This is a genomic window from Pseudomonas sp. Z3-8 (assembly GCF_051131975.1).
In the GTDB taxonomy this organism is placed as follows: domain Bacteria; phylum Pseudomonadota; class Gammaproteobacteria; order Pseudomonadales; family Pseudomonadaceae; genus Aquipseudomonas.
Genome location: NZ_CP071643.1, coordinates 5564834 through 5793311, shown reverse-complemented (window position 1 = coordinate 5793311; position 228478 = coordinate 5564834). Strand labels below are relative to the sequence as shown.

Annotated in this window: 206 protein-coding genes, 2 tRNA genes and 1 pseudogene (2 of these 209 cut by a window edge); 101 read left to right on the top strand and 108 right to left on the bottom strand. The window is 61.2% G+C overall.

Going from position 1 to position 228478, the window contains the following annotated elements; all coding sequences use genetic code 11:
• From J3P94_RS26340 to J3P94_RS26320, 5 genes are all read left to right on the top strand, one after another.
• A protein-coding gene (locus tag J3P94_RS26340) for an alpha/beta hydrolase (protein ID WP_434570429.1) crosses the window boundary here: on the top strand, positions 1–1481 show its 3' portion. Its footprint begins 955 nt before the window's first position; only the last 1481 of its 2436 coding nucleotides appear in the window; its start codon lies off the left edge, out of view; it ends in the stop codon at positions 1479–1481.
• Positions 1482–1537: 56 nt separating this feature from the next.
• Positions 1538–1783, top strand: coding sequence for a DUF2789 domain-containing protein (locus tag J3P94_RS26335; RefSeq protein ID WP_434570427.1), 246 nt, complete (start codon positions 1538–1540; stop codon positions 1781–1783).
• A 224-nt stretch (positions 1784–2007) separates the two neighbouring features.
• Positions 2008–2589: an alpha/beta hydrolase gene (locus J3P94_RS26330; protein ID WP_434570425.1), complete on the top strand. Its 582-nt coding sequence runs from the start codon at positions 2008–2010 to the stop codon at positions 2587–2589.
• A gap of 47 nt (positions 2590–2636) precedes the next feature.
• Positions 2637–3572 carry a sigma 54-interacting transcriptional regulator gene (locus J3P94_RS26325; RefSeq protein ID WP_434570423.1) on the top strand — a complete coding sequence of 312 codons (936 nt, stop codon included), beginning with the start codon at positions 2637–2639 and terminating at the stop codon, positions 3570–3572.
• A 276-nt stretch (positions 3573–3848) separates the two neighbouring features.
• Positions 3849–4631, top strand: a complete 783-nt coding sequence (locus J3P94_RS26320; protein ID WP_434570421.1) for a MetQ/NlpA family ABC transporter substrate-binding protein — start codon at positions 3849–3851, stop codon at positions 4629–4631.
• A gap of 281 nt (positions 4632–4912) precedes the next feature.
• Here the strand turns inward: J3P94_RS26320 and J3P94_RS26315 are convergent, their stop codons facing one another.
• Positions 4913–6073 (bottom strand): AAA family ATPase, encoded by a 1161-nt coding sequence (locus J3P94_RS26315; RefSeq protein ID WP_434570419.1) that lies wholly within the window; start codon positions 6071–6073, stop codon positions 4913–4915.
• A gap of 125 nt (positions 6074–6198) precedes the next feature.
• Between J3P94_RS26315 and J3P94_RS26310 the strand changes: the two genes are divergently transcribed.
• From J3P94_RS26310 to J3P94_RS26300, 3 genes are read left to right on the top strand one after another with little or no spacing between them, the layout of a single operon-like run.
• Positions 6199–7302, top strand: coding sequence for an efflux RND transporter periplasmic adaptor subunit (locus tag J3P94_RS26310; RefSeq protein WP_434570417.1), 1104 nt, complete (start codon positions 6199–6201; stop codon positions 7300–7302).
• On the top strand, positions 7299–8363 hold the full coding sequence (locus J3P94_RS26305; RefSeq protein WP_434570415.1) for an efflux RND transporter periplasmic adaptor subunit: 1065 nt from the start codon (positions 7299–7301) through the stop codon (positions 8361–8363). Before J3P94_RS26310 ends, J3P94_RS26305 begins: the two co-directional genes overlap by 4 nt.
• Positions 8360–11407 (top strand): efflux RND transporter permease subunit, encoded by a 3048-nt coding sequence (locus J3P94_RS26300; RefSeq protein WP_434570413.1) that lies wholly within the window; start codon positions 8360–8362, stop codon positions 11405–11407. The genes J3P94_RS26305 and J3P94_RS26300 overlap by 4 nt, the downstream gene beginning before the upstream one ends.
• Before the next feature lie 204 nt (positions 11408–11611).
• On the opposite strand, the gene J3P94_RS26295 is transcribed toward J3P94_RS26300, so the two are convergent.
• Complete coding sequence (locus J3P94_RS26295) at positions 11612–13831, bottom strand: heavy metal translocating P-type ATPase (RefSeq protein WP_434570411.1); 2220 nt, start codon at positions 13829–13831, stop codon at positions 11612–11614.
• 85 nt (positions 13832–13916) lie between these two features.
• Between J3P94_RS26295 and cadR the strand changes: the two genes are divergently transcribed.
• Positions 13917–14363: a Cd(II)/Pb(II)-responsive transcriptional regulator gene (gene cadR, locus J3P94_RS26290; protein ID WP_434570409.1), complete on the top strand. Its 447-nt coding sequence runs from the start codon at positions 13917–13919 to the stop codon at positions 14361–14363.
• Positions 14364–14498: 135 nt separating this feature from the next.
• Here the strand turns inward: cadR and J3P94_RS26285 are convergent, their stop codons facing one another.
• From J3P94_RS26285 to J3P94_RS26275, 3 genes are all read right to left on the bottom strand, one after another.
• Entirely contained in the window at positions 14499–15470 is a 972-nt protein-coding gene (locus tag J3P94_RS26285; protein ID WP_305497569.1) for a thymidylate synthase, read from the bottom strand.
• A 49-nt stretch (positions 15471–15519) separates the two neighbouring features.
• Positions 15520–16329 (bottom strand): prolipoprotein diacylglyceryl transferase, encoded by an 810-nt coding sequence (gene lgt, locus J3P94_RS26280; protein WP_434570407.1) that lies wholly within the window; start codon positions 16327–16329, stop codon positions 15520–15522.
• Between the two features lie 68 nt (positions 16330–16397).
• The gene (locus J3P94_RS26275) at positions 16398–17180 is read right to left on the bottom strand and encodes a sulfite exporter TauE/SafE family protein (protein ID WP_434574314.1); all 783 of its coding nucleotides are present in this window, start codon (positions 17178–17180) and stop codon (positions 16398–16400) included.
• A 147-nt stretch (positions 17181–17327) separates the two neighbouring features.
• Between J3P94_RS26275 and J3P94_RS26270 the strand changes: the two genes are divergently transcribed.
• A complete protein-coding gene (locus J3P94_RS26270; RefSeq protein WP_434570405.1) occupies positions 17328–18074 on the top strand; it encodes an NRDE family protein in 747 nt (248 codons plus the stop codon).
• Between the two features lie 127 nt (positions 18075–18201).
• On the opposite strand, the gene ptsP is transcribed toward J3P94_RS26270, so the two are convergent.
• The gene (gene ptsP, locus J3P94_RS26265; RefSeq protein WP_305497566.1) at positions 18202–20481 is read right to left on the bottom strand and encodes a phosphoenolpyruvate--protein phosphotransferase; all 2280 of its coding nucleotides are present in this window, start codon (positions 20479–20481) and stop codon (positions 18202–18204) included.
• Positions 20482–20503: 22 nt separating this feature from the next.
• Positions 20504–20983, bottom strand: coding sequence for an RNA pyrophosphohydrolase (locus J3P94_RS26260; RefSeq protein ID WP_003186867.1), 480 nt, complete (start codon positions 20981–20983; stop codon positions 20504–20506).
• Between the two features lie 143 nt (positions 20984–21126).
• Here J3P94_RS26260 and J3P94_RS26255 point away from each other — a divergent pair, with 143 nt between their 5' ends.
• A complete protein-coding gene (locus J3P94_RS26255) occupies positions 21127–21783 on the top strand; it encodes an HAD family hydrolase (protein WP_434570403.1) in 657 nt (218 codons plus the stop codon).
• 4 nt (positions 21784–21787) lie between these two features.
• Here the strand turns inward: J3P94_RS26255 and J3P94_RS26250 are convergent, their stop codons facing one another.
• The 4 genes from J3P94_RS26250 to ilvA are packed head-to-tail and all read right to left on the bottom strand — an operon-like array spanning position 21788 to position 25490.
• The gene (locus J3P94_RS26250) at positions 21788–22255 is read right to left on the bottom strand and encodes a DUF2269 family protein (RefSeq protein ID WP_434570401.1); all 468 of its coding nucleotides are present in this window, start codon (positions 22253–22255) and stop codon (positions 21788–21790) included.
• On the bottom strand, positions 22252–23508 hold the full coding sequence (locus J3P94_RS26245; RefSeq protein ID WP_434570399.1) for an SDR family oxidoreductase: 1257 nt from the start codon (positions 23506–23508) through the stop codon (positions 22252–22254). Before J3P94_RS26245 ends, J3P94_RS26250 begins: the two co-directional genes overlap by 4 nt.
• Before the next feature lie 15 nt (positions 23509–23523).
• The gene (locus tag J3P94_RS26240; protein WP_434570397.1) at positions 23524–23937 is read right to left on the bottom strand and encodes a DUF2269 family protein; all 414 of its coding nucleotides are present in this window, start codon (positions 23935–23937) and stop codon (positions 23524–23526) included.
• Positions 23938–23975: 38 nt separating this feature from the next.
• The gene (ilvA, locus tag J3P94_RS26235) at positions 23976–25490 is read right to left on the bottom strand and encodes a threonine ammonia-lyase, biosynthetic (protein ID WP_305497561.1); all 1515 of its coding nucleotides are present in this window, start codon (positions 25488–25490) and stop codon (positions 23976–23978) included.
• Positions 25491–25816: 326 nt separating this feature from the next.
• Here ilvA and rpiA point away from each other — a divergent pair, with 326 nt between their 5' ends.
• Positions 25817–26491 carry a ribose-5-phosphate isomerase RpiA gene (gene rpiA, locus J3P94_RS26230; protein WP_434570395.1) on the top strand — a complete coding sequence of 225 codons (675 nt, stop codon included), beginning with the start codon at positions 25817–25819 and terminating at the stop codon, positions 26489–26491.
• A gap of 153 nt (positions 26492–26644) precedes the next feature.
• Here the strand turns inward: rpiA and J3P94_RS26225 are convergent, their stop codons facing one another.
• The 4 genes from J3P94_RS26225 to J3P94_RS26210 form a co-directional block, all read right to left on the bottom strand.
• Positions 26645–27559, bottom strand: a complete 915-nt coding sequence (locus tag J3P94_RS26225; RefSeq protein ID WP_434570393.1) for an SdiA-regulated domain-containing protein — start codon at positions 27557–27559, stop codon at positions 26645–26647.
• A 118-nt stretch (positions 27560–27677) separates the two neighbouring features.
• On the bottom strand, positions 27678–28610 hold the full coding sequence (locus J3P94_RS26220; RefSeq protein ID WP_434570391.1) for an SdiA-regulated domain-containing protein: 933 nt from the start codon (positions 28608–28610) through the stop codon (positions 27678–27680).
• 230 nt (positions 28611–28840) lie between these two features.
• Positions 28841–29506, bottom strand: coding sequence for a fumarylacetoacetate hydrolase family protein (locus tag J3P94_RS26215; RefSeq protein ID WP_305497557.1), 666 nt, complete (start codon positions 29504–29506; stop codon positions 28841–28843).
• Between the two features lie 43 nt (positions 29507–29549).
• Entirely contained in the window at positions 29550–30944 is a 1395-nt protein-coding gene (locus tag J3P94_RS26210; RefSeq protein ID WP_434570389.1) for an FAD-binding oxidoreductase, read from the bottom strand.
• 204 nt (positions 30945–31148) lie between these two features.
• Here J3P94_RS26210 and serA point away from each other — a divergent pair, with 204 nt between their 5' ends.
• The gene (gene serA / locus J3P94_RS26205) at positions 31149–32378 is read left to right on the top strand and encodes a phosphoglycerate dehydrogenase (protein ID WP_039592617.1); all 1230 of its coding nucleotides are present in this window, start codon (positions 31149–31151) and stop codon (positions 32376–32378) included.
• A gap of 196 nt (positions 32379–32574) precedes the next feature.
• Here the strand turns inward: serA and J3P94_RS26200 are convergent, their stop codons facing one another.
• Positions 32575–33000 (bottom strand): DUF4399 domain-containing protein, encoded by a 426-nt coding sequence (locus tag J3P94_RS26200; protein WP_434570387.1) that lies wholly within the window; start codon positions 32998–33000, stop codon positions 32575–32577.
• Positions 33001–33132: 132 nt separating this feature from the next.
• Between J3P94_RS26200 and J3P94_RS26195 the strand changes: the two genes are divergently transcribed.
• Positions 33133–33699 carry a transporter substrate-binding domain-containing protein gene (locus tag J3P94_RS26195; protein WP_305497554.1) on the top strand — a complete coding sequence of 189 codons (567 nt, stop codon included), beginning with the start codon at positions 33133–33135 and terminating at the stop codon, positions 33697–33699.
• Positions 33700–33879: 180 nt separating this feature from the next.
• Here the strand turns inward: J3P94_RS26195 and J3P94_RS26190 are convergent, their stop codons facing one another.
• From J3P94_RS26190 to J3P94_RS26135, 12 genes are all read right to left on the bottom strand, one after another.
• Entirely contained in the window at positions 33880–34506 is a 627-nt protein-coding gene (locus J3P94_RS26190; protein WP_434570385.1) for a class I SAM-dependent methyltransferase, read from the bottom strand.
• 94 nt (positions 34507–34600) lie between these two features.
• Positions 34601–35245, bottom strand: coding sequence for a methionine ABC transporter permease (locus tag J3P94_RS26185; protein ID WP_368556486.1), 645 nt, complete (start codon positions 35243–35245; stop codon positions 34601–34603).
• Positions 35235–36359: a methionine ABC transporter ATP-binding protein gene (locus tag J3P94_RS26180; RefSeq protein ID WP_434570383.1), complete on the bottom strand. Its 1125-nt coding sequence runs from the start codon at positions 36357–36359 to the stop codon at positions 35235–35237. The genes J3P94_RS26185 and J3P94_RS26180 overlap by 11 nt, the downstream gene beginning before the upstream one ends.
• A 1-nt stretch (position 36360) precedes the next feature.
• Positions 36361–37170 (bottom strand): MetQ/NlpA family ABC transporter substrate-binding protein, encoded by an 810-nt coding sequence (locus J3P94_RS26175; RefSeq protein ID WP_434570381.1) that lies wholly within the window; start codon positions 37168–37170, stop codon positions 36361–36363.
• 132 nt (positions 37171–37302) lie between these two features.
• On the bottom strand, positions 37303–38661 hold the full coding sequence (locus J3P94_RS26170) for an LLM class flavin-dependent oxidoreductase (protein WP_434570379.1): 1359 nt from the start codon (positions 38659–38661) through the stop codon (positions 37303–37305).
• Entirely contained in the window at positions 38661–39854 is a 1194-nt protein-coding gene (locus J3P94_RS26165; protein ID WP_434570377.1) for an SfnB family sulfur acquisition oxidoreductase, read from the bottom strand. The genes J3P94_RS26170 and J3P94_RS26165 overlap by 1 nt, the downstream gene beginning before the upstream one ends.
• A gap of 23 nt (positions 39855–39877) precedes the next feature.
• Positions 39878–41119 (bottom strand): SfnB family sulfur acquisition oxidoreductase, encoded by a 1242-nt coding sequence (locus J3P94_RS26160; protein WP_434570375.1) that lies wholly within the window; start codon positions 41117–41119, stop codon positions 39878–39880.
• Between the two features lie 296 nt (positions 41120–41415).
• The gene (locus tag J3P94_RS26155) at positions 41416–42165 is read right to left on the bottom strand and encodes a hypothetical protein (protein WP_434570373.1); all 750 of its coding nucleotides are present in this window, start codon (positions 42163–42165) and stop codon (positions 41416–41418) included.
• 473 nt (positions 42166–42638) lie between these two features.
• Complete coding sequence (gene tcyN / locus J3P94_RS26150) at positions 42639–43397, bottom strand: L-cystine ABC transporter ATP-binding protein TcyN (RefSeq protein ID WP_305497545.1); 759 nt, start codon at positions 43395–43397, stop codon at positions 42639–42641.
• Between the two features lie 3 nt (positions 43398–43400).
• Positions 43401–44066, bottom strand: a complete 666-nt coding sequence (tcyL, locus tag J3P94_RS26145) for a cystine ABC transporter permease (RefSeq protein WP_434570371.1) — start codon at positions 44064–44066, stop codon at positions 43401–43403.
• On the bottom strand, positions 44066–44866 hold the full coding sequence (gene tcyJ / locus J3P94_RS26140) for a cystine ABC transporter substrate-binding protein (RefSeq protein WP_434570369.1): 801 nt from the start codon (positions 44864–44866) through the stop codon (positions 44066–44068). The genes tcyL and tcyJ overlap by 1 nt, the downstream gene beginning before the upstream one ends.
• 235 nt (positions 44867–45101) lie before the next feature.
• Complete coding sequence (locus J3P94_RS26135; RefSeq protein WP_434570367.1) at positions 45102–46103, bottom strand: D-cysteine desulfhydrase; 1002 nt, start codon at positions 46101–46103, stop codon at positions 45102–45104.
• Between the two features lie 461 nt (positions 46104–46564).
• Between J3P94_RS26135 and betT the strand changes: the two genes are divergently transcribed.
• Positions 46565–48526: a choline transporter BetT gene (gene betT, locus J3P94_RS26130; RefSeq protein ID WP_434574312.1), complete on the top strand. Its 1962-nt coding sequence runs from the start codon at positions 46565–46567 to the stop codon at positions 48524–48526.
• Between the two features lie 123 nt (positions 48527–48649).
• On the opposite strand, the gene J3P94_RS26125 is transcribed toward betT, so the two are convergent.
• Positions 48650–49390: an SDR family oxidoreductase gene (locus J3P94_RS26125; protein WP_305497541.1), complete on the bottom strand. Its 741-nt coding sequence runs from the start codon at positions 49388–49390 to the stop codon at positions 48650–48652.
• Between the two features lie 119 nt (positions 49391–49509).
• Here J3P94_RS26125 and J3P94_RS26120 point away from each other — a divergent pair, with 119 nt between their 5' ends.
• From J3P94_RS26120 to mgrA, 4 genes are all read left to right on the top strand, one after another.
• The gene (locus J3P94_RS26120; protein ID WP_434570364.1) at positions 49510–50400 is read left to right on the top strand and encodes a LysR family transcriptional regulator; all 891 of its coding nucleotides are present in this window, start codon (positions 49510–49512) and stop codon (positions 50398–50400) included.
• Between the two features lie 128 nt (positions 50401–50528).
• On the top strand, positions 50529–50711 hold the full coding sequence (locus J3P94_RS26115; RefSeq protein ID WP_305497539.1) for a type II toxin-antitoxin system HicA family toxin: 183 nt from the start codon (positions 50529–50531) through the stop codon (positions 50709–50711).
• 92 nt (positions 50712–50803) lie between these two features.
• Positions 50804–51205 (top strand): type II toxin-antitoxin system HicB family antitoxin, encoded by a 402-nt coding sequence (locus J3P94_RS26110; RefSeq protein WP_305501396.1) that lies wholly within the window; start codon positions 50804–50806, stop codon positions 51203–51205.
• Positions 51206–51265: 60 nt separating this feature from the next.
• Entirely contained in the window at positions 51266–52303 is a 1038-nt protein-coding gene (mgrA, locus tag J3P94_RS26105; RefSeq protein ID WP_434570362.1) for an L-glyceraldehyde 3-phosphate reductase, read from the top strand.
• A gap of 195 nt (positions 52304–52498) precedes the next feature.
• Here the strand turns inward: mgrA and tauD are convergent, their stop codons facing one another.
• The 7 genes from tauD to J3P94_RS26070 all read right to left on the bottom strand — a co-directional run bounded on the left by tauD (position 52499) and on the right by J3P94_RS26070 (position 60826).
• Positions 52499–53341 carry a taurine dioxygenase gene (gene tauD / locus J3P94_RS26100; protein ID WP_434570360.1) on the bottom strand — a complete coding sequence of 281 codons (843 nt, stop codon included), beginning with the start codon at positions 53339–53341 and terminating at the stop codon, positions 52499–52501.
• A gap of 49 nt (positions 53342–53390) precedes the next feature.
• Entirely contained in the window at positions 53391–54230 is an 840-nt protein-coding gene (tauC, locus tag J3P94_RS26095; protein WP_434570358.1) for a taurine ABC transporter permease TauC, read from the bottom strand.
• Entirely contained in the window at positions 54227–55021 is a 795-nt protein-coding gene (gene tauB / locus J3P94_RS26090; RefSeq protein WP_434570356.1) for a taurine ABC transporter ATP-binding subunit, read from the bottom strand. Before tauB ends, tauC begins: the two co-directional genes overlap by 4 nt.
• Before the next feature lie 20 nt (positions 55022–55041).
• Positions 55042–56019, bottom strand: a complete 978-nt coding sequence (gene tauA, locus J3P94_RS26085; RefSeq protein ID WP_434570354.1) for a taurine ABC transporter substrate-binding protein — start codon at positions 56017–56019, stop codon at positions 55042–55044.
• 245 nt (positions 56020–56264) lie between these two features.
• Positions 56265–57848 (bottom strand): glutamate--cysteine ligase, encoded by a 1584-nt coding sequence (gshA, locus tag J3P94_RS26080; RefSeq protein ID WP_434570352.1) that lies wholly within the window; start codon positions 57846–57848, stop codon positions 56265–56267.
• 270 nt (positions 57849–58118) lie between these two features.
• A complete protein-coding gene (locus tag J3P94_RS26075) occupies positions 58119–58502 on the bottom strand; it encodes a PaaI family thioesterase (RefSeq protein ID WP_305497532.1) in 384 nt (127 codons plus the stop codon).
• Positions 58502–60826: a Tex family protein gene (locus J3P94_RS26070; RefSeq protein WP_434570350.1), complete on the bottom strand. Its 2325-nt coding sequence runs from the start codon at positions 60824–60826 to the stop codon at positions 58502–58504. Before J3P94_RS26070 ends, J3P94_RS26075 begins: the two co-directional genes overlap by 1 nt.
• 353 nt (positions 60827–61179) lie before the next feature.
• On the opposite strand from J3P94_RS26070, the gene ompR reads away from it, so the two are divergent.
• On the top strand, positions 61180–61920 hold the full coding sequence (gene ompR, locus J3P94_RS26065; RefSeq protein WP_039592639.1) for an osmolarity response regulator transcription factor OmpR: 741 nt from the start codon (positions 61180–61182) through the stop codon (positions 61918–61920).
• Between the two features lie 108 nt (positions 61921–62028).
• A complete protein-coding gene (locus J3P94_RS26060) occupies positions 62029–63342 on the top strand; it encodes an ATP-binding protein (RefSeq protein WP_434570347.1) in 1314 nt (437 codons plus the stop codon).
• Between the two features lie 131 nt (positions 63343–63473).
• Here J3P94_RS26060 and rimK read toward each other — a convergent pair whose 3' ends face one another.
• Together rimK and J3P94_RS26050 are read right to left on the bottom strand one after the other, a co-directional pair.
• Entirely contained in the window at positions 63474–64379 is a 906-nt protein-coding gene (gene rimK, locus J3P94_RS26055) for a 30S ribosomal protein S6--L-glutamate ligase (protein ID WP_003196697.1), read from the bottom strand.
• The gene (locus tag J3P94_RS26050; RefSeq protein WP_434574311.1) at positions 64376–64792 is read right to left on the bottom strand and encodes an ATP-dependent zinc protease family protein; all 417 of its coding nucleotides are present in this window, start codon (positions 64790–64792) and stop codon (positions 64376–64378) included. Before J3P94_RS26050 ends, rimK begins: the two co-directional genes overlap by 4 nt.
• Before the next feature lie 301 nt (positions 64793–65093).
• Between J3P94_RS26050 and J3P94_RS26045 the strand changes: the two genes are divergently transcribed.
• From J3P94_RS26045 to J3P94_RS26035, 3 genes are all read left to right on the top strand, one after another.
• Positions 65094–65498, top strand: a complete 405-nt coding sequence (locus J3P94_RS26045; RefSeq protein WP_434570345.1) for an RNA-binding S4 domain-containing protein — start codon at positions 65094–65096, stop codon at positions 65496–65498.
• A 240-nt stretch (positions 65499–65738) separates the two neighbouring features.
• Positions 65739–66641 carry an Hsp33 family molecular chaperone HslO gene (gene hslO, locus J3P94_RS26040; protein ID WP_434570343.1) on the top strand — a complete coding sequence of 301 codons (903 nt, stop codon included), beginning with the start codon at positions 65739–65741 and terminating at the stop codon, positions 66639–66641.
• A 178-nt stretch (positions 66642–66819) separates the two neighbouring features.
• Entirely contained in the window at positions 66820–68364 is a 1545-nt protein-coding gene (locus J3P94_RS26035) for a phosphoenolpyruvate carboxykinase (protein ID WP_092253286.1), read from the top strand.
• 55 nt (positions 68365–68419) lie between these two features.
• On the opposite strand, the gene J3P94_RS26030 is transcribed toward J3P94_RS26035, so the two are convergent.
• Positions 68420–68773 (bottom strand): DUF1493 family protein, encoded by a 354-nt coding sequence (locus tag J3P94_RS26030; protein WP_434570341.1) that lies wholly within the window; start codon positions 68771–68773, stop codon positions 68420–68422.
• Between the two features lie 396 nt (positions 68774–69169).
• Between J3P94_RS26030 and J3P94_RS26025 the strand changes: the two genes are divergently transcribed.
• Together J3P94_RS26025 and J3P94_RS26020 are read left to right on the top strand one after the other, a co-directional pair.
• On the top strand, positions 69170–70396 hold the full coding sequence (locus tag J3P94_RS26025) for a 3-hydroxyacyl-CoA dehydrogenase NAD-binding domain-containing protein (RefSeq protein ID WP_434570339.1): 1227 nt from the start codon (positions 69170–69172) through the stop codon (positions 70394–70396).
• A 48-nt stretch (positions 70397–70444) separates the two neighbouring features.
• Positions 70445–70864 carry an acyl-CoA thioesterase gene (locus tag J3P94_RS26020; protein WP_434570337.1) on the top strand — a complete coding sequence of 140 codons (420 nt, stop codon included), beginning with the start codon at positions 70445–70447 and terminating at the stop codon, positions 70862–70864.
• Positions 70865–70946: 82 nt separating this feature from the next.
• Here J3P94_RS26020 and J3P94_RS26015 read toward each other — a convergent pair whose 3' ends face one another.
• The 4 genes from J3P94_RS26015 to J3P94_RS26000 form a co-directional block, all read right to left on the bottom strand.
• Complete coding sequence (locus J3P94_RS26015; RefSeq protein ID WP_305497521.1) at positions 70947–71429, bottom strand: glycine zipper domain-containing protein; 483 nt, start codon at positions 71427–71429, stop codon at positions 70947–70949.
• A 238-nt stretch (positions 71430–71667) separates the two neighbouring features.
• Positions 71668–74016, bottom strand: a complete 2349-nt coding sequence (locus tag J3P94_RS26010; RefSeq protein WP_434570335.1) for an FdhF/YdeP family oxidoreductase — start codon at positions 74014–74016, stop codon at positions 71668–71670.
• Entirely contained in the window at positions 74013–74852 is an 840-nt protein-coding gene (gene fdhD, locus J3P94_RS26005) for a formate dehydrogenase accessory sulfurtransferase FdhD (RefSeq protein ID WP_434570333.1), read from the bottom strand. The genes J3P94_RS26010 and fdhD overlap by 4 nt, the downstream gene beginning before the upstream one ends.
• 93 nt (positions 74853–74945) lie before the next feature.
• Entirely contained in the window at positions 74946–75830 is an 885-nt protein-coding gene (locus J3P94_RS26000; protein ID WP_434570330.1) for a LysR family transcriptional regulator, read from the bottom strand.
• A 136-nt stretch (positions 75831–75966) separates the two neighbouring features.
• Here J3P94_RS26000 and lysM point away from each other — a divergent pair, with 136 nt between their 5' ends.
• Entirely contained in the window at positions 75967–76416 is a 450-nt protein-coding gene (gene lysM / locus J3P94_RS25995; protein WP_434570328.1) for a peptidoglycan-binding protein LysM, read from the top strand.
• Between the two features lie 115 nt (positions 76417–76531).
• Here the strand turns inward: lysM and yrfG are convergent, their stop codons facing one another.
• Entirely contained in the window at positions 76532–77194 is a 663-nt protein-coding gene (gene yrfG / locus J3P94_RS25990; protein WP_434570326.1) for a GMP/IMP nucleotidase, read from the bottom strand.
• 90 nt (positions 77195–77284) lie between these two features.
• On the opposite strand from yrfG, the gene nudE reads away from it, so the two are divergent.
• Both nudE and cysQ read left to right on the top strand, forming a co-directional pair.
• Positions 77285–77851, top strand: a complete 567-nt coding sequence (nudE, locus tag J3P94_RS25985; RefSeq protein ID WP_305497515.1) for an ADP compounds hydrolase NudE — start codon at positions 77285–77287, stop codon at positions 77849–77851.
• The gene (gene cysQ / locus J3P94_RS25980) at positions 77848–78675 is read left to right on the top strand and encodes a 3'(2'),5'-bisphosphate nucleotidase CysQ (protein ID WP_434570324.1); all 828 of its coding nucleotides are present in this window, start codon (positions 77848–77850) and stop codon (positions 78673–78675) included. The genes nudE and cysQ overlap by 4 nt, the downstream gene beginning before the upstream one ends.
• A 146-nt stretch (positions 78676–78821) precedes the next feature.
• Here the strand turns inward: cysQ and J3P94_RS25975 are convergent, their stop codons facing one another.
• The 4 genes from J3P94_RS25975 to rfbC form a co-directional block, all read right to left on the bottom strand.
• The gene (locus J3P94_RS25975; RefSeq protein WP_434570322.1) at positions 78822–79277 is read right to left on the bottom strand and encodes a YiiD C-terminal domain-containing protein; all 456 of its coding nucleotides are present in this window, start codon (positions 79275–79277) and stop codon (positions 78822–78824) included.
• 35 nt (positions 79278–79312) lie between these two features.
• Positions 79313–80701, bottom strand: a complete 1389-nt coding sequence (locus tag J3P94_RS25970) for a sigma-54-dependent transcriptional regulator (protein WP_434570320.1) — start codon at positions 80699–80701, stop codon at positions 79313–79315.
• Positions 80698–82506 carry a sensor histidine kinase gene (locus J3P94_RS25965; protein WP_434570318.1) on the bottom strand — a complete coding sequence of 603 codons (1809 nt, stop codon included), beginning with the start codon at positions 82504–82506 and terminating at the stop codon, positions 80698–80700. Before J3P94_RS25965 ends, J3P94_RS25970 begins: the two co-directional genes overlap by 4 nt.
• Before the next feature lie 61 nt (positions 82507–82567).
• Positions 82568–83116, bottom strand: a complete 549-nt coding sequence (gene rfbC, locus J3P94_RS25960; protein WP_434570316.1) for a dTDP-4-dehydrorhamnose 3,5-epimerase — start codon at positions 83114–83116, stop codon at positions 82568–82570.
• Between the two features lie 151 nt (positions 83117–83267).
• Here rfbC and J3P94_RS25955 point away from each other — a divergent pair, with 151 nt between their 5' ends.
• From J3P94_RS25955 to J3P94_RS25935, 5 genes are all read left to right on the top strand, one after another.
• Positions 83268–86180: an aminotransferase gene (locus tag J3P94_RS25955; protein ID WP_434570314.1), complete on the top strand. Its 2913-nt coding sequence runs from the start codon at positions 83268–83270 to the stop codon at positions 86178–86180.
• A 252-nt stretch (positions 86181–86432) separates the two neighbouring features.
• Positions 86433–87311: an N-carbamoylputrescine amidase gene (aguB, locus tag J3P94_RS25950; protein ID WP_434570312.1), complete on the top strand. Its 879-nt coding sequence runs from the start codon at positions 86433–86435 to the stop codon at positions 87309–87311.
• Positions 87312–87314: 3 nt separating this feature from the next.
• Complete coding sequence (gene aguA, locus J3P94_RS25945) at positions 87315–88421, top strand: agmatine deiminase (protein WP_434570310.1); 1107 nt, start codon at positions 87315–87317, stop codon at positions 88419–88421.
• Positions 88422–88665: 244 nt separating this feature from the next.
• Positions 88666–88866 (top strand): hypothetical protein, encoded by a 201-nt coding sequence (locus tag J3P94_RS25940; RefSeq protein ID WP_305497506.1) that lies wholly within the window; start codon positions 88666–88668, stop codon positions 88864–88866.
• A 300-nt stretch (positions 88867–89166) separates the two neighbouring features.
• Complete coding sequence (locus J3P94_RS25935; RefSeq protein ID WP_305497505.1) at positions 89167–90453, top strand: OprD family porin; 1287 nt, start codon at positions 89167–89169, stop codon at positions 90451–90453.
• 116 nt (positions 90454–90569) lie between these two features.
• Here J3P94_RS25935 and J3P94_RS25930 read toward each other — a convergent pair whose 3' ends face one another.
• Positions 90570–91316 carry a DUF4123 domain-containing protein gene (locus J3P94_RS25930; protein WP_434570307.1) on the bottom strand — a complete coding sequence of 249 codons (747 nt, stop codon included), beginning with the start codon at positions 91314–91316 and terminating at the stop codon, positions 90570–90572.
• 123 nt (positions 91317–91439) lie between these two features.
• Here J3P94_RS25930 and J3P94_RS25925 point away from each other — a divergent pair, with 123 nt between their 5' ends.
• The 5 genes from J3P94_RS25925 to J3P94_RS25905 all read left to right on the top strand — a co-directional run bounded on the left by J3P94_RS25925 (position 91440) and on the right by J3P94_RS25905 (position 93922).
• Positions 91440–91637, top strand: a complete 198-nt coding sequence (locus J3P94_RS25925; protein ID WP_434570305.1) for a hypothetical protein — start codon at positions 91440–91442, stop codon at positions 91635–91637.
• A gap of 81 nt (positions 91638–91718) precedes the next feature.
• On the top strand, positions 91719–92465 hold the full coding sequence (locus J3P94_RS25920; protein ID WP_305497502.1) for a 2OG-Fe dioxygenase family protein: 747 nt from the start codon (positions 91719–91721) through the stop codon (positions 92463–92465).
• A 13-nt stretch (positions 92466–92478) separates the two neighbouring features.
• Entirely contained in the window at positions 92479–92916 is a 438-nt protein-coding gene (locus tag J3P94_RS25915; RefSeq protein WP_434574309.1) for a GNAT family N-acetyltransferase, read from the top strand.
• Positions 92913–93626 carry an AzlC family ABC transporter permease gene (locus J3P94_RS25910; RefSeq protein ID WP_305497501.1) on the top strand — a complete coding sequence of 238 codons (714 nt, stop codon included), beginning with the start codon at positions 92913–92915 and terminating at the stop codon, positions 93624–93626. The genes J3P94_RS25915 and J3P94_RS25910 overlap by 4 nt, the downstream gene beginning before the upstream one ends.
• Positions 93605–93922, top strand: a complete 318-nt coding sequence (locus tag J3P94_RS25905) for an AzlD domain-containing protein (RefSeq protein ID WP_434570302.1) — start codon at positions 93605–93607, stop codon at positions 93920–93922. Before J3P94_RS25910 ends, J3P94_RS25905 begins: the two co-directional genes overlap by 22 nt.
• Here the strand turns inward: J3P94_RS25905 and J3P94_RS25900 are convergent.
• Positions 93839–94762, bottom strand: coding sequence for a LysR family transcriptional regulator (locus tag J3P94_RS25900; RefSeq protein WP_434570300.1), 924 nt, complete (start codon positions 94760–94762; stop codon positions 93839–93841). The two genes, J3P94_RS25905 and J3P94_RS25900, sit on opposite strands and share 84 nt — an antisense overlap.
• A gap of 313 nt (positions 94763–95075) precedes the next feature.
• Between J3P94_RS25900 and J3P94_RS25895 the strand changes: the two genes are divergently transcribed.
• On the top strand, positions 95076–95486 hold the full coding sequence (locus J3P94_RS25895; protein ID WP_434570298.1) for an MbcA/ParS/Xre antitoxin family protein: 411 nt from the start codon (positions 95076–95078) through the stop codon (positions 95484–95486).
• Positions 95486–96163, top strand: a complete 678-nt coding sequence (locus tag J3P94_RS25890; protein ID WP_434570296.1) for an RES family NAD+ phosphorylase — start codon at positions 95486–95488, stop codon at positions 96161–96163. The genes J3P94_RS25895 and J3P94_RS25890 overlap by 1 nt, the downstream gene beginning before the upstream one ends.
• A gap of 64 nt (positions 96164–96227) precedes the next feature.
• Here the strand turns inward: J3P94_RS25890 and J3P94_RS25885 are convergent, their stop codons facing one another.
• On the bottom strand, positions 96228–97835 hold the full coding sequence (locus J3P94_RS25885) for a methyl-accepting chemotaxis protein (RefSeq protein WP_434570294.1): 1608 nt from the start codon (positions 97833–97835) through the stop codon (positions 96228–96230).
• Positions 97836–98066: 231 nt separating this feature from the next.
• The gene (locus tag J3P94_RS25880; protein ID WP_434570292.1) at positions 98067–98345 is read right to left on the bottom strand and encodes a DUF3077 domain-containing protein; all 279 of its coding nucleotides are present in this window, start codon (positions 98343–98345) and stop codon (positions 98067–98069) included.
• Positions 98346–98858: 513 nt separating this feature from the next.
• Here J3P94_RS25880 and J3P94_RS25875 point away from each other — a divergent pair.
• Complete coding sequence (locus J3P94_RS25875) at positions 98859–99080, top strand: CopG family transcriptional regulator (protein ID WP_434570290.1); 222 nt, start codon at positions 98859–98861, stop codon at positions 99078–99080.
• A 354-nt stretch (positions 99081–99434) separates the two neighbouring features.
• Here the strand turns inward: J3P94_RS25875 and J3P94_RS25870 are convergent, their stop codons facing one another.
• Positions 99435–100346, bottom strand: a complete 912-nt coding sequence (locus J3P94_RS25870; RefSeq protein WP_434570288.1) for a helix-turn-helix transcriptional regulator — start codon at positions 100344–100346, stop codon at positions 99435–99437.
• A 395-nt stretch (positions 100347–100741) separates the two neighbouring features.
• Between J3P94_RS25870 and J3P94_RS25865 the strand changes: the two genes are divergently transcribed.
• From J3P94_RS25865 to J3P94_RS25850, 4 genes are all read left to right on the top strand, one after another.
• Positions 100742–100888, top strand: a complete 147-nt coding sequence (locus J3P94_RS25865; RefSeq protein WP_322236052.1) for a hypothetical protein — start codon at positions 100742–100744, stop codon at positions 100886–100888.
• Between the two features lie 282 nt (positions 100889–101170).
• Positions 101171–101656: a toll/interleukin-1 receptor domain-containing protein gene (locus J3P94_RS25860; protein WP_322236050.1), complete on the top strand. Its 486-nt coding sequence runs from the start codon at positions 101171–101173 to the stop codon at positions 101654–101656.
• Between the two features lie 305 nt (positions 101657–101961).
• A complete protein-coding gene (locus tag J3P94_RS25855; RefSeq protein ID WP_434570285.1) occupies positions 101962–102924 on the top strand; it encodes a hypothetical protein in 963 nt (320 codons plus the stop codon).
• A gap of 307 nt (positions 102925–103231) precedes the next feature.
• Positions 103232–103501, top strand: coding sequence for a hypothetical protein (locus tag J3P94_RS25850; RefSeq protein ID WP_434570283.1), 270 nt, complete (start codon positions 103232–103234; stop codon positions 103499–103501).
• Here J3P94_RS25850 and J3P94_RS25845 read toward each other — a convergent pair.
• From J3P94_RS25845 to J3P94_RS25815, 7 genes are all read right to left on the bottom strand, one after another.
• Positions 103388–103843: a hypothetical protein gene (locus tag J3P94_RS25845; RefSeq protein WP_434574342.1), complete on the bottom strand. Its 456-nt coding sequence runs from the start codon at positions 103841–103843 to the stop codon at positions 103388–103390. The genes J3P94_RS25850 and J3P94_RS25845 overlap by 114 nt on opposite strands.
• A gap of 191 nt (positions 103844–104034) precedes the next feature.
• Positions 104035–104110, bottom strand: a tRNA-Thr gene (locus J3P94_RS25840).
• A 360-nt stretch (positions 104111–104470) separates the two neighbouring features.
• Complete coding sequence (locus J3P94_RS25835) at positions 104471–105724, bottom strand: methyltransferase (RefSeq protein WP_434570281.1); 1254 nt, start codon at positions 105722–105724, stop codon at positions 104471–104473.
• Positions 105705–106394, bottom strand: coding sequence for an ABC transporter permease (locus J3P94_RS25830; protein ID WP_434570279.1), 690 nt, complete (start codon positions 106392–106394; stop codon positions 105705–105707). The genes J3P94_RS25835 and J3P94_RS25830 overlap by 20 nt, the downstream gene beginning before the upstream one ends.
• Positions 106391–107086, bottom strand: a complete 696-nt coding sequence (locus tag J3P94_RS25825) for an ABC transporter permease (protein ID WP_434570277.1) — start codon at positions 107084–107086, stop codon at positions 106391–106393. The genes J3P94_RS25830 and J3P94_RS25825 overlap by 4 nt, the downstream gene beginning before the upstream one ends.
• 78 nt (positions 107087–107164) lie before the next feature.
• Complete coding sequence (locus J3P94_RS25820; protein ID WP_434570275.1) at positions 107165–107917, bottom strand: ABC transporter substrate-binding protein; 753 nt, start codon at positions 107915–107917, stop codon at positions 107165–107167.
• A gap of 13 nt (positions 107918–107930) precedes the next feature.
• A complete protein-coding gene (locus J3P94_RS25815) occupies positions 107931–108704 on the bottom strand; it encodes an ABC transporter ATP-binding protein (protein WP_434570273.1) in 774 nt (257 codons plus the stop codon).
• 374 nt (positions 108705–109078) lie between these two features.
• Between J3P94_RS25815 and J3P94_RS25810 the strand changes: the two genes are divergently transcribed.
• Positions 109079–109516, top strand: a complete 438-nt coding sequence (locus tag J3P94_RS25810) for a carboxypeptidase regulatory-like domain-containing protein (protein ID WP_434570271.1) — start codon at positions 109079–109081, stop codon at positions 109514–109516.
• A 9-nt stretch (positions 109517–109525) separates the two neighbouring features.
• Here the strand turns inward: J3P94_RS25810 and J3P94_RS25805 are convergent, their stop codons facing one another.
• The 11 genes from J3P94_RS25805 to panM form a co-directional block, all read right to left on the bottom strand.
• Complete coding sequence (locus J3P94_RS25805; RefSeq protein WP_434570269.1) at positions 109526–109972, bottom strand: hypothetical protein; 447 nt, start codon at positions 109970–109972, stop codon at positions 109526–109528.
• Between the two features lie 40 nt (positions 109973–110012).
• Positions 110013–112247, bottom strand: a complete 2235-nt coding sequence (locus J3P94_RS25800; RefSeq protein ID WP_434570267.1) for an ATP-binding protein — start codon at positions 112245–112247, stop codon at positions 110013–110015.
• Positions 112244–112849 carry a biliverdin-producing heme oxygenase gene (locus tag J3P94_RS25795; RefSeq protein WP_434570265.1) on the bottom strand — a complete coding sequence of 202 codons (606 nt, stop codon included), beginning with the start codon at positions 112847–112849 and terminating at the stop codon, positions 112244–112246. The genes J3P94_RS25800 and J3P94_RS25795 overlap by 4 nt, the downstream gene beginning before the upstream one ends.
• A gap of 98 nt (positions 112850–112947) precedes the next feature.
• Positions 112948–113997: a PDDEXK nuclease domain-containing protein gene (locus J3P94_RS25790; RefSeq protein ID WP_434570263.1), complete on the bottom strand. Its 1050-nt coding sequence runs from the start codon at positions 113995–113997 to the stop codon at positions 112948–112950.
• Positions 113998–114196: 199 nt separating this feature from the next.
• The gene (locus tag J3P94_RS25785) at positions 114197–114604 is read right to left on the bottom strand and encodes a hypothetical protein (RefSeq protein ID WP_305497455.1); all 408 of its coding nucleotides are present in this window, start codon (positions 114602–114604) and stop codon (positions 114197–114199) included.
• Between the two features lie 61 nt (positions 114605–114665).
• A complete protein-coding gene (locus J3P94_RS25780; protein WP_434570261.1) occupies positions 114666–114995 on the bottom strand; it encodes a DHCW motif cupin fold protein in 330 nt (109 codons plus the stop codon).
• A gap of 119 nt (positions 114996–115114) precedes the next feature.
• Positions 115115–115190: transfer RNA gene (locus J3P94_RS25775), tRNA-Phe, on the bottom strand.
• A gap of 102 nt (positions 115191–115292) precedes the next feature.
• Positions 115293–115565, bottom strand: a complete 273-nt coding sequence (locus J3P94_RS25770; protein WP_207963103.1) for an oxidative damage protection protein — start codon at positions 115563–115565, stop codon at positions 115293–115295.
• Entirely contained in the window at positions 115562–116629 is a 1068-nt protein-coding gene (gene mutY / locus J3P94_RS25765) for an A/G-specific adenine glycosylase (protein ID WP_434570258.1), read from the bottom strand. The genes J3P94_RS25770 and mutY overlap by 4 nt, the downstream gene beginning before the upstream one ends.
• Positions 116626–118851, bottom strand: coding sequence for an AsmA family protein (locus tag J3P94_RS25760; protein ID WP_434570256.1), 2226 nt, complete (start codon positions 118849–118851; stop codon positions 116626–116628). Before J3P94_RS25760 ends, mutY begins: the two co-directional genes overlap by 4 nt.
• Before the next feature lie 268 nt (positions 118852–119119).
• Positions 119120–119518, bottom strand: coding sequence for an aspartate 1-decarboxylase autocleavage activator PanM (gene panM, locus J3P94_RS25755; RefSeq protein WP_434570254.1), 399 nt, complete (start codon positions 119516–119518; stop codon positions 119120–119122).
• A 263-nt stretch (positions 119519–119781) separates the two neighbouring features.
• On the opposite strand from panM, the gene J3P94_RS25750 reads away from it, so the two are divergent.
• The 6 genes from J3P94_RS25750 to hisF all read left to right on the top strand — a co-directional run bounded on the left by J3P94_RS25750 (position 119782) and on the right by hisF (position 124928).
• Complete coding sequence (locus tag J3P94_RS25750) at positions 119782–121443, top strand: OFA family MFS transporter (protein ID WP_434570252.1); 1662 nt, start codon at positions 119782–119784, stop codon at positions 121441–121443.
• Positions 121444–121734: 291 nt separating this feature from the next.
• Positions 121735–122328 carry an imidazoleglycerol-phosphate dehydratase HisB gene (hisB, locus tag J3P94_RS25745; RefSeq protein WP_003186751.1) on the top strand — a complete coding sequence of 198 codons (594 nt, stop codon included), beginning with the start codon at positions 121735–121737 and terminating at the stop codon, positions 122326–122328.
• Entirely contained in the window at positions 122328–122966 is a 639-nt protein-coding gene (gene hisH / locus J3P94_RS25740; RefSeq protein WP_434570250.1) for an imidazole glycerol phosphate synthase subunit HisH, read from the top strand. Before hisB ends, hisH begins: the two co-directional genes overlap by 1 nt.
• Positions 122966–123223, top strand: a complete 258-nt coding sequence (locus J3P94_RS25735) for a DUF2164 domain-containing protein (RefSeq protein WP_215007663.1) — start codon at positions 122966–122968, stop codon at positions 123221–123223. The genes hisH and J3P94_RS25735 overlap by 1 nt, the downstream gene beginning before the upstream one ends.
• 93 nt (positions 123224–123316) lie before the next feature.
• The gene (gene hisA / locus J3P94_RS25730; RefSeq protein ID WP_434570248.1) at positions 123317–124066 is read left to right on the top strand and encodes a 1-(5-phosphoribosyl)-5-[(5-phosphoribosylamino)methylideneamino]imidazole-4-carboxamide isomerase; all 750 of its coding nucleotides are present in this window, start codon (positions 123317–123319) and stop codon (positions 124064–124066) included.
• 91 nt (positions 124067–124157) lie between these two features.
• Positions 124158–124928, top strand: coding sequence for an imidazole glycerol phosphate synthase subunit HisF (gene hisF, locus J3P94_RS25725; RefSeq protein WP_434570246.1), 771 nt, complete (start codon positions 124158–124160; stop codon positions 124926–124928).
• Between the two features lie 32 nt (positions 124929–124960).
• Here hisF and J3P94_RS25720 read toward each other — a convergent pair whose 3' ends face one another.
• Positions 124961–126469 (bottom strand): trypsin-like serine peptidase, encoded by a 1509-nt coding sequence (locus J3P94_RS25720; protein WP_434570244.1) that lies wholly within the window; start codon positions 126467–126469, stop codon positions 124961–124963.
• Between the two features lie 257 nt (positions 126470–126726).
• On the opposite strand from J3P94_RS25720, the gene J3P94_RS25715 reads away from it, so the two are divergent.
• The gene (locus J3P94_RS25715; protein ID WP_434574307.1) at positions 126727–127434 is read left to right on the top strand and encodes a substrate-binding periplasmic protein; all 708 of its coding nucleotides are present in this window, start codon (positions 126727–126729) and stop codon (positions 127432–127434) included.
• Positions 127435–127444: 10 nt separating this feature from the next.
• On the opposite strand, the gene J3P94_RS25710 is transcribed toward J3P94_RS25715, so the two are convergent.
• From J3P94_RS25710 to gpmI, 4 genes are all read right to left on the bottom strand, one after another.
• Positions 127445–128224, bottom strand: a complete 780-nt coding sequence (locus tag J3P94_RS25710) for a divergent polysaccharide deacetylase family protein (RefSeq protein ID WP_434570242.1) — start codon at positions 128222–128224, stop codon at positions 127445–127447.
• Position 128225: 1 nt separating this feature from the next.
• On the bottom strand, positions 128226–129542 hold the full coding sequence (locus J3P94_RS25705) for a S41 family peptidase (protein ID WP_434570240.1): 1317 nt from the start codon (positions 129540–129542) through the stop codon (positions 128226–128228).
• A 32-nt stretch (positions 129543–129574) separates the two neighbouring features.
• Positions 129575–130867 carry a murein hydrolase activator EnvC family protein gene (locus tag J3P94_RS25700; RefSeq protein WP_305497433.1) on the bottom strand — a complete coding sequence of 431 codons (1293 nt, stop codon included), beginning with the start codon at positions 130865–130867 and terminating at the stop codon, positions 129575–129577.
• A gap of 218 nt (positions 130868–131085) precedes the next feature.
• Entirely contained in the window at positions 131086–132615 is a 1530-nt protein-coding gene (gene gpmI / locus J3P94_RS25695) for a 2,3-bisphosphoglycerate-independent phosphoglycerate mutase (RefSeq protein WP_434570238.1), read from the bottom strand.
• Between the two features lie 152 nt (positions 132616–132767).
• Between gpmI and J3P94_RS25690 the strand changes: the two genes are divergently transcribed.
• From J3P94_RS25690 to secB, 3 genes are read left to right on the top strand one after another with little or no spacing between them, the layout of a single operon-like run.
• A complete protein-coding gene (locus J3P94_RS25690; RefSeq protein WP_305497431.1) occupies positions 132768–133181 on the top strand; it encodes a rhodanese-like domain-containing protein in 414 nt (137 codons plus the stop codon).
• A gap of 1 nt (position 133182) precedes the next feature.
• On the top strand, positions 133183–133437 hold the full coding sequence (gene grxC / locus J3P94_RS25685) for a glutaredoxin 3 (protein WP_305497430.1): 255 nt from the start codon (positions 133183–133185) through the stop codon (positions 133435–133437).
• A 40-nt stretch (positions 133438–133477) separates the two neighbouring features.
• The gene (secB, locus tag J3P94_RS25680; protein ID WP_305497429.1) at positions 133478–133960 is read left to right on the top strand and encodes a protein-export chaperone SecB; all 483 of its coding nucleotides are present in this window, start codon (positions 133478–133480) and stop codon (positions 133958–133960) included.
• Positions 133961–134102: 142 nt separating this feature from the next.
• Here secB and trmL read toward each other — a convergent pair whose 3' ends face one another.
• Positions 134103–134558, bottom strand: coding sequence for a tRNA (uridine(34)/cytosine(34)/5-carboxymethylaminomethyluridine(34)-2'-O)-methyltransferase TrmL (trmL, locus tag J3P94_RS25675; RefSeq protein ID WP_322834992.1), 456 nt, complete (start codon positions 134556–134558; stop codon positions 134103–134105).
• Here trmL and J3P94_RS25670 point away from each other — a divergent pair.
• Complete coding sequence (locus J3P94_RS25670) at positions 134557–134997, top strand: hypothetical protein (RefSeq protein ID WP_434570235.1); 441 nt, start codon at positions 134557–134559, stop codon at positions 134995–134997. The two genes, trmL and J3P94_RS25670, sit on opposite strands and share 2 nt — an antisense overlap.
• Positions 134998–135520: 523 nt before the next feature.
• Here J3P94_RS25670 and ntrC read toward each other — a convergent pair.
• From ntrC to glnA, 6 genes are all read right to left on the bottom strand, one after another.
• The gene (gene ntrC / locus J3P94_RS25665) at positions 135521–136957 is read right to left on the bottom strand and encodes a nitrogen regulation protein NR(I) (protein WP_186613250.1); all 1437 of its coding nucleotides are present in this window, start codon (positions 136955–136957) and stop codon (positions 135521–135523) included.
• Complete coding sequence (glnL, locus tag J3P94_RS25660; RefSeq protein WP_434570233.1) at positions 136954–138039, bottom strand: nitrogen regulation protein NR(II); 1086 nt, start codon at positions 138037–138039, stop codon at positions 136954–136956. The genes ntrC and glnL overlap by 4 nt, the downstream gene beginning before the upstream one ends.
• Positions 138040–138293: 254 nt before the next feature.
• Complete coding sequence (locus tag J3P94_RS25655; protein WP_434570232.1) at positions 138294–138920, bottom strand: DUF4124 domain-containing protein; 627 nt, start codon at positions 138918–138920, stop codon at positions 138294–138296.
• Positions 138917–139435, bottom strand: a complete 519-nt coding sequence (locus J3P94_RS25650; RefSeq protein ID WP_434570230.1) for a DUF4124 domain-containing protein — start codon at positions 139433–139435, stop codon at positions 138917–138919. The genes J3P94_RS25655 and J3P94_RS25650 overlap by 4 nt, the downstream gene beginning before the upstream one ends.
• A 232-nt stretch (positions 139436–139667) precedes the next feature.
• On the bottom strand, positions 139668–140225 hold the full coding sequence (locus tag J3P94_RS25645; RefSeq protein ID WP_434570228.1) for a chorismate mutase: 558 nt from the start codon (positions 140223–140225) through the stop codon (positions 139668–139670).
• A gap of 119 nt (positions 140226–140344) precedes the next feature.
• The gene (gene glnA, locus J3P94_RS25640) at positions 140345–141751 is read right to left on the bottom strand and encodes a type I glutamate--ammonia ligase (protein WP_186638815.1); all 1407 of its coding nucleotides are present in this window, start codon (positions 141749–141751) and stop codon (positions 140345–140347) included.
• Positions 141752–142079: 328 nt separating this feature from the next.
• On the opposite strand from glnA, the gene thiI reads away from it, so the two are divergent.
• Together thiI and typA are read left to right on the top strand one after the other, a co-directional pair.
• Positions 142080–143534 (top strand): tRNA uracil 4-sulfurtransferase ThiI, encoded by a 1455-nt coding sequence (thiI, locus tag J3P94_RS25635; RefSeq protein WP_305497422.1) that lies wholly within the window; start codon positions 142080–142082, stop codon positions 143532–143534.
• Positions 143535–143668: 134 nt separating this feature from the next.
• Entirely contained in the window at positions 143669–145489 is a 1821-nt protein-coding gene (typA, locus tag J3P94_RS25630; protein WP_305497421.1) for a translational GTPase TypA, read from the top strand.
• A 219-nt stretch (positions 145490–145708) separates the two neighbouring features.
• Here typA and J3P94_RS25625 read toward each other — a convergent pair whose 3' ends face one another.
• Positions 145709–146146: a YkgJ family cysteine cluster protein gene (locus J3P94_RS25625; protein ID WP_024778075.1), complete on the bottom strand. Its 438-nt coding sequence runs from the start codon at positions 146144–146146 to the stop codon at positions 145709–145711.
• 255 nt (positions 146147–146401) lie between these two features.
• Here J3P94_RS25625 and J3P94_RS25620 point away from each other — a divergent pair, with 255 nt between their 5' ends.
• The 5 genes from J3P94_RS25620 (at position 146402) to J3P94_RS25600 (ending at position 155977) form a co-directional block, all read left to right on the top strand.
• Entirely contained in the window at positions 146402–148852 is a 2451-nt protein-coding gene (locus J3P94_RS25620; protein WP_434570225.1) for a glycogen/starch/alpha-glucan phosphorylase, read from the top strand.
• 290 nt (positions 148853–149142) lie between these two features.
• Positions 149143–152766, top strand: coding sequence for a DUF2339 domain-containing protein (locus tag J3P94_RS25615; protein WP_434570223.1), 3624 nt, complete (start codon positions 149143–149145; stop codon positions 152764–152766).
• A gap of 50 nt (positions 152767–152816) precedes the next feature.
• Entirely contained in the window at positions 152817–154133 is a 1317-nt protein-coding gene (locus tag J3P94_RS25610; protein ID WP_434574305.1) for a DUF3999 domain-containing protein, read from the top strand.
• 233 nt (positions 154134–154366) lie between these two features.
• Positions 154367–155377, top strand: a complete 1011-nt coding sequence (locus J3P94_RS25605) for a class 1 fructose-bisphosphatase (protein WP_030141457.1) — start codon at positions 154367–154369, stop codon at positions 155375–155377.
• 3 nt (positions 155378–155380) lie between these two features.
• Positions 155381–155977, top strand: coding sequence for a DUF924 family protein (locus tag J3P94_RS25600; RefSeq protein WP_434570221.1), 597 nt, complete (start codon positions 155381–155383; stop codon positions 155975–155977).
• Between the two features lie 119 nt (positions 155978–156096).
• On the opposite strand, the gene J3P94_RS25595 is transcribed toward J3P94_RS25600, so the two are convergent.
• The gene (locus J3P94_RS25595; RefSeq protein ID WP_434570219.1) at positions 156097–157989 is read right to left on the bottom strand and encodes a methyl-accepting chemotaxis protein; all 1893 of its coding nucleotides are present in this window, start codon (positions 157987–157989) and stop codon (positions 156097–156099) included.
• Positions 157990–158272: 283 nt separating this feature from the next.
• Between J3P94_RS25595 and J3P94_RS25590 the strand changes: the two genes are divergently transcribed.
• Both J3P94_RS25590 and J3P94_RS25585 read left to right on the top strand, forming a co-directional pair.
• On the top strand, positions 158273–158527 hold the full coding sequence (locus tag J3P94_RS25590) for a hypothetical protein (protein WP_434570217.1): 255 nt from the start codon (positions 158273–158275) through the stop codon (positions 158525–158527).
• A 43-nt stretch (positions 158528–158570) separates the two neighbouring features.
• Positions 158571–159140: a lipocalin family protein gene (locus tag J3P94_RS25585; RefSeq protein WP_434570215.1), complete on the top strand. Its 570-nt coding sequence runs from the start codon at positions 158571–158573 to the stop codon at positions 159138–159140.
• Between the two features lie 117 nt (positions 159141–159257).
• Here the strand turns inward: J3P94_RS25585 and J3P94_RS25580 are convergent, their stop codons facing one another.
• Positions 159258–160622 (bottom strand): formimidoylglutamate deiminase, encoded by a 1365-nt coding sequence (locus J3P94_RS25580; RefSeq protein WP_434570213.1) that lies wholly within the window; start codon positions 160620–160622, stop codon positions 159258–159260.
• Positions 160623–160764: 142 nt separating this feature from the next.
• Here J3P94_RS25580 and hutC point away from each other — a divergent pair, with 142 nt between their 5' ends.
• From hutC to mdoH, 17 genes are all read left to right on the top strand, one after another.
• Positions 160765–161475 (top strand): histidine utilization repressor, encoded by a 711-nt coding sequence (gene hutC, locus J3P94_RS25575; protein ID WP_181291028.1) that lies wholly within the window; start codon positions 160765–160767, stop codon positions 161473–161475.
• On the top strand, positions 161472–162041 hold the full coding sequence (locus J3P94_RS25570) for a HutD/Ves family protein (protein WP_434570211.1): 570 nt from the start codon (positions 161472–161474) through the stop codon (positions 162039–162041). The genes hutC and J3P94_RS25570 overlap by 4 nt, the downstream gene beginning before the upstream one ends.
• A gap of 462 nt (positions 162042–162503) precedes the next feature.
• A complete protein-coding gene (gene hutU / locus J3P94_RS25565) occupies positions 162504–164192 on the top strand; it encodes a urocanate hydratase (protein ID WP_434570210.1) in 1689 nt (562 codons plus the stop codon).
• A 149-nt stretch (positions 164193–164341) separates the two neighbouring features.
• Positions 164342–165808 (top strand): purine-cytosine permease family protein, encoded by a 1467-nt coding sequence (locus J3P94_RS25560; RefSeq protein ID WP_305497402.1) that lies wholly within the window; start codon positions 164342–164344, stop codon positions 165806–165808.
• A gap of 70 nt (positions 165809–165878) precedes the next feature.
• The gene (locus tag J3P94_RS25555) at positions 165879–166847 is read left to right on the top strand and encodes an ABC transporter substrate-binding protein (protein WP_434570207.1); all 969 of its coding nucleotides are present in this window, start codon (positions 165879–165881) and stop codon (positions 166845–166847) included.
• A 71-nt stretch (positions 166848–166918) separates the two neighbouring features.
• Positions 166919–167770, top strand: a complete 852-nt coding sequence (locus J3P94_RS25550) for an ABC transporter permease (protein ID WP_109752006.1) — start codon at positions 166919–166921, stop codon at positions 167768–167770.
• A complete protein-coding gene (locus J3P94_RS25545; protein ID WP_305497396.1) occupies positions 167767–168597 on the top strand; it encodes a quaternary amine ABC transporter ATP-binding protein in 831 nt (276 codons plus the stop codon). The genes J3P94_RS25550 and J3P94_RS25545 overlap by 4 nt, the downstream gene beginning before the upstream one ends.
• Positions 168598–168769: 172 nt before the next feature.
• The gene (gene hutH, locus J3P94_RS25540; protein WP_434570205.1) at positions 168770–170293 is read left to right on the top strand and encodes a histidine ammonia-lyase; all 1524 of its coding nucleotides are present in this window, start codon (positions 168770–168772) and stop codon (positions 170291–170293) included.
• 130 nt (positions 170294–170423) lie between these two features.
• The gene (hutH, locus tag J3P94_RS25535) at positions 170424–171956 is read left to right on the top strand and encodes a histidine ammonia-lyase (RefSeq protein WP_434570203.1); all 1533 of its coding nucleotides are present in this window, start codon (positions 170424–170426) and stop codon (positions 171954–171956) included.
• A 129-nt stretch (positions 171957–172085) separates the two neighbouring features.
• A complete protein-coding gene (gene hutI, locus J3P94_RS25530) occupies positions 172086–173288 on the top strand; it encodes an imidazolonepropionase (protein WP_434570201.1) in 1203 nt (400 codons plus the stop codon).
• An 11-nt stretch (positions 173289–173299) separates the two neighbouring features.
• Positions 173300–174103 (top strand): N-formylglutamate deformylase, encoded by an 804-nt coding sequence (gene hutG, locus J3P94_RS25525; RefSeq protein ID WP_434570199.1) that lies wholly within the window; start codon positions 173300–173302, stop codon positions 174101–174103.
• A 262-nt stretch (positions 174104–174365) separates the two neighbouring features.
• Complete coding sequence (locus J3P94_RS25520; protein ID WP_434570197.1) at positions 174366–175313, top strand: choline ABC transporter substrate-binding protein; 948 nt, start codon at positions 174366–174368, stop codon at positions 175311–175313.
• A gap of 163 nt (positions 175314–175476) precedes the next feature.
• Entirely contained in the window at positions 175477–176388 is a 912-nt protein-coding gene (locus J3P94_RS25515; protein WP_434570195.1) for an alpha/beta hydrolase, read from the top strand.
• Positions 176389–176492: 104 nt separating this feature from the next.
• Positions 176493–177464, top strand: coding sequence for a prolyl aminopeptidase (pip, locus tag J3P94_RS25510; protein ID WP_003196909.1), 972 nt, complete (start codon positions 176493–176495; stop codon positions 177462–177464).
• On the top strand, positions 177461–177898 hold the full coding sequence (dtd, locus tag J3P94_RS25505; RefSeq protein WP_434570192.1) for a D-aminoacyl-tRNA deacylase: 438 nt from the start codon (positions 177461–177463) through the stop codon (positions 177896–177898). The genes pip and dtd overlap by 4 nt, the downstream gene beginning before the upstream one ends.
• 350 nt (positions 177899–178248) lie before the next feature.
• On the top strand, positions 178249–179991 hold the full coding sequence (locus J3P94_RS25500; protein WP_434570190.1) for a glucan biosynthesis protein G: 1743 nt from the start codon (positions 178249–178251) through the stop codon (positions 179989–179991).
• Entirely contained in the window at positions 179984–182554 is a 2571-nt protein-coding gene (gene mdoH / locus J3P94_RS25495) for a glucans biosynthesis glucosyltransferase MdoH (protein WP_434570189.1), read from the top strand. The genes J3P94_RS25500 and mdoH overlap by 8 nt, the downstream gene beginning before the upstream one ends.
• A gap of 146 nt (positions 182555–182700) precedes the next feature.
• On the opposite strand, the gene J3P94_RS25490 is transcribed toward mdoH, so the two are convergent.
• From J3P94_RS25490 to ubiE, 11 genes and pseudogenes are all read right to left on the bottom strand, one after another.
• Positions 182701–182973 carry a DUF6124 family protein gene (locus tag J3P94_RS25490; RefSeq protein WP_434570187.1) on the bottom strand — a complete coding sequence of 91 codons (273 nt, stop codon included), beginning with the start codon at positions 182971–182973 and terminating at the stop codon, positions 182701–182703.
• Positions 182974–184210: 1237 nt separating this feature from the next.
• Entirely contained in the window at positions 184211–186127 is a 1917-nt protein-coding gene (locus J3P94_RS25485) for a methyl-accepting chemotaxis protein (RefSeq protein ID WP_434570186.1), read from the bottom strand.
• 212 nt (positions 186128–186339) lie between these two features.
• Positions 186340–187047, bottom strand: coding sequence for a 16S rRNA (uracil(1498)-N(3))-methyltransferase (locus J3P94_RS25480; protein WP_434570184.1), 708 nt, complete (start codon positions 187045–187047; stop codon positions 186340–186342).
• The gene (gene tatC / locus J3P94_RS25475) at positions 187044–187841 is read right to left on the bottom strand and encodes a twin-arginine translocase subunit TatC (RefSeq protein ID WP_305497375.1); all 798 of its coding nucleotides are present in this window, start codon (positions 187839–187841) and stop codon (positions 187044–187046) included. Before tatC ends, J3P94_RS25480 begins: the two co-directional genes overlap by 4 nt.
• Positions 187838–188251 (bottom strand): Sec-independent protein translocase protein TatB, encoded by a 414-nt coding sequence (gene tatB, locus J3P94_RS25470; RefSeq protein WP_434570182.1) that lies wholly within the window; start codon positions 188249–188251, stop codon positions 187838–187840. Before tatB ends, tatC begins: the two co-directional genes overlap by 4 nt.
• A 10-nt stretch (positions 188252–188261) precedes the next feature.
• Positions 188262–188549: a twin-arginine translocase TatA/TatE family subunit gene (locus J3P94_RS25465; protein ID WP_434570180.1), complete on the bottom strand. Its 288-nt coding sequence runs from the start codon at positions 188547–188549 to the stop codon at positions 188262–188264.
• Between the two features lie 24 nt (positions 188550–188573).
• Complete coding sequence (locus tag J3P94_RS25460; RefSeq protein ID WP_003186671.1) at positions 188574–188906, bottom strand: phosphoribosyl-ATP diphosphatase; 333 nt, start codon at positions 188904–188906, stop codon at positions 188574–188576.
• Positions 188899–189297, bottom strand: coding sequence for a phosphoribosyl-AMP cyclohydrolase (hisI, locus tag J3P94_RS25455; protein ID WP_305497371.1), 399 nt, complete (start codon positions 189295–189297; stop codon positions 188899–188901). The genes J3P94_RS25460 and hisI overlap by 8 nt, the downstream gene beginning before the upstream one ends.
• 125 nt (positions 189298–189422) lie before the next feature.
• On the bottom strand, positions 189423–191027 hold the full coding sequence (gene ubiB, locus J3P94_RS25450; RefSeq protein ID WP_434570178.1) for a ubiquinone biosynthesis regulatory protein kinase UbiB: 1605 nt from the start codon (positions 191025–191027) through the stop codon (positions 189423–189425).
• Positions 191024–191648: pseudogene (locus J3P94_RS25445) on the bottom strand (ubiquinone biosynthesis accessory factor UbiJ). Before J3P94_RS25445 ends, ubiB begins: the two are co-directional and overlap by 4 nt.
• A complete protein-coding gene (gene ubiE / locus J3P94_RS25440) occupies positions 191648–192418 on the bottom strand; it encodes a bifunctional demethylmenaquinone methyltransferase/2-methoxy-6-polyprenyl-1,4-benzoquinol methylase UbiE (protein ID WP_024779926.1) in 771 nt (256 codons plus the stop codon). The pseudogene J3P94_RS25445 and the gene ubiE overlap by 1 nt, the downstream one beginning before the upstream one ends.
• A 155-nt stretch (positions 192419–192573) precedes the next feature.
• Between ubiE and J3P94_RS25435 the strand changes: the two genes are divergently transcribed.
• The 3 genes from J3P94_RS25435 (at position 192574) to J3P94_RS25425 (ending at position 194456) form a co-directional block, all read left to right on the top strand.
• Positions 192574–192849, top strand: coding sequence for a polyhydroxyalkanoic acid system family protein (locus J3P94_RS25435; protein WP_434570176.1), 276 nt, complete (start codon positions 192574–192576; stop codon positions 192847–192849).
• A gap of 271 nt (positions 192850–193120) precedes the next feature.
• The gene (locus tag J3P94_RS25430) at positions 193121–193543 is read left to right on the top strand and encodes a phasin family protein (RefSeq protein WP_434570174.1); all 423 of its coding nucleotides are present in this window, start codon (positions 193121–193123) and stop codon (positions 193541–193543) included.
• A 10-nt stretch (positions 193544–193553) separates the two neighbouring features.
• Positions 193554–194456, top strand: coding sequence for a phasin family protein (locus J3P94_RS25425; protein ID WP_434570172.1), 903 nt, complete (start codon positions 193554–193556; stop codon positions 194454–194456).
• Positions 194457–194646: 190 nt separating this feature from the next.
• Here J3P94_RS25425 and J3P94_RS25420 read toward each other — a convergent pair whose 3' ends face one another.
• The 10 genes from J3P94_RS25420 to J3P94_RS25375 all read right to left on the bottom strand — a co-directional run bounded on the left by J3P94_RS25420 (position 194647) and on the right by J3P94_RS25375 (position 207855).
• On the bottom strand, positions 194647–195267 hold the full coding sequence (locus J3P94_RS25420; RefSeq protein ID WP_434570170.1) for a TetR/AcrR family transcriptional regulator: 621 nt from the start codon (positions 195265–195267) through the stop codon (positions 194647–194649).
• A 61-nt stretch (positions 195268–195328) separates the two neighbouring features.
• The gene (gene phaC, locus J3P94_RS25415) at positions 195329–197011 is read right to left on the bottom strand and encodes a class II poly(R)-hydroxyalkanoic acid synthase (RefSeq protein WP_434570169.1); all 1683 of its coding nucleotides are present in this window, start codon (positions 197009–197011) and stop codon (positions 195329–195331) included.
• Positions 197012–197123: 112 nt separating this feature from the next.
• Entirely contained in the window at positions 197124–197981 is an 858-nt protein-coding gene (gene phaZ, locus J3P94_RS25410) for a poly(3-hydroxyalkanoate) depolymerase (protein ID WP_039592414.1), read from the bottom strand.
• Between the two features lie 259 nt (positions 197982–198240).
• Positions 198241–199920, bottom strand: a complete 1680-nt coding sequence (gene phaC / locus J3P94_RS25405) for a class II poly(R)-hydroxyalkanoic acid synthase (protein WP_434570167.1) — start codon at positions 199918–199920, stop codon at positions 198241–198243.
• A 277-nt stretch (positions 199921–200197) separates the two neighbouring features.
• Positions 200198–200575, bottom strand: coding sequence for a gamma-butyrobetaine hydroxylase-like domain-containing protein (locus tag J3P94_RS25400; RefSeq protein WP_434570165.1), 378 nt, complete (start codon positions 200573–200575; stop codon positions 200198–200200).
• 168 nt (positions 200576–200743) lie between these two features.
• Positions 200744–202081, bottom strand: a complete 1338-nt coding sequence (hslU, locus tag J3P94_RS25395; protein WP_305497360.1) for an ATP-dependent protease ATPase subunit HslU — start codon at positions 202079–202081, stop codon at positions 200744–200746.
• A gap of 43 nt (positions 202082–202124) precedes the next feature.
• Positions 202125–202655: an ATP-dependent protease subunit HslV gene (gene hslV, locus J3P94_RS25390; RefSeq protein WP_003186641.1), complete on the bottom strand. Its 531-nt coding sequence runs from the start codon at positions 202653–202655 to the stop codon at positions 202125–202127.
• A gap of 283 nt (positions 202656–202938) precedes the next feature.
• Positions 202939–203634 (bottom strand): SPOR domain-containing protein, encoded by a 696-nt coding sequence (locus tag J3P94_RS25385; RefSeq protein WP_186639635.1) that lies wholly within the window; start codon positions 203632–203634, stop codon positions 202939–202941.
• 1 nt (position 203635) lies between these two features.
• On the bottom strand, positions 203636–205372 hold the full coding sequence (gene argS / locus J3P94_RS25380; protein ID WP_305497358.1) for an arginine--tRNA ligase: 1737 nt from the start codon (positions 205370–205372) through the stop codon (positions 203636–203638).
• Positions 205373–205635: 263 nt separating this feature from the next.
• The gene (locus J3P94_RS25375; protein WP_434570162.1) at positions 205636–207855 is read right to left on the bottom strand and encodes a primosomal protein N'; all 2220 of its coding nucleotides are present in this window, start codon (positions 207853–207855) and stop codon (positions 205636–205638) included.
• A gap of 292 nt (positions 207856–208147) precedes the next feature.
• Between J3P94_RS25375 and rpmE the strand changes: the two genes are divergently transcribed.
• The 3 genes from rpmE to J3P94_RS25360 all read left to right on the top strand — a co-directional run bounded on the left by rpmE (position 208148) and on the right by J3P94_RS25360 (position 210651).
• Positions 208148–208372: a 50S ribosomal protein L31 gene (rpmE, locus tag J3P94_RS25370; protein ID WP_305497356.1), complete on the top strand. Its 225-nt coding sequence runs from the start codon at positions 208148–208150 to the stop codon at positions 208370–208372.
• A gap of 41 nt (positions 208373–208413) precedes the next feature.
• On the top strand, positions 208414–209205 hold the full coding sequence (locus tag J3P94_RS25365; RefSeq protein WP_434574303.1) for a thermonuclease family protein: 792 nt from the start codon (positions 208414–208416) through the stop codon (positions 209203–209205).
• 177 nt (positions 209206–209382) lie between these two features.
• Positions 209383–210651: a malic enzyme-like NAD(P)-binding protein gene (locus J3P94_RS25360; protein WP_434570160.1), complete on the top strand. Its 1269-nt coding sequence runs from the start codon at positions 209383–209385 to the stop codon at positions 210649–210651.
• A 261-nt stretch (positions 210652–210912) separates the two neighbouring features.
• Here the strand turns inward: J3P94_RS25360 and J3P94_RS25355 are convergent, their stop codons facing one another.
• Positions 210913–213357: a penicillin-binding protein 1A gene (locus tag J3P94_RS25355; RefSeq protein WP_434574301.1), complete on the bottom strand. Its 2445-nt coding sequence runs from the start codon at positions 213355–213357 to the stop codon at positions 210913–210915.
• A 208-nt stretch (positions 213358–213565) separates the two neighbouring features.
• Here J3P94_RS25355 and J3P94_RS25350 point away from each other — a divergent pair, with 208 nt between their 5' ends.
• The 11 genes from J3P94_RS25350 to hemE all read left to right on the top strand — a co-directional run.
• On the top strand, positions 213566–214630 hold the full coding sequence (locus J3P94_RS25350) for a pilus assembly protein PilM (RefSeq protein ID WP_434570158.1): 1065 nt from the start codon (positions 213566–213568) through the stop codon (positions 214628–214630).
• Positions 214630–215196: a PilN domain-containing protein gene (locus tag J3P94_RS25345; RefSeq protein WP_434570156.1), complete on the top strand. Its 567-nt coding sequence runs from the start codon at positions 214630–214632 to the stop codon at positions 215194–215196. Before J3P94_RS25350 ends, J3P94_RS25345 begins: the two co-directional genes overlap by 1 nt.
• On the top strand, positions 215193–215816 hold the full coding sequence (gene pilO / locus J3P94_RS25340) for a type 4a pilus biogenesis protein PilO (protein ID WP_434570155.1): 624 nt from the start codon (positions 215193–215195) through the stop codon (positions 215814–215816). Before J3P94_RS25345 ends, pilO begins: the two co-directional genes overlap by 4 nt.
• Positions 215813–216358, top strand: coding sequence for a pilus assembly protein PilP (locus J3P94_RS25335; protein WP_434570153.1), 546 nt, complete (start codon positions 215813–215815; stop codon positions 216356–216358). Before pilO ends, J3P94_RS25335 begins: the two co-directional genes overlap by 4 nt.
• Positions 216355–218427 carry a type IV pilus secretin PilQ gene (pilQ, locus tag J3P94_RS25330; RefSeq protein ID WP_434570151.1) on the top strand — a complete coding sequence of 691 codons (2073 nt, stop codon included), beginning with the start codon at positions 216355–216357 and terminating at the stop codon, positions 218425–218427. Before J3P94_RS25335 ends, pilQ begins: the two co-directional genes overlap by 4 nt.
• A gap of 4 nt (positions 218428–218431) precedes the next feature.
• Entirely contained in the window at positions 218432–218950 is a 519-nt protein-coding gene (aroK, locus tag J3P94_RS25325; protein ID WP_181290818.1) for a shikimate kinase AroK, read from the top strand.
• A 138-nt stretch (positions 218951–219088) separates the two neighbouring features.
• Positions 219089–220189: a 3-dehydroquinate synthase gene (aroB, locus tag J3P94_RS25320; protein ID WP_305497349.1), complete on the top strand. Its 1101-nt coding sequence runs from the start codon at positions 219089–219091 to the stop codon at positions 220187–220189.
• 10 nt (positions 220190–220199) lie between these two features.
• Positions 220200–221786, top strand: coding sequence for an AAA family ATPase (locus J3P94_RS25315; protein WP_434570149.1), 1587 nt, complete (start codon positions 220200–220202; stop codon positions 221784–221786).
• Between the two features lie 350 nt (positions 221787–222136).
• The gene (gene gltB, locus J3P94_RS25310) at positions 222137–226585 is read left to right on the top strand and encodes a glutamate synthase large subunit (RefSeq protein WP_434570147.1); all 4449 of its coding nucleotides are present in this window, start codon (positions 222137–222139) and stop codon (positions 226583–226585) included.
• 33 nt (positions 226586–226618) lie between these two features.
• Positions 226619–228037 (top strand): FAD-dependent oxidoreductase, encoded by a 1419-nt coding sequence (locus J3P94_RS25305; RefSeq protein ID WP_305497346.1) that lies wholly within the window; start codon positions 226619–226621, stop codon positions 228035–228037.
• Positions 228038–228289: 252 nt separating this feature from the next.
• On the top strand, positions 228290–228478 hold the 5' end (the start) of the coding sequence (gene hemE, locus J3P94_RS25300) for a uroporphyrinogen decarboxylase (RefSeq protein WP_434570145.1). Its footprint extends 879 nt past the window's final position; 189 of the gene's 1068 nt are visible here — the first part of the coding sequence; it begins with the start codon at positions 228290–228292; its stop codon lies beyond the right edge, outside the window.

Sequence of the window (228478 nt, the reverse complement as noted above, 5' to 3'; positions counted from 1 at the left end):
TTGCCGAGCTGAGCGCGGCGGGTGTCGAGGAAGTGGTGGTGCAGCGTTTCATCACCCCACGGCTGTCCGGGATCGCCTTTGTGCGTCACCTTTCGGTTGAGCTGGAATGGGTCGACGGCCATCTGGAGTCGTTGGCCGATGGCAAGGTGAGCCCTGAGCGAGCGATCATTTCCCGTCTCGGCGAGTCTTGGAACAGCGGCACATTCACGCCGGCCCATGGCCTGACCGCCGAAGCGCTGTGGCAGTTTCTCCAAGGCGTGCTGCGGGTCTTCCACTACGTGCCCGGCGATGTTGAATGGGCCTGGGACGGCACGCAACTCTGGTTGCTGCAATACCGGCCGATCAGCGACTACGGCTGGCGCCGTCACCTGACCGCCGCCAACATCGCCGAGATCCTGCCGCCACAACCCAGCGTTCTGGTGGAGTACGCCCAGCGTCGCGCGGCGGCAAGCATTCCGGCGATCATGGCGCGTTGGGATTCACGGATTTTGCAGGACAACGAGCCTTTCACCGCGGTGTTTGGTGGCGCCTCGTATATCAACAACGACCTGTTTCTCGCCCGGCTGTCCGACTGGGGCATCAGCGCCAGCAGCTATGCCGGCGAGGTCGGTGGGGCAACGCCGCACCTGCCTTGGCGGCCGCTGCGCCTGCTGCGGTCGCTGCCGTTATTTTTGCGCATGCAGCGTATCGCTCGCGGACATCTGCTTACGTTGGAAAACGGTTTGCGCCGTTTCGACCGAGAGCTGCACGAACTGACCGGACAAGGCGCTGACGGCCAGCAACTGGCCGACTGGTTTACCCGCTTCTACGTATTCGTGGTGCAGGGTAACCTGTGCATCGCCAGCGCCTTGGCCAGCAGTGGCGGCGACTGGCTGGGACGACCGCCGACCGCCTATGACAATCTCGAACACAGCCCTCATCGCTTGCCTTGGGAAACCGATCCGGCAACGCCGCGCCCGGCGCCGACCGATCTGCCGTTGCAACCCTTCCCGCAATGGCCGTTAGCGATTCGCCTGGCCCATGACGCCGGCCTGCCAGGGCTGCGCGGCTACTACTTGCAGGTGCGCGAATGGTATCGCGACAACCTGATGCGGATCTTTTTCCGCCTGCACCACGCCATGCCGAGCGCCGACCGCGAGCATTGGTTCGCGCCGCACCGGGACATCCGCAGCCGCGACGGCAGCTTCTGGCAGGACGGCCGTGAAGGCACCGAGCAGGCGAGCGGATTCCTGATCTACCCGGGCCAGGCCCAGGGCATCCTCGGCGAGGACATCCTGTTGGAAGACACCCTGGACCCTGGCCGCCACGCTCACTATCAAGGCGCCCGCGCCGTGATCGCACGCATGGGCGGCCGCCTGTCCCATGGCTCGACGCTGCTGCGTGAACTGCGCAAACCGTCGGCGGTACTGCCTCAAGTTGACGTGGGATGGTTGGGGCGTGAGGTGGTGTATTGCGATGGGGAGTTGAGGCTGGTGGAGTAGGAGGGTCTAGACTGAGGAACATCAGCCAGCCATCCGTTCATGCTCAGGAGTCCCGCATGGAATCCCCAGTCCATACGCTGCCCGCGTTATTCAAACAACTCGGTCTGCCCGACGACGCCGTCAGCATCGATCAGTTCATCGCCAGCCACTCGCCGCTCAAGCCCGAGCTGCACCTGTCCGATGCGTTCTTCTGGAGCGAGGGCCAGCGGCAGTTGCTGCGCGACGAAATCCTTGAAGATGCCGACTGGGCAGTGGTGGTAGATCAACTCGACGTGCTGTTGCGAAAGGGACGGGGCGAGTGACTCGCGGTAAAGAAACTGTGACGAACTGTGGGAGCGAGCCTGCTCGCGAAAGCGGTATGTCTGCCGTATCTATGCTGATTAGTGGTTCCATTCGCGAGCAGGCTCGCTCCCACTGAGATGATCTGATTATTCGATTTTAGTATTACCAAATAGCTTCTTATTCCTTAAATAATATAACTCTCCTCCTTATACTCGTCCGGGAACAGACACGCAGGAGAGCACCCATGCGCAACGAATCGATTCGCTACCTGATTGTGCCGGGCTGGCAAGGATCGCCGGAAAATCATTGGCAAACTCACTGGCAGAACAGTCTGCCCAACAGTGCCCGGGTCGAGCAGGCTGACTGGCTGACGCCACGGCGTGAAGATTGGGTCGCCGCGCTGGCCGAAGCCATCGCCAGCGACAGCACACCGGTGATCCTGATCGCCCATAGCCTGGGTTGCATCACGGTGGCCCATTGGGCCGCCACCGCGCCGGTGCCATTCCTGCGGCAGGTGCGTGGCGCGTTGCTGGTGGCTCCGGCGGATGTCGAGCGCCCCGCCTGTGCCCCGGCGCTACGCAACTTCGCGCCGATTCCCACGGACCTGTTGCCGTTTCCCAGCCAAGTGGTCAGTTCCGACAACGACGCGGCGGTCAGTGCCGCGCGCGCCATGGAGCTGGCGCGGAGTTGGGGGGCCGAGGCCGGGATCCTGGCCGGGGCGGGGCACATCAATGTGAAGTCCGGCCACCAGCGCTGGGAGCAGGGTTTCGCTTATCTCTATCGTTTGCAAAACCGCATGGAGCATCACGCCCTGCGTCGCGCCTGAATTTTAATGCCCTCCGTCTCGCCGGCGGTTTGGGGCGGGAGCCTGCCATGAGCCTGCATGAAACCTTCGGTCAGCCCTTGCTGACCTTTCCCGACTCGGAAAAAAGCCCCCTGAGCATCCGTGCCAAGGCACTGGTGTTCGTCGACCCGCGTTCGCGGCAGTTGCGCCAGGAGCTGGAACAACTGGCGCCACGGGCGATTTCGGTGCTGATTCGCGGCGAAACCGGCACCGGCAAGGAGCTGCTGGCCCGGCATATCCATCGCGAGAGCAATCGCGGTGGGCTGTTTGTTTCGGTCAATTGCGGCGCTATCAGCCCGACCTATGCCGACGCCGAATTGTTCGGTTATTCCGCCGGCAGTTATAGCGGTTCGGCCAGCAGTCGGGCCGGGTGGTTCGGCTCGGCCAACGGCGGCACGCTCTACCTGGATGAGATCGGAGACCTGCCGCTGCCGATCCAGATCAAGTTGCTGGCGGCGCTGGAAAACCATGAGGTCACACGTGTCGGCGCCCAACAACCGAGCCCGGTGGACGTGCGCCTGGTAGCGGCCACCAGCATCGATCTGGCGCAAGCGGTGGCCGCTGGAAAATTTCATGACCGGCTTTATCACTACCTGAGCGAGGGGCAGCTCGAGTTACCCGCCTTGCGCGAGAGGGTGGGCGATATCCTGTCCCTGGCCGAATATTTCCTGGGCATCTACAGCCAGCGCCTTGGCCTGGCCGTGCCGCTGATCAGTGAACCGGCGCAACGGGCGCTTGAACGCCACAGCTGGCCGGGCAACACCCGCGAGTTGGAGAACGTTATCCATTTTGCATTGCTGGTGAGCGCCGGCGATGAGATTTTGCCGGAGCATCTGAATTTGCCGTCCCAGTTTTCAGCCCTGGAACTGGTCGAGTGGCAGGTGGAGCAGGTTATTGCACAGGGCTCGCAAGCTGAGCGCACCGCCCTCAAGGCGCTGCTCGATCGACTGGACCAAACGCTATAGATCAGGACGCCCACCTGTGGCGAGGGAGCTTGCTCCCGCTGGGCCGAGCAGCGGACCCAAGATTTGCGATTGCTGCGCAACCGAGCGGGAGCAAGCTCCCTCACCACAAGAGCGGTTTCCTTATATGAGCAAAATGAATATGAACTTGAATAAAAGATATTGTTAAGGCATAAAAAATATCGGTATCTTCCGCATCACGCCAGCGATAGCACTTCGCTGGCACATCCACATTTGGCCGTCGTCCATGACGACAGTGATATTCGATAAGGACACTGCATGAAAAAGGTTCTGTTGTTCACCGCATTGGCGGCAGCCCTGACCTCGGGCCTGGCCCAGGCGGCGGAAAAACTGGTCGTGGCTGCCACACCGGTACCCCACGCAGAAATCCTCGAGCTGATCAAGCCGGCCCTGGCCAAAGAAGGCGTTGATCTGCAGATCAAGGTGTTCACCGACTACGTACAACCCAACGTACAGGTTGACCAGAAGCGCCTTGACGCCAACTACTTCCAGACCCTGCCTTACCTCAAGAGCTTCAACGAAGGCAAAGGCACCAACCTGGTGACGGTGATCGGCGTCCACGTCGAACCGTTTGGCGGCTACTCGAAAAAAGTAAAAAGCCTGGCTGAGCTGAAAGACGGCGCGACCATCGCCATCCCTAACGAAGGCAGCAACAGCGGTCGTGCCCTGATCCTGTTGCAGAAGGCTGGCCTGATCAAACTCAAGGACCCGAAAAACGCCCTGGCAACGCCGAAAGACATCGCCGAGAACCCAAAGAACTTCAAGTTCAAGGAACTGGAATCGGCCATGCTGCCGCGTGTGCTGGATCAGGTCGACCTGGACATGATCAACACCAACTACGCCCTGGAAGCAGGTCTCAACCCGGCCAAGGATGCCTTGGTGATCGAAGGTTCGGATTCGCCTTACGTGAACTTCCTGGTGGCTCGTCCGGACAACAAGGACAGCGCGGCCATCCAGAAACTGGCCAAGGCGCTGACCAGCCCGGAAGTGAAGGCATTCATCGAGAAGAAATACAGCGGCGCGGTACTGCCGGCGTTCTGATTGGCGCGGAAGACCTTAACGCAGTTACAAACGCCGACGGCTGATACAGCGTCGGCGTTTTTGTGCTCAACATATCGTGTAGCGGCACGGCTTACCCGTGGCGAGGGAGCTTGCTCCCGCTCGGCTGCGCAGCAGTCGCAAAACCGGCTGATGCGGTCTACCTCAAGAACAGAGGGGCCTGCTCCGCAGGCCAGCGGGAGCAAGCTCCCTCGCCACGGATGAAGCAACACCGACCACTGTGGGAGCGAGCCTGCTCGCGAAAGCGGTTTGTCAGTCACTAATTATTCAGGCCAATGCCACGCCGGCTCATCCAGCATCCGCTGTCCGACGATTGCGGTCTGTCCCAAGTCTTTTTCCAGCACGATGCAATTGCAGTTTTCATCCTGCTCCAGCGCGGCGATCAGGCGTGTGGCATGGGACACGACCCAGACCTGGCAATTGGCCGAAGCGCGGATGATCAAGCGTGCCAAGGCCGGCAACAGATCGGGGTGCAGGCTGGTTTCCGGTTCGTTGAGCACCATCAGCGAGGGCGGGCGCGGCGTGAGCAGTGCGGCTACCAGCAGCAGGTAGCGCAGGGTTCCGTCGGACAGCTCGGCGGCCGACAACGGTCGCAGCAGGCCGTGTTGCTGGAAGGCGATGGCGAAACGTCCGCCCTGCAGTTTGTCAATGTGCAGTTGAGCGCCAGGAAACGCATCGCCAATGGCGGCGTGCAGGGCTTCGAAGTCGCCTATCTCCAGAATCGTTTGCAGCGCTGCAGCCAGGTCGCGTCCGTCGTGGTGCAACACTGGGGTGCGAGTGCCCAGTTGCGGCTGGCGCACCGGGGCGTCCGCATCGCTGCGAAAGTGGTCGTAGAAGCGCCAGCGACGAATGAACTCGCGCATCTGCAGGACCTCCGGCGAAGCGCGCAGGCTGCCGACCTGATCGAACAGGCTATCGAAGGTCGGGGTGTGTTGGGCCAATACGTCCCACGAACGGCTTTCACGGGCGCGGATCATCGGCCCGTTGCGGTCCACCAGCAAGCTGGCAGGCCTGTAAACCGGTCCGGCCCAGATGCATTCGCGCTTGATTTCAGGGTCCAGTGAAAACGCCGAACGACTGGGTTCCGGCAGGCCCAGGGCGATCGAATAGCTGAAATTTTCCCCGGCAAATCCGAGGCGCAGGCGCATGCTGCCCTGACGCACGATGCCCTGCACAGGTACATCGCCGTTACGCATGCGACGGCTTATCTCTTCCGGGCCGGCCCAGAAGGTCGAGCCCAGCCCACCTTCACGGGCCAGGGCATTGACCACGCCACCTTGCGCCGTCTCTGCCAGCAGGCGCAGGGCGCGATACAGATTCGATTTGCCACTGCCGTTGGGCCCGGTGATCAGGTTCAGCCTGCCCAGCGGGATGACCAGTTTGTTGATGGACCGGTAGTTGGCCACCGCCAGGGTCGTGAGCATGCGAATTCCCTTCGTACATGGATGTCACAGACGAGTCTGCCCGATTCCTGTGCATTCGGTGAACCCTGTTCTAAGCTCACAGTCGTATCGTCACTGGTACGTCCGTACAACGCAAAGGAGTCTGCATGGCTGGTCCTGGAATCAAATTGATTGTTGGCTTGGGCGTGTGTGCGGTGTTGGCGGGGTGCGGTGACAAGAAGCCCGAGGAAAAAGCCTTGCCACGGGTTTTCGTGCAGCAGGCCATACCTTCCGAATACGCCGCCTCGGTGACGCTTACCGGCGATGTCCAGGCTCGCGTGCAGGCTGACCTGTCGTTTCGTGTCGGCGGCAAGATCATCGAGCGCAAAGTCGACGTCGGCGACCGGGTCTCGGCCCGGCAAGTGTTGGCCCGGCTCGATCCGCGGGACCTGCAGACCAACGTCGACTCCGCCGAGGCCCAGGTGGCCGCCGAACAGGCGCGGGTCAAGCAGAGTGCGGCGGCATTTGTGCGCCAGCAGAAGCTCTTGCCCAAGGGCTACACCAGCCAAAGCGAATACGACGCGGCCCAGGCGCAACTGCGCAGCAGCCAGAGCGCGCTGACGGCGGCCCAGGCACAACTGGCCAATGCCCGCGAACAGCTGAGCTACACCGCACTGATCGCCGAGGCGCCGGGCATCATCACGGCGCGCCAGGCCGAAGTGGGCCAGGTGGTCCAGGCCACGGAGCCGATCTTCAGCCTGGCCCGGGACGGTGAGCGCGACGCGGTGTTCAACATCTACGAGTCGCTGCTGAGCGAACCGCCATCGGCGCCGGACATTGTCATCAGCCTGCTCGACAACCCTGCCATCAAGACCACCGGTACGGTGCGCGAGATCACCCCGGCGGTGTCCGCCGAGACCGGCACCGTGCAGGTCAAGGTCACGCTCAATGACTTGCCCGAAGGCATGCGCCTGGGTTCGGTGGTTAGCGCCACCGCCAAATCCGCAGGAAAAACCGCCGTGGAGCTGCCCTGGTCGGCACTGACCAAGAATCTCAGTGATCCGGCCGTGTGGCTGGTGGACGGCGAAGGCAAGGCGCAGTTGCACAACGTCACCGTCAGCCGCTACCTGACCGGCAAGGTCATCGTCAGCGACGGGCTCAAGGGCGGCGAAAAAGTCATCATTGCCGGCGGGCAGTTGCTTCATCCGGGCATGCGCGTCGAGATCGCTGAAAACAGCTATGAGAAAAACCCGTCAGGAGCCCAGCCATGAAGCGCCTGTGGATGGTCGCGGCCGGCCTGCTGCTGGCCGCCTGCTCGAAAGAAGAAGCACCGCCGGAGCCGGTGCGGCCGGTGTTGTCCATTGAGGTCCGGGCCTTGGACCAGCAGGCTCTGGGACGCTTCGCCGGGAATATCCAGGCGCGCTACGAAACCAACGTGGGTTTTCGTGTGCCCGGGCGCATCGCCAGTCGCAACGTCGATGTTGGCGCGGAAGTGAAGAAGGGCGACCTGCTCGCAACCCTCGACCCCACCGACCAGCAGAACCAGTTGCGCGCCGCCCAGGGCGACCTGGCGCGGATCGAGGCGCAGTACATCAATGCCCAGGCCAATGCCCGTCGTCAGCAGCAATTGTTCGACCGTGGCGTCGGTGCCCAGGCACAACTGGACATCGCCCAGACGGACCTGAAAACCACCGCTGCCTCCCTGGAACAGGCCAAGGCCACGGTGGAACAGGCCCGCGACCAGCTCAACTATAGCGAACTGCGTACCGACCATGACGCGGTCGTCACCGCCTGGACGGCCGAGGCGGGGCAGGTGGTGACCGCCGGCCAGCAAGTAGTGACGCTGGCCCGCCCGGACGTCAAGGAAGCGGTGATCGACTTGCCCGCCGGGCTGGCCGAGCGCCTGCCCGAGGATGTGGTGTTCGAGGTCGCCGCTCAACTCGACCCGGCGACCCGCACCACGGCCATCGTGCGCGAGATCGAGCCTCAGGCGCAAAGCGCCACCCGTACCCGCCGCGCGCGCCTGACCCTGACCGATACCCCGCCGGGCTTTCGCCTGGGCACCGCCATCAGCGTGACTCTGAGCTCGGCCATCGAACCGCGCATCGAGCTGCCGCTCAGCGCGTTGCAGGAAGTCGACGGCAAGGCGCGAATCTGGCTGATCGACCCGCAGAGCCAGACAGTCTCGCCACGAGAAGTACAGATTATCGAGCGATCGGCCGGTTCGGTCCTGGTCGCCAACGGCATCAAGCCTGGCGACCGCGTGGTCAGCGCCGGGGTGAACAGTCTCCAGCCGGGGCAAAAAGTGAAACTCGACGAGGACGCACGATGAAAGGGCCTTTCAACTTATCCGAATGGGCCCTGCGGCATCAGTCTTTCGTGTGGTACCTGATGTTCGTCGCATTGCTGATGGGCGTGTTCTCATACATGAACCTGGGCCGCGAAGAAGACCCGTCGTTCACCATCAAGACCATGGTCATCCAGACCCGCTGGCCCGGCGCGACCCAGGAAGAAACCCTCGACCAGGTCACCGACCGCATCGAGAAAAAACTCGAAGAGCTCGATTCCCTCGATTATGTGAAGAGTTACACCCGGCCGGGGGAGTCGACGGTGTTCGTGTATCTGCGCGATACCACCGGCGCGGAGGAAATCCCGCAGATCTGGTACCAGGTGCGCAAGAAGATTGACGACATCCGCGGCGAATTTCCCCAGGGCCTGCAGGGGCCGGGGTTCAACGACGAGTTCGGCGATGTCTACGGCTCCGTGTACGCCTTCACCGGCGACGGCCTGTCGATGCGTCAGTTGCGCGATTATGTCGAACAGGTGCGCGCCGAGATCCGCGACGTGCCCGGCCTGGGCAAGGTGGAAATGGTCGGCGAGCAGGACGAAGTGCTGTACCTGAATTTTTCCACGCGCAAACTCGCCGCATTGGGCATCGACCAGCGCCAGGTGGTGCAGAGCCTGCAGTCGCAGAACGCCGTGACCCCGGCAGGGGTGATCGACGCCGGGCCGGAGCGGATCTCCGTGCGCACGTCCGGCCAGTTCCAATCGGAAAAGGACCTGGCCAACGTCAACCTGCGACTCAATGATCGTTTCTATCGCCTCGCCGATATCGCCGACATTCGCCGTGGTTACGTCGATCCCGCCACGCCGATGTTCCGCTTCAACGGCACGCCGGCGATCGGTCTTGCCATTGCCATGAAGAAGGGCGGCAACATCCAGGAGTTCGGCAAGGCGCTGCATGCGCGCATGGACGAACTGACCGCGGACCTTCCGGTGGGCGTCGGCGTGCATACGGTGTCGGACCAGGCCGAAGTGGTGGAGGAAGCCGTCGGCGGCTTCACCAGCGCCTTGTTCGAGGCGGTGATCATCGTTCTGGTGGTCAGTTTCGTCAGCCTCGGCATCCGCGCCGGGCTGGTGGTGGCCTGCTCGATCCCGCTGGTGCTGGCGATGGTGTTCGTGTTCATGGAATACAGCGGCATCACCATGCAGCGGATTTCCCTCGGTGCATTGATCATCGCCCTCGGCTTGCTGGTGGACGATGCCATGATCACCGTGGAAATGATGGTCACGCGATTGGAAAAAGGCGATTCCAAGGATCAGGCCGCGACGTTTGCCTATACCTCGACCGCTTTTCCGATGCTCACCGGGACCCTGGTGACCGTGGCCGGTTTTGTGCCCATCGGCCTGAACGCCAGTTCGGCTGGCGAATACACCTTCACGCTGTTCGCGGTGATTGCCGTGGCGATGCTGGTGTCCTGGATCGTCGCGGTGCTGTTCGCCCCGGTGATCGGCGTGCACATTCTCAGTCCCAACGTAAAGCCCCACAGCAACGAGCCGGGACGGGTCGGACGGGCCTTCAACGGTGGCCTGCTGTGGGCGATGCGCAATCGCTGGTGGGCAATCGGCATCACCGTGCTGCTGTTCGCGCTGGCGGTATTCTGCATGCGCTTCGTACAGAACCAGTTCTTCCCGTCCTCGGACCGCCCGGAGATCCTGGTGGACCTCAACCTGCCGCAGAACGCCTCGATGGACGAGACGCGCAAGGCGGTCGATCGCCTGGAGGCGACCCTCAAGGGCGACCCGGACATCGCGCGCTGGAGCACTTACATCGGCGAAGGCGCCATTCGCTTCTACCTGCCGCTGGACCAGCAACTGCAGAACCCGTACTACGCGCAACTGGTGATTGTCAGCAAGGATCTGGAGTCACGCGCGGCCCTCAGCGAACGCCTGCAAAAGCGCCTGCGTGAAGATTTCGTCGGCATCGGCAGCTACGTGCAGGCGCTGGAAATGGGCCCGCCGGTCGGCCGGCCGATCCAGTACCGGGTCAGCGGCAAGGACATCGACCAGGTGCGCAAGCATGCCATCGAGCTTGCCACCGAACTGGACAAGAACTCGCACATTGGCGAGATCATCTACGACTGGAACGAGCCGGGCAAAGTACTGCGCATCGACATCGCCCAGGACAAGGCGCGGCAACTGGGATTGTCTTCGGATGACGTGGCCCGGCTGATGAACAGCATCGTCAGCGGCTCGCCGGTGACCCAGGTCAACGACGATATCTACCTGATCGACGTGGTGGGTCGCGCCGAAGACGCCGAGCGCGGTTCGCCGGAAACCTTGCAGAACCTGCAGATCGTCACACCGGGCGGGACCTCGATTCCGCTGCTGGCCTTTGCCACGGTGCGCTACGAGCTGGAGCAACCACTGGTGTGGCGCCGCGACCGCAAGCCGACCATCACCATCAAGGCTGCCGTGCGCGATGAAATCCAGCCGACGGACCTGGTGCGGCAACTGCAACCGGACATCGACAGGTTCGCCGCCAGATTGCCGGTAGGCTACAAGGTCGCCACCGGCGGCACGGTGGAGGAAAGCAGCAAGGCCCAGGGGCCGATCGCCAGCGTGGTGCCGCTGATGTTGTTCCTGATGGCGACGTTCCTGATGATCCAGTTGCACAGCGTGCAGAAATTGTTCCTGGTGGCCAGTGTCGCGCCCCTGGGCTTGATCGGCGTGGTCCTGGCGCTGGTGCCGACGGGTACGCCCATGGGCTTTGTGGCGATCCTCGGGATCCTTGCGCTGATCGGCATCATCATCCGCAACTCGGTGATCCTGGTGACCCAGATCGACGAATACGAACGTGACGGCTATGAATCCTGGGATGCGGTGGTGGAAGCGACCGAGCACCGGCGCCGGCCGATCCTGTTGACGGCCGCGGCGGCGAGCCTGGGGATGATCCCGATCGCCCGGGAAGTGTTCTGGGGCCCGATGGCCTACGCGATGATCGGCGGGATCATCGTCGCCACGCTGCTGACGCTGCTGTTCCTGCCAGCGCTGTATGTGGCCTGGTACAAGATCCGCGAGCCCAAGCGTGATTGACACGGCAGCCTTCGCTGCCCTTGTGGCGAGGGAGCTTGCTCCCGCTGGGCCGCGAAGCGGCCCCAATAAGGCCTGCTGCGCAGCCCATCGCGAGCAAGCTCGCTCCCACAGGGATCTTTAGTGAACACATATTCTATGAGCAACAAAGAACCACTGTGGGAGCGAGCTTGCTCGCGATAGGGCCCTTCCAGTCACCGTCAATCTTTACTTGCGCAACAACCGCAACCCATTGAACACCACCAGCAAGCTCACCCCCATGTCGGCAAATACCGCCATCCACATGGTGGCGAACCCGGCAAAGGTCACCCCAAGGAAAATCGCCTTGATCACCAACGCCAGGGCGATGTTCTGCTTGAGGATGCTCGACGTCTGCCGCGACAGCCGGATGAACGCGGGAATCTTGCGCAGGTCGTCGTCCATCAGCGCTACGTCAGCGGTCTCGATGGCGGTGTCGGTGCCGGCCGCCGCCATGGCGAAGCCGATTTCCGAGCGGGCCAGGGCCGGGGCGTCATTGATCCCGTCGCCCACCATGCCGACCCGGTGACCCCCGGCGTAGAGCTTCTCGATGATTTGCAGCTTGTCTTCCGGCAACAGGTCGCCATGGGCTCGGTCCATGCCCACCTGTGCGGCTATCGCCTCGGCGGTGTGGGCGTTGTCGCCGGTCAGCATCAGTGTCTTGATGCCCAGGTCATGCAACTGCCGGATCGCTTCGCGGCTGGAGTCCTTGACGGTATCGGCCACAGCAAACAGCGCCAGAGGCTTGGTGGTGTCGAGCAGCAGCACGACGGACTTGCCTTGTTTTTCCAGGGCGAAGAGTTTCGCTTCCAGCTCGGGAGAGCACAGGCCCAGGTCTTCCACGAGGCGATGGTTGCCCAAGTGATAGGTCTGGCCGCCGATGTCACCGCGAACGCCACGCCCGGCAAGCGCCGCGAAGTTATCCACAACCTGCTGCGCCGATTGTTTATCCACAGCCGCATGGGCAATCGCCCGGGATACCGGATGGTCCGACCGCGCCGCGAGGCTGGCGGCCAGGGCCGGTGCGGTGGTTTCCACGCTGGGGTCGAGTGCCAGGTAATCGGTCTGCACCGGTTTGCCGTGGGTGATCGTGCCGGTCTTGTCCAAGGCCAGGTAATCGAGCTTGTGGCCGCCCTCCAGGTACACGCCGCCCTTGACCAGGATGCCTTTGCGCGCCGCTGCCGCCAGGCCGCTGACGATGGTCACGGGGGTGGAAATCACCAGTGCACATGGGCAGGCGACCACCAGCAGGACCAGCGCCCTATAGATCCAGTCGAACCAGACTGCGCCCATGAACAGCGGCGGTATGGCGGCCACAGCCAAGGCCAGGGCAAACACCGCCGGGGTGTAGATTGTCGAGAACCGGTCAACGAAGCGCTGAGTCGGTGCCCGGGCTCCCTGGGCCTGCTCCACGGCATGGATAATCCGCGCCAGGGTGGATTGATCGGCCGCGGCGGTCACGGCGTATTCCAGTTCGCCGGCCTGGTTGATGGTGCCGGCAAACACTTTGTCGCCCACGGTCTTGTCCACCGGCAGGCTTTCCCCGGTGATCGGCGCCTGGTCGATGGTCGAGCGACCTGCGACCACATCGCCATCCAGCCCGACGCGCTCACCGGGGCGAACCCGCACCCGCGCGCCAAGGGCGATGCTCTTCACTTCCTGGACCTGCCAACTGCCATCGGCCTGCTGCACGGTGGCCTGTTCCGGCGCCATCTGCATCAGGCCGCTGATGGCGTTGCGCGCACGGTCGAGGGACTTGGCCTCGATCAGTTCGGCCACGGTGAACAGGAACATCACCATCGCCGCTTCCGGCCATTGGCCAATCAACACCGCGCCGGTCACGGCGATGCTCATCAGGGCGTTGATGTTCAGGTTCAGGTTCTTCAGGGCAATCCAGCCCTTCTTGTAGGTGGCGAGGCCACCGCTGAGGATCGACACCAGCGCCACCAACGCGACGACCCAGTTCGGCGCGGCGTTGGTGAAGTGAATCACCTCGGCGCCCAATGCTGTGACGCCGGACAACGCCAGCGGCCACCATGGTTTGGCTGGGGCGGGCGGGGTGTGAGTCGGTTTGTCCTGGCCAGCCGTCAACGGTTCCGCCTGCATTCCCAAGGACTCGATGGCCTTGATGATCGGCGTGTCGCTGGGCAGGTCATGGGTGACGCCCAGCACACGGTTGATCAGGTTGAATTCCAGTCGCTGCACGCCTTCAAGCTTGCCGAGCTTGTTCTGGATCAGTGTCTGTTCGGTGGGGCAGTCCATGGCTTCGATGCGAAAACTGCTCAGCCGCGCACCGTCCGTCGGCGTTTTGTCGAGCGTGACTACCGCCGGCGCTGCCTTGGATGAGCAGCAGGAGTGCCCGTGCTCATGGCCATGAGCGGGTCGGGGTGTATGGATGGAATCGTTCATCGGGTTACGTCCGTGAAAAGTGCCTGTTGCGCAGTAAAGACCCTGTAGCCACTATAGGGTCAAGCACCTATTTGGAGTTCATCCGATGAAGATTGGCGAACTGGCGAAAATCACCGACTGCCAGGTCGAGACCATCCGCTATTACGAGCGCGAGGGCCTGCTGCCGGAACCGGCCCGCAGTGACGGCAATTACCGCGTCTACACCCAGGCCCATGCCGAGCGGCTGACGTTCATCCGCAACTGCCGGACCCTGGACATGACCCTGGAGGAAATCCGCAGCCTGCTCGCCTTGCGCGACAGCCCCCAGGACCAATGCGAGAGCGTCAACGCACTGATCGACGAACACATCCATCACGTCAAGGCGCGCATCGACGGCCTGCAGGCCTTGCAGGCGCAACTGATCGACCTGCGCCATCGCTGTGGCGAAGGGCCGGATCTTGAGCAGTGCGGGATCTTGCAACGGTTGGAGGTGAGCGGGGCGGTGGCGCCGGAGGTTGAGCATTCACATGTGGGCAGGAGTCATGGGCATTGACCTGACCTGCAGCGCATGCAGATCCAGTGTGGGAGCGAGCTTGCTCGCGACAGCGGTCTATCAGTCAACATCTGTGTTGAATGTGAGGACCTCATCGCGAGCAAGCTCGCTCCCACAGAGGGATGGTGGCGTTTTCTAGACCGCCATCGGCGCGGTCATCGGCGCATGGTGTTGGTAGCCTTCGAGGGAGAAGTCGCTCGGTTCGACCTGCTCCAGCCACTCGGGCTGGTATACGCCGGTCTTGGCAAACTCCGGCACGCGCTCGGAAATCACCAGTCGGGGCATCGGGAACGGCTCGCGCGTGAGCTGTTCATTGAGCATGTCCAAGTGGTTTTCGTAGACGTGGGCATCGCCGATGAAATAGGTGAACCAGCGCGGCGTATAACCGGTCAGGCGACCAATCAGGCTTAGCAGCGCGGCGCCTTCGGTGAGGTTGAACGGCGTGCCCAGGCCCAGGTCGTTGGAGCGGATGTAGAGGGTCAGGGAGATTTCCCGGGTCTCGACATTCGGATGGAACTGATACAGCAGGTGGCACGGTGGCAGGGCCATTTCATCGAGCTGGGCGCAGTTCCAGCCGTGGAACAGGATGCGCCGGCTGCCCGGGTCCTTGATGATGGTGTCGACGCACTGGCGAACCTGATCGATGGCCTTGTACAGCACCACGTAGGCCTGGCCGTTTTCTTCGCCTTCGGCGATCTGCCGATAACCCTGGGCCAGCGTCTGCTCGATGGCGGCAGGGTTGCTCAGCGGGATCTGCTTGTAGGCCGGCCACTTGCGCCATTGCACGCCGTAGATCTCGCCCAGGTCGTCCTCGCCCTGGCGGAACGGGTTGGCCAGCCATTGCGCATTTTCGTTGGCATTCTGGTCCCAGACCTTGCAGCCCAGGGCCCGGAATTCGGCGGCATTGTTCACGCCACGCAAGAAACCGCACATCTCGCCGATGGCCGACTTGAAGGCCATCTTGCGCGTAGTGATGGCGGGAAAGCCTTCCTTCAGGTCATAGCGCAGCATCGCGCCAGGGAAACTGATGGTGTTCACGCCGGTGCGGTTGGCTTGCTTGGTGCCGTTCTTGATGACGTGAGCCACCAGGTCGAGATATTGCTTCATGGGTTACCTGTGTCCTTGAACCCGGGGCCAGCGCCCCGGGGTCCGAATTTTAAACCTTGGCCGCCGCAGCCGGTGCACGGTTATAAGCCAGCCAGATCAGCGCCAGGCCACCGATGATCATCGGCAGGCACAGCACCTGGCCCATGGTCAGCCAGTTCCACGCCAGATAGCCGAGCTGGGCGTCCGGTACGCGGACGAACTCGACGATGAAACGGAAGATCCCGTAGAACAGCGCAAACATGCCCGACACCGCCATGGTCGGCCGCGGCTTGCGCGAGAACAACCAGAGAATCAGGAACAGTGCCACGCCTTCCAGGGCGAACTGGTACAGCTGCGACGGGTGGCGCGGCAATTGGGCCGGGTCGCTGAACGGCGGGAAGACCATCGCCCACGGCACGTCCGTCGGCTTGCCCCACAGCTCGGCGTTGATGAAATTGCCGATGCGCCCGGCGCCCAGGCCGATCGGCACCATCGGCGCGACGAAGTCCATCAGTTCGAAAAACGACTTGTTGTTGCGCTTGCCGAACCACAGCGCCGCCAGCATCACGCCGATGAAGCCCCCATGGAACGACATGCCGCCCTTCCAGACTTCAAAGATCAGCGTCGGGTTGGCCAGGTAGGCGCTCAGGTCGTAGAACAGTACATAACCCAGGCGCCCGCCAACGATCACGCCCATGGACAGCCAGAACACCAGGTCCGAGAGCTTCTCTTTGTTCCAGGTCGGGTCAAACCGGTTGAGCCGGCGCGAGGCCAGCCACCAGGCGCCACCGATACCGATCAGGTACATGAGACCGTACCAGTGGATTTTCAGCGGGCCGATGGCCAGGGCAACCGGATCGATCTGCGGGTAAGGCAGCATTAATATTCCTCGTGAACGTCAAAAATACCCGGGCGAAGCTGCCACCTCGGGATTAAGCCAGGATTGCGTCAGAGCAGGAAACTCAAGCCCACACTGAACAATAAAGCGGCGAACAGCCGCTTGAGCAAGCGCGGCGACAGGCGATGGGCCAGTCGCGCGCCGAAACGGGCGAAAATCATGCTCGTCAGGGCGATGCCCAGCAGTGCCGGCAAATATACAAAACCGAGACTATGAGGCGGCAACAGCGGATCCTGCCACCCCAGAATCATGAAACTTAACGCACTGACCAGGGCGATGGGCAGCCCGCAGGCCGACGAAGTCGCGACCGCTTGTTGCATCGGCACGCTGCGCCAGGTCAGGAACGGTACGGTCAGCGAACCGCCGCCGATACCGAAAATCGCCGAGGCCCAGCCGACAACCGTGCCGGCCAGGCCCAATCCGACCTTGCCCGGCACGGTACGGCTGGCCTTCGGCTTGAAATCCAGCGCCAGTTGCAGGGCAACGAGCATGGCGAATATGCCGATGATTTTTTGCAGGTGCGGGCCGGAGATCGCTTCGGCGGTAATGGCGCCGAAACCGGCACCGATCAGGATCCCGACGGTCATCCAGGTAAAGATCTGCCAGCGCACCGCGCCTTTGCGGTGATGCTCGCGTACGGCATTCACCGAGGTAAAGATGATCGATGCCAGGGACGTACCGACAGCCAGGTGCGTCAACACCTGCGGGTCAAAACCCTGCAAGGTGAAACTGAACACCAGCACCGGGACGATGATCATCCCGCCGCCGACGCCGAATAGCCCGGCGAGTACACCGGCACAGGCGCCAAGCAGCAGATAAAGCAGGAATTCCACCAGCGTCGCCTCGACCATCGCAAACAAGAGCGGCATGGTAACGGATCGAGGGGCCTGGGCTCCACTGAAGGCGATGGATGCGTTGGTGATGTGTGGGTAAAGTAGGCACCACGAAAGCGGAGCTCGGATTTTTCACAGGACAACCTGATGTGCCTGATCGTATTTGCCTGGCGGCCCGGCCACGCCCAGCCGCTGATCGTGGCGGCTAACCGCGACGAGTTCTATGCGCGCCCGACGCTGCCACTGGCGCAGTGGCCTGACGCGCCGCACGTGCATGCCGGTCGCGACCTGGAAGCGGGCGGCACCTGGCTCGGGGTCGGCGCCGGGGGCCGCTTTGCCGCGCTGACCAACATCCGCGATCCTGGCCAGCTCCCGGCGTTCAAGTCTCGCGGCGAGCTGGTGGCGCGGTTCCTGACCGGGAACCTGTCGATCGTCGATTATCTGAGCGAAGTCGTGCCGCGCGCCGGCGAGTATGGTGGCTTCAACCTGCTGCTGGGCGATGGCGCCGAACTGTGGCACTACAACGCGCGCGATACACGCCCGCAGTCGTTGGCCGAAGGGATCTACGGATTGTCCAACGCCGGGTTGAACACGCCCTGGCCGAAATTGCTCAAGGCCCGGACGGCGTTGGGTGAGGTGCTGCATGACCCGCAACCCCAAGCGCTGCTGACGCTATTGAACGATCCGCTACCGGCCCCGGTGGCGGAGCTGCCGGACACCGGCGTGGGACTGTCCACGGAAATGCTGCTGTCGAGCGTGTTCATCGCCAGCCCGGCCTACGGGACGCGGGCGAGCACGGCGCTGGTCGTTAATGCTGACGGGACGCGGCAGATGGTCGAGCGCAGTTTCGGGCCGCATGGGGGGCATTTGGGGGAGGTGGAGCTGCTCGTTTAATGCCGACGATAACCCCGTGGCGAGGGAGCTTGCTCCCGCTGGGCTACGAAGTAGCCCCAAAGCTTTTGGGCGGGCTTCGCCCGCCAACGGGAGCAAGCTCCCTCGCCACAAATGCTCGCCGCGGGATCTAAAGGGTCTTGTTCGAAGCCGGGTTGATCATCCGCGCCAACCCGAGGTTTTTCAGCGCCAACTGCAAGGAGCTATGGATCACCTGCGGATTGTCGATGGTCATCAGCTCCGCCAGCAGCTCCTGGGCCTTGCTGAGGTTGATCTGGCGCAGCATCCATTTCACTTTCGGCAGGTTGGTGGCGTTCATCGACAGGCTGTCGAAGCCCATCGCCATCAGCAGCACCGCCGCCGCCGGGTCGCCAGCCATTTCGCCGCAGATGCTTACCGGCTTGCCCTCGGCATGGGCGTCGCGAACGACGTTCTGCAAGGCTTGCAGCACGGCCGGGTGCAGGTAGTCGTAGAGGTCGGCCACCCGTGGGTTGTTGCGATCCACGGCCAGCAGGTACTGGGTCAGGTCGTTGGAGCCTACCGACAGGAAGTCCACCTGCCGCGCCAGTTCCTTGGTCTGGTACACCGCTGCCGGAATCTCGATCATCACGCCCACCGGCGGCATGGGTACGTCGGTGCCTTCGTCGCGCACCTCGCCCCAGGCCCGGTGGATCAGGTGCAGGGCTTCTTCCAGCTCATGGGTGCCAGAGATCATCGGCAACAGGATGCGCAGGTTGTTCAGGCCTTCGCTGGCCTTGAGCATGGCGCGGGCCTGGACCAGGAAGATTTCCGGATGGTCGAGCGTCACGCGGATCCCGCGCCAGCCGAGGAACGGGTTGTCTTCCTTGATCGGGAAGTAGGACAGCGATTTGTCGCCGCCGATGTCCAGGCTACGCATGGTCACCGGTTGCGGATGAAACGCGGACAATTGCTCGCGGTAGATCGCCAGCTGTTCCTTTTCGCTGGGGAAACGCTGGTTGATCATGAACGGTACTTCGGTGCGGTACAGGCCCACGCCCTCGGCGCCACGCTTCTGCGCCCGGGCCACATCGGCCAACAGGCCGGTGTTGACCCACAGCGGCATGCGATGGCCATCGAGGGTTATGCACGGCAGGTCGCGCAGGGCATCCAGGCCCAGGGAGAGTTGCTTCTCTTCCTCCACCACATCGGCAAACTGCTTGCGCAACACGTCGCTGGGGTTGGTGTAGACCTCGCCGTGGTAGCCGTCGACGATCATCTGGATGCCGTCGACCTTGGAATACGGCAGGTCCACCAGGCCCATGACCGTGGGAATGCCCATGGCCCGGGCCAGGATCGCCACGTGGGAGTTGCCCGAGCCCAGTACCGAGACCAGGCCCGCCAGCTTGCCTTCCGGCACTTCGCCGAGCATCGCCGGGGTCAGCTCTTCGCTCACCAGGATGGTGTTGTCGGGGTAGACCAGGGTCTGCTGACGCTCTTGCTGCAGGTAGGCGAGCAGGCGGCGACCGAGGTCCTTGACGTCGGAGGCGCGCTCGCGCAGGTAGGCGTCGTCCATCAGTTCGAAACGGTTGACGTGGTCGGTCACCACCTGGCGCAACGCGCCCTGGGCCCATTGGCCGGTCTTGATGACCGTGGTCACTTCGCTGCCCAGGGAGGCATCGTCAAGCATCATCAGGTAGACATCGAACAACGCGCGCTCTTCAGGCCGCAGTTGCGTCGCCAGCTTGGCGGACAGGGCGCGCATGTCGGCTCGCACGCCCTCGATGGCGGTCTTGAACAAGCCCAGCTCGGCATTGATGTCGGCGATGGTCTTGTCCGGCACCACGTCGAGGTCGGCGGGCGGCAGCATGACCACCGCGGTGCCCACCGCCGCGCCCGGTGAGCCCGGCACGCCGACGAACTTGGCTTCCTGGATGCCCTTGCCCTGGCGGCCCAGGCCGCTGATCGAGCCGGTGGCCTCGGCGTGGGCGATAACCCCGGCCAGTTGCGCGCTCATGGTCACGAGGAAGGCTTCTTCGCCCTCGTCGAACTGGCGGCGCTCTTTTTGCTGGATGACCAACACGCCGACGACGCGGCGGTGGTGAATGATCGGCGCGCCGAGGAACGATGCGTAGCGCTCTTCACCGGTCTCGGCAAAGTAGCGATAGCGCGGGTGATCGGCGGCGTTTTCCAGGTTCAGCGGTTCTTCCCGGGTACCGACCAGGCCGACCAGGCCTTCGTTGGGCGCCATGCTGACCTTGCCGATGGAGCGCTTGTTCAGGCCCTCGGTCGCCATCAGCACAAAACGGTTGGTCTCGGGGTCCAGCAGGTAGACCGAGCAGACCTGGCTGCCCATGGCCTCTTTGACGCGCAATACAATAATCCCCAACGCCGCCTTGAGATCCTTGGCGGAGTTAACTTCCTGGACGATCTTGCGCAGCGTATTGAGCATGGCTCGGGGTCGAACTCCGTCGTCAGTCGCGCGTCAGCAGGCGCGGGGCAAGCTCTTTGAGAGCGCGTCGATACACCTCGCGCTTGAATGTCACCACCTGGCCCAACGGATACCAATAACTGACCCAGCGCCAGCCATCGAATTCCGGTTTACCGGTCAAATCCATCCGCACCCGCTGCTCGTTGGAGATCAGGCGCAGGAGAAACCATTTCTGCTTCTGGCCGATACACAGCGGTTGGCTGTGCGTGCGGACCAGGCGTTGCGGCAAACGATAGCGCAACCAGCCTCGGGTGCAGGCGAGTATTTCGACATCCTCTCGCTCCAGCCCCACTTCTTCGTTCAACTCGCGGTACAAAGCCTCTTCCGGCGTCTCCTGGGGGTTGATCCCTCCCTGTGGAAACTGCCAGGCGTCTTGATTGATACGGCGAGCCCATAGCACCTGTCCGGCATCATTCGTAAGAATGATCCCCACATTGGGACGGAAACCATCGGGATCGATCACGGCAACAACCTCGCAAACGCATGTCGCCGCATTGTTCCACAAAGGTTGTGAAAGCAGCAACGAGGCTGCCCACCTTATGTGCACTCTTGTGAAAAGTCCGTATTCTGGGCGCCTTTCTCAAGAAATTTCAGCGAGTAACTGCAATGCGGCTGGCTTTATTCGACTTGGACAACACGCTGCTGGGCGGCGACAGCGATCACGCCTGGGGCGATTACCTCTGCGAGCGCGGGTTTCTGGATGCCGTCACCTACAAGGCGCGCAACGATGAGTTTTACCAGGACTACCTGGCCGGTAAGCTGGACAACGCCGCGTACCTGAATTTCTGCCTGGAAATTCTCGGCCGTACCGAGATGGAGGTGCTGGCGCAGTGGCATCTCGAGTACATGCGCGACTGCATCGAGCCGATCGTGCTGCCCCAAGCCATCGAATTGCTGAAGAAACACCGTGATGCCGGCGACAAGCTGGTGATCATCACCGCCACCAACCGCTTCGTCACCGCGCCGATTGCCGAGCGTCTGGGCGTCGAAACCCTGATCGCCACCGAGTGCGAAATGATCGACGGTCGCTACAGTGGGCGCAGCACCGACATCCCCTGTTTCCGCGAGGGCAAGGTGACCCGGCTGAATCGCTGGCTGGAAGAGACCGGGTATTCGCTGGACGACAGCTACTTCTATAGCGACTCGATGAACGACTTGCCGTTGTTGGAAGCAGTGACGCACCCGGTGGCGGTCGATCCGGATCCGAACCTGCGGGCCGAGGCCGAGAAACGCGGCTGGCCGGTGATCAGCCTGCGCGACTGACCTGTCACGCAGGCTTGGCCACCATCAGATAGAAGATCACCATGAACGCGAGGAACGCCGGCCAGCCCAGCGCAAACCACCAGCGCATGTAGGTGCTGGCCTTGAGCGGCATGGGCGTGCCGTCCTGCAAGGCTTGCTCGGCCATTTTGTGCACGCGGATCTGCAACCAGACCACCGGCAGCCAGCAGGTACCCGCCAGGCAATAAAGGCCGATGCTCCACATCAACCAGCTCTGTTGCAGTGGCCAGCCGGCCATATGCATCAGGGCCAGGCCGCTCAGCGGCTGGAACACGGCGGTAGTGGCCGTGAACGCCCAATCGGCGAAGACCAGATGCTTGAAGGTGACGGCAATGACTTCAAGCTTGCCGCTGCGCCAGGCCCGCAGCGCATAGTAGGCGGACCCGGCGCCCAGGCCGAAGAGGATGGTCGAAGACAGGATGTGCAGGGTTTTCAGCAGCAGATAAATGCTCATCGGCGCGGTTCAGTCCAAAGCAGCCATAAAGTCGCGACTATCAGCACCAGGTTCTTGGCGACAGCCGCATAAGGGTCAAACCAATAGTGCGGCAGGATAAAGCTGATGCAAAGCGTGTAGCCGAGCATCAATCCCAACTGCAACCGCAATGCCTGGCGGCGCCAGCGCTTGAATAGCATGCCCACGCCCAGCACGCCGTCACACAGCGCGCCGGCGATTACCGCACGCTTCGCCCAGGTGCCGTGGACACCGGCTTCGGCCATGATACGCAAGCCCCAATCGTAGCCGGGGCCGAGGCAGACGATGGCGGTACCCAGCCAGATGATCGCCAGTACCGCGAGCATCAGCGGGCGGATCGCTCTGAGGCTGCTCTGGGCTGCGCTGGGCCAATCCTGCAAGCGGGTTTGTACGGGGGCGGCGTAATACCCGCAGATTGACGCGAGTGCCGCGGGGTCGGCCAGATTGTCCCGTTGTGCCAAGGCCAGGCTTTGCCTGTTCAACGCCCGCCAGCCGAACCGATCCCCAAGCCGGCTGCCCGGTTCAGTCAACAGCGCAGGGGCCTTGATGTAGCGGGCCGGCGCCCAACCTTGGGCGGCGCGCAGATGATCGATGAGTCGGGCCAGCGTCATCGGCTCCGGTCCTACCAGCGGCAACACGACCGACTCGGTCGGCCATTGCCGCAGCAGGGCGAGCACCGCGCCCACCAGGTCATCGACATGTACGGGCTGGATGCGCGCTTGAAGATTCAGCAAGGGAATCAACGGCCACGGAGAAAGGCCCTCCATCCAGCCGCTGCTCGCGCCGCCTGGTCCCACCACCAACGAGGGCCGCAGCACCACCGATACGCTGTCCAGCACGCAAAGATATTCGTCGGCCAAGCCTTTGCTCGCCAGGAACGGCACGTCCGATTGCGCACTCGCGCCCAGCGCGGAAATCTGCAGGATCCGGACACCGCGGCGCGCGGCCTGGTCGAACAACGCTCGCGCGCCCCGATCCTGGACCAGGCTCAGCGCCTCGGTGTCGACGCTGAGCAGCCCGGCCGCGTTGATCAGCAAATCGACGTCCAGGGGCAAGGCAAAGTGTTCAGGGTCGCCTGCCAGTACACCGAGATCCAGCTGCCGCCATTCAACCCCAGGCCAACCTGGCCCCTGAGGCTCACGGCTGGTTGCGATGATCGAGTGGCCAGCGCTGTGCAACGCTCGCAGCAGACGGCGCCCGATAAAACCGCCGCCTCCCACCAGTAGGATCTTCATGCCCGTCCCTGTCGCTTAAATCGGCTTGGCACCCATCAGCGCGGCGATGGACAGGAAGCCGACGCCACCGATGATCGCCAATGCCAGGGTAAACCTGCTGCCGCCACCGCTGCCCAAGCGCAGACGATTGAGCCTTGCCAGCAGCCAGAAAACGCAGAGCGTCGCCACCGTGTAGATCACGCTGGAACCCAACAGCCAGCTTTGCCCCAACGGCCAGCCCACCAGGTGAACCAGCCACCAGCCGGTGAACGGCATGCTCAGCATGCAGACCAGCATCACGCACCAGGCCAACAGCCAGGGACGCCGCAGCGTGCTGGCCGGTCCCTCGCTGCGTTTACGCCAGGCCAGGACGGCAAGGACTACACCGCAAGCCAGCAGCAGGACCGTGGCCGCGACGTGCAGGACTTTCAAGGTCAGCAGAGTTTCCATGGGATTTCCTTAAGGCCGATGTCCTTCAGCGTAGCCCTTCAACCAAGAAACAGCTGATAGGCCGGGTTATCGCTTTCATCCCAATACGGATAGCCGATTTCTTCCAGGGCGGCCGGTACCAGGTGGCGTTCATCGTGAGGCACTTGCAGCCCGGCGACCACGCGACCATCCGCCGCGCCATGGTTGCGGTAGTGGAACATCGAGATATTCCAGCGCCCGCCCAGCTTGTTGAGGAAGTTGAACAACGCGCCCGGACGCTCCGGGAACTCGAAACGCAGCACCACTTCGTCGATGACGTGGGCGGCGTGCCCGCCGACCATGTGGCGGATGTGCAGCTTGGCCAGCTCGTTGTCGGTCAAGTCCAGCACCGGAAAGCCTTGCTCGGTCAGGCTGGCGATCAACTTGCTGCGCGGATCGTTTTCCGGATGCGTCTGTACGCCGACGAAAATGTGCGCTTCGCTGCCGGTGTTGTAGCGGTAGTTGAATTCGGTGATCTGGCGTTTGCCGATGGCTTCGCAGAAGGCCTTGAAGCTGCCCGGCTGCTCAGGAATGGTCACGGCGATGATCGCCTCGCGCCCTTCGCCCAGCTCGGCGCGCTCGGCCACATGGCGCAAGCGATCGAAGTTGACGTTGGCGCCGGAATCGATGGCCACCAGGGTCTGACCGCTGATGCCCCGCGATTCGACGTACTTCTTGATCCCGGCCACGCCCAAGGCGCCGGCCGGTTCGGTGATCGAGCGGGTATCGTCGTAGATATCCTTTATAGCTGCGCAGATCTCGTCGGTGCTGACGGTGATCACTTCATCCACGTAGTGCTTGCAGATATCAAAGGTGTGCTGGCCGATCTGCGCCACGGCCACGCCGTCGGCGAACAGGCCGACGGTCGGCAATACCACGCGCTCACCGGCGGCCAGGGCCGCTTGCAGGCAATTGGAGTCATCAGGCTCGACGCCGATGATTCTGATCTCGGGGCGCAGGTATTTCACGTAGGCCGCGATCCCGGCAATCAGCCCGCCACCGCCCACCGGGACGAATATCGCATCGAGGCGCCCGGGGTGCTGGCGGAGGATCTCCATCGCCACGGTGCCCTGCCCGGCGATGGTATGAGGGTCGTCATAGGGATGGATATAGACGTAGCCCTTTTCGTCGACCAGCTTCAGCGAATACGCCAGCGCCTCGGGGAACGAGTCGCCATGCAACACCACTTTGCCGCCGCGGGAGCGTACGCCTTCGACCTTGATTTCCGGGGTGGTCTTGGGCATGACGATGGTGGCTTTGACGCCCAGCACCTTGGCTGCCAGCGCCAGGCCCTGGGCGTGGTTGCCGGCCGAGGCCGTGACTACGCCACGGGCGCGCTCTTCGTCGCTGAGTTGGGTCAGCTTGTTGTAGGCCCCGCGAATCTTGAACGAGAACACCGGCTGCAGGTCTTCACGCTTGAGCCAGACGTCATTGCCCAGCCGCTCGGAGAGCTGGCGGGCGGTCTGCAGCGGGGTTTCAACGGCAACGTCATAAACGCGCGAGGTGAGGATCTTCTTGACGTACTGTTCGAGCATCGGAAAGCATCACTGAGCGGGTTGGGCAGGGCCAGGGAGTCTAACCCGGCTTTTGGCCGGGCGACCACACGAATTAAGGCAGCCGGCGCACACAAGTCCCCGTGGCGAGGGAGCTTGCTCCCGCTTGAGTGCGAAGCGCTCATCGCTTTTTCTGGGACCGCTACGCGATCCAGCGGGAGCAAGCTCCCTCGCCACGGTTGCTGCACGGTCCAGCGGGAGGAAGGTCCCTTGGCACACTGGATCTGTGCCAAACAGGCAATGACCAAGGCTGCTCCGACGCCTATAATGCCGGCCTTTCGTTCCCTCTCGGCACCCTCGGAGCCCGCATGACCCAGGATCAACTCAAACAGGCCGTGGCCCAGGCCGCCGTCGACCTCATCCTCCCGAAGCTGGATGACAAGAGCATCGTCGGGGTCGGCACCGGCTCGACCGCCAATTGCTTCATTGACGCGCTGGCGCAGCACAAGGGTGCGTTCGATGGCGCGGTCGCCAGCTCCGAAGCCACCGCCGCGCGCCTCAAGGGCCACGGGATCCCGGTGTACGAGCTCAACACTGTGAGCGACCTGGAGTTCTACATCGACGGCGCCGATGAAAGCGATGCGCACCTGAACCTGATCAAGGGCGGTGGCGCTGCATTGACCCGCGAGAAGATTGTCGCGGCAGTCGCCAAGACCTTCATCTGCATCGCCGACGCCAGCAAGCTGGTGCCGGTACTCGGCGCCTTCCCGCTGCCGGTGGAAGTTATCCCCATGGCCCGCAGCCACGTCGCCCGTCAGTTGGTGAAACTGGGCGGCGATCCGGTGTATCGCGAAGGTGTGCTGACCGACAACGGCAACATCATCCTCGACGTCCACAATCTGCAGATCACCAACCCGGTGGAGCTGGAACGCCAGATCAACGCCATTGTCGGCGTGGTCACCAACGGCCTGTTCGCCGCACGTCCGGCGGATGTGCTGTTGCTGGGGACTGCTGAAGGGGTGAAGACGCTGCGGGCTGAATAACCCGGCGGATAGTTATTGGTTCACACCGGACCCTGTGGGAGCGAGCTTGCTCGCGATGACGAAGGCACATTCGACATCCATGCAAGCTGACCCACCGCTATCGTCGGATCGCCGCCCGGAGCAAGCTCGCTCCCACATGGGGTCTGTGCGAGCTTAAGGCTGCGCCTTCTTGAACACGTAAAACAGATTCGGCTCACTCACCACATACAGGTTGCCATCGTCATCCATGGCCAGGCCTTCAGCCTGGGGGACGGTTTTCTGCAGGCCGTGGCGGCCCTTGCTCAACGACAGCGTGCTCAACGGACGGCCGTTGATATCCAGCTCGATGATCAACCGCGACTCGTCGGACAGCGCCATCAGGTGACCGCTGCGCTCATCGTATTGCAGGCTTGAAAGGTCGCGCACAAAGAGCCCGGCGTCACGCTTGGGATTGTTGACGACGTGCACCGCATAGGATTTTTCCGGGTTGTGGTGGGGAAACCCGTGGACCTCGTAGATCAGCATCGGGTCGCGCTCCTTCGCCACGAATAGCCGCTTGCCCAGGGAGTCGTAGGCCAGCCCTTCGAAACCCTTGTTGCTGCTCATGTGCACCCCGAGCGAGATCTGCTCGGCTTCGGCCGCGTCGAGGAACCGGGTATCGTTGTCCAGATGGATCTTGATCAGCCGTTGTTGGCGCTCATCGGTGATGACATAGATGTTCTCGCTGATGAATTCCACCGCTTCCGAATCACCAAACCCGACCAGGGCTATGCGCCGCAAGATCTTGCCGTCCAGCGACAGCTCGATCAGCTCGGGATTCTTGTTGGTCACGGTGAACAGGGTCTTGCGGATCGGATCGAAGGTCAGCGCCGAAACGTCATCGTCCAACCCTTCGATCACTTGCGCCTCAAGCGCGACCTGGTACTGATCCAGTGCGATTGCCTGCTCGTTGACGGGGTGCCACAGGCTGCTCATGTTGAACCAGGCGCGCTCAAACAGGCGCAGGTACTGGCCCGCCGTGATCAGGGCGATCAGCACGATGACCAGCAACAGCAGGAACAGTGGCTTGGGACGGACAAGTCGACGCATGTAGGAGGGCTCGGATAAAAACAGGTGGTTGGAAATACCACGACTGCCTGAACTGAAGCTTAATGGCCGCGTGCCACGTCCTACACGATGGTCGGAGTTGTCTTACGAAGTCGCGCTGTCAGTGCTGTTTTTCGAAACGGTAGAGCAGGTTCGGTTCACTGACGATGTAGAGGGTGCCGGCTTCATCGACAGTGACGCCTTCGGCGCGAGGGATCGTGTCCTTCAGGCCGTTGAAGCCGCCGAGCAGGGTCATGAAGCTGACCTGATCGCCTGCTTCGTCCAGTTCCAGCAATAAATGGGAGTCGGCCGATAGCACCAGCGTGTGGCCGGTGCGCGGGTCTACGGCCAGGGCGGACAGGTTGCGCAGGTCGAGTTCGTTGCTGACATGGATCTGCTTGTCGCCCTTGAGCAGCTGGCTCCCGTCGCTTTTCCAGGTGAACAATGCCGGTGGGCGCTCTTCGCCAAGGATCAGTTGCTGATTCTTCGGATCCCAGACGATGGCTTCGAATCCCTTGTTCTGGTTCTTCGACGTGCCCAGGTCATATTGGGGGAAGTCCTTGATGTTCAGCTCCCGGGTATTGGCATCAACCTGGACGATCGACAGCGTGTGCTTGCGTTCATCGGTGATGGCCAGCAGGCCGTTTTCCATGAAAGCCACGCCTTCAGGGTTACCCCAGCCCACCAGCGGCATCTTGCGCAATACGTCACCCTGCAGGGTCAGCTCCACCAGGAACGGATTTTTGCCCATCACCGCGAACAGGGTCTTGGTCTGTGGGCTATAGGTCAGGTCGGACGCTTCGTCGTCTTCCATTCCCGGGAGCGCCTTGGCGTCAATGACAGCGTGGTAATCAGGCAGCCAGATGCTTTCCCGACGCTCGGCCTGGCTCTGGAAGCGCTCCGACACCCAAAGCAGGCCGCGGTCATCCCAATGCATGGCGAATGCCAGGCCGTAAGCGCTGGCGCCCGCGATCAGCAGCCAGACATACCAGGGCAGGGCGAAGCGAGAGCGACGGGATGCTTTGGGGGTGGGCAGTGCTTGGGTCTTGGCCATCAGGGGACACGTTCCAGGGAATTCGGCTAGGGGCTGGCTGGCTCAGATGCCGCATTGCCCGGAATTATCCGGATGGCATGTGAAAAAAACGGTAAATGGCCGGATGGCCGCTCAGGCTAACCTGTGGGAGCGAGCTTGCTCGCGATAGCGGTGTGTCCGACATGTTGATGTCGGCTGACATGACGCAATCGCGAGCAAGCTCGCTCCCACAGGATGGACAGATGCAGCCGTTAACGAACACTGCTCTCGAAGCGGCTCGCGCCCGGCAGTTCCAGCACCAGCTCGTCACCGACGTTCAACGGCCCGACGCCGGCCGGCGTGCCGGTCAGGATCACGTCGCCGGCCTGCAGCGAGAAACAGCCGGCCATGTACTGGATCATCGGCACGATGGGGTTGAGCATCAGGCTGCTGTTGCCGTCCTGGCGCACTTCGCCATTGATGACCAGGCGAACGGGGATGTCGGTCAGGTCGGCGAAGGTGTCCTTCGAGACGAACGGGGCGATCACCGCCGCGCCGTCGAAAGACTTGGCGACTTCCCAGGGCAGCCCCTTGCCCTTGAGCTCGGCCTGCTTGTCCCGCAGGGTCAGGTCCAGGGCCGGAGCGAAGCCGGAGATGGCGTCCAGTACTTCCTCAGCGCTGGGCCGGGTGGACAGTGGCTTGCCGATCAGCACGGCGATTTCCGCCTCGTAATGCACCGACCCGCGGTCGGTGGGAATGCTGAAACCGCCTTCCAGCGGTACCACGCAGCTGCCTGGCTTGATGAACAGCAACGGCTCGGTGGGCACCGGATTATCCAGTTCCTTTGCATGCTCGGCATAGTTGCGGCCAATGCACACCACTTTCCCGATCGGGAAATGAATACGCGTACCGTCGACATACTGGTGCTGATAGCTCATAACCGACTCCTGCCTTTGGATTTTCATCAGGTGTTTATAAGGGTCAAACCGCGAAGATCTTGCCCGGGTTCATGATGCCGTTGGGGTCAAAGACTGCCTTTACCGCTTTCATGTACTCGATCTCCACCGGCGAGCGACTGTAGGTCAGATAGTCGCGTTTGGTCATGCCCACGCCGTGCTCGGCGGAAATCGAGCCGTTGTACTTCTCGACGGTCTCGAACACCCATTTGTTCACCGTCGCGCACTTGGCGAAGAATTCATCCTTGCTCAGGTTTTCCGGCTTGAGGATGTTCAGGTGCAGGTTGCCGTCACCGATGTGGCCGAACCAGACGATTTCGAAGTCCGGGTAGTGTTCGCCGACGATTGCATCGATTTCCCGCAGGAATGCCGGAACCTTCGAGACGGTTACCGAGATGTCGTTCTTGTACGGCGTCCAGTGCGAGATAGTTTCGGAGATGTACTCGCGCAATTTCCACAGGTTCTGCAACTGGGTTTCGCTCTGGCTCATCACGCCGTCGAGCACCCAGCCTTGTTCGACACAGTGCTCAAAGGTTTCCAGCGCGTGGTTGGCGACTTCTTCAGTGGTGGCCTCGAATTCCAGCAGGGCGTAGAACGGGCAGTCGGTCTCGAACGGCGCCGGCACGTCGCCGCGACCGAGGACCTTGGCCAGGGCCTTGTCGGAGAAAAATTCGAATGCGGTCAGGTCCAGTTTGCCCTGGAAGGCATGCAGCACCGGCATGATCGAATCGAAATCCGGCGTGCCGAGCACCATCGCGGTGAGGTTTTTCGGCGCCCGATCCAGGCGCATGGTGGCTTCGACCACGAAGCCAAGCGTGCCCTCCGCGCCGATGAACAGCTGGCGCAAATCGTAGCCGGTGGCGTTCTTGATCAGGTCTTTGTTCAGCTCCAGCACGTCGCCCTTGCCGGTGACGACTTTCATGCCCGCCACCCAATTACGCGTCATGCCGTAGCGAATGACTTTGATCCCGCCGGCATTGGTGCCGATATTGCCGCCAATCTGGCTGGAACCGGCCGAAGCAAAATCCACCGGGTAGTACAGGCCATGTTCCTCGGCCTTGTTCTGCAGTTGTTCGGTGACCACGCCCGGCTGGCACACGGCGGTGCGGTCGGTCAGGTTCACGTCGAGAATCTGGTTCATGTAGTCGAAGGACACCACGACTTCGCCATTGGCCGCCACGGCCGCGGCGGACAGCCCGGTACGTCCGCCCGAGGGGACCAGCGCGACCTTATGTGCATTGGCCCAGCGCACGATGGCCTGGACCTGTTCGATGGTCTTGGGAAAGACGATGGCCACCGGCGCCGGAGCGAAATGCTTGGTCCAATCCTTGCCGTAAGCATTCAGGGAGTCGGCATCGGTCAGGACCTTGCCAGGCTCAACCAGGGTCTTCAGCTCATCTATCACGGCAGGATTGGTCATCGACAGAACTCTCGAACAATTCATGGTCATCCTGAGAACGCTTCACGTCGCAGGAATGGGTGTTTGCGGGGGGCATATGCTAGCATACCGACCCCGCAGCGTAGTGCCCAACGGCTGTTCTGCGGCGACGGCTGTCATGCCGGTCGGGCCGGCCCAGGCTGCCCGATTCCCTGCCATTTTTCTCCGGGACACAGGTTTACGCAGATGAGCAAGACTTCTCTCGATAAGAGCAAGATCAAGTTCCTTCTTCTCGAAGGCGTCCACCAATCGGCTGTCGACGTCCTCAAGTCGGCGGGCTACACCAGCATCGAGTACATCACCAGTTCTCTGCCGGAAGCCCAGCTCAAGGAAAAGATCGCCGATGCTCACTTCATCGGTATTCGCTCCCGTACTCAACTGACCGAAGAGATCTTCGACCACGCCAAGAAACTGGTCGCGGTCGGCTGCTTCTGCATCGGCACCAACCAGGTTGACCTCAACGCGGCCCGTGAGCGCGGTATCGCGGTGTTCAACGCGCCGTACTCCAACACCCGTTCTGTTGCCGAGCTGGTGCTGGCCGAGGCGATCCTGCTGCTGCGCGGCATCCCCGAGAAAAACGCTTCCTGCCACCGTGGCGGCTGGATCAAGAGCGCGGCCAACTCCTTCGAAATCCGGGGCAAGAAGCTGGGTATCGTCGGCTACGGCTCGATCGGCACCCAGTTGTCGGTACTTGCCGAAGGCCTTGGCATGCAGGTGTTCTTCTATGACACCGTGACCAAGCTGCCACTGGGCAACGCCACCCAGGTCAACGACCTGCATGAATTGCTGGGCATGTCCGACATCGTCACTCTGCACGTACCGGAAACCCCGGCCACCCAGTGGATGATCGGCGAGAAGGAAATCCGTGCCATCAAGAAAGGCGGGATCCTGATCAACGCCGCGCGTGGCACCGTGGTCAAGCTCGACGCCCTGGCCGAAGCGATCAAGGACAAGCACCTGATCGGCGCTGCCATCGACGTGTTCCCGGTGGAGCCGCGCTCCAACGACGACATCTTCGAGAGCCCGCTGCGTGGCCTGGACAACGTGATCCTGACCCCGCACATCGGCGGTTCCACCGCTGAAGCCCAGGCCAACATCGGTCTGGAAGTGGCGGAGAAACTGGTCAAGTACAGCGACAACGGTACTTCGGTATCGTCGGTGAACTTCCCGGAAGTGGCCTTGCCCGCTCACCCTGGCAAGCACCGCCTGCTGCACATCCACGAGAACATCCCGGGTGTGATGAGCGAGATCAACAAGGTCTTCGCGGAAAACGGCATCAACATTTCCGGCCAGTTCCTGCAGACCAACGAGAAGGTCGGCTACGTCGTGATCGACGTCGATGCCGAATACTCCGACCTGGCGCAGGAGAAGCTGCAGCACATCAACGGCACCATTCGTTGCCGCGTGTTGTTCTAAGCAGGCTGGACTTGCAATAAAAAACGGGAGCCCCGCAGGGGGCTCCCGTTTTTTTATCTGGCACAACCTGGAAACCCTGTGGGAGCGAGCCTGCTCGCGATCGCGGAGTGTCAGAAAAAAATCTATCGACTGAACCACCGCTATCGCGAGCAAGCTCGCTCCCACATTGGGCTGCGTTGTGTCAGTCGATACGGTGTTACTTCACATTCACTGTGATTTTCTCGGACACGATCGACGGGTCGAACGGCATATGGCCGCTGTCGCCCAGGATCAATTGCAAGGTGTGCTTGCCCGGGGCCAGTTTGATGGTGGCCTCGGTTTGTGCCTTGCCGAAGTGCATGTGGTGGGCGTCGGTCGGAATCGGCGCGCCTTCCTTCGGCACGTCGTCGACATCGATCAGCAAATGGTGATGGCCAGTGTTCTTGGTCACATCGCCCGCCGGAGCCAGGGCGATATCCTTGACGCCGAACTTGACCTTGAATTCCTGGCTGACGGTGGCGCCATCTTCCGGGGAAACGATGAACACTTCTGCGCCCTTGGGGGCCGGGGTCGCCGCTGTTGCCAGCATCGAGGTGCCCAACAACAGGCCAGCCAACGCGGCACGAGACATAAAGCTTTTCATTTTTTTCTCCAGTTTTTCGATGAAATCCGCTGAGTCATGACAACTTCATGAACAATCGTTGTCGAAGCCTGCAACAACCATAGCAAAGCGAGCCTGAGACGAGCGTCGCTTGTATAAATTCTAGGAGTGACCATGCGTTTCCTGCCTGGCCTGATCTGCCTGCTACCCCTTTTGAGCCCTTTGGCCCATGCCGAATTGATCGACGATATCAACGACCGGGGCGAGTTGCGCATCGCTCTTGAGGCCAACACGGCGCCCTTCAACTTCAAGGAAGACGGCAAACTCACTGGCTTCGAAGTGGAGCTGGGCGAAATGCTCGCGAACGAACTCGATGTACGGGCCGATTTCGTTGTCACCGATGCCGAGGATTTGCTGGCCGGTGTGGAAACCGGCAAATACGACGTCGCCATCAATCACATAGCACTGACCCCGGAACTGGCGGATCGTTTCGATACCAGTACCCCTTACAGCCAACCGGATGCGCAGTTGCTGGCAAGCAAGGACGAGTCGCAACGTCCGCTGGTCATGGCGCAGTCGTTCCAGGCGCAGGACAAAAAAGGCCCGCCGCCCAGCCTGGTGATTCCGTTCCAGAAGGACAACCCGGCCTTCAAGGCCAGCCTGGACAATGCCCTGGCGCGGATCAAGGAGGATGGGCGGCTGGAGCAGTTGTCGCAGAAGTGGTTGAAACAGCCGGAGTGAAAAAATGGAATCACCCGTGGCGAGGGAGCTTGCTCCCGCTGGGCTGCGAAGCAGTCCTAGTCCGGATCAGGTGATTTCCCGGACAGACCGCATCAGCCGCCTTGCGACGGCTGCGCCGCCGAGCGGGAGCAAGCTCCCTCGCCACGGGGGGCAGCATCCATACGGTCGATTGATCTGTCTTCAAGGCTTACGCCACACACTGGCCAACCAAGGCTGCTGTTCCCGTGGCAGCCCCGCCGGCCGGTAATAATGCTCCAGCTCCACAAAACCTGCGGCGCCCAGCAGCCTGCGCCAGGCGTCGAGGTCGTGGTAGGCGCCGAAGCGCTGACCGTTCCAGCCTTCCTGGTTTTCGCCTCGTGGATTGGAGCTGAACAGAACCCCTCCAGCCTTTAGCGTGGCGTGCAGCTGCCTGAGCACGCGGGGCAGTTCCTGGACTGGAATATGAAACAGCACCGCGTTGGCAAAAATTCCATCAAAGCGTCCATCCGGCAGGTCGAGTTTCAGGAAGTCCTGTTGCCACACCTCGCACCCGCTGTCCTGGCGGGCCATCCGGGCGAACTCTTCGGAACCGTCGAGGCCGACCGCGACATGGCCCATGCCGGTAAACGTACGCAAATCCCGTCCCGGACCGCAGCCGAAGTCGAGGATATGAAACGGCGCCTGGCCCTGGATGTGGCGCAGCAACGCATCGATGTTCTGGCTGACATCATGATCGCGGGTGCCTTCGCGAAAATTCTCGGCCACGGCGTTGTAATGACCCAGGGTCGTGGCGGTGATGACGTGCAGGTCTTCGGCAGTGTGTTTCATGATCGCGGGCTTTGCTGGGGAGTGTCTGACGACTATACCGCAAGCCCGCCGGCCGCCAATCGCGAGCTGGCTCGCTCCCACAATGAGTCGCGCTTCAGCGTTTGTTCAGGCCGCGCGCCAGACGATCGCCCCCCAACTGAATCACCGCGACCAGCGCCACCAGCAGCACGATAACCGTGAGCATGATCTGGCTGTCGAACCGCTGGTAGCCGTAACGGTAGGCGATGTCACCCAGGCCACCGGCGCCGATCGCCCCGGCCATGGCCGAAGAATTGATCATGGTCACCAAAGTGATGGTAAAACCGCCGACGATGCCTGGCAGCGCCTCCGGCAGCAATACGTGCCAGACGATATGCCAGCGCCGGCAACCCATGGCCTGGGCCGCTTCGATCAGGCCGTGGTCGACTTCCCGCAGGCTGACTTCGGCGATGCGGGCAAAAAACGGCGTCGCGGCGATGGTCAGCGGCACCACCGCAGCCCACACGCCGTAGGTCGTGCCGACAATCAGCCGAGTGAACGGAATCAGCGCCACCATCAGGATCAGGAACGGGATCGAGCGAAACAGGTTCACGAACGCGCCCAAGGCACGGTTCAGCGCCGGTGCCTCGTAAATGCCGCCCTTGCCGCTGGTGACCAGGATAACCGCCAGCGGAATGCCCGCCAGCAACGCGATCAATGACGACACACCGACCATGAGGAACGTGTCGATGAAGCCCTGCAATAAGCGATCAAGCCACATAACCCAGTACCTCCACCCGTTGCGCCCATGCACCTGCCCGCTGACGCAACTCCTCGGCGCCCAGTGAGGAGCCGCTCACGGCCAGCAGTAATTGTCCCAGCCCATGTCCCTGGATCCGTTCGATGCCGCCGTGCAACAGTCGCACCCGGCCACCGAGGGCGCCGAACAGGGCTGCGAGGTCCGGTTCATCACGGGCGGTACCGGTGAATTGCAGGCGCAGCACCGTGGCGGCGTCCGTCGAGGCCGGTTGCGGCTGCAAACGGTTCTGCAGTTCTTCAGGCAGCGCGTGCTGCAACGGCGCCAGCAGCGTCCGGCTGACCTCATGTTGCGGGTTGCCGAAGACTTCCCAGACCGGCCCCTGCTCAACGATCCGCCCTTGTTCCAGCACCACTACCCGGTCGCAGACTTCGCGGATCACCGCCATCTCGTGGGTAATAAGCACGATCGTCAGGCCCAGCCGCTGGTTGATCTCCCGCAGCAGGCGGAGGATCGACTGAGTGGTCTCCGGATCCAGCGCCGAAGTGGCCTCGTCACACAACAGGATCTGCGGATCGTGGACCAGCGCCCGGGCGATGCCGACACGCTGCTTCTGCCCGCCTGAGAGTTGTGCCGGATAGGCTTTGTGCTTGCCATCCAGACCCACCAGTTCGAGCAGCTCGCGGACCTTGCGCTGGCGTTGCTCCTTGGGCACCCCGGCGACTTTCAGCGGCAGCTCGACGTTCTGCCAGACGGTCTTGGCCGACATCAGGTTGAAATGCTGGAAGATCATGCCGATGCGCCGGCGCAGCTCGACCAGGCGATCCTCATCGAACTCGCCGATATCCACCTGATCGATCAGCACCCGACCGCTGGTGGGTTGCTCGAGGCGGTTGATGGTACGGATCAGCGATGACTTGCCGGCGCCGCTGCGGCCAATGATGCCGAACACCTCGCCGCGCTGGATCGCCAGGTCGATGCCGTGCAGCGCGTTCACCGGTCCTTGGGCGCCCAGGTAGGTTTTGCCCAGTCCGACAAAACGCACGTGGGCCCGGTTGAGCTGTGGGTGCAGCTCGGTGCTTTCGGCGCTTCGGCGCGTGGGCGTTTGCTGTTCAAGCAAAGCGTTGACGGCATTCATATCAGCTTTCCCAGCCGGCTTGATAGAGCTTGCCATGGGCCTTGTCCAAGGCTGCGCGCACGGCCGGGGAGTGCTGATAGATATCGACGAACTTGATCAGCCGCGGGTCGGTTTTGCTCTTGGGCTGGATGACGAACTGGATGACGTATTCCTTGTGATCGAGGCCGTCGAACAGCAACGCGGACGTCGCGTCGAATGTGTTCGCCAGGCGGATATAGGCCGGGTAGCCCTGCACCAGATCAGCGTCTTCATAGGCGCGCACCAGTTGCACGGCTTCGACCTGCAGGATCTTGATCTTCTTCGGGTTGGCGACAATGTCGTCTTCGGTGGCCTTGTAGCCGACGCCCGGCTTGAGCTGGATCAGCCCGGCCTTGGCCAGCAGTTGCAAGCCGCGACCGCTGTTGATCGGGTCGTTGGCTATGGCGACGCTCGCGCCTTCGGGCAGCTCGTCGAAGCTTTTGTATTTTTTCGAGTAGAGGCCGACGTTGTTGATGATGCCCGGCGCGAACGGCACCAGGTCGAACCCAGCGGCTGCCTTGGCGTTTTCCAGGAAGGGAATGTGCTGGAAATAATTCACGTCAATGTCACCCGAAGCGAGGCTGACGTTAGGCGCGATCCAGTCACTGAATTCCACCAGCTCAACCTTCAGGCCTTGTTTGCCGGCCTCTTCGACAGCGGCCTCCAGAGGAATGGCGAAGGCGGCGGTGGTGCCGATTTTCAACGGGGCGTCGGCGGCGAACAGCGCCGAGCTGAACAGGCCGAGGGCCAGGGCCAGTGCTTTGACTGGCAGGGTCAGGAGTTGCTTGGTCATGTCGGTTGTTCCAGTCATTAATGAGTCATGTGCTTTCGTGGCGAGGGAGCTTGCTCCCGCTGGGCTACGAAGTAGCCCGAGCTTTTTTGGGCGGGCTTCGCCCACCAGCGGGAGCAAGCTCCCTCGCCACGGTCATCGCCGGTAGTTCGAGCCAGTGTGTTGGCCGGGTAGTCGCGCTTGCGCGTGAAACAGCTTTTCCCGCAACGTCCCCCCGTCGTATTCGGTCTTGTACGACCCGCGGCGCTGCAGCTCGGGAATCACCAGGTCGATGAAATCCACGTAGCTTTGTGGCGTGACGATGCGGGTCAGGTTGAAGCCGTCGAGGCCGGTCTCGGCGATCCACGATTCCAGCTCGTCGGCGACCTGTTCGGGCGAGCCGACAACGGTGATGTAGCGACCGCCCAAGGCGTGTTGCTCCAGAAGCTTGCGTCGGGTCCAGTCGTTGTTCTGCAAGGTCTTGGTCGCGGACTGGATGGCGTTGCTCTTCACGTACTGGATCGGTTCGTCCAGTTCGTACTCGGAAAAATCGATGCCCGTCGACGCGGAGAAATGCGCCACGCCGGCCTCGGCGCTGGCATACCCCAGGTACTCGGCATGCTTGGCCCAGGCCGCTGCTTCGGTCTCGCCGACAATCACGTTCAAGCCCATGAACACCTTGATGTCCTCGGCATTGCGCCCGGCCGCGACGGCGCTGGCGCGGACCTTGTCCACCTGGGCCCTGGTCGCCGGCTTGTTCTGGCCGCTGATGAACACGCACTCGGCATGGCGCCCGGCGAACAGCAGCCCGCGCTCGGAGCTGCCAGCCTGGAACAGCACCGGTGTGCGTTGGGGCGATGGCTCGCAGAGGTGATAACCCTCGACCTGATAAAACTCGCCCTGGTGCCTGACCTTGTGCACTTTTTCTGGCTGGGCGTAGATCCGTTGCTGGCGATCGTTGAGCACCGCATCGTCTTCCCAGCTGCCCTCCCAGAGTTTGTAGAGCACCTCCAGGTACTCGTCGGCCTGGTCATAACGGCGGTCGTGCTCGACCTGCGCGCCAAGGCCCATGGCTTTCGCGGCGCTGTCCAGGTAGCCGGTGACAATGTTCCAGCCAACCCGGCCGCGGCTCAGGTGATCCAGCGTGCTCATGCGTCGGGCGAACAGGTACGGCGGTTCATAGGTGAGGTTGGCGGTGAGGCCGAAGCCGAGGTTGCGGGTGACGGCAGCCATTGCCGAGACCAGCAGCAATGGGTCGTTGACCGGCAGCTGGATCGACTCTTTCAGCGTGACCTCCACCGATTGCTGGTAAACGTCATAGACCCCGACGATATCGGCAATGAACAACCCGTCGAACAGACCGCGCTCCAGCAGCTGGGCCAGCCCGGTCCAGTATTCGAGCGTGTTGTACTGGGTCGAGATGTCCTGCGGATGCGTCCACAAGCCGTGGTTGATATGGCCGATGCAGTTCATGTTGAACGCGTTGAGGAGGATTTTTTTCTTGTCGAGGGCCATCAGATGGTCCCTCGTAATGGTGGTTTTTCGTCGTTGAGGTAGAAATTGCCGACCGCGTGATATTTCCAGCGCACCGGGTCATGCAGCGTATGCACCCGGGCGTTGCGCCAGTGACGATCCAGGCCATGTTCGGCCAGGGTCGCCTGGCTGCCGGCCAGTTCGAACAGCGTGCTGCCGGCGGCCAGGGAGATTTCGGTGCTGATGGCCCGGGCTTCGGCCACGGCAATCGAGGCCGCCGCCACCGTTTCGGCGTTGCTGTCGGCCTGGGCGCGGTCGAGGAATTCGCCTGCGCGTTCCAGCAAGGCTTCGGCGGCGTGCAGGCGAATGTTCAAATGGCCGAAGCTCTTGAGCGTATGCGGATCCTGGGTGGCGACATCGCTGGTGGCGTCGATCCACGGTCGGGTTTTGCTGCGGACAAAATGCAACGCATCTTCATAGGCGGCGCGGGCAATGCCGGTGTCGATGGCGGCATGGAGAATCTGCGCCAACGGGCCCACCGGAGTAGGGCGCTCGAAGGCGCTCTGGAACGGCACGATGTCTTCGGCAGCGACATGCACCGCTTCGAACACCACCGAGCCGCTGCCCGTGGTGCGCTGGCCGAAACCGCTCCAGTCGTCGATAACCGTCAGGCCCTGGCTGTTGCGCGGAACGAACGCCAACTGCTGCACGCCGTTCTCGTCCACCACCGAAGTAGGGATGCGCTGGGCATAGATCGCCCCGGTGGCGTAAAACTTGCGGCCGTTGATGCGGTACCCGTCGCCATCGCGAAGCAGTTGGGTGGTGCGCTCGTGAGCAGTCTTGGTCCCCAGCTCCGCCAGGGCATTGCCGAACCGCTGACCGGCCAGTACTTCGCCGTACAACCGTTGCTTCTGGGCTTCGCTACCGTTTACCCGCAGCACTTCCAGGGCGTAGTAATGGTTCTGGGGGATTTGCCCGAGCGATCCATCGGCCTGGGCGATCAGCGCCACGACCTTCGCCAGCGTGACGTTGGAAACGCCGGCGCCGCCGTAGGCCTTGGGCACGCTGATGCCCCACAGGCCGGAGCGGGTGAAGGCTTCCAGCTCCGGGTGCGGCAGGCGCCGTTCGCGATCGCGCAGGGCGCTGTCGCGCTTGAAGTCATCGGCCAGGTCGCTGGCGACAATCAGGGCTTGTTCATCGCTGGTGATCACCGCGACGTGTTGGGAAAGCGTCATGTGCTGCTCCAGTGGTCGGGTCGTCAGATCCAGGAATGTCGGGCGGGCAAGGTCCCGTTCAGGTGGTAATCGCCGATTGCGTGGTATTTCCAGCGCACCGGGTCGTGCAGGGTGTGGACCCGCGCGTTGCGCCAGTGGCGGTCGAGGTTGAACTCGGCAAGGGTGGCGCGGCTGCCGGCCAGCTCGAAGAGTTTTTCGCTGGCTTGCAGGGCGATTTCGGTGGTCAGCACCTTGGCTTCGGCGACGGCTATCGAAGCGCGGGCGGCGGACTGTGCAGTGATCGGCGCGGCGTTGACCTGGTCCAGTACGTGCCCCGCCTTGCGCAACAGAGCCTCGGCGGCATGCAGTTCGATTTTCAGCTTGCCGACGTCGGCGATTACGTACAGATCGTCGCTGGCCCGCTCGACCTTGGCATCGATCCAGGGCCGGGCGCGTTCGCGAACGAAGGCGATCGCGTCGTCGATGGCGCCGCGGGCGATTCCCAGGTCAATCGCCGCCTGGATCAGCTGCGAGAAGGCGCCTTGCACGTTTGGCGCTTCGTTGATGCGCCAGTTGTCCAGGACCAGTTCGGCGTCGACCCGCACATTGTTCAGCAGCACGGTGCCGCTGGCCGTGGTGCGCTGGCCGAAGCCCGACCAGTCGTCGACGATGCGCAGGCCCGGGGTGCCGCGCCGGACGAACGCCAGCACCTGGCGACCTTCGTCGTTCAATGCCTTCACGGCAACCCAATGGGCGAACAGGGCGCCGGTGGAGTAGAACTTCTGTCCATTGATGACGAAGCCATCGCCATCGGCGGTGATCCGCGCCTTGAGGTCCAGGGTGTTGCGGGTGCCGCGCTCCGGCCCGGCATTGCCGATGCGCCAGCCTTCGAGCACGCTCTGGAGGAGAGTTTTCTTTTGCCGTTCGGTGCCCGTGGCGAGAATCAGCTGGAGCACGCCGAACTGGTTCTGCGGGATCTGCCCGAGGGCCGGATCGGCTGCGGAAATGATCGCGAACACTTCGGCGATGGTAACTGAAGAGACTTGCGGCCCGCCGTATTCACGAGGAACGGCAATGCTGCCAAGCCCGCTGCGGGTGAATTGCTCGATTTCCGCCCAGGGCAGCTTGCGCTGTTGATCGCGGCGCGCGGCCTGCTGGCGAGCAACCTGTGCGAGTTCATGCGCGGCCTTGATTGCCTCGGCATCGGTGCGCAGCACCTGTGCCGGCAATAACAATGGAGCCACATCCAGGTCGCTATGGACCTTTGCTTGCGCCAGATCGGACATTACAGCCACTCCGTGGCTGCGTGCAGTGCCTTGGCGCCCTGCACTGGGGCGTTTGTGTTCCGTACCATACCCACCTCACATCTCAAGAAAACACCGCGATGAATGCGGTGGCGAAAATCAAGAATGTCCGGTGGTCCGGTCGATATACCCTAAACGCGTATAAAATGTTTTTGAACTATCTTTTAGGAATATCGATAGGCTGGATTTAAATTCAAGGAGCCCGCATGGGCGAAACGGCTCTTGTGGTGAGGGAGCAGATCCCTGCCACAAAAACCGATTATTTTTGCCAAGGCATTTCAACGACCATCAACAACGCTTTTGGCGGGGCTCTTCAGATTCGCATTCGCGCAACCGATCTTCAATGTCCGCGGCGGTGCCCAATGGGAGGTGTTGCCTACACGATCAAGGATGCAATAGGTCACTTCCAGGCGCAGGTCTTCGCCGGCTTCGGTGATTATTTCCGGTGGCACCCAGACATGGATCGGCTGGCCCACCTCGCAAGGTTTGATCCGGGGCAAGTCCATGCGTACATCGCCCCAGCGCACGGTGATCGCATCGTCGGCGGCCATGTTCAGGTAGGGCTCGATGGTCAGCGGTACGCCACGCTTGATCTGATTCGGATTGACGCCCTGGCGACGGATGGCCTGGGGGATACGCACCGGTGCCAGGCTCTGGTTTTCATCGCCGATCAAGGTCGAGGGCCGACCTCCGGGGCAATCGAGTTTGACTTGCACCTGTTGCGGAGCCGACAGCGCCGGCCCACGCCCAACCCGCATGACGCGATAATGGATGCATGACGTCCCGTTGACGACGAAGCTTTCCGGTATCCGCAGCGTGATGCCGCCATGGGTATCCGCCTCGGCTACCTGGCGGGAGCCGACGTAGCAGTTATCCCAGAACAGTTCGATCAGATCGCCCGCATCCATGCCGGAATAAGGTGTGATGAGCACTTCCAGCCGAGCGGCGCTGGTGACGTTGATACCGGTATGCAGGGCATTGGCCAGCGCGGGCGCGGCCAGTTCGAGGATCGGTGACGTACATGTCATGGTGTTCTCCTTGGTGTCCATATCGAGCTGTTTCATAAAGGTCAAAGGCACGGATAAACGCGGCATTGTTTATTGCGTTGCAATAAAATCATGAACTTTCAGTGCAGGGCTGGGGAATTAAAATAATGCGCGTCGCCTGTTGGCTTCTAGATAAGGGTTGGGCAGTTACAGTGTCAATAGAAGGGCGGGATTAATGCTTGATTGGCCAACTCTTCAGAAGTTTCCTACGCGATTCAGTTAGTAATACTTGCTGTCAGACGCCACTTTCCTTGTCCCGGCGTCTGTCGTATTGCTTGCGGTAGCTGAAGGCGCGAGACAACGGGCGAGGCGGCCGACATAAGTGTTACGCCAGGTATACGCATGTCGCGCGGACAAGTTTCTCAACTTAGGGCGGGGCTGTAAGTTGTTTTGTAGCGGTCAAGAGTATGACATCCGAGTTATCCACTTCCTTCCATGGAAGTGTGCCGGATAACTTATTGCGCGGCGTGTGCGGAGAGGAACTTACTGAGGAATTGTCGAGTACGCTCTTCTTTAGGGGCCGCGAACAAAGCCTTGGCTTCCCCTTGCTCGACGATCACACCTTTATCGAAAAACACCACGCGATTGGCCACGTCCCGGGCGAAGCCCATTTCGTGGGTGACGATCACCATGGTGCGCTTTTCTTCGGCCAGGCCGCGAATGGTCGCCAGTACCTCGCCCACCAGTTCGGGGTCGAGGGCCGAGGTCGGCTCGTCGAACAGGATCACCGCCGGCTCCATCGCCAGCGCCCGGGCAATTGCCACGCGCTGCTGCTGGCCGCCGGACAGGCGCCGTGGGTAGGCGTCTTCCTTGCCGGCCAGCCCGACCTTGGCCAGGAGCTTGCGCCCCAGGGCTTCGGCTTCGGCACGGGGAATTTTTTTCACCACCTGGGGACCTTCGGTGACATTTTCCAATGCGGTGCGATGGGGAAACAGGTTGAAATTCTGGAATACGAACCCTACCTGCTGACGCAAACGCCTGACCAGGCCCTGTTGCTGGTTCAGCGGGCGGCTGCCATCGATCTCGATGTCGCCGACCTTGATCCGGCCACTGCTGGGTTCTTCGAGAAAGTTCAGGCAGCGCAGGAAGGTGGTCTTGCCCGAGCCGCTGGGGCCGATGATCGCTACCACTTCGCCTTCTTCGATCTTCAGGTCGATGCCGTTGAGCACTACCTGACCCTTGAACTGCTTTGTCAGTTTTTCCACGACAATCATCGGTCAGGACTCCTGGTCATGCCGATTGACCCGGGCTTCCAAGACGTTCTGCAAGTGCGAAAGCACGGTGGCAAGAACCCAATAGATCAGCGCGGCGGCAAGGTACATGGTGAAGATTTCGAAGGTTCTGGCGGTGATCAGCTGCGCCTGGCGGAACAGCTCCGGTACCTGGATGGTCGCCGCCAATGCAGTGTCCTTGACCAGGGATATGAAGCTGTTGCCCAACGGTGGCAGGGCTGTGCGTGCGGCTTGCGGCAGGATGGCCCGACGCAGGATCTGCGCGCGGGTCATGCCGATACTGGCCGCCGCTTCCCACTGACCGCGTTCGATGGAGCTGATCGCGGCCCGCAGGATTTCGCAGGCGTAGGCCGCCATGTTCAGCGAAAAACCGATCAGTGCCGCCGGCAGTGGGTCCAGCTCGATGCCCAGTTGCGGCAAGCCGTAATAGATCACGAACAACTGCACCAGCAACGGCGTGCCGCGAAAGAACGACACGTAGATGCGGGCAATCCAGTTCACCGGTTTGAAGCGCGACAAACGCATCAGCGCCAGGCCAAACCCGAGCAGCAAGCCGAAGAACATGCCGCCCAGGCTGAGTATGACCGTGTAATACGCGCCCTTGAGCAAAAAGGGCGCGGAGTCCAGCGCGAGTTGAAGAGCTGCTTCCATTATTGAGTGACGTCAGCGCTGAAGTATTTTTCCGAGAGCTTTTTCAGCGTGCCGTCGGCGCGCAGTTTTTCAATGGCCTTGTTCACGGCTGCCAGCAGCTCGGGCTCGCCTTTGCGCAGGGCAATGCCAGACTCCTGGCGAGAAAAGGCTTCGCTGGTGACGGTGGTGTCCTTGGCTTTCTTGGCGTATTCCAGCGCGGCCAGGCGGTCAATCAGAATGGTATCGATGCGGCCGACACGCAGGTCCTGGAACTTGGTTGGATCATCGTCGTAGGTCTTGACCTGGGCGCCCGGCACTTCTGCCTTGACCCACTGCTCATAGTTGGTGCCCAGGCCCACGCCGACTTTTTTGCCGTCCAGGTCAGCGGCCTTCTTGATGTTCAGTTCGTCGGCTTTTTTGGTCAGTACCAGCGCCTGGATCCCGGAAACAGTGTACGGCTCGGAGAAGTCGTACTTTTTCTTGCGCTCTTCGGAGATGGTCACCTGGTTCACCACGGCGTCAAGACGCTTGGATTCCAGGGCGGCGAGGATACCGGCCCATGGGGTCGTCTGCAGCTTGACCTTGACCCCCAACTCCTTGGCCAGGGCTTCGGAAAATTCCACTTCGAAGCCAGTCAGTTTGCCGCTGTCATCAACAAAACTGAACGGTGGATAAGTGCCTTCCAGGCCGATCTTGATCTCACCAGCGTCCTTGATTTTTTGCAGCTGCTCACCGGCAACCGCTTGCCCCATCAGCCCGGCGCTCAATGCCAGGCCCAGCGAACCCACCAGCAGGTTGCGACGTAATGCGGAAAAATTCATGACAAGCCCCTGTATTTTTATGATGACGTTTATCTGGAAGAGAAAGGCGTAGCCGCGATCCGAAAGAATTGCCACATCCTGCCCTAAAAGCAGGCTTTGCGTCTCGTGGCAAATACGCCTGCGGCGCGACTATAGGTTGGGTCGTATAGATTGGAAAATAATATTAAATCACGACCATATTCCAATATGTAATCCACATCTTGTGGGAGCGAGCCTGCTCGCTCCACAGCGACATTTACCGAGCCTGGAACACCGAGTCATAGGCAAACAGCGCCGGTGCACCGCCGGTATGCAGGAAGATGATCGGGCCGTTTTCAAAGCGGTCGCGACCGATGCCGTCGAGCAGTCCGGCCATGGCCTTGCCGGTATAGACCGGATCGAGCAGCAGGCCTTCCTGGCTCGCCAGCAACTTGACCGCCGCCAGCGTACCGGCGTTGGGCTCGCCGTAGCGGGGGGCGAAGTACTCGTCCCAGAGGTTCACCTTGAAGGCCGGCGGCAGGGCCATTTCCAGCAACTGCGCCGTACGTTCGGCAAGCCCCTGGACTTTCGGAAACTGGTCTTCCTCGCTGCGTGAAACCGTCACGCCAATCACGGGAAGGTCCGGCAGGGTTTCGCTCAGTGCCAGCGCCAGGCCGCCATGCGTGCCGGCACTGCCCGAGGCCAGCACCACGGAGGCGAATTCAAGCCCGGTGTCCTTGATCTGTTCGGCCAACTCCAGGCCCGCGCGCACATAGCCCAAGGCACCCAGGGCATTCGACCCGCCAATCGGCACCAGGTAAGGTTTTTTCCCGTTGCTACGCAGGCGGCCGGCAAGGGCCTGCAACTGTTCGTCGGCGTTGTCCAGGTTTTCAACAAGTTCGACCTTGGCGTCGAACAGCTCCAGCAACAGCCGATTACCGTTGCCCAGGTAATTGCTTTCCTCGGTACCGATGGGGTTTTCCAGCAACGCCACACAACCCAGGCCCAGCTTCGCGGCCAGGGCAGCGGTCTGACGGACATGGTTGGACTGGATCGCGCCGGCAGTGACGAGCGTGTCGGCGCCTTGGGCCAGGGCGTCGGCGGCAAGGTATTCAAGCTTGCGCAACTTATTGCCGCCCAGTGCCAGAGGCGTCAGGTCGTCGCGCTTGACGTAGATGTCGCGGCCGAGCCAGGCGGAGAGACGGTCGAGTTTTTCCAGAGGCGTCGGATGGCTGAGCAGGTCGAGACGATGGAAGCGAGACAACTGTTCTTTGATCATGAGTCCGTACTGGCTGTAGGCGATATCCGGACTATAGGCAGCTGAGTATTCACGGGCAACCGGCATGTGGGCGTGAGGGCACGGATAACGATAAACCGCTGGGGGAGCGAGCCTGCTCGCGAAAGCGGCGGACCAGCCAATGAAGATGTCGATTGTCAGCATGTCATCGCGAGCAAGCTCGCTCCCACAGGGGTTGGCTACGTTTGAACGAAATCACTTCAGGCAACGTCATACCCACCCATGGGCTAGTGTAGGAAACGTGCCATTGAGCCCTGCGATTAGTCCTTGGCAGCCTATTCATGTTTAACTTGAACGTTCATTCAAGTTAAACCATTGGTTTGCTGCCCGCTCACAACAGGAGGCTTGCCTTTGCCGAGTCCGTTTGCGCACGTCATGATTTCGCTTTGCGAGGTGCTCCATCGATGAGTACTTCGTCCCTCCCATCCAGCGGCCTGGTCCGCATGAATCCGCCGGTGTTTTATTTCGCCGCGACCTTCATCCTGCTGTTCGGCCTGGTCGTCATTGCCGTGCCGGAGCAGGCCGGCGCCTGGTTGCTGGCCGCGCAGAACTGGGCGGCCAATACGGTCGGCTGGTATTACATGCTGGCGATGACCCTGTATCTGGTCTTCGTGGTGGTCACCGCCTTGTCCGGCTACGGCAAGATCAAGCTCGGTGCCGACCACGACGAGCCCGAGTTCAGCTACCTGTCCTGGGCCGGCATGTTGTTTGCCGCCGGGATCAGCATCACCTTGTTTTTCTTCTGCGTTTCCGAGCCCCTGACCCATCTGGTCCAGCCGCCCCAGGGCGAAGCCGGCACCGCCGATGCGGCGCGCCAGGCGATGCAGATCCTGTTCCTGCACTGGGGTTTGCACGGCTGGGGTGTGTTCGCTTTTGTTGGGATGGCCCTGGCGTACTTCGCCTACCGGCATAACCTGCCGCTGGCCTTGCGGTCGGCGTTGTACCCGCTGATCGGCAAGCGCATCAACGGGCCGATCGGTTATGCGGTGGACGGTTTCGGCATCATCGCGACCGTGTTCGGCCTTGGCGCGGATATGGGCTTTGGCGTGCTGCACCTCAATTCCGGTCTGGATTACCTCTTCGGCATTGCTCACACCCAGTGGATCCAGGTCGGGCTGATCGTGCTGATGATGGGCGCGGCAATCATTGTCGCCGTGGCTGGCGTCGACAAGGGCGTGCGCGTCATGTCCGATATCAACATGCTGCTGGCGTGCGCGCTGTTGCTGTTTGTGCTGTTCGCCGGACCGACCCAGCATCTGCTCAATACGCTTATCCAGAATCTCGGCGATTACCTCGGCGCCCTGCCGATGAAGAGTTTCGACCTGTATGCCTACAACGAGCCCAGCGACTGGCTGGGCGGTTGGACAGTGTTCTATTGGGCATGGTGGATCGCGTGGTCACCGTTCGTGGGGCTGTTTATCGCACGGATATCCCGTGGCCGGACGATTCGTGAATTCGTGTTCGGCGTGCTGCTGATCCCCTTGGGTTTCACCCTGGCGTGGATGTCGATTTTCGGTAACAGCGCCATCGATCAGGTCCTGAACCATGGCATGAGTGCCCTGGGCATGTCGGCCCTGGACAACCCGTCGATGAGCCTTTACCTGCTGCTGGAAACCTACCCGTGGAGCAAGACGGTAATTGCGGTCACGGTGTTCATCAGCTTCGTGTTTTTTGTCACGTCCGCTGACTCCGGCACCGTGGTGCTGTCGACATTGTCGGCCAAGGGCGGCAGCCCCGATGAGGACGGGCCGAAATGGCTGCGGGTGTTCTGGGGCGCGATGACTGCCCTGGTGACCAGTGCCTTGCTGTTCTCCGGCAGCATCGATGCCTTGAAGTCGGCTGTGGTGCTGACGTCCTTGCCGTTCTCGCTGATTCTGCTGCTGATGATGTGGGGCCTGCACAAGGCGTTCTACCTGGAGTCGCAGAAGCAGATCGCGCAGTTGCATTCCCTCGCGCCGGTGTCGGGCTCCCGGCGAGGCACTGGCGGTTGGCGTCAGCGCTTGAGCCAGGCGGTGCATTTTCCTTCCCGCGACGAGGTGTATCGCTTCCTCGATACCACGGTGCGCCCGGCCATCGAGGAGGTGAAGGCGGTATTCGCCGAAAAGGGCCTGACAGTGATGACCCAGCCAGACCCGGCCAACGACAGCGTCAGCCTGGAAATCGGCCACGGCGAACAGCATCCGTTCATCTACCAGGTGCAGATGCGGGGTTACTTCACGCCGTCCTTCGCCCGGGGTGGCATGGGCTCCAAACAGATCAACAATCGTCGCTACTACCGCGCCGAAGTACACCTGAGCGAGGGCAGCCAGGACTACGACCTGGTGGGATATTCCAAGGAGCAGGTCATCAATGACATCCTCGACCAGTACGAGCGGCACATGCAGTTTCTGCATCTGGTGCGCTGAAAAAAAATTGGCATCGCACCGACGCCATCGCGAGCAAGCTCGCTCCCACAGGGTAATGGGATAACCTTTGTGGGAGCGAGCTTGCTCGCGATGGCGGTTTCAGTGGCTGCGCAAAGCCAAGCCTCAGACCAGCCCTCCGTTAGCCCGCAGAATCTGGCCGTTCACCCAACCAGCGGCCGGGCTTACCAGGAATGACACGATGCTGGCGATGTCTTCCGGCTGGCCGAGGCGTTCCAGGGGCGGCATCTTGGCATAGTGCTGGACCTGCTCTTCGCTTTTGCCCTGCATGAACAGCTCGGTGGCGACCGGCCCCGGGGCCACGGCGTTGACGGTGATCTGGCGACCGCGCAGCTCCTTGGCAAATACTTGGGTCAGGGATTCCACCGCGGCCTTGCTGGCGATGTACACCGAGTAGCCCGGCAGGTTCATGCCCACGGTACTGCTGGAAAAATTCACGATGCGGCCGCCATCGTTCAGCCGGGTCGCGGCCTCGCGCAAGGTGTTGAAGGTGCCACGGGTGTTGATGGCGAACGTGCGGTCGAATAGCTCGTCGCTGTGCTGCGCCAACGGCATGACCTGGAGGATGCCGGCGTTGTTGATCAACACATCGACCCTGCCCAGTTGCGCTTCGACTTCATCGAACATCCGGCTGACGTCGGCGGCAACCGACACGTCGGCCTTCACCGCTATGGCCGGGTGCCCGGCCTGACGCAACTGCACCGCCAACTGCGAGGCCTCGGTGGCGCTGCTGGCGAAGTTGATGGCGACGGCAAACCCGTCGCTCGCCAATTGCCTGGCTATCTGCGCGCCGATCCCACGGGAGGCACCGGTGACGATGGCGACTTTGGCGTTTTGAGCAGTCATGGCAAGGATCTCCTTGAGATTTGTGATGGGTTGAAGCCAGATTCACATGTTTACGTGCAGCGATAAATGCAGGAGAGTTGCCTTGACTGTTCAACATTTCTCAACAATCAGGGCTTCAGATGGACCAGGTCAAGGCGATGAAGGTGTTTGTCCGTATCTACGAGCGCAGCAGCTTCACCCTGGCTGCCGAAGACCTGAACATGCCCCGGGCCACGCTGACCCACACGCTCAATCAATTCGAAGCCTGGCTGGGTGTTCGTCTGCTGGAGCGCAGCACACGCAGGGTGCGTCCGACCCTCGATGGCGAGGCCTACTACCCGCGTTGCGTGCAATTGCTGGCGGAACTCGAAGAAGCCGAGCTGGCGTTTCGCGGCGTGGCGCCCAAAGGCAAGTTGAGGGTGGACCTGCATGGAACCCAGGCGCGGTATTTCGTGATCCCCGCGTTGCCGCAATTCATGGCCCGTTACCCGGATATCGAATTGTTCATCAGTGAAGCGGACCGCTTCGTCGACCTGATCGCCGAGGGCGTCGATTGCGTCGTGCGCTCCGGTACGTTGGCGGATTCGTCGTTGATTGGCCGGCGTGTCGCCAATCTTCGCCAGATCACCTGTGCCAGCCCCGCTTACCTGCGCCAATACGGTGAACCGAAAAGCCTGGAGGATCTCAAGCAGCACAAAGCGGTGAACTACGTCTCGCGCACCACCGCCAAGCTTTATCCATTCGAACTCATGGTCGACGGCGAGCTCAAGGAGGTTTCGATCGGGGGCACGTTGTCGGTGTCCGGGGCAGAAATCTATGCGGCGTCGGCGATCGCCGGCATGGGCCTGATCCAATGCCCGTATTACCGAATGGAGGAGCCGATCCGCCAAGGCCTGATCCGCGAAGTGCTCGCCGCGACACCTCCGCCGTCCATGCCGGTGTCGGTGGTTTATCCACACAACCGACACATGTCACCGCGGGTACGGGTGTTTGTGGATTGGGTGGCGGAGGTGTTTGCGCAGGCGCGATGACTGGATTGTGGTAACGGTGCATCAGTTGGAGAGTTGAGCTAATATCTTTCAGGGTGTGTATTGTGTGTATCAAAACCCTCTTTCACAGCTAGAGTTTTCCGGCAGAGCTGTCGAATAAGGCATAGGTGATGCGAAGTCGGGAAATGATCAGGAAGATCGAAGAGGATGGTTGGTATCTGGTGGCGGTCAAGGGTAGTCATCATCAGTATAAACACGCTTTCAAGGCTGGGAGGGTGACGATCAAGCACCCTGACGCCGATCTGCCCAGAGGCACGATCAATAGCATTTTGAAACAGGCGGGCCTGAAATGAAGGTCATGACCGATTACGAAATCCCCGATGGGGATGCATTATTATCAGACCGGTTGCTGCGGTTGCCGGGTCTGAAGGAAGGATTCGTCCACATGAAATTTCCGGTCGTTCTGCACAAGGATGCCGATTCCGAATACGGCGTGACGGTCCCGGATGTGCCGGGTTGTTTTTCCGCAGGCAGTACGGTGAGCCAGGCATTCGAAAATGTGAGAGAAGCACTCTCGTTGCACTATGAAGGCCTGATAGCCGACGGCGAACCGCTGCCAAAGATCCATGAAATTGACGATCATCTCGACGATCCGCAATACGCCGGGGGGATATGGGGCGTGGTTGAGTTTGATGTCACGCCCTATTTCGGAAAGTCGGTGCGGTTCAACGCCACACTGCCCGAGCAATTGCTTGAGCGTATCGATCAAACCGTGCGACGAGACCAGCGTTACAGCTCGCGTTCGGGTTTTCTGGCAGCAGCGGCCTTGCGCGAACTTTCGACCTGACTGGTGCGTCTGTGAAATGTTAGCTTCTGCCACCAGCCGTCCGAACAGAGAGCTTTTTCGATGACCTACACCGCTGCGCAAAACCGCTACGAATCCATCCCTTACCGCCGCGTCGGGCGCAGTGGGCTGGTACTGCCGGCCTTGTCACTCGGCTTGTGGCACAACTTCGGCGACAGCACGCCGATCGACACTCAGCGGGCCTTGTTGCGCACGGCATTCGACCTGGGTATCAACCACTTCGACCTGGCCAACAACTACGGCCCGCCCTACGGCAGCGCCGAAATCAATTTCGGCCGGTTGCTGCGGGAAGATTTCCAGCAATACCGCGATGAACTGATCATCTCCAGCAAGGCCGGCTGGGACATGTGGCCAGGCCCTTATGGCCAGGGCGGCGGTTCGCGCAAATACGTGCTGGCCAGCCTTGACCAGAGCCTTCAGCGCCTCGGTCTGGATTACGTGGACATCTTCTACTCCCACCGTTTCGATCCCGACACGCCACTGGAAGAAACCGCCAGCGCCCTGGCCACCGCCGTGCAGCAGGGCAAGGCCCTGTACATTGGCATTTCTTCCTATTCGGGGGTGAAGACCCGGGAAATGGCGGCGCTGCTTCAGGAATGGAAAGTGCCGCTGTTGATCCATCAGCCGGCCTACAACCTGCTCAACCGTTGGGTCGAGAAGGACTTGCTGGACGCCACCGAGGAACTGGGCACCGGCGTGATCGCCTTCACACCGCTGGCGCAGGGCCTGCTGACCGACAAATACCTCAAGGGCATTCCCGCCGATGCGCGGGTCAATCGCCCGGGCGGCGGTTCGTTGCAGGCCTCGCATCTGTCAGATGAAAACATCGCCCACGTACGCGCCCTCAACGAGATCGCCCAGCGTCGCGGCCAGAGCCTGGCGCAAATGGCCCTGGCCTGGACATTGCGCGATCCGCGGGTCACCTCGGCCCTGATCGGCGCCAGCCGACCGGAGCAGATCGTCGAGAACGTCGGGGCGCTGCAAAATCTCGAGTTCAGCGCCGAAGAACTGGCCGAGATCGACCGGTTTGCCCAAGAGGGCGGGATCAACCTGTGGGAGAAACCTTCTACAGCTGAGTAATTCCAGCCGGTTTATCAGGTTGAACGCAGGACCCGTGGCGAGGGAGCTTGCTCCCGCTGGGTCGCGAAGCGGCCCCCAGTTCATGTTGCTTGCGCATGATGAACTGATCCGAGATTTTGGGACTGCTACGCAGCCCAGCGGGAGCAAGCTCCCTCGCCACGGGGATATGGGTCGTTTGGAAGATTCAGGCAGGGCTCACCTGAAAAACGGCACATCCCCCAGCACCGTCGCCCGGTGCATCACCCGCCGGTTGGGACGGTAGTCGTCCACGGCGAAATGCTGGGTCACGCGGTTGTCCCAGAACGCCACGTCATTGGCCTGCCAGCGCCAGCGAACGGTGAACTCCGGACGCGTCGCATGGGCAAACAGCAATTTCAGGATCGCCTCGCTTTCGGTTTCCGACAGCTCGTTGACGCGCGTAGTGAAGCCTTCGTTGACGAACAGTGCGCGGCGGCCGCTCACCGGATGAGTGCGAATCACCGGATGCGACAGCGGTGGATTCTTGCGCCGTGCTTCTTCCCAACGTAGCCGATCTTCCGCCGTGTTGCCAAAGCGTTCCAGCGGGAACGAACGGGTAAAGTCGTGGGTCGCCGTCAGGCCCTCCAACAGGCTTTTCAACGGTGCCGACAAGGCTTCGTAGGCCGCGATGCCGCTGGCCCACAACGTATCGCCGCCGAATGCCGGCAGCAGCTTGGCGCTGAGTACCGCGCCCATGGCCGGGGTCGGCAGGAAGGTCACGTCGGTGTGCCACACCGCGTTGTCGCGCACATCGGTGACGGCGGTGTCGAGCACCAGCACTTCGGGCTGCTCCGGCACGTTGGGGTAGATCGGGTGAATGTGCAGGTCGCCAAAGTACGCGGCGAAACGGGCCTGTTGTGCGGGTTCGATCGGCTGGTCGCGGAAGAACAGCAACTGATATTCGAGCAGTGCCTGCTCGATGATGTCACGGTCTTCCGGGGCCAGTGGCTGGCTGATATCGATCCCGCTGATCTGCGCGCCGAGGGCAACGCTCAGAGGGGTAACGGTCGGACGGCTCATCGTCGTTCTCTCGGATCGGCGCCGAATGGTCGGCGTGGTCAATAAAGGTTCAGTGGGCCTGGCCGTGCCACGGCACCAGTTTGCGTTGCAGGGCGCGCAGGCCCATTTCCATGGCAAAGGCGATCAGCGCAATCACCAGGATTCCCAGCACCACGACATCGGTGACCAGGAACTGCGCTGCCGACTGCACCATGAACCCCAGGCCGCTGGTGGCCGCGATCAGTTCGGCGGCGACCAGCGTCGACCAGCCCACGCCCAGGCCGATGCGGATACCGGTGAGGATGTCGGGCAGGGCGCTGGGTACGATCACATGGCGAATCAGTTGCGCGCGCGTGGCCCCCAGCGATTGGGCAGCGCGCAGTTTCGCCGGGTCGACGGTGCGCACGCCGGTTGCAGTGGCGATGGCGATCGGGGCGAAAATCGCCAGGTAGATCAGCAGGACTTTCGACAGCTCACCGATGCCGCACCAGATCACGATCAGCGGCAGGTAAGCCAGGGGTGGAATCGGCCGGTAGAACTCGATCAGCGGATCGAGCACGCCGCGGGCAATACGGTTGGCACCGATGGCGATACCCACCGGCACCGCCGTCAACACCGCGAACAGCAGGCCCAGGCCAATCCGCCCGAGGCTTGCGCCGAGGTGCTGCCAGAGCGTGGAGTCCATGTAGCCGCTGGTAGCCAGCAGCCAGCCTTTTTGCAGCACGGCGGAGGGCGGCGGCAGGAAGAGCGGTTCGATCAGGCCGCTGGCGGTTACGGCCCACCAGAGCAACAGCAGCGCCACCAGCGTCACGCCGCTGATCCATCGCGTGCTCAGGGTACGGCGCGCGAGGACTGGAGGGCGGGCGGCCACGGCGTCGCTGGCCACGGCTGGAACTTCATAGCTGCTCATGCGCGCTCCTGTTGCCGAGTAGCGCTGCGTTGGGAGAACACTTTCGCCAGCACATGCTCGCGGGTTTCGATGAAGCGCGGGTCGGACTTGATCGACCGCGCCGATTCCCCCGCGCCGTAGCGGCGCCCGAAATCCAGGCTGAGGCGCTCGACGATTTGCCCCGGATCGGGGGCCAGCAGGATTAGGTCGGTGGCAAGGAATACCGCTTCTTCAATGTCATGGGTAATCAGGAACACCGGCTTGGCGGTACGTTGCCAGACTTGCAGCAGCAGTTCCTGCATCTGTTCACGGGTGAACGCGTCCAGGGCGCCGAAAGGTTCGTCCATCAGCAATACCCGTGGATCAGCCGCCAGCGCGCGTGCCAGCCCGACGCGTTGCTTCTGGCCGCCCGACAGCTGCCAGACACGGCGCTTTTCGAAACCGGCCAGGTCCACCAGGGCGAGCATTTCCCGAGCGCGAGCCTCGCGCTTCTCCCTGGCAACACCCGCCAGCTCCAGGCCGAATCCGACGTTCGCCAACACGTCTTGCCAGGGCAACAGCGCATCGTCCTGGAACACTACGCCGCGCTCGGCACCCGGGCCCCTGACGGGAATGCCGTCCAGGGTGATCTGGCCGGCGCTGGGTTCCACAAACCCGGCAATCAGGTTGAGCAGCGAAGTCTTGCCACTGCCGGAGGGGCCGAGGGCAACCAGCAACTGCTGCGGGCCCAAGGTCAACGAAATATCCGCCAGTACCGGTTTCGTTGCGCCGGGGTACTGTGCGCTGATGCGCTCCAGCTGTAGCAAGGCCATCTCGACGTCTCCTGTCTTGATCAGCGGGTGATGTATTTGGCGCTGACGTATGGCGTGTAGTCCGGCAGCACGGCTTCAACCTTTCCTTGCTCCTTGAGGAACGCGGCGGTGTTGGTGATGGCCTGGGTGGTTGGGGCACCGAGGCTGACCACCTGGTCGGCGGCCAACGGGAATACGTTGCCTTGCAACAGCAACGGAATGTCGCTGGCCTTGGCGCCGGAGAGTTTTACCAGCTTGTCGATGTTCGATGCGTCGGCCAGCCAGGCTTGCGGGTCCTTGCGGTACTGGGCGTAGGCGTCCAGGGTGACCTTGGCGAAAGCCGTGACGATCTCGGGATGCTTCTGGGCAAAATCCTTGCGCACGATCCAGGCGTCGAAGGTTGGCGCGCCGAACTGGGCCAGTTCAGCGGAGGTGATCAGCACCTTGCCGTTTTCCTTGGCCACGCCCAGGGCCGGGTCCCAGACGTAGGTGGCGTCGATATCGCCGCGCTTCCAGGCGGCGATGATGGCCGGTGGCGCCAGGTTGAGCACGGTGACTTTCGACGGGTCGATGTTCCAGTGTTTCAGCGCGGCGAGCAGGCTGTAATGGCCGGTGGAAACAAACGGCACGGCGATTTTCTTGCCGATCAGGTCCTGCGGAGTCTTGATGCCGGATCCATCACGGGCGACCAAGGCTTCGGCGGCGCCGATCTGGGTGGCGATGAGGAAGGTTTCCACCGGAACCTTGCGGGTGATGGCGGCGGTCAGCGGGCTGGAACCCAGATAGCCGATCTGCACATCGCCCGAAGCAATGGCTGCGATGATATCGGCACCGTTGTCGAATTTTCGCCAGTTGATCTTGGCCTGGGTGGCTTTCTCATAAGCGCCGTCGGCCTGGGCGACTTTGGCCGGGTCGACGGTGGTCTGATAGGCCACGGTCAGGTCGGCCGCGTGGGCGAAAAGGCTCGCCGCGGCCAGGGAAGCGGCCGCGAGAAGGCGAAGGGGGAAACGCAAAGACATGGGGAAGCTCCTCAACAGGCCGCCGGAGAGTCGGCGTTGGAGGAGACTAAATGATCTAAGAATAAGTAAATAAATAACTTTTTCGAATTAGCTTATCTGCGAACACATCTATCCAGAATGGCTGATAACCCCGTGGCGAGGGAGCTTGCTCCCGCTCGGCTGCGTAGCGGCCGCAAGATGGGCCTGCTGCGCAGACCAGCGGGAGCAAGCTCCCTCGCCACGGAAGCGTCCTCGTCAAGAGGAGCTCAGTTACTGATCGCCAGAATGCTCGCCTGATACGAACCCACGAACACGTCGAAATCCCCCACCTCGTTCTGCTCCAGCTCGGTTTGCTGGACCAAGGACTGGCGAGCGGTTTCTTCGAACGCGACTTGCTCTTCGGTCGACAACGGTTCGGCGCGGAAGAACTCGGCGTGGGCCTTGCTCTGGCGCAGGGAGAACTGGGCGAAGCTTTCCTGGTGCTCGGCCATGGCGGCCAAGACCTTGGCGGATGGCGTCAGCGACGGGTCGCGGACTTTTGCCTGTTGCGCGTCGAGAGCCTGGCGATGGGCATCACCGCCTTGGCTCTGGTCAAGCAGGGCGGCCAGCGGAGCAATCTTTTCCAGCAACTCCATGGCCCAGGTTTGCATGTCCACCGATTGACCCTGGCGCTGCAATTGCAGGCCAGGCTTGCGGCCTTCCTTGACCACGGTCAGGAAGTTGCTCGTGGCGTTGCTGCACTCGTTATTTTCCAGTTGCGGGCTGTCGTTGAGGCCGCAGTACAGCAGGAACGCATCGAGGAAGCGCGACTCGGTCAGGTCGATGCCCATCGGCAGGAACGGGTTGATGTCCAGGCAGCGCACTTCGACGTACTGGATCCCACGTGCCATCAGCGCCTGGATCGGCCGCTCGCCGGTGTAGGTCACGCGCTTGGGGCGGATGTTGGAGTAGTACTCGTTTTCGATCTGCAGGATGTTGGTATTGAGCTGCACCCATTCGCCGTTCTGGTGAGTACCGACGTCGACATAAGGCGCATAGGGCGTTGCCACGGCTTTGCGCAGGCTGTCGGTGTAGCTCGCCAGGTCGTTATAGCAAGGTGTCAGGCCGGCTTGGGCGTTGCTCTGGTAACCCAGGTCGCTCATGCGCAGACTGGTGGCGTAGGGCAGGTACAAGGTGTCCGGGTCCAGTTGTTCCAACTGGTGCGGACGGCCGCGAAGGAAACCGACATCCAGGGCCGGCGAGGCGCCGAACAGGTACATCAGCAACCAGCTGTAGCGGCGGAAATTACGGATCAGCGCGATGTAGGCCGAGGACTGGAAGTCGCGGTCGCTCACGTCGCTGGCTTCGTCCTGGCGCAGCAGGGGCCAGAGCTTTTCCGGGAGGGAGAAATTGTAGTGGATCCCGGCGATGCATTGCATGGTCTTGCCGTAGCGCAGGGCCAGGCCCTTGCGGTAGACATACTTGAGTCGACCGATATTCGAGGTGCCGTAGTAGGCGATCGGAATGTCTTCCTCGGCCGGCAGCGGACACGGCATCGAAGGGCTCCACAGGTACTCGTCGCCGAGCTTGCTGTAGACAAACCGGTGGATCCTGTCGAGGCTGTGCAGGGTGTCGGCCGGGTTGGCCAGGGCCGGGGTGATGAACTCCAGCAGCGACTCGGAATAGTCAGTAGTGATCTGTTCGTTGGTCAGCGCCGAGCCCAGGGATTCGGGATGCGGGGTCTGCGCCAGGCGCCCGTCGCCCGTGACGCGCAGGCATTCACGTTCGATACCGTGCAGGCACTGCTCGAGCAGGGAGAGGTTGGCGCGCTCGCCGAGCAGGGCCAGGCGGCGGTTTAAAAGGTCGCTCAAGTTGAATTCCTTCACGCGTCAGTCGCCCCAATATGGGGGTGGGCAAGACGGTCTACAAGGGTGAAGTTGAAACTGGCGTTTTCGCCTGGTTTTTGTGCTGCCAAAGACAGATCGTCGCAGCCCCTGTGGGAGCGAGCCTGCTCGCGATGGCGGTATGTCCGTCAATTTTATATTGACTGGTCCATCGCTATCGCGAGCAGGCTCTCTCCCACAATAGAGGTCGGCACGGCATTCATGGCGTTGAAATTACCCTAAATCGATGACAGCGAGCTATAGGACAGCGAACGTGCCTTGCGCTTTTGCGACCAGCTTGTCGCCCTGCATCACCTCGGCCTCGACCACCAGCGTGCGCCGGCCCGGGTGGATGACCCGGGCGGTGCACAGCACTTCGCCGTCGGACACGGCGCGAATGTAGTTGATCTTGCACTCGATGGTTGCGCTCTGCTGGTCGAAGCCATGGACGCTGGAGCAGGCCAGCCCCATGGCAATGTCCACCAGGCTGAACAGCGCCCCGCCGTGCAGCTTGCCCCCGCGGTTGCGCAATGGCGGCTCAAGGCTCAGGGCGACTTGCGCCACCCCGTCCCCGAGGCTCTGCAGACGGCAGCCGAGCAGCTTGAAAAACGCGCTCTCCACCAACCCGGCCGGCGCCTCCATCAGCGTTTCTTCAGCTGCTTGGCGTTGGCGAACAGCGAGGCCATGGCGTTATTCGCCGGGGCCGCGGTGGCAGTTTCCTTACGCGGCGCGGTGTTCTGCGACTGGCGTGGCGCGGCGCCTGGACGGGCACCGCGGGCGCCGTCGATTTTCTCGCCCGGCGTGTCGCTCATGCGCATCGACAGGCCCACGCGTTTACGCGGGATGTCGACTTCCATGACCTTCACTTTCACCACGTCACCGGCCTTCACGGCTTCGCGCGGGTCCTTGATGAATTTCTCCGACAAGGCGGAAATATGCACCAGGCCGTCCTGGTGCACGCCGATGTCGACGAACGCGCCGAAGTTGGTGACGTTGGTCACCACGCCTTCGAGGATCATGCCCGGTTGCAGGTCCTTGAGGTCTTCGACGCCTTCCTGGAATTCAGCGGTCTTGAACTCCGGACGTGGGTCGCGGCCCGGTTTCTCCAGCTCTTGGAGGATGTCAGTCACGGTGGGCAGGCCGAAGGTTTCGTCAGTGAATTTCTTCGGGTCCAGGCGCTTGAGAAACGCCGCGTCGCCGATCAGCGAGCGAATGTCGCGGTCGGTCTGGGCGGCGATGCGTTGCACCAGTGGATAGGCTTCCGGGTGAACTGCCGAGGAGTCGAGCGGGTTGTCACCATTCATGACGCGCAGGAAGCCGGCGGCCTGTTCGAAGGTTTTTTCGCCCAGGCGCGGGACTTTTTTCAATGCGGCGCGGGTCTTGAACGCGCCGTGTTCGTCGCGGTGGGTGACGATGTTCTGCGCCAGCGTGGCGTTCAGGCCGGAGATGCGCGCCAGCAATGCTACCGAAGCGGTGTTCACGTCCACGCCCACGGCGTTCACGCAGTCCTCCACCACGGCGTCCAGGCCACGGGCCAGCTTCAATTGCGATACGTCATGCTGGTACTGGCCGACACCGATGGATTTCGGGTCGATCTTCACCAGTTCCGCCAGTGGGTCCTGCAGGCGACGGGCGATGGACACCGCGCCACGGATCGACACGTCCAGGTCCGGGAATTCCTTCGAGGCCAGTTCCGACGCCGAATAAACCGAAGCGCCGGCCTCGGAGACCATGACCTTGGTCATTTTCATGGCCGGGTATTTCTTGATCAGCTCGGCGGCCAACTTGTCGGTCTCACGGCTGGCGGTGCCGTTGCCGATGGCGATCAGGTCCACCGAGTGCTTGGCGCACAGGGCGGCAAGGATAGCGATGGTCTGGTCCCACTTGTTATGCGGCACATGCGGGTAGACCGTGGCGTGGTCCAGCAGCTTGCCGGTGGAATCGACCACGGCCACCTTGCAGCCAGTGCGCAGGCCCGGGTCCAGGCCCAGCGTGGCACGCGGCCCGGCCGGTGCGGCCAGCAGCAGGTCGTGCAGGTTGTGGGCGAACACGTTGATCGCCTCGGTCTCGGCGTTGTCGCGCAGTTCGCCCAGCAGGTCGGTTTCCAGGTGGGTGTAGAGCTTGACCTTCCAGGTCCAGCGCACCACTTCGGCCAGCCACTTGTCGGCGGCGCGGTTCTGGTTCTGGATGCCGAACTGCTGGCCGATCATGCCTTCGCACGGGTGCATGGTGCCGGGCAATTCTTCGCCGACTTTCAACGATGAGCTGAGGATGCCTTCGTTGCGACCGCGAAAAATTGCCAGGGCCCGGTGCGACGGTACGCTCTTGAGGGGCTCGTCGTGTTCGAAGTAATCGCGGAACTTGGCGCCTTCCTCTTCTTTGCCGGCGATGACGCGAGCACTCAGGATCGCCTCCTGCTTGAGGTAGTTGCGCAGTTTTTCCAGCAGGTTCGCGTCTTCGGCGAAGCGCTCCATGAGGATGTACTTGGCGCCTTCCAGCGCAGCCTTGATGTCCGCCACGCCTTTTTCGGCATCGACGAAACGCGCGGCTTCGGCTTCCGGCGCCAACGTGGGGTCGTTGAACAAGCCGTCGGCCAGTTCGCCGAGGCCGGCTTCCAGGGCAATCTGGCCCTTGGTGCGGCGTTTCTGCTTGTAGGGCAGGTACAAGTCTTCCAGGCGGGTCTTGGTATCGGCCAGCTTGATGTCGCGTTCCAGTTGCGGGGTCAGCTTGCCCTGCTCCTGGATGCTCGCCAGGATGCTGATGCGCCGTTCGTCGAGTTCTCGCAGGTAGCGCAGGCGCTCTTCCAGATGACGCAGCTGGGTGTCATCGAGGCTGCCGGTCACTTCCTTCCGGTACCGGGCGATGAAAGGCACCGTGGAACCTTCATCGAGTAGCGCGACGGCCGCTTCGACCTGTTGCGGGCGTACGCCGAGTTCCTCGGCGATGCGGCTGTTGATGCTGTCCATAAAACCACCTGACAAATTGTGAAATCAGGCCCGCCGCCACAATAACAGGGCGCGGCGAGGCTGGTTGAGCGGCCTGGCTTGCGTCGCTGCCGGGGGCAGGGGACGGCCAGTGACCCGCTGAATTCAAAAAGTGCTGCCTGGCCAGGGAGAACGGTGCGCCGGTATAACGATCCGGCATCCCCTGGCGCAAAAGGCCGCGCATTATAACCAGCGTTCCGCTGTTCGGGGGGGGTCGTGACCTGCGGGATGGATGGGTGAGCTACTGAAGATAGAGGAAAAATCTGCTAACAATGCACTCGGTGCGTATAACGGCAGCTAAGCCATAATGCGCGCCAAGATCAAAGGAGCTTCCTATGAGCAGCACCGCACAAACTGCTGAAGGCGAAAAAATTCTGATTGTTGACGACGATCCGGGGCTGAGCAGCCTGCTGGAGCGCTTTTTCGTCAGCAAGGGCTATCGCGCCCGCACCGTACCGAACACCGAGCAAATGGACCGGCTGCTGGCCCGTGAGGTTTTCAATCTGGTGGTCCTCGACCTGATGTTGCCTGGCGAGGACGGGTTGACCGCTTGCCGTCGTCTGCGGGGCGCGAACAACCAGATCCCGATCATCATGCTCACTGCCAAGGGCGACGAGCTGAGCCGTATCAAGGGGCTGGAACTGGGCGCCGACGATTACCTGGCCAAGCCGTTCAACCCGGACGAGCTGATGGCCCGGGTCAAGGCTGTCCTGCGTCGCCAGTCGGCGCCGGTGCCGGGTGCACCGGGCAGCGAAGACGAGAGCGTGACCTTCGGCGACTATGAACTGTCGCTGGCCACTCGCGAGCTCAAGCGCGGCGATGAGATCCACATGCTCACCACTGGCGAGTTCGCCGTGCTCAAGGCCCTGGTGATGAACGCCCGCCAGCCGCTGACCCGGGACAAGCTGATGAACCTGGCCCGTGGCCGCGAATGGGATGCGCTGGAGCGCTCCATCGACGTGCAGATTTCCCGTTTGCGCCGGATGATCGAACCCGATCCTTCCAAGCCGCGTTATATCCAGACGGTCTGGGGCGTTGGCTACGTGTTCGTGCCGGATGGCGCTGCCGGCAAGTGATCGGCGATTTGTAGGAGCGCGGCCTGGCGGGTGAAAATCTTTCCAGGCGACTCGCGGTCCGTCATTGTGCGAGCATCGCTCGCTCCTGCAAGTATGTAGCGGTTACTCATGAAGACCCCCGTCTGGTTCCCCCAGAGCTTTTTCTCCCGCACCCTCTGGCTGGTGCTGATCGTCGTGCTGTTTTCCAAGGCGCTGACGCTGGTTTACCTGCTGATGAACGAAGACGTGCTGGTGGACCGCCAATACAGTCACGGCGTTGCCTTGACCCTGCGCGCCTATTGGGCAGCGGACGAAACCAATCGAGTCAAAATCGCCGAGGCGGCGACTTTGATCCGGGTGGTCGGTGCCGGCGTGCCTGAAGGTGAGCAGCATTGGCCATACAGCGAGATCTACCAGCGGCAGATGCAGGCCGAACTGGGCGCCGATACCGAAGTGCGGCTGCGCATGCATTCGCCGCCGGCCTTGTGGGTGCGTGCGCCGAGCCTTGGCGATGGGTGGCTGAAGGTTCCGCTGTACCCCCATCCGCTGCGCGGCCAGAAAATCTGGAACGTGCTGGGCTGGTTCCTGGCGATCGGCCTGTTGTCGACGGCTTCGGCGTGGATTTTCGTCAGCCAGCTCAACCAGCCACTCAAGCGCCTGGTCTATGCAGCCCGGCAACTGGGCCAGGGCCGCAGCGTGCGGTTGCCCGTCAGCGATACGCCCAGCGAGATGACCGAGGTGTACCGCGCCTTCAACCAGATGGCCGAGGATGTCGAGCAGGCCGGACGCGAACGTGAGCTGATGCTCGCCGGCGTCTCCCATGACCTGCGCACGCCGCTGACGCGGTTGCGGCTGTCGCTGGAATTGATGGGCGAGCACACCGACCTGACCGACGAAATGGTCCGCGATATCGAAGACATGGACGCGATTCTCGATCAGTTCCTGGCGTTCATTCGCGACGGTCGTGACGAATCGGTAGAGGAGGTGGACCTCAGCGAGCTGGTACGGGAGGTGGCTGCGCCCTACAACCAGAACGAAGAGAAGGTCCACTTGCGCCTGGAGCCCATCCAGCCGTTTCCGCTACGCCGCGTGTCGATGAAGCGCCTGTTGAACAACCTGATCGGTAACGCCCTCAACCATGCCGGCACGGGCGTTGAAGTCGCCGCCTATGTTTCTGGCGACACCAGCGCGCCTTATGTCGTTCTGAGCGTCATGGACCGCGGCGCCGGCATCGACCCAGCGGAGCTGGAAGCCATTTTCAACCCCTTCACCCGCGGTGATCGGGCTCGGGGAGGGAAGGGTACCGGGCTGGGCCTGGCCATCGTCAAGCGCATCGCCTCGATGCATGGCGGCAACGTCGAACTGCGCAATCGAGCTGGCGGCGGATTGGAGGCCCGGGTGCGGTTGCCGTTGGGCTTGATGCTGCCGCGGGATGCGGTGTAGCGATTTTCCTCAGGTAAAACTCAGGACTTGTGGGAGCGAGCCTGCTCGCGATTGCGGTCAGTCAGCAAAGTTGACGCTGGCTGATACACCGCATCGCGAGCAAGCTCGCTCCCACAGGGCTTTGTGTTGATTCAACCCTTGCCCTTGGTCCGGGTCATGTTCGGCCCGCCATTTTTTTCCAGGTGTTCGATGATGATCCCCGCCACGTTCTTGCTGGTGGTGGTCTCGATTCCTTCCAGGCCTGGCGAAGAATTGACCTCCATCACCAGCGGTCCGTGATTGGAGCGCAGGATATCCACGCCGGCCACCGCCAATCCCATGACCTTGGCCGCGCGCAGGGCTGTCATGCGTTCTTCCGGGGTGATCTTGATCAAGCTCGCGCTGCCGCCGCGATGCAGGTTGGAGCGAAACTCACCGGGTTTGGCCTGGCGTTTCATCGAGGCGATCACTTTATCGCCGACCACGAAGCAACGAATGTCCGCGCCACCGGCTTCCTTGATGTATTCCTGGACCATGATGTTCTGCTTGAGGCCCATGAACGCCTCGATCACCGATTCCGCCGCGGTTGCGGTCTCGCACAGCACGACACCGATCCCCTGGGTGCCCTCAAGCACCTTGATCACCAGCGGCGCGCCGTTGACCATCGCGATCAGGTCGGGAATGTCATCAGGAGAGTGGGCGAACCCGGTTACCGGCAAGCCGATGCCGCGTCGGGAGAGCAATTGCAATGAGCGCAGCTTGTCTCGGGAGCGAGCGATAGCGACAGACTCATTGAGCGGGAACACCCCCATCATCTCGAACTGGCGCAGCACTGCGCAGCCATAAAAAGTCACCGATGCGCCGATACGCGGGATCACCGCATCAAACCCTTCCAGCGGTTTGCCGCGGTAGTGGATCTGCGGCTTGTGGCTGGCGATGTTCATGTAGGCGCGCAGGGTATCGATCACCACCATTTCATGGCCACGTTCCGTCCCTGCTTCAACCAGGCGACGAGTGGAATACAGGCGCGGATTGCGCGACAGCACAGCGATCTTCATGCAACACCTGTGGCAGAGGTAGTGGACACCGGAAATACCGGTTTGTCTTGAACGTATTTGATGCCTGGATTGACGACCAGCTGGCCGTCGATCAAGGCTTTGGAACCCAACAACAGGCGATACCGCATGGATTTACGACAGGCCAGGGTGAACTCCACCCGCCAGAACCGATCACCCAGCGCCAGCGTGGTGCTGATCACGTAGCGGACCTGGGCGTGGCCGTTGGAGCTCTTGATGGTTTTGCGCGCCACCAGCGGGGCTTCGCAGCGGCGGTGGCGCAGTTGCACCACCGTCCCCAGGTGTGCGGTGAAACGCACCCACTTCTCGCCGTCGCGCTCGAATGGCTCGATATCGGTGGCGTGCAGGCTGGAGGTGCTGGCGCCGGTGTCGATTTTTGCCCGCAGGCCTGCCACTCCCAGATCCGGGAGCGCCACCCATTCGCGCAGACCGACGACGGTCAGATGGTCAAAAGTCTTCAATAAAAACAACCTGAAATTGGCGCATCGGATAGCGGGCTCCGCAATCGCGGTATTCACGCAGAATAATCACAAAATGGCGACAGTTATCTACGTACTTGTTTACAGGTGTAACCGATACCGGCGCATGCCAATGCAAGCGAGCGGTTCGGCGGGCATTCTATCCGTCGGAGCGGATTCGTGCGCCCGACAAAAACGGTAGTACAGTTCTGGCTATTGGTTGAAAAGAGGAATTGCAGTGACACAAAAAAGCGAAGAGGACGACAAGGTCCGTCTCGATAAATGGTTGTGGGCAGCGCGATTTTATAAGACCCGTGCCCTGGCCAAGGCCGCCATCGAAAGCGGCAAGGTTCACCATCGCGGTGAACGTTGCAAGCCTGGCAAAGAGCCACGTATCGGCGACGAGTACGTCATTCGCGCCGGGTTCGATGAAAAAACCGTGGTGGTCGAAGCCCTGTCGATTGTGCGGCGCGGCGCGCCAGAAGCGCAGACACTCTATCGCGAGACCGACGCCAGCATCGCCAAGCGCGAAGCTGCGGCCGCACAACGCAAGGCCGGGGCCCTGGGCGTCAGCACCGATGGCAAGCCGAGCAAGAAGCAGCGTCGCGACCTGTTCAGGTTTCATGGCAGCAATAGCGAATAAACCATCGGCACATCTAGCCCGTGGCGAGGGAGCTTGCTCCCGCTGGGCTGCGCAGCGGCCCCAGAATCTTGCGGTCGCTACGCAACCGAGCGGGAGCAAGCTCCCTCGCCACAACAGCGCTGCACGTGCAGATAGATGCTCAGTCTTCCCACCAGGCAAAGTCATGCCTTGCTTGGAACCCACCCTGAATGCCCATAAAATGCCTGTCATCATTTGTCATCACCGCAGATACCAGACCCTATGACTGATTTACCGGATACCGACTACACCCAGCGTTTCATCTTCGATGACAACGACGCCCGTGGCGAGATGGTGGCGTTGGAGCGTAGCTATGCCGAAGTCCTTGCCAAGCACCCCTATCCGGAGCCGGTCGCGCAACTGCTAGGCGAACTGATGGCGGCGGCGGCATTGCTAGTGGGCACCTTGAAGTTCGATGGCTTGCTGATTCTCCAGGCGCGCTCCGACGGTCCGGTCCCCTTGCTGATGATCGAATGCTCCAGCGAGCGTGAGATTCGTGGCCTGGCCCGGTACCACGCCGAGCAGATCGGCGCCGACGCGACGCTGGCCGACATGATGCCCAACGGCGTGCTGGCCCTGACGGTCGATCCAAGTCATGGCAAGCGTTATCAGGGCATTGTCGATCTCGACGGCGCGACGCTGGCCGAATGCTTCACCAATTACTTCGTGATGTCCCAGCAGACCAACACCCGCTTCTGGCTGTACGCCGACGGGCGGCGCGCTCGTGGCCTGCTGTTGCAACAATTGCCCGCCGATCGCATTCGCGATTCGGAAGAGCGTGACGCCAGCTGGCAGCACGTCACTGCTCTGGCCAGCACCTTGAGCGCCGACGAGTTGCTGGGCCTGGACAACGAAACCATCCTGCATCGCCTCTACCACGAAGAGCAGGTGCGCCTGTTCGAGGGTCAGCCGTTGCGCTTCCAATGCAGTTGCTCCCGTGAACGATCCGGCAATGCGCTGGTCAGTCTGGGTCTGGAAGATGCGCAGCAACTGGTGATCGAGCATGGCGGCGCCATCGAGATCGATTGCCAGTTTTGCAATGAGCGTTACCTGTTCGACGCGGCGGACATCGCACAATTGTTCGCCGGTGCGGGTGTCGACACACCGTCAGATACTCGTCACTAAAACGGTTCAGCGCAGGTAAATCTCCTGGCAAACGCCGGATTTACGCCGTACTGACGGGAGGGCCCTACTCTTTTTGGGCTTTTCTGGCATAATCCGGCCCACTTTTTTCGGGTAGTAGTGCGCGACTTCCTACTACAAAACGTTTGGAGCACTCGGCCACGGGCCGACGGGGAATCTCATGACGCAAGCCAATAACGCCGTGTATACCGATCTGAGTGTCGATGATCTGGTCAAAGAAGCCCTGAATCGCGGTGAAGGCGAGCTTGCCGATACTGGCGCGCTGGTTGTTCGTACCGGTCATCGTACCGGTCGCTCGCCAGTCGACCGTTTCATCGTGGAAGAGCCGACTACCCAGGACGCCATCGCCTGGGGGCCGATCAACCGCAAGTTCCCGGCCGACAAGTTCGATGCCCTGTGGAACCGCGTCGAGGCCTACCTGGGTGAGCGCGAGCGTTTTGTTTCCCACGTGCATGTAGGTTCCGATCCTGCGCACTACCTGCCGGTCAAGATGACCACCGAGACGGCCTGGCACAACCTGTTCGGTCGTTGCCTGTTCATCAATCCCGAGCAGTACAACGCCGGCGGCAAGGACGAGTGGCAGATCCTCAATGCGCCGAACTTCGTCTGCGAGCCTGAGCGCGACGGCACCAATTCCGACGGCACCGTAATCATCAACTTTGCTGCCAAGAAAGTGCTGATCGCTGGCATGCGCTACGCCGGCGAAATGAAAAAAGCCCTGTTCTCCGTGCAGAACTTCCTGCTCCCAGCGGTCGACGTGCTGCCGATGCACTGCGCCGCCAACATGGGCGAAGAAGGCGACGTGACCTTGTTCTTCGGTCTGTCGGGCACTGGCAAGACCACCCTGTCCGCCGACGAAAGCCGTTACCTGATCGGTGACGACGAGCACGGCTGGGGCGTGGGTGTGGTCTTCAACATCGAAGGCGGCTGCTACGCCAAGTGCATCGACCTGTCCGAGAAGAACGAGCCGGTCATCTGGAAAGCCATCCAGCACGGCGCCGTCCTGGAAAACGTGGTCCTGGACCCGGTCACCAAGAAAGCCGACTACGCCGACGACAGCCTGACCCAGAACAGCCGAGCCGCCTATCCGCGCGAGCTGATCGAAAAACGCGCGCCGAAAAACCTCGGTGGCGAGCCAAACGCCGTGATCTTCCTGACCTGCGACCTGACCGGCGTGCTGCCACCGGTGTCGATCCTCAGCGAAGAACAAGCCGCCTACCACTTCCTGTCCGGCTACACCGCACTGGTGGGTTCGACCGAAATGGGCTCGGGCAGCGGCATCAAGTCGACCTTCTCCACCTGCTTCGGCGCGCCGTTCTTCCCGCGCCCGGCCGGTGAATATGCAGAGCTGCTGATCAAGCGTATCCGTGGTTTCGGTTCCAAGGTCTACCTGGTCAACACCGGCTGGACTGGCGGCGGCTACGGCGTCGGCAAACGCTTCAACATCCCGACCACCCGTGCGGTGATCGCGGCGATCCAGAGCGGCGCGCTGATCGGTGCTGAAACCGAACACCTGGATATCATCAACCTGGACGTGCCGCTGGCTGTCCCAGGCGTTGAAACCGGCCTGCTGAACCCGCGCAACACCTGGGCCGACAAGGCTGCCTACGACGAAGCCGCCAAGGCACTGGCCGGTCTGTTCATCGAGAACTTCAAGAAGTTCGACGTGAGCGACGCGATCAAGGCGGCGGGTCCGCAGCTGTAAGGCTTGGTGATTGAATGAAAAAGCCGCCCTTTGAGGGCGGCTTTTTTGTGGGCGACTATTTTTTCTCCGCTTCTTGCGTATCCCATCGTTGCGCCTTGATCGCTTTGTAAAGCATGCCGATGGTCAGCGGCAGCTTGTCTCCCCGGCCCTTGGCCCTGCGTTTTTGAAACACATCAAAGCCTTCCGGTTGGAAGTAACGATAGGCGTCGTAGTCGACAAGGTCGATGACGAACCGCTCCTCCAGCGCTTCCATCAGGTGCCGGGCATCCGCGCCATCGCAGCCCAGATCGAAATTGACCGCAGTGTCCAGGCGAATGGTCTTGAGTTCCGGCAGGCCGAGTTCTTCGTGGAGTAATTCCATGAGCTGACGCATGGCGAGGTCGTCAGGAAAATCTAGGGCGAGGTGCATGTTAGAGAGTCCGAAAGACAAGTGAAGAGGCGTGTCTGACCCGGGAAGTTTAGTGCATTAAAAAATAGAAAGATCCCACGGCGGTTTCGGAAACGTCCTGTACGCGCTGCTTTTTGCTGCCGGGTAAGGTTCGTCGCGCCCTGTCAGTGAGGCAGCGGCGAGCGAACAAGGACGAAGCATGACGAAAGGAAAAGCCGGTGTCCCGCAGGTCCAGCGCTTGGCGTCGCTGGCCTTACGTGAAGATCTTGATCTGTACCTGACATCAGACGAATAACCCGCACACCTGTGAGCTGCATCCATCCGCTGAATACCCGGCATCACACGAATAAATTTCAAAAATATCTGCCGGCTGACTAAGGTGAACGCTGTCTTTGGATCACCAACAAGAGAGCAGACATGAGCCAGACATCCTTTGATATCCAGCGCGCCGCGGTGGTCGGGGCGGGCACCATGGGGCGAGGCATCGTGATGTGCCTGGCCAATGCCGGCGTTACGGTGCAGTGGGTCGACAATAATCCGCAAATGCTTGAGCAGGCGCTGGCGGCGGTGGCCGACACCTATGCCCATAACGTGCGCCAGGGACGTATCGACCAAGGCGAAGCCGATGCGCGCATCGCCCGAATAGCTCGGGCGGACGACTACGCGGCAATCCGCAACGTGGATCTGGTCATCGAAGCGGTCTACGAGAACCTTGAACTCAAGCAGAAGATCTTTCGCGAGCTGGACGGCATGCTCAAGCCCGAGGCAATCCTGGCAAGCAACACCTCGGCGCTGGACATCGATGCGATTGCCGCCGCCACGCGCCGGCCGGCTCAAGTGCTGGGCCTGCATTTCTTCAGTCCGGCGCACATCATGAAATTGCTCGAAATCGTTCGTGGCGCGCAAACCTCCAGGGCGGCGCTGGATGCCGCCCTGGCGCTGGGCAAACGCATGGGCAAGGTGAGCGTGGTATCGGGCAATTGCCACGGGTTTATCGGCAACCGGATGCTTCATCCCTATGTGCTGGAGGCGCGTAAGATGCTGCTGGAGGGAGCGTTTCCCCATCAGGTCGATGCCGCGCTGCAAGGTTTCGGCTTTGCCATGGGGCCGTTCCGCATGTATGACGTGGTTGGGATCGACCTGGAATGGCGCGCGCGCGAGCTGGCGGGTAAAGGTCAGGATGCGCCCGAAGTGCAAGTGGACAACCGCCTGTGCGAGATGGGGCGGTTCGGCCAGAAGAGTGGTAACGGGTACTACCACTATGAGCCGGGCAGCCGACAGGCTGAGCAGGATGTCGAGGTCGACGCGCTGGTGCTGCGGGTCAGTGAGGAGCTAGGGTTTCAGCGCCGCGAAATAGCTGCCGAGGAGATTCTGGAGCGCTGCTTGCTGGCATTGGTCAACGAAGGTGCGAAGATCCTCCAGGAGGGCATTGCCGAGTCTTCCCGCGACATCGACCTGGTTTATCTCAATGGCTATGGCTTCCCGGCGGACAAGGGCGGTCCGATGGCCTGGGCGGATCAGCAGGGCCTCGAAGACATCCACGCACGGTTGCTGGAGCTCGAGACGAAGCAGGGGGACCAATGGAAGCCTGCCCGTCTGATTGGCGAGCTGGCTGCGCAAGGCAAGAGCTTCTCGCAGCGATAGTATCTGCACCCTGCACAACGCCTCAGATAGCCTGACCAAGGACAAGTGATGCCCCAACGCGCCGAGTATCTGCATTTCCAGCCAGTGACCACACGCTGGCATGACAACGATGTGTACGGTCACGTCAATAACGTCACCTACTACAGCTTTTTCGATACAGCGGTGAATACCTATCTGATCGAGACCGGCGGCCTGGATATCCATGACGGGGAGGTGGTGGGCTTCGTCGTGAGTTCAGCCTGCGATTATTTTGCCTCGATCGCTTTCCCGGACCGGATCGAAATCGGCCTGCGAGTCGGGAAGCTGGGCAATAGTTCGGTGCAATATGAGCTGGCGGTGTTCAAGGCGGGTGAGGAGGAGGCCTGTGCGGCGGGGCGTTTCGTGCATGTGTTCGTAGATCGGACGTCGAATCGGCCAGTGACGATTCCGGATCAGCTACGCGGGGCGTTGGAGCGATTGGTGGCCTGAAAACAAAATCGCAGCCTTCGGTCAGTCTCTGCGAGAAGGGCCGAAGGCTGCGATCATTCAACGGTCTGGATCAAGCCAGCCGTCAATCGTCGTGATAGCGATGTTTGTGCTTATGCTTGCGATGGCCGTAGGCATGGCCGCGACCCGGGTGGCCGTCACGGTAGTAGCGGCGATCACCACGGCGACCTTCATAACGGTCGTCATCGTCGTCCTTGCCCATGTAGTTACCCAGTGCGCCACCGGCGCCACCGCCCGCTGCGGCACCGATCAGGCTACCCGTGCTGCCGCCCACGCTGCGGCCAACCACGTTGCCGCCGGCTGCGCCCAGCGCGCCGCCAATAGCCGCTTCGCCGCGGCTGCGTTTATCGGCACCGACCGCACTGCCACCTGCGCCGCCCAGGGCCGCGCCGATAGTGGAACCGGTGTTGCCGCCCAGGGACTGGCCGACGACCGAACCCAAAACCCCGCCCAATGCGCCGCCTACACCTGCTTCGGCGGTACCGCCGGCAGATGCGACGCCACTGATCAGGCCAAGGGACAACAAGAGAATGGAGGAGAACTTCATAGAGGAGCCTCAAAGGGATGACGGCGCGATCCTGAGGCTGGCTTCGCTTGGTTACAATCGAAATCCGACGAGTAACACGACTTGTGCACAATTCTCTAAGTTACTGTTTTTTGGGCGGAACTTAACGTTATTTCGCCGGTCTTTAGCTACTTCGGACAGGCCGTTTTTTTGAAAAACGGCCTTTTTTGTGCCCGTTGGAAAAGTGCCCGAGGGGCCAGAAGCGCCCCTCGGAATTGCTTCAGGCCGACTTGGCCATGATCAACCCGTTCGCGCTTGCGGCTTCGAGACGGATAGCCACGAACTTCGAGGTCGGGGTGTGGCTGCCGTCGCCGGTGCTTTCCAGCGGCACCAGCGGGTTCACTTCAGGGTAATAGGCGGCAGCCTGTCCGGCCGGGATATCAAAGGCCAACAGGGTAAAGCCCTTGACCCGGCGCTCGCGGCCGTCATCCCAGAGCGAGACGATGTCTGCCTTCTGCCCTGGCTTGAAGCCCAGGCGGATGATGTCCGCTTCGTTGACGAACAACACGTCACGTTGGCCCTTCACGCCACGATAGCGATCATCGAGGCCATAAATCGTGGTGTTGTACTGGTCATGCGAGCGCATGGATTGCAGGATCAGGTCCGGCAACTGGCCTGTAGCCCGGGTGCGTTCGTGGATCAGGTCGGTCGGCAACAGGTTGGGCTTGAAGTTGGCGCGGCCCGAAGGCGTGTTCCAGCGACGTGCCCCCGCGCTGTTACCCAGGTAGAAGCCGCCGGGGTTCTTGAGTTTTTCGTTGAAATCCTTGAAACCAGGGATGGTCTCGGCGATCAGGTCGCGGATGCGGCTGTAATCGGCCACCAGCCAGTTCCAATCCACCGGGCGGCTGCCCAGGGTGGCGGCGGCGATGCCGGCAATGATCCACGGCTCGGAGCGCATCTGGTCCGACAGTGGCTGCAATTGGCCGTTCGAGGCGTGGACCATGCTGAAGGAGTCCTCCACGGTCACCGCCTGCGGGCCATCGGCTTGCAGGTCGATGTCAGTCCGGCCCAGGCAGGGCAGGATCAGCGCTTCCTTGCCATGGGCCAGGTGGCTGCGGTTGAGCTTGGTGCTGATCTGTACCGTCAGGTCGCAATTGCCAAGGGCCTGGAAGGTCCGGTGGCTGTCTGGCGTAGCCTGGGCGAAGTTGCCGCCCAGAGCGATGAACACCTTGGCCCGGCCCTCGGCCATGGCGTGGATCGCCTCGACCACGTTGTGGCCGTTTTCACGCGGTACCTTGAACTGGAAGCGCCGTTCCAGAGCGTCGAGGAATGCAACGGGCGGGCGCTCGTTGATTCCCATGGTCCGGTCGCCCTGCACGTTGCTGTGGCCACGCACCGGGCACAGGCCGGCGCCTGGCTTGCCAATGTTGCCGCGCAGCATCATCAGGTTGGCGATTTCCTGGATCGTCGCCACCGAATGGCGGTGCTGGGTGATACCCATCGCCCAGCACATGATCACGTTCTTGGCCTTGGCATACATACGCGCCGCTTGTTCGATTTCGGCGAGCGTCAACCCGGATTGCTCGGCGATCTGCTCCCAAGGGGTGTCGTCGACCATCGCCAGGTAATCCAGGACGTTGGCGCTGTGCTCGTTGAGGAACGCATGATCGAACACCGCAGGGGCGCCGCTGTTCTGCGCGTCACGTTCCCATTGCAGCAGGAACTTCGCCATGCCCCGCAGCACGGCCATGTCGCCGCCCAGAGCTGGGCGGAAATACGCGGTGTTGGTGGGTTTGTCGCCGTTGGTAAGCATTTCCAGCGGGTGTTGCGGATGTTGGAAACGCTCCAGGCCACGCTCTTTCAGCGGGTTGATACACACCACCTGGGCGCCGCGCTTCACGGCTTCGCGCAGCGGTTCGAGCATCCGCGGGTGGTTGGTGCCGGGGTTCTGGCCCCAGACGAAAATCGCATCGGCATGCTCGAAGTCGTCAAAGGTTACCGTGCCCTTGCCCACCCCGACACTTTGAGACAGGGCCACGCCGCTGGCCTCATGGCACATGTTCGAGCAGTCGGGGAAATTGTTGGTGCCGTAGGCGCGCACGAATAGCTGGTATAGATATGCCGCTTCATTGCTCGCGCGGCCCGAGGTATAGAATTCGGCCTGGCTCGGGCTGGACAGCCCTTGCAAGTGTTTGCCGATCATAGCGAACGCGGCTTCCCAGCTGATGGGCTTGTAGCGGTCGGTTTGCGCGTCGTAGCTCATCGGCTCCGTCAGGCGGCCCTGGTATTCGAGCCAGTAGTCGCTCTGCTCCAGCAACGAGGTCACGCTGTGCTTGGCGAAAAAAGCCGCGTCGACACGACGCTTGGTCGCTTCCCAGTTCACCGCCTTGGCGCCGTTCTCGCAGAACTTGACCATGCCGCTTTCCGGCGAGTCACCCCAGGCGCAGCCAGGGCAGTCGAAACCGCCGTTCTGGTTGGTCTTGAGCATCATGCGAATGTTTTTCAGCGCGTTATCGCTGGTCAGCCAGGCCTGGGCGACGCTGATCAGCGCGCCCCAACCACCGGCCGGGCCCTTGTAAGGCTTGTAGCGCGGTGCGGGTTTCTGGTTGGCTTGTTGATGATTGCTCACGCTTGATTCTCCATCGCAGGGCTGTAGACCCGCGGCGCACTTTTTTGCGGCAGGTGGATGAGGTTGAGGTTGTGTTGGCGAGCCCACTGCACGGCGAGGCCCGTGGGCGACGACAGGCTGACCAGCGTCTGGATGCCCGCACGCAATACTTTTTGAATCAATTCCAGGCTGCAGCGGCTGGTGACGATCGCCAGGCCCCCGGCTATCGGGATCTGCTGTCGGATCAGCGCACCGATCAATTTGTCGAGGGCGTTGTGGCGACCGATGTCTTCGCGGCCCAGCAGCAGTTCACCCTGGTCATTCATGAACAGCGCCGCGTGTACCGCGCCGCAGTGCTGGCCCAGGGGTTGGAACTGGCCGATGCGCTGGCGCAGGCCGTCAAGCCATTGCGCCGGTGGCAGCGGTGCGCCCGGCAGCGTCTTGAGGTTGGGCAGCGCCTGCTCCACCGCCTCCACCCCGCACAGCCCGCAACCGCTGGTGCCGGCCAGTTGCCGGCGTTGTTGCTTGAGGTTCCAGAAGGCGCGGTTGGCAATGGTGACCTGGGCATATTGCGCGGAACCGGCTCCGCTCAGTTGCAGGTCGTAGATATCCGCCGGGTCTTCGATGATGCCGCTGCCGAGGCTGAAGCCGACGATAAAATCTTCCAGGTCAGTGGGCGTGACCAACATTACCGCTTGGCTGATGCCGTTATAGGCAATCGCCAACGCCACTTCCTCGGCCAGCGCGGCGCTGTCCGATTGCGAGTGGTCCAGGTTGCAGTAGCGATAGCTCTGGCTGGCGGCTGGCTTGGAGGCTTCCAAGGCAGGCGCAGGACAGACCGGAGGCTTGTCGTTCATGGGCATCACTGAGAGTAGGAATAGTCCTAAGACTAAATGCGGCAATCTGCCACGTCTAATCGCTATTACTGATCCTTCAATAGATGACGTCGATCAAGGAGTGATTACTGATTGCTGATAAAGGGCGAAACAGGCCTCCGCCAATGCCGAGCGTGGGGCACCGCGCCGCATGATCAGCCCCAGCGGAACCAGCGTCTGGGCGCTGTCGATGGGCTGGATTCGCAGGTCTTCGGTGAGCTTCAGCCCGCTTTCCAGCGGTACCACGGCGCAACACAGTCCGCCGTGCACAGCTTGTAGCAATTGGTGCACCGCGTCGGTTTGCAGCAGCGGTTGGGGTGTCAGCCCCCGGCTGTGGAAGTGATGGTCGATGGATTGGCGAAAATGCATGCCGCTGGTGAGCATACCCAGGGGCAGCTCCACCAGCGCTTCCCAGCTCAGCGGTTCTTCGCCAAAAAAGAAAAACCGTTGATCGTATAGCAGGCCCATGCGGGTATGGGCGAAGGGCAGGGCTTCAAAACGCTCGTTGTCCAGACGTTCCAGGTAGGAAATGCCCAAGTCGATCCGGTTGTTCGCCAATTGTTCGAGAATGCGTTCGGAGCTCAGGGACGACAATTCGAAACGCAGGCTGGGATGGTCGGTGTGCAGGCGCTGCATCATCGCCAGCGGGTCGAAATCCGACAGCGGAACCACGCCCAGGCGCAGCGTGCCCACCAGGTTGCCGCGACAGGCCGCCGCTTCGGCCTGTAGTCCGTCGTAGGCCGCCAACACCGTGCGCGCCCAGGCCAGCACCCGCTCACCCGGTGCGGTAAAACCCTCGAAGCGCTGGCCGCGATTGACCAGTGGCAAACCCAGCTCCTCCTCCAGGCTGCGCAGGCGCATCGACAAGGTGGGCTGGGTGATGTGACAGCGGGCGGCAGCCTGGCCGAAGTGGCGGGTTTCTTCGAGCGCGATAAGAAATTTCAGCTGCTTGATGTCCATCTTCGCTCCTGGGCGCGGGAAGATTCGGATTCTAGCGCCTTGACGGTGGCGAGGTCATTGGTCGGTTGGGAAACGGGGTCGGTTGGCTTGGTCTAGTCTTTTGCGTCTGGATACCTGAACCCATGGAGTGAATACGATGAGTCTTTTCAGTTTCTTGAAAGATGCCGGTGAAAAAATCCTCGATGCGCTGACGCCCGACAAGGCAGAAGCCAACAGCGAAGCGTTGACCAAGCATGTACAGGAGGCCCTGACAGGGATCGATACTTCAAAGATTCAGGTCAAGGTCGAAGGTGAGAAAGTCATCGCCACGGGTGAAGCCGCAACTCAGGAAGAGAAGGAAAAGATTCTCCTGGCGCTGGGCAACGTGGCCGGTATCAGCGGTGTCGATGACCAGATCACCGTGACCGGCCCGGTCGCGACGCAGGCCAAATTCGTCACCGTGGAAAAAGGCGACACCTTGAGCGCCATTTCCAAGCGGGTTTACGGCGACCCGAACAAGTACAACAAGATTTTCGAAGCCAACAAACCGATGCTCAAGCACCCGGACAAGATCTACCCAGGGCAGTCACTGCGTATTCCTGAATAGGATTTGAGCCCGGCGGTGTCCTTATCGCGAGCAGGCTCGCTCTCACAGAGATTACTGGTTCGCCGCGAGCCAAGGTGGGAGCGAGCCTGCACGCGATGAGGACGGTGGGTGCGGTTCAAAGCCCGGCAATCAAATCCCGATAATCTCTGACGGCATCGAACTCCCCCGTATCCTTCGGCCCCTTGCGACTGTCCGGCTCGCTGACCGCCAGCAAATGTGCGATGCCAAAATCCCGGGCGCTGCGCAATACCGGCAGGGTATCGTCGATGAACAGGCTGCGGGCCGGGTCGAAGTCAAGGTCGGCTTGCAGTGCGTCCCAGAACTGCGGGCTTTCCTTGGGAAAACCGTAGTCGTGGGAGCTGATCAAACGCTCGAAATACCGAGCCAGTTCGATGCGTTCCAGCTTCAGGGACAACGAGTCGCGATGGGCGTTGGTGATCATCACGACCCGTTTGCCGGCCTGCTGGATGGCTGCCAGAAACGTATCGGCGTCCGGGCGCAGGGCGATCAGGTGGGCGGTTTCCAGCTTCAGTTCGCGCACCGGCAGCTTCAGCTCGGCACTCCAGAAATCCAGGCAGTACCACTGCAACTGGCCGGCGTTGCGCTCGAACAGCGGCTGCAGTTCCATCTCCGCCATGGCCCGGCTGACGCCATGCAGTTCGGCATAGCGCTGGGGCAGGTGCTCCAGCCAGAAGTGATTGTCGTAATGCAGGTCCAGCAGGGTGCCGTCCATGTCCAGCAGAACCGTATCGATCTCGTGCCAGGGCAACAACGCCATAAAAAACTTCTCCAGCGGTAATCAGATATCCGACGCAAACAATCAGGATAGGCCGGGTATAGTAGCCTGCTATCGCTCAGGGAGCCGTTTATGCGCCAGACACCCACCATACTCGACCGACGGATCGTCGCCACCAGCCGCCTGTTTTGCGTGGAAGAACTGAAACTGCGCTTTTCCAACGGTGTGGAACGCACCTACGAACGCCTGGCGGGCAAGGGCGCAGGTTACGGTGCGGTGATGATCGTGGCGATGCTCGACGCCGACCATGCGGTGCTGGTGGAAGAGTATTGCGGCGGTACCGAGGCCTACGAATGGTCTCTGCCCAAGGGCCTGATCGAGCCAGGTGAAGATGTGCTGGCGGCGGCCGAGCGCGAGCTCAAGGAGGAAGCCGGTTTTGGCGCCCGTCAACTGGAACACCTGACTGAGTTGTCATTGTCTCCCGGCTACATGAGCCAGAAGATCCAGGTGGTGCTGGCGACCGATCTATACGAGGAGCGTCTGGAAGGCGACGAGCCCGAGCCAATGCGTGTGGACAAGGTCAACCTGGGCGAGCTGTCGGCCCTGGCGCAGAACCCTCAATTCACCGAGGGCCGGGCGTTGGCGGCGTTGTACCTGGCCCGCGATCTGCTGACTCAGCGCGGAGCCTACCTGCCATGAATTTTCCGCATCCCCTGATGGCCCCGGTTATCGAGCTGGCGCTCACGGCTGGCGACGCGATCCTGCCCTTCTGGCGGGCCGATGTGGAGGTCGTGCGCAAGGCCGACGAATCGCCGGTGACCGCCGCCGACATGGCAGCTCATCATGTGATCGTGGCCGGGCTCAAAGCCCTGGCGCCGGATATCCCGATCCTTTCCGAAGAGGATGCCGATATTGCGCAAAGCGTCCGCGCCGGCTGGCAACGCTGGTGGCTGGTGGATCCGCTGGACGGCACCAAGGAATTCATTTCCGGCAGCGAGGAATTTACCGTAAATATCGCCCTGATCGAGGGCGGGCGAGTGGTGTTCGGTGTAGTGTCGATGCCCACCAACGGTCGTTATTATGCCGGCGGTGCAGGCCTGGGTGCCTGGCGCGGCGACAGGAATGCCGAGCCTGGGGCCATTGTGGTGCGTAACGTGCTGGCGCGCGGTGAAACCTTTACGGTGGTCGCGAGCCGCCGTCATACCAGCCCGGAGCAGGAACGCCTGTTGGGCGGTTTGAGCGAAAGCCTGGGGGCGCTGCAATTGACCAATATCGGCAGTTCGCTGAAGTTCTGCCTTTTGGCTGAAGGTGCGGCGGATTGCTACCCGCGTCTGGCGCCGACGTCGCAGTGGGACACCGCCGCTGCCCAGGGCGTGCTGGAGGGCGCGGGTGGCGAGGTACTTGACCTGCAGGGCCAGCCGTTCTGCTATCCGGCACGCGAGTCGTTATTGAATACGTCTTTCCTGGCGCTTCCGGCGAAAGCGCCGTGGCGTGGGAAGTTGCTGGAGCTGGCTCGTTCTTAAAATCTGATCTTTTAGCCCAGAAGCTTTTGTGGCGAGGGAGCTTGCTCCCGCTGGGCCGGTCCGACGCTTCGGGCGAAGCGGCCCCAAAGCGTCTGCTGCGCAGCCGAGCGGGAGCAAGCTCCCTCGTCACGGGGTCTATGCGCCAATCAGCGATGCAGCACGTACTGCCCTTCAAACTGCACCGCCACGTCCTCGCTATCCACATTTACCACCTGCGTCTGCAAGGCCAGCCTTGCCCGTCCGTAGCGACGATAAGTGGCCAGGAAGCGCGTCCAGGTCTTTTCATCGGGCGCCTCACAGATGACGGTCGCGTCGCGGGTAACCGGTTGCGGATAACTGATCTGCCCTTCCTGGATCACAATGTGCCCGTCTTCGATGCCTTCCTCGCGCAGCGCCAGGTGCAGCCAGCCCCAGCCACCGAGCACGGCGCCGCAATACAGGCTGCCGCCGAACATGGTGCTCTTGTGGTTGACATTGGCTGCGATCGGCAGGAACAAGCGTAGCTGCCGGGCTTGCCAGCCGAGCACCTTCAGTCCCATGTCCTGCGTCAGCGGGATGTCCCGGTGCAGGATCGTTTCCAGGTAGTGGCTGTCGCGGTTCATACAGGCCCTCTTGGCTGAAAGTGAAAGGGTGGAGCTCAATCCGACTCTTCGGTCGGGCCATGGCTGCTGTCGCCGAAGTTCAGCCCGTGTTTGCGCAACTTGTCGTGCAGCGTCTTGCGCGGAATGCCCAAGGCTTCGGCGAGGCTGCGTACGGAGCTGTGGGAACGGGCCAGTTCGGCAGCGATCAGGGTTTTTTCAAAGTTCTCCACCTGCTCGCTCAGGCCGCCGCTGATCACATCCACCGCAGCGGGGCTGCTGTCCGGCGCGCTGCTGTCCAGTGCCAGTTCCAGGCCCAGGGCAAAACGTTCGGCGGCGTTCTGCAATTCGCGCACGTTACCCGGCCAGCTGTGGCGTAACAGCAGCGCCCGGTGGGGCGGCAGCAGTTCGTGCGGCGGCAGGCCATGGCGGGTGCTGGCTTCGTTGGCAAAGTGCTGGAACAGCATCAGCACATCTTCGCCGCGTTCGCGCAACGGCGGAATACGCAGCGGCGCGACGTTCAGACGGTAATACAGGTCGGCGCGAAAACGGCCCTGGTCGGCGGCCTGGCGCAGGTCTTCCTTGGTGGCGGCGATGACGCGGATATCCAGCGGGATCTGCTGGTTGCCCCCCAGCCGTTCCACTACGCGCTCTTGCAGCAGGCGCAGCAGTTTGACCTGTACGTCCATACTCATGCTTTCGATTTCATCGAGGAACAATGTGCCGCCATTGGCGAATTCGAACTTGCCGATGCGGCGTTTTTGCGCGCCGGTGAAGGCGCCGGGCTCGTGGCCGAACAGTTCGCTTTCCACCACTGACTCAGCCAGGGCGCCGGCGTTGATCGCCACGAAGGGCCCGTTGCGCCGGCTTGAGAGGTCGTGCAGTGCGCGGGCGACCACTTCCTTGCCGGCCCCGGTTTCACCGAGGATCAACACGTCGGCGCGGGTCGCCGCCAAGGCGCCGATCTGCTCGCGCAGGCGCAGCATGGGCGCCGATTGGCCAACCAGGCGGGCGCTGAGTTCATGCCGGTCACTAAGGGCCAGGCGCAGGCTGCGGTTGTCCAGGACCAGGCGACGCAAGGCCAGGGCTCGGCGAACGCTGTCGAGCAGATGATCGCTGGCGAAGGGCTTCTCCAGGAAGTCATAGGCCCCGGCGCGCATTGCCTGGACCGCCAGCGGTACATCGCCGTGGCCGGTAATCAACAGGACCGGCAGCTCCGGATCCTGTGCGTGCAGCTGGTTCAGCAGTTCAAGGCCGTCCATGCCGGGCATGCGAATGTCGCTGACAACCACGCCGGGCCAGTCTCGCGGCAATTGCCCGGCCAAGCCATTGGCCTCGCCCAGGGGGAGGATCTTCAGGCCGGCCAGGTCGAGGGTCTGGCTCAAGGCCTGACGCAGGTGGGGATCGTCGTCGATCAGCACCACCTCAATCTGGTTATCGATGGTCATACACTACGGTCCTCGGACGGTTGCAGGCTCACCCCGGGCGCGCCCGCGCGCAGCTTCAGGGTAATCAGGGCGCCGCCTTCCTTGTGATTGGCGAACAACAGCTCGCCGCCGAAGGCGCGCATCAGGGTGTCGCAGATCGCCAGCCCCAGGCCAAGACCCTGGGTGCGGGTCTTGGTGGTATAGAAAGGCTCGCCGGCCCGGCCCAGGGCTTCCATGCAGAACCCCGGGCCGTTATCGCGTATGTACAGGTTGACGCCGGTTTCCGTTGCCTGGGCACTGAGCCAGAGTCTGCGCGGCGGGCCCTTTTCGGTCAGGGCATCAAGGGCGTTTGCCAGCAGGTTGCCCAGCACCTGGCGCAAGCGTGTTTCGCCGGCCTCGACCCACAAGGTGGCGGCCGGCAGGTCACGGATCAGTTCCACTTCCATGCTGCGCCGACGTTTGGCGAGCAGCGCCAAGGCATCGTCCAACGCCGGTTGCAGGGCGACGCTTTCCGGCGCGTGGCGGTCGCGGCGGGCAAAAGCGCGCAAATGGGCGATGATCGAGGCCATGCGCCCGGTCAGTTCGCTGATCAGCTTGAGATTGCCCCGGGCGTCGTCGGTGCGCTGATGGTCGAGCAGGATCTCGGCGTTTTCCGCGTAGCTTCGAATGGCCGCCAGCGGCTGGTTGAGTTCATGGCTGATGCTCGCCGACATGGTGCCAAGGGCCGACAGCTTGCCGGCCTGCACCAGGTCGTCCTGGGCGCGGACCAGCTCCTGCTGGGCCTGCTCGCGCTCCAGCACTTCCTGGCGCAGGCGCCGGTTGAGGCCTTCCAGGTCACTGGTGCGTTCCGCCACCCGACCTTCCAGCTCATGCCGGGCCTTGGCTTCGAAGGCGATCCGTTCCAGGTAATGGCGCCGGCGCTGCATCATCAACCCGAGCAGCAACATCAAGACCAGCAACGCCGAGCCACCAATGACCACCACCGTGCGCACCGGACGATCGATCAGCGTTCGCGGGGCCAGGATGCTCACGTTCCAGCCAGTCTCTTCGATGACCTGGGTCTGGGTCAGCCAGGCATTGGCGTCCAGATGAAGCGGCTTCGGATCGCGGGTCGGGTAGGGTTGGACCGCGCTGATTGCCTTGCTCTCTTCGGTGCTCAAAGGGCGGGTTGCGCGAAACCGCCACTCCTGGCGTGAAGTCAGGATTACCACGCCATTATGGTCGGTCACCAGCAATTGCTCAGGGGTCTTGCCCCACAGGCTTTCGGTGTGGTCCAGGTCGACCTTGACCACCAGTACGCCAATGACTTTTTCGCGATCACGTACGGCGGCGGCAAAGAAGTAACCGCGCTTGCCCGACGTGGTGCCCAGGCCGAAGAAGCGTCCAAGACGCCCGGCCATGGCTTCGATGTAGTACGGGCGGAAAGCAAAATTGCGCCCGACGAAACTGTCGTGCTTATCCCAGTTCGATGCCGCCAGGGTCTTGCCAGTGGTGTCCATCAAGTACATGACTTCAGCGCCAGTCTGGGCGCTGATGTTCTTCAGCAATCGATTGGCATTGCCCTGGGTAACGCCATCATCCGGCGCAGACAGGACTGCGCGCAGGGGCGGCAGCTCGCCAAGAATCTGCGGCAGCACTTCATAGCGGTGCAGGGTGCCCAACAGGTTGGCGACGTAGAGATCGAGCGTCTGGCGATTCTGCCCGGCCAGCTCGCTGCGGTAGTAACGCTCCGCCAGGTGCTCCAGCGGCCACAGCAACGGCGCCAGGCACAGGGCCAGCAGTGCCAGGCTGCGCCAACGGGGTCTGCGGGGGAGAGTGGAATTCATGAGCATGATGCGCCTGTGGGGACAGGCGCATTATGCCTAGGACGCACGCCAGCGTCTTCGATCAGGCGAAGACGTCCGCATGCTCCAGGGTCGAAGCCGCCAGGTCCTTGCCGGACAGTTGCGGCTGGATATCTCCCAATTGCCAGTCGATGTTCAGTGTGGGGTCGTTCCACAACAGGCTGCGTTCGGATGTCGGGTCGTAGTAGTTGGTGGTCTTGTAGAGGAATTCCGCGAATTCACTCAAGACCACAAAGCCGTGGGCGAACCCTGGTGGCACCCAGAGTTGACGGTGATTGTCGGCGCTGAGGCGTACCGCAACCCATTTTCCGAAATTCGGCGAGCTGCGGCGGATGTCCACGGCCACATCAAGCACTTCACCGGCGGTGACACGCACGAGTTTGCCCTGGGTGTTCTGCAATTGGTAATGCAGGCCGCGCAGCACGCCTTTCAGCGAGCGGGAATGGTTGTCCTGCACGAATTGAGTGTCGATGCCGGTCGCGTCCTTGAATGCCTTGGCGTTGAAGCTTTCATAAAAAAAACCGCGCTCGTCACCAAATACCTTGGGTTCGATGATCAGGACACCGGGCAGATCGGTGGCGATTACATTCATTGGGTGTCTCCATGGGAATGGCAGCAGCAAGGATGTCCATTCTTGCCCAAAGCAGTGGTCGGCGCGAGCCCCGAGTCAAAGAGGGGGTTGCTTATCCAACGACTCGGTGGCGAGATAGGCATCCAGACAAAACCACCCCAGGGGTCGTTGTATGCCACTCGCCACGTTGGTTCACCGTGCCAGTTTGCCAAGCCCACAGATCAGCGCCGAACAGGCACTGGTACTGCTGCGCTCGAATTACGGACTCAGCGGTGACCTGCGACCCCTTGGCAGTCATCAGGACCTCAACTACCGCGTTGACAGCGAACGCGGGCGGTTCGTGCTGAAAATCTGCCATGGCGACTACGCCGTCCAAGAGCTCCAGGCCCAACATGCCGCGCTCAAGCAGTTGGCCGGGCACGGCGCGGTGAAGGTGCCGCGGGTGATCGAGGCCGCCAATGGCCAGGACCTGCTGACGCTTGAAGTCGACGGGCAAGCGATACACATGCGCGTGCTCGAGTACATCGACGGCCAGTCCCTCACCCAACTCAAGCACCTCACGCCTGACCTGGTGACTGGGCTGGGCCGCCTGTGCGCCGACATGGACCTGGCCTTGGCCACGTTCGACCACCCGGGCCTGGAGCGAACCCTGCAATGGGACGCGCGCCACGCGCCAGCCTTGATCGATCACCTGTTGCCTGTCATCGACGATGACCAGCGGCGTCAGTTGATCGCCGACGTCGCACAGCAGGCCGAACGGCGCTTGCAGCCGCTCAAGGCCAGCCTGCCGATGCAGGCGATCCACATGGACATCACCGATGACAACGTGGTCTGGCAACGCGATGCGCAGCGCCAATGGCAACTGCAGGGCGTCATCGATTTCGGCGACCTGATTCGCACCTGGCGTGTCACCGATCTGTCGGTCACCTGCGCGGCGCTGTTACATCATGCCGATGCAGATCCGTTTTTCATCCTGCCGGCGATCAAGGCCTATCACGCGGTCAATTCCTTGCAGCGTGAAGAGCTCCAGGCGCTTTGGCCGTTGATCGTGGCCCGCGCCGCTGTGCTGGTACTTAGCGGAGAGCAACAGGTCGCTGTCGATCCGGATAACCAATATGCTCGCGACAATCTCAGGCATGAATGGGAAATCTTCAACGTCGCCCATTCCGTGCCGCTTGAGTTGATGGAAGCGGCGATCCTTGCCGCCGTGGGCCATAGCCTGCCGCCCCTTGGCAATGAGGGTTTCGCACCGCTGTTGCCGACTTTGGTGGGGCGTGATTTCGCCCTGATCGACCTGGGTGTGCTCAGCCCGCACTTCGAGGCGGGCAATTGGGAGCAGCCGGGGATCGATCAGCGCCTGCTGAGCGAAGCGGCCGCCGTGCATGGCTTGGCAGCCAGCCGTTACGGGCAGTATCGGTTGTCCCGCACCCGGCCGGACAGTGCCGAAGAGCCCGATACTTATCCGCTCCATGTGGAACTGCACATTCCTCACGGTACGCCGCTGGAATCGCCCTTCGCCGGGGTGTTGCACAGGGATGTTGACGGCTTGCTTCGGCTCGATGGCCCGCAACTGAGCGTGCGTTTGTGGGGCGTTTCCTCGCCGCTGCAATCCGGGGCCGCGCTGGCAAAGGGTCAGGTAGTGGGCGAGGTGGCTGGCCCGTTGCTGGTCCAGCTGTGCCGGGGCGCGAATCTGGCCCCGCCGTTGTTCTGCGCACCGTCCCGGGCGCAGGCCTGGCAAGCGCTCTGCCCATCACCCGCGGTGCTGTTGGGGCTGGCTTGCGATGCCGAGCCGGAAATCGATCCGCAGGCGCTGCTGGCCCGTCGCGATGCCAGTTTTGCCCGTTCGCAGAAGCACTACTACGTCGACCCGCCGCGCATCGAGCGTGGCTGGCGCAACCACCTGATCGACATGCAGGGCCGCTCGTACCTCGACATGCTCAACAATGTCGCGGTGCTGGGCCATGGCCATCCGCGCATGGCGGCGGTCGCGGCCAGGCAGTGGTCGCTGCTTAACACCAACTCGCGTTTCCACTACGCGGCGATCGCCGAGTTTTCCGAACGCCTGCTGGCGCTGGCGCCGTCGAACATGGACCGGGTGTTCCTGGTCAACAGCGGCACCGAAGCCAACGACCTGGCTATCCGCCTGGCCTGGGCCTACAGCGGCGGACGCGACATGCTCAGCGTGCTGGAGGCCTATCACGGCTGGTCGGTGGCGGCCGATGCGGTCTCGACGTCCATCGCCGACAATCCCCAGGCCCTCAGCAGCCGTCCGGACTGGGTGCACCCGGTGACGGCGCCGAACACCTATCGTGGTGAATTCCGCGGTATCGACAGTGCGCCGGACTACGTGCGCAGCGTCGAGCACAACCTGGCAAAAATCGCCGAACAAAAACGTCAGCTCGCCGGCTTCATCTGCGAGCCGGTATATGGCAATGCCGGCGGCATCGCGCTGCCACCGGGGTACCTGAAACAGGTCTATGCCTTGGTGCGCGAGCGCGGTGGTGTCTGTATCGCCGACGAGGTGCAAGTCGGCTACGGGCGCATGGGCGAGTTTTTCTGGGGCTTCGAGGAGCAAGGCGTGGTGCCGGACATCATCACCATGGCCAAGGGCATGGGCAACGGTCAGCCGCTGGGGGCCGTCATCACCCGCCGGGAAATCGCCGAGGCGCTGGAAGCCGAGGGGTATTTTTTCTCTTCCGCCGGCGGCAGCCCGGTCAGTTGCCAGATCGGCATGGCCGTGCTGGACGTCATGGAGGAAGAAAACCTGTGGGAAAACGCCCGGATCGTTGGCGGACATTTCAAGGCCCGCCTGGAAGCGCTGATCGACCAGTATCCATTGGTCGGAGCGGTGCATGGCTCCGGGTTCTACCTGGGCGTGGAGCTGATCCGCAATCGCGACACCCTCGAACCGGCCACCGAGGAAACCACCGCGCTGTGCAATCGCCTGCGGGAGTTGGGCATCTTCATGCAGCCGACTGGTGATTACCTGAACATCCTCAAGATCAAGCCACCGATGGTCACCAGTCGCCAGAGCGTGGACTTCTTCGTCGACATGCTGGCAAAAGCGCTGGAGGAGGGGTTGTAGTTTATCCGGCACAGCACGCTGTTTTTTCCTGTGGGGGCGAGCCTGCTCGCGAAAGCGGTGGATCAGTCAACGTAAATGTTGAATGTTCCCCCCTCTTCGCGAGCAGGCTCGCTCCCACAGGTTTATTGGGTGTTAATTCGATTTTTGTCGGTGTTTTGAAGGCAAATTACCGGCTTTATGGTTTTTAATGCTTCAAATACCGATTTTTATCGGCTATAAAGGCGCTACTGTCCATCGCCTGGGAGATGATTCATGAGCCGTATCGTTACCGTAGCCGCCACGCAAATGGCCTGTTCCTGGGATCTCGAAGCGAACATCGAGACCGCCGAAAAGCTGGTCCGCCAGGCCGCTGCACAAGGCGCGCAGGTCATCCTTATCCAAGAATTGTTCGAGACGCCGTACTTCTGCCAGAAGCCGAACCCGGATTATTTGCAGTTGGCGACTCCGGTCGACGAGAACGTCGCCATCAAGCACTTCCAGAAAATTGCCGAAGAACTGCAGGTTGTGCTGCCGATCAGTTTTTTTGAACGGGCCGGGCATGCGCGTTTCAACAGCATTGCGATCATCGACGCCGACGGTCGCAACCTGGGCATCTACCGCAAGAGCCACATCCCGGACGGTCCTGGCTACCATGAGAAGTATTATTTCAACCCTGGCGATACCGGCTTCAAGGTGTGGAATACCCGCTATGCGAAAATCGGCGTAGGCATCTGCTGGGACCAATGGTTTCCGGAGTGCGCCCGCAGCATGGCGTTGCAAGGTGCGGAAATTCTGTTTTACCCGACCGCCATCGGCAGCGAACCGCACGACAAGACCATTTCATCGCGCGATCATTGGCAGCGTGTACAACAGGGCCATGCCGGCGCCAACCTGATGCCGCTGGTCGCCAGCAATCGCATCGGCAACGAAGAGCAGGATGGCTATGACATCACGTTCTACGGCTCCTCGTTCATCGCCAATCAGTTCGGTGAAAAAGTCCAGGAATTGAACGAGACCGAAGAAGGCGTGCTGGTACACAGCTTCGACCTCGACGAACTGGAACACATTCGCAGTGCCTGGGGCACTTTCCGTGATCGGCGCCCGAACCTGTACGGCGCGATCAAAACCCTCGACGGCTCACTGGAGTCCTGAATCATGACAACTTTGCACAGCACTCCGCGCGCGGACGGTTTTTACATGCCTGCCGAGTGGGCGCCCCAGACCCAGGTCTGGATGATCTGGCCCGAGCGCCCGGATAACTGGCGCCTGGGCGGCAAGCCCGCGCAGGCCGCCCATGTGGCGGTTGCCAAGGCCATCGCCCGTTTCGAGCCGGTCACCGTGGCGGTATCCGCCGCCCAATACGAAAACGCTCGGGCGCGGCTCGATGTGCCGAATATCCGCCTGGTGGAAATGTCCAGCGACGACGCCTGGGTCCGGGACACAGGCCCGACGTTCGTGATCAACAACAACGGCGAAGTGCGCGGTGTCGATTGGGACTTCAATTCCTGGGGCGGCTTCGAGGGTGGCTTGTATTCCCCATGGAACCGGGACTCGCTGGTGGCCGGCAAGATTCTCGAAATCGAGCGCAGCCCGCGCTACCGCACCGAGGGCTTCGTCCTCGAAGGTGGTTCGATTCATGTCGATGGCGAAGGCACCTTGATCACCACCGAGGAATGCCTGCTCAACCACAATCGCAACCCGCACCTGAACCGCCAGGAAATCGAGGCGGTGCTCAGTGCCCAATTGGCGGTGGACAAGATCATCTGGCTGCCCGATGGCCTGTTCAATGACGAAACCGACGGCCATGTGGATAACTTCTGCTGCTACGTACGCCCTGGTGAAGTGCTGCTGGCCTGGACCGACGACCCGCAGGACCCGAACTATGCCCGCTGCCACGCGGCGATGGATGTGCTGCAAAACAGCACCGACGCCAAGGGCCGCTCGTTCACGGTGCATAAAATGCCGATTCCCGGGCCGCTGTACGCCACCGAAGAAGAATGCGCCGGCGTGGACGTGGTGCACGGCTCACAGGAGCGCAAACCTGGCGAGCGTCTGGCCGGCTCTTATGTGAACTTCCTGATCGTCAATGGCGGCATCATCGCCCCGAGTTTCGACGATCCACTGGACAGCACGGCCAGGCAAATCCTGCAGGACCTCTTTCCCCAGCACGAAGTCATCATGGTGCCTGGGCGAGAGCTGTTACTGGGGGGCGGAAATATCCATTGTCTTACCCAACAGCAACCTGCCGCGCACACAAAATGAGTGGGGATGTAACAGCTCGGTGACGGGAGTCGCAGCAGCTCTATACCGGTGCTTTTGGATCCATCCTGGCAAGCCCGCGCTCCCATTGGGGCGCGGGCTTTTTTGTGCGCGGTTCGTCGGCGAGCCGTTTACCTTGGCATAGCTCTTGTATCGACATCCGTGCAGTTCTGGGGAGTGGAGCTGCGTTGTATTGTCACAAACCTTGGATAAATTGGCCGCTCATCAACCAGGAGAGGGCGCTGGAATGAATATGATAAGCGAGCGCACATGCCATCCCTTGGCCGTAAATGGTGAGTCGCTTCAAGCGTTGGCGCAGTGGTTGAAGTCCAATGGCACGCGTCAGATCAGAGAACCTGATCCGCGCCGGATGATCATCGAGCGCTACCCCGTTGGCCTGTTCAGCGAGGCGGAGCTGGAAGCGTTGTGGGATGTCATGCAGGGATAGAATTCGAAGGATTGATAAAAAGCGCTGGCCGAAAGGCTGGCGCTTTTTTTATGGGTGTGCTTTTTCACCTGATTTACCGAAGATTCACGAAATTGACACGGACTTCAGGGCGCGACTAGGATTCGCCCCACGCCTGTGGCCAACAGCCATGACTCTTAAATAATAAAAAGGCCCGACACGATCATTCCGTGGCCGGGCCTTTTCATTATTTCCAGGAGCAAGAGTCCGAAAAAGAGCGCAAAAAAGCGCCATTTCGGTTGCCGGTTACGGTGCGTATCAACCCGTACAAGGAAAATAATCATGTTGAACAAACGCTTTACTTTGCTAGCACTGGGGATTTTGAGCACAACACACGCCATGGCCAGCGATCAGTCCGAGTCCAAGGGGTTCGTCGAAGACAGCAGCCTGAAAGTCCTGTTGCGCAACGCCTACATCAACCGCGACTACAAGGATGGCAACAAAGACAAGGCCGAATGGGGCCAGGCCGCCATCGGTACGTTCTCGTCCGGCTTCACCCAAGGCACCGTGGGCGTAGGCGTGGATGCGTTCGGCTTGTATGCACTGCGTCTGGACGGCGGCAAGGGGCGCACCGGTGCACAAGGCATCGATTTCTTCAAGAAAGGCGACAGCGGCAACGCGGCCGATGATCTCTCCAAATTCGGCGCCGCGGTGAAATTCCGTGTCTCCAACACAGTGCTGGCCTACGGCGACCAGATGCCGGCCCTGCCGGTGTTGAACTACGACAATTCGCGCCTGCTGCCAGAAAGCTACACCGGCACGCTGATCACCTCCAAGGAGATCAAAGGGCTCGAACTGAACGCCGGCCGTTTCACCGCCGAGTCCCGTAAAAGCGCTGAAGGCCGTGACAGCGGTGGCTTGAAATCGATCAACGTACTGGGCGGCAGCTACCAGTTCACCGAGCAATTCAAGGCTTCGCTCTACGCCTCCGATGTCGAAGACGTATTGAAGAAGCAATACGTGAACGCCAATTACGTGTTCCCGTTGGCCAAGGACCAATCCCTGACCCTGGACTTCAACGGCTATCGCACCAAGCTGGACGACAGCTATGTTCGCGAAAACGGCGTCACTGGTGACGACAACAAAATCTGGAGCCTGGCGGCAACTTTCGCCACCGGCCCGCACAGCTTCACGCTCGCCCACCAGCGCAGCACCGGCGACAGCAACCTGGGCTACGCCTACGGCGGCTATCAACGTGATCAGAATCGTGTCGGCGACGGTGGTAACACCATCTATCTGGCGAACTCCTACTGGTCCGACTTCAACGCCGAAGACGAACGCAGTTGGCAGCTGGGCTACGGCCTGGACTTCACCACCTTCGGTGTACCGGGCCTGACCTACAACGTGGCCTATGTGCGTGGCGACAACATCACCACATCCACCAGCGAAGGCGGCACCGAACGCGAGATCTTCAACCAGTTCAAATACGTGGTCCAGAGCGGCCCGGCCAAGGACCTGAGCGTACGCTTGCGCAGCTCGGTCCTGCGCGTGTCGCAGAAATCCAGTGAATACAACGTCAGCGGTAATGAGCTGCGGGTGTTTGTGGATTATCCGATCAACGTTTTTTGATGATTCACGCTGTCTGAAACGCGTCTCGACCGGGTTCGGGACGCGCCTCGCCTGATGAAGAATGCCGTTGTCTCCCGGCGAGAGGACGGCTTTCTTCCCATACCCTTTCGACAGCATCAGCCTTGTTCCAGGATAAGGTCCTCGAGCAGCGCATCGCGCAGGTTTTCCGAAGCATCCACCCGGCTGACGAAACGGGAAATTTTCTGCTTCAGATTGTTTTCTGACCAAGCGGCGTGAACACCTGGATGCTCTTCTTCCAGCCATTGCAGCAGAAGGCCGACGTGCATGGACCCGTTCTCGTCCGGCAACCTGTCGAGCATCTCCTGCGGAATGTCCCACCATGGCCAGTCCCTGACAGCCGGAACTCTCCTTGGACCGATCTCCAAGGCCTTGCCGTTTATCAGGTATCGATCGAACGTCGGCAACACCTGCCCGGCCGCCGCGCCGAGCTTTTCAAGCAGCGGATAAATGAACCGCCCATCCCAGAACCGGAAAAACACCGGGTTCCCGTCCGGCATCCGCACTTGCGTCAAGCTGCGCAGATGCGTCAGTACCTCGCCGGGTTCGCAGTGGGACACGGCCAGCCAGCCCCAATCGAGGGCATCGTTCCCAGCGATCCACGTCAGGAACGCCGAGTCGGGTTCGAGCTTGGTGACATAGGGCATCACCGCTTGCCAGGCGGCGTAGGGGGTGTCGCTCCAGATGGGCAGCAATGGATGAGCGAGAACTGAAGTGCGAAGGGCTTGCAACGCACCGGCTTCGCTCGCTGCGCTGATGATCAGGTACAGGTGTTCGTTTTCCTGCAACGGCTGTTGCGCCAGCCATGTCCTGGGATCGAGGGGCGTGAACGCCGATGGCGCCATGAGGCTCTCCTTGCCGAAAGGTGGTGTCGGAACCGGGATTTGTCCCGGGGCCCCACGTCTATCAAGGAATGAGCCAGGTAATTGGGAACGCCCGCGAGCCGGCGGGTCCAGGGTTTTTCAGGAATGCTTCAGGCGGGCTGGGCCGGTTTTTTCACAGAAAAATGCCTAACAGGTGGCGTGGTGCTGCGTCGGTTTTTGCGCATTCAGGGCAGCGGCAATGTTTTTACCAGCGCTTGCTTTAAAAAGGACCTCTTGAGCGTGATCTCCATGGCAAAAAGTCGCACTAACGAAGTTTTTTGCACCGTTTCAAGCGCGGCTTGAAATGCCTCAAATACTTTCTCATGGACGGAAATCCTGCACCTAATAGATTAGTCCGCTCATTGCAGTGGAGACCTGAGAAAAATGATCGTACTGAACAGGGAAGTGGGCGAAGCGCTAAGGCGTGACAAATACGTCAACGTCCGCGGTGGTGACTTCAATCTCTACGGTCATTTCGGCGACTTTGTCCGGCTGACCAAAAGCTGGGAAAACATGGAGCCCGACAGCTATTACGGTCAGGCCGAGTCCGGCATGCGTTTCCGTCGCTATAGCGATTTCGAATACAACCCCGCAACCCGTGAGCTCAAGCAACTCGAGCACCGGGCCTATGTCCAGTCCAAGGCCAACAACAGCTATGTCGGCGGGCTGGAGCGGCACTTCCAGGATTTCTCCAACGAAGTGATCAATTCGCCGGTCATGCGCAGCCTGATCGACACGGACTTCGAGGTGTACAAGAACGTCCTTCCGCAGGAATTGCACGATGAGATCTGGCAGTGCCAGATCCACCAGATCCGCATCGAGATCAAGCCGGGCAAGCAATTGGAAATCACCCCCGAGGGCATCCATTGCGATGGGTATCCGTTCAGCGGCGTGCACTTCTGGGGCCGCAACAATGTGGCGGGCGCTGAAAGCCGTCTCTACAGTCCCCAGGAAGAGCAACTGGCGGCGACCACCTACGAGGACATCCTCGACACGACGTTCTTCCTTGATCGCGACATGCGCCATTACGTGACCCCTGCCCGCAACACCCATAGCCATGAAATGGCCTTCAGGCAGATTCTGGCGATTTCCTTTTCGCGGCCCGGGACCGCTTTCGACATTGTTCGCTGAACAGCTCGAACCCATGGATGAGTCGGCGCAGCAGGTCCTGCTGCGCCGGGCCATGGTCAGGGACGCCGAACGACTGGAGCAGTTTTTTCGCGGTTTTGCCGAAGTGTCATTCTGCGAATGGCAGGATGCCCGGTTCCTGCGCGGGGTGTTGCTGCAGGAAACCACCACTGCCTACCTGGCCTTCGATGCGACGGGTGACGTCGTCGGCGCGGTCATCGGCGGTATGCTTGGCACTCGCGGCACCATCAATCACCTGGCCGTCAGCCCAAGGCATCGCACTCAAGGCCTGGGCCAGCGGCTGGTGGAGGCGGCATCGGCCGACATGAAGCGGGTCGGCGTGCTGCGCATGTTTCTGTTCGTCGACGAAGCCAATCTGGCCGGCAAGCGTTTCTGGGCGGCCCAAGGGTTTTGCGAACCCCGGGGTGAAATCACTTTCGAGAGGGATTTATGAACAAGACTTCCAGCCAGCCGCTGGCGGTCGAACCACAAGCCTCGCGAACCTTTGCTGAAGCCAGTCCGGTGGTAGCGGGTTATTTCACGGTTTCGTTTGTGTTCGGTCTGATGGCGGTCAACGCCGGCTTGCCTTTGTGGCTGCCAGTTGCGATGTGCCTGTTCGTGTACGCGGGAGCTTCACAATTCGCCGCGCTGGCGTTGATTTCCAGCGGGGCCTCCTTGACCACCATCGTGCTGACGACATTCCTGATCAATGCCCGTCACATGCTGATGTCTGTCTATATGGCCAAGGCTTTGCGAGCACTGGGGCTTAGCCGCTTCGAGCGCTGGTGCTACGCGTCGGGGCTCACCGATGAATCGTTCGCTTTCCACAGCGTCAAGCTTGGCAGCGGGGCGCCGGTAAGCGTGCGCTACCTGATCGGTTTCAACCTCTTCTGCCACACGTCTTGGGTGCTGGGCGGTTTGCTGGGTGCTGTCTGTGCGCAATACGCCGCGCACCTGATCAAGTATCAGCTCGATTACGCCCTGACCGCGATGATGCTCTATGTGCTGGTTTCGCTGTGCAACACCCGTAACAAACTGATCGCGGCGCTGGCGGCCGTGGCCTGCATGGGCGCGCTGAGCCTGCTGGGCAGTTCGCCGTTCAACGTATTCATTGCCACGTTTTTTGGCTGCGGGGTGGGCGTATGCCTGACCAAACGTTCCTGATCCTGGTTGTGGTCCTGATGATGGCCGTGACCTTCCTGCCCCGGGCCTTGCCGCTGCAGGTCAACGCCGAAAACTGGCCACCCTTCGTTGCCCGTGCACTGGAATACCTGCCGGTGGCGATCGTCGCTGCGATCACCCTGACGCCGTTGTTGATCAAGGACCAGCAGATACAGCTCGACCGTCCAGAGTTCTACGCCGCGATTCCGACCCTGCTATGTGCGTATTTCAGCCGCAACCTGTTTCTCAGTGTGGCGGTGGGCACGGCGGCGTATATCGCGCTCGGTTCTTTCCTGTAGCGTCAGGTCCACCACATCATGCAGCGCCTGGTCGGAAAGCTCAGGGTTGTTTACCGCCAGGCGTACCTCCAGGAAGTCCTCGAAATCCGGGAAGATAGCCAAGCCGTTGCGCAGCGCCGCGTCCCGGGAGACAAGGCCCAAACCGTCGAGCTGGGTAATCAACGACAGCGTCAGGGTTTCGCTGCAGGAATAGACCATTCGCTGGCTCGGCCCGTATTCACCGAGACCGGCATCGAGGAAGCGCAGGAAACTGCGCGAATAAGGACATTCCTCGGCCGGACGCACCTGGAACCGGTCACCCAGCAGGCCAAGGGAATCATCTTCTTCGCCACAATGAGCGCCGACCACGCGTACCTGGACATCCGGCATCGGAATGCTGGTAAATCCGCTCGGCTGTCCGACCAGGATCGCCAGGTCAAAATGCTCGTTCTTGAGCTTGCTCAGGTTCTCCATCGATTCGGCGTAGCTGAACTCCAACTGATACTGGGGGAAAACGGCGATCAGGCGTTCGATCATCCGTCGATTGAATTCCGCCGGCAGCGTCGTGTTGAGCGCTACCTTGAGGGTACGTCGCCTGGGCGCCTTGAGCGCCGCGACTTTTTCCTCCAGCTGCCGGGTGGCCGCGAGGACCTGGTCCATGAAGGGCGTCAGTTCCGAGCCCTGGCTGGTCAATGCGAGGCCTTTGTTCGAGCGGCGGAACAACCGAAACCCGAATTGTTCCTCGACCTTGTTCAGTTGTGCCGCCAATGCCTGCACCGTCAGGCACGACTGCTCCGCCGCAGCCGACAACGAGCCGGTCTGCACGATGCGCATGAGGTTGCGTAAGGTTCTGCTATCCATGAGGTAATGCCCTCTGCTTAAGTGGGCTCGCTGTTATTTGGCACCTGGCCAGGGTCTGGCGGTGCGATGCTGGCTATCATCAAGCACCTTGCCACGGTTGTCGCGGTTTTGTGGCGAAAAGCTCCGGCAGGCGATGATTGGAGCTTATGCGCGATTCTGATTTTTTGCTGGTGCTGTGTATAGGCCGAAACATCTGCGGGTAAATCCAGACTTCCTGGTCTTTAATCTATTCGCTTGCGAATTAAAACTTAATTTTTATCCGTTTATGTATTAGTCTTTACGCAACAGTCCGTAATACAGGAGCCCAAACCTCATGGCGACTTCCTCCATCACGCTCAACGCACAGCAACAATTGGATTCCCCGGACGCGGGTCGAATCGCGTTGAAGTTCTTCTTCAACCTCATGGAGTTGTGGGGCTGCAGCGTCGAGCAGCAGCGCACGCTGTTGGGCAAGGTAGGGAACACGACTTTCTACAAGTACAAACAATTACCCGACAACGTAAGGCTGCCGCGCGATACCCTCGAGCGAATCTCTTACCTCATGGGTATTCATAAAGCCCTGAGCATCATCTTCAGCAACAGCCGGGACCGCGTGTATCAATGGGTCAGCAGTCCCAATAACGCGGCGCCATTTAACGGCCAGTCGGCGCTTTCCTACATGCTGACCGGGCGAGTGGTGGACATCGCCGATGTGCGGCGATACCTCGACGGAGTGCGCGGCTGATGACGCCACCACTGGCGGACCCGCAATGGAAACGGGCCTATCGGATCGTCAACAGCAGCTTTCCGCCGATCACGCTGTTCGAAGACGTGCTTGATCCCGAAGACCTGCCCACCGCCTACGCCCTCGAAGCGCTGACCAATGACCGGCTCATGGAAGAGGCCGGCGTGCTGTCCCGGGTACGCCCCGAAGACCGGGTTTCCGGCCCGGGCTCGTCGCCGGTGATGGCGGCATTCACCCACATCGGCAAGCGCAGCCGCTTCAGCGACGGCACATTCGGCGTCTACTACGCTGCCAGCAGCCAGGAAGCCGCGATTGCCGAGACCTGCTACCACCAGGCACGCTTCCTTGGCGCGACCAACGAGCCCGACCTGGAGTTGACCATGCGCACCTACGTCAACAAGATCGTCAAACCCCTGCACGACATTCGCCACGACTATCCCCATCTGCACAACCCGGACCCTGACGCCTACGGCCCGTCCCAGGTATTTGCCCGGGAGCTGCGGGAAACCTTGTCGTGGGGATTGCTGTACAACAGCGTCCGCTTGCCCGGTCACGAATGCGTGGCCGCGTTTCGCCCGCCGGCGGTGTCGATTCCGGTGCAGGGCAAGCACATTCGTTACGTGTGGAGTGCGCAGAAACGGGAGATTTCGTTTGTATTCGAGGTGAGTCAGGTGTGAACAAGGAGCTGCCGTGCGCTAGCGGGCAAGCTCCTTTAGTCCAATTACATGTGGACGTGGTTGATCAAATCTTGAACTGTTGCACCGAAGCCTGCATCGAGCCCGCGGCGTCGTTCAGATGGTCAGCCGTTTTTGTCAGATCGTGAATCGAGCGGGTGTTTTCCCGAGACTGCTCGGCTATTGCTTCTACCCGCTGGGCCATTTCGTCACTGGCTTTTGATTGTTCGGCAATGGTCTGGGAGATTTCCTCCACCACTTCGGCGGCATGCCGTGCGCCCGTGCGGATTTCGCTGATCGACACGCCGGCCTGCTGGGCCAGGTTGACGCCTTCGTCCACGCGGCTGACGCAGGCCTGCATGTTCGCCACCGCATCCCGGGCGCTGGACTGGATGCGCTCGATCATCGCGGTGATCTCCTGGGTGGACTGAGTGGTGCGCGCCGCCAGGTTGCGCACCTCATCGGCCACCACCGCAAAACCGCGGCCCGCCTCGCCGGCTCGAGCAGCTTCGATAGCGGCGTTGAGGGCCAGCAGATTGGTCTGTTCGGCGATGCTCTTGATCACTTGGATGATCGAATGGATATCCTCGGACGACGCATCCAGGGCGGTGATCTTGCTGGAAGACTGGTTGACCACCTCGGCGATCCGGTTCATGCCTTCCACCACCCCCAGAATCACTTGCCCACCGCTGCTCGCCAGTTGTTCGGACTGCGCCGAAATCGTCCGCGCGCTGTCGGCGTGCTGATGGATCTGGCTGATGTTCGCCATCATCTGCTCCATGCTCGCCGCCATGCTGGTAGCGCTCTGGGCTTGCTGGTCGGCGCTGGACACAATCTGCCGCGCCGTATCGCCCAGATTGCGGGACGTGCCATGCAACTCATCGCTCTGGCTACGGATCGTCGCGATCATCTGCCGCAAGTTGGCCTGCATCTGTTCGATCACCGCCTGTAACTGGCCCAGCTCATCATCGCCATGAGGGCCCATCGAGCGCTGCAAATCGCCTTGAGAAATCGCCTGGGTATTGATGATGATCTTGTTCAGCGGCGTGAGCACCGCCTTGAGCAGGCTCCATGACAGCAATGCAAGCGCCACGCAGGTGGCCAGCAAGGTAATGATCAACCAGCGCTCCGAGGTATGGATGCTGTGGTCCTGATGTTCGCGAGAAACTTGCGCCTGGCTTTCGATCAATTCGCTGACCGCTTCGTTACGCTCTTCCAGCGCCGAAAATGCTTTATCGAACTCAGTACGCAACGCCCGGCCATCCTGAGCCCCGCTCAACGCCTTGCCAATCACTTGCTTCGCCGAGGCGATATAGGCCTCGGCCTGAGGCTTCAGCTCGGCAATGGTTTGTGAAATCGTACCCGGCAACCGAGCTTCGGCGTTCTCCGCGATAACCTTGCGCATCCGCTGCGAATGCTCGTCGAACGCCTCGGTGACTTCCTTCGCGCCCTCGGCATCTCCCGGTGCAACCAGCAAGGCAGCCAACACATCGCCACGAATGGCGTCGTGCATCATGTCCGCCTCCATGTGCTTGCGCATCGCCGAAATACTGGTCTCGTTCTGCGCCAGGGCCTCGGTCATGGCGTGGTAACCCCACAGCCCGATACCACCCAGCAACAGCGCAAAAAACAGGCTGACCAACCCCGAACCTACAACCTTGGTGCGGATTTTCATCGCTTGTTGCTCCTGGAGCGGGGGATTTCGGGCAAGTGTAGATGAGCGCTCGCCGAGCCTTGGAAAGGCATGCTCTTGATTGAGGCTATCGGCGGCGAAAATAAATAGATGAATGCTCCACTAATCTCGTGGCGAGGGAGCTTGCTCCCGCTGGGCTGCGAAGCGGCCCCTCTTTGCACAGACGAAACCCAATGCTGCCCCGCACACGGAGCAGCATCGCGTCACTGCCCCTTATGCGGGATTACTCCCCGGCGCCTCCAGCACCTTTACTACGTCGTCGATAACGGCTTTGCTCATCTCCTGCAAATAACACGACGCCCAAGCATAACGATCCGTACCCCGAACCATCGCCGCATCATCGGCCAGACGCATGGCAATGTGGAGAAGATCGGATGCATGGGAGAGGGCTTCGCCGATGGGAATGCCGCTGTTGACGCGGAACAGGGGGCGGTCGGAGTGGTAGGAGAAGGGGGTTAGGCCTGGGGTTTTGAGGTCTTTGGGATTGGTCATTGCGCGCCTCCGATCGCCAATTGGCGGCGGGTGGCTGGCAAAGTGATAAAGCGAGACTGCAGCAGATCCATGGCGTGCATCGATAGACTCCCATATCAGTTGAGAGCTGCCACGTTCGTTCTCAGGCGAATGGGTGGCAGCTGTGCGCAGGCTGAGAAACCGGAGATACAGGAACCCGGCAGACCCGAAGGTCTCCCACGCACAGCCGCCATTGCACGGATTGCGGACATAAAAAAACGCCGCAAAACGTGATTCGGGCGCTGTAGCGCCTGCATCTTACCCGGGTTCTCAGGCCCGGTCGCTGAATTGGCAGCGACGGTTGGAGAGTAGCGGGCGATTGGGTAGGGTGCAATCGTGGCGCTATGCTGGCGGGTGAGGTTTAGGTAATTTTATGGTGCAGTCGAAAGATACTCATCATAGGTAATCGTGAAAGCAGTGCTTGCTGATGTCGTCGCAGCTCTCCAATCAAGCGTAGAAAGCGTGCCGGCCCGAAACTTCATCATTGAGGTAGTCATGACCGAAATAACTCTAAACCTGCCGGAACATCCTTCGAGCTCTCCTGCTGACCTGCCTAGGATGGACGGAGTTGACAATCACATCCTTCGCGACTGTACCGAGCATGAGAAGGCTTTGGCCGCACAGATTGAAATGGCCGTAGACGAGGCCGATCGAGGGAGATTCGCCTCCGCTGATCTGGTTGCTGCGATGCGCGCCCGGCGCTGGGGGACGATGTAGCTTGAGCGAGTGGTTTGAGAGGAAGTGTGTCGGGGCTCAAGCGCAGTCTCTTCTACCGCTAGAAACAACAAAGCCCTCGCATTTCTGCGAGGGCTTCGTTTTGTATGGTGCGGCACCAGGAGTCGAAAGACTTTATATCTATATGATTTATAATTTATTTATTGTTAGGGTTATGCGCTTCTATCTCTAAAACTATCCTCGGGCACTCGCCCGATTGTCTTCCACTAGGAACGTAGTAGGTTCTGCATCAGAGCCAAACCACCAAATGATCACGGAGATGATAGTGAGCCCGAAAAAAACTCTGCCTGGCAAAGTGAAAATGCCTGGACGCGATTTACGTAAAGCGCAGCTCGTTTAGCTGGCTTCAACTTTATCGCTTTCCGCCTCGTCAAAATTTGGATTTCTGTATCCGGGCGCAAACATTGAGCTCTCCACCCCGTACAAAGCCAAGGGATCGCTAAGCCATAGGCGGTAGGCCTTGTCTTTGATGCTGTGGTCAGGCGAGGAGTCCACGTGGTACTGCTGCAAGACGTACCCAGCCATGGCCGCACGAACTCGAAGCCTTAGGACACCGTCAGGCATGTCGTAGTCGCACATCATGATCTGTGCACAATCCTTATCAGGATGAGGGACAAGAGGGAGGTCGAGCATTCGATTCCACTGGTCATCGTTCTTCTGGTTCTCTTTGGCGAGTGGCTTTTCTCCCAGTTGAACTTGAGCAGATCCGATTCGAGCTAGAACAAAGTCCACAAACTTTCCGCGCTTACGATCGTACGCGCGGACGTGCCAGCGCAAGCCGTCGCAACTGATAGCGAACGGCACAATTTCCCGTTCAGATTTTCCCGAGCCCGAGGTGTAGCTGATTTTCACCACTTGGTTGAGGCTGATTGCGCGCGAGATTGGCGCCAAAACCTCTACTTTCGGCTTGCTGAGCAGCAAAACCGATTCATTTAGGATGAATGGCTTCTCTCCATCCAGACCGTATCCGTACCCATGGGAGAGAGCCGTGAGCACGCGCTCAGGCGAATGCGCGACTAGAGGCGAGAACGTCTCGCGCATCACGTAGTGCTTGGTCACAGTGTCGAGCTCAGTGTTCTGAGGAGCAATCTCTCGATACTGCGCGAAATCACGGGTGGCAGCTGCCGCGCCCACCCCGAACCTATCCATGAGGTCAGTGCGTGAAACGGTCCCCGTGAAATACAGTCGGAAATCTATGTACACCAGACGCTCCCGTTGCGCCTGGCTATATTCGCTCAAATCAATCATTTGCTCTCCGTCTTGCCTTCTTACGGTATTGCCTTCTTACCTGCCTTGCGGAATGCCCCCAACGTCTGGTCGAGCGCATCTGAGATCCCACGATAGCACATGAGAGTGCTTGACGTAATCAAAATGACGATGATACATTTCGCTTATGGCTTGTTCTTATGCTCATCTGTAGCACCTTAGGCGCTTCAAAAAGATGGCTCGGATGAAATGTCAGAACGCCAGAAACACAAAAGCCGGTCAAGGTACGAACTTGACCGGCCTTCGGAAAAAGACGTCTGAATCGGCTCCAGGTGTCTCTCGCGCTTTGTGGAAAAAGCTTGTGGATGGTAGCCCCTATGGGGTCCTTTCGCAAGGGAGCGAGTTCTGTGTTTGAGCCATCTCGAAGGAGGCATTCCATGTCCCAGCTTGAGATGTTCGAAAAACCCGATGGGGAAGGCGAGGTTATCTACCGGATGACCATCACCACCAAGTCGGGGAAGGTGATTCGACGTGCTAACGGGCAACCGTTCCGTATCGTCATTCGCCCAAAAGCGACCAATTGATAATCGCTTAAACAGAGCCCAGGACACATTTTGTGTCCTGAAGGCCACTCGCTTCGTATATGAAAGGGTTACGACATGTCTAGATGTACAGCACCAATACGCGGACATAGCTCAGCTGCAGCGGCAGCGGCCTGCCCTGCGTGCCGCTACCGCAGCAGCTCTCGCTCCTACACCCCATCATTTGGTAGCAGTGGGAGTAGCTATAGCAGCTATAGCAATAGTGGCGGGGCTGGCAGATCGGGCGGTGGTTCAAGGCCACGCTGGTCCAAAGCTGGTTCGTCCGTGTCATACACATTGGATCAAGTGCAATCACTTCAGCCAATTCGCCAGACCATTGAGACGCGAGCAGCGGCGCAACCTGACCTGCGTGACGTATTTCTGTGCCACGCGTGGGACGATCGGCAAGGGGCGGCCAAAGAGCTGCACGAGCTTCTAGTAGCTGCTGGTGTCAAGGTTTGGTTTAGCGAGAAGGATCTTGGGCTCGGTGTTCCGATGATGCGCGCCATCGACAAAGGCTTAGCAAATTCGCGAATTGGACTCGTGCTGGTGACTCCCGCGCTGTTGGCTCGCCTCCCCAAAGAAAGCGTTGCCGACAAAGAGCTTTCCACGCTCTTGGCGAGTAACCAACTAGTTCCCATCGTGCATAACACTACATACGACGCACTTCGCAATGTCAGCCCGTTACTCGCCTCCCGAAGCGGCCTGGACACCGCTGAAGATTCGATGTCGGTGATAGCTGAAAAGATTGCCGAGTTGGTCGCGTTCTAGATTTGGCAATCAGTTGGTTCGTTATCCTGCTGCGCTTGCGTGAAAGAGTTCTTCGTTTTATTCGAATAGACTGACCGCTGGAGAAACTGTTAGCGCAAGAGTTGGAGCCTGTTTCCGATCCCTATCTGCTCTCTGTAAAGAGCAGATAGGGGTCGGTTGGCAGCGTAGGGCTCGGGTGTAGCAGCTTTGGCTCGATAATTGCCATTGGTAATTGGCCGCAGGTTGTCATTGAATATCTATAGAGTGTTAGGTGAATCGATATAATTGGCCCGGTGTCGTGGGATTATATCGCCTAAGGATTAGTTATGATAAAGCCACCGTTCAAAATTCTTAAGTCTCATCTTGTAGACGCATTCTTTATTACGCCTGATAAGTTGTATCGCGAATTCGAAGTGCCTCTAGAGGAGGTGGATAGATTCAGAAGCGGGCGAATCTATTTTCTCGTAAAACGACGTAAAGTGCGATTTTCCAGTGCCTCGCTGAGCAAAAAGTGCCAGATCGTGTTTAAGTATGCCTCACAGGGCATGCTGTCGCGCCCTCACAAGGTCGACATTGCTCAACTGATGCACGGCGCGCCGGCTATCAATAAAAAATTCTTTCCGACACCGGCCCATCTGCAATCAATGATTCAATATGTAGAGTCCGCAGATGAGTATGAGCGCCTGTTGAAGCGAGAGCCCATGGTTGCAGCCGTCATGCCGGGAAGCGGGGAGAAGGAGCGTGCGGATCGGGCAATCGCCTACCATTTTCTGACACCTGTGGACCCGATGCCCAAGGATGAAAATAGGCATATCATCTTTGCTCATCAACTGCTGCGTGTTACCGATGACCTTCCGGAAAAGTACGAAGTTATGTATATCGGCAAGGCCATGGAGCTGTCTGACCGAATGGACGGGCACAAGCGTGTGCAGCAAGCCCAAGCAGAATGCGAGGACAATGCGGAAATCTATCTGTACTTCTTCACGCCACAGTTCGAGGCGATGGCGTCTCGCGACGGCATGGTCATCAAACAACCTAAAGACTATATGACCTTAGGGGAAGAAAATCTTGTGCTCGCCGCCGAGGCCGGTTTGATCAATTACTTCAAACCTGAATTGAATGTTCAGAATAAAACAACGGAGTTGCGTAAAAGCAAGACCATGGCTCGCGTGAAGAGTTTGAAATACACTCATTTTATTTCGGAGTGTAATTTTGATGAGCATGACTATGCGTTCGAATCGTCGAAAGTCAAGAAGAGTGGCGTGCACGAGAGGATTTATTCACTTTGACGCAGAGCAGGCATTTCCTACTCATGTTGACGTCTGCTTTGAGCCGGTTGCTGTCGGTCGTGACTATCTGAATCACATCCCAGTTTGAGATTGAAAGCCCATGACGTTTCTAGGCGCCGAGCGAGCAGTCGGATAGTAAGCAGATAGTAGTATCGTGTCGTCTCGTCATGGCTGGCGAGACAATGCTCTATGAACCTGTGAAAAAGGGGACTGATTTATTTTCGAAAAATAAATCTGTCCCCTTTTTTCTTAGTCCCCTTTTTTCTCGCAGGCTGAAGCGATTCGCAAGATCTGCGACCGCTACCGCGTGACCTATATCTACATCGACGTCACGGGGTTCGGTGGGTGTACCAGCGTGAAACAGTTCCGGCCCGATGCCCGAGGCTTCAGCTACAGCGTTGAGGTCAAAACTCAGTTGTGCAAGAAGATATCCTCTGCCCGGCGAAGGGCAGAGGAGGGGGGCCTAATTGTTTGGGATCACGCTCATCAAGAGGGACACGAAGTACTCAGAGGTGAATTCCGATTCGATGACCGTGCCGTCCTGGGAATAGGCTTGCCACCTGTTTTGTTTCGGTAGGATCAAGAGTTCTTGTTGCAACCCACTGGTGCGAAACCCGAACTCATTGTTCCGTGTAAAGGTAGGTATGAACTCGATGCGGTGATCTGTTACAGGGAATATAATTTTCTGCGTATCGAAGCCAATAGATTCGTCGCCGAACCTAGCAGTGATCTGAACAGGCTCATGAAATGGCGCGACAACGTTGTAAACGTATCGATTGGTCATCTGAAAAAATTCTTTAACGGAGGTTCTCAGCTGCTCCAGCTCAAATTTGATGCGCTGATCCTTCTGTTCCTGTCTCTGCCTGTAAGCGTCGAGAGCGGATTTCAGTTTTTCCGGCGTGTTCATTTTCTGCTCCATGATTATTTCCACCATGAGATTCACGAGGGGTCGCTTATCGGAGGTGGCACGGAGATAGTAATACGTGAATCGAAAGGGACTGGAAACTGAAACGCTGCGAACGTAACGCTGAAGGATGACGGATTTTACGTCGAATTTTATGTATTCCAGAAGCAACAAGGCCCCGCATCGCTGCGAGGCCTTATTTTGTATGGTGCCGGCACCAGGAGTCGAACCCGGGACCTACTGATTACAAGTCAGTTGCTCTACCAACTGAGCTATACCGGCGTGTGGGCGACGATTATAGCGATTGGGCGGGTTCTGTAAACCCCTGAATTCTGACTATTTTTATGCAGGCCGTGGCTCGGTGGCGCGGCGTCGCCTTTGTGCGGGCATCAATCGACGCACGGCCAGCGAAAATGCTGCCCTGACGGCGTTAAAACCAACCGTTATGTCGGTTTGTTTTGGCGCTTATGCACAATGGGAAGGAAGCGCCGAACGGAATCTTTCCTTTTTGTGACACTTTTCTCGTTTGCGCGCAAATCCCTGTTTTCATGGTTTTTTATCCATATGAACAAAAAATGAACAGCTTGGAGACGCTCAGAAAATCACGACTTACTTGGATCCAGGCATATTTCATCAACAGAGTTATCCACAGGCTGTCGCGTGTGGCTGACGCTCTGCCAGCAGTAATAGATTTCTTGGCGTAAGAGGTGCTTCGCAGAAGATGCCAAGGCGCACTTCGTAACCCTTTTGGCTAAGGAAAAGTGCCCGGTCCAGCACCAGCCAAAGCTCCAACGGCCGTCGGAAAAGGCCTCGCACCAATTCCAGGTTGCGCACCTCGGCCAGGCGTAGATAACCCGCAGCCTCCAGTTGCTCCCAATCGGGGAAACCGACTGTGGATAAATTCTTCAGGGCCGCCAGGTCGGTGCAGTAGCGGGCGAACGGTTTTTCCAGCCAGGCGCTCGGTAATGACGGTGTGGGCAGATAGTCGTCGCTGCGGCGGATTTGCCTTTGCAGCAGGTCGAAGGCCAGGCGTCGGGCCATGGATTTGTCCCGTTGTCGTCGGACGCGCGCGCCGGCGGTGACGGTTTCGCTCAGTGGCAGGCCGAGGTCGTCCAGCGACAGTTGCAGGCGGGATTGGCTGGCCGCATCGGACAGCGGTTGATACCGCGCCGTGCTGATGCGGTTGTAGCAGCACGGTGCGATAGCCATTTGTGCGCAGCCGGCGGCACTCGCTAGGTGCATGAGCCGCACATGCAGGTCGCCGCAGGCGTGGAGGGCTATCGGGGTGTGTTCCGGTTGGATCGTCTGGGCCGCGTCCGTCGCCATTACATCTTGCTGCAAGTGAAGAGCGGGCAGGTTGTGGTGCTTGCTCAGTTGCTGGCCGGCGGCGACCAGCATGGGGTCGTATTCCAGGCAGGTCAGTTGCTGATCGTCGTGCAGTAGCCGTCGACCCAGGTGGCCTTTGCCGGCGCACCAGTCGAGCCAGCGGGTCGGTTTGGTGGTGAAGTTCAGGCGGCTGGCGAAGGCTTCGATCTGCTGCCATTTGCGCCCGGGTACGTCGACGTTGAGGCGATGAGTTGGTGCTTTCAGCAGGCTGGCGGGCAGCTCGGCGACAACGCTCAATGCGCGGGCGGTAGCGGCCCATTGCGCAAACGGCGCGGGCGCGTCTTCAATCAACCACGGCTGGTGATGGTCGTTTTCCGCCGCTTGCAGCGAACGCTGGCGTAGCCATTGGGCCAGTTCGGGGTGGGAAGTTTCCCAAGGTAGCTGCAGAAGAGTGAAAGGGCGGGGCTTCCATAGCGCCTGGTGCTCTGTGAGAAAAGCATCCAGAGCCATGAAACGGGCGAGCAACGCTTCGCCCGTCAACACCTCGCTCTCAGCGCCCTTGGCAGGCATCGACGCGCAACCAGCGTTCCAGTTGCTTGAAGCCTTGTACCAGGACGAAGGACATCAGCAGGTAGAACATGCCGGCCGCGAAGAAGATCTCTACCGGCAGGTAGGTCCGGGCGATGATCGTACGGGCCATGCCGGTAAGTTCCAGCAGGGTCACGGTGCTCGCGAGGGCACTGGCCTTGAGCATCAGGATCACTTCGTTGCTGTAGGCCGGCAGGCCGATGCGCGCGGCGCGGGGCAGCATGATGTACAGCAGCGCCTTGGGGCGAGACATGCCCAGGGCCCGCGCGGCTTCAATTTCGCCACGGGGAATGGCCTGGATCGCGCCGCGCAGGATCTCGGCGATGTAGGCGGCGGTGTGCAGGGTCATGGTGGCGGTGGCGCACCAGAACGGGTCCCGCAGATAAGGCCACAAGGCGCTGCTGCGCACGGCGTCGAACTGCGCCAGGCCGTAATACACCAGGAACAGCTGAACCAGCAGCGGAGTGCCGCGGAAAAAGAAGATGTAGGCGTAGGGCAACGCCCGCACGTACCACAGGCGCGATGAACGGGCGATGCCCAGCGGAATCGCCAGCAACAGGCCGGCGATCACGGCGATGGCCACCAGCTCCAGGGTCAGTGTCGCGCCCTGGGCCAGTTTCGGCAGCCACTTGATGATGACTTCCCAGTTCATTGGGTGCTCCTGGTGAAACCACGGGCCGCGCGTTGTTCAAGCAGGTGCATGCCGATCATGGCGAGTACTGTCAGCCCCAAGTACATGAGCGCGGCGACCAGATAGAAGGTGAACGGCTGTTTGGAAATGGTTACGCCGATTTGCGCGTGTCGCATGATTTCTTCCAGGCCGATCACCGAGACCAGCGCGGTGTCCTTCATCAGGATCATGAACAGGTTGCCCAGGCCGGGCAGGGCGATGCGCCACATTTGCGGCATGATCAATCGGGTAAAGATCCGCCATTTCGACAGGCCCAAAGCGACGCCGGCTTCACGGTGGCCCTTGGGGATCGCCAGGATTGCGCCGCGAAACACTTCAGTAGCGTAGGCGCCAAAGCACAGGCCGAGTGCGATGACGCCGGCGGCGAAGGCGTTGAGAGCAAGGTCGGGATTGCCGAAGTACTCACCCAAGGCGCGCATCAGGTTAACGGTGCCGAAATAGATCAACAGCACCCAGAGCAGTTCCGGGATGCCGCGAACCAGCGTTGAATAAGTGCCACCAAGCCATTGCAACGGCTTGTATGACGAGGTCTTGGCCAGGGCACCGAGCAGGCCGAGTACCAGCCCCAGGCATAAGGCAGAAAGGGCCAACTGGACGGTCATCAGCGCGCCGGCGGCTAGCGCCGGGCCGAATCCGTAGAGGTCAATCATCATGGGTATGTGTTCATATCGCGGCAGGCTTTGCTAAGGACCGGCGCCGTACAACAGCGGCGCCGGTCAGGCACGTCAGGATCAATAGATGCTGAACGGGAAGTACTTGTCGTTGATCTTTTTATAGGTGCCGTCGGCAACGATCTCTTTTAATGCGGCGTTCAGCTTGTTGCGCAATTCATTGTCACCCTTGCGCACGGCGATGGCGATTTTGTCGCCCTCTACCACCGCGTCACCTTTGAATTCGTAAGCCCGGCCAGCTTCGGTTTTCAGCCAGTCGTAGTTCGCGTATTTGTCTGCCAGGATCCCGTCGAGACGACCGGAGGTCAGGTCCAGGTAGGCGTTTTCCTGGGTGTCGTAGAGTTTCAGTTCGACACCTTCCATGTTTTCTTCCATCCAGGTGCCGGCGAGCGTGGAGCGCTGTGTCCCGATGACCTTACCCTGAAGAGACTCTTTATCGATTTTGAAATCGACGTTTTTCGGTGCGATGAATTGCAGTTTGTTGGTGTAGTACGGGTCGGTGAAATCTACGGCTACTTTGCGCTCTTCGTTGATCGACAGCGAGGAGATCAGGAAATCGAACTTCTTGGCGTTCAGGGCCGGGATGATGCCGTCCCAATCGGAAGTGACCACTTCGCACTCGACTTTCATCTTGGCGCACAGGGCGTCGCCGATGTCTTTGTCGAAACCCACGACCTGGCCGCTGGCGTCCTTGTTATTGAACGGAGGGTAGGCTGCTTCGATGCCCATTTTCAGTTTGCCGTCCGCCATGGCGTTGGCCGAAAGGACCAGGCTGGCCGCAGCGGCCAAGAGTATTTTCCTGTAGGTCTGCATAGGTACTGCTCCGTTAGCGGTTGCTGGACATGAATTGTTTGCAGCGCGCCGAAAGCGGGCTTTCGAAAACCTGCTGTGGCGTCCCTTGTTCTTCGACCAGGCCCTGATGAAGAAATACCACTTCGCTGGAAACCTGGCGGGCAAAGCCCATTTCGTGGGTAACCAGCAGCATGGTGCGGCCTTCCTCGGCCAGGGCGCGGATCACACTAAGTACTTCCTGGACCATTTCCGGGTCAAGGGCAGAGGTGGGTTCGTCGAACAGAATCACCTTGGGCTGCATCGCCAGCGTGCGGGCAATGGCGGCGCGTTGCTGCTGGCCGCCGGACAATTCGGCCGGGTAGGCGTGGCGCTTGTCGGCGATGCCGACCTTGGCCAGCAGGGCTTCGGCGATATCGACGGCTTCGGCCTTGCTCTGGCCGAGCACCCGGCGCGGAGCCTCGATGATGTTGTCGAGCACGCTCATGTGCGGCCAGAGGTTGAAGTTCTGGAAGACAAAACCGATCTCGCTGCGTATGCGGTTGATCTGTTTGCCGTCGGCGGCTACCAGTTCGCCGTTTTTCGCCGCCTTGAGCTTGAGCTCTTCGCCAGCCACCAGGATCTGCCCCTGGTTGGGGTTCTCCAGCAGGTTGATACAACGCAGGAACGTGGACTTGCCGGATCCGGAAGAGCCGAGGATCGAGATCACGTCGCCGTCGCGAGCGGTCAGCGAGACGCCCTTGAGCACCTCCAGCTGGCCGTAGCGTTTGTGCAGGTTGCGGATTTCAAGCGCGGGCGTGGCCTGGGCCATGTGCGTTCCTCATGATATGTGCTCCCTTGCTGTCGGCAGCCTTCCTGGCGAGGCGGCCAAGCTAGCATGCGTCCGGATGGCCGCCAACAGCGCTACGACCGGTAAACCGGCGACTTGCGGCAGCTTGTCGCATCGGCGCAGCAGACTGTCGCGCCGTCAACAACCGAACGGCTGTTTGAACCTGCCTGTCAGCGAATTGCCTGGGGAGTCGCGTAAAAAAAGGCGCGATGGTGCCAGCTTTGGGCGGGGGTGGGAAGGGTTAACCGGATGAGCGTGCCTATTCCAATTGGCATTCGAACCAACTCCCAATCGATCTAAACATCGGTGTTCATAAATCGATCAAACGATGGCGTCCAAAATCAGGAGTGGTTGCCATGAACTCGCTATCTCGTCTCGTCGCTTTAGGCGCGCTGCTGTTCCCCATCTTCCTCAACGCCACCAACCTGGCGCCCATCGACAACACAGGCGTCCAGATCCAGCCCATGCAGCAGAACGGGATTACCTATCTGTCCGGCGGCATCGGCGAAGACGAAGCCCGGGCCATCGGGCAGGCCCAGGGTTACAACCTGCACATGACTTTTGCGATCGGTCCGGAGAACAAATACGTTCCGGATGTGGACGTGACTGTGCTGAACGCATCAGGACAAACATTACTGACGCTCAGCGATGCGGGCCCGCTGGTGTATGTGCAACTGCCGCCGGGCAAGTACAGCGTGGTGGCGACGCGCAACGGGGAGGAGCGCCGCGACACCGCCGATTTGGGCAGCGGAGCCGCGCGCAAGCTGGTGTTCCACTGGAACAGCAGCGAGTAGCCTGCCCGCTTATTCGCCGGCGGACTCTTCCATCGACTGGCGATAACGGTCCAGCGCCTCGCTGAAGTCCTTGATGAACTCCGGCGTGCTGAGCCAGCGCTGGGCCGCCTCGCGGTCCATGTCATCGACCCACATGCGGTAGTCCACCAGCATGTCGGCAGCCAGGTTGGTGGCGGCCATGCTCTCGTTTTCGGCGTTCTTCAGATCCAGCAGGCCTGGGCGCTCGATGATCATTTCGCTGACGTTGGCCAGCAATGTGTCGAGCATTTCGCTGCGGCTGACGGCCTCGGCGTCGCGCAGCTTGACGAACAACTCCTGTACGTAAACCGGTGGCTGGGCGGTTGCATGGGCTGGATCGCCATACATCGGGATGGATTTTCGCCCGGTCATGCGGATCTGCTTGGCTTTGTCTTTGGCACGCTTGGCGCGTTTTTGCTGTTTGTTCAGTGAGGCCATTGGGCTTCGGTTTCCAATTCGTTAGGGGGCGGTACCCGGCTCAGTCGATTTTCGGCACGGTAAAGCGAAATTCGCTGCCCTGGCCTGGCTGGCTTTCGGCGTGCAGTTTACCGCCATGAGCCTGGACAATCCCCTTGGATATATACAACCCAAGTCCGGTGCCATTCGGGTTGCCTTCCTTGGTTGTCCAGTAGCGGTCAAAAACATGCGGCAGCTGTTCAGGGGCGATGCCTTCGCCGGTATCGCGGACGCTGAACACGATCTCATCGCCCACCGACATCGCGCTGATGCCCACGGTCCCTTGCTGCGGCGTGAATTTGATGGCATTGCCGATCAGGTTGGACAGCACTTGGAACAGCCGCTCGGGATCTGCGTTGATCTTGAGGTTGGGCTCGGCATGGAAAGAAATATCGATTGCCTTGGCGGAGGCCAGCGGCGTGAGCAGCGAACAGGCGTCTTCGAAGATCTGGCTGACGTCCATCGGCTGAGGGTTGATAGTGTAGCGCCCGGCGTCGATGCGCGAGGTGTCGAGCAGGTCTTCCAGCAGTGCATTCATGCGACTGGCGGCTTGTTGCATGGTGTCGATGGCCGAGGCAATTCGCTTCGAGCTGTGTGAGCCGTCGGAGCTGAAGGCCTTTTGCATCATGCCGCAGAGCATGGAAATGACCGTCATCGGGTTGCGCAAATCATGGGACACGACTGCCACCAGTTCATCGCGTGCTTGCACCGCCTGGCGCTCCTTGCGCACCTGTCGGGCCAGATCATTTTCCAGGGCCGAGCGGCGCAGGTCGTTGGCGGCGAACAAGTCGCCATGGCCCCACTTGGCGCTGATACCGTCCATCTCGACTTTCCAGATTTCAAACGAGGTGCGCGGCCGCAGGCGCAATCCGGTCTCGCTGTCTTCCAGGTCGAGGGGTTTTTGCGGGTCGCCGCTCCAATTGATGGTTTGCTTCACTTCGGGACGGAACCACAGCACGCCGTTTTCCACAGGCTTGGGCAGATGAATCGCCAGCACCCCGCTCGCTACATCCTGAAAAGCCTTGGCCGGGGCGAAAACGCTGCCCAGGTTATGGTGAGAGAAAACCGGCTGACCTGTTGCCAATATCCACTTGTGCAATTCGCGGATTTGCTCCGGTTCGGGGCACTGACCGTGGCGATGCAGTTTGTTGTCCTCGAAGATCGCAACGCCGCTGGCCCCGGTGAGGTCCATCAGACGTTGTGGCTCGCGGCACAGGCCATCGAAGACGTTTTCGCTGGATTCGGCCATGACGGCGGCAAGCGCCTGTAGGTCCTCCAGCTTGGCGTCCCGTTGCCGAGTCAGTTCAAGGGTTTCCATGGCGCTGATCTGCAGTGACAGGATCTGGCCGATGGTCTGGCAGGCCATGCGCATTTCATGGGGCACGAGCAGCGGCTGGCGATTGCCGCAGCTGATCAAGCCCCACAGCTGTTCGCCTTTCATCAACGAGATGCTCATCGACGACAGCACGCCCATGTTCTTCATGTATTGACGGTGGATCGGCGAGACGCTGCGCAGCGTGGAAAAACTCAGATCCAGCGGCGCCTGGGTATCGGGACGCAGCTCGGGCACCAGGGGTATCGGCATATAGTCGGCGTTGGGGATGATGCGCAACCAGTTGGTGCGATACAGCTCACGGGCCTGCTCGGGAATATCCGAGGCTGGAAAAAACAGTCCCTTGTAAAGCTCCATCGATGGCGCGCTGGCTTCGGCGATGACCTGCCCGTGACCTTCTTCCTCAAAGCGATAGATCAGCACGCGGTCGTAGCCGGTCATGGCTTGGATTTCCCGCACGCTGATTTCGTACAGCGTCTGAAGGTCTTTTGCGCTTTGCAGGCGCTGGAGCATGCGGCCCAGGTTGGCCTCGCCGCTGACGCCTTCGGGGCGATAGTCGCTCAGGTGTTGTTCCAGCTCGATGATCAGGGCGCCCTGATGGCGATGCACCAAGGCGTCAAAACGCTGCTGGTTCACGACGATGGCTACGGGCGCGTTGTCGCTTCCCGGGGCCGCGTGACAGGCAATTAGGATGGCTTGCGCCTGCTCCAGTCCCACCAGTGCATCAAGCGTCTGGTCCAGCAATCTGTTGGGATCTTGTCCCATCAGCTGCAATACGTTGGCGCTGACCTGACGGATCAGAAAGTCGGGCTCGGACAGCATCAGCAGCACGCCATGAGGTTGGATGGCACCGGGGAAGCGAATCGGTTCGTCTGCGCAATTAGCCAGCAGTTCTTCGAAGGCTTCCTGGTTTTCCGGGTTCATAGCAGTACCTTTTGGCTGTCCAGCCAGTGTTCAAAATGAGTAAACGTCGCCTTGGCGGCACGTGTGACTTCGAGCGTCTGGGGTTCGCCAAGGTTCCTGTCGTCCAGGTATTGGAGGAAATCCTTCCAGCGGCAGCCGGTGAGTTCACCGTACACGTTGAGAAAGGCAGCGCCACTGGAGGCATCCAGGCCAAGCTGCTCCGCCACCCTGCGTCGCAGAATCTGTCCGCCGAGGGTCGCTCCTTCCAGCACGTAGGAGACGCCGAGGGCGGCCGCGCGGGAGTCGATCTGCGGCAGTTGCTGGCAAACGGGCAGCGCCTCGATAGCGGCGGCATCCATGCCCAGCGCCGTGAGATCGGCCCGCAATACCGGAAGCTTGATGCGCAGGGATTGGTCCAACCCGGACGGAATCAATGCCAATACCTGAAGCCGTTGTTCCAATGGCTGGTAAAAACCGTAATAGGCCGCCATCAGGCGTCGGTATAGATCCAGATCCAGCCGTTCCGAGAAAAATGGCAGGCGTTTTTCCAAGGCGACATGCAACTCGGCGGTTTCAGTCCGCAATGCCTGGATCAAAGAGGGGTGGGTTGCGGCCGGTGACATGCAGAATGAAGCTCGTTGGCTGGAGCGTTGCTGAAAAAAACGCATCAATATTACATGGGTTTTTTGAGTATGCGTTTATCGATAACGGCTTCATTTCTTCAGGTCGCTGCGTCCGGGGGGGACTCCTCAAGTCGCGCCCGTTCGCAATCCAGCGCCTTGCGCAGTTCTTCTTCGGTGGGGAGCACCAGTTGATACTGGCTGGCGAACAGCTGTTCATGGCCTTGCAACACGGAATAACGCACCACCGACTCGTCTTTTTGTGCACAAAGAATGATGCCGACGGTGGGTTTATCATCAGGGCCGCGCCTGAGCTCATCGTAGAGTCGCACATACATATCCATCTGGCCGATGTCCTGGTGGCTCAGCTCGCCTCGCTTGAGATCGACGATCACAAAGCATTTGAGCAGATAGTTGTAGAAAACCAGGTCGAGGTAGAAATCCTTGCTTTCGGTGCTGATGCGCTGCTGGCGTGCGATGAAAGCGAAGCCTTTACCCAGTTCGAGCAGGAAGCCCTGCAGCTGGTTGATCAGGGCTTGTTCGAGATCGGTTTCCAGCAGCCTGCCGGTGTTTGGCATTCCAAGAAACTCAAGGACTACCGGATCCCTGACAATGTCCCTGGGCCCGAACGCTAGTTGCTCAAGATGGGTTGCTGCTTCCTGCTCTACCGCAGGTCGATCGCGGCTTGCCAGGAGGCGTTCGTAATAGAACGTGCCGATCTGGCGCTCCAAGGCGCGGGTGGACCAATTCTGGGTGGCGGCTTCGTTCATGTACCAATGTCGAGTGTTGTCGTGTCCTACCCGCAGAAGCGTGCGGTAATGGGTCCAGCTCAATTCGGTACGCACTGCGTTCCAAATTGAAAACTTCAGATAAAAATCCCGCATATGCCGCAGGTTACGTTCATCAAACCCTTTCCCAAACCGCGCCGTCAGCACCTTCGCCAACGAGGCTAGCAACCTTGCGCCATAAGCCGCGCGTTCGGCGCCTCCTTGCTCGAACTCGATGATGTGCCGGCCGATCTGCCAGCAGGTCTGTACCTGGAGAGTGTCAACGGCACGCAACACCTTCTGGCGTGCCTGGCGAATCAGCTCGCCTAGTTCGTTGATCAAGGGCGCGAGCTGTGGATCGTCTTGGGGCAGTATCGGCTTCATCGAAGTGTCCAGCCATTGGAAGGGGCGGACCAGAAGAATGCTCCCATGAAAGCTTCGATGATGTCAGACGGAGCTGATTGCTTTGGAGGAAAAATAGCTGATTGATGCAGGACGGGTATGACGCAGCCCACGCTGGTGGAGCTTGGTCTGTAGGAGCCGTCCCACCAGCGTATGATCCATCGTCAGTCGCTGACTGAAGTCAGCCTTGGCCTTGCGTCAGCGCCTGGGATGCGGCCACATAATCAGCCTGGAATTGCTTGCTTTCCACCCAATCCAGGGCAGTCTGCTCATCGACGCCCGTGGTCAGGCGACGGTATTCGATCAAGGCGGTGATGATGAAGTCGGTCGCTTCTTCTTCACCTTCCTGTTCCAGCACGAGCGCCAGCAGTGGATGGCCCAGGAACGCTTCGCACATGGCTTTCTGACTGACCTTCTCGGCGGCGCTCATGATGCGGAACAGGTCCGACAGGTCCACGGTTTCCAGGTCGATGCGCTCGTCGTTCGGGTCCAGGAAGTCGTTCGGCGCAGCGGCACGCTGGATGCGATTCTTCTTGGCTTTCTCCTTGGCGCGCTGGCTGCGTTTTTGCTGTTTGTTCGCCGATGACATGGTCGGATTCCTGATGAATAAGGCCATCTATCCTACAGCTTCGACGCGAACGCTTCGAATCTCAATCCACCACGAACAGCGTCGCCCCTGATGGAGTGGAGGAGCGATGAGGCTCGGCCTGGTCGGCCACCTGGTAGCTCATGCCGGGCTTGAGCAGGAATTGCCGGCCGTCTTCGAGCTCGGTGTTCAGCTCGCCTTTGAGACAAAGCAGGATATGGCCCTTGGTGCACCAATGGTCGGCCAGGTAGCCGGCCGTGTATTCCACCATCCGTACCCGAACGCTGCCGAAATGCTGCGTGCGCCAGTAAGCGGTTCCGGTAATGCCTTTGTGTTCGGTGGGTTCGATGGTGGACCAGTCGGTGGTGCCGAAGGGGATGCCGGTGATATCCATGTCGACTCGCATGCAGGAGGAGGGGAGCGGACGAATGTAGCTGAGTCGACAGGATGCAGGAAGGAAATCCCGGACAATAAAAAACCCCGATCAATTTCTTGATCGGGGTTTTCGGTATTTGGTGCCCAGAGACGGAATCGAACCGCCGACACGGGGATTTTCAATCCCCTGCTCTACCGACTGAGCTATCTGGGCAACGGGGCGCATTAAACGGGTTTTTCAGGGGGGCGTCAAGCAAGTTATCAAAAAATATTTAACTATTACCGTCGCTTACGATTCGCCCCCGCTCCGGGCAGCTTATTCGGAGGGCGGCACGTAGCCCTCGGCCTTGGCGTAATCTTCGCCGGAAAAGAACTTGTCCATCTCCCCTTGAAGATATTTGCGATCTTCGGCATTCATCATGTTCAGGCGTTTTTCGTTGATCAGCAGCGTCTGGTGTTTTTGCCAGTCGCCCCAGGCCTTGGCTGATACGTTGTCGTAGATGTCCTGGCCCTTGGCGCCGGGAAACGGTGCGCGCTCCAGGCCTTCCAGCTGTTCTTTGTACTTGCGGCACATGATGGTGCGGGTCATTGCAACTCTCCTGCGTTCAATACAGCGGCCGCGCGTTCGAGCAATGTCTTGACCGGGGCGGCTAGGCCCAGGCGCGGCGGGGTGGCGAGGTTATACCAGAGCCAGTCGGCCTCGGCCACGTGATGGCCGGTTTCGCGGACCCGGACCAGCCAGGGTTCGATTGCCAACTGGAAGTGGCTGAAAGTGTGTACCAGGCTTGGCATTGCCTGTTGCTGACCCAGCTCCAGCGAATGTTGCAGGGCCAGGTGTTGCAGGTCGTCGAGGTCGTCGAGTTCCGGCAGGCTCCACAGACCGCCCCACAAACCGGTGGATGGGCGGCGGTAAAGCAAGATGGCGCCTTCGCGGTTAGCCAGCATGGGCATCAAGGTGCGTTTCTTGGGCACTTCCTTGCGCGGCTTGGGAATCGGATAGCGGGTTTCCAGGCCCAGCATGTGGGCTTCGCAGCCTTTTTCCAGCGGGCAGAGCAGGCAACTGGGTCTGCTGCGGGTACAGAGCGTGGCGCCCAGGTCCATCATCGCCTGGGTATAGGCGTTGACCCGATCCTGAGGGGTAAAGCGTTCGGCAGTGGCCCAGAGCTGTTTCGCAACCTTTGGCTCGCCTGGGTAGCCTTCCTGGGCAGTAAAGCGCGCCAGCACCCGCTTGACGTTTCCATCGAGAATCGGCGCCCGCAGGCCCATGCTGATGCTGGCAATCGCGCCAGCGGTGGATAGGCCGATTCCCGGCAGTTCCGTGAGCTTCTCCACATCCCGGGGAAATTCGCCGCCATATTGCTCGACGACGATTTTCGCGGTTTTCTGCAGATTACGAGCGCGGGTGTAGTAGCCCAACCCGGTCCACAGGTGCAGCACTTCATCCTCCGGCGCGGCGGCCAGGGCCTGGACGGTAGGCAGGGCGGCCATGAACCGGTCGAAGTAATTGAGCACCGTGCTGACCTGGGTCTGCTGCAGCATGATCTCCGAGACCCATACCCGATACGGGGAGATGTCTTGCTGCCAGGGCAGGTCATGGCGCCCGTGGCGGTCGAACCAATCCAATACGGCGCTGGAAAACTGCTCGGATGTCATCGCTTGAACAGCCCCTTCAGCGCATCTTTGAGCTCGGGGCTGACCTTGTCGCCGAGCTTCTCGTCGATCTTGTCGCCGAGGCGGTCGCCGGCTAGTTTCGCCGCAACCTTGCCCAGCCCGTCGTTGTCCAGGCGGCAGGCTTTCGCGCCCAGCTCCAGCGGGCCTCGGCAGCGTAACGGCCACTCGACATCGACATAACGCTCGTTGACCTGGCAGGCCGGGTCGGGCATGTCGCTCTTGTCGCCTTCAACGATGACGCCGACGCGGTAGTCCATGCCCAATACCCGCAGGTCGATGTCACCGTTGCCATTGACCGTCATGCCGGGGATGCGCACTTTGAGGTCCGGATTGCTGGCCACGCCATTATGGAAGGTAAGGTTGCCGTCGAGTTGCTGGAAAGGTGTGTCCTTGCCGCGCGGTTCACCGCTGAGACTCTTGCGGTTCAGCGTGGCGATGCCTTTGCACAGCTGCTGTTCGAGGTTGGCATTGAGCAGCACGCCATCATTGATGACGAACCCGGCATTGCCGTTCAGGCTGTCGATCAGGGCCTTCTGGCTGTTGCCACCGGCGGTGACGGCGCTGTTGAGCGTCACCAGGCCTTTGACGGGCGGATTCTTACCCTGGCTTTCGATGATCTTGTCGGCCGGCACCCGGTTGATGCGGGTTTGCAGGCTCAACTGCGGCATGGGCTGGCGCACGTCCAGCGTGCCCTTGGCTTCGAAGTTGCCGTTATACAAATCGCCCCGCAGGTTTTCCAGCGTCAACAGGCCGTCGAGCCCGGTGGCTTTCAGCGCGGCATTCTGGATGGGCAGCTTGTCGAGGGTCAGTTGGCCGAAGCTCAGGTCGGCATCGATATCGAGCTTGCTCAGGCGCTCCACCGGAAACAATCGATCGTTGCTCCACGCACCCTGGGTCGGGGCGCTTGGTAGCGGTGTGCTGCCGGCACCAGCCATGGCGCTGGCCTCGGTGTTGCTGACTTCGGCCTCGCGGGCAGCCTTGGCGCTGTTGGCTTCGGCGGACTTTGGCGGCAGGTAGCGATCAACATTGAAGGTGTCGGCCTTGAGCTGGGCACGCAGTGACTGCTTGGCGATATCTTCCACGGCGATGCGACCACTGAAATTGCTCTCATCGATTTTCAGGTTGATGTCGTTGAGCTCGACGCTGGTCGGTGTGGCTGCAATGCGGCTCGCCAGCTCGACCTTGCTCAGGCTGCCATCGGCCATCGCCGGCAGTTTCTGGCCGATGCTGTCGATGAAGCTGGCCAGGTCGAATGAAGCAATCGACACGCCGCCATTCAGCTGCGGCGTTTTGTCGAGATCGTTGACCTTCAGCTCGCCCAGTGCGCGAAGCTGGTTCAAGGAAAGCTTGATACCGGTCCATTCGGCAACGTTGGCTGCCTTGTCGAGGAACAGTTGCCCTTGCGCCGCAAAGCTCACGGTCTTGCCTTGCAACGGATCGCCGGTGGCTTCACCGGACAGCTTCAGGTCTTCGAATTTGTAGCGTTGCAGTGCGCGTTCGAAGCGCAGCTCGCCAGTCACCTCGGTGCGCACCCGAACAGCCGGCTGGTTGCTGGACAGGAAAGCCGTGAGGGTAACCGGGATATTGGTGGAATCGTGGATCGGGCCGGTGCTCAACTGGATGCTTTCAGCGGTAAACAGCTTGCCGGTCTGCTCGTCGCTGTATTCGACCCGGGCGTTGTTCACGGTCAGGCTGTCGATGTCCAGGCGAGTGGGTTGGGCCGGTTTCTCTGTCGGAGCGTTGGCCGGCGGGGCGGACTGTTCGGTTGGCGCCGGCCCCTTCGTAGCGGTCGTGGAGGCGGGCGCCTTGCCGATGTCTTCCCAGTTGCCATGACCGTTGTTGTCGCGGTTGAGCCGCAGGTTCAGGCCTTCGACCCGTACGTCGCTCATCTGCACTTCGCGGCGCAACAGCGGCATAACCCGGACTGAAAGCCCAAGCATCTGCAGGTCGGCAAAGGGTTGGGTCGGATTGGCCAGGGTCGCAACGCTGGCTTCGTGCAATTCAAGACCCAGCCATGGAAACAGGCTCCAGCCGATATCGCCATTGAGGGTCAGCTCGATGTGGGCCTTGTCGCGGGCTATCTGGCGGATCTCTTCCTTATAGTCGTTGGGATCGAAGAGGTGGGTCAGGGCAAAGCCCAGGGCCACAATGATCAGCAACAGCCCGAGAAGTACCAGACCCAGGATTTTGCCGAACGCTTTCATGGGCGAATCCTTGTAGGTTGAGTTCAAATTTTACCGGAGAGTATAACGTCCCGGGTTGGTGGAGCGTTGGGTCATCGTTTTTCGATCCTCCACTGGTGGAACGGCAGGCGCGGTTCACCGTGGCGAGGGAGCTTGCTCCCGCTGGACTGCGAAGCAGTCCCAAACCAGGCGAATCAGGACGCCTGGCACACCGTGGAGACAGCTTTAGGGGGCGCTGCGCTCCCCAGCGGGAGCAAGCTCCCTCGCCACGGGATACGTCCGGTCACCGTCAGCTTTCATTCAGCGGTATCTTCAGCTTTGCCGCCAAGGCCTGCACCTCCAGATGCCCGGCCGGTGCCTCGAGCCGGAGCTCGGAGTCTTCCTGTCGAGCCATCCTCCGTGCTTCGCTCACCAAGCGCTCAGCTACGCCACGGCGGCGGGTAACCTTTCTTACGCACAGGTGAGACAAGTACCAAGCGTCCTGGTGCCGTTGCAGGCGTGCGGCGCCGAGCAATCGGTCGTTGAACCGTGCCGCGATCAGCGTCCCTTCCGTCAGGCAACTGTTGACCAACTGCCCGGCATCGCTGAACGGCTCGAACAGCCAGGCCGGGGCGTCCTGGTAGATTTTCTGCAGGTCCTGATGATCCTGATGAGTGGCTTCATTCAGACGCTCGACAACGATGGGCATGGAAATTCCTGAAAAATAAACGAATAACGCCCTACAGAAAGTGAGAAGAGGCGCGATAAGACGAATGACAGAAAAAAGGTGATAGCACTTTGGTTTTTCTGTCACGAGCAAATGGTAACCTTTGTCAGTTCGCCCGTCCTTCTGCGACGTGATGTCGCACCAAAATGGAGCTTCACCGCAAAATACAGTCATGCCTGCGTGCAAATGAAGACTGAGGGTGATGCGTGGCTGGCGAACCTATTCCAATAACTGGGGGATATACAATGAGCACGAGCATTACGGCGGACGGCGTTGCCGACCAGCCTGCGTTCCTCTCCAAGGAACGCATTATCGCCAAGCCCGGCTTCAACCGCTGGCTGGTGCCACCGGCCGCGCTGGCCATTCACCTGTGCATCGGCATGGCCTACGGCTTTTCGGTGTTCTGGTTGCCGCTGTCCAAGGCCTTGGGCATCACCAAGCCGGTAGCCTGCGCGCCGGACATGAGCTTCATCTCGCAAGTCTTTTCGTCCCAATGTGACTGGCCGATCTCGATGCTCGGCTGGATCTACACCCTGTTCTTCATTTTCCTGGGGTGCTCGGCAGCCATCTGGGGCGGCTGGCTGGAACATGCCGGTCCGCGCAAGGCAGGCGTGGTATCGGCCCTGTGCTGGTGCGGTGGCCTGCTGATTTCGGCGCTGGGTATCTATACCCATCAGATCTGGCTGATGTGGGTCGGCTCCGGTGTCATCGGTGGTATCGGCCTGGGCCTGGGCTACATCTCCCCGGTCTCGACGCTGATCAAGTGGTTCCCGGACAAGCGCGGCATGGCGACCGGCATGGCGATCATGGGCTTTGGCGGTGGCGCGATGGTGGGTGCCCCGTTGGCTGCAGCGCTGATGAGCCATTTCGCTACGCCAACCGACGTGGGCGTATGGCAGAGCTTCCTGGTGATGGCCGCGATCTACTTCGTGTTCATGATCGGTGGCGCCCTGTCGTATCGCGTTCCGCCGACCGGCTGGAAGCCTGAGGGCTGGAACCCTGCACCGAAAAAAGCCGCGAACGCAATGATCACCCATCGCCACGTTCACGTGAACGTTGCCTGGAAAACCCCGCAGTTCCGTCTGGTCTGGCTGGTGCTGTGCCTGAACGTATCCGCCGGTATCGGCATCCTGGGCATGGCTTCGCCACTGCTGCAGGAAGTGTTCGGCGGCAAATTGCTCGGTAACGACCTGCCGTTCGGTCAGCTGGACGCCGCGCAACTGGGCCAGATCGCTGCCATTGCAGCCGGTTTCACCGGTCTGCTGAGCCTGTTCAACATCGGTGGCCGGTTCTTCTGGGCCTCCTTCTCGGACTACCTGGGTCGCAAAAACACCTACTTCGTGTTCTTTGCACTGGGTGTGGCCTTGTATGCCCTGATCCCGAGCCTGGGCCACCTGGGCAGCGTCGCGCTGTTCGTGGCGGCGTTCTGCATCATCCTGTCGATGTACGGCGGCGGTTTCGCCACCGTGCCGGCCTACCTGGCGGACCTGTTCGGTACACAAATGGTCGGTGCGATCCACGGTCGCCTGTTGACCGCCTGGGCGGCAGCCGGCGTACTGGGCCCGGTACTGGTGAACTACCTGCGTGAATATCAACTGAGCATCGGCGTTGAACGCGCCGCGGCCTATGACATCACCCTGTACATCCTCGCCGGCCTGCTGGTGCTGGGCTTCCTGTGCAACCTGATGGTTCGCCCGGTCGCCGACAAGTACTTCATGACCGACGCCGAACTGGCCGCAGAGCAAGCGCTGGGCCACGACAAGGGCGCCGACAGCACCACTTCCCTGGAGTGGAAAGCCGCACCAGGCACCAAGCCCCTGGCGATCGCCGCCTGGCTGGTGGTGGGCATTCCGCTGGCGTGGGGTGTGTGGGTGACCCTGCAGAAGACGGCGGTGTTGTTCCGCTAAGCGACAATCCAAAACAGGCCCGAATCCATTGGAAACGGGCCAACCCTGTGGGAGCGAGCCTGCTCGCGATGGGGGCGTGTCAGTCGACATGAATGTCTTCTGACGCACCGCTTTCGCGAGCAGGCTCGCTCCCACATTTGTTTTTATGAGTCCTGGAAGACTTGTATGGACATGTCTAACGCCGCCGCATCGGTTTCAGCCCGTCAGCGGTGTCACCTCTTTTGTTTCTGTTTGCCGCTCGCGCCCCTATAATGGCTGCCTTTTTCGCCCAATGATTTTGCGGAGCTGGTGATGGCCGAACGTAAGGCGTCTGTCGAGCGCGACACTCTGGAAACCCAGATCAAAGCCTCGATCAACCTGGATGGCACCGGAAAGGCCCGGTTTGATATCGGCGTGCCTTTTCTTGAGCACATGCTCGACCAGATCGCCCGTCACGGGCTGATCGACCTGGACATCGTCAGCAAGGGCGACCTGCATATCGACGACCATCACACCGTCGAAGATGTCGGTATCACGCTGGGCCAGGCTTTCACCAAAGCCATCGGCGACAAGAAGGGCATCCGTCGCTACGGCCATGCCTACGTGCCGCTCGATGAAGCGCTGTCGCGCGTGGTCATCGATTTTTCCGGCCGCCCTGGCCTGCAGATGCATGTGCCGTACACCCGCGCCACCGTCGGCGGCTTCGACGTCGACCTGTTCCAGGAGTTCTTCCAGGGCTTCGTCAACCACGCCAACGTGACCCTGCACATTGACAACCTGCGTGGGCACAACACCCACCACCAGATCGAAACCGTGTTCAAGGCGTTCGGCCGCGCGCTGCGCATGGCTGTCGAGCTCGATGACCGCATGGCCGGCCAGATGCCTTCCACCAAAGGCGTCCTGTAATGCAGACGGTTGCGGTTATCGATTACGGCATGGGCAACCTGCACTCGGTGGCCAAGGCCCTCGAGCACGTAGGCGCCGGCAAGGTATTGATCACCAGCGATGCCGACGTGATTCGCGAAGCCGACCGGGTGGTGTTTCCCGGTGTCGGCGCGATTCGCGACTGCATGGCCGAGATTCGGCGCCTGGGCTTCGACAAGCTGGTGCACGAAGTCAGCCAGGATCGCCCGTTCCTCGGCATCTGCGTGGGCATGCAGGCGTTGCTCGATCGCAGTGAAGAGAACGACGGGGTCGATTGCATCTCGCTGTTCCCGGGCCAGGTCAAGTTCTTTGGCAAGGACCTGCATGAAGACGGCGAGCACTTGAAAGTGCCGCACATGGGCTGGAACGAAGTGCGGCAAACGGTGGACCACCCGCTGTGGCACGATATTCCGGACCTCGCGCGTTTCTACTTCGTGCACAGCTACTACATCGCCGCCGGCAATGCCCGGCAGGTGGTGGGCAGCGGGCATTATGGTGTCGATTTCTCCGCGGCCCTGGCCGATGGCTCGCGCTTCGCCGTGCAGTTTCACCCGGAGAAGAGCCATACCCATGGCCTGCAACTGCTGCAGAACTTCGCGGCGTGGGACGGGCGCTGGTAATGGCCCGCAAGAAACCGCCGATCCTCACCCTCACGCCAGAGCAGGAAAGTGAGGCGAACCGCAAGATCCAGCGGTTCATGGAGGAGCGTTTCGAGCTGGACCTTGGCTCGTTCGAAGCGGCGGAAATTCTTGATCTGTTTACCCGCGAAATTGCTCCGCACTATTACAACAGGGCGATTTTCGATGTGCAGGCGCACCTTAAGGAAAGGTTCGAAAGCATCGAAAGCGACTTGTGGGCACTCGAAAAAAGCAGTTGAAAGCTTCAAGCTTCAAGCTGCAAGAGAGAAACATACACGCATGCTTGCAGCTTGTGGCTCGCAGCTTGTGGCTCTTTTGACGAAGGAAAAAGCATGCTGATTATCCCCGCTATCGATCTCAAGGACGGCGCTTGTGTCCGTCTGCGCCAGGGCCGCATGGAAGACTCCACGGTGTTTTCCGACGACCCGGTGAGCATGGCCGCCAAGTGGGTGGAGGGCGGTTGCCGTCGCCTGCATCTGGTTGACCTGAACGGTGCGTTCGAAGGCCAGCCGGTCAACGGTGAAGTGGTCACGGCCATCGCCAAACGGTACCCGAACCTGCCGATCCAGATCGGTGGCGGCATTCGTTCGCTGGAGACCATCGAGCACTACGTCAAGGCCGGCGTAAGCTACGTGATCATCGGCACCAAGGCCGTCAAGGAGCCCGAATTCGTCGCCGAAGCCTGCCGTGCCTTTCCGGGCAAGGTCATCGTTGGCCTCGACGCCAAGGACGGGTTTGTCGCCACCGACGGCTGGGCTGAAGTGAGTACCGTGCAAGTGATCGACCTGGCCAAGCGTTTCGAAGCCGACGGCGTGTCCGCCATCGTCTACACCGACATTGCCAAGGACGGCATGATGCAGGGCTGCAACGTTCCGTTCACCGCTGCCCTGGCCGCCGCCACGAAGATCCCGGTGATCGCCTCCGGCGGCATCCACAACCTGGGCGACATCAAGGCACTGCTCGACGCCAGGGCGCCGGGCATCATCGGTGCAATCACAGGCCGCGCGATTTATGAGGGCACGCTGGATGTTGCCGAGGCTCAACAATTTTGTGATGGCTACGCGGCCAGCTCCAAGCTGTAAGCCGCGAGCTGCAAGCTAAAGCACGACCGCGATCTGCTTGGCTTGCAGCTTATAACTTGAAGCTTGCAACTCTTAATCGGAGATTAAGCCCATGGCGCTGGCCAAACGCATCATCCCTTGCCTGGACGTGGATAACGGCCGGGTGGTCAAGGGCGTCAAGTTCGAGAACATCCGTGACGCTGGCGACCCGGTGGAAATCGCCCGTCGTTATGACGAGCAGGGTGCGGACGAGATTACTTTCCTGGATATCACGGCCAGCGTCGACGGCCGCGATACCACGCTGCACACTGTCGAGCGCATGGCCAGCCAGGTGTTCATCCCGCTGACCGTGGGCGGTGGCGTGCGCAGCGTTCAGGACATCCGCAACCTGCTCAATGCCGGCGCGGACAAGGTGTCCATCAACACCGCGGCGGTGTTCAACCCGGAATTCGTTGGCGAGGCGGCCGAGCATTTCGGCTCGCAGTGCATCGTCGTGGCGATCGACGCGAAGAAGGTCTCCCGCCCGGGCGAAACCCCGCGCTGGGAAATCTTCACCCATGGCGGGCGCAAGCCGACCGGGCTGGACGCCGTTGAGTGGGCAAAAAAGATGGAAGGCCTGGGCGCCGGAGAAATCCTGCTGACCAGCATGGACCAGGACGGCATGAAGAACGGCTTCGATCTCGGCGTCACCCGTGCCATCAGCGATGCCTTGGGCATTCCGGTGATTGCTTCCGGTGGTGTAGGCAACCTGCAGCACTTGGCCGATGGCATTCTGGAAGGCCACGCCAGCGCGGTATTGGCGGCGAGCATTTTCCACTTTGGCGAATACACCGTGCCGGAAGCCAAGGCCTACATGGCCCAGCGCGGTATCTGCGTCAGATAAGCCGAGAGTCCGGCAGGCGAGCCGAGGGCGAATCAGGGCGAGTCCTGGATATCCTTGAGCGGGGTAGGGTTCAGGATGTCCATTCTTGGCTCGGATGCTTGTCTGGATATGTCATAGGCAATGGTGCAGAGCTTTCCAGGCAAATCCGAATTTTCCAGCCACGCGTATATGTATTCGCTAGTGCTGTAATCGGTTTTGTCTGAACAGTCAGTCGTCCCTGTCGGGCCGAACTTGTAGGCGTAGGTTCGATGTGGCAGTTCATTCGCAGTTGTCGACACTTGCACGCCTGTAGTGAAACTCAGCTCAGGCTGAGCTGTTGGAGCGTTGTCCAGAATTTCGACTGGAAGGGACAGCACGTTGTTGATGAGCCCCTCTGAGGGTCGTTGATCAGCGGAGTCGACACCCAGGATGCACAGGAAGTACATGCCCACCTGGTCGCCTATCTCTGTGTTTATGAAAGCATCCTGCGCACTTATTACTCCGCTGTACTCTGGCGGCTTTTCGCAATCCATTGCGGTTCGAACGGTTTTATGACGGTAGAACGGCGTGTTGATCGAGAAGTGGTAGTTCCAGGTCGGGATCTCTGCAGTGCCGTCGTCTTTTTTCCCAATTCTTAGGTATCTTTGCGGGCTGTCCGCTCCGGCGCTGACGGAAAAGACCGGATAGAGCGGGCAAGACGAAGTCGCGTTTTGAATGAGGAGGCCCCCTACAAAGCAGCGGCTGAGAAAGCCCGTAGGATTCCCATAAATATCGTCCGGTATGGCTTTATAGCTGTCGCCAACTGGAGTGCAAGGAGCGTGCTGCTCGCAGGGGTGGGCTTGGACGGTCAGGTTGCCAGTGCCTATCACGCCGATGATCTTATTGGTACGGCGGTCCAGTAGCGGGCTGCCGGAGCCACCACCTTTCATATCCTTGCAGCGGGTCATCAGCGTCTTACGCCAGACCCAGCGTGCCTCCACGATCTCCTGGGCCGGTTGCAAGGTACAGGCAGCCAGCCGCAGCGTGATCTGATCATGGATTGGCGCGCCTACGATCAGGACATCCATCCCGTCGACGGGGCGCTCAGTGGCCAAGCCCAATGGCTGTATCCCGTCCTTGAGCAAGGTTTGCAGGCTGACGTCCAGTTCAATGATTGCCATGTCTACGCCCTGGATGCTTCTCCACGCGATTTTTTTCATCGGGTAAGTCAGGTAGGGGGCGGTATCGGCGAAGTAGTTGAACTGCATGAGGCCGAGGATTGGCTTGTTGGTAACGATGTTTGCGTTGGTCAGCTCGGTGCAATGTCCCGAGGTCAACACGTAGGCGGGCGTGGGCATTGTCCCGGAAGGGTCATGGGTATCGAGAAGTGTCGCAGTACAATCCCCGTTCATCGTAGAGAAGCGTCCAATACCCTGCCAATGGTCATGTGAGCCATCTTTGTTGTTCAGGATTTTTGAGGCGGCGAAGTTCTGAACCCCTTCGCCATAGTCTTTTCCTTGCGCAACGCTTAGTGCGCTGGACAGGCAAAGCAAACCGCTCAGTAACAAGTAGATCGTTTTCATGAGTTATGCCTTTGATTAATGGGAACCGGTCTTGACCCGGTCTCGCTAATTAATCAGCCATCGGCGTGATGGATGGCGGTAACTAATTACCTCAGCCAGTGTTGCGTTTGCGCGCATCCTGTCTGGTTAGGTATTCGAGTGAAACGACAGTGGACATGCCGACAGGCCCAAGGCACTCTGGAATGCGCCATGGATCCGGGTAATCAGATATGTTCAAACGTGTTCTTGTTGTTTTCACCAGCACTTTCCTGCTGTTCATGAGCGTGGCGCAGGCCGGGGACAGCCGCGATGCCGGTCTGGTATTGCTGACGGAGAACTTTCCGCCCTACAACATGGCGAAGAACGGCAAGAACTTCGCCCAGGACGAAAACATCCATGGCATTGCGGTGGACATCGTCCGCGAGATATTCAAACGCGCCGATATTTCCTACAGCCTGACGCTGCGTTTTCCCTGGGAACGAATCTACAAGCTTGCCTTGGAAAAACCCGGTTATGGGGTGTTTGTAACGGCTCGGCTGCCTGAGCGCGAAAAGCTCTTCAAATGGGTTGGCCCCATCGGCCCGGACGATTGGATCATGCTCGCCAAGGCCGACAGCAAGATTGCCCTCGACTCGTTGGAGCAGGCACGTCAGTACAGGATTGGCGCCTACAAGGGCGATGCAATTGCCGAAACATTGGCCAAACAGGGGCTCAAGCCCATTGTCGTGTTGCGCGATCAGGACAACGCCAGGAAACTCGTCAACGGCCAGATAGACCTATGGGCCACCGGCGACCCGGCAGGGCGTTATCTGGCGCGTCAGGAGGGGGTGAGCGATCTCAAGACCGTACTGCGATTCAACAGTGCCGAGCTCTACCTGGCCTTGAACAAGGACGTGCCAGACGAGGTAGTGGCCCGGCTGCAAAAGGCTCTGGATGAGCTGCGCAAGGAAGGCGAAGTGGACGCGATCATGGCGCGCTATCTCTGAGACGCCAAGCCTAACGATAAACCCCATCCTTCCCGTGCCCGGCCATCGCTCGGTTGCTGCGCAGGCTGATCATCGACTTGATGTCGATCCACTCGATGCCCTGGGCCTTGAGGTTGGGCAGTTCGCGCTCGAGCACGGCGAGGGTCTGCGGATAGGGATGGCCGATCATCACGGCCGAGCCCTGCCGCCGAGCCAGATCGATGGCGACCTGAAGCTGGCCGGCGATAGCCGCTTCGGTGCGCTCGTCATCAAGAAATACATCCCGCGACACGCTGGCGAGGCCGATCTTTTGTGCTTCGGCAGCGGCGACCGTCTGCGCGCTGGTGCGGCTGTCGACGAAAAACTTGTGACGCTGTTGCAGATTCGCCATCAGCCATGCCATCGCCTGGGGTTGCGCGGTCATGCGGCTGCCCATGTGGTTGTTGATACCGCTGGTGTAGGGCACCGCGGCAAACGCGGCGTCCAGGCGCTTGCCCAATTCTTCGATGGACAGTTCCGGATGCCAGGCGAACGGCCCGGTGGCCGGATCCATGGGCATGTGCAGCATGACGAGTTTGCCGGCGCGATGAGCCTCGCGGGCGATTTCGGCGGCGTGGGGAGTGTCGGGCATGATGGCCGCGGTGACCGGACCGGACAGGGCCAGGACACGGCGATCCCGGGGCAGATTCTGCCCCAGGTCATCGATGATCAGGCTCAGGTAAGCCTTCTGCGGCGGGGATTGTATGGCGGGAGCCGCGTTGACGGCTCCCGCCAGCAGGCACAGCAGGACGAAAATGAAACGCAGGCCCATCTCAGCGGCCGGACGTGATGTTCAACCCTTTGAGCAGGCTCAAGGCCTGGACCAACTGATAGTCGTCATCCTGCGGCATCGGCTTGGCCTTGGCGCCGGAGCCGGTCGGTTTGTCCGCGCCGCCGTTGCCATTGCCCAAGTGACCCTGCAGGTCGGCTTCCTTGAAGTACTCGCTGTCCGCCTCGCTGGTGATCTTGGCCTTGCGCACCTCGATGTCCGGGACAATGCCCTGGGCCTGGATGGAGCGGCCGTTGGGCGTGAAGTACAGCGCGGTGGTGATCTTCAGGGCGCGGTCGTTGTTCAGCGGCAACACGGTCTGCACCGAGCCCTTGCCGAAACTGGTGGTGCCCATGACAACGCCACGTTTCTGGTCTTGCAGAGCACCGGCGACAATCTCCGACGCCGAAGCGCTGCCGCCATTGATCAGCACGACCAGTGGCACGGCTTCGCTGAGGTCGTTGCCGGTGGCCGAGAAGCGCAATTCGGAATTGGCGATGCGGCCCTTGGTGTAGACGATCAGGCCCTTGGTGATGAAATGGTCCACCACTTCCACGGCCGATTGCAGGACGCCGCCGGGGTTGTTGCGCAAGTCCAGGACCAGGCCGTTGAGTTTCTTGCCGTTGTCCTTGCGCATCTTGGCCAGGGCCTTGGCGACTTCCTCGCCGGTCTTGACCTGGAACTGGGTGATGCGGATGTAGCCGTAGCCGGACTCCAGCAATTGGCTCTTCACGCTCTTGACCTGGATGACCGCCCGGGTCAGGGTCACGTCGAATGGCGTGCCGCCGTCGCGCACCAGGGTCAGGGTGATTTTTTCGCCGATCTTGCCGCGCATCTTGTCCACGGCTTCGGTCATGCTCTGGCCGCGGGTCGGCTGGCCGTTGATCTTGACGATGAAGTCACCGGCCTGGATGCCAGCCTTGGAGGCGGGCGTATCGTCGATCGGCGAGACCACCTTGACGAAACCGTCTTCGCTGCCGACCTCGATGCCCAGGCCGCCGAATTCTCCGCTGGTGCTTTCCTGCAACTCGGCAAAATCCTCAGGGCCCAGGTAGGCCGAATGCGGGTCAAGGTTGCTGAGCATGCCTTTGATGGCGTTCTCCAGCAGCATCTTGTCGTCCACCGGTTCCACGTACGCGGCTTTGATCCGGTCCATGACTTCGGCAAAGGTGCGCAGTTCATCCAACGGCAGCGGGGCCTTGGTGGTGGCGGCCGTAGCGGCGGTCGACGCCGGCGCGGGTTGCGCGGCGAAAGCCAGGGGCGCGCCGATCACGAGGGCGATCGTCAGGGCCAGCGAGGTGAGGCGGGACAAATGCAGCATGTCGAACGAACTCCTGAGTTGGATGGGCGCGCTTATCCTTGCGCACGACACCATTGTGCCGGGTCACTGGGGCGACCCTGCTGGCGAATAGCAAAATACAGTGCTGGCGTGTCCTGCCCGCCACTGTTGCCGACCGTGGAGATGGACTCGCCGGCCTTGACCACATCACCCGCCGATTTGAGCAGCGTCTGGTTGTGGCCGTAAAGGCTCAGGTATCCGTTGCCGTGATCGAGGATCACCAGCAGGCCGGCACCGCGCAGCCAGTCGGCAAACACCACGCGCCCGCCATGTACGGCGTGCACCTGGCTGCCGGCGGAAGCGCTGATCATCACGCCGTCCCACTTGGTGCGGGTATCGTCGCCACGGGTTTCACCGAAGCGTGCAAGTAATCGACCATTGACCGGCCATGGAAGTTTGCCCCGGGCTGAAGCAAAAGCGCCGCCGAAGGTTTCGCCATCGCTGGAAACCACTGCGCCGGGGCTGGATTTAGCCGGCTTGCGCGGGGCTTCGCCGGCATCGGCGTCGGCCTGGGCTTCACGCAAACGCTTTTTTTCGGCTTCCTGCTGGGCGATCAGCGCTTTCTGCCGCGCTTCTTCCGCCTCCCGAGCCTGGCGAGCCAGGGTTTCCTCGATGGTTTTCAAGACATTTGCCAGTTCGGCCTGGTCCTGTTCGCGGGCCTTGAGTTTGCTGTCGCGAGCCTTCACGTCGTCATTGAGCTTGGCCAGGGCCACCTGGCGCTCCTTGCGAACCTTCTCGAGTTCTTCACGCTGGGTGTCGAGGCTGCTTTTCTGCACGAGCAACTGGGCTTGCTGCAGCTCGATGTCTTTCTCGACATTGGCCAGCTGGCGCAGGGTTTCATTGAAGCTCTTGAGCTGCTCCAGGCGGGCCTGGCTCAGGTAGTCGTAATAGGTGAGGGTGCGGGCGAATTTCTCGGGATTCTGCTGGTTGAGCAGCAGTTTGAGGTATTCCTGGCGGCCGTTCTGGTAGGCCGCCCGAGCCTGGATGGCGATCAGCTTTTGCTGTTCAGTGCGCGCGCTCTGGAGTTTTTTTTTCTCTCCATCGAGGCGCTGCAACTCGGATTCGCTTTTCTTCAGCTCTTTCTGCAGGGCGTCGACCTGCTTCTCCAGCTTGCCCATCTCGGTTTCGGTGCCGCGCAGGTCTTTCTGCACGCTGGATTTTTCTTCCTGCAACTTGTTCAGCAGCTTCTTCAGCTCGGCAATGTCCTGGCGCGTGGCTTCCAACTGTTGTTGGGTTTGCGCGCGCTCGTCCGCGAAGGCCGGTTGGAGCAGGCAGGTCAGAGCAAGGGCTATCAGGACGCGGAGCATAGAGGCGGGTGGCACCAGGGAAAGGGACGGCCTAGTATGCCCGCCCCACGCTGCAAAAAAAACGCCCATTTGGGGCTGTGTGATAACTGGCCGAAAAAACACCAGAAAGCCATGTGGGAGCGAGCTTGCTCGCGATAGCGGTGTATCAGCCAACATCAAGGTCGACTGATCCGGCGCCATCGCGAGCAAGCTCGCTCCCACAGGAGATGCGTGTTGGGTCAGACCAGGATCGACGTCCCGGTCATCTCCGCCGGCTGTTCCATGCCCAGCAGCATCAGCATGGTCGGTGCGACGTCGGCCAATACGCCGCCGTCGCGGACCTTGAAGTCACGCTTGCCGACATAAATGAATGGCACCGGCTCAGTGGTGTGGGCCGTATGGGCCTGGCCGGTGGACTCGTCGGACATTTGCTCGACGTTGCCGTGGTCGGCGGTGATCAGCGCTTCGCCGCCGACTTTTTCCAGCGCCTCGACGATGCGGCCGACGCAGGTGTCCAGGCATTCAACCGCCTTGACCGCTGCGTCGAACACGCCGCTGTGACCGACCATGTCACCGTTGGCGTAGTTGACCACGATCACGTCGTAACGCTGGTTCTCGATGGCGTCGACGATGCGGTCGGTCACTTCCGGCGCGCTCATTTCCGGTTGCAGATCGTAGGTGGCTACCTTCGGCGACGGGATCAGGATGCGCTCTTCGCCCGGGAAGGGCTCTTCGCGGCCGCCGGAGAAGAAGAACGTCACATGGGCGTACTTCTCGGTTTCCGCGATGCGCAGCTGGGTCTTGCCGTTTTTCGCCAGGTAGTCACCCAGCACGTTTTCCAGGCTGCCGGCGGCGAAGGCCGATGGCGCGGGAATGCTGGCGGCGTATTGGGTCAGCATCACGAAACCGGCCAGCTTCGGCTGGCGGGTGCGCGCGAATTCCTTGAAATCGTCTTCGACGAATACGCGAGTCAGTTCGCGGGCACGGTCGGCGCGGAAATTCATGAACACCACGGCGTCGCCGTCTTCGACTTTTACCGGCTCGCCGATGGTTGTGGCCTTGACGAACTCGTCGCTTTCACCACGTTCGTAGGCAGCTTGCAGGCCTTCTTGCGCGGTGGCGGCGTGGAATTCGGCATTGCCGTCGACGATCAGGTTGTAGGCCTGGGCGACGCGGTCCCAGCGGTTGTCACGGTCCATGGCGAAGTAACGGCCGATCAGGCTGGCGATCCGGCCCTTGCCGAGGGTCTTGAACGTGTCGTCCAGCAATTTGATCGACGATTCGGCGCTCTTCGGCGGCGTGTCGCGGCCATCCAGGAAGGCGTGAAGGTAGATGTTTTCAGCGCCGCGCCTGGCGGCCAGCTCGGCCATGGCGATCAGGTGGTCCTGATGGCTGTGCACGCCACCGTCGGACAGCAGGCCCATGAAGTGCACGGCCTTGCCGGCAGCCACGGCTTTATCCACGGCAGCGCAGATGGTCGGGTTTTCGAAAAATTCGCCGTCGCGGATCGATTTGGTTACGCGGGTGAAGTCCTGATACACCACGCGGCCGGCGCCGAGGTTCATGTGGCCGACTTCGGAGTTGCCCATCTGTCCATCGGGCAGGCCGACGTCCATGCCGCTGCCGGAGATCAAGCCGTTCGGCACGGTGGCCCACAGGCGATCCAGCACAGGCTTCCTGGCCGCGTAGACGGCGTTGGATTCGTGGCTGTCACTGTGACCGAAGCCGTCCAGAATCATCAGGACCAAAGGTTTAGGCGTGGTAGTCATGGAATCCACTCGTGGCTGGTTAAAAGAAGACGATGGAAAAGGGACGGGCAGTTTAAAGGTAAGTTCCGGTGCCGTCACCGCCGGGCGGGGTTTGGCCGGCCTTGCGTGCTGTGTATACTGGCCGACATTTTAACGCCCTGGAACCTCCTTCGATGGTTGCTCACCTGATTGAATTTGCCACTAACCACTACATTCTCGTCGGTATCTTCGTCGTACTGCTGGCGTTGCTGGTTGCCCACACGATGCAGGGCGGCGGACGCAGCCTGAGCACCGGTGAGCTGACCGCGCTGGTCAACAAGGACGCCGGCGTAGTGGTCGACATCCGTCCGACCAAGGATTACGCCGCCGGTCACATCGTCGGCGCGCTGAATATTCCTCAGGACAAACTGATCGCTCGTGTGGCCGAACTGGAAAAACACAAGGCCAAGACGCTGATCCTGGTCGACGCCCAAGGCCAGCAGGCCGGTACCCTTGCCCGCGAACTGATGAAGTCCGGCTTCACCGCCGCCAAACTGTCTGGTGGCGTTGCGAGCTGGAAAGCCGACAATCTGCCCCTGGTGAAGTGACATGCCCCACGTAGTTGTCTATTCCAGCGATTACTGCCCCTATTGCTCCCGAGCCAAGATGCTGCTCAAGAACAAGGGCGTAGCCTTCGAAGAGATCAAGGTCGACGGCAAGCCGCAACTGCGCGCCGAAATGACCCAGAAGGCCCGGCGTACCTCCGTGCCGCAGATCTGGATCGGCGACACCCACGTGGGCGGTTGCGACGACCTGTTCGCCCTGGAGCGCGCCGGCAAGCTCGACGCGCTGCTCAAGGCCTGAATTCCCAATTAATAGAACCTGAAAGTAAGAAGGATCTGCGATGACTGACCAACAGAACACAGCTGCCACTGAAGAAGAAGCCGCACCGCAATTCTCCTTGCAGCGCATTTACGTTCGCGACCTGTCCTTCGAAGCCCCGAAAAGCCCGGCGATCTTTCGCCAGCAGTGGGAGCCGAGCGTGGCCCTGGACTTGAACACCCGCCAGAAAGCCCTGGAAGAAGATTTCCACGAAGTGGTGCTGACGCTGTCGGTGACCGTGAAGAATGGCGACGAAGTCGCGTTCATCGCCGAAGTCCAGCAGGCCGGTATCTTCCTGATCAAGAATCTCGATGCCGCTTCGATGAGCCACACCCTGGGCGCGTTCTGCCCGAACATTCTGTTCCCGTACGCTCGCGAAACCCTGGACAGCCTGGTGACCCGCGGCTCGTTCCCGGCCCTGATGCTGGCCCCGGTGAACTTCGATGCCCTGTACGCGCAAGAGCTGCAGCGCATGCAACAAGAAGGCGGCGCGACCGTCCAGTAAGCGGCGCTTTCAGCCAGGCAAAAATCCTGTGGGAGCGAGCTTGCTCGCGATAGCGGTGTATCAGTCAACATCAAGGTCGACTGACCCAGTGCCATCGCGAGCAAGCTCGCTCCCACAGGTGTTTCTGGTTGACAGCAAGTGCTCAGGCGAAGCCGTTCTGCCGCCACGCCTCATAAACCGCCACCGCCACGGTGTTTGACAGGTTCAGGCTGCGGCAGCCCTCACGCATCGGCAAGCGCAAGCGTTGGTCCGCCGGTAGTGCTTCGAGCACTTCGGCCGGCAGGCCACGGCTTTCCGGGCCGAACAGGAATGCATCGCCGGCGACGAAGCTGGCGTCATGAAACGGCCGCGAGCCCTTGGTGGTGAAGGCGAACAGGCGCGGATGCCCCAGGCTTTCCAGGCAACTGGCCAAGTCGGCGTGCCGCTGCAAGGTGGCATACTCGTGGTAGTCGAGGCCGGCGCGGCGCAGGCGCTTGTCGTCCATTTCGAAGCCCAGCGGTTCGATCAGGTGCAGGTGGCAGCCGCTGTTGGCGCACAGCCTGATGACGTTGCCGGTATTGGGTGGTATTTCCGGTTGAAAAAGGATGACGTGAAACATGCACGGCTCCGCAAATAAAGATGAGCGGCATTCTACGCCGCAAACCGATCGACGTTCGAAGCTATTGCCTCGGGTGATGGGCTCTCTGGCGATCGTCGGCATGATGGTCGGGCTGATGATCGGCCGCCTGACGACGCCCGATCCGAGCGAGCTGCAACAGGTCGAGGTCACCCAGGGAGGGTTGGTGGCCTGGTTCAACAACGAACCGGAGCTCCATGGGGAAATCATCGACGGCACTGTGGCGCTGTTGTTTCAGGCGCAAGGTCGGCCGCAGAAAGGCCAGCTCAAGCTCAACGGCAAGGACGTGAATTGGCGGGTGCGGTTGAGTGACAAGGGGCTGTTGCTGACTTTGGTGGCGGCGCGTCCGTTGCGAGGGGAGTGGACCGGCAGCGAGGTCGATGACCGCTGGCGGCTGGAGATCCGTCTCCAGGAGCAATAAAAGAGGGAATCCCCGGCCTGCCTGTACCAAGGTCCCCAAAACGGGAGGGCTTGCCGTGAAGGCGCAGCCCGGGTGTAAAGAAGGGAAACCTTGACCTGCCTGTATCAAGGCCCCCAAAACAGTGGGCTCGATGAGCCCGGTGTAAAAGAGGGGAATCCCCGGCCTGCCTGTACCAAGGTCCCCGAAACTGGGTAGTGATTGGGTTATTGCAGGGGGCGTGCCAGTTTTAAATGGCTTGTCACAAAAAACTGCTGAAGATGCGAAAAGCCCCGTATTACGGGGCTTTTGCTTTTGCGGCGGCTGGTTTTTTCGAAGCGGTTCGATGGGTTCGGGCCTGTGGTGCATGAGCAATTGCGGTTCGCCGTGCATTGAAGCGGTGCACAAAGATATTAAAAGCATCGCGAGCAAGCTCGCTCCCACAGGGTTCAGTGGTGTTCACGCGCTCGCGAACACTGAAAATCCATTGTGGGAGCGAGCTTGCTCGCGATTGGCCTTCAAATTCAGCGAAGGGGTTAAAGGCTGATCAGCCCTCATCCCCCTCATCATCATCCCCACCATCAACCTTCATCCCCAATTCCTTGATCTTGCGGGTCAAGGTATTGCGGCCCCAGCCCAGCAGCACGGCGGCGTCGCGGCGGCGGCCGGCGGTGTGCTTGAGGGCCGTTTCGATCATGATGCGCTCGAAGGCCGGGACGGCGCTGTCGAGCAGGCTCGATTGACCGCGGGCCAGGGCCTGGTCGGCCCATTGGCGCAGGGCCTGTTCCCAGTTGGTCACCGGCGCCGAATCCTGTGGCAGGCTCAACAGTTCCGGTGGCAAGTCGCTGATGTGCACTTCGCGACCCGACGCCATCACCGTGATCCAGCGGCAGGTGTTCTCCAGCTGGCGCACGTTGCCGGGCCACGGCAGGTTCTTGAGGTATTCCTCGGTCTCGCTCTTGAGCAGCTTGGGCTCCACCGCCAGCTCCTGGGCCGCACGGCCGAGGAAGTGCCGGGCCAGGGTCGGGATGTCCTCGCGACGGTCCGCCAGGCGCGGGATGTGGATGCGAATCACGTTCAGGCGATGGAACAGGTCTTCGCGGAACTTGCCGGCGTGGACCAGGGTTTCCAGGTTCTGGTGGGTCGCGGCGATGATCCGGACATCGACCTTGACCGGCGTATGCCCGCCGACTCGATAGAACTCGCCGTCGGCCAGTACCCGCAGCAGCCGGGTCTGGGTGTCAGCCGGCATGTCGCCGATTTCATCCAGGAACAACGTACCGCCATCGGCTTGTTCGAAGCGGCCCCGGCGCAGGTTGGCCGCGCCGGTGAACGCGCCTTTTTCATGGCCGAACAGCTCGGACTCCATCAGGTCCTTGGGAATCGCCGCCATGTTCAGCGCAATGAACGGCGACGCCGCACGCGGGCTGTGGCGGTGCAGGGCGTGGGCAACCAATTCCTTGCCGGTACCCGATTCACCGTTGATCAGCACGGTGATGTTGGAATGGCTCAGTCGACCGATGGCGCGAAACACTTCCTGCATCGCCGGCGCTTCGCCGATGATTTCCGGGGTGCGGGCCAGGGCCGGGACTTCCTCCAGGCCTTGTTGCTCCTGGGCGTGCTGGTTGGCGCGCTTGACCAGGGACACGGCTTCGTCGACGTCGAACGGCTTGGGCAGGTATTCGAACGCACCGCCCTGGTAAGACGCGACGGCGCTGTCCAGGTCGGAATGAGCGGTCATGATGATCACTGGCAGCCGCGGATGTTGCTCGCGAATCCGCGCCAGCAAGTCCAGGCCACTGGCGCCGGGCATGCGGATATCTGAAATGATGACGTCCGGCTGCTGACGGGCCAGGCGGCTCATCACCCCGTCGGCGCTGTCGAAGCTCTGGGTGGTCATGCCTTCCTGTTGCAAGGCTTTTTCCAGGACCCAGCGGATAGAACGGTCGTCATCGACGATCCACACGGTTTCACTACGGCTCATGTCGATGTGGCTCCTTGTTCCAGTGGCAGGAAGATCGAGAAAGTGGTGTGGCCGGGGTGGCTCTCACATTCGATCAAGCCCTGATGCTGACTGATGATGTTCTGGGTGATGGACAGGCCGAGCCCGGTACCGTCCGGGCGGCCGCTGACCATGGGGAAGAAGATGGTTTCCTGCAGTTCCGCAGGGATGCCCGGGCCGTTGTCGATGATTTCGATCTTGGTCACGAGGCGATGGCGCACATGACCGATGGTGAACTGGCGCATGGCGCGGGTGCGCAGGCTGATGCGACCCATGCGCAGCTCGTTCTGGCTGCTGATGGCCTGCATGGCGTTGCGCACGATGTTCAGCACCGCCTGGATCATCTGCTCGCGGTCGATCAGCACGTCGGGAATGCTCGGGTCGTAGTCGCGCACCAGGGTGATGCAACCCTGGCTCTCCGCCTCCACCAGGCTGCTGACGCGCTCCAGTACTTCATGAACGTTACACAGCGCCAGTGAGGGCAGCTTGTTCGAGCCAAGCATGCGGTCCACCAGGTTTCGCAGACGATCGGCTTCTTCGATGATGACGTTGGTGTAGTCCTTGAGGCTTTCTTCCGGCAGTTCCCTGGCGAGCAACTGCGCCGCGCCACGAATGCCACCCAGGGGATTCTTGATCTCATGGGCCAGGCCGCGCACCAGCATCTTGCTGGTTTCCTGCTTGGACAATTGCGCCTCCTCCTTGGTGATGCGCAGCAGGCGATCACGGGGATGGACTTCCAGAAGCAGGAGGGTGGCATTGTTGTTGAGGATCGGCGTTACCGCGTAGTCGACCGTCAGGGTCTGGCCGGTCAGGGCGGTGAGCATCGCTTCGCGCTTGGTGAACGGGTGTGCCTGTTCGACGGCCTGGCGCAGGGAGTTCAGCGCTTCGGCGGATTCGGTAAACAGTTCGCTGATGAACTGCCCATGGCTGCGCTGGCCGCTGACGGCCAGGAGCATCTCTGCCGCCGGGTTCATGTACTCCAGACGCAGTTCGGCGTCGAGCAGGATGGTCGCGGTGGTGAGATTGTCGAGCAGCAAACGGTGTAGTGCGTCGCTAATGGTCATCAGGACCTCTTTTAAAGCGTAGCGATCAAGGGCAAGCCCCCAAATCGCGCGCGCGATTCATGCGCTGATACCAGCAAAATGCAAAAACCAAACCAAGGCTCCGAAAAGAAGCGTTTCAGGCGTCAAATAGCCTTTTCTCGCCCATCTGTGTGGCGTTCTGCCAGTTTTCGCGGGTAGTTTCGAACCAAAATGGGTTGGAATCTGGGTAGAGGTGCAGAGCTGTGCACTGATATGGTGCGCCATTCTGAATGGCATTAGAAGAAGGGCAGGATGCTGCTTTTTTCCTCCTCGGGCTTGTCCGCCAGGGGGCATTCGGGGCGCTGGCCGTAGTCGGCGATAGCACAGGGTTTGACGCGGCGCTTTTGCGCCAGGGACATGCGCTGCATGTGGAAGGGCTGGTTGGCGGTGCGCTCGACGATTCGCGCTTGCTCGTCGAGGATCTCCACCGCCAGGTGATGGGTGCCGCGATCAATGTTCTTCAGCGCAAACACTGGGCTGGGTCCCGGCTCGCCAGTGGGCTTGCCGTCCAGCAGCAGGCGGTAGCGGTGACCTTTCTGCAAACCGGGCTCACTGGTGGCGGTGACGATCAGTTCCCCCGCGGTACTGCGTATCGTCGCATCTGGCTCGGGGATCAGCAGCCGGAGCATCTCATATCGGAACAAGGGCTCGGCGGGTGGCTTTTCGGCGGTCGTCGTCGGCGCAGTCCCGGAGGGCGTGGCCGGCATCCGGTTGCCGGGCGGTAGCGGCACTTTCTTCGCGTTGCCGGGGCGTGGCTGGTCGGTGAAGACGCGATTGCCCTGGGCGTCGATGTAGGTGTAGACCTGCGCCAGGCTCGGTAGCGCCACCAGCAGCAGGCCGAGGGCGAGCAGCCAGCGGATCATGGCAGGTGAATCCGCTGGACAGTGAAGGTAACGGTTTCGCTTTGTTGCACGAGACGTTCCCCGTTGATGACCTGGACTGCCAGGCTGTGTTCGCCGCGGTCGATGTTCACCAGTTGCAGGCGCGGCACGTTACTCGGCTGCCCGTACGGCTGGCCGTCCAGCAATAGCCTGAACAGATGCGGGCCTTGCAGGCGCGGCTGCGCCCGGACGCCAACGGTGAAGGTGCCGTTATTGGCGCGCAGGGCTTCCTCGGTGGGGATGTCGGTCAGTTCCAGGATGTCATAGGCGTTACGCGGCGCGTCGCTGCCTTGCGCGGCCGCAGGTGCTTCGCGGCTGGCCGGTGTCTGGGATTCCACGCTGTTGAGCGGCGGCAATTCCACGGGCTGGGCCGGTACGCCGTCGGGCGGCTGATTGCTGTAGGCGGTGTTGCCGTCGGCGTCGGTGTATTTGTAGATCTGCGCGGTAGCAGGCAATACCAACAGCGATAAGAGGATGATTGAAAAAACACGACCCATGGAAAATCGACCGAAAACGAAAGGTGATGGGTGCAGCATAGGCCAGGGCGGATGGTTGGCCCAAGTTGTTGTGCTGCTCCCACAGGGGATTTGCTGTGAGCACACATCTTGAGCCTGATGCAAAACCATTGTGGGAGCGAGCTTGCTCGCGATGGCGGTGTGTCAGGCAGTGAGGTGTTGGATAGCTTGGCCTCATCGCGAGCAAGCTCGCTCCCACAGGGGGAAGGGGGGCTCAGGATTTCGGGGAGATACACAGTCCGCCGGTTGCTCGGATCAAGGCAAGCCTGCGTATTGGGTGTTGTTTGTTGTGGTGGGTGGCGCGAGCCAGCCATTGCGGGCACTGCGGGTCGGTGCGGTAGGGGGCGAAGTCGGCCAGTTGCTGCAACAGACGTTTCTGCAGTCGATCGAGTTTGGGGCGGATCTCGCCCACCAGGTCCGGGCGTGGCAGGTCCGGGGCCTTGCCGTCCAGGGCCCAGTCGGACAGGTTGATGTATTGCACCAGTTTGTTGGCTTCAATCTGGGCGGCGAAAAACGCTTCCACGGTTTCACCGGTCAGTTTGTAGGCCGGCGCCTGGGCGACGGCGGCGGCAATGACTTCACGCTCGCGCTGGCGATCCTCCACCGGTTTGCCGCTGTCCCATTTGCTCAACGCCACCTGATCGGCAATGGCCAGGCGTTCACCGATGGCGTTCAGCAGCGGAGTAAGGGCGTCGGGGGCGTTGCCCGCTTCGGCGCTGGTGGCCAGCAGTGCGGCGGACAGGGCAAGGCAGAGCTTGAGGCGCGGAGTCATGGGCAGTCTCGTCTTTATGGAGGAGCGACGAGGCATCATGCCTGTAACCGGTGCCCATGAAAAAGGCCTCCCGAAGGAGGCCTCTTTTATTTCACGCCGTACGTGACGGCGCTACCGGATCAGCAGCTGTAGTACAGCTCATATTCCAGTGGGTGTACGAAGGTGCGAACCTTGATCTCTTCTTCGCTTTTCAGCGCGATGTAAGCGTCGATGAAGTCATCGCTGAATACGCCGCCCTTGGTCAGGAACGCACGGCCCTTGTCCAGCTCTTCCAGGGCTTCTTTCAGGCTACCGCAAACCTGTGGGATTTCCTTGGCCTCTTCAGGCGGCAGGTCATACAGGTTCTTGTCGGCGGCATCGCCAGGGTGGATCTTGTTCTGGATACCGTCCAGGCCGGCCATCATCAGTGCTGCGAAGGCCAGGTATGGGTTGGCAGCCGGATCCGGGAAGCGCGCTTCGATACGACGGGCTTTAGGGCTGTTCACGTAAGGAATACGGATCGAGGCGGAACGGTTGCGAGCCGAGTAGGCCAGCATGACCGGTGCTTCGAAGCCTGGAACCAGACGCTTGTAAGAGTTGGTCGACGGGTTGGTGAAGCCGTTCAGGGCCTTACCGTGCTTGATGATGCCGCCGATGAAGTACAGGGCGGTGTCCGACAGACCGGCATAACCTTCGCCAGCGAAGGTGTTCTTGCCGTCCTTGGAGATCGACATGTGCACGTGCATGCCCGAACCGTTGTCGCCGTACAGAGGCTTCGGCATGAAGGTCGCGGTGCGGCCGTAGGCGTCGGCAACGTTGTGCACGCAGTACTTCAGGGTCTGGACTTCGTCAGCCTTCTTGACCAGCGTGTTGAACTTCACGCCGATTTCGTTCTGGCCGGCAGTCGCCACTTCGTGGTGGTGAACTTCGACGGTCTGGCCCATTTCTTCCAGCGCGTTGCACATGGAAGTACGGATTTCGTGGTCGAAATCGAACGGCGGAACCGGGAAGTAGCCGCCTTTGACGCCTGGACGGTGGCCTTTGTTGCCGCCTTCCACGTCCTGGTCGGACATCCAAGAACCCTGTTCGGAGAAGATCTTGAACATGGAACCGGAGATGTCGGATTTGAACTTGACCGAGTCGAAGATGAAGAATTCAGGCTCAGGACCGAAGAAAGCGGTGTCGCCGATACCGGTGGACTTCAGGTATTCCTCGGCGCGGTGGGCGATGGCGCGCGGGTCGCGGTCATAGCCTTGCATGGTCGAAGGTTCGATGATGTCGCAAACCAGGATCAGGGTCGGCTCTTCGGTGAACGGATCGAGGACCGCGGTTTCGTCGTCCGGCATCAGGATCATGTCGGAGGCTTCGATGCCTTTCCAGCCGGAGATGGAGGAACCGTCGAACATCTTGCCGATTTCAAAGAATTCGTCGTCCAGCGCATCACGGGCCGGCATGGTCACGTGATGTTGAGTGCCCTTGGTGTCAGTGAAGCGCAGATCAATCCACTTGACGTCATGATCTTTGATGAGTTGAACCGACTTCGACATATGTCCTCCGGGTGGCTTCGGGCGGTAATGGTGTGCCCTTAGATATGGGTGATGCCGGCGCGAATACTCTGCCAAGGCAACCTGCCTCACAAGGGAGCAATTTGCATGCCAGTGCCCCAGCATGGGTTTTTTGCACCAAATCCTCGCTTTTGAAAGGGGCCGGACGCGGATTGTCGGACAATTGCGCACCGCAATGTGGCGTCCTTTGTTGATTGTGACCTGTTTTGGTGCGGCCAAAACCAAATGCAGATTAACTGGTTAAACCTTGAGCAATTTCCGCTATAATCCGCGCCCCCCTTTTTCGGCTGGCCGTTCGCGCGCTGTTTTCATGAAACTAATCGTAAAAGTCTTCCCCGAGATCACCATCAAGAGCCGCCCGGTACGGATGCGTTTCATCCGCCAGCTGGCCAAGAACATCCGTGCCGTGCTCCGTGACCTGGACCCGGCCGTGGTGGTGAATGGCGTGTGGGACAACCTCGAACTGGAAACCCGCGTCAGCGAACCCAAGGCCTTGAAGGAAATGACCGAGCGCCTGAGCTGCATGCCGGGCATCGCGCATTTCCTTCAGGTCGACGAATATCCGCTGGGGGACTTCGACGATATCCTCGCCAAGTGCATGCTCCATTATGGTGACGCCCTGGCCGGCAAGATCTTCTCGGTACGCTGCAAGCGCGCCGGCAAGCATCCGTTCAGCTCGATGGACGTCGAACGTTATGTCGGCAGCCAGTTGCGCCGGCAGTGCGGCGCGGCCGGTATTTCCCTGAAAGACCCTGAAGTTGAAGTGCGCATCGAGATTCGCGACCAGCGGTTGTTCGTGATCCACAGCCAGCACGACAGCATCGGCGGTTATCCGCTGGGTTCGCTGGAGCAGACGCTGGTATTGATGTCCGGTGGATTCGACTCCACCGTCGCCGCTTACCAGATCATGCGTCGCGGCTTGATGAGCCATTTCTGCTTCTTCAACCTCGGCGGGCGCGCCCACGAACTGGGCGTCATGGAAGTGGCGCACTTCATCTGGAAGAAGTACGGCAGCTCCCAGCGCGTGTTATTTGTGAGCGTGCCGTTCGAGGAAGTCCTGGGCGAGATTCTCGGCAAAGTCGATAACAGTCATATGGGCGTCATTTTGAAGCGTATGATGTTGCGTGCCGCGACGAGCATCGCCGACCGCCTGCACATCGACGCGCTGGTCACCGGCGAGGCGATTTCCCAGGTTTCGAGCCAGACGCTGCCGAACCTGTCGGTGATCGACTGTGTGACCGAAAAACTCGTGCTGCGGCCACTGATCGCCAGCCACAAGCAGGACATCATCGACACGGCCACGGAGATCGGCACCGCCGATTTTGCCCGGCACATGCCGGAGTACTGCGGGGTCATCTCGGTCAATCCGAAGACGGCGGCCAAGCGCGGGCGCGTGGAGCACGAAGAGAAAGAATTCGACATGGCGGTCCTCGAGCGCGCGATCGAGAACGCCAGGCTGGTACCGATCGATCGGGTCATCGACGAATTGGGCCAGGACATTCAGATTGAAGAAGTCGGCGAAGCGCTGGCCGGTCAGATCATCATCGACATCCGTCACCCGGACGATGCTGAAGACGACCCGCTGAGCGTCGCCGGCGTCGAGGTACAAACGATGCCGTTCTATGCAGTGAACGCGCGTTTCAAGGAACTGGACCCTACTCGCCAGTACCTGCTGTATTGCGACAAAGGCGTGATGAGTCGCCTGCATGCCCATCATTTGCTCAGTGAGGGGCATGCCAATGTGCGCGTTTATCGACCGAGCTAAGTGCCCGGGGCTGTTTGCCTGTGGCCTGCGTCACCGGCCCCCCGACGCCGCCGACACGCTGTAACTGTCGGACTCTACTGTAAATCGCTGCCACGACCTGTCAGCACACCGAATCCTCTGATCGAGATACACAAGTGATCGAAAATCTACGCAACATCGCCATCATTGCTCACGTTGACCATGGTAAGACCACCCTGGTAGACAAACTCTTGCGTCAATCCGGCACCCTGGAGCGCAACGAGCTCAACGACGAGCGCGTGATGGACTCCAACGACCAGGAAAAAGAGCGCGGTATTACCATCCTGGCGAAAAACACCGCCATCAACTGGAACGGCTACCACATCAACATCGTGGACACCCCGGGCCACGCCGACTTCGGTGGTGAAGTAGAGCGTGTGATGTCGATGGTCGACTCCGTGCTGCTGCTGGTCGATGCCCAGGACGGCCCTATGCCGCAAACCCGTTTCGTGACCAAGAAGGCCTTCGAAGCCGGCCTGCGTCCGATCGTGTGCATCAACAAGGTTGACCGTCCAGGCGCGCGTCCGGACTGGGTTCTGGACCAGATCTTCGACCTGTTCGACAACCTGGGCGCCACCGAAGAACAGCTGGACTTCAAAGTCGTCTACGCCTCGGCCCTGAACGGTATTGCCGGTCTGGACCACACCGAAATGGCTGACGACATGACCCCGCTGTACCAGTCGATCGTCGACAACGTACCCGCGCCGAAAGTCGACCGTGACGGCCCGTTCCAGATGCAGATCTCGGCACTGGACTACAACAGCTTCCTGGGTGTGATCGGTGTTGGCCGTATCGCTCGTGGTCGCGTCAAGCCGAACACCCCGGTCGTGGCTATCGGTGCCGACGGCAAGAAGCGCAACGGTCGTATCCTCAAGCTGATGGGTCACCACGGTCTGCACCGTGTAGACGTTGAAGAAGCAGCTGCCGGCGACATCGTCTGCATCAGCGGCATGGACTCGCTGTTCATCTCCGACACCCTGTGCCACCCGGACACCGTTGAAGCGATGAAGCCGTTGACCGTCGACGAGCCAACCGTTTCCATGACCTTCCAGGTAAACGACTCGCCATTCTGCGGTAAAGAAGGCAAGTTCGTGACTTCCCGTAACATCAAGGAACGTCTGGACAAAGAGCTGCTCTACAACGTTGCACTGCGCGTTGAAGAAGGCGACTCGGCTGACAAGTTCAAGGTCTCGGGCCGTGGCGAACTGCATCTCTCGGTTCTGATCGAAACCATGCGTCGCGAAGGCTTCGAAATGGCTGTAGGCCGTCCGGAAGTGATCATCCGTCTGGTTGACGGCGTGAAGCACGAACCGTTCGAAAACGTCACCATCGACCTGCCGGAAGAATCCCAGGGCAAGGTGATGGAAGAGATGGGCCTGCGTAAGGGCGACCTGACCAACATGGTGCCGGATGGCAAGGGCCGTGTACGTCTGGAATACAACATCCCTGCTCGTGGTCTGATCGGTTTCCGTAACCAGTTCCTGACCCTGACCAACGGTGCTGGCATCCTGACTTCGATCTTCGACCGTTACGACGTGATGAAGTCCGGCGACATGTCCGGCCGTCAGAACGGTGTTCTGGTTTCGGTTGAAACCGGCAAGGCACTGACCTACTCCCTGGAAACCCTCCAGGCGCGTGGCAAGCTGTTCGTTGAACACGGCCAGGAAATCTACGGTGGCCAGATCGTTGGTCTGAACAGCCGTGACAACGACCTGGGCGTGAACCCTACCAAGGGCAAGAAGCTCGACAACATGCGTGCTTCGGGTAAAGACGAAACCATCGCACTGGTTCCACCTGTTCGCTTCACCCTGGAACAGGCTCTGGAATTCATCCAGGACGACGAGCTGTGTGAAGTGACGCCTAAGTCGATCCGCCTGCGCAAGAAGATCCTGGACGAAAGCGAGCGTACCCGCGCCGCCAAGAAAGCCAAGAACTGATTTAGCCCAGGCTGAATGAAAAACGCCCCCGGTTGTAAGACCGGGGGCGTTTTTTTGTGCCTGGAAATTGTGCAGTGCCTGTTGGGGCCTCATCGCGAGCAAGCTCGCTCCCACAGTGGATTTATGTCGGGCACAAAATATGTATCCGCTGAAAATCAACTGTGGGAGCGAGCTTGCTCGCGATGGCGACGGTTCAGGCGCCGCTAAACCATCAGTCGATCAAAATCGATCCAGCGTCCGCGGATTACGCTCGCGCTCCACTTCCTTGGGCTTGTAGGCGCAATACCCCGGCCGTGGCCCGACCCGTGGATGATTGCGGCAGGTGTCCGGGCGCTTTTCGTAAATGGTGCACAGCCGGCTCTTGCGATCCAGATACAGACAATCGTTGTTGCTCATGCGCTGGAGCGTGAAGATTTCCGATTTCTGGTTGTAGCGTTCGACGATCCCTTCCTTTTGCAGGCGCTTGGCGATGTTTTTCGGCGGGTCGCCCAGCTCGAACTCATCGACGATGCCGATGCGGATCAGGTCCTTGATCTTGACCTCCACCGGCAGCGTGCAGCAGCTCGACACGCAGGAACCGCACATCGGGGCGGAATACTTCGCCCAGGTATCGAGTCGGTCGATCTCCGCGGCGGCGATCAGGTTGGGCTTCATCATCACGGTTTACCAGCATGCATCAGGGCGCGCGATCATACCGGGACTGGTGAAATTTTGAACGACCATCTGCCGGTTTTTTTTACCTCGCGGCAAAACCCCGCCTGGACCGGCACGGCCCCTGCATTCACTCGGCTATCTGGCAATTCTCTGGCGGCGATTCTCCGACACCTGGGAAAAACCACCGAACCAAGAGCCCGTACCGTCTGTCAGACCGTCTAGGCTCAGACATTTCCATGCTCGTTCGAGGTCTCATCAATGACTCAAGAACCACTTGTTCGCGAAGCCGAGGTTGCGGCTTTTCGCGACGCCGTGTTGACCAAACTCACTTATGCCGTCGGCAAGGACCCCGATCATGCGTTTGATCACGATTGGTTCGAAGCCATCGCCCTCGCTGCCCGCGACCATATGGTCGAACACTGGATGGACCATACGCGGCAGATCTACCGAAAGGGCCAGAAGCGCGTCTACTACCTCTCCCTGGAGTTTCTCATCGGCCGGCTGCTGTACGACAGCCTGAGCAACCTCGGCTTGCTGGACACCGCCCGCGAAGCCTTGACCGAGCTGGGTGTGGACCTTGAGCGCATCCGTCTGCTGGAGCCCGACGCGGCCTTGGGCAACGGCGGTCTCGGCCGTCTGGCGGCGTGCTTCATGGAAAGCATGTCGACCCTCGGTATCGCCGGCCATGGTTATGGCATTCGTTACGAGCACGGCCTGTTCCGCCAGGCGATTGTCGACGGCTGGCAACAGGAGCAGACCGAACACTGGCTGGACTTCGGCAACCCGTGGGAATTCGAGCGGCCGGAGGTCGTCTACCCGATCGGCTTCGGCGGCAGCGTCGAAACGGTCACCGACGACACCGGCAAGACCCGGCAGGTCTGGTCTCCGGCCGAAACCGTGCGGGCGATTGCCTATGACACGCCGGTCGTCGGCTGGCGTGGTGCCAGCGTCAATACCCTGCGGCTGTGGCGCGCCCGAGCCGTGGAAGACCTGCATCTGGAGCGCTTCAACGCTGGCGACCACCTCGGCGCCGTAGCGGAAGTGGCCCGCGCCGAGAGTATTTCGCGCGTGCTGTATCCCGCCGACAGCACCGAAGCCGGCCAGGAACTGCGCCTGCGCCAGGAATATTTTTTCGTCGCTGCTTCGCTGCAGGATTTGCTGCGCCGCCATCGCAACATGCACACCTCGGTACTGACCCTGGGCGATCACGCGGCGATCCAGCTCAACGACACCCACCCGTCGATTGCCGTGGCTGAGCTGATGCGCCAGCTGGTGGACGTCTACGACGTGGCGTGGGACGCGGCCTGGCAGATCACCCAGGACACGCTCTCCTACACCAACCACACGCTGCTGCCTGAAGCCCTGGAAACCTGGCCGGTGGGGCTGATGGAGCGCATGTTGCCGCGGCACATGCAGATCATCTACCTGATCAATGCCCAGCATATCGATTCGCTGCGGGCCAAGGGCGTGCACGATTTCGACGTGTTGCGCTCGGTGTCGCTGATCGAAGAAGACAACGGTCGCCGGGTGCGCATGGGTAACCTCGCGTTCCTCGGTTCCCACAGCGTCAACGGCGTGTCCGGGCTGCACACGCAACTGATGCGCAGCACCGTATTTTCTGAGCTGCACAAGCTTTATCCGGACCGGATCAACAACAAGACCAACGGCATCACTTTCCGCCGCTGGCTGTTCCAGGCCAACGCCGAACTGACCTCGATGATGGTCGACGCCCTCGGCCCGAGCGTGCTCGACAACCCCGAGGAGCGGCTGATCGAACTGGAGCCGTTCGCCGACAAACCGGCGTTCCGCAAGCAATTCGCCGAGCAGCGCCTGCACAGCAAGAAAGCCCTGGCCTACCTGATCCACGAGCGGCTGGGCATTGCCGTCAACCCGGCGGCGATGTTCGACGTGCAGGTCAAGCGGATCCACGAGTACAAACGCCAGTTGCTCAACCTGATGCACACCGTGGCGCTGTACCAGGCGATCCGCGCCGAGCCTGAGGTGGATTGGGTGCCGCGGGTGAAGATCTTCGCTGGTAAGGCCGCTGCCAGTTATCACCAGGCCAAGCTGATCATCAAGCTGACCAACGACATTGCCCGGGTGGTCAACAACGACCCGACCGTGCGCGGCTTGCTCAAAGTGGTGTTCCTGCCCAACTACAACGTCAGCCTGGCCGAAAGCATCATTCCGGCGGCGGACCTGTCGGAGCAGATTTCCACGGCCGGTTTCGAGGCCTCGGGTACCAGCAACATGAAGTTCGGCCTCAACGGCGCGCTGACCATCGGCACCATGGACGGCGCCAACGTGGAAATGCATGACCGCGTCGGTGGCGAGCACATGTTCATCTTCGGCCTGACCGCCGAGCAGGTGGAAGCGCGCAAGCGCAACGGCGAATTCAGTGCCGCGCCGGACATCGCCGCATCCCATCGCCTCAACGATGTGCTGCAAGCGATTCGTGGCGGGGTGTTCTCGCCTGACGATCCGATGCGCTACACCGGGCTGGTGGACTCGCTGGTGGATTACGACCGCTTCCTTGTCTGCGCCGATTTCGACGCCTACTGGAACGCCCAGGCCAAAGTCGAGGAGAGGTGGCACGATCCCAAGCAATGGTGGCGCTCGGCGGTGCTCAACACCGCGCGCATGGGCTGGTTCTCCTCGGACCGGACCATTCGCGAATATGCCACCGATATCTGGAAGGCCCTGGACTGACTGTTGCAAGAAATGTGAGCGAAGCCCAACGGCGGTAGGGCTTCGTCGATATACTAAGCGTCAGTTTCGCCGGGCAGTGTGGCCGGACCAGTACTGGAAATGCCAGGAATCCAATGTGGGAGCGAGCTTGCTCGCGATAGCGGTGTATCAGGCGACATTCATATTGCCCGACACGCCGCCATCGCGAGCAAGCTCGCTCCCACAGGGTTTCGGGGTTTTCCACTAGACTGAGCCAGACCCCACATCACCCCGGTCATGCCCGCAACGGGCCGCTTAGGGATATCGACCATATGCAATGGATTTTGACACTGTTGGGCCTGGCACTCGGCTGGGTGGTGGAAGAGTCGTTTGCCGACGCGCTGATCGGTGCGCTGGTGGGGCTTGGCATCGCCCAGTCGTTTCGACTGGGACGCCTGGGTATCCAGGCCGCCAAGCAACAGATCCTGCTGCAAGAAGCCCAACGCAGCTTGCTCACGCTGGAAGCGCGTCTGGCGGTGCTCGAACGCGGCAACGTGGCCGAACCGAGTGAACCGGCTCCAGCGCCGGAAATCGTCGTTGCCCAAGCGGCGAAGCCCGAGGCGCGCACCGAGCCGGAGCTCATCTGGCAACTGCCGCCAGAACTCGAACCAATCCCCGCGATGGCCACCCAGGCCAGCCAGCCGTTACCCGATGACGTTTGGAAACCCGCGCCCGAAACATCCAGTCGGCGCGCAACCCGCGACTTCGAACCTCTGCCCCTGGAACCGAGGACTACCGAGCCGGCGGCGCCTCGCGGTCCGAATCTGATCGATCGTGCCTGGACGGGCGCGCGCAACTGGCTGTTTGGCGGCAACACCGTGCTGCGGGTCGGCGTGGTGCTGTTGTTCCTCGGCCTGGCCTTCCTGTTGCGCTACGCCACCGAAGGCATGGTAGTGCCGATCGAGTTGCGTTACGCCGGCGTCGCGGCCAGCGCCTTGGGCCTGTTGGGCCTGGGCTGGTGGTTGCGCCATCGCAACAGCAACTATGCGTTGATGTTGCAAGGGACGGGGATCGCGGTGCTGTACCTGACCGTGTTCGCCGCCATGCGCCTGCACCCGCTGCTCGATTCCAAGGCTGCCCTGGGCCTGTTGGTTGCAGTCACGGTGTTTTCCGCGATCCTGGCCGTTACCCAGAATGCCCTGGGGCTGGCGGCAGCTGCCGCACTGGGCGGCTTCGCCGCGCCGATCCTGACCTCCACCGGCAGCGGCAACCATGTCGCGCTGTTCAGCTATTTCATCCTGCTCAATACCGGCATCTTCGCGATTGCCTGGTTCCGCGCCTGGCGCCTGCTCAACCTGATCGGCTTTGTCGGCACTTTCGGCATCGGTTTCGCCTGGGGCCTGCGTTCCTATACGCCGGAGCTGCTCTGGAGCACTGAGCCGTTCCTCATCGTGTTCTTCCTGATGTACCTGGCGATCGGGTTGCTGTTCACCCGGCGCAAGCTGCTGGAAATGAGCGATGCGCCTGAAGATGACAGCCGTCAAGCGCTGCTGCGCTGGTCGGCGCGCAAGGGCGACTACGTGGACGGCAGCATGCTGTTCGGTCCGCCGCTGGTGGGCTTCGGCTTGCAGTTCGCGTTGGTGCAGCATCTGGAATTCGCCGCCGCCTTCAGCGCCCTGGCCCTGGGCATGATCTACATGGGGCTGGCCCGCGTATTGATGGGCGGGCGCGCTGTATTGCTGGCCGAAACCTGCCTCGCCCTGGGCGTGATTTTTACCAGCCTGGCGATTCCCCTTGGCCTCGACGCCCGTTGGACTGCCGCAGCGTGGGCGGTGGAAGGCGCCGGGATCTTCTGGCTCGGCCTGCGTCAGCAGCGACCTTTTGCGCGAATCTTTGCCCTGTTGCTGCAATTGGGGGCGGCGCTGGCCTTCGTCAGCGAACTGCATAGCGGCGAAGGTAGCCTGCTGGAAGGTTCGTGGCTGGGCGCGTTGATGCTCGGTGGTGCCTTGCTGTTCAGCTTCTACCAACTGCGCAAGGCCGAGCCCGGGCACGCCGCAAGTTGGGAACTGCGCGGGCAACCCGTGCTGGCGGTGCTGGGGCTTGGCTTCCTCTACCTGCTGGCTCCATTGTTTTTGTTTACGCATGGCACTGCCATCGCCTGGGCGTTGGCCGGGCTGGTGACGCTGTTCGTCGGCCTGCGCCTGCAATCACGCAGCTTCCTGTTTACCGCGTTTGCCGTGCAACTGCTCGGCGGTGCGCTGTTCCTGCTGCGTCTGCAAGGCGCCGAAGGCGATTCGGCTGCGGTGTTCAACGCTGGTTGGAGCGGTCTGCTCAGCGCCTCGTTGATCGGCCTGGCATTGATCGGCGGCATGCTCCTGGCGGCGCGCGACGACATGGTGCGCAACGATGTGCGCTTGCTGCGCGGCTTGTCGGTGGTGTTGCTGGCCGGGTTGGTGTTGATCAATCTCGCGGTGCTGTTCGTGTTGCCCTGGCAAACGGCGAGCGGCGTGTGGGCGGCCAGTGGTCTGTTGATCATCTGGCTGAGCCTGTACCTGAAACAGCGCGTGAGCTTTGTCTTTGGCCTGCTGCTGCAAGTGATTGGCGGTGCGGCTTTCCTGATGGCCGGGCCGGCGCTGCTGGGCTCGCTTGATGCCGAGGACCTGCGTCCCTTGGCCCACAGCGGATTCTGGACACCGCTGGTGCTGGGGCTGGCTGCGCTGGTGGGCGCATGGCGTCTGCAAAAGGCGCACGCGGCGCGGGAACTCGATGCCTTGAGTTTGCAGCGCCTGTCCCAGCTGCTGCTGATCTGGGGCGCCGGTTGGTGGGCGCTGGCGTGGGCCAGCGAAGTGCTGCGCTTTGCCCCGCAGAACCTGCAGGGCAGTTTGTTGTTGATTGTCGCGGCCGCCAGTGTGGCGGTGTGGACCGTTGCGGCGCTGCGCTTGAAGTGGGCGGCAATGGGATTGCTGTGCACCTTGTTGATTCCAGCAGCAGGCTGTGTGCTGGTGGCGATCGGGCACAGCCGTTATCACCCGGCGGCGGATTTCGGCTGGCTGGCTTGGCTGGCGGTATTTGCCGTGCATTTCCTGTCGCTCAAGCGCCTGGCCGCGACGCTGCCGGCCCAGGCGCGCAGCACCGCCCATGTGCTCGGTTGCTGGTTATTGATGGCCGTGCTGATGCTGGAGTTGCGTTACGGCCTGCTGTTGCTGTCCGAGCAGTACAATGCCTGGCGGTGGTTGGCCTGGGCGATCTTGCCGGGCCTCTACCTGGTGCTGATGGCCACGCCGCGTACCTTGCCGTGGCCGGTCTCGGCCCAACCGCGCGAATACCGCGTCTACGCGGCGGCGCCCATGGCACTGTTGATGCTCGGTTGGTTCTGGCTGACCAACACGTTCAGTGATGGCAACTCGGAGCCGCTGCCTTATGTGCCGTTGCTCAATCCGTTGGAACTGGGTCTGCTGTTCGCCTTGTTCGGTATCTATGTGTGGGCCCGCAATGCCGTGGAGCAAACGACGAACCGCTGGAGTCGGATCGGACAGGTCGCTCAGTTGATCGCCGGTGTGTCGCTGTTCGCGTTCTTCACCGCCTTGGTGATGCGCACTGCGCACCAGTGGATGGATGTCCCGTTCGAGCTGGATGCATTGCTTGAATCGATGTTCGTGCAGGCCGGATTGTCCATTGTCTGGACCCTGATCGCCCTGGGCCTGATGATTGGCGGACACCTGCGGCATCGTCGCGAGGTGTGGCTGATCGGCGCGGCGTTGATTGCGGTGGTGGTGGCCAAGTTGTTCTTTGTCGAATTGAGTAACCGTGGTGGTCTGGCGCGGATCGTGTCGTTTATCGGCGTGGGCGTGTTGCTGTTGGTGGTCGGCTACTTTGCGCCGCTGCCGCCCAAACGCCCGGAGCCGGCCGTGGATGCCGAGCCGCCGATGCCTGTCAGTGAGGGAGTGTCATCTTGAGTCGCAAGTTGAGTCGAATCGGGCTGGGCGTGGTGGGATTGTGGGTGGCCATGTCGGCCGCGGCACAGGAACAACCGCAAGACTTCGCCCATCAGGTGCCGTTGGCCTTGAGCGGGGAGGGGCCGTGGTATCGCCTGGCGTTGCCGCTGGACGTGCAGTTGCAGGCGCGCCAGACCGACCTGAGCGACTTGCGGGTCTTCAACGCGGCGGGCCAGGCCCAGGCCTACGCATTGGTTCGCGAGTCGGCGCAGAGCCGGGAAAGTCGCACGCTCACCGATGTGAAATGGTTCCCGCTGTACAACGCCGCCGATGACAGCGAGCGTGCGCCCAGCGTGCGTGTGCAATCGAACGCCAACGGCACGCTGGTGGAAGTCCAGCCGTCCAGTCGGCTCGAGGCGGGCGAGGAAGAGTTGCGCGGCTGGTTGCTGGACGCCAGCGCTATCAAGGCGCCGTTGCAGCAACTGATCCTCGACTGGACCAGCGAGCGCGATGGCTTCCAGCGTTTCACCATCGAAGCCAGCGACGACTTGCAGCACTGGCAGCCGTGGGGCGAAGGCCAGATCGCGCGGCTGACGTTTGCCGATGAACGGGTCGAGCAGCATGAGGTGAGCTTGCCGGGGCAGTCGGCGCGCTACTTGCGACTGCTGTGGGATTCGCCGTCCTCGGCGCCCGTATTGACCTCGGCCCAGCTGCAAAGCGCCAGCCGCGAAAGCCTGCCACTGCCGTTGGTCTGGTCGCAGCCGCTGGCCGGTGGCACGACCAAGGCCGGCGAATACACCTGGCAGTTACCCATGGGGTTGAACGTCGAACAGGTGCAGATCGAGTTGAGCCAGGCCAACACCCTGGCGCCGGCGACCCTGGCCGGTCGCCGCGAAAGCAGCCAACCCTGGCAGCTGATGGGCAGCGGTCTGCTCTATCGCCTGACCCAGAATGGCCAGGACGTGTTGCAAAACCAGCTGCAGCTGTCCGGCCAGACCGTTCAACAACTGAAGCTGACGGTGGACGAGCGCGGCGGCGGTCTGGGCGCCGAGGCCCCGGCCCTGCGCTTTGCCGTGCGTCCGACCCAGGTGGTGTTCCTGGCGCGCGGCGAGGGCCCCTGGCGCCTGGCGCTGGGCAGCTCGACAGTCAAGGCGGCCAGTTTGCCGTTGACCACGCTGGTGCCCGACTACAAACCTTCGCGGCTGGCGACGTTGGGTACGGCAACGGTGAACGGCACGGCCACGTCGACCCCGAGAGTCGAAACCACGCCTGCGCCCGTCGAGACCAACTGGAAAAAAATCGGCTTGTGGGCGGTCTTGCTGCTGAGTGTGCTGTTCCTCGCAGCGATGGCGTTCAGCCTGTTGCGCAAGCCACCGGTCAAGAACTGAGGTGTGTTCATCGCGAGCAAGCTCGCTCCCACGATAAACCGCGTTCGTCGGAACAACTCGGTCAACTGTGGGAGCGAGCCTGCTCGAGATGACGTCCTGCAATCAACAGAAATACCCAAGCGAACCGACACCCCGTGAACTCAATCCTCCATATCCCGTCTCATAGGAGGAATTAACTCCCGACTCGCGCTAAACTGCGCGGGTTTTCCGCCCCCTATTCTTCGGAGCCGTCCATGTCCCGCGTTACCTTGAGTCGCTATTTGATTGAGCAGACCCGCAGCAACAATACCCCTGCCGATCTGCGCTTTTTGATCGAAGTGGTGGCGCGTGCGTGCAAGGAAATCAGCCACGCCGTCTCCAAGGGCGCGCTGGGTGGTGTCCTGGGCAGCATGGGCACCGAGAACGTGCAGGGCGAAGTGCAGAAGAAGCTCGACGTACTGTCCAACGAAATCCTGCTCGAAGCCAACGAGTGGGGCGGTCACCTGGCCGGCATGGCGTCCGAGGAAATGGACAATGCCTACCAGATCCCGGGCAAGTATCCCAAGGGCGCCTACCTGCTGGTGTTCGACCCGTTGGACGGCTCGTCGAACATCGACATCAACGCGCCGGTCGGCACCATCTTCTCGGTACTGCGTTGCCCGAACGAGTACCTGAGCCAGAACGAAGCGCTGAACGAAAAGGCCTTCCTGCAGCCAGGCACCGAACAGGTCGCCGCCGGCTATGCCATCTACGGGCCTCAGACCATGCTGGTACTGACCCTGGGCGACGGCGTGAAAGGCTTCACCCTGGATCGCGAGATGGGCAGTTTTGTCCTGACCCACGAAGACATCACCATTCCTGAGACCACCCAGGAGTTCGCCATCAACATGTCCAACCAGCGTCACTGGGAAGCCCCGGTACAACGCTACGTCAGCGAGTTGCTGGCCGGCGAAGAAGGCCCGCTGAAGAAGAACTACAACATGCGCTGGGTCGCCGCGATGGTTGCCGATGTGCACCGCATCCTGACCCGTGGCGGCTTGTTCATGTACCCGCGCGACAGCCGCGAGCCCTCCAAGCCAGGCAAGCTGCGCCTGATGTACGAAGCCAACCCGATGTCGTTCCTGGTGGAGCAGGCCGGTGGCGCTTCCACCGATGGCCACCAGCGCATTCTCGACATCAAGCCTGAAGGCCTGCACCAGCGCGTGGCCGTGTTCCTCGGCTCGAAGGAAGAAGTGGCCCGCGCCACGGCTTACCACAAGGAGTAAACCATGGCCGAGCCCTGGCAGCCGTTGCTCGATTGGTGGTTTGGCACAGCCGAAAAACCAGATGAGATCGCGGCTGACAAGGGCAAGCTATGGTTCGGCAAAGGCCATGATCGCCAGGCGCAAGAGCGCTTCGGTGATCAGGTCGAGCAGGCACTGGCCGGCGGATTGACCGATTGGGCGCAACGCCCGGAAGGTTGGCTGGCCTTGGTGCTGCTACTGGATCAACTTCCCCGGATGATCTATCGCAACACCCCCGAAGGTTTTTCCGGCGATCTGCGTGCCCAAGCGCTGGTAGCACAGGGACTGGCGGCGGGTTTCGACCGGCAACTCAAGCCCATCCAGCGCGTATTCATTTATCTAGTGCTCGAACATTGCGAAAACCTCGCGGTACAGAACGAAGCCGTGTCGCGGTTCATCGAGTTGGTTCGAGAACAGCCCGAGGCGCAGCGTGCGGTGTTTGAGGACAACCTGGATTATGCCGAACGGCATCAGAAGATCATTGCGCGGTTTGGCCGCTTCCCTCATCGCAATGCGGTGTTGGGGCGAGAGTCTACGGCTGAGGAGCTGGAATTCCTGAAGAGGCCTGGGTCCAGATTCTAAATTGTGTTGTGGCCGCTATTGCCATCGCGAGCAAGCTCGCTCCCACAGTCGATCGCGTTTCTCTGATAGAACTCGGTCAACTGTGGGAGCGAGCCTGCTCGCGATGGGTCTTGAGAGCGCTAGATCCGGAAACTGCCCACCAACTGCTTCAACCGCGCCGCCTGCTGTTCCAGGTCGGAACAGGCACGCAAGGTGGCCTGCAGGTTTTCCACGCCTTCCTGGTTTAGCGTGTTGATCTCGTTGATGTCGACGTTGATCGATTCCACCACGGCGGTCTGTTCTTCGGTGGCGGTCGCCACGGACTGGTTCATGCCGTCGATTTCGCCGATGCGCTGGGTCACGCTGCCCAGGCGTTCGCCCGCCTGGTTGGCGATGCCGACGCTGCTTTCGCTCTGGCGCTGGCTGTCGGTCATGGTCAGTACCGCTTCCCGCGCGCCGACCTGCAACTCTTCGATCATCTTCTGCACTTGCTGCGCCGAATCCTGGGTACGGTGGGCCAGGTTGCGCACTTCATCGGCAACCACCGCGAAACCGCGACCGGCTTCACCGGCGCGGGCGGCTTCGATGGCAGCGTTCAAGGCGAGCAGGTTGGTCTGCTGGGAAATGCTGGTGATCACTTCCAGGATCTGGCCGATGTTCACCGTGTTGCTGTTCAGGGTTTCGATGTTGCCGCACGAATCGCTGATCTTGGCCGACAGCTGCTGCATGGCGGTGATGGTTTTATCCACCACTTGCTGACCGTCTTCGGCCAGGTTGCGGGCTTCACTGGAATGCTGCGAGGCGAGGGCGGCGTTCTGGGCGATCTCCTGGGCGGCGGCGCCGAGCTGGTTGATGGCCGCGGCCACGCTGCTGGTCCGCGAGGCCTGCTGGTCGGAGTTGTACATCGACGAGTTGGACGCGCTGACCACCCGCAGGGCGACTTCGTTGACCTGGCCGGTCGCCGATGCCACTTCGCGGATCGAGGTATGGATACGCTCGACGAAGCGGTTGAACGAGGTACCCAGCGCGCCGAATTCGTCCTGGCCATGAATGGTCAGGCGGCGGGTCAGGTCGCCTTCGCCTTCGGCGATATCGTGCATGGCGCGGCCCATGGTCAGCAGCGGTTGCATCAGCACCCGGATCAGCATGCCCAGGAGGGCAATGATGAACACCACGGCAATGACCATGGCGATCAGCGCCGAGGTGCGAAACTCACTGAGCATCGCCAGGGCGGTGTCTTTATCGAGCACCAGCGCCACGTACCAGTTGGCACCGGGTACGCCATTGACCTGGGTAAAGGAGATGAATTGAGTCTTGCCGTCGAGCTCGACTTCCTTCAGGCCCGGGCCGATTTGCGGTGCGCCGTTGGGGTAGGCCTCGGCAAGCGTCTTGAGGACACGCTTGCTGTCGGGGTGGATCAGGATCTTGCCGTCGGCGCTGACGATGAACGCATGACCATGGCCGCCGAAGTTCAGCGAGTTGATGATGGCGCTGACGCTCGACAGATCGATATCTGCGCCAGCCACGCCGATCATCTGGTTCTGACGCTGTACCGGCGTAGCAACGGTGATCACCAGCTTGCCCGACGAGGCCGCGATGTAGGGCTCGGTGACGATGGTCTGCTGGGCGCTATTGGCGGCCTTGTACCAGCCACGGGCGCGCGGGTCATAGTCGGCGGCACGATTACCGGCCGGTATCGAGAACATCACACCGTCGGTACCGCCGAAATAGCTGAGCTGGAAACTGCCGGTGTAGGCGGGCAGGCCCACGGCGCGCTTCAGGCTCTCGGCACTGTTTCCGTCGATGGCTATTTGCTGGGCCAGCGATTGCAGCAATTGGATTCGGCCTTCGACCCATGTCTGGATATTGCGACTGGTCAGGTTGCCGAGTTCCTGCATGGACGTTTCGGTGCTGGTGTTGAGACTTTGTCGTTGACGATAGTCGTTGAACAGGATGAAACAGGCGAATGCGACGGCCACCACAAGGGCGGCAGCCAGCAGGATTTTGTGGCTGAATTTCATGTTTCTGGTCATTAAGAACGCTACCGCGTAGGGACGGGTCAGGAAGGGCTGCCAATTTGCCATAGTGCAAGATTTTGCGCTGTTACTTTTTATCGGCGCAAAAGCCCGTCCCATCAGGCGTGGAGGGGTCGCTCCCGACGAAAGGCACGACCGCGTCACAAACCGGTTGATTTCCGATGAAACACCGCTGCACAGCCAATAAATACCAGGGGCACGAGGGAACCAGACAGGGGTTTTCTCTTCTAAGGATCAGGTTGGCACCCTGCCACCTCCCTTCTGCTCCAGGAGTTACACCATGTCGCTGCGATCCATCGCCCTGCTGTTTGTGTGCGTCGTCTTGACCGCATGCAGCAAGGTCAACCAGGAAAACTATTCGAAGCTGTCGGCTGGCATGCCCAAGGCCGAAGTCGAAACGTTACTGGGGAAACCGACTGATTGTTCGGGCGCGCTCGGCATGTCCAGCTGCACCTGGGGCGACCAGAAAGGCTTTATCAGCGTGCAGTATGCCGGTGACAAAGTGTTGATGTTTTCCGGCCAAGGCCTGAAGTAACCTGAAGTAAACCGGGGCCAAGCGCCCACGGGAGAAAAAAATAATGATGCGGTTAGTTTTTGTGCTTCTGGCTGGCCTGGTATTGGCCGGCTGTGCCTCTTCTGGCGTAGACCCGTTGGCGCCCAAGACAGTCAACAGCGTCAATCTCAAGCGGTACCAAGGGACCTGGTACGAACTGGCCCGCCTGCCGATGTACTTCCAGCGCAACTGCGCGCAATCCGAAGCGCATTACACCCTCAAGCCTGACGGCAACATGGACGTGTTCAACCGCTGCCTGACTTCCGACTGGAAATGGGAAGAGGCCAGGGGCACGGCTTACCCGCAAGTGCCGGGTAAAACCGACAAACTCTGGGTCGAATTCGATACCTGGTTCTCGCGGATCCTGCCGGGCGTGGCAAAAGGGGAGTATTGGGTGTTGTACGTCAGCGATGACTACAAGACCGCCATCGTCGGCGACCCGAGCCGGCGCTACATGTGGTTGCTGTCCCGCACGCCTACGGTGAAGGTGGATGTGCGTGAAGAACTGCTGAGCAAGGCCCGCCAGCAGGGCTATGACACGACGCGGTTGGTCTGGCGCGCATCGGACCGGCAGATGGCGAAGACTTCGGACTGACTCCGTAACATCTGTGGGAGCGAGCCTGCTCGCGAAGAGGGCTTCACATTCAACACATAAGTTGATTGATGGTCCGCCTTCGCGAGCAGGCTCGCTCCCACATTGTTGTTATGAGGATCAGCCCAGCAGCTCGCGCAACACCTGGGTGAACGCCCGTGCGCTTTCCTCTTCGCCGGCATGGCGCCCATCGCGCACCACCCACTTGCCACCCACCATCACATCCCGCACCTGGCGATCGCCACCGGCGAACAGCCAACGATTGAGAATACCGTCGCCGTTGGCCGTGGCCAGGTACGGATCGTTGCCATCCAGCATCAGCCAATCGGCGCGCTTCCCTACTGCGAAAGCACCGATGGGTTGTCCCAGGGCCTGGGCGCCACCGTCCAGCGCGGCGTCATACAGCGTGCGCCCGACCATCGGTTGGTCTGTTCGATACAACCGGTTGCGCCGCTGGTCTCGCAAACGCTGGCCGTATTCCAGCCAACGCAACTCTTCCACCACACTCAACGACACATGGCTGTCGGAACCGATGCCCATCCGCCCACCTTGGGCGAGGAAGTCCACGGCCGGGAAAATCCCGTCGCCAAGATTGGCTTCAGTGGTCAGGCACAACCCGGCAATCGCCCGGCTCCTGGCCATGAGGCTGACTTCCTGGGGGTTGGCGTGCGTTGCGTGAACCAGGCACCAGCGCTGGTCGACTTCGGTATTTTCGTACAGCCACTCCAGCGGCCGCGCGCCACTCCAGCTCAGGCAATCGTCGACTTCCTTTTGCTGCTCGGCGATGTGGATGTGCACCGGGCAATGCTGATCGCTGGCGGCCAGTACGTCCTTGATCTGTCCGGGCGTCACGGCGCGCAAGGAGTGGAAACACAAGCCCAGCGCCTGATTGGCTTGCCCGGCCAGGACGGGTTGCAAGCGCTCCTGAAGCTTCAGGTAGTTTTCGGTGCTGTTGATGAACCGGCGCTGCCCCTCGTTGGGCGCCTGGCCGCCGAAGCCGGAATGGCTGTAGAGCACCGGCAGCAACGTCAGGCCGATGCCGGCGGCGCTGGCGGCGTGGCTGATGCGCAGCGCCAGTTCGGCCGGGTCAGCGTAGGGCGCACCGTCGACGTCATGGTGCACGTAATGGAACTCGGCGACCGAGGTGTAGCCGGCCTTGAGCATTTCGATGTACAGCTGGCGGGCGATAATGCCGAGTTGCCCGGGGCTGATTTTCCCGACGAGGCGGTACATCAGGTCACGCCATGTCCAGAAGCTGTCGTTGGGGTTGCCGGCCACCTCCGCCAGTCCGGCCATGGCCCGCTGGAAAGCATGGGAATGCAGGTTCGGCATGCCTGGCAAGAGCGGGCCGTCCAGTCGTTCGGCGCCGTCTGCGTGGGCGTCGGCCTGGATGTGGGTCAGGATGCCGTTGGCATCGACCTCAAGACGTACATCATTGGCCCATCCACTAGGCAGCAGCGCGCGTTCGGCAAAGAAGGCGGACATGGTTGACCCTCATCTCTGAAATTTGTATATACATATACAGACGTTTGCCTGGCCGGTAAACTCCGGCAAGCTAGCCACCTAATTTGCAGAACAGGGAACCGCCGTGCCGACTCCGCCTGCCAAACCGCCGCTGGCCGCAACCATGGGTGACAGTCCGGCGCCCTTGTACGCCCGCGTCAAACAGATGATCACCCAGCAGATCGACAGTGGAAACTGGCCGCCGCACTACCGCGTGCCGTCGGAAAGCGAACTGGTCAGTCAGTTGGGCTTCAGCCGCATGACCATCAACCGTGCCCTGCGGGAGATGACCGCCGATGGCCTGTTGGTGCGCATGCAGGGTGTCGGCACGTTCGTCGCCGAGCCCAAGAGCCAGTCCGCGCTGTTCGAAGTGCACAACATCGCTGATGAAATCGCCTCCCGGGGTCATCGTCATACCTGCAAGGTCATTACCCTGGAAGAGGAGGCCGCCGGCTCCGAACGTGCCCTGGCCCTGGATATGCGCGAAGGCCAGAAGGTCTTTCACTCGTTGATCGTGCATTTCGAGAACGACATCCCCGTGCAAATCGAGGACCGTTTCGTCAACGCGCTGGTGGCGCCCGAGTATCTCAAGCAAGACTTCACCCTCCAGACGCCCTACGCCTATCTGAATCAGGTCGCGCCGCTGACCGAAGGCGAGCACGTGGTGGAAGCCATCCTGGCCGAGCCGAGCGAATGCAAGTTGCTGCAGATCGAAAGGGGCGAGCCGTGCCTGTTGATTCGTCGCCGCACCTGGTCGGGGCGCCAGCCGGTGACCGCCGCACGCCTGATTCATCCAGGCTCGCGCCACAGTCTGGAAGGACGTTTCCACAAATGAGCCAGTTGAAGGTTTTACGCGCCGCGGATTACCCGCGCATGCCTTGGAAGAACGGTGGCGGCAGCACGGAAGAAATCACCCGCGATGCCGGCGCCGGCCTGGAAGGTTTCGGCTGGCGCCTGTCGATTGCCGATATTGGTGAGTCCGGTGGTTTCTCCACCTTCGCGGGCTACGAGCGGATCATCACGGTCTTGCAGGGTGATGGGATGACGCTTAACGTCGATGGCCACGCCACGCGGCCTCTGCATCCGCTGGACCCGTTTGCGTTCAGCGGTGAGAGCCACGTGCAATGCACATTGCTGGGCGGGCCGATTCGTGACTTCAACCTGATCTACGCGCCACAGCGTTACCGTGCACGATTGCAATGGTTGGGCGGCCAGCAGCGGTTTTTCAGCGAGGCGGGGACGGTGTTGGTGTTCAGTGCGGCTCCGGGGTTGGCTATCAAGATCGGGGAGTCCACCGTTGACTTGGGGCTTTACGATTGCCTGCAACTGAGCGGTAACACCGCACTGGTGGATGTCTCCATTCACGGTCAATGCTGCGTGATTGAGCTGACGGCCCACTAAAAATCCGGCGAAAACGCTGTTGTGGCGAGCGAGCTTGCTCCCGCTGGGGCGCGCAGCGGCCCTGTTTTTTAGGTCTGCTTCACCCGAGGCGTCGGACCGGCCCAGCGGGAGCAAGCTCCCTCGCCACAAAAGCTCACCTAATTGTTCCCTCCATGCGCACCAACTTGTTACCGAACGCCCCAGCGTGGCGCAATACCACGCTTTTGTGTGTCTCCGACTTCCCCCTCCAAAACCCTTCTGAAAAATTTCATGCAGCTCGGCAGCCCTTCAATCACAGGGCTTTGAGCTCTATCCCAAACCGTCCCTGAACATCGGCTCCAACAAGTTGGCCGCTTGATTGCATATGCTTGTACATACAAGTAAAGACGTATGCGTATGAGTCGCCTGCATTCAACGCAACGTTCGCTGAATCGCTGCCCACTGCCCGGGCTGGTCTGGATTGATCGCTGAGGAGTTTTTGCTGTGACCGACGCTACCCGCAAACCTGAAAAATACCGTGACGTTGAAATCCGCGCGCCTCGCGGTAACACGCTGACCGCCAAGAGCTGGCTGACTGAAGCGCCGCTGCGGATGTTGATGAACAACCTCGACCCGGAAGTGGCCGAGAACCCAAAGGAGCTGGTGGTCTACGGTGGCATCGGTCGCGCGGCGCGCAACTGGGAATGCTACGACAAGATTGTCGAAAGCCTGACCAACCTGAATGACGACGAAACCCTGCTGGTGCAATCCGGCAAGCCGGTGGGCGTATTCAAGACCCACAGCAACGCTCCTCGCGTACTGATCGCCAACTCCAACCTGGTGCCGCACTGGGCCAGCTGGGAGCATTTCAACGAACTCGACGCCAAGGGCCTGGCCATGTACGGCCAGATGACCGCCGGCAGCTGGATCTACATCGGCAGCCAGGGCATCGTCCAAGGCACTTATGAAACCTTCGTCGAGGCTGGTCGCCAGCATTACGATTCCAACCTCAAGGGCCGTTGGGTCCTGACCGCAGGCCTGGGTGGCATGGGCGGTGCGCAACCCTTGGCCGCGACCTTGGCCGGTGCGTGCTCGCTGAACATCGAATGCCAGCAGGTCAGCATCGATTTCCGTCTGAAAACCCGCTACGTTGACGAGCAAGCCAAAGACCTCGACGACGCCTTGGCGCGCATTGAGAAATACACCGCCGAAGGCAAGGCGATTTCCATCGCGTTGTGTGGGAACGCCGCCGAAATACTCCCTGAAATGGTCCGTCGTGGTGTGCGCCCGGACATGGTCACCGACCAGACCAGCGCCCACGACCCGCTCAACGGTTACCTGCCGGCCGGCTGGACCTGGGACGAATACCGCGCCCGCGCCAAGACCGAACCTGCTGCCGTGGTGAAGGCCGCCAAGCAATCGATGGCCGTGCATGTCAAAGCCATGCTGGCCTTTCAGAAAATGGGCGTGCCGACCTTCGACTACGGTAACAACATCCGCCAGATGGCCCAGGAAGAGGGCGTCGAGAATGCCTTCGACTTCCCGGGCTTCGTTCCGGCGTATATCCGTCCGCTGTTTTGCCGTGGCATCGGCCCGTTCCGCTGGGCCGCGCTGTCGGGTGACCCGCAGGACATCTACAAGACCGACGCCAAGGTCAAGGAACTGATCGCCGACGACGCTCACCTGCACAACTGGCTGGACATGGCCCGCGAGCGCATCAGCTTCCAGGGCTTGCCGGCACGTATCTGCTGGGTTGGCCTGGGCCAGCGCGCCAAGTTGGGCCTGGCCTTCAACGAGATGGTGCGCAGCGGTGAGTTGTCGGCGCCGATCGTGATCGGTCGCGACCACCTCGACTCCGGCTCCGTCGCCAGCCCGAACCGTGAAACCGAATCCATGCAGGACGGCTCCGACGCCGTTTCCGACTGGCCGCTGCTCAATGCCTTGCTCAACACCGCCAGTGGCGCGACCTGGGTGTCGCTGCACCACGGTGGTGGCGTCGGCATGGGTTTCTCCCAGCACTCGGGCATGGTGATCGTCTGCGACGGCACCGACGAAGCGGCCGAGCGTATCGCCCGCGTCCTGCACAACGATCCGGGCACTGGCGTCATGCGTCACGCCGACGCCGGTTACCAGATTGCCATTGATTGCGCGAAGGAGCAGGGGCTGAACCTGCCGATGATTACCGGTAAATAATCCCGGATCCCCTGTGGGAGCGAGCTTGCTCGCGATGAGGCCGGCACATTCAGCTCATGTGGTGGCTGATAGACCGCCATCGCGAGCAAGCTCGCTCCCACAGGGACGCGGCGCAAACGAATTCCAGAACAATCCACAGAGGTTGAACCATGGCTGTCACCAGCACACGCGATAGCAGCAAGCCGTTGATCGAGAAACGTTCGATCGACTACATCCCGGAAGCGGAGAGACACGGTCGGTTGTTGAGCCAGTTCACCCTCTGGATGGGGGCCAACCTGCAGATCACGGCAATCGTCACCGGCGCGTTGGCGGTGGTGCTTGGCGGTGATGTGTTCTGGTCGTTGATCGGTCTGCTGATCGGCCAGGTGCTCGGCGGTGGCGTCATGGCCTTGCATGCCGCGCAAGGGCCCAAGCTGGGCCTGCCGCAGATGATCTCCAGCCGGGTGCAGTTCGGTGTGTATGGCGCGGCCATCCCGATCGTGCTGGTGTGCCTGATGTACCTGGGTTTCACCGCCACGGGAACCGTGCTTTCCGGCCAGGCGCTGGGCCAGTTGTTTGGCGTCAGTGACAGTCTCGGCATCCTTATTTTCGCCAGTGTCATCGTGCTGGTGACGGTGCTCGGTTACCGGGTGATCCACTTCATTGGCCGGGTCGCCAGCGTCATTGGTGTGATTGCCTTTGTCTACCTGTTCGCTCGCCTGATCAGCCAGACGGACGTGGGCGCACTCCTGCAAATTCGCCATTTCAGTTGGAGCAGTTTTCTGCTGGCGGTGTCGCTCGCGGCCTCCTGGCAGATCGCCTTCGGCCCCTACGTGGCGGACTATTCGCGTTACCTGCCGAGCAAGACGTCTTCGGTGAAAACCTTTTTTGCCGCCGGCGCGGGTTCAGTCATTGGCGCACAAGTGGCGATGATCCTCGGCGTGTTTGCCGCCGCCTCGGCCAACGGGCAGTTCGCCGGTCACGAAGTGGCCTACATCGTAGGCCTGGGAGGCACCGGCGCCACCGCTGCGCTGCTGTACTTCAGCATCGCCTTTGGCAAGGTCACCATCTCCACGCTGAACTCCTACGGCAGCTTCATGTGCATCGCGACGATCATCAGCGGTTTCCGCGGGCACCTGAACGTAACGCGGTTGCAGCGTCTGGTCTTCGTGCTGGTCATCGTCGGCGCCGCGACCCTGATCGCGCTGCTCGGCCAGCACTCGTTCCTCGGTGCGTTCAAGTCTTTCATCCTGTTCTTGCTCGCATTCTTCACGCCGTGGAGCGCGATCAACCTGGTGGACTACTACTGCATCACGCGCGAGCGCTATGACGTGCCGGCACTGAACGACCCGAACGGTCGCTACGGTCGTTGGAACGCCCTCGGCATCAGCGTCTACGTCTTCGGTGTATTGGTTCAGTTGCCGTTCATCGCCACCAAGTTCTATACCGGCCCGTTGGTGAAAGCCATGGGTGGTGTGGATATCTCGTGGATCATCGGTCTGGTGGTTCCGGCGGCGCTGTATTACCTCATCGCCAGAAAGTGGCACAGCGCAGTACCCGATCAATTGATCCTGCCGGTCGAGCAGGACGCGGTTGACGCACAACCGAGCAGGGCGGGCCGCATCCAAGCGGTCTGATGGGACGTTGACAGGGCTGGAAGCCTCTTGACTGCCGTAAGCCAATCCAACTGATTAGGAGCGTCACACAATGAAATCGAACAAGACCCTGCTGACCGCATTGCTTGCCATGGGCCTGCTGGCCAGCGCTGGCGCCACGCAAGCGGCCGGCTGGTGCGAGTCGGGCAAACCGGTGAAGTTCGCCGGCCTGAACTGGGAAAGCGGCATGCTGCTGACCGACGTGATGCAAGTGGTGCTGGAAAAAGGCTACGGTTGCAAGACCGACAGCCTGCCAGGCAATTCCATCACCATGGAGAACGCCCTGAGCAGCAACGACATCCAGGTGTTCGCCGAAGAGTGGGTCGGCCGCAGTGAGGTATGGAACAAGGCCGAGAAGGCCGGCAAGGTGGTGGGCGTCGGTGCGCCGGTGGTCGGCGCGATCGAAGGCTGGTACGTGCCGCGCTACGTGATCGAAGGTGATGCCAAGCGCAAGCTCGAAGCCAAGGCCCCGGGCCTGAAGAATATCGCCGACCTGGGCCAGTACGCCGCCGTGTTCAAGGATCAGGAGGAGCCATCCAAGGGCCGCTTCTACAACTGCCCGGCCGGTTGGACCTGCGAGCTGGACAACAGCGAAATGCTGAAGAGCTACGGCCTGGAAAAAACCTACACCAACTTCCGCCCAGGCACCGGCCCGGCGCTGGATGCGGCAGTGCTGTCGAGCTACAAGCGTGGCGAGCCGATCCTGTTCTACTACTGGTCGCCAACACCGCTGATGGGCCAGGTCGACCTGGTGAAGCTCGAAGAAAAACCGGGCGTGGATAAAAGCGTGAGCATCAAGGTCGGCCTGTCCAAGACCTTCCATGACGAAGCCCCGGAATTGGTGGCAGTGCTGGAAAAGGTCAACCTGCCGATCGACATCCTGAACCAGAACCTCGGGCGCATGGCCAAAGAGCGGATCGAGTCGCCGAAACTGGCGAAGATCTTCCTGAAGGAACATCCTGAAGTCTGGCATGCCTGGGTCAGCGAAGACGCTGCCAAGAAAATCGACGCGGCTCTGTAGGTCGAATATTTCCCGGCCAACCGTGGGGCTGGCCGGGACGTTCACCGCATCCACCTGATCGAGAGTCTCTTATGTTTCCCGAAAGCTTTACCTTCTCCATCGCCGACTGGGTCAACGGTTGGGTCGACTCCCTGGTGACCAATTATGGCGATGTGTTCCGGCATATCTCCGACACGTTGCTGTGGGCCATCGTCAACCTTGAAGGTCTGCTGCGCATGGCCCCCTGGTGGCTGATGCTGGCGATCGTCGGCGGTGTCGCCTGGCATGCCACCCGCAAGGTCGTGGCGACAGCGGTAATCGTCGGCCTGCTGTTCCTGGTGGGCGCGGTGGGCCTGTGGGACAAACTGATGCAGACCCTCGCGCTGATGCTGGTCGCGACGCTGATTTCGGTGCTGATCGGGATTCCGCTGGGCATTCTCTCGGCGCGCAGCAATCGCCTGCGTTCGGTGCTGATGCCCCTGCTGGACATCATGCAGACCATGCCAAGCTTCGTGTACCTGATTCCGGTGTTGATGCTGTTCGGCCTGGGCAAGGTCCCGGCGATCTTCGCCACGGTGATCTACGCCGCGCCGCCATTGATCCGCCTGACCGACCTGGGCATCCGCCAGGTTGACGGCGAAGTCATGGAAGCCATCAACGCCTTTGGCGCCAACCGCTGGCAGCAGCTGTTCGGCGTGCAACTGCCCCTGGCCCTGCCGAGCATCATGGCCGGGATCAACCAGACCACCATGATGGCCCTGTCGATGGTGGTCATCGCCTCGATGATCGGCGCCCGTGGCCTGGGTGAAGACGTACTGGTCGGCATCCAGACCCTCAACGTCGGGCGCGGCCTCGAAGCCGGGCTCGCCATCGTGATTCTCGCCGTGGTCATCGACCGCATTACCCAGGCCTATGGTCGCCCTCGGCATGAGGTGAGCAAATGAGCAACGCAGCCGTCAGCAAGATCGAAGTCAGGAACGTCTTCAAGATTTTCGGCAACCGGTCCAAGGAGGCCCTGGAGCTGATCCGCCAGAACAGGACCAAGGACCAGGTGCTGGCCGAAACCGGCTGCGTGGTCGGCGTGAACGACCTGTCGCTGAGCATCGGCACCGGTGAGATTTTCGTGATCATGGGCCTGTCCGGTTCCGGCAAGTCCACTTTGGTTCGCCACTTCAACCGGTTGATCGACCCTACCAGCGGCGCGATCCTGGTGGACGGCGAAGACATCCTGCAACTGGACATGGATGCCTTGCGTGAGTTTCGTCGACGCAAGATCAGCATGGTGTTCCAGAGCTTCGGCCTGCTGCCCCACAAGAGCGTGCTGGACAACGTCGCCTACGGCTTGAAAGTGCGCGGCGAAAGCAAGCAGGTCTGCGCCGAACGGGCGTTGCACTGGATCAGCACCGTGGGCCTGAAGGGCTACGAGAACAAATACCCGCACCAGCTCTCCGGCGGCATGCGCCAGCGCGTCGGCCTGGCCCGGGCGTTGGCGGCGGATACCGACATCATCCTGATGGACGAGGCGTTCAGCGCCCTCGATCCGCTGATCCGCGCGGAAATGCAGGACCAGTTGCTGGAACTGCAAAAGACTCTGCACAAGACCATCGTTTTCATCACCCACGACCTCGACGAGGCCGTACGCATCGGCAACCGCATCGCGATTCTCAAGGACGGCAAGCTGATCCAGGTCGGCACGCCACGGGAGATCCTGCATTCGCCGGCGGATGAGTATGTTGACCGGTTTGTGCAGCGCAGGGCGGCGGTGGTTTGAGGTTGTGGTGGTCGGCGCGCTTTTGTGGCGAGGGAGCTTGCTCCCGCTCGGGCGCGCAGCGGCCGCTTCTTTTGGGCCTGCTGCGCAGTCCAGCGGGAGCAAGCTCCCTCGCCACAAAGGCAGTGCCTTTAGCCAGGTGTGTTGCTGAAAAGAATTTCCCATGAGGTTGAAGATGTCCCAGGCTCAAAAAATCATCATCACCGACGCCCCGCTGCGCTGGCAGGACGTGGTCGCCGTCGCCCGCTTCGGCGCTGTGCTGGAGCTATCGGCCCAGGCCTGGGCGCGCATCGACAATGCCCAGGCCATCGTCCAGCGCATCGTCGCCAGCGGCGAACGGGCCTATGGCGTCAACACCGGGCTGGGCGCCTTGTGCAATGTCTCGCTCAAGGACGAACAGCTCAGCCAATTGTCGCGCAACACCTTGCTCAGCCATGCCTGTGGCGTCGGCCCCGCGCTGTCCGATGAGCAGACCCGGGCGATCCTCTGCGCGGCCATTCTCAACTACAGCCAAGGCAAATCCGGCATCCATCGCCGGGTGGTCGAGGCCTTGCTGGCGCTGCTCAATCGCGGCATCACGCCGCAAGTGCCGTCCCAGGGTTCGGTGGGCTATCTGACCCACATGGCCCACATCAGCATCGCGCTGCTGGGCGTCGGCGAGGTCAGCTATCGCGGACAGGTCGTCTCGGCGCAGCAGGCGCTGGCCGCTGAAGGTCTGCAACCGGTGCAGTTGGGGGCCAAGGACGGTTTGTGCCTGGTCAACGGCACGCCGTGCATGACCGGACTCAGTTGCCTGGCCCTGGCCGATGCGACGCGCCTGGTGCAGTGGGCCGATGTGATCGGTGCCATGAGCTTCGAGGCGCAGCGCGGGCAGATCGCCGCGTTCGATGCCGAGATCATCGCGCTCAAGCCGCACCCCGGCATGCAGCAGGTGGGCAGTAACTTGCGGGCGCTGCTCGATGGCAGCGAAGTTATCGCTTCGAGCCTGGGCATCCGCACCCAGGACGCCTTGAGCATCCGCTCGATTCCGCAAGTGCATGGCGCCGCTCGTGATCAGTTGGAGCATGCCCGGCAGCAGATCGAAACCGAACTCAATGCCGCTACCGATAACCCTCTGCTGCTGGGGACGCCGGACAGTTTCCGGGTCGTGTCCCAGGCCAACCCTCATGGCCAGTCGGTGGCGCTGGCGGCTGACCTGTTGGCGATCGCCATGGCGGAAATCGGCTCCATCGCCGAGCGTCGCCTCGACCGTTTGATCAACCCGCACGTCAGTGGGCTGCCGGCCTTCCTGGTGGCCAATCCCGGGGTGAATTCGGGGATGATGATCGTGCAATACGTCGCCGCGTCACTGTGCGCGGAGAACAAGCAACTGGCGCAACCGGCGGTGCTCGACAATTTCGTCACCTCCGGGTTGCAGGAAGACCATTTGAGCATGGGCACCAACGCGGCCCTGAAGCTGCACCGGGCGCTGGAAAACTGTACGCAGATCCTCGCCATCGAATACCTGTTGGCGGCCCAGGCCTTTGAGTTTCTCAAGGCGCAGCGTTTTGGCGCTGGCACCGACACCGCCTGGAAGCTGCTGCGCGAGCGCGTCCCGGCCTACGACCAGGATCGCTGGCTGGCGCCGGACATCGCCAGCGCCGCCGGGCTGCTCAGAGATCCGAATGTGCTGCACCACGTTCTACCGAATTTGAATTGATCAAAAAAAACGCCAGCGTGCCAAGGCACCTATAGCCCACAAGGCATCGCCCAAAAGGCGAAGGTGACGGATAACGGAACATTCCGGAGCGACTGGCGGGTAAAAACAAAACTCTCAAAAGGAGCAATACATGACTGCCTTGAACCTGATTCCCGGCCAATTGAGCCTGGCTCAATTGCGTGACATCTATCAGCAACCGGTGACGCTCAGCCTCGACGCCAGCGCATCGGCGCAGATCGAAGCCAGCGTTGCCTGCGTGGAGCAGATCCTCGCCGAGAATCGCACCGCCTACGGCATCAACACCGGTTTCGGCCTGTTGGCCTCGACCCGCATCGCCAGCGAAGACCTGGAAAACCTGCAGCGCTCTTTGGTGCTGTCCCATGCCGCCGGAGTCGGCGAGCCGATCAGCGATGCGCTGGTGCGGTTGATCATGGTGCTCAAGGTCAACAGCCTGAGCCGGGGTTTCTCCGGCATTCGCCGGCAGGTGATCGATGCGCTGATCGCACTGATCAACGCCGAGGTCTACCCGCACATTCCGCTGAAAGGTTCGGTGGGCGCATCCGGTGACCTGGCGCCTCTGGCCCACATGTCGCTGGTGCTGCTGGGCGAGGGCAAGGCCCGTTATAAAGGCGAATGGCTGCCGGCTGTCGACGCCCTGAAAGTCGCCGGCCTCGCGCCGCTGACCCTGGCCGCCAAGGAAGGTCTGGCGTTGCTCAATGGCACCCAGGTGTCCACCGCGTTTGCCTTGCGCGGACTGTTCGAAGGCGAAGACCTGTTTGCCGCTGCCCTGGCCCTGGGCAGCCTCACGGTGGAAGCGGTGCTTGGCTCACGCTCGCCATTCGATGCGCGCATCCATGCGGCTCGCGGCCAGAAAGGCCAGATCGATGCCGCCGCGGCCTATCGCGACCTGTTGGGCGAGCGCAGCGAAGTGTCGGATTCGCACCAGAACTGCGACAAGGTCCAGGACCCGTACTCGCTGCGTTGCCAGCCGCAAGTAATGGGCGCCTGCCTGACCCAGTTCCGCCAGGCCGCCGAGGTGCTGGTGATCGAAGCCAACGCTGTGTCGGATAACCCGCTGGTGTTCGCCACCGAGGGCGACGTGATCTCCGGCGGTAACTTCCACGCCGAACCGGTGGCGATGGCCGCCGATAACATGGCCCTGGCGATCGCCGAGATCGGCTCCCTGAGCGAGCGGCGCATTTCGTTGATGATGGACAAGCACATGTCGCAGCTGCCGCCGTTCCTGGTGGCCAATGGCGGGGTCAACTCCGGCTTCATGATCGCTCAGGTTACCGCTGCGGCCCTGGCCAGTGAAAACAAGGCGCTGTCCCATCCTCATTCGGTGGACAGCCTGCCGACCTCGGCGAACCAGGAAGACCACGTCTCCATGGCCCCGGCCGCCGGCAAGCGCTTGTGGGAAATGGCCGAGAACACCCGTGGGATTCTCGCGGTGGAATGGCTGGCGGCGTGCCAGGGGCTGGATTTGCGCGGTGGTTTGAAAACCTCGGCCAAACTGGAACAGGCCCGGGCGTTGCTGCGTGCAGAGGTGCCTTTTTATGAGAAGGACCGCTTCTTTGCGCCGGACATCAATGCGGCCAGTGAGCTGTTGGCGAGTCGGTGTCTGAACGAGCTGGTCACGGCGCAGTTGTTGCCGAGCCTGTAAGGGCCTCATCGCGAGCAAGCTCGCTCCCACAGGGGGGCGGTGCCGAACGCCGATCTGGGGTACACCCCTGATCCCTGTGGGAGCGAGCTTGCTCGCGATTCGATTTTGAATAATTCGAGGAGACTCGGGATGAAAACCCTCTGGCAGAACTGCCACGCCGCCACCATGGCCCAGGGCGCCTACTCGATTATCGAAGACGCCGCCATTGTTACTCAGGGCGAGCACATCCAATGGATCGGCCCCCGTGCCGAATTGCCGGTGGGCGACTACCCGGCAATCAACGACCTGAAGGGCGCCTGGGTCACCCCGGGGCTGATCGATTGCCACACCCACGCGGTGTTCGGCGGCAACCGCAGCGGTGAATTCGAACAGCGCCTGCAAGGCGTCAGCTACGCCGACATCGCCGCGGCCGGCGGTGGCATCGCCAGCACCGTGCGCGCGACCCGCGCCGCCAGCGAGGACGAGCTGTTCGCCAGCGCCGCAAAACGCCTGAAAAGCCTGATGCGCGACGGCGTGACCACGGTGGAAATCAAATCCGGCTACGGCCTCGACCTGCCCAGCGAACGCAAAATGCTGCGGGTCATCCGCCGCCTTGGCGCCGAACTGCCGGTCAGTGTGCGCAGCACCTGCCTGGCGGCCCACGCCTTGCCGCCGGAATACAAGGACCGCGCCGACGACTACATCGAACACATCTGCGCCGAAATGCTCCCGGCGTTGGCCGCCGAGGGGCTGGTGGACGCGGTGGATGCGTTCTGCGAGTACCTGGCGTTTTCTCCCGAGCAGGTCGAACGGGTGTTCTTGACCGCGCAGCGATTGGGCCTGCCGGTAAAGCTGCACGCCGAGCAACTGTCGTCGTTGCATGGTTCCAGCCTGGCGGCGCGGTATCAGGCGCTGTCGGCCGATCACCTGGAATTCATGACCGAGGATGACGCCAAGGCCATGGCCGAGTCTGGCACCGTAGCGGTGCTGCTGCCGGGGGCATTTTATTTCCTGCGTGAAACCCAGTTGCCGCCCATGGATGCCCTGCGCAAGCACGGCGTGAAAATCGCCGTCGCCAGTGACCTCAACCCCGGCACCTCGCCCGCGCTGTCGTTGCGCCTGATGTTGAACATGGCCTGCACCTGCCTGCGCCTGACCCCGGAAGAAGCACTGGCGGGAGCAACTATTCATGCTGCGCAGGCCTTGGGCATGGCCGAGACCCACGGCTCGCTGGAAGCCGGCAAGGTGGCAGACTTTGTCGCCTGGCACATCGATCGCCCAGCCGATCTGTCGTACTGGCTCGGCGGCGATCTGGAAAAACGCGTCGTGCGCCACGGCGTGGAAATCGATTGAGGAGAACGGTTGTGGAGAAGGTCCTGAATTTCAAGCAAGGGCGCGTGCCGCTGTTGATCAGCATGCCTCACGCCGGCCTGCGCCTGACGCCGGCGGTAGAGGCCGGGTTGATCCCCGAGGCCCAGAGCCTGCCGGACACCGATTGGCATATTCCGCGGCTGTATGATTTCGCCGAAGACCTGGGCGCCAGCACCCTGGCGGCTGAATACTCGCGGTTCGTCGTGGACCTGAACCGTCCTTCCGATGACAAGCCGATGTACGTCGGTGCCACCACCGGTCTGTACCCGGCGACGCTGTTCGATGGCGTGCCGTTGTTTCGCGAAGGCCTGGTGCCGTCGGCTGATGAGCGTGCCACGTACCTGCAGCAGATCTGGATGCCCTACCACCAGGCCCTGCAACAGGAACTGGCGCGGCTCAAGGCCGAGTTCGGCTATGCCTTGCTGTTCGATGCCCACTCGATCCGTTCGGTGATCCCGCACCTGTTCGACGGCAAGCTGCCGGACTTCAATCTCGGCACGTTCAACGGCGCCAGTTGCGATCCGACGCTGGCCAGCCAGCTCGAAGCCATCTGCGCTCGCCACGGCCAGTTCACCCATGTGCTCAACGGACGCTTCAAGGGCGGACACATCACCCGGCACTACGGCAACCCGGCCGAGGACATCCACGCGGTGCAACTGGAACTGTGCCAGAGCACCTACATGGAAGAGTTCGAGCCATTCAACTACCGCCCGGACCTGGCGGCGCCGACCCAGGTGGTGCTCTGGGAGTTGCTGGAAGGTTTCCTGGCGTGGGGACAAAAGGCCTACAAACGCTAATTCGAGGTGAGGCGGCTGTTGTGGCGAGGGAGCTTGCTCCCGCTGGGTGGCGAAGCCGCCCTCGCTTTTTTGCGGTCGCTACGCAACCGAGCGGGAGCAAGCTCCCTCGCCACAAGAGCATCCATGCTGCTCAAGCTGTCGCCACCGTGCAAAACCGCGTCGCCACAGTTCATCTTCAGCCCCTCGACGCTGCGTAATGTTCCAGGCACGGTGCACCAAGACACCGGCCTACAATAATCCGCTGCCGCACGAGACCTTTCCGATGAAAAGACTGTTCAAACGCTGTCTGTCGATCCTCTGCGGTACCGTCCTGTTGAGCTCCGGCGCGATGGCTGCCGAGGCAGCGTCCTGCCAGACCGTGCGCATGGGCGTGGTCAACTGGACCGACGTGATCGCCACCAGTGGCATGGCTGACGTGCTGCTCACCGGCCTGGGCTACGAAAGCAAGCAGACCAGCGCCGTCCAGCAGATCATCTTCGCCGGCATCCGCGACAAGCGGCTCGACATTTTCCTCGGCTACTGGAAACCGGCGATGGACAAGAACATCGCCCCGTTCCTGGCGGCCAATCAAGTGAAAGTATTGGACAAACCAAGCCTGTCCGACGCCCAGGCGACCCTGGCCGTTCCCGACTACGTGGCGGCGGCGGGGCTCAAGACGTTCGCCGACATCGCCCGGTTCAAGGACCAGTTGGGGGCGAAAATCTACGGCATCGAGCCGGGCAGCGGCGCCAACACCACCATCAAGACCATGATCGAGACCAACCACTTCGGTCTCAAGGATTTCAAGCTGATCGAGTCCGGCGAGGCCGGGATGCTGGCGGCGGTGCAGCGGGCAGTCAATCGCAAGGAATTCGTGGTCTTTGTCGGCTGGACCCCGCACCCGATGAACATCAACATGAACATCGCTTACCTGACCGGCAGCGAAGATGTCTATGGCCCCAACGAAGGCGCCGCGACGGTCTCCATCGTCACCGCGCCGGACTACGCACAGCGGTGTCCGAACGTGCAGCGGCTGCTGGAGAACCTCACGTTTACCGCCGCGCAGGAGAGCCAGTTGATGGTGCCGATCATGGAACGCAAGACGCCCCAGGACGTCGCGCGGCAATGGTTGCGCGAGCACCCGGAGGACCTGCAGCGCTGGCTCGCCGGCGTGACCAGCTTCGATGGCAAGGATGGCATCGCGGCGGTGCAGGCCAGTCTCAAGAACTGACCCAGTCTTGCGGGCACTGATAACCCCCGTGGCGAGGGAGCTTGCTCCCGCTCGGTTGCGCAGCAGCCGCCAGGAAGCGAGGACTGCTGCGCAGCCCAGCGGGAGCAAGCTCCCTCGCCACAAAAGCTTTCGGGCTAAACCGTAGCGTCCACGGCGAACCACAATGGCCTACCCACTCTCCCAGGCAATGTCCGCCTTCATCGACAAGACCCTGAGCTTCACCAGCCCGGATGACAGCCTCGCCGGCTCGCGCCAGGCTTACAGCCGGATGTGCCGGGCATTCACCCCGCCGCGCCCATCAACGCTTGCGGTCGAGGATCTGCACCTGGCTGGCGTCGCTGTCCGGGCCTATCACCTGCGTACTTCGCCGCCGCTCGCCGGGTGGCCGTGCATTCTTTATCTGCACGGTGGCGGTTGGGTGGTAGGGGACCTGGATTCCCATGATTTCATTTGCATGGAACTGGCCGCGGCCCTCGGCGTGCTGGTGGTGGCGGTGGATTACCGGCTTGCCCCCGAGCATCCGTTTCCCGCTGGGTTCGAAGATTGCCTCACCGTGTGGCGCCACCTGGGGGACCTGCCGTTTGCCATCAACCCACGGCGCCGGGCCGTGGTGGGCGACAGCGCTGGCGGCAACCTCGCCGCTGCGGTGTGCCTGGCCTTGCGCGATGCAGGGCAGCCTCTGCCCCGGTCGCAGGTGCTGATCTACCCGGCGCTTGGTGGTCCCGAGCATTTACCGTCGCGCACCGAATGTTTCGACGCGCCGCTCTTGAGCCGCAGTGACCTGCAACGCTATGACGCGTGGTACCTGCGTGGTACCCAGCCCTCAGCCTACGCCGCGCCATTGCTCGCCGAGGATTTCAGCGGCCTGCCCGCGACGCTGGTTGCCGTGGCGCAATGGGATCCGCTGCGCGACGATGGCCTCCTCTATAACGAGCGCCTGAGCGCCGCAGGGGTAGCCTCTGAGTTGTACAACGGCGAGGGTCTGGTCCACGGTTGCCTGCGCGCGCGGGGCCAGGTGCCGGAGGTCGATCAGCTATATCGCAGGCTACTGGCCTACCTGGCCGACACGCTTTGACTGCCGCAGGGCATGCTCATTAAGGTAATTCGGGTTTATGATGCCGGACGGCAGACTAAATAGAAGTCCCCACACGGATGACTCGACCCCTTACGGAGCGCGCAATGCAGACTTTGTACCCGCAGATCAAACCCCATGCCCGGCACGATCTGGCTGTCGATGACACCCACACGCTCTATGTCGATGAAAGCGGCTCGCCGGAAGGCCTGCCTGTCGTGTTCATCCACGGTGGCCCGGGGGCGGGTTGCGATGCGCAAAGCCGTCGCTACTTCGATCCGAATCTGTACCGCATCGTTACGTTCGATCAACGCGGCTGCGGCCGTTCCACGCCTCACGCGAGCCTGGAAAACAACACCACCTGGGACCTCGTCGAAGACCTGGAGCGCATCCGCAAGCATCTGGGCATCGAAAAGTGGGTGCTGTTCGGCGGCTCCTGGGGCTCGACCCTGGCCCTGGCCTACGCCCAGACTCATCCGGAGCGGGTACATGGCCTGATCTTGCGTGGGATCTTTCTCTGCCGTCCGCAGGAAATCGAATGGTTCTACCAGGCCGGGGCCAGTCGCCTGTTTCCCGATTACTGGCAGGATTACATCGCGCCGATCCCCCTGGATGAGCGCGACGATCTGCTCAGCGCGTTCCACAAACGCCTGACCGGCAACGACCAGATCGCCCAGATGCACGCGGCCAAGGCCTGGTCCACTTGGGAGGGCCGCACCGCAACCCTGCGCCCGAACCCGCTGGTGGTCGATCGTTTCTCCGAGCCGCAGCGAGCGCTGTCGATCGCCCGGATCGAATGCCACTACTTCACCAACAACGCCTTTCTCGAACCCAACCAGTTGATTCGCGACATGGGCAAGATCGCCCATTTGCCGGGCGTCATCGTGCACGGTCGCTACGACGTGATCTGCCCGTTGGACAATGCCTGGGAGCTGCACCAGAACTGGCCCAACAGCGAGTTGCAGGTGATCCGTGACGCCGGCCACGCCGCTTCGGAACCAGGGATTACCGACGCGTTGGTGCGCGCCGCCGCGCAAATGGCCCGCCGGCTGCTCGACCTGCCACCTGAAGAAGCATGAAGGGGTTGCTGCAGAGGGTTCGTGGCGCCCGGGTCGAAGTCGCGGGCGAGATTGTCGGGGCGGTGGACCATGGCTTGCTGGTGCTGGTAGCCGTCGAGCCTGGGGATACCCGGGCCAGTGCCGACAAATTCCTGCACAAGCTGCTTAACTATCGGGTGTTCAGCGACGCCGACGGCAAGATGAACCTGTCCCTGGCGGACGTCGCGGGTGGTTTGCTGCTGGTCTCGCAGTTCACCCTGGCGGCGGACACCAAAAGCGGTCTGCGCCCGAGCTTTTCAACCGCCGCGCCGCCCGCCCTTGGCGAAGAATTGTTCAACTATCTCCTGACCCAGGCGAAACAGGTGCATGGCACCGTGGCATCAGGTAGATTCGGCGCCGACATGCAAGTGCATCTGGTCAATGATGGCCCGGTAACCTTTCTGTTACAGGCCTGAAAGCGTTTGAAACATCTTTTCGGTCCGGTTTCGAGTCAAAACAGGGAGTTTTCTCGATAAATACTTTGCTAGCCCTGATGCGTTGTCACGCGGCCTACTAGATAATCGCGCGCTACGGGGGATCGGCGTTCGCCGGTCCATTTGACTTAGGTAGAGACTTGTCCTGAACCGTTTGGGGAATCATTTTGTCCCATCGGAGTCGGAACAATGCTCGCCAACTTGGCAAGAGTGGTCCGCAGGAGCGGTTTTTCAGCGCCGTTACCGTGCAGATACTTTATCTGGCCGTTGGTTTTTTGATCTGTTTTCGGCGAGGGTTGCTCGTGATTGTTAGTCCCTGTAATGCACCAAAAATGACTGCCAAACGGTTTAGAAACGCTCTGGTAGCGGGCTCGGCCCTGCTGTGCCTGTTTGGCGCGGGCCAACTGTGGGCATTCAGCCTGGATGATGTATCGGCGAAGGCACAAGAACTGGCCGGGCAGAAATTCGAAGCCCCGCGCAGCAACCTGCCGAACGAATTCCGCGAAATGAAATTCGCCGATTATCAGAAAATCCGTTTCCGCACCGAAAAAGCTGAATGGGCCGACCAGAAGACACCGTTCAGGCTGTCCTTCTATCACCAGGGCATGCATTTCGACACACCGGTGAAGATCAATGAAATCACCGCGACCACCGTCGAAGAGATCAAATACGACCCGACACGCTTCGATTTCGGTGATGTGAAGTTCGATCCGAAGGCCACCGAACAATTGGGCTACGCGGGTTTCCGCGTGTTGTACCCGATCAACAAGGCCGACAAGCAAGACGAAATCATGACCATGCTCGGCGCCAGCTACTTCCGCGTCATCGGCAAGGGCCAGGTTTATGGCTTGTCCGCTCGCGGCATGGCGATCGATACTGCATTGCCATCGGGTGAGGAGTTCCCGCGTTTTCGTGAGTTCTGGATCCAGCGTCCGAAGCCGACCGACAAGCACCTGGTGATCTTCGCCTTGCTCGATTCGCCACGGGCCACCGGCGCTTATCGCCTGACCGTGCGCCCGGGCACCGATACCGTCGTTGACGTCAAATCGCGTGTTTTCCTGCGTGATCGCGTCAACAAGCTGGGCATCGCCCCGTTGACCAGCATGTTCCTGTTCGGCGCGAATCAGCCGTCCAAGGTCTTGAACTACCGTCGCGAGCTCCACGACTCCAGCGGCCTGTCCATCCATGCCGGCAACGGCGAGTGGATCTGGCGCCCGCTGAACAACCCGAAACACCTGGCCGTGAGCAACTTCTCGGTAGAAAACCCGCGTGGTTTTGGCCTGCTGCAACGTGGTCGTGACTTCAGCCACTACGAAGACCTGGACGACCGCTACGAAAAACGTCCAAGCGCCTGGATCGAACCGAAAGGCGACTGGGGCAAGGGTACCGTAGACCTCGTCGAGATCCCGACCGCCGACGAAACCAACGACAATATCGTTGCGTTCTGGAGCCCGGAAAAACTGCCTGAGCCAGGCCAGCCACTGGACTTCGCCTATCGCCTGCACTGGACACTTGATGAAGCCAGCCTGCACTCGCCAGACAGCGCCTGGGTCAAGCAGACCCTGCGTTCCACGGGTGACGTGAAGCAGTCCAACCTGATTCGCCAGCCGGATGGTAGCGTGGCCTACCTGGTCGATTTCGAAGGCCCGTCCCTGCAAGCCCTGCCTGAAGACGCCGAGGTGCGTAGCCAGGTGAGCGTGGGTGACAACGGCGAAATCGTCGAGAACAGCGTGCGCTACAACCCTGAAACCAAGGGCTGGCGCCTGACGTTGCGCCTGAAGATCAAGGATCCGGGCAAGGCGACCGAGATGCGTGCCGCGTTGGTCCGGCCGCTGGTTCCTGTAGAGCTGCCGGCTACCTCGCATTCCGTGACCACGCTGGCCAAGGCCGATAAGGTCGCCAAGCAGCAGAGCGAGAAAGAGAAAGCCAACGAACAGGCCGGCCAGCAGCAGGAAGCCAAGGCCGTCAAGGCGTCCACCGCCGCCGCCGAGCCGACCCCAACCCCGCAGGAACCGGAGCAGACTGAACAAGTCCTGACCGAGACCTGGAGCTATCAGTTGCCTGCCGATGAGTAATACTTCCGTACAGCCAGTGTCTCTGAGCGAGTATCTGGCCCATTTGCCGATGACCGACGAGCAGCGCGCCGAACTGGCGGGCTGCAAGTCCTTCAGCGAATTGCATGAACGCCTGGCTTCGTCGACGTTCGATGCGCCCGACGAGGCAGCCCAAGCCTCGGTGGGCCGTCGCCTGGCGCTCAGCACTGCCGAGGAACTCGAGGACGCCGAAATGCTGGCCCTCGATTCCAGTGGCCGTGTATGCCTGAAGGCTACTCCGCCGATTCGCCGGACCAAGGTCGTGCCGGAGCCATGGCGCACCAACATCCTGGTACGCGCCTGGCGCCGCCTGACCGGTCGCACCAACCCGCCGAAGCCGCCCAAGGACGAGCGCGTCTTGCCGCATGCGCGCTGGCGTACCGTGGGTTCGATCCGCCGCTACATCCTGTTGATCCTGATGCTCGGCCAGACCATCGTGGCCGGCTGGTACATGAAAGGCATCATGCCGTACCAGGGCTGGTCGCTTGTGGACCTGGATGAAGTGCTGCATCAGCCGCTGCTGCAGACGGCCACGCAAGTGCTGCCATACGCGCTGCAAACCAGCATTCTGATTCTGTTCGGGATCCTGTTCTGCTGGGTCTCGGCCGGTTTCTGGACCGCGCTGATGGGATTCCTCGAACTGCTTACCGGGCATGACAAGTACCGCATCTCCGGTGCCAGCGCCGGTAACGAGCCAATTCCCAAGGATGCCCGCACCGCCCTGGTGATGCCGATCTGTAACGAGGACGTGCCACGGGTATTCGCCGGTCTGCGCGCCACGTTCGAGTCGGTTGCGGCCACGGGTGACCTGGACCGCTTCGACTTCTTCGTGCTCAGCGACAGTAACGAAACCGATATCTGCGTCGCCGAGCAGCAGGCCTGGCTGGATGTCTGCCGTGAAACCGGGGGCTTCGGCAAGATCTTCTATCGTCGCCGCCGTCGCCGCGTGAAACGCAAGAGCGGCAACCTCGACGACTTCTGTCGTCGCTGGGGCAGCGACTACAAGTACATGGTCGTGCTCGATGCCGACAGTGTCATGAGCGGCGAATGCCTGACCAGCCTGGTGCGCCTGATGGAAGCCACGCCGGACGCAGGCATCATCCAGACCGCACCGCGTGCCTCGGGCATGGACACGCTGTATGCGCGCATGCAGCAGTTCGCCACACGGGTCTACGGTCCGCTGTTCACCGCCGGCCTGCACTTCTGGCAACTGGGCGAGTCGCACTACTGGGGCCACAACGCGATCATCCGCATGAAGCCGTTTATCGACCACTGCGCCCTGGCGCCGTTGCCCGGTAAAGGTGCCTTCTCCGGTGCGATCCTCTCCCACGACTTTGTCGAAGCCGCGCTGATGCGCCGTGCCGGCTGGGGCGTGTGGATTGCCTATGACCTGCCGGGCAGCTACGAAGAGCTGCCACCGAACCTGCTGGACGAACTCAAGCGTGACCGTCGCTGGTGCCACGGCAACCTGATGAACTTCCGGCTGTTCCTGGTCAAGGGCATGCACCCGGTGCACCGTGCGGTGTTCCTAACCGGCGTGATGTCCTACCTGTCGGCACCGCTGTGGTTCTTCTTCCTGGTGCTGTCCACCGCGCTGCTGGCGGTGAACACGCTGATGGAACCGCAGTACTTCCTCGAGCCGCGCCAGTTGTATCCGCTGTGGCCACAATGGCATCCGGAAAAAGCCATCGCGCTGTTCTCGACCACCATCGTGCTGCTGTTCCTGCCCAAGCTCTTGAGCATCGTGTTGATCTGGGCGAAAGGCGCGAAGGAGTTCGGCGGCAAGTTCAAGGTCACGATGTCGATGCTGCTGGAAATGCTGTTCTCCATGCTGTTGGCGCCGGTGCGCATGATCTTCCATACCCGTTTCGTGCTGGCCGCCTTCCTGGGCTGGGCCGCGACCTGGAACTCGCCCAAGCGTGACGATGACTCCACGCCTTGGAGCGAAGCCATCAAGCGCCACGGCCCGCAGACCCTGCTGGGCTTCTTCTGGGCCTTGCTGGTGATCTGGCTGAACCCGAGCTTCCTGTGGTGGCTCGTGCCGATTGTCGGCTCGCTGATGTTGTCGATCCCGGTTTCGGTGATCTCCAGCCGCGTGGGCCTGGGCTTGAAGTCCCGTGATGAAAGCCTGTTCCTGATTCCCGAGGAATACGCGCCGCCACAGGAACTGCTGTCGACTGACCAGTACACCCATGAAAACCGTTGGCACGCGCTGAACGACGGCTTCATCCGGGCAGTGGTCGATCCGCGACAGAACGCCCTGGCGTACGCATTGGCTACCTCCCGTCACGGCAAGGCCGAGCCGATCGAATGGCTGCGCGTCGAGCGCGTCCGTCATGCCTTGAAGGTCGGCCCGGCCGGGCTCAACAACGCCGAGCGATTGGCGCTGCTGAGCGATCCGGTGGCCCTGTCCCGCCTGCACGAGCAGGTCTGGAGCGAGGCGCATCCCGAGTGGCTGGCGGCGTGGCGTGAATCGGTCAAGGCCGATCCACATGCACCGTTGCTGCCGCTTCAACCGGTGGGCGCACAGCCTCAACTGGCCTGATACACAAAAAGCCCCGCTTCTGAAAAGAAGCGGGGCTTTTTGTTGGGCGCATTTTTATCGATGGTTCGCTCTTGTGGCGAGGGAGCTTGCTCCCGCTGGGGCGGTCCGACGTTTCGGGCGTAGCCGGCCCATGTTTTATGGTGAGGTCAGTGCTGCGGATTGACGCTATCCAACACTCGATTCGCCAACAAACCGCTCAGCTCGATCAGTTGCTGAATGCCAAGGGCAATGTGTCGCCGCGAGCCTTGCAGGTCGAATGCAAGGTCGCTGATCATGGCGTCGGCCGAGGCCAGGGTTTCGCTGAGGTTGGCGAGCAGGCTTTCGGTGTCGATACCGTCTACGACGGTGAAGAGCTGGCTCGAGGGATTGTCGTTGGGGTGGGTTTCTGGTTCTGGTGGGTTCGGTGTGGCTTTGAACATGGTTGACGCTCCTAGGGTGATGGAGCCGCCAGATATCGCTGCTAAACGAGGAGGGTGGCGACTGTACGCGGGTTAGCAGACCGGGACCCTAGAACCCGGCAGACCCGAAGGTCTCCCACGCACAACCGCCATGACATTAATGTGCAGGCGCTGAAGCCTGCTCACGCATGAGGGAGCGTACGTCTAGGGTTATCCAGGCTGCTAAACCCGATCGCTGAGCTGTCAGCGACCTGCAAACGTTAGAGCCCAGGGCCAAGGCGCACAAGCCGGCGGATTCTGGCGTAGTTGTAGGCAAAGGCGCAAGACGTCGTAGCCTTGGGATGACGGACTGTGGGAGTTGGGGGTTTTGAGTGTATATCCGTTATTTAGGTAACGGCTGCTTAGGGTTTCGCCCTTACGGCGACTCACTTTTTTTCAGACGCCAAAAAAAGTAAGCAAAAAAGGCTTTGCCCCACCACTCGGCACCTCGCCCAGGCTCGGTGTGCCCTCACTCCGGCATTGCTCCGTGGGCCCGCCGCGAAGGGCCGTCCCTGGCCCAGCGCGGCTATCCCGGCATCCATGCCGGGATGCCCACTGCGCAATGCCTGCGTTCGGCCAGCGTGGTTAACGGGGCGCCTCAGATCAAGATCAAGATCAAAAGCAAGGCGGCCTGGCAGCCGACCTTATTCTCACGGCGGTACGCTGATTCCAATGTGGGAGCGAGCTTGCTCGCGATGGCGGCCTTGCAGCCGGCCAGGGGTTTGTTGGCCGGGTACATATCCTTTGCTGCGGTAATGGCTGCTTAGGGTTTCGCCCTTACGGCGGCTCACTTTTTTCAAACGCTAAAAAAGTAACCAAAAGGCTTTGCGGTATGAGTCAACCACATAGGTTACAAATCAGTTCACTCACATAGGTAACAGTTTTTAACTGGCAGGGTCGGTTTTCGGATGACCATGCCATGCCGAGGCGGCCTTATAGCCGACCTGTTTCTTTGGCTTTATTCCAATCCCATTGTGGGAGCGAGCCTGCTCGCGAAGAGGCCGCCAGATCCGACATCTTCATCAACCGTGGCACCGCCTTCGCGAGCAGGCTCGCTCCCACAGGTGTTTTGTGTCGTCTACAAAATATTGGTTGAACGCAGAGGCATTGTGGGAGCGAGCCTGCTCGCGAAGAGGCCGCCAGATCCGACACCTTCATCGAATGTGGCACCGCCATCGCGAGCAAGCTCCCTCGCCACGGTGTCAGTTGTGCGCAAGCATCAAACCCTGAACCGCCCCACCAATGTCTGCAAATGAACCCCCAGCCGCGCCAGTTCGGCACTGGAGGCGGCAGTCTCTTCACTGGACGAAGCCGTCTGCTCTGACACATCTCGCACATTCAACACGCTACGGTTGATCTCCTCCGCCACCGCACTCTGCTGCTCGGCCGCCGCTGCGATCTGCTGGTTCATCGACTGGATCGCCGACACCGTGCGAGTGATGTTTTCCAGCGAGCCGCCGGCGCGGCGGGTCAGTTCGACGCTGCTGTCGGTCAGGCTGCGGCTGTTGTCCATGATGGTCGCGACCTGTTCGGTACCCGCTTGCAGGCCGACGATCAACTCTTCGATTTCCTCGGTGGACTTCTGGGTGCGCTGGGCCAGGCTGCGAACTTCGTCGGCCACCACGGCGAAGCCGCGCCCGGCTTCACCGGCTCGGGCTGCCTCGATGGCCGCGTTGAGGGCCAGCAGGTTGGTTTGCTGGGCCACGGACTTGATCACGTCCAGGACGCTGCCGATCTTGTCGCTTTCGCGCTTCAAGTCACCCATGGCGGCGGTGGAGTTGCCCACTTCTCGCGCCAGGCGCTCGATCTGGGCGATGGCTTCGCCGACGACCTTGTCACCTTCGCGGGCCTGTTGGTCGGCGGCGACGGCGGCTTCGGAGGCTTCCTCGGCGTTGCGCGCCACTTCCTGCACGGTGGCGGTCATCTCGTGCATGGCGGTGGCGACCTGATCGGTCTCGATCTTTTGGCTGTTGACCCCGGCGCTGGTCTGTTCGGTCACCGCCGAGAGTTGTTCAGCAGCGCTGGCGATCTGGGTAACGCCTTCACCGATGCCGCCGATCAACTGCCGCAAGCCAACGGTCATGCGTTGCATGGCGCGTTGCAATTGACCGAGTTCGTCACGGCGTTCGGACGTCAGGTTGTGGGTAAGATCGCCCGCGGCGACGCGTTCTGCCACCTTCAGGGTCTCATCCAGCGGGCCGACGATCTGCCGGGTGATGAGCAAGGCGGCGATCACACCGAACAGCAGCGCCAGTGCGGCGGCTGCGATCAGAACGGTCTTGGCCTGGGCGGTGTCGTGGTCGCGCACGGCCGTCTGGGACGCGGTGAGCTTCTGGCTGGAGTCGATCAGGACCCGGCCTTGCTCGCTCATACGCTGCAGAGCGGCACCGTTATCAAGCTGGGAGTCACGGAACTGGCTGACTGCCGCCCGGTAGATGTTCATCGAGTCGCTGGCCTGCTGGAGTCTGTCGGCGTGTTCCTCAGGCAACTGGGCTGGCAAGCGTGCCAGCAGTTTCAGGACATCGGTAATTGCATCGATGGCCGGCTGTTGGGCCTCGCTTTTGCCGCTGTAGGTGTAACCGCGAACCTGATAGCGTGCCTGTTGAATCGCCTTGCTCAAGGTCACCACGCTGTTGAACTGGGTGATGTCGCCGCCCTGTAGCAGCGCTTTCTCCACTTCGGCGACGCGGGCCACGGTGTTATCGGCACTGGCGCCCAGCTTGCCGCGGGCATCTTCGCGGCTGACGGTGGCGCTGGTCATCTGGGCGAAGGCGCTTTTGTATTCGGCGACGGCGGCCAGTTGCTTGTCGATCAATGCCACGTCGTCAGGCTGTTCGATCATCTCGCGAGCTGTCTTCAACCCGGCTTCGAGCTTGCCGAGCAGGTCGTTGACCTGTTGCGGGCCTTTTTCGCCGCGCGTGGTGTTGTAGTCGATGCTGGCGAGGTCCAGGTCCTTGCTCAGGTCGTTCAGGCTGGCAATGAACCCCAGCTTGTCGCCCCGGCTGATGACATTGCCCAGGCCGGACCAGCCGGTGAACGCGATCATCAGGGTGAGGAACAGCACCAGGCCGAAGCCGAAGCCAAGTTTGCGATTAACGCTTACGTTTCCCAGACCCTGGGCAAGCCACCGGAACATGCTGATACTCCCTTGGAGCGTTGAATTGGTTTTATGGGGACTGTATCGGCGGCTTTGGCAGGAGCTGTAGAAAATAGACGCGGCGGGTCTTTTTCGTGGCGAGGGAGCTTGCTCCCGCTTGGTCGCGAAGCGACCACCCGGGGCAGGAATTTACGACTGCTTCGCAGCCGAGCGGGAGCAAGCTCCCTCGCCACGGGAAAGCAAACAGGTTCTTAGAACAGCCGTGCAAGCAGGGCCGTGACCGCGGTCTCGACCCGCAGGATCCGTTCGCCGAGCTGCACCGGTTGCAGGCCGGCCTTGCCCAGCAGGTCGATTTCGTAGGGGATCCAGCCGCCTTCCGGGCCGATGGCCAAGGTCACCGGCTCTGTCAGCGCGCGCGGGCAGGGCGGGTGATTGCCAGGATGGCCGACCAGCCCGAGGGTGCCTTCGACGATGGCGGGCAGGCGATCTTCGACGAAGGGCTTGAAGCGTTTTTCAATGATGATTTCCGGCAGCACGCTGTCCCGAGCCTGCTCCAGACCCAGAATAAGTTGCTCGCGAATCGCCTCGGGTTCCAGGAAGGGCGTCTGCCAAAAGCTTTTTTCCACACGATAACTATTTACCAGCACCACCCGCGGCACGCCCATGGTGGCGACGGTCTGGAACACCCGCCGGAGCATCTTCGGACGCGGCAATGCCAGCACCAGGGTCAGCGGCAACTTGGCCGGCGGCGGCTGGTCGAGGGTCACTTGCAGTTCGGCTTCGCGAGCTTCCAGGCGCAACACCTGGGCGGTGCCCATCAGGCCGCCGATACGGCCGACCCGCAAGCTGTCGCCGACGGCGCTGCGGTGGACTTCCTGCATGTGTGTCAGGCGGCGATCGCTCAGGATGACGCGGTCCGGCTCGATGAAATCGGCCTCTTCGAGCAGCAGCAGGTTCACGCTTGGGTCGCTGGGGGCTGGTCGTTGTGGTCGTCGACCGGCTGGTCCTCGGGTTCTTCTTCGCGGCGTTTGCGCACCAGCCCGCCGAACAGGATGCCGATCTCGAACAGCAGCCACATCGGCACGGCCAGCAAGGTCTGGGAGAAAATATCCGGCGGCGTGAGAATCATGCCGACCACGAAGCAACCGATGATCACGTACGGACGGATCTTCTTCAGATAGGCGACGTCGACCACACCGATCCACACCAGCAATACCACCGCCACGGGAATCTCGAACGCCACGCCAAAGGCGAAGAACAGCGTCATGACGAAATCCAGGTAGCTGGTAATGTCGGTCATCATTTCCACGCCGGCCGGGGTGGCGGCGGCGAAGAACTTGAAGATCAGCGGGAATACGAAGAAGTAGGCGAAGGCCATGCCGGTATAGAACAGCAGGATGCTCGACACTAGCAGCGGCACGGCGATGCGTTTTTCATGCTTGTACAGGCCCGGGGCGATGAAGCCCCAGATCTGATGCAGGATCACCGGGATCGCCAGGAACAGCGAGACCATCATCGTCAGTTTCAACGGCGTCAGGAACGGCGACGAGACATCGGTGGCGATCATCGTCGCGCCTACCGGCAGGTACTCGCGCAGCGGCGTGGAGACGAAGGTGTAGATCTGCTGGGTGAAGGCAAACAGCCCGGCAAAGATGATGAACACCGCCGCGACGCAGCGCAGCAGGCGGGTGCGCAACTCGGTGAGGTGCGATACCAGCGGCATCGGCTGGTCGTTTTCAGGGATATCGCTCATGGGGCTCGCGGCGGCAGAGTGGAGTCGTTGGGAGTCGGGGGCGTCGCAGTCACCGGATCAACCGGTTTGGCCGGTTCAACGACCACTGGCGCAGCTTCGACCGCCGGGACCTGGGGAGCAATTGTCGGCTCGGCCACGGGCTGGACCGGCGTCGGCTCCTGCTGGGTCGGCGAGAAGATCTTCCGTGCTTCCTGTTCCAGGGACAGGATGTGTTCGTTGTGCAGTTGCCGACGGATGTCGTCGGCACCGATTTCACGTTCAACTTCCTGTTTGATCGCATTGAAGCTGCGCTTCAGGCGCCCGATCCACAGACCGGCGGTGCGCGCAGCGCCCGGCAGGCGTTCGGGGCCCAATACCAACAGGGCGACGAGGCCGACGAGCAGCAGTTCAGTGAAGCTGATCCCAAACATTAGTCAGTGCTCACGAGTCTTTGCGGATTGGCTCTTCGACTTTCTGGGCCTGCACGTCGATGGTGTTCGGCGCATTCACAGGCTGCGTGGCTTGTGGGTGTACCGGTTGGGCCGGCTGTGCCGGTTGCGCCGGGGTGGCCTGTGGGTCGGCCGGTTTTTCGTCATCGTTCATGGCCTTGCGAAAGCCCTTGATCGACTCACCGACGTCGGTGCCGAGGTTTTTCAGTTTCTTGGTGCCGAACACCAGCACCACGACCACCAGAATGACGACCCAGTGTTTCCAGTCAAAAATACCCATGTGGCTGTTCCTCTCAAAAGTTGATCAGGCGGACGGGCGCGAGGCTTTCTCGACGTGCCCGGACAGACCGAAGCGACGGTCCAGTTCATCCAGTACGGCCTGCGGATGCTGTCCCAGTTGGGCGAGCATGACGAGGCTGTGGAACCACAGGTCGGCGGTCTCGTAGATCACGTCGCTGCAGTCGCCGCTGATGGCGGCGTCCTTGGCGGCAATGATGGTTTCGACCGACTCTTCGCCGACCTTTTCCAGAATCTTGTTCAAACCCTTGTGGTACAGGCTGGCGACATAGGAGCTGTCGGCCGCGGCGCCCTTGCGCTCTTCCAGCACCTGGGCCAGGCGGGTCAGGGTGTCACTCATGGTTGTGTCCTGAATAGATGGCGTGCGGGTCCTTGAGTACCGGGTCGACGGTTTTCCAGTCGCCGTTCTCGAAGACACGGTAGAAGCAGCTTTGACGGCCGGTATGGCAGGCGATTTCACCGACCTGTTCGACCATCAGGATAATGACGTCGCCGTCGCAGTCCAGGCGCATCTCGTGCAGGTGTTGCACGTGCCCGGACTCTTCACCCTTGCGCCACAGCTTGCCACGGGAACGTGACCAATAGATGGCGCGATTCTCGGCAGCGGTCAGGGCCAACGCCTCGCGGTTCATCCAGGCCATCATCAGCACGCGCCCGGTCTTGTGATCCTGGGCGATCGCCGGCACCAGGCCGTCGGCGTCCCATTTGATCTCGTCCTGCCAGTTTTTCATCTTCGGTCCTGACGGCAGCTTCAAGCTTCAAGCTGCAAGTAAAAGCGATTCTGTGTAGGGGTTGAGTGATAGGTCCAACCGTTTGAGCTCGCGGCTTGCAGCTTATCGCTTGCAGCTGTTTCGTGCTATCGACGAACGACCAGATACAAACCGACGGCCACCATGATCCCGGCGGGCCAATGGCCCAGTTCGCTCAACGGGCCACCGGCGGCCAGCACGGCGCCGCCACCCAGGTGAGCCGCGCCAAGCAGGCGCAGGAACCAGTCGTCGCGCCGCTGTTTCCAGGGTGGAGCAGGGTCATGGGCATGGGGCTGGGACATGCGTTCGAGCAGATCGCGGGTCATGTTGGCCAAATGCGGAATCTGCTCGAACTGGCTCTGGACGTTGCCCAGCAAGGTCTTCGGGCTGACGCGCTCGCGCATCCAGCGTTCGAGGAAGGGCTGGGCGGTGTTCCACAAATCCAGGTCCGGGTACAGCTGGCGACCGAGGCCTTCGATGTTCAACAGGGTTTTTTGCAGCAACACCAACTGCGGCTGGACCTCCATGTTGAAGCGGCGCGCAGTCTGGAACAGGCGCATCAGCACCTGGCCGAATGAAATATCTTTTAACGGTTTTTCGAAGATCGGTTCGCACACGGTGCGGATCGCCGCTTCGAATTCGTTGAGCTTGGTCTCGGCCGGCACCCAGCCCGAATCGATGTGCAACTGCGCGACGCGGCGGTAGTCACGCTTGAAGAAGGCGAACAGGTTGCGCGCCAGGTAATCCTGGTCCTCGGGGGTGAGGCTGCCGACGATGCCGCAGTCGATGGCGATGTACTGCGGGCTCCACGGTTGCACGGTGCTGACGAAGATGTTGCCCGGGTGCATGTCGGCGTGGAAGAAGCTGTCGCGAAACACCTGGGTGAAGAAAATCTCCACGCCGCGCTCGGCAAGCAGTTTCATGTCGGTGCGCTGGTCGGCGAGGGTTGCCAGGTCGGTCACCTGGATCCCGTAGATGCGCTCCATCACCAGCACTTTCGGCCGGCACCAGTCCCAATAGACTTGCGGCACGTACAGCAGCGGCGAGCCCTCGAAATTGCGCCGCAGCTGGCTGGCGTTGGCGGCCTCGCGCAGCAGGTCGAGCTCATCGAAGATGGTTTTTTCATAGTCCTGGACCACATCCACCGGGTGCAGCAGGCGTGCATCGGCTGACACCCGCTCGGCGGCGCGGGCAAGGATGAACAGCCAGGCCAGGTCCTGGGCAATGATCGGCTTGAGGCCCGGGCGGATCACCTTGACCACCACTTCTTCACCCGTCTTGAGCTGGGCGGCGTGGACCTGGGCGACCGACGCCGAGGCCAGCGGCTCGACGTCGAAACGGCTGAAGACTTCGCTGATCTTCTTGCCCAGCTGCGCCTCGATCAGCGCTACCGACAGTTTCGAGTCGAAGGGCGGCACGCGATCCTGCAGCAGCATCAGTTCGTCGGCGATGTCTTCTGGGAGCAGGTCGCGACGGGTCGAGAGGATCTGCCCGAACTTGATGAAGATCGGCCCCAGGTCCTGCAAGGCCAGGCGCAGGCGTGCGCCGCGGCTCAAGTCCAGCGTTCGACGGGGGAACCAGCGCCACGGCAGCACAAAGCGCAGTGCCAGGAGAAACCAGGGCAGCGGCAGGGCGAACAGCAGGTCATCGAGGCGGTAGCGGATCACGACGCGCTGGATGCGCAACAGACGGCGGACGGCAAGCAGCTTCATGCGTTATCGCTTGGGTTCAAGGGATCGGGAAAGGCGCTCGAAACGCGCCTCGAGACGTTCCAGATCGAGCTTGATCTGGTCCAGTTCGGCAAAACGGGCCTGGGCTTCGCGTTGGCCTACGAGCGTACGCGATTCCTCGGCCAGGTATTCACTCAGATTCTGTCCCAGGCTGGCGAAGCCCTGGCGGTACCAGCGGGAGCGGCTGCGCAGATGGCCACTGAGCAATTGGGTGGCGACCGGGCCGATCCAGCGGGACACTTCGTATTCCCAGTCCAGTTCCAGGTCCTGGACAATCGCCGCCAGCTCCAGCAGCACGCCGCTATCGCCGTCGAGCTCGACGTCGGGGCTGTGCAGCACCGCGGTCTTGTTCTTGCTCAGGGCCAACTCCAGCAGGCTCGACGCCGGGGCGCGCAGCGTGCAGTCGGCCTCGGCCTCCCAATGGGCGGCGAGCATCAGGCCTTCGTCGCTGGGCAGGATGAACAGCTGCAACGCCGGGCTGCGGCAGTCGACGGCAATCACCTTACCGCTCAAGTGTGCCAGGCGCATCGGCGCCGTGCTGTCCAGGCGCAGGACCCGGTTGATACCGAGTTCTACACTGGCGAGCAGCCCGGTGAGCAACATCAGGGCTTGATACCGCGGTGCAGGGCGACGATGCCGGACGTCATGTTGTGGTAGGTCACCCGATCGAAACCGGCTTCGACCATCATTGACTTCAGCGTTTCCTGGTCGGGGTGCATGCGGATCGATTCGGCCAGGTAACGATAACTTTCCGCGTCGTTGGTGATCAGCTTGCCCATCAAGGGCATGAAGGCGAACGAGTAGGCGTCATAAGCCTTGGACATCAGCGCATTGGTTGGCTTGGAAAACTCCAGTACCAACAGCCGGCCACCGGGCTTGAGCACGCGCAACATCGAGCGCAGGGCATCTTCCTTGTGGGTGACGTTGCGCAGGCCGAAGGCGATGGTCACGCAGTCGAAATGGTTGTCGGGGAACGGCAACTTCTCGGCGTCGGCCTGGACGAACTCGACGTTGCCGGCCACGCCCAGGTCGAGCAGGCGGTCACGGCCGACCTTGAGCATGGATTCGTTGATGTCGGCGAGCACCACATGGCCGGTGGGGCCGACGATGTGGGAGAACTTCTTGGTCAGGTCACCGGTACCGCCGGCAATGTCCAGCACGCGGTTGCCGCTGCGCACGCCCGACAGCTCGATCGCGAAACGCTTCCAGAGGCGATGCATGCCGCCCGAGAGCAGGTCGTTCATCAAGTCGTACTTGGCGGCCACCGAGTGGAAAACCTCGGCGACTTTCTCCGCTTTCTGGCTTTCCGGCACGTTCTTGAAGCCGAAGTGTGTGGTGGGTTCGGCATCGCTGCCTTTGCGCTGATCAGTCATATCGCGGTCACCAAAAAAGAATGCGGGACATTCTAATCCCGGTGGAGGGCTTTGTCTTGGCAAGGCTGCAGGTAAGATGAGCCACCGCCCGGACGTTTTGACGCAGGCAGGGTCGCAAACGTTCAGGCAAGTCTCGATCAAGCAGGAGTTAACAGATGGCCCGTATTACTGTTGAGCGTGCCCATGACCTGGGCAAGGAAGCGGCCCGCGAAAAGGCCGACAAGCTGGCCCGGAAACTGTCCGACAGCTATGGCCTGGAGCCCAAGTGGGAGGGCGACACGCTGAAGCTCAAGCGTTCCGGGGTCAAGGGTGAAGTGCATGTGGGCGAGGATTCGATCCGCGTCGAAGTGGAGCTGGGCATGTTGATGTCGGCCATGAGCGGGACAATCAAGACGGAAATCGAAAAGGCGCTGGACAAGGCGTTGGCTTGATTGATTGGAAGGGTGGGTGGAATGCAGATTTAACTTCACCACCTAACTTACTGTGGGAGCGAGCTTGCTCGCGATGGCGGCATGTCAGCCAACCTTGATGCGACTGACACAATGCAAATCGCGAGCAAGCTCGCTCCCACAGGTGCGTGCCAATGGCTTCGGATTTTATGTCAGTTGTTAGGGTGCCCTTTCTAATTATTCTCACTACTTTGTGCCTGAGCCCGACCGTGTGCGGGCAGTTGCTCAAACCTGTCTTCGAGTGAGGTGCACCATGGCCAAAGTTATTCTGAAGAAAAAAACCGACGTTGAATCTTCCACGCTGGGCGACGTGAAAACGTACGCGCGCAAGATCTGGCTGGCGGGCCTGGGCGCTTATATCAAGGTCGGTCAGGAGGGCAGCGACTACTTCAAGGGGCTGGTCAAGGCCGGTGAAGTTGTTGAAACCAAAGGCAAAAAGAACATTGCCGGGAAACTTGAAGCGGCGAACAGCGAACTGATCGAAGCCAAGACCGACGTCAATACTTTCAAGGCTCGGGTTGAAGTTCAACTCGACAAAGTCGAGAAGGTATTCGACGCGCGTGTTGCAAGTGCCTTGAATCGTATCGGCATTCCGTCTAAACATGACGTTGAGACACTCTCTGCTAAGCTCGATGAGCTGACGGCATTGCTCGAACGTGTCGCGCGTAAACATTAAGGAGAACGGGATGGCTGGCAAGAAAATCACCGAAAAAGAAGGCAGCTCGTGGGCCGGGAAGATTGAAAAGTACTCCCGCAAAATCTGGCTTGCTGGTTTAGGCGTGTACTCGAAGATCGACACTGACGGCAGCAAACTCTTCGAGTCCCTGGTCAAGGACGGCGAGAAGGCCGAAAAACTCACCAAGACGGCGGTCGGCAAACAAGTCGATGCCGCCAAGGATTCTGCCGAGTCCACCAAGTCGCGCATGGGCGGCGTGAAGGATCGTGCACTGGGCAAGTGGGATGAGCTGGAAGGGGCTTTTGACAAGCGTCTGAACAGTGCAATTTCCCGCCTGGGCGTGCCGAGCCGCAATGAAGTCAAGGAACTGCACAGCAAGGTCGACACCCTGACCAGGCAGATCGAAAAACTCACCGGGGCCAAGGTCACGCCGGTCGCGACCAAGCCTGCTGCAACCAGGACGGCGGCGGCCAAGCCTGCAGCGAAGACGGCAGCCAAGCCACTGGTCAAGGCGGCGGCAAAAACCGTCGCCAAGCCTGCGGCCAAAGCAGTGGCCAAGCCAGTAGCCAAAACCGCAGCGGCCAAGCCTGCAGCCAAGGCGGCGGCCAAACCCGTCGCGGCAAAAACTGCAGCCAAACCTGCCGCCAAGCCTGCGGCCAAGACGGCGGCGGCTAAACCAGCTGCGGCCAAACCGGCTGCCAAGCCAGCGGCAAAAGCCGAAGCAAAACCGGCCGCGGCGAAAAAGCCCGCAGTGAAAAAACCGTCCGCGCCAAAAGCAGCCGCACCCAAGGCGCCGGCCGCGGCCGCCAAACCGGCCACCCCGACGAGCACGGCAAACTCTGCCTCGGCTCCAACCCCGGTAGCCACTCCGAATCCAGCGCCGGCTCCGTCGACGCCTACCAGCCAGTCCTGATTTTCCGGGACGTGCAAAAACGCCCGGCCTGTGAAGGTCGGGCGTTTTTTTTGCGGTAGACCCAAATTGTGTGCGAGTCGGGTGGGAGCGAGCCTGCTCGCGAAAGCGCCGGGTCAGTCGATATCTCTTCTACTGACACTCCGTCTTCGCGAGCAGGCTCGCTCCCACATGGGGCTGCCGCAGTTGGCCGTTAGTCGTGCTCTTCCAGATACCGCAACGCCATCTGCTCGGTCGCGACCTTGATCGCCGGCGGCAAGTGCGGCGCCACCAGCATCATGATCTGATAGACCACCAGGCGAACCTCGCCCTCGCGATCGAGGATCCGCTGATAATCCAGCGAAAACAGCAACGTCAGGGTGATCTGCTCCACCAGTTGCCCGAGTGCCTGGGTGTCGCTCACCAGCAGGCCCTGGGCCTTGAGCTGCGCCAGCAATGAGGCCAGGGTCCGTTTCAACGCGTTGAGCAACTGGCGGATACCCTTGGCCAGTTTCGGCAGGCGCCCCGCCAGGTTCGAGAGGTCCTGGAAGAGGAACCGGTATTGGGCCAGGCGCTCGACGATCAAATGCAGGAACAACCAGTAGTCCTCCGGCGCCAGTTGCGCGTCGGCGGGCGGATCCAGCAGCGGTGCGAGCTCGGCCTGGAATCGCTCGAACAATCCGAGTATCAGCGGTTCCTTGCCATGGAAGTGGTAGTAAAGGTTGCCGGGGCTGATGCCCAGCTCGTTGGCGACTTCGAGGGTGGAAACATTCGGCTCGCCCTTCTCGTTGAATAATTGCAGGGCACACTCGAGGATTCGGTCGCGGGTTTTCATCCGGTCTTCTTGGTCGGTGGAGTCTTTCCACGGCCCGCAGTGCGACCGTGGGACGAGGCGTTCAGCGTACCCGTACGTAATTCCCGGGTGCCGCTTCCAGGGCCGGGTATTTCGCGTTGCCCAGCGTCATCAGCGTTTCGTGTTGGGCGCCGGAGCGCTCCTGGATCCAACCCAGCCATTGGGTCCACCAACTGCCCTCGATGTGCTTGGCGTCGTAGTACCAGGCGCGCGGGTCGCTGCTCAGTTTCGGATTTTCAATGTAGTTGGCCTTGGGGTTGCCTGGCGGGTTGAGGATGCTCTGGACGTGTCCGCTGTTGGACAGCACGAAACGTCGTTCGCCGCCCAGCAGCAACGTCGAACGGTACACCGCATCCCACGGCGTGATGTGGTCGTTGATGCCGGCCACGCTGAAGCTGTCCACGGTGACTTTCTGCAAGTCGATAGGCGTGCCGCACACTTCCAGGGCGCCCGGCCGTGTCAGCGGGTTGTGCTTGAAAAAATCCAGCAGGTCGCCGTGATAGGCCGCTGGAAGGCGCGTGCAGTCGTTGTTCCAGTAGAGAATGTCGAACGCCGGCGGCTCCTTGCCCAGCAGGTAGTTGTTGACGAAGTAGGTCCAGATCAAGTCGTTGGGCCGCATCCAGGCGAAGACCCGAGCCATGTCGCGGCCATCGAGAATGCCTTTCTGATAGGAGCGGCGCTTGGCGGCTTCGAGGGTCTGTTCATCGATGAACAGCGTGGCCGGGCTCTCGACCTCGCTGTCCAGCAAGCTCACCAGGTAGGTGGCGCTGGCCACCCGGCGCAGTTGGCGCTTGGCTTGCAGATGGCCCTGCAGGGCGGCGATGGTCATGCCGCCGGCGCAGGCGCCCATGAGGTTGACTTCGCGGGCGCCGGTGATCGCCCGGCAGACGTTCATGGCTTCTTCCGTCGCCTCGACATAACTGGACAGGCCCCATTCCCGATGGCGCACGTCCGGGTTTCGCCAGCTGATGATGAACACCTGCAAGCCGTTTTTCAGAGCGTACTGGACGAAGCTGTTGGAAGGGCTCAGGTCGAAGATGTAGAACTTGTTGATCTGCGGCGGCACGATCAGCAGCGGCGTGGCGTATTGCTTTTCGCTCATCGGCTTGTACTGGATCAGTTCCAGCAGCTCGTTGCGAAACACCACTGCGCCGGGCGTACTCGCCAGGGTCTTGCCGACTTCAAAGGCGTGTGGCGTGACTTGCCGGGGCAACCCGTCGTTGTGCAGCAGGTCGTCGACCAGATGGCTGATCCCGCGAATCAGGCTGCTGCCTCCGGAATTGAACAGCTCCTTGATTGCCAGCGGATTAAGCAGGGTATTGGACGGCGATACCGCGTCGTTGAGCAGGGAAAAGGCAAAATGCGCACGGGCCTGATCATCCGGGCTCATGCCGCCCTCATCGATCCACTGGCGGACTTCTTTCTGCCAGCTCAGGTAGGCCTGCAGGCTGCGGCGATAAAACGGGTTGAGCTGCCAGGTGGGGTCGGCGAAGCGTTTGTCGTCGGGGTTGGTCGGGTGCAGGGTTTCCCCCAGCAGGACGCGCCCCAGCTGGCCGCCGAGCCTCAACGCGTGACGGGCACTGTGGACCGGGTTGCGCAGACCATGGGCGGCAACGTTGCGCAGGGTCGACAGCAGGTCCCTGCCGCGCAGGCCGGTGACCGCACTCTGTGCGTTGATGAAGCTGGCAGGGGCGGGCATGGAACCCTTCGCCGGTTTGTCGCGCATGAGTCAACTCCTTCATCATCAGGCTGAAAACAAACACACCGAACCAGACAACATAGTCGCTGTTTCGGGTAGTTGCGCGATCCGGCGTCCTGCCAGGCGCAAATGGGCGGTGTCAGCCGCCACCCAGCGGCGCGGGATGCGGGTGCATGACCGCGCGCTGACGTTCTTCCTCGAGGAACTTCATGATGATCGGCGCCACGGCCTCGGCCCGGGTGATCAGGAACAGGTGGCCGTCATCGATGATGTGCAACTGCGAATTGGGGATGCGCCAGGCCAGCATGCGCATGTTGATCAGGGGGATCAGCGGGTCGTCATCCCCGGCCAGGATCAAGGTCGGCTGGTGGATCTTGTGCAGCCAATGGATGCTGGTCCAGCCGAGGCCCGCGAACAGTTGCCAGTAATAACCGAGCTTGCCCGCCGAACGCACCTTGGCCGCGTGACGAGCCGCCAGGCTTGGGTCGCGGCGGAACGAGCCGCCGTAGATCAGCGGCGCGATGCGCATCACATGGGACGGCTGCACGTAGCGTCGGGGACTGGCCATCATCCACAGCACCTTCGGCTTGCCCGGCACCATCACCGCGCCAGCGGCCGTGGCGGCGAGCACCAGCTTCTTGCAGCGCTCCGGATAATCATGGGCGAACTGCTGGGCCAGGGCGCCGCCCCAGGACACACCGATCACGTTGACCTGCCCATAGTCGAGGTAATCGAGCATCCGCGCGGTAAGCTTGGCCAGGCCCGGAAAACGATACGGCCGGCTCGGCGTCGACGAACCGCCGACCCCGGGCACATCGAAGGCGATCACTTCCAGGTCCGGGTCCAGGGCCTCGATGAACGGGAAGACCAGCTCCAGGTTGGCGCCGATGCCGTTGAAAATCAGCAGCGGCGTCAAGTGAGGCTTGCCGGGACGTACAGCGGTGCGCAAGGTCTGGCCATCCAGATCGACGGTACGGAAAATGTACGGTTGCGGCATGCTTCAAGCCCTGTGGGTTGGGTCGCGGTCTTTCATTTTTCCCGGATCTCCTGTGGGAGCGAGCCTGCTCGCGATTGCGGTCTGTCAGCACAGACAAAGTTTGACTGTGCCGCCGCCATCGCGAGCAAGCTCGCTCCCACATTGGATCTGCTGTGAACCTGAGTCTGTGTTCACCAACGCTGTGGGCCTTGCATTCAGTGTCGGCTGCCGGGGGGCATTCGTGAGCAAACCCAGTCCTGCAGCGGACGAACAGCATTCTTTACCGCTCATGCACATAAGTGCCCGGCGCCGCTTCCCCGGCCACATACGTCTTGTTGCCCAGCACGGTAGGGGCCTTCTTCAGCTTGCCCGAGCGTTCAGCCTGCCAGGCTTGCCAGTGCAGCCACCAGGAGTCGGTGTGCTTGGTGGAGTTTTCCATCCAGTCCTCGGCCTTGGCCGGCATGTCTTCACTGGTCATGTAGCGTGACTTGGGATTGCCCGGCGGGTTGAGAATGCTCTGGATGTGACCGCTGCTCGACAGCACGAATTCAACCTTGCCGCCGAACAGCTGCGCCGATTTGTAGCAGGACTTCCACGGGGTGATGTGGTCGTTGGTGCCGGCCAGGGAAAAGATATCGGCGCTGACCTGCTTGAGGTCGATCGGCGTGCCGCACACTTCCAGTGCGTTGGGACGGATCAGCGGGTTGTTCTTGAACATCTCGATGAGGTCGCCATGGAACGCCGCCGGGAGTCGCGTGGTGTCGTTGTTCCAGAACAGGATGTCGAACACCGGCGGCTCGTTGCCCAGCAGGTAGTTGTTCACCCAGTAGTTCCAGATCAGGTCATTGGGCCGCATCCAGGCGAACACCTTGGCCATGTCGCGGCCTTCCAGCACGCCGGCCTGGTAGGAATGGCGCTTGGCCGTTTCCAGGGTCTGCTCGTCGACGAACAGCGCCACGTCGGTGTCCAGGGTGGTGTCCAAAACACTCACCAGCAGGGTCAGGGCATTGACCTTTTTCTCCCCCAGCGCGGCGTAATGGCCGAGCAGGGCGGTGCAGGTGATGCCGCCCGAGCAGGCGCCCAGCATGTTTACGTCCTTGCTGCCGGTGATGGCCGTGACCACGTCCACCGCTTCCTTGAGCGCTTCGATGTAGGTCGACAGGCCCCACTCGCGCTGCGCCTTGGTGGGGTTGCGCCAGCTGATGATGAAGGTCTGCACGTTGCTGCGCAGGCAGAAGCGCGCCAGGCTCTTGTCCGGGCTCAGGTCGAATACGTAGAACTTGTTGATTTGCGGCGGCACCACCAGCAACGGTCGCTCATGGACCTGCTCGGTGATGGGGCGGTACTGGATCAGCTCCAGCACGTCATTGCGAAAGACTACCGCGCCTTCGGTCACGCCCAGGCTCTTGCCGACTTCGAATGCGCCCATGTCGACCTGGCTCGGCATCCCGCCGTTGTGCACCAGGTCCTTGGCCAGGTGGGACAGGCCATCGAGCAGGCTCTTGCCACCGGTTTCGAAGAAGCGCTTGACCGCCGCCGGGTTGGCCGCCGAGTTGGTCGGGGCCATGGCTTCGGTCATCAGGTTGATCACGAAGTGCCCACGGCTGATGTCCTGGGGCGAAAGGCTGCTGTCGTCGATCCAGGCGTGCAGCTCCTTGCGCCACGCCAGATAGGTTTGCAGATAACGTCTGTAGAGCGGGTTCTGGCTCCACGCCGGGTCGTTGAAACGACGGTCATCACTGGCGGGCTGCAACTCGGATTTGCCGAACAGGACTTTCCTCAGTTCAGCGCCGAAATGGGCGACGTGCTTGACGCTGTGCAGCGGTTGTTTGATGGTCTGGGTCAGCACCATCCGGGCAGAGGCCAGCAGGTCTTTCCTGCGCAAGCCGACGACGGGATTCAAGCCCAGGGTGTTTTCCGAAGCTTGGTACTTCAACTCATCGTTGTTCTTGTTGCTCATCTACGACGCTCCATTGTCCTTCAGACGAGTACCGGGGACCGTGCCAGAAGCGCAAGGCCAATACCAGGTACGCTGCTCGGGGTGACCATTAATTCCGCATCGAGGGCAATGAGGAAACGTGTGCCAGGAACTCGCCGGTTCCTTTGCAGGGAACTTGCCAGCTCCATTGGTTACCCGAGTTTAATTTTTTTCGCAAGCAGGCCAGTCATTGACCTTGCCGCGCAGGCATTCAAGCAGATGAGTCTAGAAAATTCGCCCTAATGCGCCAGCCCTTGAGCTAGAGCATCAGCTTGACGACGGACGCATTCGGGTCGCGGGTTTTTCCGGCCGCCTTGAGTTTGGCGAGATAATCGTTCCACAGGTCTTCCTGGCGCACCGCCAGCTGGTACAGATAGTCCCAGGTGAACAATCCGCTGTCATGGCCATCGTCGAAGGTCAGTTTCAGTGCGTATTGGCCGGCCGGTTCGACCTTGGTCAGGCCGACGCCGAGCTTGCCGTATTGCAGGATAGGTTTGCCGTGGCCCTGGACCTCGGCCGAAGGCGAGTGCACCCGCAGGAATTCCGCGGGCAGGTGATACTCCTCGTCCGGCGCGTATTTCAGCGTCAGGGTCTTGGAGGCTTTGTGCAGGTTGATGGCGGTGGGGAGTCTGGTCATGGCCTGTGATCCGTCTCTGAAGGACGCGTTGATCTCCAAAACGACGCGGTCCATGTGGGAGCGAGCTTGCTCGCGATAGCGGTTTGACAGTCAACACAAGGGTTGAATGTTATGCCGCCATCGCGAGCAAGCTCGCTCCCACAGGTTCCGGGGAAACCTGTCGGTGGCCTACAGGATATACCGCGACAGGTCTTCGTTCTGCGCCAGCTCGCCCAGGTGGCTGTTGACGTATTCGGCGTCGATGATGATCGGCGCTTCGTTGTGGGCGCTGGCCAGGTCGCCGGCGCTGAACGAGACTTCCTCGAGCAGGCGTTCAAGCAGCGTGTGCAGGCGCCGGGCACCGATGTTCTCGGTCTTCTCGTTGACCTGCCAGGCGATCTGCGCCAGGCGCTTGATGCCTTCCGGCGCGAACTCGATGTTCAGGCCTTCGGTCTTGAGCAGCGCGCAGTATTGTTCGGTCAGCGACGCATGGGGCTCGCTCAGGATGCGCTCGAAGTCTTCCGGCGACAGCGCCTTGAGTTCGACCCGGATCGGCAAGCGGCCTTGCAGCTCAGGCACCAGGTCGCTCGGCTTGCTCAGGTGGAACGCACCGGAGGCAATGAACAGGATGTGGTCGGTCTTGACCATGCCCAGCTTGGTGTTCACCGTGCAGCCTTCGATCAACGGCAGCAGGTCGCGTTGCACGCCTTCGCGGGAAACGTCGGCGCCGCCGACATTGCCGCGCTTGGCGACCTTGTCGATTTCGTCGATGAACACGATGCCGTGCTGCTCGACCGCTTCCAGGGCCTTGGCCTTCAGTTCCTCTTCGTTGACCAGGCGACTGGCCTCTTCATCGCGCACCAGCTTCAACGCTTCCTTGACCTTGAGCTTGCGGCTTTTCTTCTTGCCCTTGCCCATGTTGGCGAACAGGCTCTGCAACTGGTTGGTCATTTCTTCCATGCCTGGCGGCGCGGAAATGTCGACGCCGGCCATTTCGGCCACTTCGATCTCGATCTCCTTGTCGTCCAGCTGGCCTTCGCGCAGGCGTTTGCGGAACAGTTGGCGGGTATTGGAGTCCTGGGTCGTAGCGGCGTCGGCGTTGAAGCCCATGCGCGCCGGCGGCAGCAGGGCATCGAGAATGCGCTCTTCAGCGGCGTCTTCGGCCCGATGGCGAACCTTGGTGATTTCCTGTTCGCGCAGCAGCTTGATCGCCGCATCGGCCAGGTCACGAATGATCGACTCGACGTCGCGGCCCACGTAGCCGACTTCGGTGAACTTGGTGGCTTCGACCTTGATGAATGGCGCGTTGGCGAGCTTGGCCAGGCGCCGGGCGATCTCGGTCTTGCCGACACCGGTCGGGCCGATCATCAGGATGTTCTTGGGGGTCACTTCGACGCGCAGTTCTTCCGGCAGTTGCATCCGGCGCCAGCGGTTACGCAGGGCGATGGCGACGGCGCGCTTGGCATCGTCCTGGCCGATGATGTGGCGATTGAGTTCGTGGACGATTTCGCGGGGAGTCATGGACATAATAATTGGCGGTCCTCAAGCGGGAGTCTGGGCCTGGAAGGGCTTACTCCGCGAGGTCCTGCTCCTCAATGGTCTGGGTGTGGTTGGTGAAGACGCAGATGTCGCCGGCGATGCCCAGGGCAGTCTCGACGATCTCGCGAGCCGACAGGTCGGTCTTTTTCAGCAGGGCGCTGGCGGCAGCCTGGGCGTAGGCGCCACCGGAGCCCATGGCGATCAGGCCGTCTTCCGGTTCAACCACGTCGCCGTTGCCGGTAATGATCAAGGAAGCATCCTTGTTGGCCACCGCAAGCATGGCTTCGAGGCGGCTCAGGGAACGGTCGGTGCGCCACTCCTTGGCCAGCTCGACGGCCGCGCGGACAAGGTGACCCTGATGTTTTTCAAGTTGGCCTTCAAAACGTTCGAACAGGGTGAAGGCGTCGGCGGTGGCCCCGGCGAAACCGGCGATGACCTGGCCGTGATACAGGCGGCGGACTTTCTTCGCGTTGCCTTTCATCACGGTGTTGCCCAATGAAACCTGGCCGTCGCCGCCCATGACGACTTTGCCGTGACGGCGGACTGAAACGATGGTGGTCAAGGGAAGAGTCTCCACGCAGCGGGGCGAAAATGCCCGGATGGAACTCATATGGGGGTGGCGTGGGGTTTTTCAACTGCGGGGCGGGGGAGGGGATGAGTGGCGTCCCGAGGGCCAATCAAGTTTGTGGCAAAGGCATTCACTGTGGCGAGGGAGCTTGCTCCCGCTGGAGCGCGCAGCGGTCCCAAGCTTTTGGGGCTGCTACGCCCGAGGCGTCGGACCGACCCAGCGGGAGCAAGCTCCCTCGCCACGAAAAGCCCCGCTGCCACAAATGCTTTCGTCAGAATCAGCGGCTCTGGCGTTGTTGTAACAACAGGTTGCTGAAACCGCTGCCGGCTAGTTGTTTCTGGGCCTTGGTCAGTTCTTCGCGGTTGCTGAACGGTCCGACCAGTACGCGATACCAGGTTTCGTCCTTCACGGTTCCGGACTCCACCGACACCGACTGGCCCAGCAGAATGATCTGCGCCCGGACCTTGTCGGCGTCGGCTTCCTTGCGGAACGAGCCGGCCTGCAGGAAGAATTTTGTCACCGGCGCGGCCTTCTGCACCGGCGGGGCCGGTGGCGGCGTAATGCCGGCCAGGGCGGCCTGGGCGCGGGCGGTGTCGATCTTCGCCGCTTCGGCTGGGGTCACTGGCGTGGTCGGCACCTGCGGCGTCGGCAGGGTTTTCTCCGGCACCGCATCGGGCGGCACGATGACCTCCGATTCCGGCAGCAAGGTGTAGAAGTCGTATTTCGGCTTCACCGGTTGTGTCGGGCTCGGCGGGGTCTTGTTGGCCTCGGCGATCCGCGTGGCTTTCTGCTGCTCTTGCCGAACACGCTTGACGTCGTCGCCCTGGCCCGGTTCCAGCTTCATCAGGAATACGATGAATGCGCCGACAGTCAGGCCGATCGCCATCCACAACCAGCCCGGAATCGGCTGTTTGGCCGGAGGCTGGTAACGACTGGCGCCGCGTTTGGGTGCAGGTTTTTTCTTGGCGGCCAAGTTACATGCGCTCCAGCGTTTCCAGGCCCAGCAGTTCCAGGCCTTGCTTGAGCGTGCGCCCGGTCAGCGCGGCAAGGCGCAGGCGGCTCTGCATTTGTGCCGGGGTCTCGGCGTTGAGGATCGGGCAATTCTCGTAGAAGCTGGAAAACAGCCCGGCGACGTCGTACAGGTAGGCGCACAAGGTGTGCGGCGTGCCCTTGTCGGCCACGTTGTTCAGGACTTCACCGAACTGCGCCAGCCTGGCCGCCAGCTCCTGCTCGTGGGCGGCTTCGAGAACGATCTGGCCCTCGATTTCGTCGAAGCCCTTGCCGAGTTTGCGGAACACGCCCGCCACGCGGGTGTAGGCGTACAGCAGGTACGGTGCGGTGTTGCCTTCGAAGTTGAGCATCAGGTCGAAGTTGAAGCTGTAGTCGCTGGTGCGGTGCTTCGACAGGTCGGCGTATTTCACTGCGTCGATGCCGACCACCTTGGCGATCTTGCGCAGTTCGTCTTCGGCCAGCTCCGGGTTCTTGCCCTTGACCAGGGTGTACGCACGGTCCTGGGCTTCGGTGAGCAGGTCGATCAGCTTCACCGTGCCGCCATCGCGGGTCTTGAACGGGCGACCATCGGCGCCGTTCATGGTGCCGAACCCCATGTGTTCCATTTCCATCGGATGGGTCACGAAACCGGCCAGGCGGGCCACTTCGAACACTTGCTGGAAGTGCAGGGCCTGGCGCTGGTCGACGAAATACAGGACCCGATCGGCCTTCAGCACGCCGTTGCGATAACGCACGGCCGCCAGGTCAGTGGTGGCGTAGAGGTAGCCACCGTCAGCCTTGACGATGATCACCGGCAGCGGCTCGCCATCGGCGGTCTTGAACTGGTCGAGGAATACGCACTGGGCGCCGTTGCTTTCCACCAGCATGCCTTTGGCCCGGAGGTCGTTGACCACGTTGATCAGGTCGTCGTTGTAGGCGCTTTCGCCCATCACGTCGGCCATGCTCAGCTTGACGTTCAGCAGCTCGTAGATCTTCTGGCAGTGGGACAGCGAGATGTCCTTGAACTTTGTCCACAGCGCCAGGCACTCGGCATCGCCGGCCTGCAGCTTGACCACCAGGCCACGGGCGCGGTCGGCGAACTCGGGCGACTCGTCGAAGCGTTGCTTGGCGGCGCGGTAGAAGTTTTCCAAGTCCGAGAGCTCGTCGCTGGTGATCGGGTTTTCCTGCAGGTAGGCCATCAGCATGCCGAACTGGGTGCCCCAGTCGCCGACGTGGTTCTGGCGGATCACCGTGTCACCGAGAAACTCCAGGACGCGCGCCACGCCATCGCCAATGATGGTCGAGCGCAGGTGGCCGACGTGCATTTCCTTGGCGAGGTTGGGGGCCGACAGGTCAACCACGGTGCGCTGCAACGGGCCGGCCTTGCGTACGCCGAGGCGCTCGTCGGCCAGGGCCGCGTCCAGCCGCGAGGCCAGCGCCTGGGTATTCTGGAAGAAGTTGATGAACCCGGGGCCGGCAATTTCGGCCTTGGTGACGTTTTCGTCGGCCGGCAATGCGGCGATAATCTTCTCCGCCAGGTCGCGAGGTTTCATGCCGGCCGGTTTGGCGAGCATCATCGCGATGTTGCTGGCGAAGTCACCGTGGGTCTTGTCGCGGGTGTTCTCGACCTGAATCGCCGGCGACAGGCCTTCTGGCAGCACACCTTCAGTGACGAGTTGGGTGATGGCTTGCTGGATAAGCTGGCGAATGGTGTCTTTCATGGTCTTCTCTTTCAACCGCAGGCGCGGCGGCGCTTCGATGCGCTGGTGGAAAAACTGGGCATTATCCGTGGCGCGGGCGAGCTTGCCAACTGTAGCGGGTCGAGCGGGTATGTGCGGCGACTATTCTTGCTGGCCTGGATGTACGCAATCCCCTGTGGGAGCGAGCTTGCTCGCGATAGCGGTCTGGCATTCAATATTCATGCAAGCTGATCCGCCGCCATCGCGAGCAAGCTCGCTCCCACAAGGGCCAGGTTAGCGATCCATTAATACAAATCCACCGGATCCACATCCAGCGACCAGCGCACCGCCCGCCCGCTGGGCAGTTGTTCCAGTACCAGCAACCAGGCGCTCAGCAACCGATGCAGCGGTGCGCGGGCATTGGCCTGTAATAAAAGCTGTGCGCGATAACGTCCCGCCCGCCGTTCCATCGGAGCCGGCACCGGGCCCAATAGTTCGATCCCGCTGAGGCTCTGTTCCGCCAGCAGGCGCTCGGCCTCGCTGCACGCTTCGTCCAGGAAGCCTTCGGCCTGTCCTGGCTTGTGGGCCTCGGCCCGCAGCAGCGCCAGATGGGCGAACGGCGGCAGCCCGGCGGCGCGACGTTCGCTCAAGGCCTGCTCGGCGAAGGCGAAGTAGCCCTGCTCGGTCAGCTGGATCAGCAGCGGGTGGTCGGCCAGGTGGGTCTGGATAATCACTTTGCCCGGTTCCTCGGCCCGTCCGGCGCGGCCCGCGACCTGGACGATCAACTGCGCCATGCGCTCGCTCGCGCGGAAGTCACCGGAAAACAACCCACCGTCGGCATCCAGGATCGATACCAGCGTCACGCGCGGGAAGTGATGCCCCTTGGCGAGCATCTGCGTGCCTACCAGGATGCACGGCTGGCCTTTCTGGATCGTGGCGAACAGCTGATTCATCGCATCCTTGCGCGAGGTGCTGTCGCGATCCACCCGCAGCACCGGGTAATCGGGAAACAGGATGCCCAGGCGCTCTTCGGCGCGCTCGGTGCCGGCGCCTACCGGGCGCAGGTCCACTTTCCCGCACTGCGGGCAGTGCCTCGGCACCCGCTCGGAATGTCCGCAATGGTGGCAGCGCAGTTCGCCGTAGCGCTGATGCACGGTCATTCGCGCGTCGCAGCGTTCGCAGCCGGACATCCAGCCGCAGTCATGGCACAGCAGGGTCGGGGCGAACCCTCGGCGGTTGAGAAACACCAGCACCTGCTGCCCAGCGGCCAGGGTCTGGCCGATGGCTTGCTGCATCGGTCCGGAAATGCCGCTGTCCAGCGGGCGGCTTTTCACATCCAGGCGCAGGAAGCGCGGCTGCTTGGCGCCGCCGGCCCGCTCGTTGAGGCGCAGCAGGCCGTAGCGACCGGTGTAGGCGTTGTGCAGGCTTTCCAGGGAGGGCGTAGCCGAGCCGAGCACGATCGGGATGTTTTCCTGGCGAGCCCGCACCAGCGCCAGGTCACGGGCGTGGTAGCGCAGGCCTTCCTGCTGTTTATAGGAGCCGTCGTGTTCTTCATCGATGATGATCAATCCGGGGTTTTTCATCGGCGTGAACAGCGCCGAGCGGGTGCCGATGATGATGTCTGCCTCGCCGTCGCGCGCGGCGAGCCAGGCTTCCAGGCGCTCGCGGTCGTTGACCGCCGAATGCACCAGGGCGATGCGCGCATTGAAGCGCTGCTCGAAGCGCGCCAGGGTCTGTGGGCCCAGGTTGATTTCCGGAATCAGCACCAAAGCCTGCTTGCCGGCTTCGAGGGTCTGACGGATCAGTTGCAGGTAGACCTCGGTCTTGCCGCTGCCGGTGACGCCCGCCAGCAGAAAGGCGTGATAACTGTCGAAACCCGCGCGAATCGCCTCGCAAGCGGTCCGCTGTTCGGCGTTGAGCGGCAGTTCCGGCTGGGCCAGCCAGTGTTCGTGGCGGGCGTCGGGGGCGTGCCGGCGGACTTCTACCTGGACGAGATTCTTGGCCAGCAGCAGGTCAAGGCTGTCCTTGCTGAGCATCAACTTGCTCAACAGCTGGTGCGCTACCCCATGGGGATGCTGGGCCAGGGTCGCCAGGGCCTCGCGTTGGCGCGGTGCGCGGGCGATGCGCGGGTCATCCAGCGAGGCGCCCGGCGTCACCGACCAGAATCGCTCCTGGCGTGCCTCGGCCGGTTCGCCCTGGCGCAACAGCACCGGTAACGCCCAGCTCAGGGTGTCGCCCAGGCTGTGCTGATAATACTGTGCGGTCCACAGGCACAGTTTGAACAGCGCCGCGGGCAGCGGTGGCGTGGCGTCGAGCAGCGCCAGGGCCGGTTTGAGCTTGTCGACCGGCACTTCGCTGTGATCGGTGACTTCCACCAGGATCCCGATCATTTCCCGCCGGCCGAACGGCACCCGCAGGCGCATGCCCGGCTGCAACTGGGCGCGTGTTACCCCGGCTGGGGCACGGTAGTCGAACAGACGTCGCAGGGGCGATGGCAGGGCGAGGCGCAGGATGGCGTCGGGCACGCGGGAGGGTCTCGATAGACAAGCAAATTCAGAAAACCTGGCGCGATCCTTGTGGGAGCGAGCCTGCTCGCGAAAGCGGAGCGTCAAGCAATACTCATGCGACGGGTCCACCGCCTTCGCGAGCAGGCTCGCTCCCACAGAGGAGCTGGCGCATGAGGCGGGGAGCCTAGCAGACGGTTGGTACAAGTTGTAGCTTGCGTGATTAATCTTGTCTGGTAGAATCCGCGGCCTAATTACGTGCGGTATTCAACAATAGTGTTGGGTGGCGGCACGCTAGCCTGAGGAAAACACCATGAAAACCGATATCCATCCGGACTACCCAGTTGTGGCCGTAACCTGCAGCTGCGGCAACAAGTTCGAAACGCGTTCGACCTACGGCAAAGCCCTGGCGATCGACGTTTGCAACGAATGCCACCCGTTCTACACCGGTAAGCAAAAGACTCTGGATACCGGCGGCCGTGTTCAGAAGTTCGCCGATCGTTTCGGTGCTTTCGGCAAAGTTACTCCAAAAGCCTGAGGCTGATCATCTTGGAAAGTCGTTCCGGCTATTCCAGGCTGATGAAAAAGGCGTCCCTAGCGGGCGCCTTTTTTGTGTCCGCGATTTGGCTCTCTGGTGCCCAGGCGGCGTGCCCGTCCCCGGTTGGACTGCCCGACGTGGCCGTGCAACGGGTAGTCGATGGCGACACCTTGTACCTCAGCGACGGTCGTCGCATCCGCATGATCGGTCTCAACAGTCCGGAACTGGGAAAGCGCGGGCGTGCTGACGAGCCGTTTGCCGTGGTGGCGCGCCAGCGGCTCGAGGCGCTGGTGGCTGCCAGCGCCGGTCGGGTCAGGGTGTCGCCTGGCAAGGACGACCGGGACGACTACGGGCGCACGCTGGCCCATGTCTATGACCAGCAAGGTCGCAACCTGGAAGAGCAGTTGATTGCCGAGGGGCTGGGTTACCTGGTTGCGGTTGCGCCGAATGTCGATCTGGTCGAATGCCAGCAGGCGGCGGAGCGCAAGGCGCGGCAAGCCGGCCTGGGGCTGTGGAAGAAGTCACCCGTCGTGCGCGCGGAGCAGATCAAGGCCCCCGGTTTTGCGCTGGTCAGCGGCCGCGTAGACAGTGTGCAACGCAATCGCGGCGGGATCTGGATCGAGCTGCAAGGCTCGGTTGTCCTGCATATTGCCGCCAATTTGCAGCGAAGCTTTGACGCTTCGATGCTCAAGGGCCTGGAAGGCCGGACCATCGAGGCCCGTGGTTGGGTTGTCGATCGCTCTCGGCGCGGTGCGGCCAGGCCCGGGCAGGCGCGGTGGATGTTGCCTCTGACTGATCCGGCAATGTTGCAGGCAGTGCTCAGGCGGAAATAATTGTAGACATTTTTTGACGTTATTGTATCCATGAAGCCCTTGTGTTTCCTGGCTCTTGGCCCAAAGTCGTAGGGCAGGGCGCTTGACAGCAGTGACTGGTCAGTCTTGTAGGGACTTTGCGAGGCGCGTATCCTCGGCGGTCCGTCTGTCCAACACAGTAAAAAGCGGAATGCCCACATGTCTGATCTGAAAACTGCCGCTCTCGAATATCACGCTAATCCTCGTCCAGGAAAGCTGAGTGTCGAGCTCACCAAGGCCACCGCCACTGCCCGCGACCTGTCGCTGGCCTACAGCCCCGGCGTAGCCGAGCCAGTACGCGAGATCGCTCGCGACCCTGAGCTGGCCTACAAATACACCGGCAAGGGCAACCTGGTTGCAGTCATTTCCGATGGCACCGCGATTCTCGGCCTGGGTAACCTCGGCCCACTGGCCTCCAAGCCGGTCATGGAAGGCAAGGGCGTGCTGTTCAAGCGCTTCGCCGGTATCGACGTGTTCGACATCGAAGTCGATTCCGAAAGCCCGCAGGCCTTCATCGACACCGTCAAGCGCATCTCCATCACCTTCGGCGGCATCAACCTGGAAGACATCAAGGCACCTGAGTGCTTCGAGATCGAGCGCGCCCTGATCGAACAGTGCGACATTCCGGTTTTCCACGATGACCAGCACGGCACCGCGATCGTGACCGCAGCCGGCATGATCAATGCCCTGGAAATCGCCGGCAAGACCCTGCCGGAAGCCAAGATCGTCTGCCTGGGCGCGGGTGCCGCGGCCATCTCCTGCATGAAGTTGCTGGTGAGCATGGGCGCCAGGATTGAAAACATCTTCATGGTCGACCGTACCGGCGTGATCCACTCCGGCCGTGACGACCTGAACCAGTACAAGGCCGTGTTTGCCCACGCGACCGACAAGCGCTCCCTGGCGGACGCGCTGGACGGTGCAGACGTGTTCGTCGGCCTGTCGGGGCCGAACCTGCTGAGCCCGGAAAACCTGCTGCGCATGGCGCCGAACCCAATCGTGTTCGCCTGCTCGAACCCGGACCCGGAAATCTCCCCGGAACTGGCTCACGCCACCCGCAGCGACGTGATCATGGCCACCGGCCGTTCGGACTATCCGAACCAGGTCAACAACGTACTGGGCTTCCCGTTCATCTTCCGTGGTGCCCTGGACGTTCGCGCCAAGCGCATCAACGAAGAAATGAAAGTTGCCGCCGCCAACGCCCTGCGCGAACTGGCCAAGCTGCCGGTGCCTCAGGATGTGTGTGACGCCTACGGCGGCATCAAGCTGGAATTCGGTCGTGAGTACATCATTCCGAAGCCAATGGATGCGCGCCTGATCACCCTGATCTCCGACGCCGTGGCCAAGGCCGCGATCGAGACTGGCGTGGCCACCCTGCCGTATCCGAAGAACTACCCGCTCAAGAGCGTGGATGACGTGTTCAACGGCTAAGCCGTTGTAGCGCTTCAATAAAAAGCCCCGGCTCGTGTGAGCCGGGGCTTTTTATTGGGATAGGAATAACCCCTTCGAGAAAACCACAGAACCCGTGGCGAGGGAGCTTGCTCCCGCTGGGCTGCGAAGCAGCCCCAAAAGAGGCGGTCGCTGCGCAACCGAGCGGGAGCAAGCTCCCTCGCCACAGGTTATCTACACAATGTCCGATTGAAAAAAAGCCCCGCGCTTCTCTCGAAGGCGGGGCTTTTCGGTGGCGTCCGGTCAGAACAGATCGATCGGCGCTGCCTCATCCGCCGGCAGCGGGCTACCCGGCGCTACACCGTTGCCCAGCTCATTGACCGACGGCGGCGTGTCTTCGCTCTTGAACAGCTCGAAGTACGCGCCAGGCGTGCCTGGGGTGGCTGCGCGACCGCTGACCGGGTCGACCCGCAGGCTGAGGATGCCTTCCGGTTCTGGCTGGGTGTGGGGTGGCCGGTCCTTGAGGGCGGCGCCCATGTAGGTCATCCAGATCGGCAGCGCCACGGTACCGCCGAATTCGCGACGACCCAGGCTCTCGGGCTGGTCGAAACCGGTCCAGACGGTGGTCACGTAATCGCCGTTGTAGCCCGAGAACCACGCATCCTTCGATTCGTTGGTGGTACCGGTCTTGCCGGCCAGGTCGGTGCGACCCAGTGCCAGTGCGCGCCGGCCGGTGCCGAGCTTGATCACATCCTGCAGCATGCTGTTGAGGATGTAGGTGGTACGGCCGTCAACGATGCGTTCGGCGATTGCCGGCGCTTGCGGTACGCCAGGGGCGGTGGTGGCTTCGCCGCCAGTTGCGTTGACTGTGAAGGTCTCGGCGGCGGGGGCGGCGACGCCGTCGCTGGCCTGCTCGCCTGTCGGTACTCGTGGCGGGTTGGCGACAAACAGCGTTTCGCCGTTGCGGCTTTCGATCCTGTCGATGATGTACGGAGTGATCTTGTAGCCGCCGTTGGCAAAGGTGCTCCAACCCGTGGCGATTTCCATTGGCGTCAGGGTCGCGGTGCCCAGTGCCAGGGACAGGTTGCGCGGCAGGTCCTGCTTGTTGAAGCCGAACTTGCTGATGTAGTCGATGGTGCGGTCCACGCCCAGCGCTTGCAGCAGGCGGATCGAGACAAGGTTGCGGGACTTGTAGAGTGCTTCGCGCAGGCGAATCGGGCCGAGGAAGGTATTGGTGTCGTTCTTCGGTCGCCAGACCTTGTCGAGGTACTCGTCGACAAACACGATCGGCGCATCGTTGACCAGGCTGGCGGCGGTGTAGCCGTTATCCAGCGCAGCGCTGTAGACGAACGGCTTGAAGCTCGAGCCCGGTTGACGCTTGGCCTGCAAGGCGCGGTTGTAATTGCTCTGCTCGAAGGCGAAGCCACCCACCAGCGAGCGGATCGCGCCATTCTGCGGATCCAGCGACACCAGCGCGCCTTGGGCGGCAGGTATCTGACTGAACTTGAGGGAGTTGTCCGGCTGGCGCTGTACGCGGATCAGGTCGCCGACCTGAGCGACGTCCGACGGCTGCCGCGGGTTGGCGCCCATGCTGTTGGTATTGAGGAACGGACGGGCCCATTTCATGGTGTCCCAGGCCACGTGCTCTTCGGACTCGCCATTGCGGGTCAGGACCTTGATGCCGTCCTTGTCCACCTGAGTGACGATCGCCGGCTCCAGGCTGCTGATGGTGCGCTGCTTGGTCAGCTCCAGGGCCCAGGCTTCCTTGGTCTTGCCTGGCAGGCGCGATTCCGGCCCACGGTAGCCGTGGCGCTGGTCGTAGGTCATCAGGCCTTCATGAAGCGCGGTATTGGCCATTTCCTGCAGGTTGCTCGGCACCGTGGTGGTGACCCGGAAACCTTCGGTGTAGGCGTCGCTGCCATAGCGCCCGACCATCTCGGCCCGGGCCATTTCGGCGATGTACGGGGCGTTCACTTCCGGCGTCGGCACGTGATAGCTGGCGTTGAGCGGCTCATTGATTGCGGCGGTGTAGTCGGCTTCGCTGATCTTGCCGAGCTTGTACATGCGCCCCAGGATCCAGTCGCGACGCTCCTTGCTGCGTGCCGGGTTGGCCAACGGATTGAAACGCGACGGTGCCTTGGGCAGGCCGGCGATCATCGCCATCTGCGCCAGGCTCACATCGCGGATCGACTTGCCGTAATACACCTGCGCCGCCGCTTCGATGCCGTAGGCGCGGTTGCCCAGGTAAATCTTGTTCACGTACAGCTCGAGGATTTCATCCTTGGTCAGTTGCCGCTCGATCTGCAGGGCCAGGAGGATCTCGGTGGTCTTGCGCGAGAAGCTGCGCTCGCTGGTCAGGAAGAAGTTCTTGGCGACCTGCATGGTGATGGTGCTGCCGCCGGACTGGATGTGGCCACTCTTGACCAGCTGGCTGGCGGCGCGCATCAGGCTACCGGGATCGACGCCATAGTGGTTGGCGAAGTTGTCGTCTTCAGCACTTAGTAACGCATTGATGAAATTGGGCGGAATGTCGGCGAAACGGATGGGTGTGCGGCGCATTTCGCCAAATTCGGCGATCAATTTATTGTCGCTGCTGTAGACCCGCAGAGGAATCTGCAACTGAATACTTCTCAGCGCCTCCACGGACGGCAATCCCGGACTAAGGTAAAGAAAGGCACCACTCAGACCCAGGAGCAGTCCGCAGAAAACCGCGACGATGGACCATCCGAAAAATTTCAGCAGACGAATCAAGGCTTTTGGATATCCAGGCAAAGAATGAAAAAGGCGCCAGGTTCAGGGAAGGACCCATGCCAGCAACAAAGCGAAAAAAAACGCTGGGCATTATAAGCATTTTTTTTCGTCGGAAACGCCATCCGGACGTCCGTCGGACCGGGGGGATTGAACGCAATTCATATTAGAGAGTCCGTAACTCACGGATAGTCATAGGGAATTGGTAGTGCTACGACTCTTCAATAAAAAAGCCCACACACTTCTGGGGATCGACATCAGCTCGACGTCGGTGAAGCTGCTCGAATTGAGCCGTCAGGGCGATCGTCTGCGTGTCGAGTCCTACGCTGTCGAGCCGTTGCCAGCCAATGCCGTGGTGGAAAAGAACATCGCCGAGCTGGAAGGGGTGGGCCAGGCGCTTTCACGAGTGCTGGCCAAGGCCAGGACACCCTTGCGCAACGTGGCGGTGGCCGTGGCGGGGTCGGCGGTTATCACCAAGACCATCGAGATGGATGCCGGGCTGTCCGATGACGACATGGAGAACCAGCTCAAGATCGAGGCCGACCAGTACATTCCTTATCCACTGGACGAAGTGGCGATCGATTTCGAGGTGGTCGGCGTATCGCCTCGCAGCGCCGAGCGTGTCGAGGTGCTGCTGGCGGCTTGTCGCAAAGAGAATGTCGAGGTGCGCGAGGCGGCGCTGGCGCTTGCCGGGCTGACGGCCCGGGTGGTCGACGTGGAAGCGTACGCGCTGGAGCGTGCGTTCGGCCTGCTCGCCACTCAGCTGGCGGCATCCCAGGAACGCTTGACCGTGGCGGTGATCGACATCGGAGCCACGATGACTACGCTCAGCGTGTTGCACAACGGGCGCATCATTTATACCCGCGAGCAGTTGTTCGGTGGGCGCCAGCTTACCGAGGAAATCCAGCGCCGTTATGGCCTGACGCCGGAGCAGGCCGGCCTGGCAAAAAAGCAGGGCGGCCTGCCGGACGACTATCTCGGCGAAGTGCTGCAACCGTTTCGTGAAGCGCTGGTGCAGCAAGTGTCGCGTTCCCTGCAGTTTTTCTTCGCTTCAGGTCAGTACAGCGCAGTGGACCACATCCTGCTGGCGGGAGGCACGGCCTCGGTCGCAGGCCTCGACCGTTTGATCGAGCAGCGCCTGGGCACACCTACCCAGGTGGCCAACCCGTTTACCAACATGGCCTTGAGCAGCAAGGTCAATGCCGGTGCCCTGGCCAGTGATGCGCCAGCCCTGATGATTGCCTGCGGGCTGGCCCTCAGGAGTTTCGACTGATGGCGCGGATCAACCTGCTTCCCTGGCGCGAAGAACTGCGCGAAGAGCGGCGCAAGCGCTTCTTGCTGGCATTGGTGGGGGCGCTGGTCGGTGCGGTGGGGTTAACGCTGCTGGCGGCACAGTACCTGAGCAACGAGATCGACTACCAAATGGCGCGCAACGCCCATCTGACCGGGGAAATCGCCGTGCTGGACGAGCGCATCAAGCAGATCAGCGAGCTGAAGGCCCGGCGCCAGCAACTGTTGGAGCGCATGCGGATCATCCAGGATTTGCAGGGCAACCGGCCGGTCAGTGCGCGCATTTTCGATCAACTGGCGCGGACCCTGCCGGACGGGGTGTTTTTCACTGAAGTGAAAATGGAAGAGGGCACGCTCTCCATCAAAGGGGCCGCGACGTCAAACAACCGGGTCTCGGACCTGATGCGCAACCTCGACTCGTCGGAGCTGTTCGATGCGCCCAGCCTGACGGAGGTCAAGGCCACCACGGCGGGCCAGCTCGACCAGGCCAATGTCTTCCAGCTGACGGTTCGCCAGACCCGTCCGGCCGATGCGGAGGACGCCCAATGAAGCCGGCGGAGTGGTTCGACGCGCTGCGCAAGATCGATCTCAGTGACCTGGACACCAACAACGTCGGTTCATGGCCGACGCCGGTCAAGTGGCTGGCCGGCATCATGCTAGTGATCCTGGTGCTCGGCCTGGGCTACAACTTTGCCCTCAGTGACCTGGAAAACCAGCTGCAGCAGGTCCGTGAGGAGGAGAACACCCTCAAGGCGCAATTCGCCGGCAAGGCGCACATGGCGGCGAACCTGGAGCGCTACACCGAGCAGATGAAGCAGATGGAAACTTCTTTTGGCGTGCTGTTGCGGCAATTGCCCAGTGACACCGAAGTGCCGGGCCTGCTTGAGGACATCACGCGCACCGGCCTGGGCAGCGGCCTGGAGTTCGAGGAGATCAAGTTGCTGCCGGAGGTCACCCAGCCGTTCTACATCGAGTTGCCGATCCAGATCACTGTGACCGGCGGCTACCATGACCTGGCGACCTTCGTCAGTGGCGTAGCCGGGTTGCCCCGGATCGTCACCCTGCACGATTTCGAGATCGCGCCGATGGAGCCGGAGGTGGGGACGAAGCTGCGCATGAACATCCAGGCCAAGACCTACCGGTACAACGAGCAGGAGGCGCAGCCATGACGCCGGTCTGCCGCCTGGGTCTGCTGGTCGGGCTGGTTGCGCTGGCCGGGTGCAACAACGACAACGGTTTCAGTGACCTGGATGCCTACATGAACGAGATGCGCCTGCGCCCGCCCGGCAAGATCGAGCCAATGCCGACGTTCAGGCCTCACGAAACCTTTACCTACAGCGCGGCCAACCTGCGCAGCCCTTTTTCCCGGCAGGTTCCAGTCGATCAGGCTGGTCGACAGCAGGGCTCGCGCAACGTCCGCCCCGACCCGAACCGAGTCAAGCAATACCTGGAAGGCTTCAACATCGAGCAATTCGAGATGGTCGGTACGATCTCCAATGCCAGTGGCTCTTTTGCGCTGTTGCGTGGCGCGGGGGGGATACACCGGCTGAAGGTCGGAGATTACCTGGGGCGTAACGACGGGCGGATCATCGCTATCAGCGCCACCCAGGTTGAAGTGGTCGAAATCGTTCCCGATGGCCAGGGCGCCTGGCTGGAGCGGCCGCGGACCATTCCCTTGAAAGAGCACTCAATAGTGGAACTCCAACAATGAACAGGATTTTTTCAGCCCTCGGTATTTCGCTATGGATAGCGTTGTTGTCGCCGGTGGTTCATGGCGCCAGCCTGAAAGCGCTGGACGTGGCGGCGTTACCGGGGGACCGGGTCGAGTTGAAGTTGACCTTCGACGGGCCGCCGCCCAAGCCACGTGGTTATACCACCGAGCAACCGGCCCGGATTGCGCTTGATCTGCAGGGGGTGACCAGCCAACTGGCCAGCAAGAGCCGCGACCTGGGCAGCGGCAATGCCCGCAGCGCCACCGTGGTCGAGGCGGGGGATCGGACCCGGCTGATTATCGGCCTTACGCAATTGGCGCCCTATGACACGCGCGTGGAGGGCAACAACCTGTTTGTGGTGGTTGGCAAGGGCGCGACCCCGAGGAGCCCAACCCAACCCGCTCGTCCGGCAGCCCCCGTCCCTGCGCCTGCCAGGGCTCGCGCCCCGGCGGGCAAAGCCATTCGCGGGGTGGATTTCCAGCGCGGGACCCAGGGCGAAGGCAATGTGGTGATCGATTTGTCCGATCCGTCGATCGCCCCGGACATCCAGGAGCGCGAAGGCAAGATCATCCTCGATTTCGCCAGGACCCAGTTGCCCGAGCCGCTGAGGGTGCGCCTGGACGTCAAGGATTTCGCCACCCCGGTGCAGTTCATCAATGCCAGCGCCGGCTCCGATCGCGCCACCATCAGCATCGAACCCAGCGGAACCTTCGATTACTCGACCTACCAGACCGACAACAAGCTGACCGTCAGTGTCCGGCCGATGACCGTCGAGGACCTGCAAAAACGCGATACCGATCGAGCCGCCTATAACGGCGAAAAACTGTCCCTGAACTTCCAGGACATCGAGGTGCGTTCGGTGCTGCAGCTGATTGCCGATTTCACCAACCTCAACCTGGTGGCCAGCGATACGGTGCAGGGCGGTATCACCCTGCGGTTGCAGAACGTGCCGTGGGATCAGGCGCTGGACCTGGTGCTCAAGACCAAGGGGCTCGACAAGCGCAAAGTGGGTAACGTGCTGCTGGTGGCACCGGCCGACGAGATCGCCGCTCGCGAACGCCAGGAGCTGGAATCGCAGAAGCAGATTGCCGACCTCGCCCCGTTGCGCCGCGAACTGCTGCAGGTCAACTACGCGAAGGCGGCGGACATCGCCAAGCTCTTCCAGTCGGTGACCAGTGCCGAGGCCAAGGCCGATGAGCGCGGCACGATCACGGTGGATGAGCGGACCAACAACATCATCGCCTACCAGACCCAGGACCGGCTCGACGAACTGCGGCGGATCGTGGCGCAGCTGGATATCCCGGTGCGCCAGGTGATGATCGAGGCGCGTATCGTCGAGGCCAACGTCGACTACGACAAAAGCCTGGGCGTGCGCTGGGGGGGCTCGATACAGAACAAGGGCAACTGGAACTCTTCCGGGGTGACCACCGGTGATTCCACCACCATCGGTACGCCGGGCAGCACCAGCACCAACCAGCCATTCGTCGACCTCGGCGCCTCAGGCAACACCTCGGGGATCGGTATCGCGTTCATCACCGACAACGTACTGCTCGACCTTGAGCTGACGGCCATGGAGAAGACCGGCAACGGTGAGATCGTCTCACAGCCCAAAGTGGTGACCTCCGACAAGGAGACGGCAAAAATCCTCAAGGGCACGGAGATTCCCTACCAGGAGGCGAGCTCCAGCGGCGCCACCTCGGTGTCGTTCAAGGAGGCCTCGTTGTCGCTTGAGGTCACGCCGCAGATAACCCCGGACAACCGCATCATCATGGAGGTCAAGGTCACCAAGGATGAGCCGGACTACCTGAACAAGGTCCAGGATGTACCGCCGATCAAGAAAAACGAGGTCAACGCCAAGGTGCTGGTCAATGACGGCGAGACCATTGTGATTGGGGGCGTTTTCTCAAATACTCAGAGCAAGGTTGTAGATAAGGTGCCATTTCTTGGCGATGTGCCGTATCTTGGCCGCCTTTTCCGGCGTGATGTGGTTTCGGAGAAAAAATCCGAGCTGCTGGTATTTCTCACTCCGCGTATCATGAACAACCAGGCGATTGCTGTGAGTCGTTGATTCTGTGCGAAATTTGATTCTTGTTGGGCCGATGGGGGCTGGAAAAAGCACCATCGGTCGTTTGCTGGCCAAAGAGCTGCGCCTGCCATTCAAAGATTCCGACAAGGAAATTGAATTGCGCACGGGCGCCAATATCCCATGGATCTTCGATAAGGAAGGCGAACCGGGCTTTCGCGACCGCGAGCAGGCGATGATTGCCGAGCTGTGCGGTTTCGAAGGCGTGGTGCTGGCCACCGGTGGCGGCGCGGTCATGCGCGAGGCCAATCGTCGGGCGCTGCATGCCGGCGGACGGGTGGTCTACCTGCACGCGTCAGTCGAACAGCAGGTGGGTCGCACCGCCCGTGATCGCAACCGGCCGTTGTTGCGCACCGCCGACCCGGCCAAGACGCTGCGGGACCTGCTGGAATTGCGTGATCCGCTGTATCGGGAAATTGCCGACCTGGTCATCGAAACCGACGAACGGCCGCCACGGATGGTGGTGCTGGAAATTCTCGATCGCCTTCAGCAACTGCCACCCCGTTAATGCGCCGAGCGAAATGCGCTATCCTCGACGTCCCGTTTTGGCTCGACTGGGTTGTGGCGGATGGCCATTAACTGAGACACCGTGGACTTCGTTAATTGCAGGTAGGGATGCCTGATTTCATCTTCACTGTGGGGACACATGCAGACACTTAAGGTCGACCTGGGCGAGCGCAGCTACCCGATTCATATTGGCGAAGGCTTGCTCGACCAGCCCGAACTGCTGGCGCCGCATATCGCCGGACGGCAAGTCGCAATCATCACCAACGAAACCGTCGCTCCTTTATATCTGGAACGCTTGACTCGCAGCCTGTCGGCTTTTTCCGTCATTTCCGTCGTACTGCCCGACGGTGAAGCGTTCAAGAACTGGGAAACCCTGCAATTGATCTTCGACGGCCTGCTGACTGCACGTCATGATCGTCGCACCACGGTGGTCGCCCTGGGCGGCGGCGTGATCGGCGACATGGCCGGGTTCGCTGCGGCGTGCTATCAACGCGGTGTGGATTTCATCCAGATTCCTACCACGCTGCTATCGCAGGTCGATTCGTCCGTGGGCGGAAAGACCGGCATCAACCATCCGCTGGGCAAGAACATGGTGGGCGCGTTCTATCAGCCCAACGTGGTGCTTATCGACACCGCCTCCCTCAAGACGTTGCCGGCCCGTGAACTGTCCGCAGGCCTGGCTGAAGTGATCAAGTACGGGCTGATCTGCGACGAGCCGTTCCTGGGCTGGCTCGAAGAAAACGTCGACCGCCTGCGTGCGCTGGATCAGCAGGCCCTGACTTACGCGATCGAGCGCTCTTGCGCAGCCAAGGCTGCCGTGGTCGGCGCCGATGAGCGCGAATCGGGTGTGCGTGCCACGCTCAACCTCGGCCATACCTTCGGTCATGCCATCGAAACCCATATGGGCTATGGCGTCTGGCTGCACGGTGAGGCCGTTGCCGCAGGGACGGTCATGGCCTTGGAAATGTCCGCGCGCCTGGGTTGGATCAGCCAGCAGGAACGCGATCGTGGTATTCGCCTGTTTCAACGTGCCGGGTTGCCGGTGGTTCCGCCGGAAGAAATGACCGAGGCGGATTTTCTTGAACACATGGCAATCGACAAAAAAGTGATCGACGGTCGTCTGCGTCTGGTGCTGCTGCGCCGCATGGGCGAAGCGGTAGTGACCGACGATTATCCGAAAGAGGTTCTACAGGCCACGCTGGGAGCGGATTACCGCGCCCTGGCTCAGCTTAAAGGTTAATAAGATTCCGATGACTAGTCTGCATGCCGACGAGGCGTTCCTCGGCCATTTCCAATTGAGTCATGACCCTTTCGCTCCGCGGGTCCCGGGCTTCAAGTTTTTCCCTGCCCAACGCAAGCCAGTGCTGGGCCAGTTGCACCATCTGGCCCGCTACAGCCAATTGCTGCTGGTGGTCACCGGACCCCAGGGCAGTGGCAAGACCTTGCTGCGCCAGGCCCTGGTGGCCAGTACCAACAAGCAGTCGGTGCAAAGCGTGGTGGTATCGGCCCGTGGTGCGGGTGATGCCGCGGGTGTGCTGCGCCAGGTGGCCCAGGCTCTGAATGTCGCCCAGGCGGAAATCGGCGCGATTCTCGACCAGATCGTACAATTGGCGCTCACCGGACAGGAAGTCTACCTGCTGGTGGACGATGCCGAACAACTCGACGAATCGGCCCTGGAGGCACTGCTGGCCCTGGCTGCCGGCGCGCCGGAAGGCCGTCCTCATGTGTTCCTGTTCGGTGAGTCGTCGCTGATCGCCGAGCTGGACCAGTTGGAGCTCGAGGAAGAGCGTTTCCACGTTATCGAACTCGCGCCCTACACCGAGGAAGAAACCCGTGAATACCTGGCCCAGCGGCTGGAGGGGGCTGGCCGGGGTATCGAACTTTTCACCGCGGATCAGATCTCTGAGATTCACGAAAGCTCCGACGGCTGGCCTGGCAACATCAACCAGGTGGCCCGAGATGCTCTGATCGAAATCATGATCGCCAGCCGCTCAGCGGTGAAGCGTCCAAGTATGGGGTTCAACATGCCGAAGAAACACGTATTGGCGATTTCCGCCGTTGTCGTGGTTGCGGTGGCCGCCGCCTGGCTGATGCCAGGTCGCAACAAGGCACCGACCACCGGCGCACCTGCCAACGAACAGGCACAGCTGCCTCTCGGTCAGGGCACGCCGCAACCCAACGGTGGTGCGCCGGCGGTGGAGTTTGCCGGCAATACCCAGCCGATGCCGCTGCCGCTGGTCGGCCAGTCGCAACCGGTCATGCGCGGTCCCTTGGCAGAGGCCGCGGGGGGCATCACCGAAGGCGATGATGGCGCGCCGCCGCCGATCGATGACAGCAGCGACGTGCCGCCAACCGTGACCACCACGGCACCACCTGCGGGCGTGCCGGCCGGTCCGGCACCGACGCCGACACCTGCCCCGGCCGCCAAACCGACCCCTGCGCCAACCCAGGTCGCCACCGCCAAGCCGGCCCCGACCCCGGCCGCCCCAGCGGCCAAGCCAGCACCGGCGCCTGCGGCCAAGCCTGCCGCCGCCCCGGCCAAAGCCACGGGCGGTAGCTGGTACGCAGGTCAGGCACCGGGCAACTACGTGGTGCAGATCCTCGGCACCAGCTCCGAAGCCACTGCGCAGAACTTCGTCAAGGAGCAGGGCGGCGAGTACCGTTATTTCAAGAAAGTGCTCAACGGCAAGCCGCTTTATGTCATCACCTACGGCAGCTTTGCCAATCGTGACGCAGCCGTTTCCGCCATCAAGGCCTTGCCAGCGAAGGTTCAGGCTGGTAAACCTTGGCCTCGCACTGTCGCCAGCGTCCAACAGGAACTGGCAGCAACTCGCTGATGATTCGGCGGCCTTACCCAGGCCGCCTCTCCCGGCAACCTCAAAATTTCCGCAAGGGCGGGCGACCTTTCAGGCCGCGCGCCTTGTGGTGTCTGCGTCACAGTAGCGTTTGAGTCGTAGCGGTCGAACCCAAAAAAGTTTTGACTAGCACAGCATATAGCTTTAAACCTTTCACAAATGCGACATGGATTTGCGACAGTTCGTCGTCAAATTTGTGAGCCTCTGTGTCGGTGTGTACAATGACCTCCCTTTTGCCCCCGCAAAGCTGGCGTACGTTCGGCGCGGCACGCAACTGGCTGAATTGAAAAGAAATTTGCCTCGCTAAGAGGCAGCCTGGTGAGAAAGTGTCTATGAAAGCAGGTCTGTACCAACCAGATGAATTCAAGGATAACTGCGGTTTCGGCCTGATAGCCCATATGCAGGGCGAGCCCAGTCATACCCTTTTGCAAACGGCCATTGAGGCCCTGACCTGCATGACCCACCGTGGTGGGATCAACGCCGATGGCAAGACCGGCGACGGCTGTGGCTTGCTGATTCAAAAGCCTGACGAGTTCCTGCGTGCCATCGCCCAGGAAACGTTTGGCGTGACCCTGCCCAAGCAGTACGCCGTGGGCATGGTGTTTTTCAACCAGGACCCGGTAAAGGCACAAGCCGCTCGCGAGAACATGAACCGCGAGATCCTCGCCGCCGGCCTGCAACTGGTCGGTTGGCGCAAAGTGCCGATCGACACCAGCGTCCTCGGCCGCCTGGCCCTTGAGCGCCTGCCGTTGATCGAGCAAGTGTTCATTGCCGGTGAAGGTTTGAGCGACCAGGAAATGTCGATCAAGCTGTTCAGCTCCCGTCGTCGTTCGTCCGTGGCCAACGCCGCTGACACCGACCACTACATCTGCAGCTTTTCCCACAAGACCATCATCTACAAAGGCCTGATGATGCCGGCGGACCTCACCGCCTTTTATCCGGACCTGAGCGATGAGCGCCTGAAAACCGCGATCTGCGTATTCCACCAGCGCTTCTCCACCAACACCCTGCCGAAATGGCCGCTGGCCCAGCCCTTCCGTTTCCTCGCCCACAACGGCGAGATCAACACCATCACCGGCAACCGCAACTGGGCCCTGGCCCGTCGCACCAAGTTCGCCAATGACCTGATGCCGGACCTCGAAGAGCTCGGCCCGCTGGTCAACCGCGTGGGCTCTGACTCCTCGAGCATGGACAACATGCTCGAACTGATGGTGACCGGCGGCATCGACCTGTTCCGTGGCGTGCGCATGCTTGTTCCGCCAGCCTGGCAGAACGTCGAAACCATGGACCCGGACCTGCGCGCCTTCTACGAATACAACTCCATGCACATGGAGCCGTGGGACGGCCCGGCCGGTATCGTCATGACCGACGGTCGCTACGCGGTGTGCCTGCTCGACCGTAACGGCCTGCGTCCGGCGCGCTGGGTCACCACCACCAATGGTTTCATCACCCTGGCGTCGGAAATCGGCGTGTGGAACTACCAGCCCGAAGACGTCATCGCCAAGGGCCGCGTGGGCCCTGGGCAGATTTTCGCCGTGGACACCGAGACCGGGCAGATCCTCGACACCGACGCGATCGACAACCGTCTCAAGTCCCGTCATCCGTACAAGCAATGGCTGCGCAAGAATGCCTTGCGCATCCAGGCGACCATGGAAGACAACGACCACGGCTCGGCTTTCTACGACGTCGACCAGCTCAAGCAGTACATGAAGATGTACCAGGTGACGTTCGAAGAGCGTGATCAGGTGTTGCGTCCGTTGGGTGAGCAGGGCTACGAAGCGGTCGGCTCCATGGGCGATGACACGCCGATGGCCGTGCTGTCCCAGCGCGTGCGCACGCCATATGACTATTTCCGCCAGCAGTTCGCCCAGGTGACGAACCCGCCGATCGACCCGCTGCGCGAAGCGATCGTGATGTCCCTGGAAATCTGCCTCGGTGCCGAGCGCAACATTTTCCAGGAGTCGCCGGAACACGCTTCGCGGGTGATCCTCAGCTCGCCGGTCATCTCCCCGGCCAAGTGGCGCTCGCTGACCAACCTTGATCGCCCGGGCTTCGAACGTCAGGTCATCGACCTGAACTACGACGAAAGCGTCGGCCTGGAAGCGGCGATCCGCAACGTCGCCGATCAGGCTGAAGAAGCCGCGCGTGCCGGTCGTACCCAGATCGTCCTGACCGACCGTCATATCGCGCCCGGCAAGCTGCCGATCCACGCCTCGCTGGCCACCGGCGCGGTGCACCATCGCCTGACCGAAAAAGGCCTGCGCTGCGATTCCAACATCCTCGTGGAAACCGCCACGGCTCGCGACCCGCATCACTTTGCGGTGCTGATCGGCTTTGGCGCCTCGGCGGTGTACCCGTTCCTGGCCTACGAAGTGCTGGGCGACCTGATCCGTACCGGTGAAGTGCTGGGCGACCTCTACGAGGTGTTCAAGAACTACCGCAAAGGCATCACCAAGGGCCTGCTCAAGATCCTCTCGAAGATGGGTATCTCGACTATCGCCTCGTACCGTGGCGCGCAGTTGTTCGAGGCTATCGGCCTGTCCGAAGAAGTCTGCGAGCTGAGCTTCCGTGGTGTCCCGAGTCGCATCAAGGGCGCCCGTTTCGTCGACATCGAAGCCGAGCAGAAAGCCCTGGCCGCCGAAGCCTGGAGCCCGCGCAAGCCGATCCAGCAGGGCGGCCTGCTGAAGTTCGTCCACGGTGGCGAATACCACGCCTACAACCCGGACGTGGTCAACACCCTGCAAGCCGCCGTACAACAGGGCGACTACGGCAAGTTCAAGGAGTACACGGCGCTGGTGGATAACCGCCCGGTGTCGATGATCCGCGACCTGCTCAAGGTCAAGACCCTCGATACGCCGCTGGATATCAGCGAAGTGGAGCCGCTGGAGTCGGTACTCAAGCGTTTCGACTCCGCCGGCATCTCCTTGGGCGCCTTGTCTCCGGAAGCCCACGAAGCCCTGGCCGAAGCCATGAACCGCCTCGGTGCGCGTTCGAACTCCGGCGAAGGCGGCGAAGACCCGGCGCGCTACGGCACCATCAAGAGTTCGAAAATCAAGCAGGTAGCCACTGGCCGCTTCGGTGTGACCCCGGAATACCTGGTCAACGCTGAAGTGCTGCAGATCAAGGTTGCCCAGGGCGCCAAGCCCGGCGAAGGGGGCCAGTTGCCTGGCGGCAAGGTCAACGGCCTGATCGCCAAGCTGCGCTACGCGGTGCCCGGCGTGACGCTGATTTCGCCGCCGCCGCACCACGACATCTACTCGATCGAAGACTTGTCGCAACTGATCTTCGACCTCAAGCAGGTGAACCCGAAGGCGCTGGTCTCGGTAAAACTGGTGGCGGAAGCCGGCGTCGGCACGATTGCCGCCGGCGTGGCAAAAGCCTATGCCGACCTGATCACCATCTCCGGCTACGACGGCGGCACCGGTGCCTCGCCGCTGACCTCGATCAAGTACGCTGGCGCGCCGTGGGAACTGGGCCTGGCCGAAACCCACCAGACCCTGCGCGGCAACGACCTGCGCGGCAAGGTGCGGGTGCAGACCGACGGGGGCCTGAAGACCGGCCTCGACGTGATCAAGGCCGCCATTCTCGGTGCCGAGAGCTTCGGCTTCGGTACCGCGCCGATGATCGCCCTGGGCTGCAAATACCTGCGCATCTGCCATCTGAACAACTGCGCCACCGGCGTGGCGACCCAGAACGAGAAGTTGCGCAAGGATCACTACATCGGCACCGTCGACATGGTGGTGAACTTCTTCACCTACGTGGCCGAAGAGACCCGTGAGTGGCTGGCCAAGCTGGGCGTACGCTCGCTGGAAGAGCTGATCGGCCGCACCGATCTGCTCGAAGTGCTCGAAGGCCAGACCGCCAAGCAGCATCACCTGGACCTGACCCCGTTGCTGGGCAGCGACCTGATCCCGGCGGACAAGCCACAATTCTGCCAGGTCGATCGCAACCCGCCGTTCGACAAGGGCGAGCTGGCCGAGAAGATGGTAGACATGGCCGCTTCGGCGATCAATGACCTGAGCGGTGCTCAGTTCGAGCTGAATATCTGCAACTGCGACCGCTCCATCGGCGCGCGGATTTCCGGCGAGATCGCCCGCAAACACGGCAACCAGGGCATGGCTCACGCGCCGATCACGTTCCGCTTCAAGGGCACGGCCGGGCAAAGCTTCGGCGTCTGGAACGCCGGCGGCCTGAACATGTACCTGGAAGGTGACGCGAACGACTACGTGGGCAAGGGCATGACCGGCGGCAAACTGGTCATCGTTCCGCCCAAGGGCAGTGTCTACCGGACCCAGGACAGTGCGATCATCGGCAACACCTGCCTTTACGGCGCCACGGGCGGCAAGCTGTTCGCCGCCGGCACCGCGGGTGAGCGTTTCGCCGTGCGTAACTCCGGCGCCCACACCGTGGTGGAAGGCACCGGCGATCACTGCTGCGAGTACATGACCGGTGGTTTCGTCTGCGTACTGGGCAAGACCGGTTACAACTTCGGCTCAGGCATGACCGGCGGTTTCGCCTATGTGCTCGACCAGGACAACAGCTTCGTCGACCGGGTCAACCACGAACTGGTGGAAATCCAGCGGATCAGCGGCGAGGCGATGGAAGCCTACCGCAGCCACCTGCAACGCGTGCTGAACGAATACGTCGAGGAAACCGACAGTGAGTGGGGTCGTGAACTCGCCGAGAACCTCGATGACTATGTACGTCGTTTCTGGCTGGTCAAGCCGAAAGCGGCCAACCTGAAGTCGTTGCTTTCCAGCACCCGTGCCAACCCGCAGTGATATGCGCCTGAAGAGTTTGATGAGGTTTTAACAATGGCTGAACGTCTGAATAACGACTTCCAGTTCATCGATGTCGGGCGCAAGGATCCGAAGAAGAAACTGTTGCGTCAACGCAAGAAAGAGTTCGTGGAAATCTACGAGCCCTTCAAACCCCAGCAGTCGGCCGACCAGGCCCACCGCTGCCTGGGTTGCGGTAACCCGTACTGCGAATGGAAGTGCCCGGTGCACAACTTCATTCCCAACTGGCTGAAGCTGGTGGCCGAGGGCAACATCCTCCAGGCCGCCGAACTGTCCCACCAGACCAACACCTTGCCGGAAGTCTGCGGCCGGGTGTGCCCGCAGGATCGCCTGTGCGAGGGTGCCTGCACCCTCAACGACGGTTTTGGCGCGGTGACCATCGGTTCGGTGGAGAAGTACATCACCGACACCGCGTTCGCCATGGGCTGGCGCCCGGACATGTCCAAGGTCAAGCCGACCGGCAAGCGTGTCGCGATCATCGGCGCCGGTCCGGCGGGCCTGGGCTGTGCCGACGTATTGGTGCGCGGTGGCGTGACTCCGGTGGTGTTCGACAAGAACCCGGAAATCGGTGGCCTGCTGACCTTCGGCATTCCCGAGTTCAAGCTGGAAAAGAGCGTGTTGAGCAATCGTCGCGAAGTCTTCACCGGCATGGGCATCGAGTTCCGCCTGAACACCGAGGTGGGCAAGGACGTCACCATGGAGCAACTGCTTGAGGAATACGACGCGGTTTTCATGGGCATGGGCACCTACACCTACATGAAGGGCGGGTTTGCCGGCGAGGACCTGCCAGGCGTCTACGACGCGCTGGACTTCCTGATCGCCAACGTCAACCGCAACCTGGGCTTTGAAAAGTCGCCGGAAGATTTCGTCGACATGAAAGGCAAGAAAGTCGTGGTACTCGGTGGTGGCGACACGGCGATGGACTGCAACCGCACCTCGATTCGCCAGGGCGCCAAGTCGGTGACCTGCGCCTATCGTCGTGACGAAGCGAACATGCCGGGCTCGCGCAAAGAGGTGAAGAACGCCAAGGAAGAGGGCGTGAAATTCCTCTACAACCGCCAGCCGATCGCGATTGTCGGGGAAGACAAGGTCGAAGGCGTGAAGGTAGTCGAGACCCGTCTTGGCGAACCGGATGCCCGTGGCCGCCGCAGCCCCGAGCCGATCCCCGGTTCCGAAGAGATCATCCCGGCCGACGCCGTGGTCATCGCCTTCGGCTTCCGTCCAAGTCCGGCGCCGTGGTTCGAGCAGTTCAGCATCCAGACCGACAGCCAGGGCCGCGTCGTTGCCCCGGAACAAGGCCAGTACAAGCACCAGACCAGCAACCCGAAGATCTTCGCCGGTGGCGACATGGTCCGCGGTTCGGACCTGGTGGTGACGGCGATCTTCGAAGGCCGCAATGCGGCGGAAGGGATTCTGGATTACTTGCAGGTCTGACCCGCCTCCAGGCCTCAAATGCAGTAACCCTTGTGGGAGCGAGCCTGCTCGCGAAAGCGGCCTGTCAGCTAACTTCAATGTTGGATGTGCCGGCCTCTTCGCGAGCAGGCTCGCTCCCACAGTTGTTTTGTGGTGTTAGACGACTGTGTTCCACCGCGACAAATTGCCCCGATAGATAAAAGGCACGGCTCTTGCCGTGCCTTTTGCGTCGCGCTCTGAGAAAATGCCCGCACTTTTTTTCCGGATGCCGACATGACTGCCCTGAAGAACGACCGTTTCCTTCGCGCCCTGCTCAAGCAACCTGTAGACGTCACCCCGGTGTGGATGATGCGCCAGGCCGGTCGCTATCTGCCGGAGTACCGCGCCAGCCGCGCCAAGGCCGGCGACTTCATGAGCCTGTGCATGAACCCGCAGTTCGCCTGTGAAGTCACGATGCAGCCG

Bases quoted from the DNA above. Each gene is read 5' to 3' on its own strand.
- J3P94_RS26335 (WP_434570427.1), top strand. From the start codon at position 1,538: ATGGAATCCCCAGTCCATACGCTGCCCGCGTTATTCAAACAACTCGGT.
- J3P94_RS26330 (WP_434570425.1), top strand. From the start codon at position 2,008: ATGCGCAACGAATCGATTCGCTACCTGATTGTGCCGGGCTGGCAAGGA.
- J3P94_RS26325 (WP_434570423.1), top strand. From the start codon at position 2,637: ATGAGCCTGCATGAAACCTTCGGTCAGCCCTTGCTGACCTTTCCCGAC.
- J3P94_RS26320 (WP_434570421.1), top strand. From the start codon at position 3,849: ATGAAAAAGGTTCTGTTGTTCACCGCATTGGCGGCAGCCCTGACCTCG.
- J3P94_RS26315 (WP_434570419.1), bottom strand. From the start codon at position 6,073: ATGCTCACGACCCTGGCGGTGGCCAACTACCGGTCCATCAACAAACTG.
- J3P94_RS26310 (WP_434570417.1), top strand. From the start codon at position 6,199: ATGGCTGGTCCTGGAATCAAATTGATTGTTGGCTTGGGCGTGTGTGCG.
- J3P94_RS26305 (WP_434570415.1), top strand. From the start codon at position 7,299: ATGAAGCGCCTGTGGATGGTCGCGGCCGGCCTGCTGCTGGCCGCCTGC.
- J3P94_RS26300 (WP_434570413.1), top strand. From the start codon at position 8,360: ATGAAAGGGCCTTTCAACTTATCCGAATGGGCCCTGCGGCATCAGTCT.
- J3P94_RS26295 (WP_434570411.1), bottom strand. From the start codon at position 13,831: ATGAACGATTCCATCCATACACCCCGACCCGCTCATGGCCATGAGCAC.
- cadR (WP_434570409.1), top strand. From the start codon at position 13,917: ATGAAGATTGGCGAACTGGCGAAAATCACCGACTGCCAGGTCGAGACC.
- J3P94_RS26285 (WP_305497569.1), bottom strand. From the start codon at position 15,470: ATGAAGCAATATCTCGACCTGGTGGCTCACGTCATCAAGAACGGCACC.
- lgt (WP_434570407.1), bottom strand. From the start codon at position 16,329: ATGCTGCCTTACCCGCAGATCGATCCGGTTGCCCTGGCCATCGGCCCG.
- J3P94_RS26270 (WP_434570405.1), top strand. From the start codon at position 17,328: ATGTGCCTGATCGTATTTGCCTGGCGGCCCGGCCACGCCCAGCCGCTG.
- ptsP (WP_305497566.1), bottom strand. From the start codon at position 20,481: ATGCTCAATACGCTGCGCAAGATCGTCCAGGAAGTTAACTCCGCCAAG.
- J3P94_RS26255 (WP_434570403.1), top strand. From the start codon at position 21,127: ATGCGGCTGGCTTTATTCGACTTGGACAACACGCTGCTGGGCGGCGAC.
- J3P94_RS26250 (WP_434570401.1), bottom strand. From the start codon at position 22,255: ATGAGCATTTATCTGCTGCTGAAAACCCTGCACATCCTGTCTTCGACC.
- J3P94_RS26245 (WP_434570399.1), bottom strand. From the start codon at position 23,508: ATGAAGATCCTACTGGTGGGAGGCGGCGGTTTTATCGGGCGCCGTCTG.
- J3P94_RS26240 (WP_434570397.1), bottom strand. From the start codon at position 23,937: ATGGAAACTCTGCTGACCTTGAAAGTCCTGCACGTCGCGGCCACGGTC.
- ilvA (WP_305497561.1), bottom strand. From the start codon at position 25,490: ATGCTCGAACAGTACGTCAAGAAGATCCTCACCTCGCGCGTTTATGAC.
- rpiA (WP_434570395.1), top strand. From the start codon at position 25,817: ATGACCCAGGATCAACTCAAACAGGCCGTGGCCCAGGCCGCCGTCGAC.
- J3P94_RS26225 (WP_434570393.1), bottom strand. From the start codon at position 27,559: ATGCGTCGACTTGTCCGTCCCAAGCCACTGTTCCTGCTGTTGCTGGTC.
- J3P94_RS26220 (WP_434570391.1), bottom strand. From the start codon at position 28,610: ATGGCCAAGACCCAAGCACTGCCCACCCCCAAAGCATCCCGTCGCTCT.
- J3P94_RS26215 (WP_305497557.1), bottom strand. From the start codon at position 29,506: ATGAGCTATCAGCACCAGTATGTCGACGGTACGCGTATTCATTTCCCG.
- J3P94_RS26210 (WP_434570389.1), bottom strand. From the start codon at position 30,944: ATGACCAATCCTGCCGTGATAGATGAGCTGAAGACCCTGGTTGAGCCT.
- serA (WP_039592617.1), top strand. From the start codon at position 31,149: ATGAGCAAGACTTCTCTCGATAAGAGCAAGATCAAGTTCCTTCTTCTC.
- J3P94_RS26200 (WP_434570387.1), bottom strand. From the start codon at position 33,000: ATGAAAAGCTTTATGTCTCGTGCCGCGTTGGCTGGCCTGTTGTTGGGC.
- J3P94_RS26195 (WP_305497554.1), top strand. From the start codon at position 33,133: ATGCGTTTCCTGCCTGGCCTGATCTGCCTGCTACCCCTTTTGAGCCCT.
- J3P94_RS26190 (WP_434570385.1), bottom strand. From the start codon at position 34,506: ATGAAACACACTGCCGAAGACCTGCACGTCATCACCGCCACGACCCTG.
- J3P94_RS26185 (WP_368556486.1), bottom strand. From the start codon at position 35,245: ATGTGGCTTGATCGCTTATTGCAGGGCTTCATCGACACGTTCCTCATG.
- J3P94_RS26180 (WP_434570383.1), bottom strand. From the start codon at position 36,359: ATGAATGCCGTCAACGCTTTGCTTGAACAGCAAACGCCCACGCGCCGA.
- J3P94_RS26175 (WP_434570381.1), bottom strand. From the start codon at position 37,170: ATGACCAAGCAACTCCTGACCCTGCCAGTCAAAGCACTGGCCCTGGCC.
- J3P94_RS26170 (WP_434570379.1), bottom strand. From the start codon at position 38,661: ATGGCCCTCGACAAGAAAAAAATCCTCCTCAACGCGTTCAACATGAAC.
- J3P94_RS26165 (WP_434570377.1), bottom strand. From the start codon at position 39,854: ATGACGCTTTCCCAACACGTCGCGGTGATCACCAGCGATGAACAAGCC.
- J3P94_RS26160 (WP_434570375.1), bottom strand. From the start codon at position 41,119: ATGTCCGATCTGGCGCAAGCAAAGGTCCATAGCGACCTGGATGTGGCT.
- J3P94_RS26155 (WP_434570373.1), bottom strand. From the start codon at position 42,165: ATGACATGTACGTCACCGATCCTCGAACTGGCCGCGCCCGCGCTGGCC.
- tcyN (WP_305497545.1), bottom strand. From the start codon at position 43,397: ATGATTGTCGTGGAAAAACTGACAAAGCAGTTCAAGGGTCAGGTAGTG.
- tcyL (WP_434570371.1), bottom strand. From the start codon at position 44,066: ATGGAAGCAGCTCTTCAACTCGCGCTGGACTCCGCGCCCTTTTTGCTC.
- tcyJ (WP_434570369.1), bottom strand. From the start codon at position 44,866: ATGAATTTTTCCGCATTACGTCGCAACCTGCTGGTGGGTTCGCTGGGC.
- J3P94_RS26135 (WP_434570367.1), bottom strand. From the start codon at position 46,103: ATGATCAAAGAACAGTTGTCTCGCTTCCATCGTCTCGACCTGCTCAGC.
- betT (WP_434574312.1), top strand. From the start codon at position 46,565: ATGAATCCGCCGGTGTTTTATTTCGCCGCGACCTTCATCCTGCTGTTC.
- J3P94_RS26125 (WP_305497541.1), bottom strand. From the start codon at position 49,390: ATGACTGCTCAAAACGCCAAAGTCGCCATCGTCACCGGTGCCTCCCGT.
- J3P94_RS26120 (WP_434570364.1), top strand. From the start codon at position 49,510: ATGGACCAGGTCAAGGCGATGAAGGTGTTTGTCCGTATCTACGAGCGC.
- J3P94_RS26115 (WP_305497539.1), top strand. From the start codon at position 50,529: ATGCGAAGTCGGGAAATGATCAGGAAGATCGAAGAGGATGGTTGGTAT.
- J3P94_RS26110 (WP_305501396.1), top strand. From the start codon at position 50,804: ATGAAATTTCCGGTCGTTCTGCACAAGGATGCCGATTCCGAATACGGC.
- mgrA (WP_434570362.1), top strand. From the start codon at position 51,266: ATGACCTACACCGCTGCGCAAAACCGCTACGAATCCATCCCTTACCGC.
- tauD (WP_434570360.1), bottom strand. From the start codon at position 53,341: ATGAGCCGTCCGACCGTTACCCCTCTGAGCGTTGCCCTCGGCGCGCAG.
- tauC (WP_434570358.1), bottom strand. From the start codon at position 54,230: ATGAGCAGCTATGAAGTTCCAGCCGTGGCCAGCGACGCCGTGGCCGCC.
- tauB (WP_434570356.1), bottom strand. From the start codon at position 55,021: ATGGCCTTGCTACAGCTGGAGCGCATCAGCGCACAGTACCCCGGCGCA.
- tauA (WP_434570354.1), bottom strand. From the start codon at position 56,019: ATGTCTTTGCGTTTCCCCCTTCGCCTTCTCGCGGCCGCTTCCCTGGCC.
- J3P94_RS26075 (WP_305497532.1), bottom strand. From the start codon at position 58,502: ATGGAGGCGCCGGCCGGGTTGGTGGAGAGCGCGTTTTTCAAGCTGCTC.
- J3P94_RS26070 (WP_434570350.1), bottom strand. From the start codon at position 60,826: ATGGACAGCATCAACAGCCGCATCGCCGAGGAACTCGGCGTACGCCCG.
- ompR (WP_039592639.1), top strand. From the start codon at position 61,180: ATGAGCAGCACCGCACAAACTGCTGAAGGCGAAAAAATTCTGATTGTT.
- J3P94_RS26060 (WP_434570347.1), top strand. From the start codon at position 62,029: ATGAAGACCCCCGTCTGGTTCCCCCAGAGCTTTTTCTCCCGCACCCTC.
- rimK (WP_003196697.1), bottom strand. From the start codon at position 64,379: ATGAAGATCGCTGTGCTGTCGCGCAATCCGCGCCTGTATTCCACTCGT.
- hslO (WP_434570343.1), top strand. From the start codon at position 65,739: ATGACTGATTTACCGGATACCGACTACACCCAGCGTTTCATCTTCGAT.
- J3P94_RS26035 (WP_092253286.1), top strand. From the start codon at position 66,820: ATGACGCAAGCCAATAACGCCGTGTATACCGATCTGAGTGTCGATGAT.
- J3P94_RS26030 (WP_434570341.1), bottom strand. From the start codon at position 68,773: ATGCACCTCGCCCTAGATTTTCCTGACGACCTCGCCATGCGTCAGCTC.
- J3P94_RS26025 (WP_434570339.1), top strand. From the start codon at position 69,170: ATGAGCCAGACATCCTTTGATATCCAGCGCGCCGCGGTGGTCGGGGCG.
- J3P94_RS26020 (WP_434570337.1), top strand. From the start codon at position 70,445: ATGCCCCAACGCGCCGAGTATCTGCATTTCCAGCCAGTGACCACACGC.
- J3P94_RS26015 (WP_305497521.1), bottom strand. From the start codon at position 71,429: ATGAAGTTCTCCTCCATTCTCTTGTTGTCCCTTGGCCTGATCAGTGGC.
- fdhD (WP_434570333.1), bottom strand. From the start codon at position 74,852: ATGAACGACAAGCCTCCGGTCTGTCCTGCGCCTGCCTTGGAAGCCTCC.
- J3P94_RS26000 (WP_434570330.1), bottom strand. From the start codon at position 75,830: ATGGACATCAAGCAGCTGAAATTTCTTATCGCGCTCGAAGAAACCCGC.
- lysM (WP_434570328.1), top strand. From the start codon at position 75,967: ATGAGTCTTTTCAGTTTCTTGAAAGATGCCGGTGAAAAAATCCTCGAT.
- yrfG (WP_434570326.1), bottom strand. From the start codon at position 77,194: ATGGCGTTGTTGCCCTGGCACGAGATCGATACGGTTCTGCTGGACATG.
- nudE (WP_305497515.1), top strand. From the start codon at position 77,285: ATGCGCCAGACACCCACCATACTCGACCGACGGATCGTCGCCACCAGC.
- cysQ (WP_434570324.1), top strand. From the start codon at position 77,848: ATGAATTTTCCGCATCCCCTGATGGCCCCGGTTATCGAGCTGGCGCTC.
- J3P94_RS25975 (WP_434570322.1), bottom strand. From the start codon at position 79,277: ATGAACCGCGACAGCCACTACCTGGAAACGATCCTGCACCGGGACATC.
- J3P94_RS25970 (WP_434570320.1), bottom strand. From the start codon at position 80,701: ATGACCATCGATAACCAGATTGAGGTGGTGCTGATCGACGACGATCCC.
- J3P94_RS25965 (WP_434570318.1), bottom strand. From the start codon at position 82,506: ATGAATTCCACTCTCCCCCGCAGACCCCGTTGGCGCAGCCTGGCACTG.
- rfbC (WP_434570316.1), bottom strand. From the start codon at position 83,116: ATGAATGTAATCGCCACCGATCTGCCCGGTGTCCTGATCATCGAACCC.
- J3P94_RS25955 (WP_434570314.1), top strand. From the start codon at position 83,268: ATGCCACTCGCCACGTTGGTTCACCGTGCCAGTTTGCCAAGCCCACAG.
- aguB (WP_434570312.1), top strand. From the start codon at position 86,433: ATGAGCCGTATCGTTACCGTAGCCGCCACGCAAATGGCCTGTTCCTGG.
- aguA (WP_434570310.1), top strand. From the start codon at position 87,315: ATGACAACTTTGCACAGCACTCCGCGCGCGGACGGTTTTTACATGCCT.
- J3P94_RS25940 (WP_305497506.1), top strand. From the start codon at position 88,666: ATGAATATGATAAGCGAGCGCACATGCCATCCCTTGGCCGTAAATGGT.
- J3P94_RS25935 (WP_305497505.1), top strand. From the start codon at position 89,167: ATGTTGAACAAACGCTTTACTTTGCTAGCACTGGGGATTTTGAGCACA.
- J3P94_RS25930 (WP_434570307.1), bottom strand. From the start codon at position 91,316: ATGGCGCCATCGGCGTTCACGCCCCTCGATCCCAGGACATGGCTGGCG.
- J3P94_RS25925 (WP_434570305.1), top strand. From the start codon at position 91,440: ATGCTTCAGGCGGGCTGGGCCGGTTTTTTCACAGAAAAATGCCTAACA.
- J3P94_RS25920 (WP_305497502.1), top strand. From the start codon at position 91,719: ATGATCGTACTGAACAGGGAAGTGGGCGAAGCGCTAAGGCGTGACAAA.
- J3P94_RS25915 (WP_434574309.1), top strand. From the start codon at position 92,479: ATGGATGAGTCGGCGCAGCAGGTCCTGCTGCGCCGGGCCATGGTCAGG.
- J3P94_RS25910 (WP_305497501.1), top strand. From the start codon at position 92,913: ATGAACAAGACTTCCAGCCAGCCGCTGGCGGTCGAACCACAAGCCTCG.
- J3P94_RS25905 (WP_434570302.1), top strand. From the start codon at position 93,605: ATGCCTGACCAAACGTTCCTGATCCTGGTTGTGGTCCTGATGATGGCC.
- J3P94_RS25900 (WP_434570300.1), bottom strand. From the start codon at position 94,762: ATGGATAGCAGAACCTTACGCAACCTCATGCGCATCGTGCAGACCGGC.
- J3P94_RS25895 (WP_434570298.1), top strand. From the start codon at position 95,076: ATGGCGACTTCCTCCATCACGCTCAACGCACAGCAACAATTGGATTCC.
- J3P94_RS25890 (WP_434570296.1), top strand. From the start codon at position 95,486: ATGACGCCACCACTGGCGGACCCGCAATGGAAACGGGCCTATCGGATC.
- J3P94_RS25885 (WP_434570294.1), bottom strand. From the start codon at position 97,835: ATGAAAATCCGCACCAAGGTTGTAGGTTCGGGGTTGGTCAGCCTGTTT.
- J3P94_RS25880 (WP_434570292.1), bottom strand. From the start codon at position 98,345: ATGACCAATCCCAAAGACCTCAAAACCCCAGGCCTAACCCCCTTCTCC.
- J3P94_RS25875 (WP_434570290.1), top strand. From the start codon at position 98,859: ATGACCGAAATAACTCTAAACCTGCCGGAACATCCTTCGAGCTCTCCT.
- J3P94_RS25870 (WP_434570288.1), bottom strand. From the start codon at position 100,346: ATGATTGATTTGAGCGAATATAGCCAGGCGCAACGGGAGCGTCTGGTG.
- J3P94_RS25865 (WP_322236052.1), top strand. From the start codon at position 100,742: ATGTCCCAGCTTGAGATGTTCGAAAAACCCGATGGGGAAGGCGAGGTT.
- J3P94_RS25855 (WP_434570285.1), top strand. From the start codon at position 101,962: ATGATAAAGCCACCGTTCAAAATTCTTAAGTCTCATCTTGTAGACGCA.
- J3P94_RS25845 (WP_434574342.1), bottom strand. From the start codon at position 103,843: ATGGAGCAGAAAATGAACACGCCGGAAAAACTGAAATCCGCTCTCGAC.
- J3P94_RS25835 (WP_434570281.1), bottom strand. From the start codon at position 105,724: ATGCCTGCCAAGGGCGCTGAGAGCGAGGTGTTGACGGGCGAAGCGTTG.
- J3P94_RS25830 (WP_434570279.1), bottom strand. From the start codon at position 106,394: ATGAACTGGGAAGTCATCATCAAGTGGCTGCCGAAACTGGCCCAGGGC.
- J3P94_RS25825 (WP_434570277.1), bottom strand. From the start codon at position 107,086: ATGATGATTGACCTCTACGGATTCGGCCCGGCGCTAGCCGCCGGCGCG.
- J3P94_RS25820 (WP_434570275.1), bottom strand. From the start codon at position 107,917: ATGCAGACCTACAGGAAAATACTCTTGGCCGCTGCGGCCAGCCTGGTC.
- J3P94_RS25815 (WP_434570273.1), bottom strand. From the start codon at position 108,704: ATGGCCCAGGCCACGCCCGCGCTTGAAATCCGCAACCTGCACAAACGC.
- J3P94_RS25810 (WP_434570271.1), top strand. From the start codon at position 109,079: ATGAACTCGCTATCTCGTCTCGTCGCTTTAGGCGCGCTGCTGTTCCCC.
- J3P94_RS25805 (WP_434570269.1), bottom strand. From the start codon at position 109,972: ATGGCCTCACTGAACAAACAGCAAAAACGCGCCAAGCGTGCCAAAGAC.
- J3P94_RS25800 (WP_434570267.1), bottom strand. From the start codon at position 112,247: ATGAACCCGGAAAACCAGGAAGCCTTCGAAGAACTGCTGGCTAATTGC.
- J3P94_RS25795 (WP_434570265.1), bottom strand. From the start codon at position 112,849: ATGTCACCGGCCGCAACCCACCCCTCTTTGATCCAGGCATTGCGGACT.
- J3P94_RS25790 (WP_434570263.1), bottom strand. From the start codon at position 113,997: ATGAAGCCGATACTGCCCCAAGACGATCCACAGCTCGCGCCCTTGATC.
- J3P94_RS25785 (WP_305497455.1), bottom strand. From the start codon at position 114,604: ATGTCATCGGCGAACAAACAGCAAAAACGCAGCCAGCGCGCCAAGGAG.
- J3P94_RS25780 (WP_434570261.1), bottom strand. From the start codon at position 114,995: ATGGATATCACCGGCATCCCCTTCGGCACCACCGACTGGTCCACCATC.
- J3P94_RS25770 (WP_207963103.1), bottom strand. From the start codon at position 115,565: ATGACCCGCACCATCATGTGCCGCAAGTACAAAGAACAGCTGGAAGGC.
- mutY (WP_434570258.1), bottom strand. From the start codon at position 116,629: ATGACATCCGAGCAGTTTTCCAGCGCCGTATTGGATTGGTTCGACCGC.
- J3P94_RS25760 (WP_434570256.1), bottom strand. From the start codon at position 118,851: ATGAAAGCGTTCGGCAAAATCCTGGGTCTGGTACTTCTCGGGCTGTTG.
- panM (WP_434570254.1), bottom strand. From the start codon at position 119,518: ATGCCCATCGTTGTCGAGCGTCTGAATGAAGCCACTCATCAGGATCAT.
- J3P94_RS25750 (WP_434570252.1), top strand. From the start codon at position 119,782: ATGAGCACGAGCATTACGGCGGACGGCGTTGCCGACCAGCCTGCGTTC.
- hisB (WP_003186751.1), top strand. From the start codon at position 121,735: ATGGCCGAACGTAAGGCGTCTGTCGAGCGCGACACTCTGGAAACCCAG.
- hisH (WP_434570250.1), top strand. From the start codon at position 122,328: ATGCAGACGGTTGCGGTTATCGATTACGGCATGGGCAACCTGCACTCG.
- J3P94_RS25735 (WP_215007663.1), top strand. From the start codon at position 122,966: ATGGCCCGCAAGAAACCGCCGATCCTCACCCTCACGCCAGAGCAGGAA.
- hisA (WP_434570248.1), top strand. From the start codon at position 123,317: ATGCTGATTATCCCCGCTATCGATCTCAAGGACGGCGCTTGTGTCCGT.
- hisF (WP_434570246.1), top strand. From the start codon at position 124,158: ATGGCGCTGGCCAAACGCATCATCCCTTGCCTGGACGTGGATAACGGC.
- J3P94_RS25720 (WP_434570244.1), bottom strand. From the start codon at position 126,469: ATGAAAACGATCTACTTGTTACTGAGCGGTTTGCTTTGCCTGTCCAGC.
- J3P94_RS25715 (WP_434574307.1), top strand. From the start codon at position 126,727: ATGAGCGTGGCGCAGGCCGGGGACAGCCGCGATGCCGGTCTGGTATTG.
- J3P94_RS25710 (WP_434570242.1), bottom strand. From the start codon at position 128,224: ATGGGCCTGCGTTTCATTTTCGTCCTGCTGTGCCTGCTGGCGGGAGCC.
- J3P94_RS25705 (WP_434570240.1), bottom strand. From the start codon at position 129,542: ATGCTGCATTTGTCCCGCCTCACCTCGCTGGCCCTGACGATCGCCCTC.
- J3P94_RS25700 (WP_305497433.1), bottom strand. From the start codon at position 130,867: ATGCTCCGCGTCCTGATAGCCCTTGCTCTGACCTGCCTGCTCCAACCG.
- gpmI (WP_434570238.1), bottom strand. From the start codon at position 132,615: ATGACTACCACGCCTAAACCTTTGGTCCTGATGATTCTGGACGGCTTC.
- J3P94_RS25690 (WP_305497431.1), top strand. From the start codon at position 132,768: ATGGTTGCTCACCTGATTGAATTTGCCACTAACCACTACATTCTCGTC.
- grxC (WP_305497430.1), top strand. From the start codon at position 133,183: ATGCCCCACGTAGTTGTCTATTCCAGCGATTACTGCCCCTATTGCTCC.
- secB (WP_305497429.1), top strand. From the start codon at position 133,478: ATGACTGACCAACAGAACACAGCTGCCACTGAAGAAGAAGCCGCACCG.
- J3P94_RS25670 (WP_434570235.1), top strand. From the start codon at position 134,557: ATGCACGGCTCCGCAAATAAAGATGAGCGGCATTCTACGCCGCAAACC.
- trmL (WP_322834992.1), bottom strand. From the start codon at position 134,558: ATGTTTCACGTCATCCTTTTTCAACCGGAAATACCACCCAATACCGGC.
- ntrC (WP_186613250.1), bottom strand. From the start codon at position 136,957: ATGAGCCGTAGTGAAACCGTGTGGATCGTCGATGACGACCGTTCTATC.
- glnL (WP_434570233.1), bottom strand. From the start codon at position 138,039: ATGACCATTAGCGACGCACTACACCGTTTGCTGCTCGACAATCTCACC.
- J3P94_RS25655 (WP_434570232.1), bottom strand. From the start codon at position 138,920: ATGATCCGCTGGCTGCTCGCCCTCGGCCTGCTGCTGGTGGCGCTACCG.
- J3P94_RS25650 (WP_434570230.1), bottom strand. From the start codon at position 139,435: ATGGGTCGTGTTTTTTCAATCATCCTCTTATCGCTGTTGGTATTGCCT.
- J3P94_RS25645 (WP_434570228.1), bottom strand. From the start codon at position 140,225: ATGACTCCGCGCCTCAAGCTCTGCCTTGCCCTGTCCGCCGCACTGCTG.
- glnA (WP_186638815.1), bottom strand. From the start codon at position 141,751: ATGTCGAAGTCGGTTCAACTCATCAAAGATCATGACGTCAAGTGGATT.
- thiI (WP_305497422.1), top strand. From the start codon at position 142,080: ATGAAACTAATCGTAAAAGTCTTCCCCGAGATCACCATCAAGAGCCGC.
- J3P94_RS25625 (WP_024778075.1), bottom strand. From the start codon at position 146,146: ATGATGAAGCCCAACCTGATCGCCGCCGCGGAGATCGACCGACTCGAT.
- J3P94_RS25620 (WP_434570225.1), top strand. From the start codon at position 146,402: ATGACTCAAGAACCACTTGTTCGCGAAGCCGAGGTTGCGGCTTTTCGC.
- J3P94_RS25615 (WP_434570223.1), top strand. From the start codon at position 149,143: ATGCAATGGATTTTGACACTGTTGGGCCTGGCACTCGGCTGGGTGGTG.
- J3P94_RS25610 (WP_434574305.1), top strand. From the start codon at position 152,817: ATGTCGGCCGCGGCACAGGAACAACCGCAAGACTTCGCCCATCAGGTG.
- J3P94_RS25605 (WP_030141457.1), top strand. From the start codon at position 154,367: ATGTCCCGCGTTACCTTGAGTCGCTATTTGATTGAGCAGACCCGCAGC.
- J3P94_RS25600 (WP_434570221.1), top strand. From the start codon at position 155,381: ATGGCCGAGCCCTGGCAGCCGTTGCTCGATTGGTGGTTTGGCACAGCC.
- J3P94_RS25595 (WP_434570219.1), bottom strand. From the start codon at position 157,989: ATGACCAGAAACATGAAATTCAGCCACAAAATCCTGCTGGCTGCCGCC.
- J3P94_RS25590 (WP_434570217.1), top strand. From the start codon at position 158,273: ATGTCGCTGCGATCCATCGCCCTGCTGTTTGTGTGCGTCGTCTTGACC.
- J3P94_RS25585 (WP_434570215.1), top strand. From the start codon at position 158,571: ATGATGCGGTTAGTTTTTGTGCTTCTGGCTGGCCTGGTATTGGCCGGC.
- J3P94_RS25580 (WP_434570213.1), bottom strand. From the start codon at position 160,622: ATGTCCGCCTTCTTTGCCGAACGCGCGCTGCTGCCTAGTGGATGGGCC.
- hutC (WP_181291028.1), top strand. From the start codon at position 160,765: ATGGGTGACAGTCCGGCGCCCTTGTACGCCCGCGTCAAACAGATGATC.
- J3P94_RS25570 (WP_434570211.1), top strand. From the start codon at position 161,472: ATGAGCCAGTTGAAGGTTTTACGCGCCGCGGATTACCCGCGCATGCCT.
- J3P94_RS25560 (WP_305497402.1), top strand. From the start codon at position 164,342: ATGGCTGTCACCAGCACACGCGATAGCAGCAAGCCGTTGATCGAGAAA.
- J3P94_RS25555 (WP_434570207.1), top strand. From the start codon at position 165,879: ATGAAATCGAACAAGACCCTGCTGACCGCATTGCTTGCCATGGGCCTG.
- J3P94_RS25550 (WP_109752006.1), top strand. From the start codon at position 166,919: ATGTTTCCCGAAAGCTTTACCTTCTCCATCGCCGACTGGGTCAACGGT.
- J3P94_RS25545 (WP_305497396.1), top strand. From the start codon at position 167,767: ATGAGCAACGCAGCCGTCAGCAAGATCGAAGTCAGGAACGTCTTCAAG.
- hutH (WP_434570205.1), top strand. From the start codon at position 168,770: ATGTCCCAGGCTCAAAAAATCATCATCACCGACGCCCCGCTGCGCTGG.
- hutH (WP_434570203.1), top strand. From the start codon at position 170,424: ATGACTGCCTTGAACCTGATTCCCGGCCAATTGAGCCTGGCTCAATTG.
- hutI (WP_434570201.1), top strand. From the start codon at position 172,086: ATGAAAACCCTCTGGCAGAACTGCCACGCCGCCACCATGGCCCAGGGC.
- J3P94_RS25520 (WP_434570197.1), top strand. From the start codon at position 174,366: ATGAAAAGACTGTTCAAACGCTGTCTGTCGATCCTCTGCGGTACCGTC.
- J3P94_RS25515 (WP_434570195.1), top strand. From the start codon at position 175,477: ATGGCCTACCCACTCTCCCAGGCAATGTCCGCCTTCATCGACAAGACC.
- pip (WP_003196909.1), top strand. From the start codon at position 176,493: ATGCAGACTTTGTACCCGCAGATCAAACCCCATGCCCGGCACGATCTG.
- dtd (WP_434570192.1), top strand. From the start codon at position 177,461: ATGAAGGGGTTGCTGCAGAGGGTTCGTGGCGCCCGGGTCGAAGTCGCG.
- J3P94_RS25500 (WP_434570190.1), top strand. From the start codon at position 178,249: ATGACTGCCAAACGGTTTAGAAACGCTCTGGTAGCGGGCTCGGCCCTG.
- mdoH (WP_434570189.1), top strand. From the start codon at position 179,984: ATGAGTAATACTTCCGTACAGCCAGTGTCTCTGAGCGAGTATCTGGCC.
- J3P94_RS25490 (WP_434570187.1), bottom strand. From the start codon at position 182,973: ATGTTCAAAGCCACACCGAACCCACCAGAACCAGAAACCCACCCCAAC.
- J3P94_RS25485 (WP_434570186.1), bottom strand. From the start codon at position 186,127: ATGTTCCGGTGGCTTGCCCAGGGTCTGGGAAACGTAAGCGTTAATCGC.
- tatC (WP_305497375.1), bottom strand. From the start codon at position 187,841: ATGAGCGATATCCCTGAAAACGACCAGCCGATGCCGCTGGTATCGCAC.
- tatB (WP_434570182.1), bottom strand. From the start codon at position 188,251: ATGTTTGGGATCAGCTTCACTGAACTGCTGCTCGTCGGCCTCGTCGCC.
- J3P94_RS25465 (WP_434570180.1), bottom strand. From the start codon at position 188,549: ATGGGTATTTTTGACTGGAAACACTGGGTCGTCATTCTGGTGGTCGTG.
- J3P94_RS25460 (WP_003186671.1), bottom strand. From the start codon at position 188,906: ATGAGTGACACCCTGACCCGCCTGGCCCAGGTGCTGGAAGAGCGCAAG.
- hisI (WP_305497371.1), bottom strand. From the start codon at position 189,297: ATGAAAAACTGGCAGGACGAGATCAAATGGGACGCCGACGGCCTGGTG.
- ubiB (WP_434570178.1), bottom strand. From the start codon at position 191,027: ATGAAGCTGCTTGCCGTCCGCCGTCTGTTGCGCATCCAGCGCGTCGTG.
- ubiE (WP_024779926.1), bottom strand. From the start codon at position 192,418: ATGACTGATCAGCGCAAAGGCAGCGATGCCGAACCCACCACACACTTC.
- J3P94_RS25435 (WP_434570176.1), top strand. From the start codon at position 192,574: ATGGCCCGTATTACTGTTGAGCGTGCCCATGACCTGGGCAAGGAAGCG.
- J3P94_RS25430 (WP_434570174.1), top strand. From the start codon at position 193,121: ATGGCCAAAGTTATTCTGAAGAAAAAAACCGACGTTGAATCTTCCACG.
- J3P94_RS25425 (WP_434570172.1), top strand. From the start codon at position 193,554: ATGGCTGGCAAGAAAATCACCGAAAAAGAAGGCAGCTCGTGGGCCGGG.
- J3P94_RS25420 (WP_434570170.1), bottom strand. From the start codon at position 195,267: ATGAAAACCCGCGACCGAATCCTCGAGTGTGCCCTGCAATTATTCAAC.
- phaC (WP_434570169.1), bottom strand. From the start codon at position 197,011: ATGCGCGACAAACCGGCGAAGGGTTCCATGCCCGCCCCTGCCAGCTTC.
- phaZ (WP_039592414.1), bottom strand. From the start codon at position 197,981: ATGCCGCAACCGTACATTTTCCGTACCGTCGATCTGGATGGCCAGACC.
- phaC (WP_434570167.1), bottom strand. From the start codon at position 199,920: ATGAGCAACAAGAACAACGATGAGTTGAAGTACCAAGCTTCGGAAAAC.
- J3P94_RS25400 (WP_434570165.1), bottom strand. From the start codon at position 200,575: ATGACCAGACTCCCCACCGCCATCAACCTGCACAAAGCCTCCAAGACC.
- hslU (WP_305497360.1), bottom strand. From the start codon at position 202,081: ATGTCCATGACTCCCCGCGAAATCGTCCACGAACTCAATCGCCACATC.
- argS (WP_305497358.1), bottom strand. From the start codon at position 205,372: ATGAAAGACACCATTCGCCAGCTTATCCAGCAAGCCATCACCCAACTC.
- rpmE (WP_305497356.1), top strand. From the start codon at position 208,148: ATGAAAACCGATATCCATCCGGACTACCCAGTTGTGGCCGTAACCTGC.
- J3P94_RS25365 (WP_434574303.1), top strand. From the start codon at position 208,414: ATGAAAAAGGCGTCCCTAGCGGGCGCCTTTTTTGTGTCCGCGATTTGG.
- J3P94_RS25360 (WP_434570160.1), top strand. From the start codon at position 209,383: ATGTCTGATCTGAAAACTGCCGCTCTCGAATATCACGCTAATCCTCGT.
- J3P94_RS25345 (WP_434570156.1), top strand. From the start codon at position 214,630: ATGGCGCGGATCAACCTGCTTCCCTGGCGCGAAGAACTGCGCGAAGAG.
- pilO (WP_434570155.1), top strand. From the start codon at position 215,193: ATGAAGCCGGCGGAGTGGTTCGACGCGCTGCGCAAGATCGATCTCAGT.
- J3P94_RS25335 (WP_434570153.1), top strand. From the start codon at position 215,813: ATGACGCCGGTCTGCCGCCTGGGTCTGCTGGTCGGGCTGGTTGCGCTG.
- pilQ (WP_434570151.1), top strand. From the start codon at position 216,355: ATGAACAGGATTTTTTCAGCCCTCGGTATTTCGCTATGGATAGCGTTG.
- aroB (WP_305497349.1), top strand. From the start codon at position 219,089: ATGCAGACACTTAAGGTCGACCTGGGCGAGCGCAGCTACCCGATTCAT.
- J3P94_RS25315 (WP_434570149.1), top strand. From the start codon at position 220,200: ATGACTAGTCTGCATGCCGACGAGGCGTTCCTCGGCCATTTCCAATTG.
- gltB (WP_434570147.1), top strand. From the start codon at position 222,137: ATGAAAGCAGGTCTGTACCAACCAGATGAATTCAAGGATAACTGCGGT.
- J3P94_RS25305 (WP_305497346.1), top strand. From the start codon at position 226,619: ATGGCTGAACGTCTGAATAACGACTTCCAGTTCATCGATGTCGGGCGC.